General features: G+C 63.0%; 206 protein-coding genes, 1 tRNA gene, 4 pseudogenes and 3 riboswitches (2 of these 214 cut by a window edge). Of the genes and pseudogenes, 92 read left to right on the top strand and 119 right to left on the bottom strand.

The features are described 5' to 3' along the window. A protein-coding gene (locus M3484_RS07035) for a glutathione S-transferase N-terminal domain-containing protein (protein WP_249496313.1) crosses the window boundary here: on the bottom strand, window positions 1-245 show its beginning. 451 nt of this gene lie to the left of the window's left edge; the window shows 245 of its 696 coding nt (coding positions 1-245); its start codon is at window positions 243-245; the stop codon falls past the left edge of the window. A gap of 149 nt (window positions 246-394) precedes the next feature. Here M3484_RS07035 and mscL point away from each other — a divergent pair, with 149 nt between their 5' ends. After that, entirely contained in the window at window positions 395-781 is a 387-nt protein-coding gene (gene mscL / locus M3484_RS07030; RefSeq protein WP_092899989.1) for a large conductance mechanosensitive channel protein MscL, read from the top strand. Between the two features lie 455 nt (window positions 782-1,236). On the opposite strand, the gene rpsU is transcribed toward mscL, so the two are convergent. Further along, on the bottom strand, window positions 1,237-1,443 hold the full coding sequence (rpsU, locus tag M3484_RS07025; RefSeq protein ID WP_082400860.1) for a 30S ribosomal protein S21: 207 nt from the start codon (window positions 1,441-1,443) through the stop codon (window positions 1,237-1,239). A 107-nt stretch (window positions 1,444-1,550) separates the two neighbouring features. On the opposite strand from rpsU, the gene M3484_RS07020 reads away from it, so the two are divergent. Together M3484_RS07020 and M3484_RS07015 are read left to right on the top strand one after the other, a co-directional pair. Further along, window positions 1,551-2,249 (top strand): COQ9 family protein, encoded by a 699-nt coding sequence (locus M3484_RS07020; protein ID WP_249496312.1) that lies wholly within the window; start codon window positions 1,551-1,553, stop codon window positions 2,247-2,249. A 72-nt stretch (window positions 2,250-2,321) separates the two neighbouring features. Continuing rightward, window positions 2,322-3,329, top strand: a complete 1,008-nt coding sequence (locus M3484_RS07015; protein WP_092899993.1) for an NAD(P)H-quinone oxidoreductase — start codon at window positions 2,322-2,324, stop codon at window positions 3,327-3,329. Between the two features lie 100 nt (window positions 3,330-3,429). Here the strand turns inward: M3484_RS07015 and M3484_RS07010 are convergent, their stop codons facing one another. Next, window positions 3,430-4,071, bottom strand: coding sequence for a ribonuclease T2 family protein (locus M3484_RS07010; RefSeq protein WP_249496311.1), 642 nt, complete (start codon window positions 4,069-4,071; stop codon window positions 3,430-3,432). 154 nt (window positions 4,072-4,225) lie between these two features. Between M3484_RS07010 and M3484_RS07005 the strand changes: the two genes are divergently transcribed. Both M3484_RS07005 and M3484_RS07000 read left to right on the top strand, forming a co-directional pair. Continuing rightward, window positions 4,226-4,993 carry a DUF1013 domain-containing protein gene (locus M3484_RS07005; RefSeq protein WP_249496310.1) on the top strand — a complete coding sequence of 256 codons (768 nt, stop codon included), beginning with the start codon at window positions 4,226-4,228 and terminating at the stop codon, window positions 4,991-4,993. A 168-nt stretch (window positions 4,994-5,161) separates the two neighbouring features. Then, window positions 5,162-5,644 carry a CAP domain-containing protein gene (locus M3484_RS07000; RefSeq protein ID WP_171909558.1) on the top strand — a complete coding sequence of 161 codons (483 nt, stop codon included), beginning with the start codon at window positions 5,162-5,164 and terminating at the stop codon, window positions 5,642-5,644. Window positions 5,645-5,647: 3 nt separating this feature from the next. On the opposite strand, the gene M3484_RS06995 is transcribed toward M3484_RS07000, so the two are convergent. Next, on the bottom strand, window positions 5,648-5,980 hold the full coding sequence (locus M3484_RS06995) for a hypothetical protein (protein WP_249496309.1): 333 nt from the start codon (window positions 5,978-5,980) through the stop codon (window positions 5,648-5,650). Between the two features lie 123 nt (window positions 5,981-6,103). Here M3484_RS06995 and rnr point away from each other — a divergent pair, with 123 nt between their 5' ends. Together rnr and M3484_RS06985 are read left to right on the top strand one after the other, a co-directional pair. Then, a complete protein-coding gene (rnr, locus tag M3484_RS06990) occupies window positions 6,104-8,365 on the top strand; it encodes a ribonuclease R (protein WP_249496308.1) in 2,262 nt (753 codons plus the stop codon). Further along, complete coding sequence (locus tag M3484_RS06985) at window positions 8,362-9,606, top strand: lytic murein transglycosylase (RefSeq protein WP_249496307.1); 1,245 nt, start codon at window positions 8,362-8,364, stop codon at window positions 9,604-9,606. The genes rnr and M3484_RS06985 overlap by 4 nt, the downstream gene beginning before the upstream one ends. A 58-nt stretch (window positions 9,607-9,664) precedes the next feature. Here M3484_RS06985 and M3484_RS06980 read toward each other — a convergent pair whose 3' ends face one another. From M3484_RS06980 to M3484_RS06970, 3 genes are all read right to left on the bottom strand, one after another. Continuing rightward, window positions 9,665-10,321 (bottom strand): HAD family hydrolase, encoded by a 657-nt coding sequence (locus M3484_RS06980; RefSeq protein WP_249496306.1) that lies wholly within the window; start codon window positions 10,319-10,321, stop codon window positions 9,665-9,667. 114 nt (window positions 10,322-10,435) lie between these two features. After that, window positions 10,436-11,005: a 16S rRNA (guanine(966)-N(2))-methyltransferase RsmD gene (gene rsmD / locus M3484_RS06975; RefSeq protein ID WP_249496305.1), complete on the bottom strand. Its 570-nt coding sequence runs from the start codon at window positions 11,003-11,005 to the stop codon at window positions 10,436-10,438. Next, window positions 11,005-12,198 carry an NAD(P)/FAD-dependent oxidoreductase gene (locus tag M3484_RS06970; RefSeq protein WP_249496304.1) on the bottom strand — a complete coding sequence of 398 codons (1,194 nt, stop codon included), beginning with the start codon at window positions 12,196-12,198 and terminating at the stop codon, window positions 11,005-11,007. Before M3484_RS06970 ends, rsmD begins: the two co-directional genes overlap by 1 nt. A gap of 79 nt (window positions 12,199-12,277) precedes the next feature. Here M3484_RS06970 and M3484_RS06965 point away from each other — a divergent pair, with 79 nt between their 5' ends. Continuing rightward, window positions 12,278-12,769 (top strand): peroxiredoxin, encoded by a 492-nt coding sequence (locus M3484_RS06965; protein ID WP_092900012.1) that lies wholly within the window; start codon window positions 12,278-12,280, stop codon window positions 12,767-12,769. Between the two features lie 76 nt (window positions 12,770-12,845). Here the strand turns inward: M3484_RS06965 and M3484_RS06960 are convergent, their stop codons facing one another. From M3484_RS06960 to M3484_RS06935, 6 genes are all read right to left on the bottom strand, one after another. Further along, entirely contained in the window at window positions 12,846-13,211 is a 366-nt protein-coding gene (locus M3484_RS06960) for a 4a-hydroxytetrahydrobiopterin dehydratase (protein ID WP_249496303.1), read from the bottom strand. A gap of 39 nt (window positions 13,212-13,250) precedes the next feature. Further along, a complete protein-coding gene (locus M3484_RS06955) occupies window positions 13,251-14,408 on the bottom strand; it encodes a GNAT family N-acetyltransferase (protein ID WP_249496302.1) in 1,158 nt (385 codons plus the stop codon). Window positions 14,409-14,471: 63 nt separating this feature from the next. Beyond that, the gene (locus M3484_RS06950; RefSeq protein ID WP_249496301.1) at window positions 14,472-15,245 is read right to left on the bottom strand and encodes a glycerophosphodiester phosphodiesterase family protein; all 774 of its coding nucleotides are present in this window, start codon (window positions 15,243-15,245) and stop codon (window positions 14,472-14,474) included. Between the two features lie 2 nt (window positions 15,246-15,247). After that, window positions 15,248-15,706: a RidA family protein gene (locus tag M3484_RS06945; RefSeq protein ID WP_092900020.1), complete on the bottom strand. Its 459-nt coding sequence runs from the start codon at window positions 15,704-15,706 to the stop codon at window positions 15,248-15,250. Between the two features lie 145 nt (window positions 15,707-15,851). Beyond that, complete coding sequence (locus tag M3484_RS06940) at window positions 15,852-17,177, bottom strand: HlyD family type I secretion periplasmic adaptor subunit (protein WP_249496300.1); 1,326 nt, start codon at window positions 17,175-17,177, stop codon at window positions 15,852-15,854. Further along, window positions 17,174-18,931 (bottom strand): type I secretion system permease/ATPase, encoded by a 1,758-nt coding sequence (locus M3484_RS06935; protein WP_249496299.1) that lies wholly within the window; start codon window positions 18,929-18,931, stop codon window positions 17,174-17,176. Before M3484_RS06935 ends, M3484_RS06940 begins: the two co-directional genes overlap by 4 nt. A 185-nt stretch (window positions 18,932-19,116) precedes the next feature. Between M3484_RS06935 and M3484_RS06930 the strand changes: the two genes are divergently transcribed. Both M3484_RS06930 and M3484_RS06925 read left to right on the top strand, forming a co-directional pair. After that, the gene (locus tag M3484_RS06930) at window positions 19,117-19,905 is read left to right on the top strand and encodes an MlaA family lipoprotein (RefSeq protein ID WP_249496298.1); all 789 of its coding nucleotides are present in this window, start codon (window positions 19,117-19,119) and stop codon (window positions 19,903-19,905) included. Between the two features lie 16 nt (window positions 19,906-19,921). Continuing rightward, complete coding sequence (locus M3484_RS06925) at window positions 19,922-20,533, top strand: MlaC/ttg2D family ABC transporter substrate-binding protein (protein WP_092900026.1); 612 nt, start codon at window positions 19,922-19,924, stop codon at window positions 20,531-20,533. A gap of 101 nt (window positions 20,534-20,634) precedes the next feature. On the opposite strand, the gene M3484_RS06920 is transcribed toward M3484_RS06925, so the two are convergent. Next, window positions 20,635-21,972, bottom strand: coding sequence for an ammonium transporter (locus M3484_RS06920; RefSeq protein ID WP_249496297.1), 1,338 nt, complete (start codon window positions 21,970-21,972; stop codon window positions 20,635-20,637). A gap of 35 nt (window positions 21,973-22,007) precedes the next feature. Then, on the bottom strand, window positions 22,008-22,346 hold the full coding sequence (locus tag M3484_RS06915) for a P-II family nitrogen regulator (protein WP_092900030.1): 339 nt from the start codon (window positions 22,344-22,346) through the stop codon (window positions 22,008-22,010). Between the two features lie 304 nt (window positions 22,347-22,650). Here M3484_RS06915 and M3484_RS06910 point away from each other — a divergent pair, with 304 nt between their 5' ends. Beyond that, window positions 22,651-24,948 carry a transglycosylase domain-containing protein gene (locus M3484_RS06910; protein ID WP_249496296.1) on the top strand — a complete coding sequence of 766 codons (2,298 nt, stop codon included), beginning with the start codon at window positions 22,651-22,653 and terminating at the stop codon, window positions 24,946-24,948. A gap of 127 nt (window positions 24,949-25,075) precedes the next feature. Here the strand turns inward: M3484_RS06910 and M3484_RS06905 are convergent, their stop codons facing one another. The 6 genes from M3484_RS06905 to dapA all read right to left on the bottom strand — a co-directional run bounded on the left by M3484_RS06905 (window position 25,076) and on the right by dapA (window position 30,270). Then, window positions 25,076-26,251 (bottom strand): amino acid aminotransferase, encoded by a 1,176-nt coding sequence (locus M3484_RS06905; protein WP_092900034.1) that lies wholly within the window; start codon window positions 26,249-26,251, stop codon window positions 25,076-25,078. Window positions 26,252-26,312: 61 nt separating this feature from the next. Continuing rightward, on the bottom strand, window positions 26,313-27,188 hold the full coding sequence (gene sseA, locus M3484_RS06900) for a 3-mercaptopyruvate sulfurtransferase (RefSeq protein ID WP_092900036.1): 876 nt from the start codon (window positions 27,186-27,188) through the stop codon (window positions 26,313-26,315). Between the two features lie 252 nt (window positions 27,189-27,440). Beyond that, entirely contained in the window at window positions 27,441-27,743 is a 303-nt protein-coding gene (locus M3484_RS06895; RefSeq protein WP_092900038.1) for a hypothetical protein, read from the bottom strand. Window positions 27,744-27,902: 159 nt separating this feature from the next. Next, window positions 27,903-28,385: an SsrA-binding protein SmpB gene (smpB, locus tag M3484_RS06890; protein ID WP_092900040.1), complete on the bottom strand. Its 483-nt coding sequence runs from the start codon at window positions 28,383-28,385 to the stop codon at window positions 27,903-27,905. A gap of 67 nt (window positions 28,386-28,452) precedes the next feature. Further along, on the bottom strand, window positions 28,453-29,334 hold the full coding sequence (locus tag M3484_RS06885; RefSeq protein ID WP_249496295.1) for a DMT family transporter: 882 nt from the start codon (window positions 29,332-29,334) through the stop codon (window positions 28,453-28,455). Between the two features lie 60 nt (window positions 29,335-29,394). Further along, window positions 29,395-30,270 carry a 4-hydroxy-tetrahydrodipicolinate synthase gene (gene dapA / locus M3484_RS06880; RefSeq protein ID WP_092900042.1) on the bottom strand — a complete coding sequence of 292 codons (876 nt, stop codon included), beginning with the start codon at window positions 30,268-30,270 and terminating at the stop codon, window positions 29,395-29,397. A 231-nt stretch (window positions 30,271-30,501) separates the two neighbouring features. Here dapA and M3484_RS06875 point away from each other — a divergent pair, with 231 nt between their 5' ends. Together M3484_RS06875 and cobF are read left to right on the top strand one after the other, a co-directional pair. Further along, window positions 30,502-32,463, top strand: coding sequence for a lytic transglycosylase domain-containing protein (locus M3484_RS06875; protein ID WP_249496294.1), 1,962 nt, complete (start codon window positions 30,502-30,504; stop codon window positions 32,461-32,463). A gap of 137 nt (window positions 32,464-32,600) precedes the next feature. Further along, on the top strand, window positions 32,601-33,359 hold the full coding sequence (cobF, locus tag M3484_RS06870) for a precorrin-6A synthase (deacetylating) (protein WP_249496293.1): 759 nt from the start codon (window positions 32,601-32,603) through the stop codon (window positions 33,357-33,359). A 17-nt stretch (window positions 33,360-33,376) separates the two neighbouring features. Here cobF and M3484_RS06865 read toward each other — a convergent pair whose 3' ends face one another. From M3484_RS06865 to cbiE, 7 genes are all read right to left on the bottom strand, one after another. After that, window positions 33,377-34,174: a CbtA family protein gene (locus M3484_RS06865; RefSeq protein WP_249496292.1), complete on the bottom strand. Its 798-nt coding sequence runs from the start codon at window positions 34,172-34,174 to the stop codon at window positions 33,377-33,379. 1 nt (window position 34,175) lies between these two features. Beyond that, the gene (locus M3484_RS06860) at window positions 34,176-34,346 is read right to left on the bottom strand and encodes a CbtB domain-containing protein (protein WP_092900049.1); all 171 of its coding nucleotides are present in this window, start codon (window positions 34,344-34,346) and stop codon (window positions 34,176-34,178) included. A gap of 32 nt (window positions 34,347-34,378) precedes the next feature. Next, window positions 34,379-34,565: riboswitch (cobalamin riboswitch) on the bottom strand. Window positions 34,566-34,612: 47 nt separating this feature from the next. Next, the gene (gene cobA / locus M3484_RS06855; RefSeq protein ID WP_249496291.1) at window positions 34,613-35,332 is read right to left on the bottom strand and encodes a uroporphyrinogen-III C-methyltransferase; all 720 of its coding nucleotides are present in this window, start codon (window positions 35,330-35,332) and stop codon (window positions 34,613-34,615) included. After that, on the bottom strand, window positions 35,329-36,624 hold the full coding sequence (locus tag M3484_RS06850) for a cobyrinic acid a,c-diamide synthase CobB (protein ID WP_249496290.1): 1,296 nt from the start codon (window positions 36,622-36,624) through the stop codon (window positions 35,329-35,331). The genes cobA and M3484_RS06850 overlap by 4 nt, the downstream gene beginning before the upstream one ends. Next, window positions 36,621-37,394, bottom strand: coding sequence for a precorrin-4 C(11)-methyltransferase (gene cobM, locus M3484_RS06845; RefSeq protein ID WP_249496289.1), 774 nt, complete (start codon window positions 37,392-37,394; stop codon window positions 36,621-36,623). The genes M3484_RS06850 and cobM overlap by 4 nt, the downstream gene beginning before the upstream one ends. Then, window positions 37,391-37,810: a cobalamin biosynthesis protein gene (locus M3484_RS06840; protein ID WP_249496288.1), complete on the bottom strand. Its 420-nt coding sequence runs from the start codon at window positions 37,808-37,810 to the stop codon at window positions 37,391-37,393. The genes cobM and M3484_RS06840 overlap by 4 nt, the downstream gene beginning before the upstream one ends. Next, window positions 37,807-38,988, bottom strand: a complete 1,182-nt coding sequence (gene cbiE, locus M3484_RS06835; protein ID WP_249496287.1) for a precorrin-6y C5,15-methyltransferase (decarboxylating) subunit CbiE — start codon at window positions 38,986-38,988, stop codon at window positions 37,807-37,809. The genes M3484_RS06840 and cbiE overlap by 4 nt, the downstream gene beginning before the upstream one ends. Between cbiE and M3484_RS06830 the strand changes: the two genes are divergently transcribed. Beyond that, entirely contained in the window at window positions 38,987-39,733 is a 747-nt protein-coding gene (locus M3484_RS06830; RefSeq protein ID WP_249496286.1) for a cobalt-precorrin-6A reductase, read from the top strand. The genes cbiE and M3484_RS06830 overlap by 2 nt on opposite strands. On the opposite strand, the gene cobJ is transcribed toward M3484_RS06830, so the two are convergent. The 7 genes from cobJ to M3484_RS06795 are packed head-to-tail and all read right to left on the bottom strand — an operon-like array spanning window position 39,712 to window position 47,650. After that, complete coding sequence (cobJ, locus tag M3484_RS06825) at window positions 39,712-40,503, bottom strand: precorrin-3B C(17)-methyltransferase (RefSeq protein WP_249496285.1); 792 nt, start codon at window positions 40,501-40,503, stop codon at window positions 39,712-39,714. The genes M3484_RS06830 and cobJ overlap by 22 nt on opposite strands. Beyond that, the gene (gene cobI / locus M3484_RS06820) at window positions 40,500-41,207 is read right to left on the bottom strand and encodes a precorrin-2 C(20)-methyltransferase (RefSeq protein WP_249496284.1); all 708 of its coding nucleotides are present in this window, start codon (window positions 41,205-41,207) and stop codon (window positions 40,500-40,502) included. Before cobI ends, cobJ begins: the two co-directional genes overlap by 4 nt. A gap of 2 nt (window positions 41,208-41,209) precedes the next feature. After that, the gene (locus M3484_RS06815) at window positions 41,210-41,869 is read right to left on the bottom strand and encodes a precorrin-8X methylmutase (RefSeq protein ID WP_249496283.1); all 660 of its coding nucleotides are present in this window, start codon (window positions 41,867-41,869) and stop codon (window positions 41,210-41,212) included. Then, on the bottom strand, window positions 41,823-42,941 hold the full coding sequence (locus tag M3484_RS06810; RefSeq protein ID WP_249496282.1) for a ferredoxin-like domain-containing protein: 1,119 nt from the start codon (window positions 42,939-42,941) through the stop codon (window positions 41,823-41,825). The genes M3484_RS06815 and M3484_RS06810 overlap by 47 nt, the downstream gene beginning before the upstream one ends. Further along, on the bottom strand, window positions 42,938-46,261 hold the full coding sequence (cobN, locus tag M3484_RS06805; protein WP_249496281.1) for a cobaltochelatase subunit CobN: 3,324 nt from the start codon (window positions 46,259-46,261) through the stop codon (window positions 42,938-42,940). Before cobN ends, M3484_RS06810 begins: the two co-directional genes overlap by 4 nt. A gap of 8 nt (window positions 46,262-46,269) precedes the next feature. Beyond that, complete coding sequence (gene cobW / locus M3484_RS06800; RefSeq protein WP_249496280.1) at window positions 46,270-47,298, bottom strand: cobalamin biosynthesis protein CobW; 1,029 nt, start codon at window positions 47,296-47,298, stop codon at window positions 46,270-46,272. 1 nt (window position 47,299) lies between these two features. After that, window positions 47,300-47,650 (bottom strand): DUF1636 domain-containing protein, encoded by a 351-nt coding sequence (locus M3484_RS06795; RefSeq protein ID WP_249496279.1) that lies wholly within the window; start codon window positions 47,648-47,650, stop codon window positions 47,300-47,302. A 108-nt stretch (window positions 47,651-47,758) separates the two neighbouring features. Further along, window positions 47,759-47,964: riboswitch (cobalamin riboswitch) on the bottom strand. Between the two features lie 36 nt (window positions 47,965-48,000). Here M3484_RS06795 and cobO point away from each other — a divergent pair. From cobO to M3484_RS06770, 5 genes are all read left to right on the top strand, one after another. Beyond that, window positions 48,001-48,639, top strand: coding sequence for a cob(I)yrinic acid a,c-diamide adenosyltransferase (cobO, locus tag M3484_RS06790; RefSeq protein ID WP_349306264.1), 639 nt, complete (start codon window positions 48,001-48,003; stop codon window positions 48,637-48,639). Beyond that, window positions 48,639-50,099 (top strand): cobyric acid synthase, encoded by a 1,461-nt coding sequence (locus M3484_RS06785; RefSeq protein ID WP_249496278.1) that lies wholly within the window; start codon window positions 48,639-48,641, stop codon window positions 50,097-50,099. The genes cobO and M3484_RS06785 overlap by 1 nt, the downstream gene beginning before the upstream one ends. A gap of 35 nt (window positions 50,100-50,134) precedes the next feature. Then, window positions 50,135-51,292, top strand: coding sequence for an HPP family protein (locus M3484_RS06780; protein ID WP_249496277.1), 1,158 nt, complete (start codon window positions 50,135-50,137; stop codon window positions 51,290-51,292). A 3-nt stretch (window positions 51,293-51,295) separates the two neighbouring features. Next, window positions 51,296-51,931 carry a flavin reductase family protein gene (locus M3484_RS06775; protein ID WP_249496276.1) on the top strand — a complete coding sequence of 212 codons (636 nt, stop codon included), beginning with the start codon at window positions 51,296-51,298 and terminating at the stop codon, window positions 51,929-51,931. Window positions 51,932-52,003: 72 nt separating this feature from the next. Further along, complete coding sequence (locus M3484_RS06770) at window positions 52,004-52,510, top strand: flavin reductase family protein (RefSeq protein WP_092900079.1); 507 nt, start codon at window positions 52,004-52,006, stop codon at window positions 52,508-52,510. 18 nt (window positions 52,511-52,528) lie between these two features. Here M3484_RS06770 and M3484_RS06765 read toward each other — a convergent pair whose 3' ends face one another. The 3 genes from M3484_RS06765 to M3484_RS06755 all read right to left on the bottom strand — a co-directional run bounded on the left by M3484_RS06765 (window position 52,529) and on the right by M3484_RS06755 (window position 54,865). Then, entirely contained in the window at window positions 52,529-53,017 is a 489-nt protein-coding gene (locus tag M3484_RS06765; protein ID WP_092900081.1) for a hypothetical protein, read from the bottom strand. Between the two features lie 222 nt (window positions 53,018-53,239). After that, window positions 53,240-54,262, bottom strand: coding sequence for a sulfotransferase (locus tag M3484_RS06760; RefSeq protein ID WP_249496275.1), 1,023 nt, complete (start codon window positions 54,260-54,262; stop codon window positions 53,240-53,242). A gap of 3 nt (window positions 54,263-54,265) precedes the next feature. Next, entirely contained in the window at window positions 54,266-54,865 is a 600-nt protein-coding gene (locus M3484_RS06755) for a TetR/AcrR family transcriptional regulator (protein ID WP_249496274.1), read from the bottom strand. Window positions 54,866-54,970: 105 nt separating this feature from the next. On the opposite strand from M3484_RS06755, the gene M3484_RS06750 reads away from it, so the two are divergent. The 5 genes from M3484_RS06750 (at window position 54,971) to M3484_RS06730 (ending at window position 60,024) form a co-directional block, all read left to right on the top strand. Beyond that, the gene (locus M3484_RS06750) at window positions 54,971-55,984 is read left to right on the top strand and encodes a 3-oxoacyl-[acyl-carrier-protein] synthase III C-terminal domain-containing protein (protein ID WP_249496273.1); all 1,014 of its coding nucleotides are present in this window, start codon (window positions 54,971-54,973) and stop codon (window positions 55,982-55,984) included. Continuing rightward, entirely contained in the window at window positions 55,984-56,958 is a 975-nt protein-coding gene (locus tag M3484_RS06745) for an NAD-dependent epimerase/dehydratase family protein (RefSeq protein ID WP_249496272.1), read from the top strand. Before M3484_RS06750 ends, M3484_RS06745 begins: the two co-directional genes overlap by 1 nt. Continuing rightward, a complete protein-coding gene (locus M3484_RS06740; protein ID WP_249496271.1) occupies window positions 56,948-57,763 on the top strand; it encodes an MBL fold metallo-hydrolase in 816 nt (271 codons plus the stop codon). The genes M3484_RS06745 and M3484_RS06740 overlap by 11 nt, the downstream gene beginning before the upstream one ends. Beyond that, window positions 57,760-59,040 carry a F390 synthetase-related protein gene (locus tag M3484_RS06735; protein ID WP_249496270.1) on the top strand — a complete coding sequence of 427 codons (1,281 nt, stop codon included), beginning with the start codon at window positions 57,760-57,762 and terminating at the stop codon, window positions 59,038-59,040. Before M3484_RS06740 ends, M3484_RS06735 begins: the two co-directional genes overlap by 4 nt. Before the next feature lie 66 nt (window positions 59,041-59,106). Continuing rightward, window positions 59,107-60,024 (top strand): glutaminase, encoded by a 918-nt coding sequence (locus M3484_RS06730; RefSeq protein ID WP_502942437.1) that lies wholly within the window; start codon window positions 59,107-59,109, stop codon window positions 60,022-60,024. Here M3484_RS06730 and M3484_RS06725 read toward each other — a convergent pair whose 3' ends face one another. From M3484_RS06725 to M3484_RS06695, 7 genes are all read right to left on the bottom strand, one after another. Next, window positions 60,025-60,996, bottom strand: a complete 972-nt coding sequence (locus M3484_RS06725; protein WP_249496269.1) for a class 1 fructose-bisphosphatase — start codon at window positions 60,994-60,996, stop codon at window positions 60,025-60,027. 101 nt (window positions 60,997-61,097) lie between these two features. Continuing rightward, window positions 61,098-61,571 carry a D-erythrulose-4-phosphate isomerase gene (derI, locus tag M3484_RS06720; protein ID WP_198835368.1) on the bottom strand — a complete coding sequence of 158 codons (474 nt, stop codon included), beginning with the start codon at window positions 61,569-61,571 and terminating at the stop codon, window positions 61,098-61,100. 10 nt (window positions 61,572-61,581) lie between these two features. Further along, window positions 61,582-62,361 carry a triose-phosphate isomerase gene (locus M3484_RS06715; protein WP_092900099.1) on the bottom strand — a complete coding sequence of 260 codons (780 nt, stop codon included), beginning with the start codon at window positions 62,359-62,361 and terminating at the stop codon, window positions 61,582-61,584. A 12-nt stretch (window positions 62,362-62,373) separates the two neighbouring features. Further along, window positions 62,374-63,321: a sugar-binding transcriptional regulator gene (locus M3484_RS06710; protein WP_249496268.1), complete on the bottom strand. Its 948-nt coding sequence runs from the start codon at window positions 63,319-63,321 to the stop codon at window positions 62,374-62,376. A gap of 24 nt (window positions 63,322-63,345) precedes the next feature. Beyond that, the gene (locus tag M3484_RS06705) at window positions 63,346-64,278 is read right to left on the bottom strand and encodes a TIM barrel protein (RefSeq protein WP_249496267.1); all 933 of its coding nucleotides are present in this window, start codon (window positions 64,276-64,278) and stop codon (window positions 63,346-63,348) included. Then, window positions 64,275-65,780 (bottom strand): glycerol-3-phosphate dehydrogenase, encoded by a 1,506-nt coding sequence (locus tag M3484_RS06700; protein WP_249496266.1) that lies wholly within the window; start codon window positions 65,778-65,780, stop codon window positions 64,275-64,277. Before M3484_RS06700 ends, M3484_RS06705 begins: the two co-directional genes overlap by 4 nt. Window position 65,781: 1 nt before the next feature. After that, a complete protein-coding gene (locus M3484_RS06695) occupies window positions 65,782-67,350 on the bottom strand; it encodes an FGGY-family carbohydrate kinase (protein ID WP_249496265.1) in 1,569 nt (522 codons plus the stop codon). Between the two features lie 815 nt (window positions 67,351-68,165). Between M3484_RS06695 and M3484_RS06690 the strand changes: the two genes are divergently transcribed. From M3484_RS06690 to M3484_RS06655, 8 genes are all read left to right on the top strand, one after another. Then, entirely contained in the window at window positions 68,166-68,822 is a 657-nt protein-coding gene (locus M3484_RS06690; protein ID WP_249496264.1) for a DUF2291 family protein, read from the top strand. Next, complete coding sequence (locus M3484_RS06685) at window positions 68,822-70,360, top strand: sugar ABC transporter ATP-binding protein (protein WP_249496263.1); 1,539 nt, start codon at window positions 68,822-68,824, stop codon at window positions 70,358-70,360. The genes M3484_RS06690 and M3484_RS06685 overlap by 1 nt, the downstream gene beginning before the upstream one ends. A 26-nt stretch (window positions 70,361-70,386) precedes the next feature. Next, complete coding sequence (locus tag M3484_RS06680; protein WP_092900114.1) at window positions 70,387-71,427, top strand: ABC transporter permease; 1,041 nt, start codon at window positions 70,387-70,389, stop codon at window positions 71,425-71,427. Between the two features lie 90 nt (window positions 71,428-71,517). Next, window positions 71,518-72,465 (top strand): D-ribose ABC transporter substrate-binding protein, encoded by a 948-nt coding sequence (locus tag M3484_RS06675; RefSeq protein WP_092900116.1) that lies wholly within the window; start codon window positions 71,518-71,520, stop codon window positions 72,463-72,465. 142 nt (window positions 72,466-72,607) lie between these two features. Continuing rightward, a complete protein-coding gene (locus M3484_RS06670) occupies window positions 72,608-73,483 on the top strand; it encodes a DeoR/GlpR family DNA-binding transcription regulator (protein WP_249496262.1) in 876 nt (291 codons plus the stop codon). Window positions 73,484-73,564: 81 nt separating this feature from the next. Further along, on the top strand, window positions 73,565-75,085 hold the full coding sequence (locus tag M3484_RS06665) for an FGGY-family carbohydrate kinase (RefSeq protein ID WP_249496261.1): 1,521 nt from the start codon (window positions 73,565-73,567) through the stop codon (window positions 75,083-75,085). Beyond that, a complete protein-coding gene (locus tag M3484_RS06660) occupies window positions 75,082-75,864 on the top strand; it encodes a DeoR/GlpR family DNA-binding transcription regulator (RefSeq protein ID WP_249496260.1) in 783 nt (260 codons plus the stop codon). The genes M3484_RS06665 and M3484_RS06660 overlap by 4 nt, the downstream gene beginning before the upstream one ends. Further along, on the top strand, window positions 75,857-77,506 hold the full coding sequence (locus M3484_RS06655; RefSeq protein WP_249496259.1) for a glycerol-3-phosphate dehydrogenase/oxidase: 1,650 nt from the start codon (window positions 75,857-75,859) through the stop codon (window positions 77,504-77,506). The genes M3484_RS06660 and M3484_RS06655 overlap by 8 nt, the downstream gene beginning before the upstream one ends. Here the strand turns inward: M3484_RS06655 and M3484_RS06650 are convergent, their stop codons facing one another. After that, window positions 77,507-77,971 carry a 6,7-dimethyl-8-ribityllumazine synthase gene (locus tag M3484_RS06650; protein ID WP_092900124.1) on the bottom strand — a complete coding sequence of 155 codons (465 nt, stop codon included), beginning with the start codon at window positions 77,969-77,971 and terminating at the stop codon, window positions 77,507-77,509. A gap of 84 nt (window positions 77,972-78,055) precedes the next feature. After that, window positions 78,056-78,188: riboswitch (FMN riboswitch) on the bottom strand. A 224-nt stretch (window positions 78,189-78,412) separates the two neighbouring features. Here M3484_RS06650 and M3484_RS06645 point away from each other — a divergent pair. The 6 genes from M3484_RS06645 to M3484_RS06620 all read left to right on the top strand — a co-directional run bounded on the left by M3484_RS06645 (window position 78,413) and on the right by M3484_RS06620 (window position 87,488). Then, window positions 78,413-79,522: an efflux RND transporter periplasmic adaptor subunit gene (locus M3484_RS06645; RefSeq protein WP_092900126.1), complete on the top strand. Its 1,110-nt coding sequence runs from the start codon at window positions 78,413-78,415 to the stop codon at window positions 79,520-79,522. 10 nt (window positions 79,523-79,532) lie between these two features. Further along, window positions 79,533-82,616, top strand: a complete 3,084-nt coding sequence (locus tag M3484_RS06640; protein WP_092900128.1) for an efflux RND transporter permease subunit — start codon at window positions 79,533-79,535, stop codon at window positions 82,614-82,616. 658 nt (window positions 82,617-83,274) lie between these two features. Continuing rightward, window positions 83,275-84,813, top strand: coding sequence for a TerC family protein (locus tag M3484_RS06635; RefSeq protein WP_171909559.1), 1,539 nt, complete (start codon window positions 83,275-83,277; stop codon window positions 84,811-84,813). Between the two features lie 121 nt (window positions 84,814-84,934). Next, window positions 84,935-86,620, top strand: a complete 1,686-nt coding sequence (locus tag M3484_RS06630) for a pilus assembly protein TadG-related protein (RefSeq protein ID WP_249496258.1) — start codon at window positions 84,935-84,937, stop codon at window positions 86,618-86,620. A 157-nt stretch (window positions 86,621-86,777) separates the two neighbouring features. Beyond that, window positions 86,778-86,854 (top strand) — tRNA-Pro (locus M3484_RS06625). 178 nt (window positions 86,855-87,032) lie between these two features. Then, window positions 87,033-87,488 (top strand): hypothetical protein, encoded by a 456-nt coding sequence (locus M3484_RS06620; RefSeq protein ID WP_249496350.1) that lies wholly within the window; start codon window positions 87,033-87,035, stop codon window positions 87,486-87,488. On the opposite strand, the pseudogene M3484_RS06615 reads toward M3484_RS06620, so the two are convergent. The 6 genes and pseudogenes from M3484_RS06615 to M3484_RS06590 form a co-directional block, all read right to left on the bottom strand. Further along, window positions 87,444-87,733: pseudogene (locus M3484_RS06615) on the bottom strand (transposase); the annotation flags it as partial. The gene M3484_RS06620 and the pseudogene M3484_RS06615 sit on opposite strands and share 45 nt — an antisense overlap. Before the next feature lie 58 nt (window positions 87,734-87,791). Continuing rightward, window positions 87,792-89,201 carry a hypothetical protein gene (locus tag M3484_RS06610; RefSeq protein ID WP_249496257.1) on the bottom strand — a complete coding sequence of 470 codons (1,410 nt, stop codon included), beginning with the start codon at window positions 89,199-89,201 and terminating at the stop codon, window positions 87,792-87,794. Further along, window positions 89,198-90,235 carry a family 8 glycosyl hydrolase gene (locus tag M3484_RS06605; protein ID WP_249496256.1) on the bottom strand — a complete coding sequence of 346 codons (1,038 nt, stop codon included), beginning with the start codon at window positions 90,233-90,235 and terminating at the stop codon, window positions 89,198-89,200. The genes M3484_RS06610 and M3484_RS06605 overlap by 4 nt, the downstream gene beginning before the upstream one ends. A 56-nt stretch (window positions 90,236-90,291) precedes the next feature. Continuing rightward, window positions 90,292-92,736: a cellulose biosynthesis cyclic di-GMP-binding regulatory protein BcsB gene (locus M3484_RS06600; RefSeq protein WP_249496255.1), complete on the bottom strand. Its 2,445-nt coding sequence runs from the start codon at window positions 92,734-92,736 to the stop codon at window positions 90,292-90,294. Beyond that, window positions 92,733-95,066 carry a UDP-forming cellulose synthase catalytic subunit gene (gene bcsA / locus M3484_RS06595; protein WP_092900143.1) on the bottom strand — a complete coding sequence of 778 codons (2,334 nt, stop codon included), beginning with the start codon at window positions 95,064-95,066 and terminating at the stop codon, window positions 92,733-92,735. Before bcsA ends, M3484_RS06600 begins: the two co-directional genes overlap by 4 nt. 44 nt (window positions 95,067-95,110) lie before the next feature. Beyond that, window positions 95,111-95,794 carry a hypothetical protein gene (locus tag M3484_RS06590; RefSeq protein WP_143040516.1) on the bottom strand — a complete coding sequence of 228 codons (684 nt, stop codon included), beginning with the start codon at window positions 95,792-95,794 and terminating at the stop codon, window positions 95,111-95,113. A gap of 227 nt (window positions 95,795-96,021) precedes the next feature. Here M3484_RS06590 and M3484_RS06585 point away from each other — a divergent pair, with 227 nt between their 5' ends. Both M3484_RS06585 and M3484_RS06580 read left to right on the top strand, forming a co-directional pair. Continuing rightward, window positions 96,022-96,258, top strand: coding sequence for a hypothetical protein (locus tag M3484_RS06585; RefSeq protein WP_092900147.1), 237 nt, complete (start codon window positions 96,022-96,024; stop codon window positions 96,256-96,258). Continuing rightward, the gene (locus M3484_RS06580) at window positions 96,248-97,216 is read left to right on the top strand and encodes a sensor domain-containing diguanylate cyclase (RefSeq protein ID WP_249496254.1); all 969 of its coding nucleotides are present in this window, start codon (window positions 96,248-96,250) and stop codon (window positions 97,214-97,216) included. The genes M3484_RS06585 and M3484_RS06580 overlap by 11 nt, the downstream gene beginning before the upstream one ends. Before the next feature lie 6 nt (window positions 97,217-97,222). Here the strand turns inward: M3484_RS06580 and M3484_RS06575 are convergent, their stop codons facing one another. The 10 genes from M3484_RS06575 to M3484_RS06525 form a co-directional block, all read right to left on the bottom strand. Further along, window positions 97,223-98,299 (bottom strand): hypothetical protein, encoded by a 1,077-nt coding sequence (locus tag M3484_RS06575; protein ID WP_249496253.1) that lies wholly within the window; start codon window positions 98,297-98,299, stop codon window positions 97,223-97,225. Further along, entirely contained in the window at window positions 98,286-99,128 is an 843-nt protein-coding gene (locus tag M3484_RS06570) for a hypothetical protein (RefSeq protein ID WP_249496252.1), read from the bottom strand. Before M3484_RS06570 ends, M3484_RS06575 begins: the two co-directional genes overlap by 14 nt. 812 nt (window positions 99,129-99,940) lie before the next feature. After that, entirely contained in the window at window positions 99,941-100,339 is a 399-nt protein-coding gene (locus M3484_RS06560; RefSeq protein WP_249496349.1) for a cysteine hydrolase family protein, read from the bottom strand. Window positions 100,340-100,343: 4 nt separating this feature from the next. Continuing rightward, on the bottom strand, window positions 100,344-101,126 hold the full coding sequence (locus M3484_RS06555) for a MurR/RpiR family transcriptional regulator (protein WP_249496251.1): 783 nt from the start codon (window positions 101,124-101,126) through the stop codon (window positions 100,344-100,346). Window positions 101,127-101,699: 573 nt separating this feature from the next. Beyond that, window positions 101,700-102,503 (bottom strand): DUF1217 domain-containing protein, encoded by an 804-nt coding sequence (locus M3484_RS06550; RefSeq protein ID WP_249496250.1) that lies wholly within the window; start codon window positions 102,501-102,503, stop codon window positions 101,700-101,702. Window position 102,504: 1 nt separating this feature from the next. Further along, complete coding sequence (flbT, locus tag M3484_RS06545) at window positions 102,505-102,909, bottom strand: flagellar biosynthesis repressor FlbT (RefSeq protein WP_249496249.1); 405 nt, start codon at window positions 102,907-102,909, stop codon at window positions 102,505-102,507. Continuing rightward, window positions 102,906-103,277 carry a flagellar biosynthesis regulator FlaF gene (flaF, locus tag M3484_RS06540; RefSeq protein WP_249496248.1) on the bottom strand — a complete coding sequence of 124 codons (372 nt, stop codon included), beginning with the start codon at window positions 103,275-103,277 and terminating at the stop codon, window positions 102,906-102,908. The genes flbT and flaF overlap by 4 nt, the downstream gene beginning before the upstream one ends. A gap of 67 nt (window positions 103,278-103,344) precedes the next feature. Continuing rightward, window positions 103,345-104,901 carry a flagellin gene (locus tag M3484_RS06535; RefSeq protein ID WP_249496247.1) on the bottom strand — a complete coding sequence of 519 codons (1,557 nt, stop codon included), beginning with the start codon at window positions 104,899-104,901 and terminating at the stop codon, window positions 103,345-103,347. A gap of 271 nt (window positions 104,902-105,172) precedes the next feature. Continuing rightward, window positions 105,173-105,487 carry a hypothetical protein gene (locus M3484_RS06530; protein WP_249496246.1) on the bottom strand — a complete coding sequence of 105 codons (315 nt, stop codon included), beginning with the start codon at window positions 105,485-105,487 and terminating at the stop codon, window positions 105,173-105,175. Next, window positions 105,477-105,872 (bottom strand): rod-binding protein, encoded by a 396-nt coding sequence (locus tag M3484_RS06525; RefSeq protein ID WP_249496245.1) that lies wholly within the window; start codon window positions 105,870-105,872, stop codon window positions 105,477-105,479. Before M3484_RS06525 ends, M3484_RS06530 begins: the two co-directional genes overlap by 11 nt. A gap of 1,473 nt (window positions 105,873-107,345) precedes the next feature. Here M3484_RS06525 and M3484_RS06520 point away from each other — a divergent pair. Continuing rightward, a complete protein-coding gene (locus M3484_RS06520; RefSeq protein WP_249496244.1) occupies window positions 107,346-107,900 on the top strand; it encodes a flagellar hook-length control protein FliK in 555 nt (184 codons plus the stop codon). Window positions 107,901-107,908: 8 nt separating this feature from the next. Continuing rightward, window positions 107,909-108,568 (top strand): flagellar hook capping FlgD N-terminal domain-containing protein, encoded by a 660-nt coding sequence (locus tag M3484_RS06515; protein ID WP_249496243.1) that lies wholly within the window; start codon window positions 107,909-107,911, stop codon window positions 108,566-108,568. A gap of 4 nt (window positions 108,569-108,572) precedes the next feature. Here the strand turns inward: M3484_RS06515 and ubiB are convergent, their stop codons facing one another. After that, window positions 108,573-110,114 (bottom strand): 2-polyprenylphenol 6-hydroxylase, encoded by a 1,542-nt coding sequence (gene ubiB, locus M3484_RS06510; RefSeq protein ID WP_092900172.1) that lies wholly within the window; start codon window positions 110,112-110,114, stop codon window positions 108,573-108,575. Window position 110,115: 1 nt separating this feature from the next. After that, window positions 110,116-110,865 (bottom strand): bifunctional demethylmenaquinone methyltransferase/2-methoxy-6-polyprenyl-1,4-benzoquinol methylase UbiE, encoded by a 750-nt coding sequence (ubiE, locus tag M3484_RS06505; RefSeq protein WP_249496242.1) that lies wholly within the window; start codon window positions 110,863-110,865, stop codon window positions 110,116-110,118. A 149-nt stretch (window positions 110,866-111,014) separates the two neighbouring features. On the opposite strand from ubiE, the gene mutM reads away from it, so the two are divergent. The 9 genes from mutM (at window position 111,015) to gyrB (ending at window position 121,256) form a co-directional block, all read left to right on the top strand. Next, a complete protein-coding gene (mutM, locus tag M3484_RS06500; protein WP_249496241.1) occupies window positions 111,015-111,866 on the top strand; it encodes a bifunctional DNA-formamidopyrimidine glycosylase/DNA-(apurinic or apyrimidinic site) lyase in 852 nt (283 codons plus the stop codon). Window positions 111,867-111,933: 67 nt separating this feature from the next. After that, window positions 111,934-112,710, top strand: coding sequence for an enoyl-CoA hydratase (locus M3484_RS06495; RefSeq protein WP_249496240.1), 777 nt, complete (start codon window positions 111,934-111,936; stop codon window positions 112,708-112,710). Window positions 112,711-112,874: 164 nt separating this feature from the next. Next, window positions 112,875-113,147 (top strand): 30S ribosomal protein S20, encoded by a 273-nt coding sequence (gene rpsT, locus M3484_RS06490; protein ID WP_092900178.1) that lies wholly within the window; start codon window positions 112,875-112,877, stop codon window positions 113,145-113,147. A gap of 690 nt (window positions 113,148-113,837) precedes the next feature. Further along, entirely contained in the window at window positions 113,838-115,229 is a 1,392-nt protein-coding gene (gene dnaA / locus M3484_RS06485) for a chromosomal replication initiator protein DnaA (protein WP_249496239.1), read from the top strand. Between the two features lie 177 nt (window positions 115,230-115,406). Then, window positions 115,407-116,525 (top strand): DNA polymerase III subunit beta, encoded by a 1,119-nt coding sequence (gene dnaN, locus M3484_RS06480; RefSeq protein ID WP_092900182.1) that lies wholly within the window; start codon window positions 115,407-115,409, stop codon window positions 116,523-116,525. A gap of 70 nt (window positions 116,526-116,595) precedes the next feature. Then, window positions 116,596-117,675 (top strand): DNA replication/repair protein RecF, encoded by a 1,080-nt coding sequence (gene recF, locus M3484_RS06475; RefSeq protein WP_249496238.1) that lies wholly within the window; start codon window positions 116,596-116,598, stop codon window positions 117,673-117,675. Next, a complete protein-coding gene (locus M3484_RS06470; RefSeq protein WP_249496237.1) occupies window positions 117,672-118,100 on the top strand; it encodes a VOC family protein in 429 nt (142 codons plus the stop codon). Before recF ends, M3484_RS06470 begins: the two co-directional genes overlap by 4 nt. A 3-nt stretch (window positions 118,101-118,103) precedes the next feature. Further along, a complete protein-coding gene (locus M3484_RS06465; protein ID WP_249496236.1) occupies window positions 118,104-118,724 on the top strand; it encodes a LysE family translocator in 621 nt (206 codons plus the stop codon). An 81-nt stretch (window positions 118,725-118,805) separates the two neighbouring features. After that, entirely contained in the window at window positions 118,806-121,256 is a 2,451-nt protein-coding gene (gene gyrB, locus M3484_RS06460; RefSeq protein ID WP_092900190.1) for a DNA topoisomerase (ATP-hydrolyzing) subunit B, read from the top strand. 59 nt (window positions 121,257-121,315) lie between these two features. Here gyrB and M3484_RS06455 read toward each other — a convergent pair whose 3' ends face one another. From M3484_RS06455 to M3484_RS06435, 5 genes are all read right to left on the bottom strand, one after another. Continuing rightward, entirely contained in the window at window positions 121,316-122,551 is a 1,236-nt protein-coding gene (locus M3484_RS06455; protein ID WP_249496235.1) for a saccharopine dehydrogenase family protein, read from the bottom strand. Between the two features lie 50 nt (window positions 122,552-122,601). After that, the gene (locus M3484_RS06450; RefSeq protein WP_249496234.1) at window positions 122,602-123,696 is read right to left on the bottom strand and encodes a carboxynorspermidine decarboxylase; all 1,095 of its coding nucleotides are present in this window, start codon (window positions 123,694-123,696) and stop codon (window positions 122,602-122,604) included. Between the two features lie 136 nt (window positions 123,697-123,832). After that, window positions 123,833-124,660, bottom strand: coding sequence for a CE1 family esterase (locus tag M3484_RS06445; protein WP_249496233.1), 828 nt, complete (start codon window positions 124,658-124,660; stop codon window positions 123,833-123,835). Window positions 124,661-124,782: 122 nt separating this feature from the next. After that, window positions 124,783-125,487, bottom strand: a complete 705-nt coding sequence (locus M3484_RS06440; protein WP_092900198.1) for a winged helix-turn-helix domain-containing protein — start codon at window positions 125,485-125,487, stop codon at window positions 124,783-124,785. Next, the gene (locus M3484_RS06435) at window positions 125,459-125,743 is read right to left on the bottom strand and encodes a hypothetical protein (RefSeq protein ID WP_092902125.1); all 285 of its coding nucleotides are present in this window, start codon (window positions 125,741-125,743) and stop codon (window positions 125,459-125,461) included. The genes M3484_RS06440 and M3484_RS06435 overlap by 29 nt, the downstream gene beginning before the upstream one ends. Before the next feature lie 303 nt (window positions 125,744-126,046). Between M3484_RS06435 and M3484_RS06430 the strand changes: the two genes are divergently transcribed. Next, a complete protein-coding gene (locus M3484_RS06430; protein WP_249496232.1) occupies window positions 126,047-126,556 on the top strand; it encodes a hypothetical protein in 510 nt (169 codons plus the stop codon). Between the two features lie 93 nt (window positions 126,557-126,649). Here the strand turns inward: M3484_RS06430 and M3484_RS23950 are convergent. After that, window positions 126,650-126,841 (bottom strand): annotated as a pseudogene (locus M3484_RS23950) (ArsR family transcriptional regulator); the annotation flags it as partial. A 586-nt stretch (window positions 126,842-127,427) separates the two neighbouring features. Here M3484_RS23950 and M3484_RS06425 point away from each other — a divergent pair. Genes M3484_RS06425 through M3484_RS06405 form a run of 5 tightly spaced genes read left to right on the top strand, consistent with a single transcriptional unit; the run spans window position 127,428 to window position 132,865 of the window. Continuing rightward, on the top strand, window positions 127,428-129,800 hold the full coding sequence (locus M3484_RS06425) for a sensor histidine kinase (protein ID WP_249496231.1): 2,373 nt from the start codon (window positions 127,428-127,430) through the stop codon (window positions 129,798-129,800). Beyond that, window positions 129,797-130,450, top strand: a complete 654-nt coding sequence (locus tag M3484_RS06420; protein WP_249496230.1) for a response regulator transcription factor — start codon at window positions 129,797-129,799, stop codon at window positions 130,448-130,450. The genes M3484_RS06425 and M3484_RS06420 overlap by 4 nt, the downstream gene beginning before the upstream one ends. A 2-nt stretch (window positions 130,451-130,452) precedes the next feature. After that, window positions 130,453-131,217 carry a LamB/YcsF family protein gene (locus tag M3484_RS06415; RefSeq protein ID WP_249496229.1) on the top strand — a complete coding sequence of 255 codons (765 nt, stop codon included), beginning with the start codon at window positions 130,453-130,455 and terminating at the stop codon, window positions 131,215-131,217. A 6-nt stretch (window positions 131,218-131,223) separates the two neighbouring features. Continuing rightward, window positions 131,224-131,916 carry a 5-oxoprolinase subunit B family protein gene (locus M3484_RS06410; RefSeq protein ID WP_249496228.1) on the top strand — a complete coding sequence of 231 codons (693 nt, stop codon included), beginning with the start codon at window positions 131,224-131,226 and terminating at the stop codon, window positions 131,914-131,916. Next, the gene (locus tag M3484_RS06405; RefSeq protein ID WP_249496227.1) at window positions 131,909-132,865 is read left to right on the top strand and encodes a 5-oxoprolinase subunit C family protein; all 957 of its coding nucleotides are present in this window, start codon (window positions 131,909-131,911) and stop codon (window positions 132,863-132,865) included. Before M3484_RS06410 ends, M3484_RS06405 begins: the two co-directional genes overlap by 8 nt. Here M3484_RS06405 and M3484_RS06400 read toward each other — a convergent pair. From M3484_RS06400 to M3484_RS06355, 10 genes are all read right to left on the bottom strand, one after another. Next, window positions 132,862-133,200, bottom strand: a complete 339-nt coding sequence (locus tag M3484_RS06400; protein ID WP_249496226.1) for a hypothetical protein — start codon at window positions 133,198-133,200, stop codon at window positions 132,862-132,864. The two genes, M3484_RS06405 and M3484_RS06400, sit on opposite strands and share 4 nt — an antisense overlap. A 3-nt stretch (window positions 133,201-133,203) precedes the next feature. Then, window positions 133,204-134,289 carry an EscU/YscU/HrcU family type III secretion system export apparatus switch protein gene (locus M3484_RS06395; RefSeq protein WP_249496225.1) on the bottom strand — a complete coding sequence of 362 codons (1,086 nt, stop codon included), beginning with the start codon at window positions 134,287-134,289 and terminating at the stop codon, window positions 133,204-133,206. Between the two features lie 2 nt (window positions 134,290-134,291). Further along, window positions 134,292-135,086, bottom strand: coding sequence for a flagellar biosynthetic protein FliR (locus M3484_RS06390; RefSeq protein WP_249496224.1), 795 nt, complete (start codon window positions 135,084-135,086; stop codon window positions 134,292-134,294). Continuing rightward, window positions 135,083-137,155: a flagellar biosynthesis protein FlhA gene (gene flhA / locus M3484_RS06385; protein WP_249496223.1), complete on the bottom strand. Its 2,073-nt coding sequence runs from the start codon at window positions 137,153-137,155 to the stop codon at window positions 135,083-135,085. Before flhA ends, M3484_RS06390 begins: the two co-directional genes overlap by 4 nt. A gap of 10 nt (window positions 137,156-137,165) precedes the next feature. Continuing rightward, entirely contained in the window at window positions 137,166-137,849 is a 684-nt protein-coding gene (locus M3484_RS06380; protein ID WP_249496222.1) for a transglycosylase SLT domain-containing protein, read from the bottom strand. 80 nt (window positions 137,850-137,929) lie between these two features. Further along, window positions 137,930-140,146, bottom strand: coding sequence for a hypothetical protein (locus M3484_RS06375; RefSeq protein ID WP_249496221.1), 2,217 nt, complete (start codon window positions 140,144-140,146; stop codon window positions 137,930-137,932). Between the two features lie 23 nt (window positions 140,147-140,169). Then, window positions 140,170-141,039, bottom strand: coding sequence for a flagellar motor stator protein MotA (motA, locus tag M3484_RS06370; RefSeq protein ID WP_249496220.1), 870 nt, complete (start codon window positions 141,037-141,039; stop codon window positions 140,170-140,172). A 91-nt stretch (window positions 141,040-141,130) separates the two neighbouring features. After that, on the bottom strand, window positions 141,131-141,694 hold the full coding sequence (locus tag M3484_RS06365; RefSeq protein WP_249496219.1) for a MotE family protein: 564 nt from the start codon (window positions 141,692-141,694) through the stop codon (window positions 141,131-141,133). Then, entirely contained in the window at window positions 141,691-142,098 is a 408-nt protein-coding gene (locus tag M3484_RS06360; protein ID WP_249496218.1) for a DUF6468 domain-containing protein, read from the bottom strand. Before M3484_RS06360 ends, M3484_RS06365 begins: the two co-directional genes overlap by 4 nt. 9 nt (window positions 142,099-142,107) lie before the next feature. Beyond that, window positions 142,108-142,599, bottom strand: coding sequence for a flagellar basal body-associated FliL family protein (locus M3484_RS06355; RefSeq protein WP_249496217.1), 492 nt, complete (start codon window positions 142,597-142,599; stop codon window positions 142,108-142,110). A gap of 113 nt (window positions 142,600-142,712) precedes the next feature. Between M3484_RS06355 and fliF the strand changes: the two genes are divergently transcribed. The 5 genes from fliF (at window position 142,713) to speB (ending at window position 146,939) form a co-directional block, all read left to right on the top strand. Continuing rightward, window positions 142,713-144,305, top strand: a complete 1,593-nt coding sequence (gene fliF / locus M3484_RS06350) for a flagellar basal-body MS-ring/collar protein FliF (RefSeq protein ID WP_249496216.1) — start codon at window positions 142,713-142,715, stop codon at window positions 144,303-144,305. After that, on the top strand, window positions 144,305-144,898 hold the full coding sequence (locus M3484_RS06345; protein ID WP_249496215.1) for a FliH/SctL family protein: 594 nt from the start codon (window positions 144,305-144,307) through the stop codon (window positions 144,896-144,898). Before fliF ends, M3484_RS06345 begins: the two co-directional genes overlap by 1 nt. Further along, window positions 144,891-145,160: a FliM/FliN family flagellar motor switch protein gene (locus M3484_RS06340; RefSeq protein ID WP_092900232.1), complete on the top strand. Its 270-nt coding sequence runs from the start codon at window positions 144,891-144,893 to the stop codon at window positions 145,158-145,160. Before M3484_RS06345 ends, M3484_RS06340 begins: the two co-directional genes overlap by 8 nt. Beyond that, the gene (gene fliP, locus M3484_RS06335) at window positions 145,157-145,912 is read left to right on the top strand and encodes a flagellar type III secretion system pore protein FliP (RefSeq protein ID WP_249496214.1); all 756 of its coding nucleotides are present in this window, start codon (window positions 145,157-145,159) and stop codon (window positions 145,910-145,912) included. Before M3484_RS06340 ends, fliP begins: the two co-directional genes overlap by 4 nt. Window positions 145,913-145,976: 64 nt before the next feature. After that, window positions 145,977-146,939, top strand: a complete 963-nt coding sequence (speB, locus tag M3484_RS06330) for an agmatinase (protein ID WP_249496213.1) — start codon at window positions 145,977-145,979, stop codon at window positions 146,937-146,939. Window positions 146,940-146,995: 56 nt separating this feature from the next. Here speB and M3484_RS06325 read toward each other — a convergent pair whose 3' ends face one another. Genes M3484_RS06325 through M3484_RS06310 form a run of 4 tightly spaced genes read right to left on the bottom strand, consistent with a single transcriptional unit; the run spans window position 146,996 to window position 155,253 of the window. Then, window positions 146,996-148,174 carry a beta-barrel domain-containing protein gene (locus M3484_RS06325; RefSeq protein WP_092900255.1) on the bottom strand — a complete coding sequence of 393 codons (1,179 nt, stop codon included), beginning with the start codon at window positions 148,172-148,174 and terminating at the stop codon, window positions 146,996-146,998. Further along, window positions 148,171-150,399, bottom strand: coding sequence for an ATP-binding cassette domain-containing protein (locus M3484_RS06320; protein ID WP_249496212.1), 2,229 nt, complete (start codon window positions 150,397-150,399; stop codon window positions 148,171-148,173). Before M3484_RS06320 ends, M3484_RS06325 begins: the two co-directional genes overlap by 4 nt. Then, window positions 150,396-151,745, bottom strand: a complete 1,350-nt coding sequence (locus M3484_RS06315) for a TolC family protein (RefSeq protein ID WP_249496211.1) — start codon at window positions 151,743-151,745, stop codon at window positions 150,396-150,398. Before M3484_RS06315 ends, M3484_RS06320 begins: the two co-directional genes overlap by 4 nt. A gap of 34 nt (window positions 151,746-151,779) precedes the next feature. Further along, window positions 151,780-155,253: an Ig-like domain-containing protein gene (locus tag M3484_RS06310; RefSeq protein WP_249496210.1), complete on the bottom strand. Its 3,474-nt coding sequence runs from the start codon at window positions 155,251-155,253 to the stop codon at window positions 151,780-151,782. 550 nt (window positions 155,254-155,803) lie between these two features. On the opposite strand from M3484_RS06310, the gene M3484_RS06305 reads away from it, so the two are divergent. Continuing rightward, window positions 155,804-156,115: a hypothetical protein gene (locus M3484_RS06305; protein ID WP_249496209.1), complete on the top strand. Its 312-nt coding sequence runs from the start codon at window positions 155,804-155,806 to the stop codon at window positions 156,113-156,115. Between the two features lie 15 nt (window positions 156,116-156,130). Here M3484_RS06305 and M3484_RS06300 read toward each other — a convergent pair whose 3' ends face one another. The 9 genes from M3484_RS06300 to M3484_RS06260 form a co-directional block, all read right to left on the bottom strand. Beyond that, complete coding sequence (locus tag M3484_RS06300) at window positions 156,131-157,294, bottom strand: alpha-hydroxy acid oxidase (RefSeq protein ID WP_249496208.1); 1,164 nt, start codon at window positions 157,292-157,294, stop codon at window positions 156,131-156,133. A 1-nt stretch (window position 157,295) separates the two neighbouring features. Then, entirely contained in the window at window positions 157,296-158,579 is a 1,284-nt protein-coding gene (locus M3484_RS06295) for a hypothetical protein (protein ID WP_249496207.1), read from the bottom strand. After that, a complete protein-coding gene (locus M3484_RS06290) occupies window positions 158,576-159,574 on the bottom strand; it encodes a zinc-dependent alcohol dehydrogenase (RefSeq protein ID WP_249496206.1) in 999 nt (332 codons plus the stop codon). The genes M3484_RS06295 and M3484_RS06290 overlap by 4 nt, the downstream gene beginning before the upstream one ends. A gap of 3 nt (window positions 159,575-159,577) precedes the next feature. Next, window positions 159,578-160,903 (bottom strand): histidinol dehydrogenase, encoded by a 1,326-nt coding sequence (hisD, locus tag M3484_RS06285; RefSeq protein WP_249496205.1) that lies wholly within the window; start codon window positions 160,901-160,903, stop codon window positions 159,578-159,580. Between the two features lie 20 nt (window positions 160,904-160,923). After that, on the bottom strand, window positions 160,924-161,721 hold the full coding sequence (locus tag M3484_RS06280; protein ID WP_092900274.1) for an ABC transporter permease: 798 nt from the start codon (window positions 161,719-161,721) through the stop codon (window positions 160,924-160,926). Beyond that, window positions 161,718-162,665, bottom strand: a complete 948-nt coding sequence (locus M3484_RS06275; RefSeq protein ID WP_249496204.1) for an ABC transporter permease — start codon at window positions 162,663-162,665, stop codon at window positions 161,718-161,720. Before M3484_RS06275 ends, M3484_RS06280 begins: the two co-directional genes overlap by 4 nt. Before the next feature lie 147 nt (window positions 162,666-162,812). Continuing rightward, entirely contained in the window at window positions 162,813-163,922 is a 1,110-nt protein-coding gene (locus M3484_RS06270; RefSeq protein WP_092900276.1) for an ABC transporter substrate-binding protein, read from the bottom strand. Between the two features lie 37 nt (window positions 163,923-163,959). Beyond that, window positions 163,960-165,057, bottom strand: coding sequence for an ABC transporter ATP-binding protein (locus tag M3484_RS06265; protein ID WP_249496203.1), 1,098 nt, complete (start codon window positions 165,055-165,057; stop codon window positions 163,960-163,962). A gap of 155 nt (window positions 165,058-165,212) precedes the next feature. Beyond that, complete coding sequence (locus M3484_RS06260; RefSeq protein WP_249496202.1) at window positions 165,213-165,983, bottom strand: SDR family oxidoreductase; 771 nt, start codon at window positions 165,981-165,983, stop codon at window positions 165,213-165,215. 146 nt (window positions 165,984-166,129) lie between these two features. On the opposite strand from M3484_RS06260, the gene hisC reads away from it, so the two are divergent. The 3 genes from hisC to M3484_RS06245 all read left to right on the top strand — a co-directional run bounded on the left by hisC (window position 166,130) and on the right by M3484_RS06245 (window position 169,231). Continuing rightward, the gene (gene hisC, locus M3484_RS06255) at window positions 166,130-167,248 is read left to right on the top strand and encodes a histidinol-phosphate transaminase (protein WP_249496201.1); all 1,119 of its coding nucleotides are present in this window, start codon (window positions 166,130-166,132) and stop codon (window positions 167,246-167,248) included. Window positions 167,249-167,596: 348 nt separating this feature from the next. Continuing rightward, the gene (locus M3484_RS06250) at window positions 167,597-168,229 is read left to right on the top strand and encodes a hypothetical protein (RefSeq protein ID WP_249496200.1); all 633 of its coding nucleotides are present in this window, start codon (window positions 167,597-167,599) and stop codon (window positions 168,227-168,229) included. A 612-nt stretch (window positions 168,230-168,841) separates the two neighbouring features. Further along, window positions 168,842-169,231 carry a TadE family protein gene (locus M3484_RS06245; RefSeq protein WP_249496199.1) on the top strand — a complete coding sequence of 130 codons (390 nt, stop codon included), beginning with the start codon at window positions 168,842-168,844 and terminating at the stop codon, window positions 169,229-169,231. A 27-nt stretch (window positions 169,232-169,258) separates the two neighbouring features. On the opposite strand, the gene M3484_RS06240 is transcribed toward M3484_RS06245, so the two are convergent. Then, a complete protein-coding gene (locus M3484_RS06240; RefSeq protein ID WP_249496198.1) occupies window positions 169,259-170,593 on the bottom strand; it encodes a formimidoylglutamate deiminase in 1,335 nt (444 codons plus the stop codon). A gap of 123 nt (window positions 170,594-170,716) precedes the next feature. Here M3484_RS06240 and hutI point away from each other — a divergent pair, with 123 nt between their 5' ends. The 5 genes from hutI to M3484_RS06215 are packed head-to-tail and all read left to right on the top strand — an operon-like array spanning window position 170,717 to window position 176,515. Further along, the gene (hutI, locus tag M3484_RS06235) at window positions 170,717-171,916 is read left to right on the top strand and encodes an imidazolonepropionase (RefSeq protein ID WP_249496197.1); all 1,200 of its coding nucleotides are present in this window, start codon (window positions 170,717-170,719) and stop codon (window positions 171,914-171,916) included. Further along, window positions 171,913-173,457 (top strand): histidine ammonia-lyase, encoded by a 1,545-nt coding sequence (hutH, locus tag M3484_RS06230; protein WP_249496196.1) that lies wholly within the window; start codon window positions 171,913-171,915, stop codon window positions 173,455-173,457. Before hutI ends, hutH begins: the two co-directional genes overlap by 4 nt. Further along, window positions 173,457-174,257, top strand: coding sequence for an N-formylglutamate deformylase (gene hutG / locus M3484_RS06225; protein ID WP_249496195.1), 801 nt, complete (start codon window positions 173,457-173,459; stop codon window positions 174,255-174,257). The genes hutH and hutG overlap by 1 nt, the downstream gene beginning before the upstream one ends. Window positions 174,258-174,269: 12 nt before the next feature. Then, window positions 174,270-175,964 carry a urocanate hydratase gene (gene hutU, locus M3484_RS06220; RefSeq protein WP_249496194.1) on the top strand — a complete coding sequence of 565 codons (1,695 nt, stop codon included), beginning with the start codon at window positions 174,270-174,272 and terminating at the stop codon, window positions 175,962-175,964. Further along, window positions 175,961-176,515, top strand: coding sequence for a HutD/Ves family protein (locus tag M3484_RS06215; protein WP_249496193.1), 555 nt, complete (start codon window positions 175,961-175,963; stop codon window positions 176,513-176,515). Before hutU ends, M3484_RS06215 begins: the two co-directional genes overlap by 4 nt. On the opposite strand, the gene hutC is transcribed toward M3484_RS06215, so the two are convergent. The 3 genes from hutC to M3484_RS06200 all read right to left on the bottom strand — a co-directional run bounded on the left by hutC (window position 176,476) and on the right by M3484_RS06200 (window position 180,039). Continuing rightward, the gene (hutC, locus tag M3484_RS06210) at window positions 176,476-177,216 is read right to left on the bottom strand and encodes a histidine utilization transcriptional repressor HutC (RefSeq protein WP_249496192.1); all 741 of its coding nucleotides are present in this window, start codon (window positions 177,214-177,216) and stop codon (window positions 176,476-176,478) included. The genes M3484_RS06215 and hutC overlap by 40 nt on opposite strands. Before the next feature lie 67 nt (window positions 177,217-177,283). Next, window positions 177,284-179,008, bottom strand: coding sequence for a D-apionate lactonase family protein (locus tag M3484_RS06205; protein WP_249496191.1), 1,725 nt, complete (start codon window positions 179,006-179,008; stop codon window positions 177,284-177,286). Next, window positions 179,008-180,039: a Gfo/Idh/MocA family protein gene (locus M3484_RS06200; protein ID WP_249496190.1), complete on the bottom strand. Its 1,032-nt coding sequence runs from the start codon at window positions 180,037-180,039 to the stop codon at window positions 179,008-179,010. The genes M3484_RS06205 and M3484_RS06200 overlap by 1 nt, the downstream gene beginning before the upstream one ends. A gap of 175 nt (window positions 180,040-180,214) precedes the next feature. Between M3484_RS06200 and kdsA the strand changes: the two genes are divergently transcribed. Further along, window positions 180,215-181,042 carry a 3-deoxy-8-phosphooctulonate synthase gene (gene kdsA, locus M3484_RS06195; RefSeq protein WP_249496189.1) on the top strand — a complete coding sequence of 276 codons (828 nt, stop codon included), beginning with the start codon at window positions 180,215-180,217 and terminating at the stop codon, window positions 181,040-181,042. Window positions 181,043-181,053: 11 nt separating this feature from the next. Beyond that, entirely contained in the window at window positions 181,054-181,866 is an 813-nt protein-coding gene (locus M3484_RS06190; RefSeq protein WP_249496188.1) for a 3-deoxy-manno-octulosonate cytidylyltransferase, read from the top strand. A 50-nt stretch (window positions 181,867-181,916) separates the two neighbouring features. On the opposite strand, the gene leuB is transcribed toward M3484_RS06190, so the two are convergent. From leuB to M3484_RS06135, 11 genes and pseudogenes are all read right to left on the bottom strand, one after another. Continuing rightward, window positions 181,917-183,023: a 3-isopropylmalate dehydrogenase gene (leuB, locus tag M3484_RS06185; RefSeq protein WP_092900299.1), complete on the bottom strand. Its 1,107-nt coding sequence runs from the start codon at window positions 183,021-183,023 to the stop codon at window positions 181,917-181,919. A gap of 68 nt (window positions 183,024-183,091) precedes the next feature. Beyond that, a pseudogene (metH, locus tag M3484_RS06180) lies at window positions 183,092-186,843 on the bottom strand (methionine synthase). A 99-nt stretch (window positions 186,844-186,942) separates the two neighbouring features. Beyond that, window positions 186,943-188,070, bottom strand: coding sequence for a flagellar basal body P-ring protein FlgI (locus M3484_RS06175; RefSeq protein ID WP_249496187.1), 1,128 nt, complete (start codon window positions 188,068-188,070; stop codon window positions 186,943-186,945). Beyond that, window positions 188,067-189,065, bottom strand: a complete 999-nt coding sequence (locus M3484_RS06170; protein ID WP_249496186.1) for a flagellin — start codon at window positions 189,063-189,065, stop codon at window positions 188,067-188,069. Before M3484_RS06170 ends, M3484_RS06175 begins: the two co-directional genes overlap by 4 nt. Window positions 189,066-189,067: 2 nt before the next feature. After that, window positions 189,068-190,522 (bottom strand): flagellar hook-associated protein FlgK, encoded by a 1,455-nt coding sequence (flgK, locus tag M3484_RS06165; protein ID WP_249496185.1) that lies wholly within the window; start codon window positions 190,520-190,522, stop codon window positions 189,068-189,070. A gap of 6 nt (window positions 190,523-190,528) precedes the next feature. After that, window positions 190,529-191,854: a flagellar hook protein FlgE gene (locus M3484_RS06160; protein ID WP_249496184.1), complete on the bottom strand. Its 1,326-nt coding sequence runs from the start codon at window positions 191,852-191,854 to the stop codon at window positions 190,529-190,531. Window positions 191,855-191,938: 84 nt separating this feature from the next. Further along, on the bottom strand, window positions 191,939-192,748 hold the full coding sequence (locus M3484_RS06155) for a flagellar motor protein MotB (RefSeq protein ID WP_249496183.1): 810 nt from the start codon (window positions 192,746-192,748) through the stop codon (window positions 191,939-191,941). 112 nt (window positions 192,749-192,860) lie between these two features. After that, entirely contained in the window at window positions 192,861-193,559 is a 699-nt protein-coding gene (gene dnaQ / locus M3484_RS06150; RefSeq protein ID WP_249496182.1) for a DNA polymerase III subunit epsilon, read from the bottom strand. Next, window positions 193,552-194,154: a dephospho-CoA kinase gene (gene coaE / locus M3484_RS06145; protein ID WP_249496181.1), complete on the bottom strand. Its 603-nt coding sequence runs from the start codon at window positions 194,152-194,154 to the stop codon at window positions 193,552-193,554. The genes dnaQ and coaE overlap by 8 nt, the downstream gene beginning before the upstream one ends. After that, complete coding sequence (locus M3484_RS06140; protein ID WP_092900326.1) at window positions 194,151-194,990, bottom strand: shikimate dehydrogenase; 840 nt, start codon at window positions 194,988-194,990, stop codon at window positions 194,151-194,153. Before M3484_RS06140 ends, coaE begins: the two co-directional genes overlap by 4 nt. After that, the gene (locus M3484_RS06135; protein ID WP_249496180.1) at window positions 194,987-195,622 is read right to left on the bottom strand and encodes a Maf family protein; all 636 of its coding nucleotides are present in this window, start codon (window positions 195,620-195,622) and stop codon (window positions 194,987-194,989) included. The genes M3484_RS06140 and M3484_RS06135 overlap by 4 nt, the downstream gene beginning before the upstream one ends. Before the next feature lie 571 nt (window positions 195,623-196,193). Between M3484_RS06135 and rho the strand changes: the two genes are divergently transcribed. Genes rho through M3484_RS06105 form a run of 6 tightly spaced genes read left to right on the top strand, consistent with a single transcriptional unit; the run spans window position 196,194 to window position 202,981 of the window. Next, entirely contained in the window at window positions 196,194-197,462 is a 1,269-nt protein-coding gene (rho, locus tag M3484_RS06130; protein WP_092902145.1) for a transcription termination factor Rho, read from the top strand. Between the two features lie 22 nt (window positions 197,463-197,484). Further along, on the top strand, window positions 197,485-198,765 hold the full coding sequence (gene mnmE / locus M3484_RS06125; RefSeq protein ID WP_249496179.1) for a tRNA uridine-5-carboxymethylaminomethyl(34) synthesis GTPase MnmE: 1,281 nt from the start codon (window positions 197,485-197,487) through the stop codon (window positions 198,763-198,765). Window positions 198,766-198,767: 2 nt separating this feature from the next. Next, window positions 198,768-200,642, top strand: coding sequence for a tRNA uridine-5-carboxymethylaminomethyl(34) synthesis enzyme MnmG (gene mnmG, locus M3484_RS06120; RefSeq protein ID WP_349306263.1), 1,875 nt, complete (start codon window positions 198,768-198,770; stop codon window positions 200,640-200,642). Window positions 200,643-200,645: 3 nt separating this feature from the next. Then, window positions 200,646-201,281, top strand: a complete 636-nt coding sequence (locus M3484_RS06115; protein WP_249496177.1) for a 16S rRNA (guanine(527)-N(7))-methyltransferase RsmG — start codon at window positions 200,646-200,648, stop codon at window positions 201,279-201,281. Further along, window positions 201,256-202,071 (top strand): ParA family protein, encoded by an 816-nt coding sequence (locus M3484_RS06110; RefSeq protein ID WP_349306262.1) that lies wholly within the window; start codon window positions 201,256-201,258, stop codon window positions 202,069-202,071. The genes M3484_RS06115 and M3484_RS06110 overlap by 26 nt, the downstream gene beginning before the upstream one ends. Window positions 202,072-202,093: 22 nt before the next feature. Further along, window positions 202,094-202,981, top strand: coding sequence for a ParB/RepB/Spo0J family partition protein (locus tag M3484_RS06105; protein ID WP_249496176.1), 888 nt, complete (start codon window positions 202,094-202,096; stop codon window positions 202,979-202,981). On the opposite strand, the gene hemW is transcribed toward M3484_RS06105, so the two are convergent. From hemW to rph, 3 genes are read right to left on the bottom strand one after another with little or no spacing between them, the layout of a single operon-like run. After that, complete coding sequence (gene hemW, locus M3484_RS06100; protein ID WP_249496175.1) at window positions 202,982-204,154, bottom strand: radical SAM family heme chaperone HemW; 1,173 nt, start codon at window positions 204,152-204,154, stop codon at window positions 202,982-202,984. Beyond that, the gene (locus M3484_RS06095; protein WP_249496174.1) at window positions 204,151-204,762 is read right to left on the bottom strand and encodes a non-canonical purine NTP pyrophosphatase; all 612 of its coding nucleotides are present in this window, start codon (window positions 204,760-204,762) and stop codon (window positions 204,151-204,153) included. The genes hemW and M3484_RS06095 overlap by 4 nt, the downstream gene beginning before the upstream one ends. Then, window positions 204,759-205,475: a ribonuclease PH gene (gene rph, locus M3484_RS06090; RefSeq protein WP_249496173.1), complete on the bottom strand. Its 717-nt coding sequence runs from the start codon at window positions 205,473-205,475 to the stop codon at window positions 204,759-204,761. Before rph ends, M3484_RS06095 begins: the two co-directional genes overlap by 4 nt. Window positions 205,476-205,649: 174 nt before the next feature. Here rph and hrcA point away from each other — a divergent pair, with 174 nt between their 5' ends. Both hrcA and M3484_RS06080 read left to right on the top strand, forming a co-directional pair. Further along, window positions 205,650-206,690, top strand: a complete 1,041-nt coding sequence (hrcA, locus tag M3484_RS06085; RefSeq protein ID WP_249496172.1) for a heat-inducible transcriptional repressor HrcA — start codon at window positions 205,650-205,652, stop codon at window positions 206,688-206,690. 42 nt (window positions 206,691-206,732) lie between these two features. Continuing rightward, entirely contained in the window at window positions 206,733-207,272 is a 540-nt protein-coding gene (locus tag M3484_RS06080; protein ID WP_092900356.1) for a nucleotide exchange factor GrpE, read from the top strand. Here the strand turns inward: M3484_RS06080 and mutS are convergent, their stop codons facing one another. After that, complete coding sequence (mutS, locus tag M3484_RS06075; protein WP_249496171.1) at window positions 207,273-209,900, bottom strand: DNA mismatch repair protein MutS; 2,628 nt, start codon at window positions 209,898-209,900, stop codon at window positions 207,273-207,275. A gap of 129 nt (window positions 209,901-210,029) precedes the next feature. Between mutS and M3484_RS06070 the strand changes: the two are divergent. Then, window positions 210,030-211,256 (top strand): annotated as a pseudogene (locus tag M3484_RS06070) (malic enzyme-like NAD(P)-binding protein); the annotation flags it as partial. After that, complete coding sequence (locus M3484_RS06065; protein WP_349306266.1) at window positions 211,230-212,285, top strand: phosphate acyltransferase; 1,056 nt, start codon at window positions 211,230-211,232, stop codon at window positions 212,283-212,285. The pseudogene M3484_RS06070 and the gene M3484_RS06065, both read left to right, overlap by 27 nt. A 361-nt stretch (window positions 212,286-212,646) precedes the next feature. On the opposite strand, the gene M3484_RS06060 is transcribed toward M3484_RS06065, so the two are convergent. Then, the gene (locus M3484_RS06060; RefSeq protein WP_092900363.1) at window positions 212,647-213,879 is read right to left on the bottom strand and encodes an argininosuccinate synthase; all 1,233 of its coding nucleotides are present in this window, start codon (window positions 213,877-213,879) and stop codon (window positions 212,647-212,649) included. 158 nt (window positions 213,880-214,037) lie between these two features. On the opposite strand from M3484_RS06060, the gene ilvA reads away from it, so the two are divergent. Continuing rightward, entirely contained in the window at window positions 214,038-215,285 is a 1,248-nt protein-coding gene (gene ilvA / locus M3484_RS06055; RefSeq protein WP_249496170.1) for a threonine ammonia-lyase IlvA, read from the top strand. Between the two features lie 63 nt (window positions 215,286-215,348). On the opposite strand, the gene M3484_RS06050 is transcribed toward ilvA, so the two are convergent. Continuing rightward, window positions 215,349-215,951: an HD domain-containing protein gene (locus M3484_RS06050; protein WP_092900365.1), complete on the bottom strand. Its 603-nt coding sequence runs from the start codon at window positions 215,949-215,951 to the stop codon at window positions 215,349-215,351. Between the two features lie 188 nt (window positions 215,952-216,139). Between M3484_RS06050 and ahcY the strand changes: the two genes are divergently transcribed. The 3 genes from ahcY (at window position 216,140) to M3484_RS06035 (ending at window position 219,342) form a co-directional block, all read left to right on the top strand. Next, window positions 216,140-217,540: an adenosylhomocysteinase gene (ahcY, locus tag M3484_RS06045; RefSeq protein ID WP_249496169.1), complete on the top strand. Its 1,401-nt coding sequence runs from the start codon at window positions 216,140-216,142 to the stop codon at window positions 217,538-217,540. A 147-nt stretch (window positions 217,541-217,687) separates the two neighbouring features. Beyond that, complete coding sequence (locus M3484_RS06040) at window positions 217,688-218,029, top strand: DUF2853 family protein (RefSeq protein WP_092900368.1); 342 nt, start codon at window positions 217,688-217,690, stop codon at window positions 218,027-218,029. 110 nt (window positions 218,030-218,139) lie between these two features. Continuing rightward, the gene (locus M3484_RS06035; protein WP_092902149.1) at window positions 218,140-219,342 is read left to right on the top strand and encodes an MFS transporter; all 1,203 of its coding nucleotides are present in this window, start codon (window positions 218,140-218,142) and stop codon (window positions 219,340-219,342) included. 170 nt (window positions 219,343-219,512) lie between these two features. Here M3484_RS06035 and M3484_RS06030 read toward each other — a convergent pair whose 3' ends face one another. Genes M3484_RS06030 through tsaD form a run of 4 tightly spaced genes read right to left on the bottom strand, consistent with a single transcriptional unit; the run spans window position 219,513 to window position 222,234 of the window. Next, complete coding sequence (locus M3484_RS06030) at window positions 219,513-219,950, bottom strand: EVE domain-containing protein (protein WP_249496168.1); 438 nt, start codon at window positions 219,948-219,950, stop codon at window positions 219,513-219,515. Further along, window positions 219,929-220,201, bottom strand: a complete 273-nt coding sequence (locus M3484_RS06025) for a YciI family protein (RefSeq protein ID WP_092900373.1) — start codon at window positions 220,199-220,201, stop codon at window positions 219,929-219,931. Before M3484_RS06025 ends, M3484_RS06030 begins: the two co-directional genes overlap by 22 nt. A 3-nt stretch (window positions 220,202-220,204) precedes the next feature. Further along, window positions 220,205-221,155 carry an NAD(P)H-dependent glycerol-3-phosphate dehydrogenase gene (locus tag M3484_RS06020; RefSeq protein WP_249496167.1) on the bottom strand — a complete coding sequence of 317 codons (951 nt, stop codon included), beginning with the start codon at window positions 221,153-221,155 and terminating at the stop codon, window positions 220,205-220,207. Next, window positions 221,152-222,234 (bottom strand): tRNA (adenosine(37)-N6)-threonylcarbamoyltransferase complex transferase subunit TsaD, encoded by a 1,083-nt coding sequence (gene tsaD / locus M3484_RS06015; protein ID WP_249496166.1) that lies wholly within the window; start codon window positions 222,232-222,234, stop codon window positions 221,152-221,154. The genes M3484_RS06020 and tsaD overlap by 4 nt, the downstream gene beginning before the upstream one ends. 118 nt (window positions 222,235-222,352) lie before the next feature. Between tsaD and M3484_RS06010 the strand changes: the two genes are divergently transcribed. The 3 genes from M3484_RS06010 (at window position 222,353) to M3484_RS06000 (ending at window position 225,833) form a co-directional block, all read left to right on the top strand. After that, the gene (locus M3484_RS06010; protein ID WP_249496165.1) at window positions 222,353-223,075 is read left to right on the top strand and encodes a uroporphyrinogen-III synthase; all 723 of its coding nucleotides are present in this window, start codon (window positions 222,353-222,355) and stop codon (window positions 223,073-223,075) included. Window positions 223,076-223,150: 75 nt separating this feature from the next. Next, window positions 223,151-224,293, top strand: a complete 1,143-nt coding sequence (locus M3484_RS06005) for a COG4223 family protein (RefSeq protein ID WP_249496164.1) — start codon at window positions 223,151-223,153, stop codon at window positions 224,291-224,293. 10 nt (window positions 224,294-224,303) lie between these two features. Further along, window positions 224,304-225,833 carry a heme biosynthesis protein HemY gene (locus M3484_RS06000; RefSeq protein WP_249496163.1) on the top strand — a complete coding sequence of 510 codons (1,530 nt, stop codon included), beginning with the start codon at window positions 224,304-224,306 and terminating at the stop codon, window positions 225,831-225,833. A 34-nt stretch (window positions 225,834-225,867) separates the two neighbouring features. Here M3484_RS06000 and M3484_RS05995 read toward each other — a convergent pair whose 3' ends face one another. Beyond that, entirely contained in the window at window positions 225,868-227,070 is a 1,203-nt protein-coding gene (locus M3484_RS05995; RefSeq protein ID WP_249496162.1) for a benzoate/H(+) symporter BenE family transporter, read from the bottom strand. Between the two features lie 197 nt (window positions 227,071-227,267). Here M3484_RS05995 and pdxR point away from each other — a divergent pair, with 197 nt between their 5' ends. Together pdxR and M3484_RS05985 are read left to right on the top strand one after the other, a co-directional pair. After that, window positions 227,268-228,782 carry a MocR-like pyridoxine biosynthesis transcription factor PdxR gene (gene pdxR, locus M3484_RS05990; RefSeq protein WP_249496161.1) on the top strand — a complete coding sequence of 505 codons (1,515 nt, stop codon included), beginning with the start codon at window positions 227,268-227,270 and terminating at the stop codon, window positions 228,780-228,782. 89 nt (window positions 228,783-228,871) lie between these two features. Continuing rightward, window positions 228,872-228,938, top strand: partial view of a YggS family pyridoxal phosphate-dependent enzyme gene (locus tag M3484_RS05985; RefSeq protein ID WP_249496160.1) — the 5' end (the start) only. 737 nt of this gene lie beyond the right edge of the window; only the first 67 of its 804 coding nucleotides appear in the window; its start codon is at window positions 228,872-228,874; its stop codon lies off the right edge, out of view.

Raw genomic sequence — 228,938 nt, 5'->3', positions numbered from 1 at the left:
TCCCCCGGCCCATGCGGGTCAATCATCGCCGGGATCTTGTTATTCGGGTTCAGCGACAGGAATTCCGGGCTGAGCTGGTCATTTTTCCCGAAATCGACCAGATGCGCCTCATAGGGAAGGCCGGTCTCCTCCAGCATCAGGGACACTTTGATCCCATTGGGCGTGGGCAGCGAATAAAGCTGGATCACCCCGGGATTGCGGGCGGGCCAGCGCGCCGTCACCGGAAAAGCTGAAAGTGTGGACAATATGGCCTCCTGCGGCTGTTTTGCTAAGAGATAGGCAATTTTTCCCAGTGGGTAAGCCCCAATTTATGTGCGATATTCCTGCGGTAACTGTGCGTGAAGCGCAGAGAAGCGGACCGGCGCAAGAGCCGGAGGAAACAAGGGACAGTCAGATGCTCAATGAGTTCAAGGCCTTTATCTCGCGCGGCAATGTCATCGACATGGCCGTCGGTATCATCATCGGCGCAGCCTTCACCGCCATCGTCACGTCGCTGGTCGATGACCTCGTCAATCCGCTGATCGGTCTGATCGTCGGCGGCATCGATTTTTCGAATGTCAGCTTCGGGCTCGGCGAAGCACAGTTCAAGATCGGCAGCTTCATCAATGCCGTGATCAAGTTCCTGATCATCGCCTGGGTGGTCTTCCTGCTGGTCAAAGGGATCAACCGCGTCTCGCAACTTGGCAAGAAGAAAGAAGAAGCGGCCCCGGATGCGCCGGCCGCCCCGACCGAGGCAGAGCTGCTTCAGGCGATCCTGGTCGAGCTGAAATCGAAAGCCTGATCTGACAGAACGGCCCGCCTCTCGCGGGCCGTTTTCGATTGCGCAGGCGGTTACAGCCCGTCGCCGTTGCCTGTCAGCCGGGCGACCAGGGTGGCGCCACCCTCAGAGCTCCGGTCATTGGCCGATATGACATTGCCTTAAAAGCGGGGGCCAACATCCGGAGAAGCAACGCGATACACCTGCCGCCCGGTGCGGGGCGGGGGAGATCTGGCAGACAGGCAGCGCCGCCGCTGTCCGTGGCAACCCGCTGATGGCGGCACTCCGGCCCGGCGGCGCCGTAACTGCGGCGGATTTCATGGTTTTCAGAAGCACGACAAAGGAAAACCCCCAACCACGAGGGCGGGGGTTGACCTTGTAAGGACCGAACGGCCCCAGTGTTCACGTCCCTGTCTGATCCCCTGGAAAACCCGAAGGACCAGATCGGGAAACGCCTCAAAGCTACCTCGCGGTAAGGCTCAGAGTGCGCCTTCGCGTTGCGCTTTCTTGCGCGCGAGTTTACGCGCACGGCGGATCGCTTCAGCTTGCTCGCGAGCTTTCTTAACCGACGGTTTCTCGAAATGTTGCTTAAGCTTCATTTCACGGAAAACGCCTTCGCGCTGCAGCTTCTTTTTCAGAGCACGGAGTGCCTGTTCGACGTTATTGTCGCGGACGCTGACCTGCATGTGGTTGTCACCACCTTCCTAAGCTAGAGTTGCACATATTTGTGCAGGCCCGGCGCGCATAACAGATGCAGGGGCTCCTGTCCACCTTTCGACCTGCGGAGACGATGATGGAAGCGGCGATTGCAAGGGAAAAACTGCTGGATGCGGCCCTGGCGCATGTGGCGTTCGATGGCTGGTCCGAGACCACGCTGAAGGCGGCGGCGGCTGATTCGGGGGTGGCGCCAGGCCTTGCGGCTGCACTCTTCCCGCGCGGCGGGATCGATCTGGCGCTGGCCTGGCATATGCGGGGCGACCGCGAGATGGCGCGGATCCTTGCCGAAGAGGATCTGGCCGCGCTGCGCTTTCGCGACCGGGTGGCGCGGGCGGTGCTCCTGCGGCTGGAAATCGCGGATCGCGAAGCGGTGCGGCGGGGCACCACGCTTTTCGCGCTGCCCCAGCACAGTGCCGAGGGAAGCCGTGCCATCTGGGGCACCGCAGATGCGATCTGGACCGCGCTTGGCGATACATCGGATGATCTGAACTGGTACACGAAACGCCTCAGCCTCTCGGCGGTCTATGGTGCCACGGTTCTGTTCTGGCTGGGCGATGACAGTACCGGCCTTCAGGCAACGCGCGACTTCCTCGACCGCCGCATCGAAAATGTGATGCAGTTCGAGAAAGCGAAAGCAGCCCTTGCCAGCAACCCGATCGGCAAGGCACTGATGGGGGGACCGCTGAAATTCCTCGGCCGGATCCGCCCTCCCGTCCTGCCCGATGATCTGCCGGGCCAGGAGGCCAGGGGCGGCAAAGGCCCCCGCCCGTTCTGATCCGCCCTCCGCGCCCTTTCCGCGTCACTGACCCGCCCCCCGCATCCCTGCCCGCAAAGACAAAGCAAGCCCATGCCCCTTTCCGACAAACTCTCTGATTCCATGCAGGCCATCGAGATCGTCGCCCCCGGCGGCCCGGATGTGCTGCAACCCTGTACTCTGCCCGTGCCGGTCCCGGGCCATGGCCAGATCGTGATCCGGGTGGCCTATGCCGGGGTGAACCGCCCCGATGCGCTGCAACGCGCCGGCGCCTATGCGCCGCCCGCCAATGCCTCGCCGCTGCCCGGGCTGGAATGTTCCGGCACGGTGGTCGAGACTGGCCCCGGCGTCTCGCGCTGGAAAATCGGCGAGACGGTCTGCGCGCTGCTCCCGGGGGGTGGTTACGCGGAATATGCGCTGTGCCACGAGACCCATGCGCTGCCGGTGCCCCAGGGCATGTCGATGAAAATGGCCGCCTGCCTGCCCGAGACCTGCTTCACCGTCTGGTCGAATATCGTGATGCGCGGCGGGCTGCAGGCGGGCGAGAAATTCCTTGTTCACGGTGGCACTTCGGGGATCGGCACCACGGCGATCCAGATTGCCAGAGCACTCGGAGCACGGGTCTTCGCAACCGCTGGCAGCGATGAGAAAGCCCAGGTCTGCCTCGATCTTGGCGCAGAAGCCGCTTTCAACTATCGCACCCGTGATTTCGTGACAGAAATGCGCAAGCTGGGCGGCGCGGATCTGATCCTCGACATGGTTGGCGGCAGCTATATCCCACGGAATATCAAAGCCCTCGCCGATGATGGCCGCATCGTGCAGATCGCCTTCCTGCAAGGCGCCAAAGCCGAAGTGAATTTCGCCGAGGTGATGATGCGCCGCCTGACCATCACCGGCTCGACCCTTCGCCCGCAAAGTGACATCGCCAAGGCCCGGATCGCGCGCGACCTGGAACGCGAGGTCTGGCCGATGATCGCACGGGGCGCGCTGAAAGTGGTGCTCGACAGCGAATTCACACTTGGCGACGCCGCCAAGGCGCATGAGCGGATCGAATCCCCCGGCCATATCGGCAAGATCGTGATGAAGGTCGAGAATTCCTGATCCGGGCGCGGGCTGCCCCCTGCATCTGTGGCGGTTGTATCCCGATCAGGGGAATGCAACCTCCTCCTGACTTCCGCCGGAGGCTTCCGGAGTGTGGCTTTCAGCGCACCGCGTCGAGCACTGCGTCTTTCAGCCGGCAGTCGCGGATCGCGTCCTCGCCGCAGCGGCGCGGCGCGAGATCTTTGGTGAGACAGATCCGAACCTCGCGAATGGCACCGCCCTGGCAGATGACGGTGACCTGATCGGGTTTCAGCCCCGGATTTGCCTCAAGAAAAGCGCCCTCGATCACTTCGGCGGGCACTTTCAGTGTCTTTGACATGCGGGCAAAGACCGGCGGGATTTCGACTTTTTCATAAGCCTCGCGTGCCTTTGCGTAATAGTCCCCCGGCGCGAGACCCGAACAGCGCCCATGCTTTTTCCACTGGTAAAAGGCATAGCCCGCGCCCCCCATCACATCCGCCATTGCGGCCGATTCAGAACGCGTCGGATCGCGCTCCACCGTGCGACAGTAAGATGGCCAGCCCTTTTCCTTTTGCGGCCAGAGCCCATGCAGCACAAAGGTCAGCCCGCGCCCGATATCGCATTGCGGATCGCGGCGCGCATCGCCTTCGGCCTCGCACCAGCCCGCGGACCAGGACAGCGCCATGACGTAATAGTCGAAATCGCCCGCCCTCTCGCCCTCGGCTTTCGCCGGAAAGACAGTCAGCAGGCACAAGGTGACGAGCGACAGGATCCGCAGCAATTTTACTTTCCCTCAGGCAGGAATCGCACTATACGGCAGGGTAATTCCCCGACATCGGAGAACGTGAACCAAAGGTTCACAGCCGTTTTCCCGGCGCGGGAGAGATTTGTAAAGGCCAACCCTGCAATCAGGGCAACAGCTGAAAGGAAGTCCTATGTCGAAGCCGATTATGGCCCGCGCGACCGCCGTCTGGCTGGTGGACAACACGACCCTGACCTTCAGACAGATCGCCGATTTTTGCGGCATGCATGAGCTTGAGGTCCAGGGCATTGCCGATGGTGATGTCGGTGGTGGCGTCAAAGGGTTTGACCCGATCGCCAATAACCAGCTTGAACAGGTCGAGATCGACCGTGGCGAGAAAGACCCGCTCTACAAGCTCAAGCTCAAGTTCAACGCCGCCGCTCTGGGCGAGGAAAAGCGCCGTGGCCCGCGCTATACCCCGCTCTCGAAACGCCAGGACCGCCCGGCGGCGATCCTCTGGCTGGTCAAGTTCCACCCGGAACTCTCGGATGGCGCGATTGGCAAACTTGTCGGTACCACCAAGCCGACGATCCAGTCGATCCGCGAACGCACCCATTGGAATATCCAGCATATCACCCCGGTTGACCCGGTCGCGCTTGGTCTGTGCCGCCAGTCCGAGCTGGATGCCGCCGTGCAGCAGGCCGTTCGCCGCAAGGCAGCCGAAGGCGGCGTGATGTCGGATGACGAGCGTCGCAAACTGGTTTCGACCGAGCAGAGCCTCGGCATGGAGCCGGTGGCGCGTGTCGAGACCGCTCTCACCGGGCTTGAAGTCTTTGGCGAGGAGCAGCCCGTCGAAGAGGAAGAAGCGGAAGAGAAAGACTTCTCGGATGCCGACAGCTTCTTCTCGCTGCCCTCGGGCGACAAGGATGAGGACGAAGACGACGAGTCTGAGCGTCGCTGAGCCACGATCCGCGCAGCAATCGTCCTGAACCGAGCAAAAAACCGGGCCCTGCGCCCGGTTTTTTTCTTTGTCTCGCCTTAGTTCAGCGATCTTTGCCATAGATGACAAAAGCGGATCAGCGGGGGCTGATCCAGTCTGATGTTTCTCTGGAACGTGGATGCTGCTGCCATGAAGCTGTCTCTGTTGCCGTCTCTGACGGCCGCCTTTCTTGCTCTGTCCTTACCCGCGCTCGCCTGCACGGCTGCTTCCGAGCGGCAGCAGATCCGCCAGGAATTCGCGCAATGGGTCAATGGATTGCGCGCGGAACGGGGCCTTGGGCCGCTGCGCCTCAACGGAACCCTTGACCGTGCCGCAAGGGGTCACGCCTGTGACATGGCGGTGAATGCCTTCATGAGCCATAGCGGCTCGAACGGCTCGTCGCTGAAGACGCGGCTGAAACGGGCGGGCTACGGGCTTAAGACCGCGACCGAGAACCTCGCGACCAGCAGTTCCGCGCCCAATTCGGCGACGCCGGCGCGGCTCTGGCTGAATTCGCCCTCGCATCTGGTCAATCTTCTCAATCCCAATATCACCGAGATGGGGCTTGAGATCACCGTGGCGCGCGGCAAGACCTATTACGTCTTTGTCGGCGGCCATCCGCGCCGCAGCTGAGCCCTATGCAGGCCAGTGCGCCCGGGCCAGGATCGGGGCGTCGCCTTCGGGCGGTGCCTCGCCTGTTTCCCAGGCGTAAAGACGGATGTGATCCGGGCGGATGCCATCAGGCCCGGCAATCACCTGCCATTCAAGGTGAAACCCCTCGGGGATCAGCCCTTCGGCCCAGAAAGTGATCTCTTCACTGTCCAGCGCCTCAGACGGCAGCGCCGGCCAGCCATCGACATCGCCCCAGAAAACCAGCGCCTCGATCTCCGGATCCGCACCCGCCAGACGTGCCAGCGGCTGCAGAAACAGCTCTTCCGGTGTCTTTTCCTGCGGCTTTTTCGGCGCCATATCGGCCTCCTGCGGGGTGGCCCGCATAAGCGGGGGCTGCGGACCACCCCGCTTAAGCGCGTGAAAGCGCAGCCTGTCAAGCATCCGCTTCCCGGCTGGCAAGGCGCGTGCTAGGTCTGAGACATGAGCCAGATCCCGTCCAAAGAGCAGATCCGTCAATGGATCACCGATAATCCCGGCCTGTCGTCAAAGCGCGACATCGCGAAAGCCTTCGGCGTGAAGTCCGATGAGCGGAGCGAGCTGAAACGCGTGCTGCGCGAGATGGAGGCCGAAGGGGATCTCGCGAAACGCGCGCGACGGTTCCTGCCGAAAGGCGAGCTGCCGCCGGTCGCGCTGCTGAAGGTGCTGCCGCCCGATGCGGCGGGCGATCTTTTCGCCGAAGCGATGGAGGAAGGCGTCGATCCCGATGCCGGCCGTATCCTGATCATCGCGAAAAAGGGCGATCCCACTCTGGGTGCCGGCGACCGGATTCTGGCCCGGCTCGCGAAGGTCGATCTTGACGATTACGTCTGGGAGGCGCGGCTGATCCGGCGGATCGGGTCGAACCCGCTGAAAGTGCTGGGCGTGTTCCGCAAAGGATCCGAAGGCGGGCGGATCGTGCCGATCGACAAGGGCCAGGATAAGGAGTGGCGGGTCCTGCCCGATGGCGATATGGGCGCGAAAGATGGCGAACTGGTCGAGGGCGAGGCCGTCGGAAATCGCCGCATGGGCCTGCCGCAGGCCAAAATCGTGGCGCGGCTGGGCGATCCGGCGGGTCCGCGCGCGGTCTCGCTGATCGCGATCCATCAGCATGGCATCCCCGATCAGTTCCCCGACAAGGCAGTGGAAGAGGCCGACAACGCGCCGCCCTTTACCATGGCGCATCGCGAAGATCTGCGGGATCTTGACCTTGTCACCATCGACCCCCAGGACGCCCGCGACCGCGATGATGCGGTGCTGGCGCTGGTTGATGACGAGCCGGGCAATCCGGACGGCTTTGTCCTTTGGGTCGCGATTGCCGATGTGGCGAATTATGTCCGCCCGGGCTCAGCCCTGGACCGCGAGGCGCGGCGCAGAGGCAATTCCACCTATTTCCCCGATCGCGTGGTGCCGATGCTGCCCGATACATTGTCGGGCGATCTGTGTTCGCTGCACGAGCATGTCGACCGCCCCTGTATGGCGGTCAGAATGCGGATCAATTCCTCGGGGCAGAAGATCGCGCATCGCTTTACGCGGGGCGTGATGCGGTCAAAGGGCAGCCTGGAATATGGCCAGGTTCAGCGCGCAATCGACGGCCAGCCCGACGCGGCGACGGGCGCGCTCCTGCTGCAGCTTAAAGTGCTTTACGCCTGCTATGACGCGCTGAAACGCGGACGGGCTTTGCGCCAGCCGCTGGATCTGGATCTGCCCGAACGCCAGATCGTTCTGTCAGATGAGGGCAAGGTTTTGTCGGTCGATTTCAAGGACCGGCTCGACGCGCATAAGCTGATCGAAGAATGCATGGTGATGGCGAATGTCGCCGCCGCCGAGGAATTGCAGCGGGTAAAGCAGCCTTTGCTGTACCGCGTTCATGAGGAACCCTCGCCCGACAAGCTGGAAAGCCTTCGCGAAGTCGCGGAAGGCTCCGGCTTTACGCTGGCTAAGGGGCAGGTGCTGAAAACCTCGCATCTGAACCAGCTGTTGAAACAGGCCGAAGGCTCGGAATTTGACGAGCTGATCAATATCTCGACGCTGCGCTCGATGACCCAGGCCTATTACGCGCCCGAGAATTTCGGCCATTTCGGGCTGGCACTGAAGAATTACGCGCATTTCACCTCGCCGATTCGCCGATATGCCGACCTGATCGTGCATCGCGCGCTGATCCGGGGGCTGGGGCTTGGCCCAAAGAACACGCCGGATGGCCTGTCGGATTTCGACATGGAGAACCTCGCCGAGACCGGCAAGCTGATCTCGGATGCCGAGCGTCGGTCCATGGCCGCCGAGCGTGACACGGTCGACCGCTATCTGGCCGCCTATCTCTCGGACCGGGTCGGTGCGGTGTTTACCGGCCGCGTCGCCGGGGTGCAGCGCTTCGGGCTTTTCGTGAAACTTGACGAGACAGGGGCCGATGGGCTGGTGCCGATCCGCGAGGTCGGGCGCGAATTCTTCCATTTCGACCCCGACAGCCAGACCCTTATGGGGGCCGACACCGGTCTGACCATCGGCATTGGCCAGAAGGTAAAGGTGCGCCTCGCCGAGGCCGTGCCGGTGACCGGCGGGCTGATCCTGGAACTTGTCGAGCTGGAAGACCGCGCTTTGCCTTCGGGGCGTGCCGCAAAGGGCCGGGGCCGCGCGCCCAAACGCGCGCTTGGCAAGGCACGGGCGGCCGAGGCCGCGAAACGCCGGGTGGTGAGGCGGCGGAAATGAAACGGCTTGCCCTTGCGGCGGCGGTGATACTGGCGCCTGCCGCCATGGGGCCGGCGGTTCAGGCCCAGACCATCGAAGACACAGAGGGCAGCACAGCCGTGGGGCGCGAGGTCGAAACTGCAGCGGGGTTCCACACCTGGATTGGCGAGTATCGCGGCAAGGCGCTGGAGGCCGGTGTGCCGGCAGCGGTCTGGGACCGCGAAATGCGCGCGGCAGAGTTCCTGCCCGATGTCGTGCGCCGTGACCGCAACCAGAATGAGTTTACCCGCACGATCTGGGATTATCTCGACATTGCCGTTTCCGACGAGCGGGTGGCGATGGGCCAGGCGGCGGCTGAGAAACATGCGGAACTTCTGGCCCGGATCGAAGCGAAATACGGGGTGCGCAAAGAGATTGTGCTGGCGGTCTGGGGGCTTGAGACCTCTTACGGCACCTTTCGCGGCAAGACCGACACCATCTCGGCGCTGGCGACGCTGACCTATGACGGGCGGCGCGAGGCGTTTTTCGGCGCGCAGCTGATTGAGGCACTGAAGATCCTTGAGGCGAGCGAGGTTTCCCGCCCCGATATGCAGGGCAGCTGGGCGGGCGCGATGGGGCATACCCAGTTCATGCCGACCTCCTGGCGCGATTATGCGGTGGATTTCGACGGTGACGGACAGCGGAACCTGTGGTCAGATGATCCCGCCGACGCCCTGGCCTCGGCGGCGCATTATCTCAGCCGGCATGGCTGGGCGCCGGGCGTCCCCTGGGGGATGGAGGTGCAGCTGCCCGAGGGGTTCGATTACGACCTGACCTCAGAGCGGGTGGTGAAGCCGGCAGCGGACTGGGCGGCGCTTGGGGTGAAGCCGGTGGCGGGGCCCTGGCCAGAGGGCGCGCGGGTGTCAATCCTGGTGCCTGCGGGAGCCAGGGGCGCGGCTTTCGCGATCTGGCCGAATTTCCAGGCGATCGAAAGCTACAACCCGGCCGATGCCTATGTGATCGCGATTGGCCATCTGGCGGACCGGATCGCGGGCGGCCCGCCCATTGCGACCACCTGGCCACGTCACTGGAAGGCGCTGACACTGGACGAGCGCAAAGAGGTCCAGCAGCTTTTGACTGCTGCCGGCTATGACGCGGGCGGTGTTGACGGACGGATCGGGCCAAAGACCGTGGCCGCGGTCAAGGCCTGGCAAAAGGCAGGCGGGATGGTCGCGGATGGCTATGCCAGCCCGGATGTGCTGCGCGATTTGCGGGCGCAGTAACGGGTCGGGGCGCAGCCCCCACACTGCCGGACCATTTCGGACAGGGGGAAGCCGGGGGTTAAAGCCCGAGAAGGCCGGGCAGATCTTTCATGGAATGAAAAAGCGGCACATTCAGGGCTTTGAGGCCTCTGGCGGGGGGCGTGTCTTCGCCATGCGCAGCAAAGCCGAGGCAGGGGATGCCTGCGGCGATGGCGGCGCGGGCGCCGGCCGGGCTGTCTTCGATCACAACACAGGCCTCTGGCGCCACGCCGCAGGCTTTCGCACAGGCGAGGTAAAGATCGGGCAGCGGTTTCGGCCTGCCGATGGCCTGGCCTGACAGTACGGTGCGGAACCGTGGGATAAGACCACGCGCGCCCAGGGTGATCTGCATCTTTTCGGGCGATCCGTTGGAGCCGACCGCATAGGGAATGCCCGCCGCATCCAGCCGGTCGAAGACCTGGAGAATATCCGGGATCAGCGGCACCCCGGCTTCAAGCATGGCATACATATTGGCATAGAGATCGGCGACCCAGCTTTCCGGCAGATCGGCCCCATTGGCACGGGCACGACTTGCGACATCCTCGACCGTTCCGCCGATATAATCGCGCTCAAGCTCTTCCAGTGTCAGATGAAAGCCGCAGCTGGCAAATTCAGCCAGCATGATCTGGAATGTCGGGCCTTCGCTGTCGACGATCACGCCGTCACAATCGAAGAGTACAGCAGCGGGAGGTGTCATGTCGTGATCCGGTTCTGGCGGGGGCGGCAATCTCTGCCCGGCGCTATCACCCATGGCCCCGGGCGAACAGCGCCCGGGCAGCATCAGATCGGGATTGTGTGATAGCGGTAACGCTCAGGCCAGGCCGGGCGCGCGCAGCAATGTGATCCAGGTCTCGCCATAGCGGCGCTGGTCGAGCAGCTCGAATGCTTCGGGCGGGGCGGGGGCGGTGCCCTCTTCCCAGACGATGATCGCGCCCGGGGTCAGCCAGTCGCCTGCCAGTGCCGAGGCGAGCGCGGCCTCGCCAAGCGCTTTGCCATAGGGCGGATCGAGAAAGACGAGGCCGTAGCCTGGCCCGCGATTGGGGCCGAGCTTTGTCGCATCGCGGCGCCAGACATCGGTGACGCCCATCGCCTGCATCTTTTCGATATTCTTGCGCAAAAGCGCGCGCGACGCCGCGCCGTCATCGACAAAAGCCACCCGCGTGGCCCCGCGCGACAAAGCCTCTAGCCCAAGCGCGCCAGTGCCTGCGAAAAGATCCAGCACCCGTGCCTCCTGGACCGGATTGCCATAGCCGCCATTCAGAAGCAGGTTGAAGATCGCCTCGCGGACGCGGTCGGATGTCGGGCGCAGATGCGCCTCGACATCCCCCTGCCCGACATCCGCGAGTTGCAGGCCGCGCCGCGCGCCTCCGATGATGCGCATTATTTGAGCAAGGCCTTCAGATCGGGTGCGGAGATGATGACCTCTGGCGCCGGAGATTTTCCGGCTTCGATCAGCCGCTTGCCGACCATATAGGCCCGCGCATCGCTCATCGCATCAACCGCGAGCAGGTCATCGCCCCGGTAATACCAGTGCGAGACGCCGCCGATTTCACGGGTGATCACCCGGTCATAGCCGATATTCAGCCCGGCAATCTGCAGTTTCAGATCATACTGATCCGACCAGAACCAGGGTTTCGCCTGATAGGCCTTTGCCGCGCCGAGCATGTTTTCCGCGACGATCTCGCCCTGGTCGATGGCATTGCCGACCGATTCCATCCGGATCCGGCCGCCCTTCCACGGAAAGGACGCGCAATCGCCCGCCGCCCAGATCGCCGGATCAGAGGTGCGGCCCTGCTCGTCCGTTGCGATGCCGTTATCCAGCGCGATGCCGCTGGCCTCGGCCAGTTCGGCGCCCGGTGAGACGCCTACCCCCACCACAACGAAATCAGCCGCGATCTCGCGCCCGTCTTTCAACAGGACACCGGTGACCGCCCTGTCCCCGAGAATGCGGTCAAGCGCGGTTTCCTCAAGGATCGTAACGCCCTGCTCGCTATGGGTTTTGCGAACGAAATCGGCAGTCTCGGCGGCGGCGACTCGGCCCAGGATGCGCGGTGCTGCCTCGATCAGGGTGACGGTGAGCCCGAGTTTTTTGGCAACCGCCGCCGCTTCCAGACCGATATAGCCGCCGCCGATCACGACGAGGCTGCGGCCAGCGGTGAATTCCGCGCGCATCCGGTCGACATCGCGCAGATTGCGCACGGTGAAGACGCCGTCCAGATCACCGCCGATGGCAGCGGGCAGGCGGCGCGGGCTTGATCCGGTGGTCAGCGCCAGCTGATCATAGGGGATGGTCTCGGCCCCGACCGTCACGGTTTTCGCGGCGCGGTCGATGGCGGTCACGGGCGCCCCCAGACGCAGGGTGATGTTGTTTTCTTCCCAGAATTCCGGGCCGCGCAGCCAGAGACGTTCCTGCTCCATCTCGCCCATCAGATAGGCTTTGGACAGCGGCGGGCGCTGATAGGGCGGCGCGGCTTCGTCGCCGATCATGGTGATCGGACCATCGGCGCCAAGGTTGCGCAATTTTGCCGCCAGCGCCGCTCCGGCCTGACCGGCGCCCACTATCACCACCCTCATCTTCCGCCCCCTCTGGAATGTTACGCGACACAGCCTATAACTTCCCGGGCAACAGGCGCAACGCGCGAGGAGACACGTAATGTCGCAAATCACTGTCGGGGCGAAACTGCCCGAAGCGAAGCTCTTGAAACTGGGCGCCAACGGACCGGAAGCCGTGGATCTGGGCGAAAAGCTCAAGGGCCGCAAAGTGGTGATTTTCGGTCTGCCCGGCGCCTTTACCGGCACCTGCACCACCGCCCATGTGCCGAGCTTTATCCGCACCGCCGAAAAATTCGCGGCCAAAGGCGTGGCAGAGATCATCTGTGTCTCGGTCAATGATCCTTTCGTGATGGATGCCTGGGCGAAATCGACCGGGGCGGACAAAGCGGGGCTGAGCTTCCTCGGCGATGCGGATGGCTCTTTCACTAAGGCGATCGGTCTGGAATTCGACGCACCGCCCGCCGGTCTGCTGGGGCGTTCCAAACGCTACGCGCTGCTGGCCGAAGATGGCGTGGTCAGGGTGCTGCATCTTGAGGCCTCGCCGGGTCAATGCGAGATCTCGGGCGGCGAAGCGCTGCTGGCAGAGGTCTGATCCCTAACGCGGGTGCCTTTCGGGGGCACCCGCCCGCCCCGACAAAGATCGGACGGGGATCGAAAGGGACCGGGCTTCAGCGGCCCTGCGCCCTCATCTCGCAAAGGCAGAGGATCGGCGCGCCATGGTCTTCTATAATCACAGCTCCTGGGGCGATCCGGTCGAGCCGCTTTGCCAGGTCGATATCCTGAGCGCTCAGGCCATTGACGTCATGGGTCGTCAGGGTGACATCGACAATATTATATCGATTTGACCAGTCGGGATGGTGGTTCGCGCGTTCCGCCGCAAGCGCCACGCGGGTCATAAAGCCCCAGGCCTCGGAAAAGCTGCGGAATTTCCAGATCTTGCGGATCGCATCCTTGTCCGGCGCCGCCTTCCAGCCCGTCGCATCCAGATCAGGAAGCAGCGTCTGGCGCTCTTCCCGGGTGAGCAATGCGGTCATGGCAAAGGGCCCCTCCTGAAACAGAAGATCAATGGCAGGCTATTCGTCCCCGGTGCTGCGACGGAAGGGGCCGTATTCCGTAAGGATCCCGATCTCTTCATCCAGCGCAAGCGATTCGCGGCTGACGAAATCGGCGACCGCCCGGCGAAACCCGGGATCGGTGATCCAGTGCAGTGACCAGGTTTCCTGGGGCAGATACCCCCGCGCAAGCTTGTGTTCGCCCTGGGCACCGGCCTCGACCCGTTGCAGCCCCTGCGCGATGGCAAAGTCGATGGCCTGATAGTAACAGAGTTCGAAATGCAGCGCCGGATATTCCGCGAGCGCCCCCCAATAGCGCCCGAACAACGCGTCCCGCCCGATGAAATTCAGCGCGCCGGCCACCGGTGTCGCGCCATCGAAGGCAAGGACCAGCAACATGTCGTCGCGCATCGTCTCGTGAAGGGCGGTAAAGGCGGCGCGGGTCAGATAGGGACGGCCCCATTTGCGCGCGCCGGTATCCTGGTAAAAGGCCCAGAAAGCGCTCCAGTGTTCGGGCAGGATCTGATCGCCGCTGAGCGCGTGAATGGTGAGGCCATGGGCGCGCGCCGCCTCGCGTTCCTTGCGGATCATCTTGCGCTTGCGCGAGGACAGATCGGCCAGGAAGTCGTCAAATGTGGCATAGCCACGATTAAACCAATGGAATTGCTGGCTCTTGCGGGGGATAAGGCCCTGAAATCCGCTCAGCGCCTGCGCCTCTTCAGGCGTGCAGAAGGTGACATGCAGCGAAGAAATCTGATTGCCGGCGGTGATCGAAATGGCGGCTTCGGCCAGCGCCTCGCGGTGTTGGTCGGGGCCAAGAAACCGGCGGCCGCTGACCGGGGTGAAGGGCACCGCCGCCTGGAGCTTGGGGTAATAGCGGCCGCCGGCACGCTCATAGGCCTCGGCCCAGCCATGATCGAAGATATATTCCCCCTGGCTGTGGGTCTTGAGCCAGAGCGGCAACAGTGCCGCCGGGCGCCCCGCATCGGACAGAATCAAAGGCTTTGGCAGCCAGCCGGTCTTTCCCCCGGTCGAGCCCGAAGCCTCCAGCGCCATCAGAAAACGATGCGTGGTGAAAGGGTCGATGGGCCGGCCATCTGCCTGTTCCGGCGCAGCAATCGCATCCCAGGTGGCAGCAGGGATTTCGGTCAGGCTTTCGGCGAGGGTAATATCGGCCATCGCGATCCTGTTTGCGGCGCGGGGAGCAGGTGTTTGGTTTAGATGGGTCGCACAAGGTGCTGATCAAGCCGGAAGCGGCGCGGAATAGCCTTCAAAGGTGACATTCTGCGCGATTTCACGGGCCTTTGCCTCGGCCTCGGGTGACCGGATGGTCCAGCACAGGATCGCCGCGCCCTGGGCCTTAAGCTCTGCCACGCGCTGGCGGGGCAGGTCTGCGGCCTCATGGCTGATAAAGGACGCATCGGTGCGGGCAAAATCCGGGATCTCGCGCAGATGGTCGCAAATGGCAGGGTCCAGCGGCGTCCAGTCCTCAGCGTCATAGGCCGAGGTGGTGATCCCCCGCGCGATCCCCGGCGCGAGCCGTGCCATATGGGCGATGGAATGCGGGTTGAAGGACATCACCGCAACGTCACCCCGGTAATCGGCCAGCTGCCGCGCCGTCTCGGCCTCCAGCCGCCCGTCAGTGTCGGACATGGTCAGGGTCTGGTCCTTGATCTCGACCAGGAGCGGCACCTGACCCGCGACAAGATCAAGCACTTCAGCAAAGGTCGGGATCCGGTCCTCGCTGTCTTTCAGCGTGATCCGGGTCAGATCAGCCGCGTTGCGAGCATTCAGCGGCCCGGTCTCATGCGTCAGACGGTCGAGATCTTCATCATGAAACACCAGCGCCACGCCATCCTGCGACAGCTGGAGGTCGATCTCGATGGCATAGCCGGCGCTTATGGCCGCCCTTATGGCGGCGGGAGAGTTCTCGATGATCCCCCTGCTGCGGTCATGCAAGGCACGATGCGCGACCGGCAGGCAAAGCAAAGACGGCGGCAGAGGGACCCGGGTCATGATCAGGCGATCTCGAAAATCGCGTCGATCTCGACCGCCACGCCCAGCGGCAGCGAGTTCGACGAGACGGCGGCCCGGGCATGGCGGCCTTTGTCACCCAGCACGTCAACCATGAAATCCGAGGCGCCGTTGATCACCTTTGGCTGATCGGTGAAATCGGCGGTGGAATTAACGAAACCGGTCAGCTTCACCAGCCGGGTGATACGGCTCAGATCGCCACCACAGGCCACTTTGACCTGCGACAGGAGCGAAATCGCGCAGCGACGCGCTGCAGCCGCACCCTGTTCGACCGAAAGCTCGCTGCCCAGTTTGCCTTTGATCGGGCCGTGTTCATCGGCGCTGATCTGGCCCGAAATATGGACGAGATTTCCGGTCTGGACGAAACCCACGTAATTCGCGACCGGGGCAGGCGCGTCAGGAAGGATAACGCCAAGCTCTTTCAGGCGGGCTTCGATGGACATGGGATTCTCCGCTGATCAATGTCGCGGCAGAGCCTATCCGCAGGCCGCCCGGGCGACAAGCCGGGCGCGTCGGAAACGATTTCTTTCAAGAAATCGTGCCGGAGCCTCTGCAGGCTCCGGTTCGGAGTTTTTATAAAACTCCGGCTCAGCTCTCGCGGAACGCGCGATTGAAATAGTCCATGAAGGGTTTGACCAGATAGCCGATCGGGGTGCGGGGATCGGTCTGGATAAAAGCTTCGACCGGCATCCCGGGCATCAGCTGCAGATCCCCCAGTTTGTCAATTTCTCCGATATCGAGCACGATTTCGACCCGGTAGAAACTGGCACGGGTCGTCTGGTCGCTGAAAGCATCGGCCGATACGACCGTCACCTTGCCCAGAAGATGCGGCGTTGTGCGCGACGAAAAGGCCGAAAAGACCAGCTCCACCGGCTGGCCGACATGGACCTGGTCGATATCAATCGGCGAGACCTGGGCCGCGATCACCAGCGGGCGATCCTGCGGCACGATATAGAGCAGCGGATCCGCCGCCCGGATGACCGCCCGCGGCGTGGTTACGCCAAGACCCAGCACAATCCCCGAGACCGGCGTGCGGATATCGAGCCGCGCCACCTGTTCGCGCAGCGCGCGGCGGCGTTCCGCCAGTTCCAGCTCCATCGGGGCGATCTCGCGCAGCCGGTCGGTCGCCTCTTCCCGGCGACGGATGTCGATACTGCCGATCACCACATTGATTTCGGTGATCCGTTCCTCAGCCTGGGCGCGGGTCGAGATCAGATCCCCGGTCTGACCCAGAAGCCGCGCCTCTTCGCGTTGCAGCGCCAGCACGGAAGCCATCTGGGTCAGCCCGCGTTCCAGCAGGCTCTTCTGGCTGGTCAGCTCCTGGCGGATCAGGTCAAGTTGGATCCGGATCGCCTCGGATTGTGCGTCGATCCCGGTGATCCGCGCCTGAATCTGGCCGATCTGACGCCCCAGCTGCTCGGCCTCTTTCGCCGAAGTCGCAAGCCGTGCTTCGAACAGGCTGATCTGACCGTCGATCTGACCCTGGACCTCGGGGCGGGCCTTCGCCTCTTCCCGCAGCGCCTCGGGGAAATCGAGCACCGGGATATTGTCGCGCTCCGCCTCCAGCCGCACCCGTTGTGAGATCACCTCGGTGAGCTGACCTTCAACAATCGCCAGTTCACTGTGCAAAAGCGTTCCGTCCAGCCGGATCAGTATATCGCCGGCCTCGACCCGCTTGCCCTCATTCACCTCGATCGAGGCCACAACCCCGCCATCGGGATGCTGGATCACCTGACGGTTCTGCTCTACCTCGATCTGGCCACTGGCCACGATGGCGCCCGAAAGGCTTGCCATTGCGCCCCAGATGCCGAAGCCGCCGATCAGGGCTAAAAGGGCTGCGAAACCGATGATCAGCGGGCGGTGCATGGGCCATTGCCGCAGGCCGGGGGCGCTGCCGGGGTCAGAGTGGCTCATTGCACACCTCCCTGGCTGGCCGGGATCTGCGCACCCTGCCCCGGGCGGACGATGTCGCCGGCATTTTTCACCGCCTCGCGCAGCACCTGGTCACGCGGGCCGAAATTCTGCACTATCCCGTCTTTCATCAGCAGCAACAGGTCACATTCCTGGATCGCCGCCGGACGGTGCGCCATGATGAACACCGCGCAGCCATCGGTTTTTGCCTGGCGGATCGCCTGGTTCAGCGCCAGTGAACCATCATTGTCGAGGTTGGAATTCGGCTCATCCAGCACCAGCATCACCGGATTGCCGTAAAAGGCCCGTGCGAGGCCAATGCGCTGGATCTGGCCACCGGAAAGCTGGCCGCCCATGCTGGTCACCTGGGTGTCATAGCCCTTGGGCAGATGCAGGATCAGATCATGCACCGCTGCCTTCTTCGCCGCTTCGACGATCCCGGCGGGATCGGCATTCTCATCGAGCCGCGAGATATTTTCCGCAATGGTACCGTCAAACAGTGTCACCCGCTGCGGCAGATAGCCGATATAGCTGCCCAGCAAATCGGGATCATATTGATCCAGCGTCGCCCCATCGAGCCTGACCGTCCCTGCCGCAGGTGGCCAGACCCCGCAAAGTGCGCGCGCCAGCGAGGATTTCCCCGAGCCCGAAAGGCCTATCACTCCGATAGCCTGACCGGGATCGACCCGGAAAGACACGTTCCGCAGAACCGGCCGCGGATCACCAGGCGGCAGAACCGCAAGACCCGAAACCTCGATCCGGCCGGTCGGACGCGGCAAGGCGGTGCGGTTCACCTCACGTGGCACTTCGGCTAAAAGCTTGCCCAGACGATCCCGCGCCGCCCGCGTTCTGGCCAGCATCGGCCATTGCCCGATGGTCTGTTCAATCGGCTGCAAAGCCCGCCCCAACAGGATCGAACCCGCAATCATCGCCCCCGGGGACAGCGCGTTTTTCAGCACGAGCCAGGCGCCAAGACCCAGGATTGCCGATTGCAGGAACAGCCGCAGCGTCTTGGTCAGAACCGAATAGCCACCCGACCGGTCCGCCAGCTCCATCCCTCGGATCAGCGCGCGGCTGCGCAGGTGATACCAGCGGGTAAAGGCATTGCCGCTCATCCCGAGGGACCGCACCAGTTCGGATTCGGATTTAAGGTTCTCGGCCTGGCGGTCGGCGGCGAAACTGGCCAGCGTGGCCTGTTGGGTGATGGTATCGGTGGCGCGCTGATTGGCCCAGGCCAGCAAGAGCAAAAGAAGCGCCGCGCCAACCGCAAACCAGCCCAGCACCGGATGGAAGATGAACAGGGCCGCGATAAAGATCGGGGTCCAGGGCAGATCCAGCAGCCCCTGCAGCAGGGGCGAGGCCCAGAAGCGCGCAATCGCCTCCAGATCCGACTGGGCGGCACGGGCTTCGGTATCCATCGGCGCAACCGAGAGCCTGCGAAACGAGGCCGCCAGCACCCGCTTGTCCAGCGCCTCCTGGAACCGCGCTCCGATCCGGGCCAGGATGCGCGCGCGGGCATGGTCCAGAAGCCCCATCACCGCGAACAGGAACACCATCAGCAGCGTCAGCGCGATCAGCGTCGGCTCGGATCTCGACAGCAGTACGCGGTCATAGATCTGCAACATGTAAAGCGGCGAGGTCAGCATCAGAAGATTGGCGAAGACCGAGAAGAGAAATGCCGCCGACAACGCCCCCTTTGAGAGGGACCGGACCGAGGAAAGCTCATTCAGCCCGGATTGCGAGGTGCCTTGGACCAATGCATTTCTCCAGATGTCACATAAATCGCTCAGTGAATGGCCTGATTGTGGCCGAAGCCTGCCACCCGGGGGGTCGCTGCAGAAATGTCCGTTGTCTTGAGGATTGCCACACCGTAAGCCTCTCACGCAATATCTCTGCACCCTTCTCCTTGTTTAGTGTCTCGTGACGCCCTGAGATTCCGTTAATGACCGTGACCAGCCAGACCGAAATCGTCTCTTTCCGCCCCTTCCTGCTGGTCCTCGGGCTGAGCGCGCTTGCGGCCTGTGCCCAGACGCCCCGTACGGATGGCATCTATGACCCGATCGAGCCGATGAATCGCGGCGTCCATGCGGTGAATAAAGGGCTGGACACGGTGATCGTGCGGCCAGTGTCAAAGGCCTATGGCACCGTGGTGCCGGGGCCGCTGCGACAGGGGGTCTCGAATGTCGCCGATACGCTGGATCTGCCGGGCGTGGTGGTGAACCAGGTGCTGCAGGCCCGAATCGGCGAAGCAACAACAAATACGTTGCGCTTTGCAGTGAACGCGACCGCCGGGATCGGCGGGCTGTTCGACGTGGCCTCGGTGCTGGGGATGCCGAAAACCGATGCCGATTTCGGCCAGACGCTCGCCGTCTGGGGTGTCGGCGAAGGGCCCTATGTCGAATTGCCCATCGAAGGGCCGTCCACCGCGCGCGACACGGTCGGGATCGTGGTCGATTTCGCGATGAACCCACTGAACAATGTGTTCGACGGCGATGATGCCGATGCGACGCTCGCCATCGAAGGGCTTTCACGCCTAAATGATCGCTACCGCTATTCCGATACGGTGGATTCGATCCTATATGACAGCGCTGACAGCTATGCCCAGCTCCGGCTTCTCTATCTGCAGAACCGGCGCCATGAGATTGCGAAGGCAAAGGGCGCAGCGGATGGGGATGATGGCGATTTCATCGACCCCTATGAAGACGATTTCATTGATCCCTATGCGGATTGACGTTGCGAGGACTGACATGTCTGTTCATCTGGTTTCCGGCCTTTCGCGCCGCCACTTTCTGGGCACCGGGCTTGCGGCAGCTGCCGCGCTTGGTGCCATGCCTGCCTTCGCGCTTTCCGATGCCGAGGCCAAGGCCCTGATCGACAAGGCCGTCGCCGATATCAACGGGATCATCAACTCGGGCCGCTCCGAGGCCCAGATGTATCCGGCCTTTGAAAAGCTCTTCGTGAATTACGCCGATGTGCCGCAGATCGCACGGTCGGCCCTTGGACCGGCGGCGAAATCGGCGTCAAAAGCCCAGATGCAGGCCTTCACCCAGGCCTTCCAGGGCTATATCAGCCGCAAATACGGCCGCCGCTTCCGCGAGTTCATCGGGGGCCGCATTGAGGTCACCGGCGCGCGCCCGGTGAAAAGCTATTTCGAAGTGATCTCAACCGCCTATCTGAAGGGCTCCAGCCCTTTCGAGGTGCGCTGGCATGTGTCGAACAAAAGCGGGCGGGATCTGTTTTTCAACATCATCATCGAAGGCGTGAACATGCTCGCCTCGGAACGCACCGAAATCGGCGCGATGCTCGACCGGCGCAGGGGCGATATTGATGCGCTGATCCAGGATCTGCAAAAGGCCTGAGGCCTCCGGCGCTCACCGGGATCACCATGAAAAAGCCCGCCGGAATTTCCGACGGGCTTTTTCTTTCGCGTGTGGCGGGGCCCGAAGGCCGCCGCCCGTGATCAGTAGTGATAGGCGCGCTCGCCATGCGAAGAGAGGTCGAGGCCTTCGCGCTCGGCGTCTTCCCTGACCCGCAGGCCGCCAGTCAGAACGCCGACCACCTTGTAGATGATGAAGGACAGAACCGCGCAGTAGACAATGGTGATACCGACAGCCGCGATCTGGTAATAGACCTGCTCTGCCATGCCGCGACCTTCCGGATAGCCCTGGCCGCCCAGCGACGGTGCCGCAAAGATGCCTGCGCCAACCGCGCCGACGATGCCGCCGATCCCGTGGATGCCGAATACGTCGAGGCTGTCATCATAGCCCAGTTTCACCTTCACGACGGCGACGAAGTAATAGGCCGCAGCCGAAGCGATGGCGCCGAGGAAGATCGCGCCGATCGGGCCGACTGCGCCGGCTGCCGGGGTGATGGCCACGAGACCAGCGATCATGCCCGAGACACCACCCAGCATCGAGGCCTTGCCGCGCAGCAGCGCCTCAACCAGCACCCAGCCGAGGATCCCGCCGGCGGTTGCGGTGAAGGTGTTGATCATCGCAAGGCCTGCCAGCGTGCCGGCCCCCAGAGCCGAGCCCACATTGAACCCGAACCAGCCCACAAAGAGGATCGAGGCGCCGACCATGGTCAGGGTCAGCGAATGCGGCTGCATGTTCTCTTTGCCGTAGCCGAGGCGCTTGCCGACGCAGATAGCACCAACCAGAGCCGCAATACCGGCATTGATGTGCACAACCGTGCCGCCTGCAAAGTCAAACACTTCCCAGCCGAAGAAGAGGCCATTCGCGTCCCATGCCATATGCGCGACCGGGTAATAGACCACGGTGACCCAGATCAGCGAGAAGAGGAGTGCCGCCGAGAATTTGATCCGCTCGGCGAAGGCACCGATGATCAGCACCGGCGTGATCGAGGCGAAGGTCATCTGGAAGGCGATGAAGACATATTCCGGGATGGTGCCCGAAAGGCTCTCCGGCCCCACACCTGCGAGGAAGAGCTTGCCGAAACCGCCGAAATAGGGGCCCTCGGCGCCACCAAAAGCGAAAGAATAGCCGTAAACCACATAGGCGACCATCATCAGCGCCGCGATGGTGGTGGTCTGCATCAGCACCGAAAGCATGTTCTTGCTGCGCACCAGCCCGCCATAGAACAGGGCGATGCCCGGGAAGATCATGAAGAGCACGATGGCGGTCGAGACCATCATCCACGCAGTATCACCGGTATCCAGCGCGGGCGCGGCCTCGGCCACTTCGACAACCGCTTCTGTGGCTTCCTGCGCCAGGGCGGGCAGACCGGCCAGGAGCGACAACGCTGCGGCAAGCCCGGAATATTTGACAAGTTTGTTCATTTTGGCTGTTTTCCCCTGTTCCCTCGGGTCCCTGTTCAGATCGCGTCTTCGCCGGTTTCGCCGGTGCGCACCCGCACGGCCTGTTCGACATCGAGCACAAAGATTTTTCCGTCGCCGATCTTGTCGGTCTTCGCGGTCTTCGCGATGGTTTCGACCACCTGCTCGGCCAGCGCATCGGCCACGACGATTTCCAGCCGGACCTTCGGCACGAAATTCACCGCATATTCGGCACCGCGATAGATTTCGGTATGACCTGACTGCAGGCCGAACCCCTTGATCTCGGTCACCATCATTCCGCGCACGCCGATCGTGGTCAGCGCTTCGCGAACTTCGTCAAGCTTGAACGGTTTCAGTGCCGCAATGATGAGTTTCACATCTGTCCCCTTCCTGAGAGCGAGCCCGGGGCGAGCGGGCCTCTGAGCGAAAGAAGGCGGGATTTTGCAGATGCAGCACAAGAAAACGGCGTGTTCTGAACCGGTGCATCGCGGTGCAGTCGCAAAATTTTTGCACTAATCGGGGCATGTGATTATTTTTTCATCAGCGGATAGATTCGAATCGTTTCCTCCTGCCCTTCGCAAAGCCGGGCGAACCCGCTATTCTCTGCCGGATTCTGAAAGAACACGCTTCGAGGCGGGCAGCAGGCATATGGCGACGAGTGGCGGGGGCAAAAGCCCTCTGGTGGCAGACAGACGATATCCTCCCCGTGCTTCTGCGGGCGGCTCCGGTGGCAATTCCGGCAGAGGCCAGGGCGGAGGCCCGGGGCGTGGTGGCAGCGGCGGAGGCGGAGGTGGCGGCAGACCGCCGCAAAAACCGGCCCCGCGCAAACAGGCACCGAAACAACCCCGGAAAGCGGCCCGCGCCCGGCGCAAACATGGCTTCATCCTCGGGACCATCCTGTTCTTCTGGCGGATGATCTGGGGCGTGCTTTGGCGTGTCACCGCTGTCGGCGCATTGGTCGTCGGCGCAGTGGTCGCGTATTTCTACAGCCAGCTGCCGCCGCTTGAGGCACTGCTGGACGGGCGCGCGCGCGGCTCGGTCACCATGCTCGACCGCGACGGCAGGACATTTGCCTGGCGGGGCGAGACCTATGGCGGCCAGATCACCGCCGATACGGTCTCGCCGCATCTCCTCAATGCCATCGTTGCCACCGAGGACAAGCGCTTTTACTGGCACCTAGGCGTCTCGCCCCGCGGTATCGCCAGCGCGATCCGCATCAACCTTGCCGAGGGACGCAGCGCGTTCCAGGGCAATGGCGGCTCGACCATCACGCAGCAGGTGGCCAAGCTTTTGTGTCTGGGCGTGCCCTTCAACCCGGCGGAATGGAAATCCGAAGCCGAATATGAAGCGGATTGTCGGGGCGGCGGCATCAAGCGCAAGGTCAAGGAAGTGCCCTATGCCATCGCGATGGAGCTGAAATACTCCAAGAAGGACATTCTCGGCATCTATATGAACCGCGCCTATCTGGGTGCCGGCGCGCGCGGGTTCGAAGCCGCCGCACAGCGCTATTTCGGCAAATCCGCCGCCACCGTGACCCCGGCCGAGGCCGCGATGCTTGCGGGTCTTCTGCAGGCCCCTTCGGCGCTGGCGCCCACTTCCAACCTCGAACGCTCGCAAAACCGCGCCAATGTGGTGATCGGGCTGATGCAGGAACAGGGTTACCTGACCAAAGCCGAAGCCGATGAGGCCCGCGCCCATCCCGCCACCCCGACCGAGGCCGCGCGGCAGCGCTCGGGCGGCTATTTCGCCGATTGGGTGATGGAGACCACGCCGGATTACCTCGCCCGCGACACGACCGAAGATGTGGTGATCGAGACGACGCTGGATCAGGATCTGCAGCGGAAATCCGAAGAGGCGCTGAAACATGTCTTTGATACGAAAGTCAAAGACGGCTCGACCGCCCAGGCCGCGATTGTCGTGATGAGTTCGGACGGTGCGGTGCGCGCGATGGTTGGCGGGCGCTCGATCCCGCGCGCGGGTGATTTCAACCGCGCGACCCAGGCGCTGCGGCAGACCGGGTCGGCGTTCAAGCCCTTCGTCTATGCGGTGGCGCTCGATCTGGGCTACAGCCCGCTCGATTATGTCGATGACAGCCCCTATACGATCAATGTGCCCGGCTCCGGCCCCTATAGCCCCAAGAATTACGACAATAAATTCAAGGGGATGATCACACTGGTCCAGGCGCTGAAGGAAAGCCGCAATATCCCGGCGGTCAAAATCTCGGAAATGGTCGGGCGTGACCTCGTGAAAAAGGTCGCGACCGAATTCGGCGTTGCCTCCAAAATGGCCGATGGCCCGGCGCTGGCGCTCGGTGCCTCGGAATCGACGCTGATCGAGATGACCGGCGCCTATGCCGGCATCCTGAATGGTGGCTCTTCGGTGACGCCTTACGGTCTGCGCGCGCTGAAGCTCCGGGGCGAAAATGACGAACTCTTTGGCAGCGGCGGCGGTATCGGCGAAAGGGTGATCTCGGAAACGGCCGCCCATGCGCTGATCTATATGATGACCGAGGTGATCAATTCCGGAACCGGCGCCCGCGCCCGCCTGCCCGGCCGCGAGGCCGCCGGCAAAACCGGAACCACCAATTCGGCGCGCGATGCCTGGTTCGTGGGCTTTACCTCGGATTACGTGGTTGGCGTCTGGCTCGGCTATGATGACAACCGCCCGCTGACCGGCGTGACCGGCGGCGGCCTGCCCGCAGATGTCTGGCGCGAGGTCATGATCCGGATCAACGAAGGCGTCCCCCCGATGCCGCTGCCGAAAGAGATCCCCCCGAACACGGTCGAAGCTGGCGGATCCTTCGGCCCCTCCCCGGATATCGGCGGCGTCGACCGCCCGGTCCTGCCCGAGGAAGTGCCCTATTTCGACGGCTCCAACGCGCCGGTCTATCAGGGCGGCTCGAACCAGCAGGGCGCCCCCGCCTCGCAAAACCAGGACGATATCGACCGCGCGGTTCGCGACGCCATGGGACTGAACTGAGCCCAGGTCTTCCTCCTGAGGGAAATACTCCACGGGGGGGTGGAGGGGGTGAAACCCCCACCGCGGTCCCCGGACAAATGCAAAAGGGCGGGACAATGTCCCGCCCTTTCCACATCTGTCAAACCGCTCAGAGAACCGAGGCAATCGCCTTTGCCAGCACCGGAACGGTCCCCTTGTTCAGCCCGGCGATATTGATCCGCGAATCCCCGACCATATAGACGCCGAAGTCTTCGCGCAGCTTCACCACCTGTGCTTCGGACAGCCCGAGCCGCGAGAACATGCCCCGATGATCCGCGACAAAGTCGAACCGGTCGGAATTGGTGGCCTTGCGCAGCTCGGATGCCAGCTGCTCGCGCAGACCCAGCATGTTCAGACGCACCTCTTCCAGCTCGGCTTTCCAGTCGGCGGTCAGGGCGGCATCTTCCAGGATCGTGGTCACGATCCGTGCGCCGTGATCCGGCGGGAAGCTGAAATTCTGCCGGTTGAGGAAATTCAGATTGCCCTGCACCACTGCCTTGCGATCCGCCTGGGTCAGCGCGATCAGCACGCCGGTCCGCTCGCGGTAGATGCCGAAATTCTTCGAGCACGAGGCCGCGACCAGCACTTCATCAAAGGCCGCTGCCACTTTGCGAGTGGCTTCGGCATCCGCATCCAGCCCGTCGCCAAAGCCCTGATAGGCCAGATCGACCAGCGGCAGCGCCTTGCGCGCTTTCAGAACCGTGATCACCTCATCCCACTGCGCAGGCGACAGGTTCGCCCCGGTCGGGTTGTGGCAGCAGCCATGCAGCAGCACGACATCGCCCTCGGCCACCTGGCTCAGATCTTCGATCAGACCGGCGAAATCCAGCCCCGAGGTCTTCACGTCGAAATAGCGGTATTCCGCCATCGGCAGGCCAAGGAATTTCACCATAGACGGATGGTTCGGCCAGGTGGGGGCCGAAAGCCAGACCTTCGCCCCGGGCCGCGCAAGCTTTACCAGCTCGAAGGCCTGGCGCAGTGCGCCGGTGCCGCCGGGGGTCGAGATCGAGGCAGCACGTTCACCAAACCCATCGCCAAGGATCAGCGCGGTGATCGCGGCATTATAGGCGGGCTCCCCGGCAAGCGCGGTGTAGGTCTTGGTGGTCTCGGCTTCCCAGATCTTCTTTTCGGCGGCCTTGACCGCGCGCATCACCGGGGTGAGCCCGGTCGCGTCCTTGTAAACGCCCACGCCAAGATCAATCTTGCCGTCCCGCTTGTCCTCACGAAACATCGCGATCAGTTGCAGGATCTTGTCCTGCGGCTGCTGGGTCAAAGCCTCAAGCATGTCTTCCTCACATCAGCGGGCCAGTCCCTGGCCCCATTGCGCCCGTTCCGGCGGCCTTGCCTTATGCAGCTGGGCCCGTCTCGACCGGCAAATCCTCATACATGCCCCATTCGGCCCAGGAGCCGTCATAGAGCGACCAGTTGCGATGCCCGATCCGCTCCAGCGCGAGCGCCAGGATCGCCGCCGACACGCCCGAGCCACAGCTGGTGATCACCGGCTGCGCAAGGTCGATCCCGGCCTCCTGAAAGATCATCCGCAGCACGGCGGGGTCTTTCATGGTGCCATCCTGGTTCAGCAGATTGCCCCAGGGCAGATTGCGTGACCCGGGAATGTGACCTGCGCGCAGACCGGGGCGCGGCTCCGGCGCCTCACCGGCAAAGCGCGCGGGCGCACGGGCATCGACCACCACGGCCTGTTTCAGTTTCGCGGCATGGGCGACCTGGGTCACGTCTTTCACCAGGTGGTTCTGACGCTGCGTGGTCATATGGCGGTCGCGGATCACCGGGGGCAGATCCTCGGTCTCGCGCCCTTCCGCCTGCCATTTCGGCAGGCCGCCATCCAGCACGGCGACATCGTTTTTGCCCATCAGGCGGAAGGTCCACCAGATCCGCGGCGCCGAAAAGATACCGGTCGAATCGTAGATCACCACCTGATGCCCGTCGCCGACACCCATTGCCCGCATCCGGGACATGAATTTCTCGACCGGTGGCACCATATGCGGCAGGTTCGAGCGGTGATCCGAAATTTCCTCAAGGTCGAAGAACCGTGCGCCCGGGATATGGGCCGCCTCATATTCCGCGCGCGCATCGCGCTCAGACGGGGGCAGGAACCAGCTTGCATCAAGCAACCGCAGATCCGGGTCTTTCAGATGGCTGGCAAGCCAGTCTGTCGAGACGAGGGTATGTGGGTCATCCTTCGGGGCGGGGGTCAGCGACATGGCGGCCTCAGGTCAAAGGGAGCGGATCAACAGGCGGACCAAAAGCGGTCAGTTTCCTATAGCCCGCCTGTATGTGCGTGCAACCCCGCACTGCCCTGTGCCGGGCAGAGCGGGCGATCTTTGCCCCGAAATTTGCCACCGGATTTGCGCTGAAATCGGAAATCCCGCCCGAAGCTGCTTCGGGCGGGATGATCTGAGGCCGGTAGCTTCGCAAGATCAGGCGCTCTGTCAGCGCCGCCCGGCAATTCCGGCTTACTTCACCAGTGCTTTTTTGATCGCGCCGACAATGGCCACGAGGATGCCGCCGCCGGCGCCACCGCCGACCACGCTTTGGATGATGGACGAGATGTCGAGCCCGGAAGACGTCGCGGCCGCCGCAGCCTCGCCTGCACCGCCAAGGCCCAGCAGGGACAGGATCTGCCCGCCGCCGACGCCGCCCAGAAGACCGATCACAGAATTCAGGATCGGACCCATGTTGAGGTTTTTCAACGCAGATCCGGCCGCGTTGCCGCCGATAAGGCCGGCCACGAGCTGGATGATAAGTGACATATCCATGATGACTATCCCCACAAAGGGCCGGTGTGTTCCGGCCTCACACCCGGACCATGGCGTAAACTTGCTCTCCGGGCAGGGGGAAGAGTGCCTGATCCTTCCCATTCTGGCAAATGTTGTGTGCAAGCGGCAGCCGGCTACAAGATCAGCCGCTCTGCAGGATCAGTTTTGATAACCCTGTTTCATGATCCGCGCCTTCTGGCGGTCCCAGTCGCGTTTGGCACTGGTATCGCGCTTGTCGGCATTGTTCTTGCCCTTGGCCACACCAAGCGCGATCTTCACCATGCCACGCTCGTTAAAATACATCCGCAAGGGCACGATGGTCATCCCCTCGCGCCTGGTCGCATTCCAGAGCCGTGACAGTTCTTTCTTTGACACCAGCAGCTTGCGGCGGCGGCGCTCGTCATGGCTGTCCCAGGCATTGGACTGTTTGTAAGGCGCAATATAGCCATTGATCAGCCAGAGCTCGCCGCCCTCGACCGAGGCATAGCTGTCGGCGATGTTAGATCCGCCGATCCGCAGGCTTTTGACCTCGGAGCCCTGGAGGACGATCCCGGCCTCGAGGTCGCTTTCGATATGATATTCGAACCGCGCCCTGCGGTTGTCAGCGATGAGTTTGGAATTGGGATCGTGTTTCTTCTGCATGATCGGGCAGAGATAGGGGATGGCGGGCCCTGAGTAAAGAAGCGCGCCCCTCTCCGGCGCGCGCTTTTCATACCGCTGTGGCGCCTTTGCGTGCGCGGATCAGGGTATATAGCCCGCTCGCAACAATAATGGCACTGCCAAGCAGGGTCAGATGGTCGGGCCGCTCGGCAAGGAAGATCACCGCAAGAAGCATCGCAAAGACGAGGCGGGTATAGCGGAAGGGCGTTACGGCCGAGACCTCGCCCGTGCGCATGGCGGCGGTCAGCGCATTATATCCCAGAAGTCCGAAAAGCGTGGCGCCAAAGATCAGGCCGGCTCCGGTCGGGTCGGGCCAATGGGCGCCGCCGGTATAAGACAGGACGATCAGCCCGGCGATCCCGAGCATCGAGAAACCAAGGATCCCGAGCTGCCGGTTCGACATGGTTTTCGGCGCGGCGCGGGTGGCGAGATCGCGCCCGGCAAAGCCCGCCATACCCGCCACTGCGAGGAGCGACATCGCTGAAAAGCCGTCCAGCCCGGGCCTGAGCACGATCATCACGCCAAGAAATCCGACCGCAACCGCCGACCAGCGCCGCCAGCCAACCTTTTCACCAAAGATTAGCGCCGCGCCGGCGAGCACCACCAGCGGCGTCGCCTGAAGAATGGCGACCGTGGTGGGCATGGAGGTCAGTGCAATGGCGAGACTGTAGAAAAGCCGCCCCGCGATCTCGAATCCTGACCGCACCAGCATTGCGGAAGACAGAAAAACCCGCGGAAAGACGGATTCGCGCGCGGCGCGTGCCATGAGCGCGAAGACCATGGCGCCGCCAAAGCCCATGACCGCCATGACCTGGCCGACCGGCACATGGGCAGAGGCCTTGCGGATAAAGAGATCCTCGACCGCAAAGCCCGCCATGGCCAGCGTCATCAGGGCCGCGCCCCGCAGGTTTGGCGTGATGCCCTCGGTCATCCCGCGCGCCCCCGGAGTTTTTTGAAAACTCCGGGCCGGTTCCTGTGCAGGAACCGGGCGCTAGTTGAGAAGGCCGGCATGGGTCATGGCCGCGCGGATCTTTGCTTTCGTATCATCGCTCAGCCCGACCAGCGGCAACCGGACCTCTTCGCTGCACCGCCCCAGCAGAGAGAGTGCATATTTCGCGCCGACAAGACCCGGCTCGATGAACAGCGCCTCATGCAGCGGGAAAAGCCGGTCCTGGTAGTCAAGCGCCGTGCGGAAGTCACCGCGCAGCGTGGCCGCCTGGAATTCGGCACAGAGCTTCGGCGCCACATTGGCCGTGACCGAAATCGCGCCGCAGCCGCCATGGGCGTTGAAGGCCAGCGCGGTATCGTCATTACCGGACAGCTGGATGAAATCTGCACCGCAGGTCTCGCGCTGCTGGCTGACCTTGCCGATATTGCCGGTCGCGTCTTTCACGCCGACGATTCGCGGCAGCTTTGCCAGCTCGCCCATCGTCGCGGGCGACATGTCGATCACCGAACGACCCGGAATATTATAGATGATGATCGGCAGAGTGCTGGCCTCATGCAGGGCCTTGTAATGCGCGATCAGACCGGCCTGGTTCGGCTTGTTGTAATAAGGTGTCACGACCAGAGCGGCATCGGCACCGACGCGCTCGGCATGGCGGATCAGCCGGATGCCCTCGACCGTGCTGTTCGAGCCCGCGCCCGCGATCACCGGCACCCGGCCGGCCGCGAATGTCACCACGGCCTCGACCACGGCCTCGTGCTCTTCATGGCTCAGCGTCGGGCTTTCGCCAGTGGTGCCGACGGGAACCAGCCCGGTCGAGCCCTCGGCGATCTGCCAGTCGACAAGTTTCTTGAGCATGTCCATATCCACGGCGCCGTCCTTGAACGGCGTAACCAAAGCGGGAATCGACCCCTGGATCATGGCACGCGTCTCCTCATCTGGGGGCCCTTTTCGCCCCTGGCTGCAACGGACTTTCCTTACCCTTGCAATTGCGCCTTGCCAAGCACTGCATGAGGGCGCCGACAGGACAGATCCCGGGACGGGACGGTGCTCTTTCTGAGGGACAGCATCTGGCATGCGCCCTTGCGACCAGGCCGCTGCTGACAGGAACGTGCCTTGTGGCGATCCGGCCTCTTTGGCAGACTCCGCCCCATGACCTTTCTCATCCGCCGCCTCCGCATCCTGACCCTGGTTCTCCCGGCTCTGCTCTCTCCGGCCCTGATCATCCCGCCTTTGTTCCTTCCGACAGCGGCGCGCGCCGATCAGGTGCAGGAGATGCGCAGCGCGCTTGAATTGGTGCGCAAGAAAGACTGGCCCGGGGCGCTTGCGGCCTCTCAGGACGGCCTGGTGCGGGACTTTGTCATCTGGAGCCAGCTGCGCGACGGCGATGGCCGGCTGGGCGATTACGAGGCCTTCCTTGCGCGGCGCGGCGACTGGCCGGGTCTTGCCCTCCTGCGGCAAAAGGGCGAGGAGGCGGTGGCCAGATCCGAGACGCCATCGCGGGTGGCCGGGTATTTCCGCGCCGCACCACCCCGCAGCGGCACCGGCGCCGTGGCCCTTGTGCGCGCGTATAAGGCGCTTGGCCAGATCGGCATGGCCGAGACCGAAGCGATGCGGGCCTGGGCAGAGCTTTCGCTCACCGCCGACCAGGAGGCCGAACTGCAGGTCCTGATGCCCGATGCGGTGGCGATGGTGAATGATCTGCGGCTGGAAAACCTGCTCTGGGAGGGGCGGCGTGCCGAGGCACTCCGGATGCTGCCACGGGTGCCGGAGGCAAAGCGCAAACTCGCCGAGGCGCGGCTTGCCTTGCGCGCCGGTCAGCCAGGGGTCGACGGGCTGGTTGCAGCGGTGCCCGACGCGCTGAAATCCGACCCGGGCCTCAGCTATGAGCGGTTCCTGTGGCGGATGAAGCGGGATCTCTATGCGGAATCGGCAGAGCTGATCCTGTCGGTGGCGCCGGAAAATCTTGGCCGCCCCGAGGAATGGGCGCCGCGGCGCGCGCTGCTCGCGCGCTGGCTGATGCGCCAGGGGCGTGCGCAGGATGCTTACCGGGTAGCGGCACAGCACGGGATGACAGCGGGCGGCGCTTACGCCGATCTGGAATTTCTGGCGGGCTTTATCGCGCTGAGAAAGCTCAATGACCCCGAGACCGCGCTGAAACATTTCGCGCATCTGCGGGCCGGGGTTTCCACCGCGATCTCGGTCTCGCGTGCCGATTACTGGCAGGGCCGCGCCGATGAGGCCGCCGGGCGGGCCGAAAGCGCAAAGGCGCATTTCCAGCGCGCAGCACAGCATCAGACCGCCTATTACGGGCTTTTATCGGCGGAAAAACTCGGGCTGTCGCTGGATCCTCAGCTTTTGAACGATGCTCCGGCATCGGGCTGGCGGCAATCGTCTTTCGCCGGGTCTTCGGTTCTGGCGATGGGGCGGCTTATGCTCTCGGCCGGAAACCGGGTCGAGGGAAAGCGGTTTCTCCTGCATCTCGCCGAGGGGCAGGACGCAAGGGGCATCGCCCAGCTCGCCGAGATGGCGCTGGAGATGGGTCAGCCGCATATCGCGCTGGTGCTGGCGAAACAGGCGGCAGAGCGGGGCGCGATCCTGCCCCGCACCTATTACCCGGTGCCGGACCTCGTGCCCGACGGGCTGCATGTCAGCCGCGCGCTGGCCCTCGCCATTGCGCGGCGCGAAAGCGAATTCGAGCCGATGGCGCGTTCAGGCGCCGATGCGCGCGGGCTGATGCAGGTTCTGCCCGAAACCGCCGCGCGGATGGCCAAGGGGCTGGGCCTGGAATATTCGCTCTCGAGGCTTTATGACCCGGGGTTCAACACCCAGGTCGGTTCGGCCTATCTGGCGAAGATGGTTGAGGAATTCGGACCTTCGATTGCGCTGATCGCCTCGGGCTATAATGCCGGGCCCGGGCGGCCGCGCCGCTGGATCGGCGAGCTTGGCGACCCGCGCCTGCCCGAGGTGGATGTGGTCGACTGGGTCGAGATGATCCCGATCGGCGAGACCCGAACCTATGTGATGCGGGTGGTCGAAGGCGTGGTGATCTACCGCGCGAAACTGCGCGGGACGGTGGGTCCCGTCCGGGTGACGGCAGAGCTGAAGGGCTGAGGGCGGGTTTCTGGCTGGCGTATTTTGACTAGGAGAAACGGAGCAGCGGCTTTGCTGTCCGTCGCATGATATGCGCGATGGGTTTTCTTCCGGTCCACAACCTGATTTCTGGGCCGTGAAAGCAGCAGGGGGCAGCGATGGAACTTATTCTGGTCGGTATCGGCACCGGCAATCCGGACCATCTCACCTTGCAGGCCGTGAAGGCGCTGAATGCGGCTGATCTGATCCTGATCCCGGAGAAAGGCGAAGACAAAGCCGATCTTGCCGATCTGCGCCGCCAGATCTGCGAGGATCTCGTGACGCGGCCCGGGGTGATCGTCGCGGGCTTTACCATGCCGGTGCGGGATCCGGCCAATCCCTCTTACCTTGCGCGGGTGAATGACTGGCATGATGCGATTGCCGGCGCATGGGCGGCGGCGATTGACGCGCATCCTGGCGTAAAGCGGGTGGCGCTGATGGTCTGGGGCGATCCCGCGCTTTACGACAGTACCCTGCGGATTGCCGCACGGCTGGGCAGGCTGCGCGAAGTCTCGGTCTCGGTGGTGCCGGGGATCATGTCGCCACAGGTGCTGGCCGCGGCGCATCGCATTCCGCTCAACGGGCTTGGCGCGCCGTTTCTGGTGACGACAGGGCGGCGGCTGCGCGAAGAGGGCTGGCCCGAAGGTGTCGACCGGCTGGTGGTGATGCTGGATGGCGGCTGTGCCTTTCAGGATCTGGCGCCCGAAGGCATCTCGATCTGGTGGGGCGCCTTTGTCGGCATGGCGAATGAGATCACCGAAGCCGGACCGCTGACCGAGGCGGGGCCGCGTATCCTCGCCCGGCGCGAAGCGGCGCGGGCCGAGCACGGCTGGCTCATGGATATCTATATTCTGGACCGGACATCCCCGGCGGCATAAGCCGCCGGGAAGCTGGTTTATGCCTCGCGGCCACGGCTCCAGAGCGCGGCTGCGAAAAGGCCGAGCAGCGTCCAGACCGCAAGACCGACCCCGATGGCGCGGCCGGCGAATTGCGCAGCCAGTTCGGGCGGCGTCGGGCCGGTGAACTCATGCGGATGCGGCGCGCCAACGATATGGGGCGCGAGGATCAGCAGGATCGCCGCCGCCCAGACCACCCAGTTCCGACCGAAGGCGATGAGCCAGAGACCGATGGCGGTCGCAATCACTGTCGCCACCCACCAGACCGCGCGGGCGTTGACATCGGCCGCCGCCATGCCCGGAAGCTCGGGCGAGAGGCCGAAAGCCGGCGCCATCTGCACCGCGACAAAGCCCGCGATCCCCCAGAGAAGACCCTGGCGCGCAGTGACCCGGTTGCCATTATTCTCGGACAGGGCCATCGCCGCGACCAGCAGCATCCCGTAGCCGGCATAGACCATAATCGAGAACAGGATCGACAGCCCGTCACGGGCTGCGTCAAAACCGATACCGGGGATCTCTGCCGCCTCGCCGTGGTCATGCGCGGCTTCGGATCCATGATCATGGCCCGCTTCGGCCGCAGGCGCGGCCTGAGGCTCTGTCTGCGGCTCTGTGGTTTCCGACGCCGGTTCTTCACCGTGATGATGGTCTGAGGCCGCAGCGAAATGGGTGCGCTCGCCGCCCTCATAAAGCTCGGCATGAAGCAGCACGGGCTGCACGAAAACAAGCTGCAACAGGGCGGCAATCAGCCCCGCTGCAGCGCCAGCGATCAACGCGCTGGTCAGCAGTCTTTGCAACATATCAGTGGCAGGGGAATCCGACCGCGTGACGCACATCATGGGCGGCGTCATGCAGGGTTTCCGACTGGGCGAGGCCAGCGACGAAGATCAGCGCAGCACCCAAAAGCGCCACGACGAGGATATTCGCCAGTTTGACATCAGCCTTCGCGCCTGAGCGGGCAATGGTGGACATATGAGTTACTCCTTGCCGTCATCCCCGACGGCGGTTCCATCAGTGCGAAGGTCGGTCTCCTGACTTGCAGGTCACAGCCTCTGCCCTCCTTCCCATGGATTGCTCCACAGTGGTTAACGGGGTCGGCTCGCTGCGCACAGTCGCGGGGGCGGTCGGGTCGGGGAATCCCCCGCCCTGTTCCCATGCCGGTCGCCCGGCACCTTCACAATATCGAGAGTGACAGGCGCATGACGCCCGGTCAAGTCGCGCGCGTCACGTCGCACCCGTCAGGTCGCCAGCGCACCATAAAGGATAAGAGTCGGTGCCGGGTCGGGGGCCGCCCCCTCCAGATGCGCGGCCAGACCCGCGACCGTATCCCGGCGAAAGGCCTGCGCCGGGGTCGAGACGCCTTGGGCCATCAGCGCGGGCGTCTCGGGCGGCAACCCGGCAGCGACCAGCTTTGCCGCCAGCTGCGGAAATGTCGCCCGCGCCATGAAGACCGAGGTGACAGCCTGCGGATCGGCCAGTGCTGCCCAATTAAGACTTTCGGGCAGCGCCCCTGTCACGTCATGGCCGGTGACGAATTGCACCCGGCGCGCATTGACCCGCCGCGTAAGCGGGATCCCCGCCGCCGCCGCTGCCGCCGAGGGCGCGGTGACGCCGGGCACGATCTCATAGCCGATCCCGGCCTCGCGCAAAGCTGTGATCTCTTCTTCAAGCCGCCCGAACATACCGGAATCGCCGGATTTCAGCCGCACCACCTTCAGGCCCGAACGCGCATGATCGACCAGGAGCCGGCTGACATGATCCTGGCGCGGCGAGGCGCGCCCCGCCCGTTTGCCGACCGAAATCAGATCCGCCTCCGGCGCCGCCAGATCCAGGATCGGCCCGGCAGAAAGGTCGTCATAAAGCACCACATCCGCCGCTTGCAGCCGTTTGACCGCGCGCAGGGTCAGCAGATCGGGATCGCCCGGGCCAGAGGAGACAAAGCTGACGATCTCGCTCATGTGGCGGCTCCGATCAGGTGGAAGAAGGTGCCGGTGACAAGGCCTTTGCGCGATCCGGTTTCGGGGACCGGCGCGCTTTCGGCATCAGTCACGCGGGCAAGGGGCGCATCGGGCTGGGCGAGAATGGTCGAATAATGGAACTCATGCCCGCGCAGCCTCGCACCCGCCACATGGCCCGGGATCGGCGCGGAAAGCGCGGCCAGCCGGTAGCCCAGATGCATCCTGCGCTTTTCATACGAGGTCACAAGACCGAGGAGCGCGGCCATCTGATGCCGGGTGCCGGATGCATCGACCAGCGCCTCGCCCAGAACCATATAGCCGCCGCATTCGCCATGCACCGGCTTTGCCGCCGCGAAATTCCTGAGGCCCGCAAGAAAAGCTGATGCCGCCGCGATCCGGCCCGCATGCAGTTCGGGGTAGCCGCCGGGCAGCCAGCAAAGATCGGCTTCTGGCGGCGCTTCATCGGCCAGGGGCGAAAATGGCAGAATCTCGGCCCCCTGCGCGTGCCAGGCATCCAGCAGATGCGGATAGGTGAAAGAAAACGCCTCATCCCGCGCCAGCGCAATGCGCTGGCCGGGCGGTTTCGGCAGCTCTCCCGCCGGGGTGCTCACGCCGCCCGCCGCCGCCGCGCGCAGGGCCGCAAGATCGGTATGTTCGCGCAAAAAACTCGCATAGTCACTGATGGCGCGTTCAAGATCGGGGTGCTCGACCGCCTGAACCAGACCCAGATGCCGCTCTGGCAGGGTCAGGTCGCCACGCCGGGGCAGCGCGCCGAAAACCGGCAGCCCGACCGCCTCCATCCCCAGCCGGCAGAGCCGTTCATGCCGGGGCGAGGCCACACGGTTCAGGATCACGCCCGCGATTTTCACGTCCTTGCGATAGGCCGCCATCCCGGCCGCCATGGCCGCGACCGTCTGCGCCGCCCCCGAGACATCCAGCACCACCACGACCGGCCAGCCGGTCAGCGCCGCGATATCGGCACTGGCGCCGGTTCCGGTCTCGCCCGCGAATGCCACGCCGTCGAACAGCCCCATCGAGCCCTCGGCCAGCGCCAGCGCGCTGCCCCGCGCCAGCTGCGCCCCGATCAGCCCGGGCGCCATCGCCCAGCTGTCGAGATTGAAGCTCGACCGTCCCGAAGCCGCGAGGTGAAAGGCCGGGTCGATGTAATCGGGCCCGCATTTATAGGGCTGCACCGCCACGCCGTCATCGCGCAATGCGCGCAAAAGACCCAGCATCACCGTCGTCTTGCCCGCGCCGGAGCGCGGGGCGGATATGATCAGCCCTTTGGTCACAGCTTCACCGCATCGGCCCGGCCCGCACGGAAACGGCGGTCATAATCGGTGGAATACAGGCTCGATTCGATGAACCCTTCCTGCCCTAAAGACGGGCCAACGAGAATCAGCGCCGTGCGCTCCATCGTGTCGCCGATCAGTCCGGCGATGGTTGCGAGTGTGCCGCGCACCACCCGTTCATCCGGCCAGGAGGCACGCCAGACCACGGCCACCGGGCAATCGGCCCCGTAATGCGGGGTGAGTTCCGCCGTGGTTTCCCCGAGCCGGTGGATCGAGAGGTGAATGGCCAAAGTCGCGCCGGTGGCGGCGAAGGATTCAAGCTTTTCACGGTCGGGCATAGCGGAGGCGCGGCCAGGGGTGCGGGTCAGAACGAGGCTTTGGGCAAGGCCCGGCAGCGTCAGCTCCATCCCCAAAGTCGCGGCGGCAGCTGCGAAAGAGGGCACGCCCGGCGTCACATCATAGGGGATGCCCTCGGCCTTCAGGCGGCGGATCTGTTCACCCATCGCCGACCAGACCGAGAGATCGCCGGAATGCAGCCTTGCGACATCAAGGCCTGCCTCATGGGCGGCACGGATCTCGGCAATAATCGCGTCCAGATCCAGCGGCGCGGTGTTGACGATCTTCGCGCCGGGCGGGCAATGCGACAGCACGGCCTCGGGGATCAGCGAACCGGCATAAAGACAGACAGGCGAGGCCGCGATCAGGTCACGCCCGCGCAGCGTCAGCAGGTCGGGCGCGCCGGGGCCGGCGCCGATGAAATGGACGGTCATGGGGCGGCTCCTTGCTGCGGGTCTTTGGGCGGCGGCAGGTCTTTTTGGGCGATGGCAGCCGTTGCCTTGCCATCTGCCGAGATCACACGCGGCGCGGTGAGGCAGGCACCGGGGCCAAGGGCAGCCAGTGCGCAGGCCTCTGACACCGACCCAGTACCATGCGCCGCGCGCGAGGCGGCACTGTCGGTCAGGGTCGCCGGCGCGGTCAATGCGGCAGCGGTGACCGGGTGCAGGTGATAACCCAGCCGCGACAATTGCCGGGCGGCATGGTGGCGCGCCTTGACTGCCGGCAGCGCGATATGGCGCAGATCAGCGGCGCCGGCACGTTCCAGCGCATCAAGAATCGATTCGACCTGGGCGGTTTCGCGAAAACCGATGCCGGCGATGCGCGACGGAGGCATTTGGGGCGGGGTCATCGCGTCACGCTCCATTGCACCACCGGGTAGCTGGATTTCCAGCCGCGACGGCGCCCGAGCGGCGCGGCCTCGGCCAGCTCAAAACGCAGAAGCTGGCCGCCTCTGGCGCCATGCCAGGCCGCGAGCAACGCCTCGGTCTCAAGCGTCACGCCATGCGCCACGACCCGCACCCCCTGCGGCAGGCAGGCCCAGAGCGCGTTCAGAAGGTTGTCATCGGCCCCACCGCCGATAAACACCGCATCCGGACGCGGCAGCGCGGGCAACACATCCAGCGCCCGCCCCTCGCGGATCTCAAGCCGGTCGGTGCCGAGCCGCATGGCATTGCCGCGCGCGCGGCCTGCGCGGGAGGCATCCGCCTCGACGCCGATTGCCCGCATGGCGGGATGCGACAGCAGCCATTCGATCGCGACTGACCCCGACCCGGTGCCAATATCCCAGAGCAGTTCGCCCGCGCGCGGCGCGAGCGCTGACAAAGCCAGCGCCCGGATCGGGCGCTTGGTGATCTGGCCATCATGCTCAAAAAGGTCATCCGCGCGCCCGGTGGCAAGCGTCGCCGCCCGGCCCACGCCCCGGATCTCCAATGCGGCGACGACAAGATCCTCTGTCACCGCCCCGTCGAAGTCACCGGCGGTGGTGGCGATCACGCGCTCTTCCGGGCCGCCGAGATGGGTGAAAAACGTCACCAGGCTCGCAGAAAACCCGGTTTCTATAAGGTAAGCCGCCAGCGCAGCCGGGGCCTTGCCATCGCGAAGCGTCACGATCAGCCGCGCGCCAGGCGCCAGACCGGGACGCAGCCGGGATAACGGTGCTGCATGAAGCCCGTGGCAGCTGACCTCTTCCAGCCGCCAGCCCTTGCGTGCGGCAACCAGCGCAAAGACCGAAGGCGCAGGAAGGGCGCGCCACTCGCCCGGCGCCAGTTCCCGCGCCAGACTGCCGCCGGCGCCGAACCAGAACGGATCGCCCGAGGCCAGAACCGCAACCCGCTGCCCGCGCAAAGCCAGAACCGGCGCCAGCGCGAAAGGCACCGGCCAGGGCCGCTTGTCAGGATGCTCGATCATCGCCAGATGACGCGGCCCCCCGAACACGACATTCGCGGCCGCCAGCGCCTGACGGCTTGCATCCGGCAGGCCGGACGCGCCATCTTCGCCAATACCGATGATGGAAAGCCATTCAGCCATGACCCCGAACCTTCTCATTCTTGGCGGCACAACCGAGGCGAGCCAGCTCGCCCGCCTGGTCGCGGAACGCGGGATCAGGGCCACGCTCTCCTATGCTGGCCGGACAGAAACCCCGCGCGCCCAGCCCGTCGCGGTCAGAACCGGCGGTTTCGGCGGTGCCGAAGGGCTTGCCGTCTGGATGCGCCAGCATCAGGTCACGCATCTGATCGACGCCACGCATCCTTTTGCCGCACAGATGAGCCAGAACGCCCATGCGGCGGCGGCCCTGACCGGCACGCCTCTGACCCGGCTGATGCGCCCCGCCTGGACACCCGCGCCCGGTGACGACTGGACCGGCCTCGCCGATCTCGAAACCGCCGCCATGCGGCTCGGGGCGGCACCGCGCCGGGTGTTTCTCGCCATCGGCAGGCTGCATCTCGCGGTCTTTGCCGGCCAGCCGCAGCATGATTATCTCCTGCGCCTTGTCGATCCACCCGAGGCGCCGCTGCCTTTGCCGCGCGTCACGGTTGAAATCGCGCGCGGCCCCTTTGATCTCGCCAGCGACCTCGCGCTCCTGCGGCGCCATGGCAGCGATCTGATCATCGCAAAAAACTCCGGTGGCCGGGGCGCGGATGCGAAACTCGAGGCCGCACGCGCGCTTGGCCTGCCGGTCTGGCTGATCGACCGCCCCGTTTTGCCGCCTGCTGAAACCGTCTCCGATCCTGCGGAAGTCCTCGCCCGGCTTCATGCCGACCTCGGCGTGTAAACAAACCGCCCGACCCGGCGCGTCAGCGAAGAGCCGACCAGAACCATGGTCCGCATATCGACCATCTCCGGCTGCAGATCGCGCAACTCGACCACGCGCAGCTCTTGCTCCGGGGTCGAAACCGCGCGGGCCAGCACCACCAGCCGCGACGGCTCACAGCCCTCGCGCAGCACCTCGATCACCCGCTCGAAGCGTCCCGGCCGGGATTTCGAGCGCGGGTTGTAGAACCCCATCGCGAAATCCCCTTCCACCGCCAGACGCAGCCGCTTTTCAACCAGTTCAAATGGTTTCAGATTGTCGGACAGATTGATCGCGCAGAAATCATGCCCCAAAGGCGCGCCCGCCGTCGCAGCTGCCGCCAGCATGGCGGTGATCCCCGGCAGAACCCGCAGATCCAGCTCGCGCCATGCCTCCGGCCCCGCCTCCATCGCCTCGAACAGGGCTGACGCCATGGCAAAGACCCCGGGATCACCCGAAGACACCACCACGACCTGCCGCCCCGCCGCCGCCAGCTCAAAGGCATGGCGTGCGCGCTCCAGCTCCACCCGGTTGTCGGACGGGTGCTTCACCAGACCGTCCCGGTCGGCGACCCGGGCGACATAGGGAATGTAGCCAATCACATCCGTGGCCTCGGCCAGAGCCGCCGCCACTTCCGGCGTCACCATAGCCTCCGCACCAGGCCCGAGCCCTGCGACAACGACCCACCCCTTCTTAATGGCAGCAACACCCCGGGGATGCGGGGGCAGCGCCCCCGTCTCTGCATCCGTCATGGCCGCCGCCCTTTTCCATGGATGATGGCAATCGAGAAATAGGGCGCTTCTTCGCCCACATCCTCCAATAGCCGCACCCGCTCGACGGGCATGGTGCCATGTTCCACGAGCCAGGCCTCCGGCAGACGCCCCGCCGCTGCCAGCACGCGCCGGAGCTTGGCGAGGTTCCGCCCGATCTTCATCACCACCAGCGCATCGGTATCCGCCACCCGCCGCGCAAGTTCCGCTTCGGGCAGGGTCGCGGGCAGCACCGTCAGCACATCATCGCCCCAGGTCACCGGCTGGCCCGTGGCATGCCAGCAGCCGACCATACCCGGGATCCCCGGCACCACCCCGACCATCCCGGAAGGCAGCCGCGATTGCAGATGCATGAACGAGCCATAGAGAAACGGGTCCCCCTCACACAGCACCACGACATCCTCTTCAGCCGCCGCAAGCCGCGCGGCCCAATGGTCGTAAAACGGTGCCAAAGCCGCGTTATAGCCCGGATCCTGCACCGGAATCTCGGTCGTGACCGGATATTCCATCGGCCATTCCTCGGCCCCTGGCGGGATCAGCCCCTCGACCATCCGCCGCGCCTGGCCTTCGCGACCGGGCTTGCGGAAATAGGCAACGATCCGTGCCGAGGTCAGCAGCCGATGCGCCCGGACGCTCATCAGATCCGGATCGCCCGGCCCGAGGCCAATACAGGTGACTTTGGCCATGCTCACTCCTTGCGGCTGGCAAGCGCGTTGACCGCCGCCACCGTGATCGCCGAACCGCCAAGCCGGCCATCCACCACGCACCAGGGCAGCGGGTTGTCCTCTGCCAGCGCCGCTTTTGATTCCGCCGCACCGATAAAGCCTACCGGGCAGCCAATGATCGCCGCCGGGCGCGGGAAATCCGGATCCTGCAGCAGGTTCAGCAGATGGAACAAAGCAGTCGGCGCATTGCCGATCGCGACCACCGCGCCCGCAAGATACGGCCGCCACAGTTCCACCGCCGCCGCCGAGCGCGTATTGCCGATCTTTGCCGCCAGACCAGGCACCGATGGGTCCTGGAGGGTGCAGATCACCTCATTCCCTGCCGGAAGACGCGCGCGGGTGATACCCTCGCTGACCATTTTCGCGTCACAGAGGATCGGTGCGCCCGCCTCAAGCGCCGCGCGGGCCGCAATCGCGAAGCCCGGCGCAAAGCGGATATAAGGCGCCAGTTCAACCATGCCGCTGGCATGGATCATGCGGACCGCGACCACCTCTTCCTCGGGGGTAAAGCGCGCCAGATCAGCCTCGGCGCGGATGGTGGCAAAGCTTGCGAGATAGATCTTCGCGCCGTCGGTTTCATAATGGTGGGTCAAGGCGGCCTCGCAAAATCGCAGGAAGGTCATCAGGGGAAAGCCCGCGCAGGGCGGGACTGGCACTGGCAGCGCCGTCTTCAATCAGATCGAAGCGGCCTTGTCTTGCTGTAAGGGTCAGGCGGGCGGGGCCGGGATGGGCGCAGCCCTTGCCACAGCCCGAAACATGCAACAAGGCGCCCGCCGGCACCAAAGGCGCCAGGCTGCGGGCAAGGTCGCGCACCGGCGCCTCGGCCGAAAGGCAACCGGGCGCACCGATGCAGGCCGCCACGCGCAAAAGCGGATCATGCGGGTCTGCGATCAGGCCGGGGGCCGACGCTTCTGCAATGCCTTCGAGGATAACCGACCGCCAGGGCGTCAGCCGCAGCGGCGCAATCGCCAGCGCCCTGAGCGTTGTCGCCTGCATCTGGCCAAAGGGCAGCGCGAGGCACAGGCCCGCCGCAGTCTTACCCGGACCCAGCGCCACCCCTGTCAGCGGCAGCTCGGTCGCGTTCAGCGGCGGGCGGGCAGCGAGCCGCGCCATCCGGGTCGCGGAGCCTTGCGCGAGAAACCAGTGCAGCACCTCGATCAGACGCGGAATGGCACTGTCAGCGGTCACCGGCTCGCCCCGCTCCATGCCCTCGGCGCGCAGGATCAGCCCCTTTGCCGCGCGTTCGATCCTCAGATCCGCCGAAGCCCCCCCGAGGATCGCCGCCGTCCCTGTATCCACCGCGAAGCCGAATTTCGCGGGCAGCACCGGCGCGTCCCGCAGTGCGTTTTCCAGGCCTGCGACCAGCGCCAGCGTCTCATCACCGTCGCAGTGAAGGGGCGTCGTCAGGATATTGCGCCGCGCCTCGGCTTCCGCGCTGGCATCAAGCAGATCCAGCGAGATCAGCGCCTGATGCAGCGCTGGCAGCGCGGTCTCGGTGACGCCGCGCAATTGCAGATGCGCCCGCGATCCGAGATCGATCAGACCATTGCCATGAGTTTCTGCGAGATCGGCCAGCGCCAGCACCTGATCGGGCATCAGCCGCCCGGCATGGGGGCGGATGCGCAGCACCAGGCCGTCGCCGGACATCATCGGCCGCAGCGCACCGGGACACCAACCCTGCACCTGCCCGCTCATGCCACCCCCTCTGACGACATCCTGGCGGCGCGGGAATTGGAGCGGCTTTGCCAGAGGCCCGCAGCTTCCAGGGCGCGGAAGCAATCCTCCATCGCGGCAAGCGCATCCGGGTTGGCGGCCTCGAGAAAATCGCGGATCGCCGGGTCACCCAGCGTCGCCTCGCGGTACAGGTCGAAGAGATGCGACGGCACAACGCGGGCGAGATGGGCAAAAGCCGCGAGATGTTCCAGCGTCGCAGCGATCTCGGCTGCGCCGCGGAACCCATGCCGGGTCATCGAGGTCAGCCAGACCGGATTGGCGGCGCGGGCGCGGGTGACGCGGGCGATTTCTTCGGTCAGCGCCCGGGCGCGGGGCTGGTCGGGGCGGGTGGCGTCCAGGTGGTAAAGCGCCGGTTTTGCCACGCCAAGCCGCTCCATCGCGGCGGCGAAACCGCCTTCATGGCTGGCGTAATCCATCGCCAGCAAAAGATCGGTTTCCGGCATGTCCTGGCTGTGGAGGAACGCATCCGAAGCGCGGAGCCGCGTTTCAAGCAGATCGCGCGCAGGGGCGCCCTGGGCCGTATGATCCGAAGCCGCAAGCCAGGCCTCCCCCGCCGCCTTGCGGGCGCTTTCGGAATAATCGCCCTCGCGGATCCCGAGCCCATAGCTTCCAGGCGCCGGCGCGAAGACCCGGGCCCCGCGCGGCGCGGTCGTGTAGGGGTTCATATCGGCAGCTTCGTCGCGCTCGGCCAGCGCCTCACAGCCCGCATCAAAAAGCCGGGCGAGATCGGGAAACACGTCTCTGAACAGGCCGGATGCGCGGATCGAGACCTCGATCCGGGGGCGGTCCATCAGCGTCAGCGGCACAATCCCAAAACCGGTGACGCGGTCGGAACCTTCATCCCAGACAGGCTCCAGTCCGGCGAGATGCAGCGCCATGGCAAATTCCTCGCCCGCCGTGCGCATCGTGGCCGAGCCCCAGAGGTTGAGGACAAGGCCACGCGGATAGTCGCCATGATCCTGGAGGTGGCGGCGGACCAGTTCTTCGGCCAACCTAATGCCCTGGGCATGGGCCGCGCGCGACGGCACAGCGCGCGGATCGGTGCCAAAGAGGTTGCGTCCCGTGGGCAGCACATCGGCGCGGCCCCGCCAGGGCGAGCCGGAAGGTCCGGGCGGCACCGGCTGGCCGTTGAGCGCGGCAATCAGGTTGTCGCGTTCGGAGGTCAGGGAGGCCGGGTCGCCTGTGGTCGCTGGCCAGGGGCGCTGCTCCCCGATGCTCTGAAGAGCGGCCCCCGGCACAGGTTCGGACAGATGAAGGGGTGTGCCGCGCGCCCAGATATGCAGGCCTTCACCGAACTGGCTTTCCTTCAGGTCGCAGACAAAACGGTCGATCCGCGGGATCGCCTCGGCGGGGGAAGCGGTTTCCGGAATATCGAGATCCTGTTCGACATTCGCGAGACGCGCCTCGTCGCGGATAGCGGCAATCAGCCGGTCACGGCGGGCAGGGTCGAGACCGTCGGCGGTGGAATATTCATCAAGCAGGCGTTCGAGCCGGGCCAGCGCCGGGGGCATCGCGGCATCCGCCAGCGGCGGGGTCAGATGGCCGAGCGTGACGGCACCAATGCGGCGGCGGGCCTGGGCGGCCTCGCCCGGGTCATTGACGATAAACGGGTAAATGACGGGAAGCGGTGCGACCAGCGCCTCGGGCCAGCAGGTATCACAAAGGGCGACCGCCTTGCCCGGCAGCCATTCAAGCGTGCCATGGGCACCGATATGGAGGAGCGCGTCCGTGCCCTGCCGCAGCCAGAGATAGAAGGCGGTATAGGCGTGGCAGGGGATGCGGCTTGTATCGTGATATTCGCCGTCGTGATCGGGGCTGCGGCTGCGTTCGGGTTGCAGGGCGATCAGAAGATTGCCGCGCCTGGTTGCCTGGAACCGGAAGGCGCCGGCCTCGATCGCCGGATCTTCTTCGGGGCGGCCATGCGTCTCTGTCAGCGCGGTTCTCAGCGTTTCCGGCAGCGTTGCCAGCGCCTCGCGATAGGCAGGGAGCGGCCAGGCGATGACCTCGGATTGCAGCGCCTGGTCAAGCGGGGCGCCGGGTTGAATGCTGAAACCGGCGGCGCCGAGATCTTCGGCCATCGCCTCGGCTGAGGCCAGAACGTCGAGGCCCACGGCATGGGCCATGCGCCAGGATTTGCCCGGATAGGTCGAGAGGACCATCGCGATGCGGCGGCTGACCGGGGGCTCGGCCGCGAGGCGGATCCAGGCTCTGACCTTCGCGACCACGGCCCCGATACGCTCGGGGTTCGGCGCGTGGCTGGTGCGGGAAAATTGCAGATCCGGGTCGCGCGGCGCCTCGTCTTTGAACGAAATCACCCCGGCAGTGATGCGGCCATCGACCTCGGGAAGCGCCACATGCATGGCGAGATCCGCCGGGGAAAGGCCGCGCCCGGCCCCTTCCCAGGCGGCGCGGGTGGAGGTCGCGTGGATCACCTGGAAGACCGGCACGCCGGCGGCCTCCAGCGGTGAGCCACTGGCCGCGCGGGCGGAAAAGGCGGTGGCATTGACCAGCGCTTTGGGACCAAGCACCGGGAGGATCTCGCGCAGCCAGCGGGCAGCGGCCTCGTCCTTGAGGCTGGGAAGGAAAGCGCCGTATGCCCGAAAGCCTTCGGCTTCGAACGCCCGGATCAGGGCGTCGATGGCGGCGGTGTCGCCGGCGGCGGCCCAGGCACGGTAGAAAGGGATCAGGACAAGCGGCGCCCCGCCCTGCGGCAGGTCACGGAGCACGCCGGCCGACGGGTGCCAGAAGCCAAAGCCCGGCAGCGATTTCGCGCCGGGCACCGGCCCGGCATAGAGACCCGCCGCAAGCGCGAGCTGCGCAAGCGCGCCCTGGGCTGCGACCGCCCCGCCGGTATCGCACAGCGCGGAGAGGCGCCGCAGTGTGGCCACCGGCAAAGTCGAGGCGGCATCCAGCGCAGGGTCGGGGCGACCATCCGCCGGCAGGAGCGCCAGCGCGATCCCACGTGATCTGGCCATATTAGAGACCTGTTCGACGCCGTAGGCCCAGTAATTTACCCCGCCGATCAGCCGTATCAGCACGCCCTTTGCCCCGGTCAGTGTCTGCCCGATCCAGGTATCGACCGACAGCGGATGCGACAGCCGCGACAGGTTCGCCAGCCTGAGCGAGGGCAGCGTCTCGCGCCCCCGCTTCCACCCCGCCGCGAAAGCCCCGAGATCGCTGTCGGAAAACGACAGCACCACCAGATCCCCGGGCGTCTGCCCGAGATCCTGCGGCGTGTCGGTCTCTTCCAGACCGTGGCTTTCGCGAAAAAGGACGTGCATCAGGCCCCTTATGCCCCCAGAGCGGCCCGAACGGCGGCCGCGTCGATATTGCCATGTTCCGCGATCACGACAAGCTGCGAGCGGCGGGGCTGGTTGCCCCAGGGCCGGTCGAACTGATGACGCACACGCGGGCCGACGGCCTGGATCAGAAGGCGCATCGGCTTGCCCTCGACCGCCACATGGCCTTTGACGCGCAGAATGTTCTGCGAGGCCGCCAGTGCCGAGACTTTCGCCGCAAGCGCCTCCGGGTCGGTGATTTCGGGCAGATCGACCACGATCGTGTCGAAATCGTCATGATCGTGATCATCATGGCCATCGTGATGCGAGGGGCGCTCATTCAGGCTGTCCTCGGCGGCGGCACCGATCCCCAGCACGACACGCGCATCGATCACGCCTTCGGTCAAAGGCAGCATCGGCAGCGGGCGCGGGGCTTCGGCCTCGATCACGGCTTTTGCCTTTGCGATGCCGGCATCCCCTGCGAGATCGGCCTTCGACAAAAGCACGATATCGGCACAGGCGATCTGATCTTCGAAGACCTCGGAAAGCGGGGTCTCGTGATCGGCTTCAGCCGCGCCGGGCCGGGCGGGGTTCGGAGCGAAAAGACCGGCGGAGACCGCTTCGGCATCGGCCACCGCGACCACACCGTCGATGGTGATTTTCGAGCGCAAAGCCGGCCAGTCAAAGGCCTTCAGCAGCGGTTTCGGCAGCGCAAGGCCCGAGGTTTCGATCACGATATGATCGGGACGCGGCTCCATCGCCATCAGCTTCTCGATCGAGGGGATGAACTCGTCGGCAACGGTGCAGCAGATGCAGCCATTGGTGAGTTCGACAATCGAGCTTTCCGGGCAATTCGCATCGGCGCAGTCGCGGATCAGGTCGCCATCAACACCGACATCGCCAAATTCATTCACCAGCACAGCGAGCCGCCGCCCGCCCGGGTTTTGCAGCAGGTGCCGGATCAGCGTGGTTTTCCCGGCGCCAAGAAAGCCGGTGATCACGGTGACGGGGGTTTTTTCCAGGGATTTGTCTGCGGACATGTCAAAGCTCCATCGGAGGGATACGGGCGATTGTGTTCTTGCGGATGACCTCGGGCCGCGCACGCCAGGGGACGATGCCATCGGGCGTCTCCGCAAAGGCGTGATACATGGTGACGAGGTCGTTCAGATGCAGATCGGGGTCGAGATGGCCCTGCACATAGGTCCAGCGGCCCGGGCCGCGAAACACCACGGCGCAGCCATTGGAACAGGCGGACAGGCATTCCTGGCGACGATGGGCCACGCCTCTGGCGGCCAGCGCCTCCGAGAGCCGCGCGCCATCGCGTATGGCCTCGGGGCTGCTGCCCGGCAATCTGCATGTGGTACAGACCACAAGCTCGGCTTCTCCGGCCATCTGCCCCTCCGGCATGGCTTTGGCTGCGCGGGGAACAGGTGGCGGGCGAAAGCACCACCAGACCCGCGGCTCACCCCGGCCGCCCGTTGCGAATGATGCGCGCCCCGAAGGGCCGCACCGACGCTGGCAGGTCTCCCGGCTTGCGGATTTCGGGGGATGCCCCCTGCGGGCGCCCTGCCTTCCCGGCGCGGTGCCAGTGGCGGTTGGGCGACCTTTCCGGTCACGGTCGCGGGGGCGGCTGCGCTTGGGCTTTCGGCCTGTCGCATTCCCTCTTCGCCTGCTGTATGGCAGGAACCAGCGATGGCCACAGCCAAGCCATCAGACCCACCGAATGTCAAGCGAGGCCAGGAATGACCGATGCTCCCGATCCCGCCGCAAATCCTGCGGAAGATGCTGCCCGCCACGCCGCAAAAAAGGCGAAGATCAAGGCCGCGCGCGACCGGATGATGACGGAAAAGACCGGCGAGAAGGGGCTGATCATTGTCCATACCGGGCCGGGGAAGGGCAAAAGCTCCTCCGCCTTCGGGATGATCCTGCGCTGCATCGCGCATGAGATGCCCTGCGGCGTGGTGCAGTTCATCAAGGGCGCGATGTCGACCGGCGAACGCGATCTGATCCTGAAGAATTTCGGAGGCCTCTGCCAGTTCTACACGATGGGCGAAGGCTTTACCTGGGAGACCCAGGACCTGGAGCGGGACAAGGCCGCAGCGGCGCGCGCCTGGGAAAAGGCGAAAGAGCTGATCCGGGACGAGCGGAACCGCATGGTGCTGCTGGATGAGATCAATATCGCGCTGCGCTATGACTATCTTGATCTGGCCGAGGTGCTGGAGTTTCTGCGCGATGAGAAACCGCCGATGACCCATGTCGTGCTGACCGGGCGCAATGCAAAGCCGGAACTGGTGGAAATGGCCGATCTCGTGACGGAAATGGCGATGGTGAAACACCCGTTCCGAGCCGGGGTCAAGGCCCAGGCCGGGGTAGAGTTCTGATGTCGGGCCAGCCCCCTGGCCGGGCGCTGATGATCCAGGGCACCGGCTCGAATGTCGGCAAGTCGCTGCTGGTCGCCGGGCTTTGCCGGGTGGCGCGGCGGCGGGGGCTTTCGGTCCTGCCGTTCAAACCGCAAAACATGTCGAACAATGCCGCGGTGACGGTGGACGGGGGCGAGATTGGCCGGGCCCAGGCATTGCAGGCTCTGGCCTGCGGGGTCGCACCACATAGCGATATGAACCCGGTCCTGCTGAAACCCGAGACCGATACCGGAGCCCAGGTCGTGGTGCAGGGGAAGCGCCTGACCTCGGTGCGCGCAAAGGATTACGCGGCCCTGAAGCCGAAGATCGCCGGGGCGGTGCAGGAGAGCTTCCAGTGTCTGAAAGCCCGGGCCGATCTTGTGATTGTCGAGGGCGCAGGCAGCCCGGCCGAGGTCAATCTGCGCAGGAATGACATCGCCAATATGGGTTTTGCCCTGGCCGCCGATGTGCCGGTGGTCCTGGCAGGCGACATCGACCGCGGCGGCGTGATCGCGCAGATCGTCGGCACCCAGGCCGTGCTGGATGCGGCCGATAACGCGCAGATCGCGGGTTTTCTGATCAACCGGTTTCGCGGCGATCCCTCATTGTTCGATGATGGCTACCGGCTGATCGCGGACCGGACCGGCTGGCGCGGTTTTGGCGTTCTGCCCTGGTTTCGCGATGCCCGGCTTTTGCCGGCAGAGGACGCGCTCGACCTTGCGGCCTCGGGCACCGGCCGGGTGAAAGTCGCCTGCCTGGCCCTCAGCCGGATCGCGAATTTCGACGATCTTGACCCGCTGAAACTCGAGCCGGATCTGACAGTTTCGATGATCCTTCCCGGTCAGGCGATCCCCGGCGATACCGATCTTGTGGTGATCCCCGGGTCGAAATCGACACGCGGGGATCTGGCGTTTCTGCGCGAACAGGGTTGGGATATCGACATTCTCGCGCATCGCCGGCGCGGCGGGCGGATCCTCGGGCTTTGCGGCGGCTATCAGATGCTGGGCCGCTCGGTCGCCGATCCCGATGGGATCGAAGGCGCACCGGGGGTGACGCCGGGGCTTGGCCTTCTTGATGTGGAAACGGTGATGTCGGGCGACAAGCGGCTGGCGCGGGTCACGGCCCGCCATGCCGCCACCGGCCTCGATGTGACCGGCTATGAGATCCATATCGGACGGACCGAAGGCGCTGACCGCGCCCGCCCCTTTGCCTGTCTCGGCGACCAGCCGGAAGGCGCGCGTTCGCCCGATGGCAGGGTCGAGGGCAGCTATCTCCACGGGCTTTTCACCAGTGATGCCTTCCGTGCCGCATGGCTGAAGGATTTCGGCATCACCGCCGGCGCAACCCGATACGGCGCCGAAGTGGAGCGCATCCTTGACCGCCTTGCCGATCATATGGAAACCCATCTCGATTGTGACGGGCTGCTTGCACTCGCCCGCTGATCGGGCAGAGTGACACGCCGCAACAGGAGGCCATCTTGGGACCATATCTGCGCCGGACGCTGCGCCATGCCGGCCCCGCAATGGGCTTTACCGGCTGGACCGAAACCCTGCGCGCCACGGCAGGCATGTTTGTCGGCATGGTGGCGCTGATCCTGTTCCTCAGCCCCGACCCTGGCGCCTCGGCCTGGGGGCTGTTCGTCATTGCGCCCTTTGGTGCCAGCGCGGTGCTTTTATTCGCCCTGCCGAACAGCCCGCTGGCACAGCCCTGGTCGGCAGTGGTGGGGAATGCGGTCTCGGCCCTTATCGGCGTGGCGCTGGTTCTGACCATCGAGACGCCGGAGCTGCGGATCGTGCTGGCCCCGGCACTGGCCGTGCTGGCGATGCATCTCAGCCGCGCCCTGCATCCGCCCGGGGGGGCGGTCGCACTGGCGACGGTGCTGGCCCCCCATGCGGCGGCGGAGCTCGGCTTTTTCTATGTGCTGGTGCCGGTCGCGCTTGGCACGCTGGCACTGGTGCCGGTGGCGGCGCTGGCGGCGGCGATGACCGGGCGGCGCTATCCGTTCCGTCAGCCTGCCACCGCCGCCCCCGGCCAGCCCGAGCCGCGCCCGCTTGACCGGCTCGGCGTTTCGCGCGCTGAACTCGCCGGGCTGCTGCAGGAGTTTCACCAGAGCGCCAATATCGGCGTTGAAGACCTCGCCCGGCTGATCTCGGCCGCCGAGCTGCTGGCCGCGCGGCACCAGACCGAAGGCATCACCTGCGGCGAGATCATGTCGCGCAACCTTGTGACCGTTGGCCCTGAGACGCCCCTGACCGAGGTTGGCGCGATCTTTCGCGACCGGGGCTTTACCTCACTGCCGGTGGTGGCGGCGGATGGCAGCTATCTGGGCGTGATCTTCCAGATCCACCTGATCCGGCGCGGCGCCGAAGACGCCCGGCTGAGCGGCACCCGTTTCACTGCAAATCTTGCGCGGTTGCTGGGCGCTGCGGGCGGGCGTACCGTTCGGGCGCGGGAGGTGATGGATCCCCATGTGCCGACCCGCAGCCCCGGCACGCCGGTCCATGATCTGCTGCCGCTGCTGGCCGAGGGGCCGAATGATGCGGTGCCGGTGCTTGAAGGCGCGCGTATCCTGGGCATCGTCACCCGCACTGATCTGATTGCTGCGCTGGCACATCAGCGCAAGGAAGAGGGCTGAGATTTGCATTTCGATCTGGAAAGTACCGCGGCAGGGATCGCTTATAAGCTGCTCGTCGCCACGGTCATGCCGCGTCCCATCGCCTGGGTGGTGACGAAATCCGCCGCCAGCGTGGTGAATATCGCACCTTTCAGTTTTTTCAACGTGATGGGGGATGAGCCGCCCACCGTGGTGCTGGGGATCAGCTTGGGCCGCGACGGCGGGCTGAAACATTCGGCGCAGAACATCCTCGACAGTGGCGAATTCGTGGTGAACCTGGTGCCTTTCGCGCTGGCCGGGGCGATGAACCTGACCTCGATCGACGCGCCCGAAGGCGTGAGCGAGGCAGAGCTGGCCGGGCTGGAAGTGACGCCTTCGGTCAAAGTCGCACCGCCCCGGATAGCCGCGAGCCCCGTGGCGCTGGAATGCCGCCTCCTGCAGCGGGTAGCGACCGGGCCCCGGCAGACGCTGATTGTCGGCGAGGTGCTGTCGATCCATATCGAGGACCGTTTCGTGCTGGATGAGGCGCGCGGCCATGTCGACACGCCCGGGCTTGACCTCGTCGGGCGGTCTTTTGGCGCGGATTATGTACGCACGCGCGATGTGTTTCGACTGGAGCGCCCGTTCTGGCAGGACCGCATCGCCAAAGACCCCGGCTGAGGCACGATTTTCGCTGGCATTTCCTGCCCGCTCAATGCAATAAATTTGTACTAACGTACAGGAGGCCCATCAATGGACCCGGAACTGCGCAGATGTTTTGTCGAAGGCATGAGCCGGGCTGCGACCTTTGTTGCCGTCGCCACCACGGATGGAGAAGGCGGGCGCTTTGGCGTGACGATTTCCTCGCTGACCTCGGTTTCGGCGGATGGCGACCATCCCTCGCTGCTGGCCTGTATCCATCACCGCAGCTCGACCGCGACAGCGATCCTGAAAAACCGCGCCTTTTGCGCCAATCTGCTGCATGAAGGCCAGCACGAGATCGCCAATATCTTTGCCGGCCGCAGCGGTATGGCCGATCATGACGCGCGCTTCGACCAGGTGCCCTGGCAACCGGGCAGCCTTGGCCAGCCGAAAATCGCGGGGGCGACGGCGGTGTTTGAATGCCGCCTTGCCACCGCGCTTTACTGGGAAACCCATCATATCTTTGTCGGCCATGTCACCGGTGTGACCCTGTCGGAAGACCCCGCGACCCTGCTTTACGGCCAGCGCGCCTATCGCCGGGCGGTGGATATCAGCTGATCTGCCGGCCCGGGCCCATCAGCATTCCGGATAGCCGAGGCGGATCAGCTCTGCCCCGCTCACCCGGAGAGGGTTGTCGAGCCTGTAACGCGCCGTTTCCATGAACCAGCTGCGAAGTGGTTCGCGGTAATGCTGCGCCATGATCTGCGACCAATGGTCAAATTCCGGCTTTGGCAGCGGCTTGCCGTAAGAGCTTGGGCCATGAAAGCCAAAGCTCGCGCGGCGGTGGACGCAGATATTGTCGAGCCCGAGATACATCGTGCAGGCCGAATTGCAGGTGCCGCGCAGCTCGACGCGGTCGCCGCTGGCCCGCAGGCGCTGAACCTCGCGTTCCCTGGTCGCGATCAGACCACCCGGGTCGGCCCTCACCACCCTGATCGTGCCGATATGGGTCGGCCGCATCTGCGCCAGGGCCTTTCCCGGACTGAGCGGTGGTATTGCACCGCTGGCTATTGAAAAGCACAGGACAGCAAAGCCCGCCCGCACCCGGGTCGAGACACGTTTCATGACAAACCCCTTTCCACCTTAGCGGCGGGGTCATCTGAGTTTCCGACCCTCACCCGTCGCGAAGATGAGCAAAGCAGAAGCGTGCTTAAGACGAGGTTTTCACAGCTGAGGCCGGAGGCATTCGAGTCATTAAAACAGGATCTTAATTCCCCGGATTTGCCATATTCCGCGCAGGCTATCGGTCTGGATCTGCCGCCCGCACTGGCCCCGATCAGGCATGGGTCAGCGTCGGATCAGGGCGGCAAGCGCGGCCTCGCCCGGAGCACAGGCCGCGATAAGACGCGCCCTCTCAGCGGGGGCAAGCCGGTCCGCGCGAGACGGGCGGTGCTCCGGCCGGGCTCCGGCCTCCCTCAGCCAGCCCGCCGGGGCCGATACGTCCAGATACAAGGCCAGCGCCGCCAGTTCCGCCTCCGGCGCCGCGACCAGTGCCTCATAAGAAAGGTGATGCCAGCGCGCATGTGGCAGGGCCGCAAGCGCGCGCGCGCCCCGGATCATCATGGCCGACCAGAACCGCGCCAGCAGCAGCGGATCGGCGGGCTTATCCAGCATCGGCGTGACCGGCATCGCGACGCTCAGCGCCTGCAGGACCCGCCAGATCCGCCCGCGCCCGTAATGGCTGTCAGGGTCAAGAAGGTCGATGCCAAGGCCCCGCATCCGCTGCCACATCCGCGCGGCCAGCCTGGTGGCGGGATAGTCGCTCATCGAGAGGACAGTTTCCGGGCCGCTCCGCGTCAGAAGGACAAGGCGCGCCTCGGGAAACAGGCGCGCCAGCGTCCGCGTCGCCACCAGCGAGCCGCCCGAACGTTCAACCCAGAGTCGGCGATTGCGGGCCATGGCCATCGCGCCAAACAACTGGCGGTAGTGATCCGCAACGCTTTGCCGGGGAAATGCAGCAACCTCCGCCGCCAGCTGGTCGAAAAGGTCATCGGGCGCGTCCGTCAGATGCGGCAGAGCGACCTGGAGGAGCGGCGGGCAGCGAAACGGGTCATGGCGGTTGCCCTTCTGGCGCCCATAGAGAAACTCACGCGGCGCCCGCAGCGGATTGCCGGCCAGCGCGCCGATCCGGGTCGGCGCCGCGAGGCCACGCCAGAAGCGCCGCGCCGAAAGCGGCCCGGGCGGGAAGGCCCGCGCGCCGGCAGTGGAAAACACCTCCGAGAGGCTGAGCAGTTCGGGATGCAGCCGGATCAGATCCGAAACCAGCGTCGATCCGCAGCGCGCAGAACCAAGGATGAAAGCCCCCGCCATTTTTTAGCCCTTCGGCTTGAGCCGGCTGAGCATCGCATCCAGCACCGAAGCCGCGATCTCGCCGGCGCTTTGTGTGGTCAGGATGTCGAGCCGGCGATCCACCTCCAGCGCCACCGCGCCATGAACCGCGACATAAAGCTGCTCGGTCAGCCGCATGGCACGATTGTCATCCAGATCGGGCGCATGTTCGCGGAGCAGCACGGTCAGCCGCCCCATCAGGCCCCGGACCGCCTCGCCATACCAGGCGGGAAATGTCTCGCGCTGGCGCATGCCGCCGAAAAGTGCGCTCCACAAAGCCGGGTTGCGCCGCATGAAAGAAATATAGCTCTGGCAGATCAGATGCAGCCGCGCTGCAGGGGTGCCTGCCTCGGGGAGCGTTTCAAAGAGCTGTTCAAGCCGGGCAAAGGTCTCGCGGTTCACCTCCATCAGAATATCCGACATCGAGCCGAAGACATTGTAGATCGAGGCTGCCGTATACCCGACCTCACGCGCGATCGCGCGGGCCGAGAGACCCGGGACGCCTTCGCGATCCAGGATCCCGCGTGCAGACTCAAGGATGGCCTGGCGCAGCTCTGCCCGCGGCACACGCTGGGGTCGGCTCATATTCGCCTCCGTAAGGTTTTGCATACTGAACATCGTTCAAAAACTTCTTGACGTAAAGCCCGGCCCAGGTCAAGGATTAATGAACATTGTTCAATAAGGTGCATCATGCAGAGTTCATCCCATCCGGACAGCCCCCAGGCAATGCGGATTCTCGGTACGGGTATGTATCTGCCGAAGCAGCGCCTTGCCTCATCCGCGATTGACCAGCGGTTCTGCTGGGCTGCAGGCACCACCGAACGCCGCTACGGGCTTGCCGCCCGCCATATTGCCGGACCCGAGGAAAGCACATCGATGATGGCGACCGAAGCGGCGCGCCAGGCGCTTGAGGTGGCCGGGATCCGCGCGGGCGATCTCGATCTGATCCTTGGCGCCTGCGGGGTGATGGAACAGGCGATCCCGTCGACCGCGACACTGGTGCAGGCACGGCTTGGGCTGGGGAGATCGGGCATTCCCTCTTACGACGTGAATGCGACCTGTCTGAGTTTCGTGCAGGCGCTGGATCTGGCCGCGATGCGGATTGCCGCCGGACGCGCGCGCCGGGTGCTGGTGTTTTCCGCCGACATCGCCTCGGTCGGGCTGGACTGGTCCGAACCCGATACGGCAGCGATCTTCGGCGATGGCGCGGCGGCGGTGGTTCTGGGCGCAGATGCGGGCGAAGGCGTGCTGGCAAGCCGGTTTGAAACCTATTCCGAAGGCCAGGCTGCCTGCGTGCTTGAGGGCGGCGGCACCCGTTACGGCGGCACCCGCGATCCGGAACTGCTCAACCGGACCAATGTATTTCATATGGATGGGCAGACCGCCTTTCGCATCGCCGCGCGCTACCTGCCGCGTTTCCTCCGGACGCTCATGGACGAGGCCGGTGTCGGTTACAGCGATCTGGCCTGTATCGTGCCGCATCAGGCCTCTGGCCCGGCGCTGGATCATGGGCTGGCGCGGCTGGGCATACCGCCCGAAAAGGTGGTCCGGACCTTCGGGCAGCTGGGCAATCAGATTGCGACCTCGATCCCGACCGCATTGCATCACGCGATCACCTCGGGGCGCCTGCAGCGCGGCGAACTTGCCATGCTGATCGGCACCTCGGCGGGGCTGTCGCTGGGTGGCATGGTGGTGCGCTGCTGATGGCGGTTCTGATCACAGGGGCGACAGGGTGCCTTGGCGGCGGCATCGCGCGCCAGTTGCTGGCCGCAGGTGTCAGGGTCATTGGCCAGGGCCGCGATCTGCGGGCCGGCGCAGAACTGGTGCAGCAGGGCGCGGAATTTCTGCCGCTCGATCTCTGCGATCCGGTGCCGCTTGCGCCGGTTTTGGCCGGCACAGAGACTGTTTTCCACTGTGCCGCCCTGTCTTCGGCCTGGGGACGCGCCCGTGACTTCCAGGCGCTGAATGTCGACGCAACCCGCCGACTGCTGGACGCGGCGCGCGACGCCGGGGTGAAACGGTTCATCTTTGCCTCCTCCCCCAGCATCTATGCCAATGGCACCGACCGGCTGGATCTGACCGAGGACGCGCCCCTGCCCGCACGCTTTGCCACGCATTACGCCCGCACCAAGGCGGAATCCGAGGCATTGGCGCTGTCTTATGACCAGCCCGGCGCGATGCGGGTGGTGGCGTTGCGCCCCCGCGCGATCTATGGGCGCGGCGACCGGGCGCTGATGCCGCGTCTTGTGGCGGCGATGCGGCGCGGGACGCTGCCCCTGATCTCGGGCGGTGCGGCGCTGATTGATGTCACCCATGTCTCGGATGCCGCGCGCGCGATGGTTCTGGCCGCAGATCACGCCCAAAAGGTCGGAGGGCGTGTGTTCAACATCACCTCGGGCGAGAGCTGGCGGTTCGACCGGCTTGCTGATGCAGCTTCGGATCTTTTTGGCCTCACCCCGCGCCGCAGGCACCTGCCCTATGGGCTTGCCATGGCAATCGCCACCGGGTTCGAGGCCATGCATCACCTGTTTCGCCCCGATATTGAGCCGGTGCTGACCCGCCAGGCCGTGGCCTCGCTGGGGCGCAGCCTGACGCTCGACATCTCTGCCGCACGGGCCGATCTGGAATATCGCCCGCAAGTGACCCTTGCCAAAGGGATGCGTGACTATGCTGCCTGAGATCATCCCGTTTCGCGTCGGCTATTGCAGCGCGCCCGCACGATTGTCGCGCCGGGATGCGGGCTGGTGGCCGATCCGCTTTCCCGCCGGTGCCGTGCTTATGCGCCATCCGGGCCTCGGCGATATCCTGTTCGATACCGGCTACGGACCTGCCTTTTTCGAGGCAACCCGCCCCTTTCCGGAACGCTTCTACCGCTGGCTCACGCCGGCGCATCTGGATAGGGACCAGCGCCTGCCCGCGCAGCTCGGCCGCTACGGCGCGCAGATCCGGCAGGTGGTGCTCTCGCATCTTCATGCCGATCATGTCGCGGGGCTGTTCGGGATGGATCCGATCCCGCCCGTCCTCACCTCGCGCAACGCCTGGGCTCATCTGCATCAGGGCAGCCGCCTCGCCACGCTGAAAGCGGGGTGTCCCGAAGGGCTCCGGCGGCGGCTTCAGGCTCTGACACCGCAGTTTTTCGAAGATTTCCCACAGGTCCCGCCCCCGGAGGGCGGCAGCGGCCTGGGATCGTTTCACGACATTTCCGGCACCGGCAGCCTGCTTGCGGTGGCCCTGCCAGGGCATGGGCACGGTCAGTTCGGCCTTTATCTGCCCCAGACCATCAGCGGCCCGGCCTTTCTGATCGCCGATGCCGCGTGGAGCCGCCAGGCGCTGCGCGATGGCTGCCCGCCGCCCGATTACACCCTGCGCCGCCTTGGCGATGCAGCGGCCTATCTCGCCACTTTCTCGGCGCTGGCCGATCTCGCCCGGAACCGGCCCGACATCACCTTCTGGCCGTCCCATTGCCCGGAGGCCTTTGCGTGACCCCCTCGCCCCTCACCGCCTTTCTGGCCGCACGTTACGGACGCGGCTTTCGCTCGCGCGCGGAAATCATCGCCTGGCAGGCCGCCGGGCTGCGCCACCTGCGCGAGCAGATCATGCCGCGCTCGCCCTTTCACGCGCCCTATGCCGCGAGGCGAATTGCGGAATGGCCGATGATGAACAAGGCCCGGCTGATGGAGCATTTTACCCGCATCAATACCTGCGGCATTCATCGCGATCAGGCCCTGGAAATAGCGCTGAAATCCGAAGAGAGCCGCGATTTTTCCCCGATGATCGGCGAGGTGGCGGTGGGGCTTTCCACCGGCACCTCGGGGCAGCGCGGGTTGTTTCTCAGCGATAAACGCGAACGCGCGCTCTGGGCGGCGGTGATGTGCGGCCGGTTCTGGCCCGCGCCACTCCTGTCGCGTCAGCGGATCGCGTTTTTCCTGCGCGCGAATAACGCGCTCTATGAAAGCCTTTCGAACCCGCTGATGCAGTTCCGTTTCTACGATCTTCTGTCTGAGTTTGAGGTGCATCTGCCCCTGCTGAACCACCAGAACCCGACCGTGCTGATCGCCCCGGCGCAGATCCTCGGCCTGATCGCAAAGGCGCAGGCGGCGGGGCAGATCCGCATTCGCCCAAAGCGGATCATCTCGGTCGCCGAAGTGCTCTCTCCCGAAGACAGCGCGCTCATCGAGACCGTTTTCGGCCTGCGTCCCGACCAGGCATACCAATGCACCGAAGGTGTTCTGGGCTATACCTGTCGCCACGGGTCGCTGCATCTGAACGAGCGCTATATCCATTTCGACCGCGATGTGATCGACGACGCGACGGGCGCCTTTTGCCCGGTGATCACCGATTTCACCCGGCAGAGCCTGCCGATCCTGCGCTACCGGCTGGATGATGTGCTGATCCCCGACCCGGAGCCCTGCCCCTGCGGCTGTGCGAGCCAGCGGCTGAAACGGATTGAAGGGCGCAGCGATGACATCCTGTGGTGGGCCGGCGCGGATGGCAGGCCGCGCATGGTGCCCTCGGACGCGATCCGCCAGGCAGTGGCGACCCTGCCGGTGCCGGTGCGGGATTACCGGGTAATCGAAGAGGCCGGGCAACTGACAATCTGGCTCGACACCACGGTCGGGGAAATCGCCGGGCCGGCGATGGAACATGCCGTCACCCGCCTCGCCGCCGGCCTTGGCTGCATCCCGCCGGTGATGCAGATCCGCACCGGATTGCCCGCCGATCTGGCCGCCAAACGACGCCGCGTGCTGGTGCGGCGCTGACAGGGTCAGCCAGGATGGGGCTTGCCAGCGCGGGGGCGTGACGGGCAGGCTGGCGTGATGGACAAGCTGCAAGATATACTGAACGAGATCACCGCCACGCTCGCAAGCCGCGAAGAGCGCGGGCATCCCGCCGATTACATCCCGCCGCTGGCCCATGTCAGCCCGAAGCATTTCGGCATCGCGGTCGCGCTGAATGAGGGTGGGCTTTTCACCGCTGGTGAGGCGGATCTGCCTTTCTCCATCCAGTCGATCTCCAAGGTTTTCACCCTGACACTTGCGCTTGGGATGTATGGCGATGCGCTCTGGCGTCGTGTCGGGCGCGAACCTTCGGGAAGCGCCTTCAACTCCATCGTGCTGCTGGAACAGGAAAAGGGCATCCCGCGCAACCCGTTCATCAATCCGGGCGCGCTGGTGGTGGCGGATGCGCTGCTGGCACATGCCCGGGCGCCACGTGAGACGATTGGCGAGATCCTGCGGTTTTTGCGTTTCATCTCGGATGATGACACGATCAGCGCCGATCCGGCGGTGGCGCGCGCCGAAAAGGCGACCGGCTTTCGCAACGCGGCGCTTGCGAATTACCTGCATTCCTGGGGCAATCTGACGAACCCGCCCGACCATGTGCTGGGCGTCTATTTCCACCATTGCGCCGTCACCATGAGCTGCGCGCAACTGGCCCGCGCCGGGGGCTATCTGGCCAATGGGGGCCGCAATCCGGTCACGGGGCGTTCGGTGGTCTCGAATGTGCGCGCGCGGCGGATCAATGCGCTGATGCTGACCTGCGGCCATTATGACGGCTCAGGCGATTTCGCCTACCGCGTTGGATTACCCGGGAAAAGCGGGGTCGGAGGCGGGATCCTCGCGGTGGTGCCCGGGGTGGCGTCGATTGCCGTCTGGTCGCCCGGGCTGAATGCGAATGGCAATTCGCTGTTGGGCACCGAGGCGCTGGAGATGCTGTCGCAGCGGATGGGCTGGTCGGTTTTCTGATCAGCGTGTCAGGTAGTCGCGGATCAGATCGACCTCTTCCGCCGCACCAAAGACCAGGGGCGTGTGTTCGTGATGCGCCAGGGGCAGGCGCGTCAGGATCGTGCTGACGCCATCGGTGGCCTTGCCGCCCGCCTGTTCGATCAGGAAGGCAATCGGAAACGCCTCATAAAGCGTGCGCAAACGCCCGTTTTCATAGCCTTTGCGGCTGTCGGCAGGATAGAGAAACGCGCCGCCCTCGATCAGGATACGATGCAGCTCGCCCGCCGCCGCCGCGAGCCAGCGCATATTGAAATCACGCCCGCGCGGACCGTCGCGGCCGAGTTCCACATCACAGACCCAATCCTGCAGCCCTTGCGCCCAGTGCCGCTGGTTCGAGGCGTTATAGGCAATGGTCGAGGCCTTTGGCTTGAGCATGACATTGGCATGCGTCTGGCGGAAATCATGATCTTTGGGGTCATACCCGAAGATCTGGACGCCATTTCCCAGCGTAAATCCGTAATCCAGCGAATGGCCGATCGATGCATAGCCCGCCGCGACGATCTCGCTGCCAGGGCGCAGGAAATCCGTGCCTTTGGCCGGGAAGACCGCGAAGAACATCCCCAGCGGCGCCCCGATCCCGATGGAGTTCGAGCCGTCAATCGGGTCCATCGACACATCCCAGAGCCCGTCGGGATTCAGCGTGACGATTTCTTCGGCCTCTTCCGACAATACAAGCCGGACGCCCGCCTCGCGCAGATATGGCAGCACATAATGATGCGCCGCGTCATCCATCGCCTTTTGCTTGTCGCCGCTTTCATTGATGCCGATCACCGCTGCCGGATCGGAATAAAGCCGCCCCGCCGCCAGCCGCGCCGCAATCCCGGGAAGCGCCCCGGCAAAGGCGCGGATCACGGAAACCGGGCCGGATTTGCCGGTCAGGTGATCTTCAAGACGCATCCCGTCAGGCGCGTGATCAGCGGGCAGGATCAGCATCGGCAACTCCGCAAGTAAGATGGGGCGCGAGAGGAGGAGGAGTTCGCGCCCCGACAGGCCCCGTCGGGGATAGCCCCCGGGGGCTTGTTGTTCAATGGGGCTCAGCCGCCCGAAAGCTTCGCGTTGTATTTCGCGCCGACCGCGTCGATGGCATCGACATTGCTGGCGGATTTGCCGGCGGCGTCGAAGTTTTCGGTCTCAGACAGCCAGGCGTCAGCGATGGCTTTTGCCAGTTCAGGCCCGATGACGCGCGCACCCATGGTGATGATCTGGGCGTTGTTCGACAAAGCCGCGCGGGTGGCGGAATAGGTGTCATGGGTCAGTGCTGCGCGGATGCCCGGCACTTTGTTCGCCGCGATGCAGACACCGATACCGGTGCCGCAGACGAGGATCGCGCGGTCATATTTGCCTGCCATGACCTCAGATCCGACGCGATCCGAGAGGTTTGCGTAAAACGCATCCGGGCCCGCATCGGTGCGCGAGATTTCCGAGACCTCGAATTTGCCTTTCAGGTGGTCGGCCAGGATTTTGGCGAGACCTTCACCGGCGCTGTCGCCTGCAATTGCCAGTTTCATTTCCGTTTCCTCACAGTTTAGCGCTGACTTGCGCCATGATAGCCAGATAGCCCTCGACCTCCCAGGCCGAGCGACCGACGAAAAGACCGTCAATATGCGGGCACTGGATCAGTTCCTCGCAATTGCCGGGATTGACCGAGCCGCCATAAAGGCAGGCCACGCGGCGGCCCAGCGCTTCTTCTGCGACCGCGATGATTTCGGCCTGGCGCGCATCGGCATAATCGGCTTTCGCCGGGATGCCGCCGACGCCAATCGCCCAGACCGGCTCGTAAGCCAGCAGGATTTCTGCCTGTTTCTGCGCGGGGCTGAGGCGTTCCAGCGCAGAACGGGTCTGTTTCGCAAGCACCTCGGGCGCGCGGCCCGAATTGCGGTCTTCCAGCGTTTCTCCGATGCAGATCAGCGGCACCAGCCCGTGGCGGATCGCGGATTCGGTTTTCAGCCCGACGCCTTCATCGGTTTCACCAAACATCTCGCGGCGCTCGGAATGACCGAGTTCAACCATGTCGAGACCGGCATCTTTCAGCATCATCGGAGAAATCTCGCCGGTAAAGGCACCCTCGGATTCCCAATGCATATTCTGCGCGCCGACCTTCACCGAAGTGTCCTTCAGCATCTCTTTGATCTCACGCACATAAAGATAGGGCGGAATGATAAAGCGCTGGATGCGCGGGTCGCGATCCGCATCAGATGCGATCAGGCCCTCGGCAAAGCGCTTTGCTGCGGCCCAGTCTTTATGCATCTTCCAATTGGTGCCGATCCAGGTTTTCCCGGTCCAGGTCTCTTGTGCCATTCTCTTTCCTCTTCAGTCCAGCAGCGCGCGCGCTGTCGGCTCATCTGTGATCAGCCCGCTCAGCCGGCCGCTGGCCAGCACGGCCCGGATGGCGTGATGTTTGTCGGCACCGCCCGCGATGGCGACGATGCGGTCGCCCCCGGGCCGGAACCCGACCGAAAGCGTGCGGGCGGTCAGGCTGGTTTCCACCTCGCGCCCGAGCGCGTCAAAGAAATGGCCAAGCATCTCGCCCGCGCCGCCGGTGGCAGTGATCTCCTCGATCTCGCGCGGCTCGATCATGCCCGAGGCCACCAGCCCCGCCCCGGCATCTGCAGTGCCGATCCCCACGAGCTTCAGCCCGGCCCCGGCCGAGAGGTCGAAAATCTCGCGCACGCCCGGCTGCGACAGCAGAACCTCGCGATCGGTGACCGAGCGGGCAAAGAACGGCACCGGCAGCACAAAGGCCATTGCGCCGGTCTTTTCCGCAAGACTGTGCATCACGTCATGCGGATTGGCGGCGTAATTGCGCGTAAGCCCGCCCAAAAGCGAGACAAAGCTGACGCCGGATGCATTGATCCTGGGCAATTGGCGCACGGTCGCCTGCATGGTGCGGCCATGGCCCAGACCGATCACCGGCGTCTCGCCGCGCTCAATCTCGCGCCGCAAAAACCCGGCGCCCGCCATGCCGAGGGCGCGCAGAGGCATCCCCTCTTCGCCCAGATCCGGCGCCACTTCGCAGTAATCCAGCCCGTAGCGGCGCGACAGCTGGTCTTCGAATTCCACGCATTCGACGATGGCGCCGTCAATCGTGACCTTGACCGCGCCCTCAAGCACTGCCCGGGCAATCAGTCGATGGGTCTTGACGGATGCAAGCCCCAGCCGTTTCGCCACCGCAGCCTGGGTCAGTCCGCCTGCGTAATGCAGCCAGGCCGCACGGATTGCGAGGCTTTCTTCGGGATCAATGTCGCGGCGCGGTGCCATATTCGTCCTGTGGTTGCGGCGGGGTCAGATATGCAGGTCCTGCACACCGGTGTCGATATGCGGCGCCCAGAAGGCGATGCTTTCCGCGATCTGCGCAATCACCTGGCGGTCATTCGGCTCACGCTCCTTGAAGCTCAGCTCAAGGCAGATCTCGTTATCCACCGCTCCGCCTTCGCGGAAAGCGGCGAGCAGCGGCTCGGGCTGGATGCGGCCTTTGGCGTTGAAATCGGCGGTGAAAGGCTTGTGGCCCGATTTGTCCATCATCGACTGTTTGATATGGATGATCGGCGAGTATTTCGGCACCGCCCGCGCCCAGGCATAGGGGTCGGTGTCATCGGGGTTCGGGCTGGTGACATCGCCATGGTCGATATCGGCCATCATCCACATCGGCACCGCCATATTCGCAGCCGTCAGCCGGTCCTGCAACGCGATGGCCTCGCGGATCGTCTCGCCGAATTCGCGGCCCACCGACATCGGCTCCCAATAGACATATTTCAGGCCCGCGCCTTTGGCATGTTCCGCGACCTCGGCCCAATGGTCGATGGCGATCTGCGTCAGCTCTTCGCGCCGCGCCTGGTCGTCGAAATCCTTATAGGTGAAGATCGCGAATTGCGTTCCGACCGAGACCCCGCCCAGATCGGCGGTGATATCGGCAAAGGTCTTGAACCAGTCGGTATAATAGCGGCGCACATCCGGGTCCGGGTGGCCAAAGTGATTGAGCCGCCCATAAGGCCCGGTCATGCCGGAGGTCACCCGGACACCGGTCCGCGCCTGGGCCGCCTGCATCTCGCGCGTCAGACGGCGGATCACCGGGGCGGGCCAGGACGGGTTGATGAATTCATGCGTCAGCTGCAGGTCGCGGATCCTCAGATCGCGCGCCACCGTTTCGATCAGGTCCGACGGCTCGGCAAAGCGGTTCACCAGCGGGTTTGTGTTCAGCGAAAGCGTCAGGCTCATGCGTGTTGACCCCCGAAAGATCCGTCGAACCAGGCGGTGAATTCCGCGATCTGTTCCGCGCTCAGATGCAGCTTATGCTTGGTGCGGCGCCAGAGGATATCTTCCGCCTCCATCGCCCATTCTTTCGCGACGAGGTATTTCACCTCTGCCTCATAGAGATCACCGCCGAAATGCCGGCCAAGGCCCTCAACCGAGCCCGCCGCCCCGATCAGATCCTGCATCCGGCTGCCGTAGCGACGCGCGTAATACTGGATCAGCCCGCGCGGCATCCAGGGGAAGGCATCGCGTTGGCTGTTGATAAAGCTTTCGTAATCCGCATTCGGCATCTCGCCGCCCGGCAGTTTTGCGGTGGCGGTCCAGTCCGGCCCCATCTGCGGGAAGATATGTTTCAGCTTGTGCATCCCGCGCTCTGCAAGCTCGCGGAAGGTGGTGATCTTGCCGCCAAATACATTCAGCATCGGCGCGCCGCCGGTCTCGTCGAGATCGAAAACATAGTCGCGCGTCACCGCCGAGGGGTTGCCCTTGCCATCGTCAAACAGCGGACGCACGCCGGAATAGGCGTGAACGACATCCTCGCGGCGCAGCTTTTCCTTGAAATAGCGGTTCACGCATTTCAGCAGATAGTCGATCTCACTCTCATTGATCTCGACATCCTCGGCGCGGCCCTCCCAGGGGATATCGGTGGTGCCGATCAGCGCCATGTTCCCCTCATAGGGGTTGATGAAGATCACCCGCTTGTCGTGGTTCTGCACCAGGTAGGCATTTTGCCCGGCCCACCATTTCGGCACGATGATATGGCTGCCCTTGACCAGCCGCACACCGCGCGTCGATTTGGTATGCGCGACATTCTGGATCACATCGGAAACCCAGGGACCGGCGCAGTTCACGATACACTTCGCGCGGCAAACCTGCTCTGCGCCCTGATGATTGCGGACCGTCACCGTCCAGCCGCCATTCTCACGCACCGCCGAGGTCACCGGCGAGCGGGTCAGGATCGTCGCGCCCTTTTCCGCCGCGCCAAGCGCATTCAGCGCCACCAGCCGCGCGTCATCGACCCAGCAATCGGAATATTCGAAGCCCTTTTTATACTGATCGAGGATCGCAGCCCCCTCCGGGTCACGATGCAGGTTCAGCGTGCGGGTGCCGGGAAGCTTTTTGCGCCCCCCCAGATGGTCGTAAAGGAAGAGGCCCAGCCGGACGAGCCAGGCCGGCCGGTCGGTCGGTGAATGCGGCAGCACGAAGCGCATCGGCCAGATGATATGCGGCGCGGCGTTCAGCAGCACCTCACGCTCGATCAGCGCCTCACGCACCAGACGGAATTCGTAATATTCCAGATAGCGCAGCCCGCCATGCACCAGCTTGCCCGAGCGCGAGGATGTCCCCTGTGCAAGGTCGTCTTTTTCCGCCATCACCACGGAAAGGCCGCGCCCGGCTGCATCCCGCGCCATACCGGCGCCATTGATGCCGCCCCCGATCACAAAGAGGTCAATCATATCGGTCATGTCATTCTCCTGACGGGCGGCGGGCGCGGGACAGCTGATCCCAGACAGGGACCAGAACCTGCCGCGCCGATTGATAGGCGGGGAAGATGCGGGAATAGGCGTCAACTAGGCCCGCATCTGGGGCTTCGGGCGCGCCCAGAAGCGGGATCACCCATTCGTTGACGCAATCATCCATGGATTTATAGGCACCGATGGCAACGGCGGCCATCATCGCGGCCCCGGCGGCTCCGGCCTCATCGCGGGCAGAGACCCGGACAGGTGCATCAACCGAGGCAGAAAAGATCTTGCGCAAAGCACCGGAACGCGCCGCGCCCCCGGTCAGCCGCAGCTCTCCGGGCAGCTTGCCCATCGCGGTGTAGCAGTCACGCATCGCGTGCCCGAGGCCCTCGGTCACTGCGCGCAGGAGATCAGGGAAGCCGTGATATTGCGAAAACCCGGTAAACCCCGCACGGGCCTGGGCATTGACGAAAGGCCCCCGCTCACCGGCCTCGGAAATATAGGGGTGGTAGACGATCTGGCCGGGCTGGCTTTCGGCAAGCCAGGCATCGATGCGCGAGACCAGCTCTTTATGGCTGACCTCATGGCCAAAGGCTTTCAGCGCGTCTCCGGCCAGGCCAAGCGCCCAGTCGACATTCAGGGTCGCCGCCATATTGGTCTGCACCTGGGTCACCACGCCGGGGACCGGCAGGCAGATCACATAGCCGGTGCCCTCATCGTTCAGATGCACATCCTGCCATCTGACCGCCCGCATATGCACCCCGGTCGATCCCACGGTCGAACAGGCGACATCCTCGCCGCCGCCGCCATAGACCCCGGCGCCAAGCGCAGTCATCACCATATCGACATAGCCGAGGCTGACCGGCGTTCCCGCCCTGAGCCCGGTCGCAGCCGCAGCCGCAGCACTCAGCGGATGCGTGACCTCGGTGCCCTCGATGATCGGCGGCAGCAGATGGCGCTGCGCCTCAAGCCCGAGGGCCGCGATCACCGTGTCATCATATTGCCGGTTGCGGTAATTCCCGAAGGTGAAACTCGCCTCTGACGGATCGGTGGCCCGCACACCGGTGAGGTTCAGATAAAGCCAGTCCTTGCAATGCAGCGCGACCTCTGCCGCCTCAAGCAATTCAGGCCTGAAGCTTTGCATATGGGCGATCTGACTGCCCATCTGGCAGGTGTTGAGCCCGGTCCCGGTCGCCTCGAACCGCGCGCGGTTTTCACCACAATGGGCGAGCCGTTCGACCGTCGGCGCCGCGCGGGCATCAAGCCAGAGCCAGGCATCACCGACCGGCCGGTTCCCCGCCCCGGCAAGCCAGGTGCCGTCGCCCTGTCCGGTCACCGCCAGCGCGGCGGTACGGCCCGCCAGCCCGTCGACCAGTTCGCCAAGCTCACGCAAGGCACGGGCGCAATCATCCCAGGTCTGACCCAGGGGCTGCGTCGCCGATCCGTCAGCGGCAGTTGCGTAGCGATTCGGCACCGCAGCCGAGGCCAGTTGCCGCCCCGCGAGATCAAAGGCCACCGCCTTGATCACCGAAGTGCCCGCGTCAATTCCGATCAGAATATCAGTGCCGGCCATGTCCGGACCCTCCCCCAGCCGCCACGACTGCCCTCGCGGCAGTCACGCCAGTGCGGAGCCGGAGGGAGGCCGGAGCGCGATCTCTCTGCCGCCCGATATGAAAACCGATATGCAATCCATCCCTCCCGCCGATCCGGTCGCATCCGCGACCTCCCCCGTTTCGGCTGAAAAATCCAGGTCCGCATTTTACCATGCAGCCCTGCGCGAGGTATATCCCACAATCATACCATAGTGAATGAATTTTTTTACGGACAAAGTAATTTATTTCAGATATTCTTGAGGAAAGAAACCAGCATCCGGACAGGTGTTTTTCCGCCTGCCATCCCGAAAAGGCCGATGACCAGCGCCGGGCCATCATAGCGAATCCAGAGGTGGATCTGCGCCAGATCCTTCTATTAAATCACATTAAATCAATAAATTGCGATTCAATTTCGCTGCTCCTGCAGCACGCCCGGCTGCAACAGCAGCATGTTCGCCGCCAGGGCCCGTACCCACCCCACACCAAAAGGAATCGGCCGGAGCGTCGCGGCCTTCCCGGAAATTTCAAAGCCTGCACCCACCCCATTTCATATCTTACTTGACGGATTAAATATCACTATAATATCACAATGACTGCAAACGAAGGCGAAAGTCCCCTGGCCCAAAGCCAGCGCGTTGAGGAGCGTGACACCCGGGACCGTCGCAAGGTGAGGAGTTAAAGGTATGCAAACGGACGTTCTGGCCTTCGCCGCCGGCGGCCATGCCCGCTTTGGCACTGGCCCTCTGATGCCGCGCCTGCCGCTTCTCTCAGACATCACTTTCCCGGGAACCAAAACATGAGCCAAAGCCTGGAAACCGCAGCCGCGCCGCGCAGTGAAAGCCGTCGCAGGATCTGGATCGCCGGCGCGATTGTTCTGGCCGTAATCGCGGCAATCGCGCTCGACACCAGGGTGGTAAGGGTCGGATCCGAATCTGATACTCGCCAGCAGGCTTTCGCACCCGACACTTACGGTCAGGCCGAATTTCCCCGCATCAAAGATGTCGTGATCGCGAAAGCGGTGGATGTGGTGACGCTGGCCCAGGCTGTCCAGGCCGATAAGGCGGCGGCAGCGAAGGAATATGGCACCCCGGCGACCACCGGGACAGTGATGATGGTGAAATTCACCGGCGTCGCGGGCGAGGCGAAATCGGGCGTCTATGAAATGGCGATTGACGGGATGCCGGAAGGGATCAGCGTCCGGCTTCAGACCGGGCCTGCGATCAACGGCACCGACCTGCGTGACGCGCCCGGCGATATCGAATTCGGCGCCTTCAAGAACCAGATCGAATATCAGGATGCCGGTTCGGCGATCAACCGCGCCATGAAAGCCGCCGTCCTGGACGGGATCGATACCACGAACCTGACCGGCAAGACGCTTGAGGTCACCGGCGCCTTCACCCTGATCAATGCCAAAATGTGGCGCATCACCCCCGTCAGCGTGACGGTGCAGTGATGAGCACTGAAACAGCCAGATTCGACACTGCCGAAGTGGTGCTCGCCGCGCGTAATGTGGCGAAATCTTACGGCGCAGTTCATGCGCTGAAAGGCGTGAATTTCGACATTCATCGCGGCCAGGTCACCACGCTTTTCGGCGAAAACGGTGCCGGCAAATCGACGCTGATGAAGATCCTTTCGGGCGTGATCCAGCCAACCTCGGGCGAGATCATCCTGGATGGCCAGCCGGTCCATTTCCAGAATTCGACCCATGCCCGCGATCTGGGCATCTCGATCATCCACCAGGAGCTGAGCCTCGCGCCCAATCTTTCCGTGCGCGACAACATCTTCATGGGTCGTGAGATCAAAGGCCCGATGGGCGTCGATTTCGCCGAGGAAGAACGCCAGGCCCGTAAGCTGATGCAGGATCTGGAGCAGGATATCGACCCGCTCACCCCGGTCGAAGACCTGCGCCTTGGTCAGCAACAGATCGTGGAAATCGCCCGCGCGCTGTCTGTCGACAGCCGTATCCTGATCATGGACGAGCCGACTTCGGCGCTTTCCGCGACCGAGGTCGAGGTTTTGTTCAAGGTGATCAATGACCTGACCTCCAAGGGCGTGTCGATCGTCTATATCTCGCACCACCTGGAAGAGGCGCTGCTGATCACCGATCACGCCGTGGTTTTGCGCGATGGCGCTATGACCGCCTGGGCGCCGCGCGCTGACATCGATCTGAACTGGATCGTGCGCAATATGGTGGGCGAGAATTACAATCTCGGCACGCCGCCGGACGGGTATGAATTCGGCCAGACCGCGCTTGCCGTTAAAAACATGGTCGTCCCCGATCCGGGCGGCAATGCCTATAACGTGGTCGACAACCTCTCGCTCGAGGTGAAGGCCGGCGAAGTCGTCTGTATCTACGGGCTGATGGGCGCCGGGCGGTCAGAGCTGATGGAGACACTGGCCGGGCGGCTGCACGCGGCCTCGGGCAGGATCGAGCTGAAAGGCGAAGAGATCTCGCATCTTTCCATCGCGCAGCGGATCGGGCGCGGGCTTGCGCTGGTGCCGGAAGACCGGCAGCGCGACGGGCTGGTGCAGACGATGTCGGTGGGGCAGAACCTGTCGCTCGCCTCGATCACCGCCTTTACCCGCGGGCTTTTCACCTCGCGAAGGGCAGAAAAGGCGCTGATCGCCGATTCGATCAAACGCGTTACCGTCAAGACCTCCGGGCCGGACGCCGCGATTGGCTCGCTTTCGGGCGGCAACCAGCAAAAGGTGGTCATTGGCAAGATGATGGCGACCAATCCGCAGGTTATCTTGCTGGACGAGCCGTCGCGCGGGATCGATATCGGCGCCAAGGCCGAGGTGTTCCGCCTGCTCGCCGATGGCGCGAAACGGGGCCTCGCCGTGGTCTATACGACATCGGAAGTCAGCGAATGCCTGTCGATCGCGCATCGCATCATCGTCATGCACAAGGGCCGGATCACGGCTGAATTCGGCGCAGACGCCACCAAAGAAATGATCATGGCCGCCTCTGGCGAACAGCACGCGGCTTAAGAGCGAAGTTCGGGGAAAACAGAACAATGTCCGACACCACCAAACCCGCCACCGCCACCAGGAGCGAAGGTTTCAGCCTGCTGAAGCTTCTGCTTGAAGGCCGGGCTTTCTTCGCTCTGATCGTGATTGTCGCGGTCTTTTCATATCTCTCACCGAATTACTTCACGACTTCGAACTTCCTGATCATGGCCAGCCAGGTCGCGATTTTCGGACTGCTGGCCATCGGCATGCTGCTGGTGATCCTGAACGGCGGCATCGATCTGTCGGTCGGCTCGATCCTCGCGCTGTGCGGCGTAATCGGCGGCGCGCTGATGCAGGGCGTCGAGATCGACGCGCTTGGCGTGATCCTCTATCCGCCGGTCTGGGCGGTTGTGGTGATCACCCTGGTCGTGGGCGCGCTGGTCGGCGCGGTCAATGGCGTGCTGGTTGCCTACCTGAAGGTTCCTGCCTTTGTCGCCACGCTGGGCGTGATGTATGTGGCGCGGGGCGTCGCCCTTCTGATGACCAATGGCCTGACCTATAACCGCCTCGCAGGCTCGCCCGATCTGGGCAATACCGGCTTCAAATGGCTGGGATCCGAGCGGATCGCCGGCGTGCCGATCTCGGTTCTGGTGCTGGCTTTCTGCGCGATCATCGCCTGGCTGGTGCTCAGCCGCACCGCTTTTGGCCGCTGGCTCTATGCCTCGGGCGGCAATGAGCGCGCGGCGGAACTGTCGGGCGTGCCGGTGAAATTCGTCAAGGTCACCGTCTATACGCTGTCGGGGATGCTTTCGGCGGTGGCGGGTCTGGTCCTGTCGTCGCAGCTGACCTCGGCCGGCCCGACCGCAGGCACGACTTACGAGCTGACCGCGATTGCCGCGGTGGTGATCGGGGGCGCCGCCCTGACCGGCGGGCGCGGCACCGTGCTCGGCACCATGCTCGGCGCTTTCGTGATCGGCTTCCTGTCGGCGGGCCTCGTGATCACCGGCGTCTCGTCCTACTGGCAAACCGTTTTCACCGGCGGCGTGATCGTGCTCGCCGTGCTGATGAACTCGATCCAGACCGGCAAAGGCGGGAGGAAAGCCTGAGCCTGATCTCCTTCGCCCCGGGCGCATGGCATTTTCCCGCGCCCGGGGCAAAGACCGCAAGACCGCATGCAACCCCTGGGAGGATTACACATGCTTAAACTGACCCGCCGCGCGCTGATGGGTGCTGCCGCCGCTCTGCCGATGATGGCTTTCGCCGCATCGGCCGAAGGCCTGATCACCATCATCGTCAATGACCCGGCGAACCCCTATTGGTTCACCGAGGGCGAAGTCGCCAAAGCGACCGCAGAAGAGCTTGGCTACACCGCCAATGTCTCCTCGCATAAAGGCGACACCAATACCGAGAGCACCCTCGTCGACACCGCCATCACCAATAAGTCGGTCGCAATCATCCTCGACCCGGCCAATGCCGATGGCTCGATCGGTGCGGTTCAGAAAGCCGTCGATGCCGGCATTCCGGTCTTCCTCGTGAATGCCGAGATCAACCAGGAAGGTCTGGCCAAGGGTCAGCTCGTCTCGAATAACGCTCAGGGCGCAGCTCTGGGTGCCCAGCAATGGGTCGAGGCCGTTGGCGACGCGGGCAAGTTTGTTGAACTGTTCGGCAACCCGGCTGACAACAATGCCGCGACCCGTTCGAACGGCTATGAAACCGTCATCACCCAATATCCGGATCTGGTGAAAGCCGGTCAGGAAGTGGCAAACTGGGATCGCACCCAGGGCTACCAGAAGACCCAGTCGCTCCTGCAGGCGAACCCGGATGTCATCGGCCTGATCGCCGGCAATGACGAAATGGCTCTGGGCGCGATTGCCGCGCTGAAAGAGGCCGGCAAGCTGGCTCAGGTCAAAGTCGGTGGCTTCGACGGCTCGCCCGACGCGGTCGAGGCAATTAAGGCCGGTGAGCTGCAATACACCGTTCTCCAGCCGGTCGCGATCTTCTCGCGCGAAGCTGTGGTTCAGGCCGACAAGTTCATCAAAACCGGCGAAACCGGCGCGGCATCGGAAAAGCAGCTGTTTGACTGCCTGCTGATCACCGCGGACAATGTCGACAAATACACCGCTCCCTTCGTTCTGTCGGAGTGAGCCCCGGTGCGGGCCGGTCCCCGGCCCGCCGCTTTTACCTTCTGCCGGTGCCGGATTGTTCCGGCCCGGCTTTCCCTCCGCTGAACATCGCCGTCGTTTGCCTTTCGGGTAAAATGCAGTAACCGGCTGGCGGGAGGCCCAAATGTCCGAGCAAAAATACTGGTCAGATCCGCTGCAGGATTCGCGCCCTGATCTTCTGGGCGGAGATGCGATTCCGTCTGACAGCCGCCATGCCCGCCAGATCGCGCGGCGCCAGCTGATCGCGGAGACGGTGATCGCCGAGGGCTCGATGCGGATCGAGGATCTGACCTCGCGTTTCGGGATCAGCCTGATGACGGCACATCGCGATCTTGATGACCTCGCCGGGCGCGGGCTTTTGCGCAAGATGCGCGGCGTGGTCTCGGCTGCACCGACAAGCCTGATCGAGGCCTCAGATCTGTGGCGCACTTCCCGTCAGGGCGCCGAGAAACGCGCCATCGCCGCCATGGCCGCAGCGGAGCTGGAGCCGGGTCAGGCCGCGTTCTTCGATGACAGCACCACCGTGTTCGAGATGGTGCCGCATCTGACCACCCGCGTGCCGCTGACCGCGATCACCAATTCACTGACGCTGATGAATGCGCTGCGCTCAACGCCGCATATCACCCTGCTCGGCCTGGGCGGGCAGTTGCACAACTGGTGCAACGCCTTTCTCGGGCCGGTGACCGCGACCAGCATCCGCGCACTCCGCGCCGATCTCGCCTTCATGTCCACCGCCGCGATCACCGATGGCCAGGCCTTTCACCAAAGCCCCGAGATGACCGAGATCAAGCGCGCCATGCTCAATTGCGCTGATCGCCGCATCCTGCTGGCCGATCATTCCAAATTTACCCGCCGGGCGCTGCATTCCATGGCCGCCTTGCGGGACTTCGACCTGGTGATCGTGGATGACGGGCTGGACCCGGCGCTTGCCAGCCAGCTCCTGCGTGAGGGGGTGCGGTTGAAACTCGCGCCGCTCGCGGGGGATGATCCGGCAATGTAACATCACTTGATGTTATATTAACATCATGAGATGGTGCATTCCGTAGGGCCGCCCATGTTGCGCGGTCGGGAGATCTGTTTCATGGCTGATCACGGTCCCTGCCTTCTCGGCATCGACAATGGGCTGACAGTGACCAAAGCGGTCGTGTTTGACGCCATGGGCAACCCGCTTGCTGTGGCGCGGCGGCGTCTGCCGCAACTGATGCCCCGCCCCCGCCATGTCGAACGCGATATGAACCAGCTCTGGGCCGCGACGGCCGAGGCGATTTCCGAGGCGCTCGCGCTCTCGGGCCGCGCCGGTGATATAGCGGCGGTGGCGGCAACGGCGCATGGCGACGGGCTTTATCTTCTCGACCGCGATGGTGCGGCGCTTGGGCCCGGGGTCTTGTCCCTCGACAGCCGCGCGGCGGATCAGGTGGCAGCATGGGAGGCGAATGGCATCTCTGCCCGTGCGCTGGAGCTGTCGGGCCAGATGCCGCATGCCTCGGCGCCGACTGCGCTTCTGGCCTGGCTCCAGGCGTATGAGCCGGAACGGTTCGCGAAGATCGGTCATATCCTCGCCTGCAAAGACTGGCTGCGCTATTGCCTTTCGGGCGTGATCGGCACCGATCTGACCGAGGCGAGCACCTGTTTCACCAATGTTCACAGCCAGGATTATGACCCTGAAATCCTGAGGCTTTTCGGGCTTGAGGCATTGTCACACGCGCTGCCGCCGGTCGCGCTGCCCGATCAGATCATAGGCCAGGTCACCGCTGCCGCCGCCAGGCTGACGGGGCTGCGCGAGGGCACGCCTGTTGTTGCCGGGCTGCATGATGTGACCGCCTCGGCGCTTGGAATTGGCGGGCATGGTGCGGGACGCGTCGCGATTGTTGCCGGCACCTATTCGATCAATGAAACCGTCTCGAACACGGCCAAAACCGATGCGCGCTGGTTCTGTCGCAACGGGCTGCGGAAAGGCGAATGGAACAATATGTCGATCTCGCCGGCCTCGGCGGCGAATTACGACTGGTTCCTTGATACGCTTTGCGGCGGTGACCGGGCAAAGGCCGAGGCAGGCGGCGAGAGCTTTCACGCGCTGATCACGCCCGAGATCGAAGCCGCGTTCCAGCGCCCTTCGACCCTGATGTTCCACCCCTATCTCTTCGGCAGCCCCCATGGTGCAGGCGCTTCGGCCAGTTTCCTCGGGCTGCGCGGCTGGCATGACCGCGGCGATATGCTGCGTGCTGTGATCGAGGGGATCGCTTTCAACCACCGCATCCATGTCGATGCTTTGCGCGATGGGTTTCAGCCGGAAACCGCGCTGCTGACCGGGGGCATTTCACGCAATCCGCTTTTCGCCCAGGTCTTCGCGGATGTTCTGGGCCTGCCAGTCACGGTGACGGCGACCGAGGAACCCGCCGCCTGGGCGGCAGCGCTTTGCGCAGGCTCGGGCGTGGGGCTTTTTGACAGCCCGACCGCCGATCCGCGTGACCTTGCAGCGCTTGGCAAGACCTGGGCGCCCGATCCGGCCCGCAGCGCCCGGATGGACGCGCGCTACCGGCTGCATTGCGATCTTGCCGCCTCGCTCGCGCCGCTCTGGCCGCAGCTGGAAGCGCTGGCATGAGCAGCGCCGCCGGAAAACCGGGGCGTCGCGACGAGATCGCCGCACTGGTGATCGAGAAAGGCGAGGTCCGGATCGACGATCTGGTCCAGGCCTTCGGCGTCTCGCGCATGACGATCCACCGCCATATCGAAGACCTCGCGCGGCAGGGGGTTCTGCGCAAACTGCATGGCGCGGTCTCGGCCCAGCCTTCGGGCGTCTATGAAAGCCTGATCGCCTGGCGCGAGACCCATGCCGCCGGCGCCAAGGCCGCGCTGGCCCGCGCGGCTCTGGCGGAAATCCAGCCGGGCCAGGCGGTGATCCTTGACGACAGCACCACGGTCGCCGCGCTTGGCCCCCATCTGGGCCAGATCGACCCGCTGACGGTGATCACCAACAGCCTTGGCATGATGCAGCGCCTTTCTGGCCCCGAGGGGCCGCAACTGATCGCTTTGGGCGGCGATTATCACCCGACCTATAACGCCTTTATCGGCCATCTGTGTGAGACCGCGCTGGCCGGGCTGCATGTCAATCTCGCGATCTGTTCTGCCTCGGGCGTTTCGGGGGCCACGGCGCTGATCCAGGACGCGCGGGCGGTGCGCGTCAAGCAGGCGATGCTGAAAGCGGCGTCGCGGCGCGTCCTGCTTCTTGACCATACCAAATTCGGCAAACTGGCGCTGCACCGCTTTGCCGATCTTACCGAATTCGATGCGGTCTATGTGGATCGCGGCCTTCCCGATGCTACGGAACGCGATTTACGTGCGGCGGGTGTTCCCCTGATCCTGGTGGATGAGAATGAGTGATATACAAGATATTGACGTGCTGATCCTCGGCGCCGGGGTCAATGGCGCCGGTACCTTCCGCGACCTCGCGGAACAGGGGCTGAGCGTGGTGATCGCGGATAAGGGCGATTTCAGTTCGGGCACCTCGGCGGCGCCGTCGCGGCTGATCCATGGCGGTATCAAATACCTTGAGACGGGTGAATTCGGCCTGGTCGCGCAATCAACGCTGGAGCGCAACCTGCTGCTCAGGAACGCGCCACATGCAGTGCATCCGCTGCATACGGTGATCCCGATCTTTTCTTGGTTCAAAGGCATTCCGGCGGCGATCCGGACACTGTTCGGATCGACCACCGCGCCCCGGTCGCGGGGGGCGGTGCTGATGAAGATCGGCCTCAGCCTCTATGACTTCTATGGCGCGAAGCGCCGGGTGATGCCGAAACACAGCCTCTGGTCGAAAAAGCGCGCGCTGAAGGAGGTCCCGCCGCTGACGCCGAAGATCGTTGCGGCCGGCACCTATTATGACGCGACGGTGCGGATGCCAGAACGCCTGGTGCTGGAACTGCTGATGGATGGCAAGCGCGCCAATCCGAATGCCGAGGTGCTGAACTACGCGACCGGTCTTGCCACTGAGGGCGATGTAATCCGCCTTACCGCAGCGGACGGCACCGCGCGCGCCTTCCGCCCCAGGATCGTGCTGAACGCAGGCGGGCCCTGGATCGACCGGGTCAATGCCCAGCTGGGGCTGAGCACAAAACTGATCGGCGGCACCAAAGGCTCGCATATCCTGCTGGATCATCCCGGAGTCATTGCCGCGCTGAACGGCCGGATGATCTATTTCGAGGCCGATGACGGGCGGATCTGCCTTGTCTTCGACTATCTTGGCCGGGCGCTGGTGGGGTCGACCGATATCCGCGCGGCGGATCCGGATGATGTGCGCTGCGAAGAGGATGAGATCGACTATTTCATGCAGGCGATTGCTTCGCTGCTGCCAGGGCTGAGTTTCTCGAAGGATCAGATCGTCTATGCCTATGCCGGGATCCGGCCGCTGCCGGCCTCGGATGCGGCGAATCCCGGGTTGATCAGCCGCGATCATTCGGCGCCGGTGATCGAAGCCGAAGGCGCGCGGACCTGGCCGGTGATTTCGCTTGTGGGCGGCAAATGGACCACTTTCCGGGGCTTTTCGGAAGAAGTGGCCGATGTGGTGCTGAAACGGCTCGGGCAGCCGCGAAAAGTGTCAACGCAGGATCTCGCCATTGGTGGCGGGCGCGACTATCCGGCGGATCAACCGGCCTGGGTGGCGCAGGTCGCAAGCGAGACCGGTGCCGGCCAGGGCAGGGTGAAGGCGCTGTTCGCGCGGTATGGCACAACGGCGCGCGCGGTGGCAAAGGCCGAAGGGTCGCGCCCGATCACGCTTTCGGATGCGCCGGATTATTCCCTGCAGGAACTGGGCTGGATCATCCGCAACGAACAGGTCGTGCATCTGGATGACCTGGTCAAACGCCGCACGGCGCTGTCGGTGACCGGTGTGCTGACCGATGCCAGTCTTGAACAGGCGGCGGGCGTGGCTGCCGCCGCGCTCAACTGGGATGAGGCGCGGCGGGCCATGGAAGTTGAGCGGGCGCGGGAGGATCTTAAATCCCGCAACCGCCTGCGGCTGAAATGATCAGCCGTTGATTTTGGCTTCGAGGTCGCGCATCGCCTTGACGGCTTCTGCGGCCTCGGCGCCTTTCTTGACGAAATGCGCGTGGTAAAAGCCTTCCAGCACTTCGACCGGCTGGAAGTTATGCGGCGTCAGCGAGACGGAATAGACCGGCACTTCGGTCTCAAGCCCGACTTGCACCAGGCCGTCCACCACCGCACCAGCGACGAAGTCATGGCGGTAGATGCCGCCATCGACAACCAGGGCCGCAACCACGATGCCTTCATATTTGCCGGTTTTCGCGAGCTTTTTCGCCACCAGCGGCGCCTCGAGCGCGCCGGGCACGTCAAAGACGTCGATCCCGGTGCCGGGCAGCACTTTCTCCGCACGCTCGGTAAAGCCTTTCAGCGCCTGATCGACGATTTCAGAATGCCAGCGGGCACGGATGAACGCGATGCGCGGGGATTTAGAGGAGGAGTTATCAGTCATTTCGGAACCTATCCGTTGAGTTAACGTCTTCGGCCCCAGAGCATTGCCCGCCTGACAGACCGGCGAAGCCGGGTTTCCCATCAGACAGGTTCTCTTTCATCCGGACTATACCGTCGGCCCCGGAATTTCACCGGATCTGCTGACCCTCTCCCACCGGGAGAAGCGCTCGCGGGCTATAACCGCCGGTGGGGAATCTCACCCCGCCCTGAGAACTCCTAAGGGCTAACATGAGAGAAAATATGAAATCAAGGCCCGGCCGCGCATTGCCGCTCTTGTGATCCTCACAAGAACAAATAAGCATTGCCGCCGAAGACCCGGGAAAGCGGTCGGTCCGATACAGCTATGTCAGATTGACCACTCGGACCGGAAAGTTCAGTTAAACACGGTTCAAGACCGGAATAGTGCCGGCATCCGACAGAACCGCGCCAGCAGGAGTAACCGATGATCAAGCGGCTCATAATTGCAGTCATTCTTTTGGGAATAGTCGTCGGCGGAATCGTCTGGTTCAAGTTCTTTCGTGACGAGATGATTGCGCAATTCCTCGGGGGGATGGTGCCGCCGCCGGTCGCGGTCAATGCCGAACCGGTGCAGCCGGTGACATGGGAGCCGGGCATCGACGCCATCGGCACTTCGCTGTCGCGCCAGGGGGTCGATCTGGCAATTGAGAGCGGTGGTCTGATCCGCGCGGTGCAATTTGCCGCCAATGACAAGGTCACCGAAGGTCAGATGATGATCCTGATCGACGATGACAGCGAGAAGGCGCAGCTCGGATCTGCCGAGGCGGCGCTCAAAGTCGCCCGCGCCGAGGAAAGCCGCGCCCGCACCCTGTCGGATCGCGGTGTCGGTGCCGCGACCACGCTGGAAAGCGCCGAGGCCCAGGTCGAAAGTGCTGCGGCGCAGGTGGCGATTGCGCAGACTGCGCTTGATCGCAAAACCCTGAAAGCGCCCTTTGCCGGGGTGATCGGCATCCCGCGGGTCGAGGTCGGGCAATATGTCTCGGCCGGCGAAATCTATGCGACGCTGCAGGATCTCAGCCGGATGCGGGTCGATTTCTCGGTTCCTGAACAACAGCTTGCCGTTCTGAAGATGGGCGGTGCGGTGACTGTCACCTCAGAGGTCGGCGATTTTTCCGCCACCGGCACCATCACCGGGATCGAGCCGCGCGTTGACCCGAATACCCGCATGGTTTCGGTCCGGGCCGAGGTCGAAAACCTCTCGGGCGGGCTGGTTCCGGGACAGTTCCTGCGCGTACGCATCACGCTTCCGAAAGAGGAAGGCGTGATCGCGGTGCCGCAAACGGCGGTCAGCTCTTCGCTTTATGGCGATACGATCTATGTGATCCAGGGCGGCGAGACGGCAGAAGAGCAGAAAGTCGAGCAGGTCTTCGTGAAGCTTGGTCGCCGCGCCGGCGGCCGGATCGAGGTCACCGAAGGGATCAAGGCGGGAGACCTGATCGTGACCTCGGGTCAGAATCGTCTGACCTCGGGCGCGCGGGTCAGGGTCGACAATTCGGTCGATCTGATGCCCAAAGCCGAAACCCAGGCTGAATAAGGGGAAACGGATGCATTTTTCTGAGATCTTCATCCGACGCCCGGTCCTTTCGACGGTCCTTGGCGCCCTGATCCTGTTTATCGGCCTCGCTTCGGTGGTGAACCTGCCGGTGCGCCAATATCCCGAGGTCGAGGAATCGGTCATCACCATCAGCACCGTCTATGCCGGTGCCGATGCCGAACTGATCCAGGGCTTTATCACTTCGCCCATCGCCTCGGCGGTCTCGACCACCGAGAATGTGGATTACATCACCAGCGCCTCGCGGCAGTCGGTCTCCACCGTCACAGTGCAGATGAAACTGGGCGCCGACCCGGATATCGCGCTGACCGAGGTCATGTCCAAGGTCAACCAGGTCCGCGGCAATCTTCCTTCCGACGCCGATGATCCGGTGATCCTGAAAGGCACCGGCCAGACCTTCGCGCTGATGTATCTTGCGGCGCAGAACCCGAATATGTCGCCCGAACAGCTGAATGAATATCTGGAACGCGTGATCAGCCCCAGGGTGACCAATATCCAGGGCGTGGCTCAGATGGATATTCTGGGCGGCCAGGAATTCACCATGCGGGTCTGGCTTGATCCGCTGAAACTCTCGTCGCGCGGCGTGACGGCGGCCGAGGTGCTTGGGGCGATCAGATCATCGAACTTCCTCTCGGCACCGGGCAAGACCGAGAACGAATATTTCGTTTATTCGCTGACGCTTGCCTCGACGCTGCAGGACGCCGAAGCCTTTGGCGAGCTGCCGCTGGTATCGGGTGAGAATGGCGTTGTGAAGCTGCGCGATGTCGCGCGGATCGAACTGGCCTCGGGCGAGCCGGAAGGGATCGTGACCTTCAAGGGCCAGCCCGGCACCTTTATCGGCATCATTCCTGCACCGGGCGAGAACCAGCTCGATGTGGCCTCGAACGTGCTCGAGGCGCTGCCAGAGCTGCAGGCCACGCTGCCCCGAGGCATGGAAATCACCATGGTCTATGACAGCACCGAGACCATCGCCGCCTCGATTTCCGAAGTGTTCAAGACCATCGCCGAGGCGGTCGCCATCGTGGTGGTGGTGATCTTGCTGTTCCTCGGGTCGTTCCGCTCGGTGCTGATGCCGATCGTCACCATTCCCCTGTCACTGATCGGGGTCTGCGCGATCATGCTGGCGCTTGGCTATTCGATCAACCTGCTGACGCTTCTGGCAATGGTGCTGGCAATCGGCCTTGTGGTGGATGACGCTATCGTCGTGGTGGAAAACATCCACCGTCACATCGACGAGGGTCTGTCGCCACCCAAAGCTGCAATTCTGGGGATGAAAGAGATCACCGGCCCGGTGATCGCGATGACGATCACGCTTGCCGCCGTGCTGGCGCCGCTGGCCTTTACCGGCGGTCTGACCGGGTCGCTGTTCACCGAATTCGCACTGACACTCGCCGGATCGGTGATCATTTCGGGGGTCATCGCGCTGACCATCACCCCCGCGATGTCGGCGCGTCTGCTGACCCATGGCGAGCCGGGGCGCTTTCAGAGGATCGTCGACAAGACGCTGAACGGGCTTGCGAACTGGTATGAGCGGCGCATCTCTTCGTCGCTGGATTACCGGCCCGTGACACTTCTGATGGTGGTCTCGTTGCTGGGCGCGACGGGCTTCATGCTGATGAACACCTCGTCGGAACTGGCGCCCGAAGAAGACCAGGGCGCGCTGTTCGCGCTGATGAATGCGCCGCGCTACGCGACGCTGGATTACACCCAGGCCTTTGCCACGGAGATCACCAACCGCACAAAAGATATCGAAGAGGTCGAGACCTATTTCTCGGTCGCCGGGATGGGGACGCCGAATACCGGTTTCTATATCTGGGCGCTGAAGGACTGGGCCAATCGCGGTCGCAGCCAGGAAGAGATCAAACAGCAGATCCAGGGCGTTCTCGACAATGCGCCGGGGATGCAGAGCTTCGTCTTTGCACCGCCCTCGCTGCCCGGCGCAGGGGGTGGGCTGCCGATCTCGATGGTGATCCAGTCGATCCACGCCCCCGAACGCGTGGTCGAAGTCGCGGATGAGATCTACCAGAAGGCAATGGCCAGCGGCCTCTTCATCGTCGTGCAGAACTCGATGTCGTTTGACGCACCCCAGGTGCGGGTGACGATTGACCGTGACCGCGCAGCCAATCTTGGCGTTTCGGTCTCGGATATCGGCACCACCCTGGGCCTCCTGGTCGGCGGTGGCGCAGTGGCGCAGTTTGACCGCGATTCGAACAGCTATGATATCGTGACCCAGGTCCCGTCTGAATGGCGCGACAACCCCGAGCGGCTGAACGATTTCTTCGTACGGTCTTCTTCGGGCGCGATGCTGCCTTTGTCTGCGGTGATCAATCTTGCCCCGGGTGTCGCCGCCTCGTCGATCGAGCAGTTCAACCAGCTTAACTCGGCCACGCTGTCGGCTATGGCTATGCCGGGCATTGCCAGCGGAACGGCGCTGGCAAAGCTTGAGGAGATTGCCGCAGAAGTACTGCCGGATGGCTTTTTCATCGACTATTCCGGCCAGTCGCGTCTGGAAAAGACCGAAGGCAACACGATCATGCTGGCGTTCGGAGCGGCAATCATCGTGATCTATCTGGTTCTGGCCGCGCAGTTCGAAAGCTTCCGCGATCCCTTCATCATCATGATGTCGGTGCCGCTGTCGATTTTCGGCGCGCTCCTGCCGCTGTATATGGGGGCGAGCACGCTCAACATCTACACCCAGGTGGGTCTGATCACACTGATAGGTCTGATAACAAAACACGGGATCCTGATGGTGGAATTTGCCAATCAGCAGCGTGAAGATCACGGGCTTTCGCGGCGCGCGGCGATTGTCGCGGCGGCGAAAACCCGTCTGCGCCCGATCCTGATGACCACGGCGGCCATGGCGCTGGCCGTGGTGCCGCTGATCATCGCGGAAGGCGCGGGGGCCGCGGCACGGCAGGCAATGGGTCTGGTGATCTTCACCGGCCTTCTGATCGGGACGCTCTTCACCCTCTTCGTGGTGCCGATGTTCTACACGCTGATCTCGCGTTCGGACGCGGCTTACGCCCTGCACAAACGGCAGGTGGAGCAGCAATTCGGGTCCACCCCGGCACATTGAGCCGGCAAAACACACCGGAAAGGAGGGCTCCGGCCCTCCTTTTTCTTTTCGCGCTCCCATGCCGGTGGCGTGGTTTCTCCGCCCGATGGCTATAAAATCTTCACATTTTTCATGGAAGCTCGCCGCCAGGATCATGGCCCTGGCGCCATTCCGCCTGCAAATCCGCCTGTTTCTGGCAGAAGTGCTTGCGGCTGGCGCCGACATGAAGAAAACTTACGCTGCACCGGGGCGTGCGCGACGGCGGGATAATCGCCCGCTCGCAGCTCCGGACCGGCAATTATGGGAACACGGGTGAAACTCGGTCACGTCACAGCGCGGCAGACGCGCAGGTCAGTCGGCATATCATGCCGCGCCCCCGCCAGATCGCGGGGCACCTGCAACACGGGTGCCACCGGCGCAGGCCGTGGCACCTCTTCTGCCGAACCGGCCGCCGCGCCGGGCCCCTCGGATGAGGGCTCAGGCAGTATAGGGCGAAGTCTCGACGCCCAGCCCCCCGCGCCCCGACGAAGGGAAACCTTCGCAAGAAGGCCCCTCTTACTGCTGATCCCCCTGCCCTGCCTTTCTGCGGGCACTCTCATCAATCTTTACCACAACCGCGCCGGGATGATCCCTGCGCGGCTTTCTCACTTCGGAGCCAAGCCTCGTGTTATTTGAATGGATGTCTGACCCGGCCGCCTGGGCCGGCCTCGCGACACTGATCGTTCTTGAGATCGTCCTGGGGATCGACAACCTCGTCTTCATTGCTGTCCTGGCGGATAAACTGCCGCCGCATCAGCGCGACAAGGCCCGTATCATCGGCCTGTCCCTGGCATTGGGCATGCGTTTTGTGCTGCTGGCCTCGATCGCCTGGATCGTGACGCTGCAATCGAACCTGTTCACCATATTCGGACACGGTTTCTCGGGGCGCGATCTCATCCTGATCTTTGGCGGCCTGTTCCTGCTGTTCAAAGGCACGATGGAGCTGCATGAGCGGCTGGAGGGGCATTCCGGCCGAAAAGAGGGTTCTGTCGTCCAGGTCGCCTTCTGGCAGGTCCTTTTGCAGATCGTGGTGCTGGATGCGGTGTTTTCGCTGGATTCGGTGATCACCGCCGTCGGCATGGTTCAGCATCTTTCCATCATGTATATCGCCGTGCTCGTCGCGATGGCGGTCATGCTTCTGATGTCGAAGACGCTGATGAATTTCGTCTCGAAACACCCGACCGTGGTCATCCTCTGCCTTGGCTTCCTGATGATGATCGGTTTCTCGCTGATCGTTGAGGGCTTCGGCTTCCACATCCCGAAAGGCTATCTCTACGCCGCCATCGGGTTCTCGGTTGGCATCGAGGCGCTGAACCAGATCGGACGGGCGAACCGCGAACGCTACATCACCTCGGGCGACCTGCGTGACCGCACCGCCGAGGCCGTGTTGCGGCTTCTGGGCGGGCGCAAGGGCGAGGATCTGGGCGGCACTGCGGATGTGATCGCCGACCGCGCGGCCGAGCAGGCGCTGTTCGCGCAGGAAGAGAAAGAGATGATCCAGGGTGTTCTGGGTCTCACCGACCGGCCTGCGACCTCGGTGATGACACCGAGGAATGAGATCGACTGGATTGATCTTGATTCCGACGAGGCGAAGATCCGCGAACAGATCCTTGATCAGAAGCATGCCCGCTTTCTGATCGCGCGTGGCAGCCTGGATGAGTTTTCCGGCGTGGCGCTGGCGCGTGATCTGATGCGCGATCTGCTGACGGATGGTCATATCAGTGTCGAGCGTTCGGTGCGCGAGCCGCTGGTGCTGCATGAAAGCGTCTCGGTGCTGCGCCTGATGGAGCAGCTGCGCCGCGCCCCGGTGCAGCTTGCGGTGATCGTTGACGAATTCGGCTCGCTCGAAGGGATCGTCACCCCGACCGATGTGCTGGAGGCGATTGCCGGCGACTTCCCCGACGAGGATGAAGAGCCCCTGACCGAGGAACGCGCCGAGGATGGGTCCTGGCTGGTCGATGGCTGGATGGATGTCCGCCGCGCCTCGCAGCTTTTCGAGGCCGATCTTGAGGATGAAACCGAACGCTATTCGACCCTCGCCGGCTATATCCTCTGGCGGCATGGAAATATGCCGGTGGAAGGAGAAAAGCTGGAATTCGACGGGCTGGAATTCGAGATCGTCGCGATGAACGGCCGCGCCATAGACAAGGTCCGCGTCCGCCGGTCTGAAACGGTGTGAGCATGTCTGTAAGAGTTTAACAAAAACAGAGGCTTAATTTTCTTGGTGGAAGGAAGAGCTGCGGTCACAGTGAGGGATAGTGCACCGATGGCCGCAGCTCTTCCGGACAATGCCACCCGAAATGATCCGTTTTCCACATATTGGCGCCCTGTATCGCTGGCTTGCCGATACCACCGGCAGCGTGACGATCTTTTTCGTGGTGATCTTTCCGATCCTGATGCTGATCGGTGGCCTGGCGACAGACGCCGTGCGGCTCAATGCCCAGAAACGCTATACCCAGTCTCAGGCTGATCTTGCCGCTCAAAGCGCGGCGCGGTTCCTGCCCGATCCGGTGAAGGTGCGCGCCACCGCACGCAAGGTGGTGGCTGCGAATACGCTCTATGGCGAGATCCAGTTGCAGAATTCGGATATCCTGCTCGGCAGCTACAGCGCGCAAGGCGGGTTTGTGCCACATGCGAACCAGGCCAATCCGACCGGCGCCAGCGCGGTGATGGTAAAGGTGCCCTCGCGTTACCATCCGCTGCTTCTTGGCCCGGTCATGCGCGATGAGAATGTGGTGATCAGGCGCTCGGCCGTGGCGGGGCAACAGACTGTGGTGGTCTTCACGCTGCGCAACCGCCTGCTCGGAGTAAACACCCGCAAAGCGATCCTCGATCCCGTGCTCTCGGGCCTTGGGATCGGGCTGAACGTGTCGGTTCTCAGCTATGAAGGGCTGGCGAATACCAGGGTCAAAGTCGAGGATCTTCTGTCACTGGTCTCGCTTGGCCTCGCAACCGAGGTCTTCACCTTCAACGATGTGCTGCATCTGCCCCTGAGCGCGCCGCGCCTTTTTGCCGGGCTTGTACAGACCGGAGGTCTGCCGGCGGGCGCCCTGCCTGCGGCGGCGCGTGGCGGCCAGCCGGTTACCCTGGCCGAGGTGATGAACATGTCGCCGAGCCTGCTGAACGCCAGGATCGGGGATGTGCTGCCCGATGTAACGGTGAATTCCTTCGATCTGGTGATGGCCTTCCTTGGTCTTGCCGCCGATCCCAAAGAGAGGCTGGATATCGGCACCGGGCTCAATCTCGGGCCGCTGGCCAATGTCGGGCTGAAGATCGGCCTGGTGCGCCCGCCGGCGATCGGCATTGGCCGCATCGGCGACACGCTGCCGCCGCGTGCGTCGGTGGCGCAGGTCGATGTGGCGCTTGGCGCAGATACGATCAATGCAGGCAATACCGCACTCTTGCGGGTCGCTCTGAATGTCGCCGTGGGAACAGCAGATGCCACCGCGCTCAGCCTCAATTGCGGTGCGAGCCAACCCTCGGATCAGCTCGCACTCTTCCGGGCCGAGACCGCGCCGGTCGAGCTGGCACTGAGGGTCGGTCTTCTCGATTCCCGTGCCAATGTCGCGCCCGCCGATATGAACCGTGTCAGGCTGGCGCGCGGGGTTAAGGATGTACCAATCCGCCTTGACCAGTTCCGCAAGCCGGTGCCGGTGCGCAACCCGCTGACCCTTCCCCGCCAGGTCGCCGATGTCAGCACTTTCCTCGATTCGGTCCGAAACGATCTGCAGGCCCAGGTGAATGCCAGGGCCTGCGAGGGAGGGCTGTTGTCCCTGCTCTCCTGCCCGCTGTTTACGGTGGTGAATGCGGCGGTCGCCGCGCTGCTATCGGTGCTCAGCGGGCTGATCAGCAGCATTTCCTCGCTCCTCGCCTCGCTGGGGGTGGATGCCATCGTGCAGGCTTTGCTGGATCTGCTGGGGATCAGCGTGGCCCAGGCAGATCTTATCCTCGACGACTACAGCTGCAGCACATCTGTCCTGCAATAAGCGGGGAACGGCCAGCACCAGGCTGCGGGCCGCCCCCTGCCCTCTTCCGCCACGGGCCCCGAAACCCGCCGGCCGGCCGCCTCGCGTTGATTTCCTGCAAAGACCAGGGAATGCCCCTTGCAAAACCCCTGCTCTGGCGCTATCCCGCCCCAATGGTCGGAGCGTAGCGCAGCCTGGTAGCGCACCTGCTTCGGGAGCAGGGGGTCGGAGGTTCGAATCCTCTCGCTCCGACCAATTTCCCGAATGATAGCTGTGGAGTTCAGTGAACTTCACCTTTACGGCACAGAAACCTTCCTTTCGCTCTGCTCTCGCCACTCACATAGGCCACTCGGCATGGCGTAGGTGAGATGTAGATATCATTGGTGGACTTGGAGGCCTATCGGCCGCGAACTCCACGAAAACCGCAGAAACGATGAGGTCCGCCGACTTCCCTGAGAGTTCAGAAAATCGACTTGGTCTGCTGTTGATGAATCTTGAGATTCATGGCTGCACTGGTATGGCAGAGGCCAATTGGCTTTGCGACCTGGGCATGGCTGCGCCGTCAAGTGTGGTCAGGCTGGGCGCCCATAGTAAGCCGCTTGTTTTCGAAGCAATCGAACTGGAACTGTCAGCGATACTTGAAACCGGAAAAATCCTGGCAGCCCGGGCGGTACGGCATCCGTTCATCGCCTACACTTTTGCGCGGATGGAGGAAAACCAGTTTGCGGACGATGGCCAAGTGGTTTTCAGCGTATTCTCCTACCTCATCAGCACTCCGCGCAGGGGCCTTTTCACACCGATGGTGCGAACTGCGGTTCACCGTCCAGCTCCAGCTAGTGGCCGACAGGGCGGAAAGGGGCCAGCGGCGGAACTGGCGGCAGACCGATGACCATTTGCCGAACTCTTCGGCAGGTTGCGCCACGGCGCACCGGTTCTTGTGTCGCGCTGTGCCTCGAACCAGTGGCGGCTTGCGCTCCGCCAGAAAATGCCAGCCAAAACGAGACGATGATCCGCACGCTTCCGCCCATTCGGGTGTCGGACGGCACGAATGAAGCCCTCGAAAAATGCCCCCTCACCGTCGGATATCAGGTTGCCGCCAAGCCCGTCTCCTAAGCAGAGATGAGCTTGAAACATAGGACACCTGCCAACAGAATCCCTTTTGTCAAAACGGCCTGATCCCCGGATCGCGCGCCTAGCCGCCGCTGGTCGCTCGCAGGCCGCGGCGGGTTTCGTCGGTCGACAGTTCACTGTTGAGTTTCTGGAATTGCCGCCGCGCCTCGGCGCGATCCCCGAGGTTCAGCCAGGAATAGGCCCGCAGCATAGCAAGGTCGCGGCGCAGACCGCCACCCAGCTGTTCAAGCGCGTCAAAATAGGCGATCGCCTGTTTGTAGCGCTTGTTCTTATAGGCATTCACGCCCCGCTGATCGAGGATCTGGCGCTCAATATCAAGCCGCTGTTTATGGGTAAAATCGGTCGATGCCGCGATGCGTGAGGCTTCCTCGGGCATTTGCATTTTCAGATGGGCCAGCGCCAGGCCATAGCCAGCATCCCGGCGCTGTTCCGCATTAAGCCCGGCCTTCAGCGCCGCTTTGAAGCTCTGCACTGCCTCCATCGGCTGGTTGAGATTATAGGCGCACCAGCCGCGCTGATAGATCACCGAAGTCACGCGTGAGCCGGAGGAAAGCGCAAGGCAGCGCGGCCAGTCCCCTGCCGCCACGGCAGCCTGAAAGCCGCTGCCGCCGGACCCGCCCTGAACAGCGGGCGCTTTGGCAACCGGTCGCGCCGGTACCGCTTCGCCAGAGGATGCCGGGGCCGGTGTTGCTTTCGGCGTCTTTCCGGCCGCGGGCGGCTCCACGGGCGCGGTCACCACGCCGGCGGGCGCGGCTATGTCATGGCCACGCCCGGCAAGCAACCGGCTGCGCAACGTCTGCAATTCCGGATCTATCGCGGGCAGGCGCTGGCCCACCTGCGACAGGAGGGCGAGGATCTCGGCCTCGCTTGCAACCGCATCGGCCTTTTCCAGCGTTGCGATCAGATCCGCCGTCACGACGCAGGTTCCCGCCACAGAACGATAGGTGCCAAACGCATCCGCCGCCCGCCCTGCTGCCGCCTGGGCCTCGGCAATGCGCCAGGCGTTGTTGATCCGGTTACAGCGCAAAAGTCCCGGCACCGACGAAGCCACCGAAATCGCCTGGCTGAGATTTCCCGCCGCCAGCGCAGCGTCAAACCGCATCTGACCATCCGCAGTCGCCAGCAGATCGGTCATCGCGGCAGGCGGCTCCCAGGACGGAAATTCCGCGCGTGTCGCGGCAATCAGCGCGCGGGCCTGGTCGATCTGCCCCGCCGCGATCAGGCGAAACATGTCATCAATCTCGGTCGAGGGGCCGGTCACCGTCAGCCTGCTCAAATCCGCAGGCGGTTTCCAGGCCGGGTATTTCAACTGCAACCGGCGCAGTTCGGCCTCGGTCGAAGCCTGATCCTTTTGCTGCACGTAAAAGCTGAGCGCCAGCAGTTCATCAGGGGCGGGCGCAGAAACCTCCTGGGCCGCAGCCGGGCCGGCTGCCGTCAGCAAAAGGGCGCAAAGCAGAAGGGAACGCATCATATCGGCACACATCTTTGAAAGCTGGAGGCCTGGACGACCAGCGCCATCAGATGCAGCGTGGCCGGATAATAGGGCTGATCGTCGGTAAAGCCGGGCATCACCGACCCGACCGCATTGCTGGTGACGCAATCGGCCAGCGCGCCGAGGGCCGCATAGCCGGGATGGGCGCTGCGTTCAAAAACGCCAGTGCCGACGGTGTCGAAAACCGTGGCAACGCCGCCAACATCCCCCGCCGCTGCCATCCGCGATGCATAGGCACGCACCGCCGGGCTTTGCGCCTGATCCGACCAGAGCGCGAAAAGCGGAATCCGCACGGCCTCGTAGCCGGAAACGCCGGAAAAGGGTTGCGGCGCCGGGGCCAAGCCCTGAGGCGTCACCATGACCCAATCCGGCACCGGGCCGCGCGCGGCCAGCGCCGCGATCAGCGTGTCTCCATCCGTGGCCAGCCGGGCAAGATCGGGCAGCGAGGCAAGGGCCGCGAGGTCGCGCAGCGCCCGCGCCATATAATAGGAAGGGTTGACGACTATCCCTTCATCGCGCCGGAAACCGTTGGTTCCTGGCAAGAGGATCAGCCTGCCGGACCCGTCCGGACAGGGCGCGATGCAGCGCCGCGCCAGATCACTTGCAATGGCCACCGCACGCGCAAGCCGGGCCTTGCCGTCGCTCAGCGGTGCCGCAAGGCTCAGCCCCCAGGCGTAGAAGAGATCGCCGTCACTTGCATTGTTGCGATCCGTGACATGCGGAGTGGCGTCGGGCCGCCAGCGCCAGGCCAGCAGCTCATCCTCGCGGATGGCGAGATTGGTTTCGGTCCAGCGGATGATCTGCGTCACCGCCGCATCATCGCCGAACAGCGCGGCAAGGGTCAGCCCATAGCCCTGGCCTTCGGAATGGCTGGCATCGCCCTGAAAACCGTCCACCACGCGACCGTCCGGCGCAAGGCAGAGGGCTTTCCACGCCCGCCAGCTTTCCTGCAACGGATGATCCGGTGCAAAGGGGCTGACACTGGCCATGGCGGCATGAGGTACAAATGGCATCGCAAGCGCTGCCCCCATTCCCGCCCCTAAGCCGGCGCCCAGAAAGGATCTGCGGTTCATCGCTCTTCCCGCCCCCGTCGGCTCAACAACACATAAAGCAAGGCCGGAATCGCCGAGAGAAGCGTCAGCCCCAGCATCGCAAGCGTGAACAGAAGCGGCGACCAGGAGGCGTAATTGCCCAGAGCCGTCCGCATCCCGGCTGCATCCGGCACGGTCAGCATGCGCGGCGGGCGGATCGGGGTCCAGACCTGCCAGCTGCCATCCGCCTGGAGCAAAGCGGCCTCTCCCTGGGCCATCGACGCCACACGCAGACGGTTCAGCGCCTCGCCGATCGCCTCGGGGGCCACGCCCGGGCCCAGCATCAGCCAGAGCTCACCACGTTCGTTGAAATCGGGGCGCAGCAACAGGGCCTGGCCCCGGCGCCCCTCCAGCCAGTCCGGCAGGCTCTGCGAAGTGCCGACGAAAGAGCTTTCACGCAACAGCCTGTATTCGTGCGCAAGCAGGGCAGAGGGCGAAAAACTCTGCCAGAGATCCCGGATAAAGCCCCCGACTGCGGCAGGATCCTCCGGCTGCCCGGGCGCCTCGGGATCCGCATCTTCGACGAGGGTGAAGGCAGAGGTACTGGTCGCGCGACTACCGGTTGCGGGCGTTGCGCCAGGGGCCGGCTCTGCGGCAACCTGCGGCGGATCGTTCAGCGGAAAGAGCACACGCTGCACGGTGCTCAGGCTGAGATCGGTCTTCTCGAAAGGCACCAGTCCGAAATCGCTTAACCCGACGACCTGCAGCCTGACCGTGCCGGACATTTCTGTCGCAGGGGCGAGTTCGGCCGCGATCCGCATAGCATCCTGTGCGAGTTTTTTAGATTCGATGGCACCCTCAGGCGCGATCACCCCCGACGGGTCCAGCCGCAACAATACGGCGGCAAGCCCCGGGAGCAGCATCGAAGGCGAGGGTGGGATGGTCAGACTGCTGTCGTTCAACACGGCCAGGAGATCCGCGCGGCGGACCGGGCAGGCACCGTCCGGCGGATTGCCGGGCACCATCATTTCAAAGGACAGCGTGTTGCGGCCCGGATGCAGCAGATTGGCGTTGAAGCTTACGGGCAGCACCGGCAGCACCTCGCCGCCATTCTGGTCAAGCGGCAAAAGCCGGATGGTCTCGTCATTGACCTTCACCAGCAGGATCGCACCTTGCGGCAGATTGCGGGCGAACCCGTAATGCAGATCAAGGCGGGCCTTCTGATTGGCCATCAGCAACCAGTCTGCGGGCAGCGAAAACGAAAGATCGCGTCGGAAATAATGTGTATTTCCAATCACATCTCCGATTCCCAGATCGGACAGAAAGGTCTTTTCCCCCGGCCTGATTGCAGGCGCGCTTTCAGGCAGCGCCGGTGGGAAGGCCGCCAGGAAGGGGGTCAGATCGGGCAGGGTACCGTCCTGATATTCCACCTGAAGCACCAGCCCGCGCCCTGCCCCGCGCCGCACCAGCGCGTTCGGCCGGTCCGAGCGGATCAGGGCCACAGTGGCGATTTCGCGGGTCTCGAAACCGTAGAACGAGGCCTGGGCGACGCGCCCGCCCGGCCCGAGCGCCCGGCCAAGCTGTTCCGACAGGCTGCGGATCAGCGCGGGATCGGTTGACTCATCGGCCAGCAAAGCGAGGTCACGCCCGCCGGCGGTCTCGCTTTGCGCGGCCAGCGCGAAGCCCGCCGCATCCGCAGGCAGAGCGCTGTCATCAATCAGGACACCGCTATTGGTCAGGTCGATCTCGGTCCAGACCCCGAATGTGGCCTCGGGGCCACAGAAAATCCGGTGCGGCTGCTGCAATGACAGTCTGATGCGGTTGGCGCCATGGATCAGCGCCGCAGTCTCGACCGTAACCCCGGTGAAATCCCCCAGCTGATCAAGTCTGATCCCAACCGGATCTGCATCATTCACCACGATCTGCATCATGGCCTGATCAGGAAGGACATTGACGCTGGAATGCAGGGTAAACTGCAGTGTTTCGGGCAGAACGGTCCCCGCAGGCAGGTCGAGGCGCAGTTCCACCCCGGCGGTTTCGCCGGTCAGGCGGATGATGCCGGGCGCCACAAGGCTCGCCCCCACCTGCACCCCATCGGGCAGGAGGGTCGCAGGCCAGGGCCGGATCAGCCAGCCCGTGCTGGCGGTGGCGCTGCCCGCGCTGCGGTCACGGTCAACCGGTGTCTGGGCAATTACGGCTTCTTCGCCGGGCGCGTCCTCCGGAACCTCTGCCTCTGCTTCGGTTTGCGCCGGTGCAGGCAGGCGGATGATCCCGTCATCCGGCGCATTCGTCTGATCGACGGGCAAGGTTTCGGCCGGAGTTTCGGCGGTGGCTTCGGCGGGGCTTTCCGCAAGAGTGGAAGGCAATGCGATCTGCGGGGTTTCGGCCCTGACCGGGCCAACCGCCGCAAAAAGGGCAAGGGCCAGCGAGGCCAGGATCAGCCTGCCCCCGCCGAAGACTCCTGTGATCAGCGGTGCGGTCATTGCGCTTTCTCCACACCGATAAAGGCCTCGGGGGCGAGCTTTGTCTGATCCAGCCGATATTCCTCCGCATCGAAATCGGCACCGAAGGTGACCAGATGTGCGGGTTTCGGGCTTTGCTTGGCGAAAAGGGCGGCACGGCGACGGCGGCCAGGCTCGCGCAGGAAATCGCCCAGCGTTTTCGGTAAAGAACTGATCGAGAGCCAGATCACATAGCCCAGTCCCATCAGCAGGCCTTTGCCCCGGCGGCTGTTCTGACGGATCGCCAGCCAGTTTTCAGACGAGCCGAACAGGAGCTGCGCCACCGCCTCGCGCACGATCATCGGCTGATCGGGCAGGAATTGCACCCCAACGGCAATGCCGTTTCCGGCCTCGTTGAAAACAGCGCGGACCACGGCACGGACCTCGCGCTCCAGATGCGGCGCATGGGGGAAGCGCGGGCGGAACACGACCTCATCGCCCTTGACCACCATACGGCTGCCGGCGCCCTGCGGCAGCCCGGTGAGCCGCATCTTCAACCCGCTGGTCGAGACGTCAAACACCTCGGTCGGCAGGGCTTTCTCGCCCGAACCCTCCCAGCGAACCGTGCCCTCTTCGCGAATCTCAACGCGCGGCGAGCTGCGGCGCTGCTGTTTCTCGGATACCGCCCGCAACGAGAGGCCGACCAGCAGGAAGTTGATCACCGCCCAGACGCCGACCACGGAAAGCACCGAATGATCCCCCGGGAAGGCGATCCAGCGCACGACAAGCGCGACTAGCCCCGCCAGCATCAGGAAGAACAATCCTACGAGCGGCCCTGCGATGGGCGAGATGTAATCCTCGACCAGGGTCTCATCCTTGGCGGTCACGTTGAATTTCGCGCCGCGCGGCCTGAGGATGGTACTGATGATCGCCTTGGCCAGATAGGGGGCCTGGGCGACCTCATAGACCTCGGAAATCAGCGGCCATCGGTAGCGCGAGAAGATGGCGTTCTGCACCAGAAGGCTCACCGCCATATAGCTCAGCGTATAGGCCATGGCCTCGCGGAAGGTGGTGACGAAGATCTCGACGCCGAAAAACAGATAGGCAAGCGGCGCCAGGAGATAGGTCATGCGCACCAGCGGGAACAGCCAGAAGGCCATCGAATTCAGGTAGCACAGCCGCTGGAACGGCCGCAGCCCCGGGCGGAAGATCGGGTTCTTCAGCATGAACATCTGCATCATGCCCGAAGCCCAGCGGCCGCGCTGCTGGATGAAAGACGCGAAAGTCTCGGGCTGCAGCCCGGCGATCATCGCGCGGTCGAGATAAAGGCTGCGCCAGCCTTTGGAATGGATCTCCAGCGCGGTTTCGGCATCCTCGGTGATGGTCTCACCGGCAAAGCCACCCACCGAATCCAGCGCCTTGCGGCGCAGAACGGCGGCAGAGCCGCAAAAGAAAGCCCCGCCCCAGCGATCAAGCCCGGGATGGATGCGGCCATAGAACATCTCATTCTCGGGCGGGCATTTCAGATCAAGATTGCGCTCGATCGGGTCTTTATTGATGAAAAAATGCGGGGTCTGAACAAGGAAAAGCTTTGGATCCTCGACGAAATAGCCGACCGTGCGGGCCAGAAAATCGCGCGACGGCACGTGGTCAGCGTCAAACACCACCACCAGATCGCCATTCAGCTTTGCCAGCGCCGCGCTCATATTGCCGGCTTTCGCGTGTTCGTTCTTCGCGCGGGTCGAATAGACCACCCCGAGTTCCTCGCAAAGCGCCTGCAATTCGGCGCGCCGCGCCTTTGACTTTGCGGCCAGCTCGGGATCGGGCGAATTGCAGCGCTGATCGGTGCCGCCGTCATCACACAGCACCACCGTGCGCAGCCGCGCCGGGTAGATCATGTTGCGTGCCGCCGACAGGGTCACCGCCAGCATCTCGGTCGGCTCGTTGTAAGACGGCACGAGGATATCGACGCTGGGCAGGTTCTCGGGTTCGACGCGCGGTGGCAAAGCGCGCTCGACCGGATCGGCGGTGATAAAGGCGTTCAGGAAGAAGACAAGGATGGAATAGGTTTCGACCACCAGCAGCGCGATGGCCAGCACGAAGGAGACCGTAAGCCCGGGATCGGGCAGCGTCGAAGTCAGCCGCCAGATCCAGTAGCGCAGCACCAGGACGCTGGCGACGCTCATCATCGCGACGCGGCAGATGATATTCCCGGCAAAGGGCTTGAGCAAAATCACCAGCAGCAACGCGGCCAGACCCAGCATGGCCTGGGCCGCATTCGAAACCGGGATCGAGGCCAGCACCAGAACCGGTGTCATCGCGATCAGCCAGAGCAGCAACAGGACGCCATTGCGGATACGATCAGAGCTCATATGCGCCCTCGGCCTTGTGCTGGGGGGTCACCTTACGCATCGTCTCATTTCCATTCCAGATCTGCGCCTGGCGCCGCGAGCGGGGAAAGCATCCTTGTGCTCCCGCCACCGGTATTGCCCGCCACCGCGCCATAACCAATGCTCGCATCAAGCACCGGCACCAGCGCCTCGGCGGCCGTCCCGGCGATGCAGTTGCGCAGCATCACATCCATCACCCGCGCGCCCTGCGGCAGGCCACGCTCGGCCTGGGTCAGCCGCCTGAGCGCGAGAACGCAGGTCACATTGGGGCCCATCGCCTCTTCGGTCCAGAAATAGAGCCCGAGACTGTCCTCGCCAGTCATCAGAGCACCCGGTTTTACCGAAGTGAACGGCGCAGGCGCGCCGCCGATCCGGGTCACGAATTCCTCAAACCTGAAGCGTGCCGCCGCCAGATGGCCCAGCCGCGTGCGCAGAATCAGAAGGTTATCGCCGGGCACCGCCACGTTGTTTGGCAGCCCGATCCGCTGCTCAGACCCGCCGAGCAGGCCGCGCTGCATCACAAAGGTCATCCCCTGCGGGTTGGCCCATGCCTTCGCGGCCGGAACCGGATGAAACAGCTCACGGTCCTCGATCTGCTTTTGTGTCAGACCGAAGGTATCGATTTCATATCCGCAGCCCGTCAACAGGGCGCAGAGGAATGCTCCGGCGATCATTCTGCCGATGCGGGGATAGTCTGCTCTATTCGTCATGCTTCCGGGCCGGATCAGGACATTATTATCGTTTTCGGGATCGCCCCCACGACCCACAACCCCAGGATGATCTGATTCCAGCCGAAAAGGCAACGCACTGGTTAATTTTTGCCGGGAGGTGTGGCACATGGCCGACGGTCGGGGCGGGAAGTCTTTACCGATGGTGTCACAGGATTGAGCTATTCAATAAATTAATCAACAATAATGCGCAGAACAGGAGATTATCCATGGAAGCAAGCGAGATGGTGGCCGAAGAGCTGGATCGTGGCCTGCCGCAATGGAAAGATCTGCCCGACGCCCTGCGCCCGGCGCTGGAACGCCACTGTGCAAATCTTGTCGGCCTCGCCGCTTCTTTGCGGGCAGCAGGCCGGGAGACCGACGATATCCGCGAGCTTGTGGCAGAGCTTTTGCGCAGCTATGGCGCAGATCTCATTGCGGCCCTGGAGACCAAAAATGACGATTAAGCCATTGTTCAGGCTGAATGACGAGGCCGGGCGCCTTGCCGCGCTGCGCCGTTATGAGATCCTCGACAGCGCGCCCGAGACGGAGTTTTCCGATATCGTCGCCCTCGTGAAATCCATCTTCAACACGAAATATGCCGCCATCAATCTGATCGACAGCGAGCGGCAATGGATGAAGGCCGCCGCCGGGCTGGAGCCGCTGGAATGTGGCCGGGGCGATGCCTTTTGCGACCATACGATTCGGGGCACCAGCGCGCTGGCGGTCGAGGATGCCACTGCAGACAGCCGGTTTTCCGACAATCCTTTCGTGACCGGCGAGGCGAGTATCCGATCTTACCTCGGCGTGCCGCTGACCAGCCCGGACGGATACAATATCGGCGCGATCTGTGTTTTTGACACAGGGCTGCGCAAATTCAGCGATGCCGATAAGACGGTGCTGGAGAATTTCGCCAAAGTGGTGATGTCGCAATTCGAGCTGCGGCTGATCGCCCGTCAGGACAGTCTGACCGGCAGCCTCACCCGCCGCGCCTTTGTGGAACGCATGGACCGCCTCTCCGGTCGCGAAGACCCGGTTTCCCTGCTGATGATCGACCTTGATCGCTTTAAGCTGGTCAATGACACCTTCGGTCACCCGGTGGGTGACATTGTCCTGAAGAGCGTGGCGACCACGATCCAGTCCAGCCTGCGCAAAAGTGATGCGCTCGGCCGGCTTGGGGGCGAGGAATTCGCGGTGTTGCTGCCTGGCGCCGATGCCACGGGCGCGCTGGCCTTTGCCGATCGGCTGCGCAACGAGATCGCCACCCGCAAGCTCGATGAGATCGCCGGGGCAAATGTGACGCTCAGCATCGGGATCGCCGACCACCGCGCAGGAGAGAGCCGTGACCTGTGGCTGGCGCGCGCGGATCAAGCGCTTTACGCCGCCAAGACGACAGGACGTAACCGCTGTGTCGTGGCAGAGTGACACCGTTTAACGCAGCAGATTGCTGAAACGGATGTCAAAGGTGATCTGGTCATAATCCGCAATTGCAGCGGTAGAGCGGCTGGACATCACCCCGAGCCGCAGCGTTACCCCGGGGCGCAGCGAGGCCGAGATACCAAAGCCATGGCTGCGATCTTCGCGCGGCTGGCCAAGGAAAGCGCCACCCGCTGCCCGCTGATGCCAGAGATCAATCCGCCAGTCGCGCCCCGCCCGGGCCCAGGAATAGCCCGCCTCGATCCGCTGGCGCAGGACCGTCGTCTCATCCACTTTGGCCCCCAGGGTCAGCACGATCTCGCTGACACCCGCGCGTCCGATTCGCTCCAGCGACAGGCGGAGCCGGTCCTGCATTCCGCCGGAAGTCGAGACGGCCTCATATCTCAGCCCGGCCTGCTGGACGCTGCCGCCGGCGGCAAAGACCTTTGACAGCTCTGCTGAAAGACGATGGGCATTGCTTGTATCCAACTCGCGCCAGCTGCGGGTGCCCAGCGCGCAGAGATCGAGAAACACCCAGTCCTGCAGATGGTTGCGCGAACAAAGGCTGAGCGCGGCATCTGCGCGGCCGATCTCATGGCGGGGCGACCAGGCCAGTTCCCCGCCGGCGGTAAGCTCGACCACCCGTCCGGGCCCCCAGGCAAAGCGGGCCATCGCCCCGCCCGCGCCACCAAAAACCAGCCCGGCCTTTGCGCGAAATGCAGGGTCCGCCTCAAGCACCAGGCCGCCAATGGTCAGCCGGTCCTGCAAAACACCGCCATTGATATTACCGTCCCAGCCCAGCACCGGCGCAAAGCTCAGTCGCCGCGCCGTCAGGGACAGCTGCCCCGGCTCAACCCCATAGCCCTGCGCCAGAAGCTCGCGGCGCATGAACAGGGTTTCTGCTGGCCCCAGCCGCCCCGCCTCAAGCGCGGTGCCGAAGGCCCGCAGGCGAAGACGTTCAGAGCCGCTCAGAAAGGCGTTGCGCGTCAGATAGGAAGTATCGGCTTCCGCCTGCCCCGCAGCGAGGCCCACAAGACAGACCCCGACAAGCGCCGCGCGGAACCAGGCCCGCAGCGATTTACGGCTTGGCATTCGGATCGCGGCCGAAGAAGACACCGTCCACCGAAACCTCGTGACTGCCCTGGTCACTGGTCAGGGTGCCGCTGCCGGTATAAAGCCCCGACGTCGTCATGCCATGCTGACCGTTGCTATAGCCCGGCGTGCCACCGACATTGCCGCGCAGGGAACCCGCAATCGCCCCCTCCAGCACCGGGTGACGCACCTCGATGCTGACATCCCCGCCATAGGCCCCAGTGCGGATATTGAAGGGCAGGTTTTCGCCCCTCAGTTCGATCCATGTCTCTGACCCGTTTTCGGTGCCGGTGCGCAGGCTGATCGACGCTGTCTGGGCATCGAAATCAAGAACGAGATTTTCCAGCCCCTGGGCATGATGGCCCGACAAAAGCGCGCCGTCATCGATGGTGACCCAGGCGAATGTTTCCCCCCGGAAGTAATATTTCCCCTTGGCCTCGATCAGCCTGCCATTGCGCTCATTGACGAATTGCGACTGGTCGGCGGTGAGGCGCAGGAGACGGGTCGCTTTCCCGGTGCCGGACCCGACCTCGGCAATCACCTCTATCGTCATATCCCGCGCATAGGGGGTGTCAGTAAGGTCGATCAGGTTGAGATAACCTGCAGGGCCGCCGGCGGGAGAATCGAACGCGTTCAGAACCTGTTGTTCGGCCCCGGTCACACTGATGCGCGAACGCACGCGGTTCCGCCCGTTATGCTGTGTCTGGTAGGTTTCAAATGCTGCGACATCAACGCCTTTGCCTGGTGGCAAATCCGTACCGCCGCCGCCTCCGCCGCCGCAGCCCGCGAGCATGGCCAGAGCAAGGAACCATACCGCCAGATATCTCATGAATTTGCCTCATATCGTTGGTCCGGTCCGTCACCCGGAAATCACTTCGCGATTGCATTTATATTAAATGACATCAACCTGAGGATATGAACAGATGGGCTGGTTAAGATCCGCCCGTTCTTCTCAGGTGGTGGTTATCGCAGGCCCTTCCTGCGCCAGAACCCGTGAAGCACGGCCCCGGCCTGCAAGGCCTATCAGATGGATCCGGCCGGGCGTAATTCCAGGTGCATCGCGCACCACCTTCGGCGGACCGAACCTGACGGAAGACGCTGCCATAGGGTCACCCCCGTGCCCGGCCTGCATGTCCGTGCTCCGCCCCGATGCGGTGCCGCTCAGAGGGGCATGTCGCGACGGAAGTAAAGAGGACACCCGATTGCTTTCACCTGAAAACGATTTCCACTCAGGCAGAACGGAAAACTGCATTACTTCCGGTGAACTGACGGATCAGGTCCCGCAAAGCATCGGGCCATGCCAACAGATCGGCCAGCAAATCTAAAGCGGCAACCGACCGCCGGCTCGCCAGAACATCACGATGTTATGGCGCCGGAGATGGGTGATCGCCCCTCTGGCGCCATCAATCACGAGGCGCAGTGGCAGCGCCCGGAAGCCCCGCCGGGACATTTCCCGGATGGCCCCTCCGTCTGCGATCGAACCGCAAGACGGACCTCAGCGGTTGCGCATCAGCATCCGGAAAAGGTCGCGCAGATCATCGAGGTCGGCGATCATACCGATCCGCGGCATCGCGCACCGTCATATCGACACATTGATCGGTCGGGCAGCCCGAGACGATCAGCTGTCGGATCCCGAGGTTTTCAGCACATAGTCGATATTTGCGAGCTAAGGACCCCAGACGAGGTTTTCGGCAGCATGATCTCGGCGTCCACCGGCACCAGATTGGCCGGGGGCAGGCCCTCGTGCAGGCTCGGGTGAACATGAATCGGCGTCAGCTTATGGTCAAGCGAGCGGTCGCGACCATCCTCGGTCAGGCTCTGGATGATCATGTGCAGCACCTCGGCACCATTTCCGCGCGCGGCTTGCAGCAGGGGCTCGGTGTTCGGGATCGCGATTTCGCGCGCGGTTTTGTAGCATTGGTGATCAGGCCCGCGCTCCGGGTGATGCGGGTCAAGCTCCGGCTCCAGCCAGATGCGCTGCATATCGACGATCAGGAGAGTGGTCTCTCCTTCGCGAAACGGGGCGTCGCGGGCAGGCATGCAGTCATAGTGAGCGGTCCTCGGGCAGGGATGATTCCGTTCCTGCCGCGCCGGAACTCTGGTTGAGGGTGATCTGCCGGCGGTCACGAAGCCCTTCGATCCGCTCCATCCGCCTGGCGGCGCCTTCGCCCATGATATCGAGCATCCTGGTCACGATGGCCTCGACCTGGGCGAGCGCCGACACCAGGGTGTCAAAGGGCGAATTCACCTCGGTCTGGCTGACAAGGGCGACATCGGCGCTGTCCTCCAGTGGCGAAAGCCATTGATCTGTTAATAGAACCAGCCGCACGCCAGCCGCCACGCCATCGCGCACGAAAGGCATCACGTCGGGTCGATAGCGGCGGTAATCAGAGGCGACGATCATGTCATTGCGGTCAATATCGGCAAGAAGGGCAAGTTCCCGCGCCGAAAGTGGCAGCAGCGCGACAACGCCCGGGCGCAGATGCGCGAGGTAACCCGCGAGGATCAGCGCGATATTGCGGCTGAAGCGGCCACCGATGACATGGATGCGACCCTTCGTCTCGGCCAGCATGCGGCAGGCGCTCTCGAAACTCTGCGCCGGGGTGCCCTCGCCACTTCGGCTCAGGTCGAAGACGGCAAAGCTTTCATAGCCCAGTTTCGCGACCAGCCGCACCACGGTCGGATCGCTGACCCCACTTTTGCGGGCCAGCCCGGAAACAGTGCCATGCGCCGGCGCAGGAAACTCCGCGAGGATCTGACGGATGATCCTTTCCTCGGAGGGCGTCAGTCCGTGATCACTGCGCAACAGCAGGTCCCTGACAGCCATGACTGGCTCCCCTTCGCAGTGAATTCGCGATCAGCCCGCTGCCCCATGCCAGACTTGGGTAAATAAATTTCTCCATTTTTTCCATTATTGTAAAAAATGTTGAAAAACTACATGCCGATATGACAGCAAGGCCTGCCCGAGAGACGTCATTCGCGGCTTGCACCTGCCACGCATCTCTACGGCGACAACCGCCGAAAGCACCCTGGATCATGCCGCCAGCAGCTGCTTCGGCGAGCCGAACGCGTCTGCCGCGCGTTTCTGCTGCGAACGAAAAATGACTGTCGCAACCCGACCTTAACCAGTGTCGTCTTCGCCGGCTCACTCATCACCAGGCGCCGCCATTCTGCTCTGATCCAAAGCGACTGCCGCTGTCAGGAGATCCTCACGCAGCATCGCACGCACGCCAGGCTGAAATGCTGGAACGGGTCGTCCGACCGCTGAAGGCATAATGCGTTCAGCGCCACCGCGTTAGAGTATTCAGCTTGCTACCCGTGCCATCGGCGACTGGATCCTGCTCCACAAAACCCGACACCCTTATCAGCCACTTACCATATGCAGGGCTGATCCAAGTTTCTATTTTGCTGTGCCGCGACGTGCTGCCAGCAAAACAAGGGCATTCCGCGCCGGGGAGTTGCTCATAGTAGTCAGAGACTCCCGCACGATGAAGTTTCTGACCAGCTTCTCCATCTTTGTACTTTCGCTGAACTGGCTCACCGTGGAGGCGCCAAACTGGCTTTGAGCCCTGGATTTCAGCACTCGCAGCTGTTGATCAATGTCAAGATTGCTAAACCCGGCCGGCAATCCGAAAGATTTCTCCAAAACCTGCCGCAATGGTTTGTTTCCCATGATGGTAAACCATTTCGTATCCTCGCTCGCCGGGGATGCCGCCAGCTTCCCGATCTCTCTTTCCGCGTTCAAAGCAAGTCGGAAAGAGTCATTTTGCTCTCCGACTGCCGCCTCGAACTGACGCACGTAATATTGATCAAGCAGAGCATCAGCAAACCCCTCATCGAGGGTCTTTGGCAGCCGAGCTCCATCCAGACCAAAGCTTGCAGCAAACGTCCGGTAGCTTTTATCCGCAAGTCGATTCGAGAGGTCTTTTGGGGAATCGACTCCATCTGAAAGGATCTTTTTGACGAATGCTTTCGCATTTATGTCCTGTTCCAGGCCAAACGCACTCAATGCGATCTTTAGCAACCTTCGATCAGATACCAGGTCATCGGCCGTAGTCACTGTCCCGATCTTATTCCGAAAATACTGCGCGTCGCGCTGATTTACCGGCGCCTGTTGAAAAGCTTTCGCTTGCGCCGGCATTGTTCGCTTCAGCAAAAGCCAGCCACCATAGCCATCTGCCGGGAGGACTGGCTGAAAACTCATCTCAGTTTCCTCCCGCCGCCATAATGCGCGTTTCGCGGGGAAGCAGGCCGCGAAGTGCCTTAAGAACCTGATAATGTTGGTCTTCGAGGACAGCCTGGCTGGCAATCGTCAGCAGGCGTCGACTGTCGGGATCCGTCAGAACCTGGCTGAGTTGTTCAATCCCGCGCAGCAGTTGCGACCTGGTATCGCCCGGGGCGGCATCACCGGAAAGGACCAGCTGGGCGATATAGCAAACCCGCCGCACCGGCGTATTGGCTTCCTCCGGATGTAGCGCATCGCGCAGCCGGAGAATATTCGCATTGGGCGTCATAACCGCAAGACGCGACCGCTTGTCACCGTTTTCGATCACCGCACCATTGATAAGGACCCTTTCATGTGGGCCGAGTTTCAGAACCAACCCCGTCATGTGGCCGCTCCTTCGCCACGCAATCCTTTCAGGACCGCCTTATTGATTTCGATGAGAACGCCGGCATCAGCCGTTTTCTGGCGAATCTTCCGGCTATGGTCCGCAGTAAAACGGTAAAGGTAGAACAACCGCGCACGAAGCGCTTCAGGAAGCCCGTTTCCGGGCTCCGCTACATCGGCTGCGAGCGTCGACCACAGTTTCTCGTTGTGGAAAACCGCCTCGAGAAATCCGCTGTGATCTTCGTTGCGCCGCCGATCCGCGGCGACAAGACGTTGCGTGATCCGTGCGATAACCTCGTATTCGGCCATGCGCGGGGTACGAATTGGCGCTGTCGGTTGCGCATAGGCAAGACTGGAGCTGAGAGTCATTCTGACATGTTCCGTACTTAAGATAGTTTAAAAGCTGGCCGGAGCCCGGAGACCCCGGCCGCGGGCCTTAACGGAACAGGGACAGCAGATTCTGTGGCTGCTGGTTGGCGATGGAAAGCGCCTGGATGCCCAGCTGTTGCTGGACCTGAAGCGCCTGGAGGCGGGCCGAAGCTTCCTCCATATCGGCGTCGACAAGCGTACCGATACCGGCCGTCATCGCATCTGTCAGTGACGACACAAAACTGGTCTGGGTATCGATCCGACCCTGAGCCGAGCCGAATTCGGCAGCGGCATCAATGGCCTTGTTGATCATGGTTTCGATATTGCTCAGCGCAGAGCGTGCGCCGGCGATTGTGGTAACGTCGATCGCGCCGAGCCCGAAGAGCCCCCCCGAAGCCTTGCCATTGACAGTGCCGGAGCTGGCCGCAATTGCGCGGGCAGTATCGGAGGAGTTGTCGATATTGAGCTGCCATGCACCGGCCGCACTCTGGGTGACCCTGGTGGACAGACCCGGCACTTTCCCGGCATCGATGGCGATTTTCAGGCCGCGCACCACATCCTCCGTGGTTTCGCCTTTGCCGGCGATATAGCTGTAAGCCACACCTCCCACACTGAGCGTATAGCCGTCGCCATCTTTGACCGCATTGCCGCCGAAGACATAAGTTTCGGCACGTTGGGCAATCGTAGCAACCGAACCAGTGACCGTGCCCTCTCCCGCAGTCGGAATCGTTGGAACAGCAAAGCCGGCGACATGTTCGACGGTGACCTGTTCGAAAGCCCGGCTCGACTGGATATCAACGTCAGCAGTGCCGTTCAGAACCGCCGTCACCCCCTCAAGGCCAAGCTTGTTGATCTCGCTGATCATGCGGGTTGCCGCTTCCGCCGCCGTCATGGCAGCACCGCTGTCATTGGTGAAGGTGACGGTCTGACCGTTTATCTTCAGCGTTGCAGAATCCCCGATCGCCAGGCCAGCCCCGGCCAGCCGCGCCGAATTCGCGCCATTCGTGATGCTGGTCACCGCAGCCCCGGCCAAATCGACCGGCGCCGTGATGTTTCCGGTGATCACCGCGACTCCTGCGAGGATCTGGGGTGAGCCTGTATCAACGCCCAAAGTCCCGTTGCCTGCGCTGAGATCCTGACGCGCGACGGTGATGTCCGACGTGGTGACGCCCGAATCCGAGCGGTCCAGCGAGGCAAGGAATCTCACATCATCGGTGCCGGAGACGAGGTTCAAGCCGCTGAACTGCGCGCCGCTGACGATGCCGGCGATCTGACTGCGCAACGCGTCGATATCGGTCTGAAGCTTTTCGCGCGGCACATTCTCGCTTTGCGCCGAAACGATCTTTTCTTTCATACTGTTCAGAAGACCCTGGATCTTCTCAGAGGCCTCGCGCGCGACCGAGAGCGAGGAGGAGCCAAGCGCGAGGCTGTCGGAAATCCCTTTGAACCCTTTGACGTCGGATTCCATCACCTTCGAGATCGACCAGACAGCGGCGTTATCCCGCGCGGTGGCGACAGTCTTGCCGGTGGAAATCTCCGACTGGACCTTGTTCATATTGCCGTTGATGGTTTTGAGGGTCTGCAGCGCGACCATTGCGCTGGAATTCGTCAGAATGGACGACATTTTGTTTTCCTCTGGCTGCCCTGGGTGCTTTGCACGGGGGCGAAAGCGCCGCCCCTGCAGGCGGCAATTCCGGCGTTCTGGCCGCTGCCGGGGGTCGACCCTCAGCGCCATCCCCACATCGGGATGCAGGTTAAGCTTTGCAGTTCATCCCTGCCAATTTGTTAATGCGGCAGGTCAGTTTTGCCCTGAAAATAAGCGGATTTTATGAGATTTCTTCCGATCATCCCCCATGCTGACGGGTTTCCCACCGGCCCGATTTTCCAGGTGAAATTCAAAGCCGCTTCGCTTTGCCGGGCTCATCCGCCTGCACCGCGCCGCGCTGACCTTGGGAATCATAGATGGAAAACGTTGCCGGGCGGTTCAGCCGGCCTTTTGCCGCCGCGATTCCCCGCGCCGCGGCCTCGAAAAGTACCGTATTCGCTGCGGCCATTTCGCGGATGAGATCCAGCGATTCGGGATCCGCGCCCGGCAGGGCCTCCAGCGCCGCCCCGGTGTCCCGCGCCAGGTCATCAAGCGCAGCGAAATCCCCCTCCAGCAGGGCGCGGCGCGTCTGCTCCAGCAGGTCAACCAGGGTCTCAGAGCTCATTCACATCCCCTCCCATCGCCCGGAACAGTGTTTCTGCGAGACCGATTCCCCCGCGCTCCACCATCAGTTTCGCCTGTTCTGCGCGCAGAAAGGACCCGAACTGCTCTTCGCCGATCCCTCCGCCAAAACTCTCGGATGTCGCGCCAAGCCCGCATTGCGCAAGCATCTCCGTCAGGAAAACCGCCTCCATCTCCTGCGCTTTTTCCATCAGGAGATGCGGATCGGGCGCCCGCTTCATCGCCGGTATGTGAGCCGGCTGGATCTGGATTTCTGCCATCAGATCGAGTCCTTTTATGTTGAATTTTTCGACTCTGGCGCGATGTCGGTAAACATCCGGTAACCCGATGCTGGCAAAAACGACGGGACTCAGAAGAGATTCCCGCATATGCAGAACGTCCAGATCAGCCTGCCGCTTCTTCGCCTGCCGATCTCTGCCGGCGTAAGCCTTACGGGGACGAAATCCGGTGCCGGTGATCCGTCAGGGGCGGATCTGTTTTCGCTCGACCTTGCCTCTGATGGTACAGACACGCCGCTGCGGGTTTCCGCGCCAACGGCCGCGCTTCCGGAAGCAGAGCCTGAGGGTCCCGATCTGGCCGACAGCGACGAGACCTGTGACCTGCCCCTTGCCACAGGCGGGCATGAGGCGGATCGGACAAGGCGGAATAACGGCTTCGCCTTTGTACCCGCGCTCCAGTACAGGCTGCCCCAGTCCGACAGAGATTCCGAAGCCGAAGAGGTGCCGCCTGACGACAAACCGGCCGCGGCGCCACCTCATCCGACCGGGACGAGGCAGGCTGAAGCGGGTGATTTCGCGCGGGTCGGAGATCGCCCAGCACCCGCCCCGCCCCAGTTCAGCCTGCCCCAGCCCGGCAGGGATCCTGAAGCCGAAGAGCTACCGCCTGACCACAAACCGGCTCCGGCGCCGCCTCATCCGACCGAGACGAAGCAGGCTACAGAATGTGGTCTCGCGCGGGTCAGAGATCGCGCAGCACCCGCCCCCATTTCCCTGCCGGGTGGACGTGAAACGCGGATCATCTGCGCGGCGGCGCCCCCTGTTTCCGGTAAGGTGCCCGAACCGATCTGGTCCGCAGTGCCAGATCTGCCAGACGGGCCGGAAAGCGGCGCTGGCAACCTTCCAGTGGCGCCGAACGGTCAGAGTCACTTGCAACCTGCAAATCCGTCTCCCGACGTGACCTCTGACGCAAATCCTGAACGCCGGGCGCAGCCCCGTATTCCGGATCCGGCCGCCGCAGCACCGCCCCCCCTCCAGGTCGAACCATTCGGGCCGGCCCATGGGTTGCCCGAGCCGCCGCTCGCACCGACTGGTCCCATGGCCATCGAGACGCCTCCGTCTGCCCACCTGCCCCGCGCTGAAAGCACACGGGAATGGCCCGCTCAGCGACATCTGCCGCCCCTGCCACCACCACCGACAGGGGCAGAGCCTGGTCGTCTGACATCGTCTCCGCCTGATGCGAACGTGAACACCAGCGAAACCTCTGCCCGGATCGCGCCTGAACCGACCCCTTTCGCAACCCCACAACAGTCGCATATTGCAGGGGCCGTAACTGCCAGCACGCCCCTGTCGGACCTTACAGATCAGTCCCTGCCTGCAGATGCAGCGCCTTTGCCACCGCCGGGCCGTTCCGTGCCGCCACAGGCAGAGGTGAAGCCCCAAAACCTGGCGCCATTGCGAAACTCCAGGACAGAATCGCTGCCTCTTGCCATGCCGGTCATAGCTGCTGCAGCGCGATCTGCGGTTCCCGGGCACCAGGCTAAGGCGGCTGAACCGGTTTTTCCCGAAAACGTCAGAACCGCCGCGAATACTGAAATAATTTCGCGGCAACCGACAGCATCCACCGTGACCAGAACCGGATCCGATCCCCTCGCCAATGAGGCTCCGCTGCCCGCCGGCACCGGCCAGTCCGACCCTGGCACGGCGCCGCTCGGCACATATCATCTGCCCACGGGACGTGAGATCCCGCCGCATCACGTAGCACCGGCCACTCGTCCCGAAATGCCGGCACAGGTTCCGGCCCAGATCAGCCAGGCCGTCATAAATGCCGGCGGCCCGGTGACCGAACTGCGGCTTTCGCCGGAAGAGCTCGGGACGGTGCGGATTGAAGTGAAAACCGAGCGCGAGAAGGTGACGGTCACCTTGTTGGCTGAACGTCCGGAAACGCTGGATCTCCTTCGCCGCCATGCAGATCGCCTGGTGGCAGAATTCAGGGCGGCCGGTTTCAGTGAGATGAACCTTGGCTTCGGAAACCTCTCTGCCGGTGATCAGGGGGGCGCACAGCCTGGCCCTGCCCCCTCTGTCCCTGAGATGACCGAGGCGGCAATTTCTGCCGCGATCCCGATTTCGGCGCCGGAGACAAGGTCCGGCCCGCAAGCTTCACTTTATCTCAGATTGTAGGAGAAGACATGCAGGTCAATGCGGTGAATTCCGCCTACGGGGCCGCTCAGGCACCCTCTGAAACCTCGGCACTCTCGTCGGATTTCACGACATTTCTGAAGATGCTCACGGTTCAGATGCAAAACCAGGACCCGATGAACCCGATGGAATCTACGGATTTCGCGGTACAGCTCGCGACGTTTTCCGGCGTGGAACAACAGGTGCGCACCAATCAGCTGCTCAGCGCGATGTCGGGGGAGTTTTCGCTGATGGGGATGGCACAGCTGGCGGGCTGGGTCGGCCAGGAGGCGAGGGCTGCGGCAGATGTCGTCTGGTTCGGTGGCAACCCGGTGACACTCTCGCCCAATCCAGCCTCGACGGCGGATCAGGTTGTGCTGGTTGTACGTGACTCACGTGGCAATCTGGTGTCGCGCGAGGAATTGCCCGTCTCGGCCGAGCCCTATCAATGGCTTGGCGGCGATGCGGCCGGCAACCGGCTTCCGGATGGCCGCTATATCCTGACACTTGAAAGCTGGCGGGAAGGGACGCTGCTTGGCGAAGATCCGGTCGAATATTATGGCCGCGTCGTAGAGGCCAGGGGCGGCGCCAATGGAACGATGCTGGTTTTCGAAGGCGGGATCGAGGTCCCCTCGGGCTCGGTCACGGCTTTGCGCCTGGCCCGGAACTGACCCCTCAGAACAGTTTCGCAATCAGCACGGCCGCCCCGAGCGTCCCCAGCGTCATCGCGGCCGCGAGCAGCAGGACTGTACCCCAGCCAAAGCCCGGAACCGGGCGCTGCATCTGATTGCGTTCGTCCAGAGCAACCAGCCTTGCCTCGGCCAAAGCCGGGAGCCGGGGCAAAAACCGCGCCAGAACGCGGCTGGTGCGCCAGAGATCACGCAGCACCGCTTTGGGCCCGATACTGGTGCGAATATAGGATTCGACCACCGGCCGTGCGACTTCCCACATGTTCAGATGTGGGTCGAGGCTTCGTGCCACGCCTTCGACGACAACCATGGTGCGCTGCAGCAGGATCAGCTCGGTCCTGGTTTCCATGCCAAAGCGCTCGGTCACCTCGAACAGATAGGCCAGCAGCTTTGCCATCGAGATCCGGTTCGCCTCCATACCGAAAATCGGCTCTCCGACGGCGCGCAGGGCCCGGGCGAATTCGTCGATATTGCGGTCTGCCGGCACATAGCCCGCCTCGAAATGCACTTCGGCGACGCGGCGATAATCCTTCTGGATAAAGCCCATCAGGATCTCGGCATAAACGCGGCGGGTATATTCGTCGATCCGCCCCATGATCCCGAAATCATAGACGATCAGATCGCCATTCGGGGCGACCTTCAGATTGCCCTGATGCATATCGGCATGGAAAAAGCCGTCCCGCAGCGCATGCGACAGAAAAAGCACCAGCACCCGCCGGCCAAGTTCCGCCCGGTCGATCCCGGCGGCGTCGATTGCGGCGATTTCGTTAAGCCCGATCCCCTCGGCCCAGTCGATTGTCAGCACAGTCCGCCCCGAAAGCCCCCAATGCGGGCGCGGCACGACAAGCCGGTCATCTTTGGCCGTATGTTCTGCAAATTCAGCGGCTTCGGCACATTCCAGCCGCAGATCCAGCTCGCCCTGCACCACGCCATCGAAATGCGCGACCACATCGGAAGGCCGCAACCGGCGCGAAAACGGCGCCAGTCGCTCCATCCATTTCGCCGCATAGTAAAAGGCGTCGATATCCCTGCGGAAAGCGCGCTCGATCCCCGGGCGGAGGACCTTCACCGCCACTTCGGCGCCTGTATCACGCAGGCGCGCATGGTGAACCTGGGCAATCGAGGCCGCGGCGACCGGCTCGGAAAGCTCGGAAAAAAGTGCATCGGCGGGGGCGCCGAATTCCGCGGCAATGATCTTGCGCGCCTCCTCCATCGGGAAGGGCGGCAGTTTGTCCTGCAGATATTTCAGCTGATCGGCCAGCTCGGCGCCGACAATATCGGGGCGCGTCGAAAGCACCTGACCCAGCTTGATATAGGCCGGCCCAAGCGCGGTGATCGCACGCGTCACCGGCGGCAACGAAGGATCCCCCTTCAGCCCGAGGAAACGGAACGGCCGCCCCAGCAGACGCGCGGCGAAACGCAGCCGCGGCGAGACCTCCATCGCCTCGAGCGCCACGACCATGGCGCCGGTACGCTCGAAAGTCGCGCCGGTGCGGATCAGCCGCCAGATATTATGCGGGCCGCGCATCTCAGACCTTCCAGCCGGAATGCAGCGCCGCAATCCCCAGCGAAAGGTTGCGATATTTCACCAGGTCGAACCCGGCCTTGCGGATCATATCAGCAAAGACCTCTTGTTCCGGGAATTTACGGATCGATTCCACCAGATATTGATAGGACTCGCGGTCACCCGTCACCATCTGGCCCATCGGCGGGATGATGTTGAAAGAATAAAGGTCGTAGACCTTTTGCATCAGATCATTCGGGATCTGGCTGAACTCCAGCACCATGAGCCGCCCGCCGGGGCGCAGCACGCGGTAAGCCTCGGACAAAGCGTCCTGAACCCGTGTCACATTCCGGATCCCGAAGCTGATCGTATAGGTGTCAAAGCTGTTGGTGGCAAAAGGCAGTGCCATGGCATCCCCGACCACCCAGTCGAGCTGATCGGCCATGCTGGCAGCTTCGGCACGGGTGCGCCCGGCAATCAGCATGTTTTCGGTCATGTCGCAGACCACCGCCGATGCGCCCGGCGCGCGGGTCAGATAGCGAAAGGCCACATCTCCGGTGCCGCCCGCCACATCCAGAAGCCGCGTCCCGGGCCTTGGGGCCAGCCAGTCCATCATCGCATCCTTCCAGATCCGATGGATGCCGACCGACATCAGGTCATTCATGACGTCATATTTCGAGGCGACCGAAGAAAACACGCTATGGACCAGGCCCGCCTTTTCTTCCTCCCGCACGTCGCGAAAGCCGAAATGAGTGGTTTTGTCCTGATCTGACATGGTTTTCGCCCGGATTGTGCAGCGGATAGCGGCTCTGCACCGGGGATATACCGCAAGAATGCAAAGGGAAACCAGTCAAACCGCGCAGCCCCTTGGAGCGGCGCGGTCTTGCGCTTAGGTTGCGCTTCGAAATGCGGGGGAAGACGAAGATGCCGGAACTGCCCGAAGTGGAAACCGTGCGCCGTGGGCTTGAGCCGGTGATGGAAGGGCAGCAGATCCTCACCGCACAGGTGAACCGCCCCGATCTGCGCTGGCCTTTTCCGCCGCGCATGGCGGAACGGCTGACCGGCGCGCGCATCAATGCGCTGCGGCGGCGGTCTAAATATATCCTTGCGGATCTTTCCAGTGGCGAGACGCTGCTGATCCATCTCGGCATGTCGGGGCGAATGCTGATTTCGGGCGCACAGGTCGGCGGCTTCCATCACGACCATCCGCAACCGGCGAAACATGACCATGTCGTCTTCGATATGGAGGGCGGCGCCCGCGTCACTTTCAACGATCCCCGCCGTTTCGGCGCGATGGATCTTCTGGATACCGCGAGTGCCGAGGCGCATCCGCTTCTCGCCGTGATCGGGCCGGAGCCGCTGGGAAATGCGTTTGACGGCGATTATCTGGCGGCGCGGCTTGCGGGGCGGAAGACACCGGTGAAATCGGCGCTTCTGGATCAGCGGATCGTCGCGGGTCTGGGCAATATCTATGTCTGCGAGGTGTTGTTTCGTGCCGGTATCGCCCCCGACCGCCTTGCCGGCGGTCTGACCGGCAAACAGGCCCAGGGCCTTGTGCCGCTGATCCGCGAAGTGCTGTCAGAGGCGATCGAGGCCGGGGGATCTTCGCTGAAAGATTATCGTCAGGCCGATGGCGAGCTTGGCTATTTCCAGCACAGTTTCCGCGTCTATGGCCGCGAGGGCGGCGCCTGCACCACGCCTGGCTGCAAAGGCAGCATCGCGCGGATCGTGCAGGCAGGGAGATCTTCCTTCTACTGTCCGGATTGCCAGAGATAAGGGCTCAGCTTGCCTTCCCGGGCCTCAGGTGGCAGGAGTCACGGATCTGTTAACCGGAGATCCCGCGATGGCCTATGAAACCCTGATCGTCGAGATCGAGGATTATACCTGTCTCATCCGTCTCAACCGCCCCGATGCGCTGAACGCGCTGAATTCGCAGCTGATGAGAGAACTGGCGCAGGCGGTTACCGCCGCAGACAAGAATGACAAGGTGCGCTGCATCGTGATCACCGGCAGCGAAAAGGCCTTTGCGGCCGGCGCCGATGTGAAAGAGATGGCGTCCAAGGGCTTTACCGATGTGTTCTTCGACAATCTCTTCGGCCCCGAGGCCGAGGCGATCATGCGCTGCCGCACTCCGGTCATTGCAGCGGTCTCGGGCTATTGCCTTGGCGGCGGCTGCGAGCTGGCAATGCTGAGCGATTTCATCATCGCCGCAGATACTGCGAAATTCGGCCAGCCCGAGATCAATCTCGGCATTTGCGCCGGAATGGGCGGCACCCAGCGTCTGACGCGCCTCGTGGGCAAGTCGAAATCGATGGATATGCATCTGACCGGTCGTTTCATGGAGGCCGCCGAGGCAGAACGGTCGGGCCTTGTGAGCCGTGTCTTCCCGGCAAAAACCCTGCTGGAAGAAGCACTGAAAATCGCGGCAAAGATCTCCGAAAAGTCGATGATCACCGCGATGATCGTGAAAGAAACCGTGAACCGCGCCGAAGAGACCAGCCTTTCCGAAGGGCTCCTGTTCGAGCGCCGCATGTTCCATGCCGCCTTCGCGACCGAAGACCAGAAAGAGGGCATGGCGGCCTTCCTGGAAAAACGGCAGCCGCAATTCCGCGACCGCTGATTCCCGTTTGCAAAGCCTGGGCCTTTCACGTATAGGCCCCGGCAGACATGCGCGTGGGCCCGCTTAGGCATTTTTGATTCCCGTCCTCCGGGCCAGTTCTGGCCATATGGGCGGGGCCATCGGGTTTCGTGCATTTGTAGTTTGAAATCCGAAGGACAAAGCCCATGGCAAATACCGCCCAGTCGAAAAAACGCGCCCGCCAGGCCGAAGCACGCTATGACGTGAATAAAGCCCGCCGCTCGCGCATCCGCACCTTCCTGCGCAAAGTTGAAGAAGCCATCGCTTCGGGCGATCAGGCTGCTGCTGCAGCCGCTCTGAAAGCCGCTCAGCCCGAGCTGGCACGTGGTGTGACCAAGGGCGTTCTGCACAAGAACACCGTTGCGCGCAAAATGTCGCGTCTCGCGGCCCGTGTGAAAACCACCGGCGCAACCGCCTGAATTCGGTTCACCGTCCCGGCACTATCGGGGAAATTTAAGGGCGCGATCCGCAGGGATCGCGCCCTTTTCCGTTCCCGGTTTGGTGCCCTGTCTCCCGGTCCGGAGCCTGCCTGGCACCAGTCCGGCGCAGGCGCGGCGCGAAGACCGCTCCATGCCGCGTTAACAAAGCGATTCCCCAGGCGCAGGATTGGGGTCAATCCCGCGCGGGAAAAATATCCACACTGTCGGATTTCGGGCGGGATTTTGCCGCTGACATGGCCTCAGACAGCCAGAGAACGTAGCGCTTCTGCCGCCTCGCCAGGATTCGCCCCGACGGACTCTGTGTCAAGCGAGTTGTTCAGTTGCAGAGCGCGCGCGCCGCTTGCTACCTTTACCAGGCGATTCACTTCGTCCTGGGGGACAGGGAAATGACGCAAACCTGATATCACAACCGACACTTTGGGCTGCCAGCCAACAAGATCGGGGATTTCAGTTTGTGTTCAACCGGATAGAGCCAACAGTCTGGCTTTTATCTGGTGCCCGGCCGGTGCAGCAGGTCTGCCCGGCATGTCTTATGTTTTGCCCTGCGGCGGAGGATGACCCTCTGACCTTCGCAGCCTCTCCGGCGCGGCGGTCATAGGGTCGGGTCTCGCGAATTCGACCGTGCCGCATCGGGCGGAACGGTGAGGTGATTGGGCAGGTCTGGTTAGAATGACGAATGAAACTTGGGGGCAGATCCGCGAAGGTCTCATCAGCCGGGTCGGACGAAATAATTATACAACGTGGATCGAACCCCTGCGGCTGTCACAGCTGGAGGGCGGTGTAGCGCTGTTCGAGGTCCCCACTCCGTTTTTCGGAGATTGGGTGCAACGCAACTATGGCGACCATATCCGCAATCAGCTGCTGACCTCCGGCGCTCTGGTCGAACGGCTTGAATTCCTGGTCGGCGCTGAAGCCCCGCGCCCTGCCGCGACCTCGTCTTCCGAGCGTGCTGCGGGTGCCAGACCCGCTGTTGCCGCGCCTGCATCGCAGACCCGCGGCCGTGCGACCCAGGACGATGATCTTCCGGGCGCACCGCTGGATGGTCGCTTCACCTTTGAAAGTTTCGTCGTCGGCAAGCCGAACGAGCTTGCCCACGCCGCCGCGCGCCGTGTGGCCGAAGGCGGACCGGTCACCTTTAACCCGCTCTTTCTCTATGGTGGCGTAGGCCTCGGCAAAACCCACCTGATGCATGCCATCGCGCATGAGCTGCGCGAGCAGAAGCCGGATCTGAAGGTGCTCTATCTCTCGGCCGAGCAGTTCATGTATCGCTTCATCCAGGCGCTGCGCGACAAACAGGTGATGGATTTCAAATCGCTGTTCCGCTCGGTCGATGTGCTGATGGTGGATGATGTGCAGTTCATCGCGGGCAAGGATTCCACCCAGGAGGAATTCTTCCATACGTTCAACGCGTTGGTGGATCAGAATAAGCAGATCATCATCTCTGCCGACCGCGCGCCTGGCGAGATCAAGGATCTGGAGGACCGGATCAAATCACGGCTGCAATGCGGCCTGGTGGTTGACCTGCATCCGACCGATTACGAGCTGCGTCTCGGCATTTTGCAGCAGAAAGCCGAATTCTACCGTGGCCAATATGGCGGTCTCGCGATCAGCCATGGCGTGCTGGAGTTCCTCGCGCATCGTATCACGACCAATGTGCGGGTGCTGGAAGGCGCGCTGACCCGGCTTTACGCCTTCGCCTCGCTGGTTGGGCGTGAAATCACCCTGGAACTGGCGCAGGACTGCCTCGCCGACATTCTGCGCGCCTCGGATCGTAAACTGTCGATCGAGGAGATCCAGCGCAAGGTCGCCGAGCATTACAATATCAGGCTCTCGGATATGATCGGGCCAAAACGCCTGCGCACCATCGCGCGGCCGCGTCAGGTGGCGATGTATCTGTCGAAACAGCTGACTTCGCGCTCTTTGCCGGAAATTGGCCGCCGTTTCGGCGGGCGTGACCATACAACAATCATGCATGGCGTGCGGAAGATCGAGGAACTGGCGGCGCTCGACAGCCAGCTTGCTGACGACATCCAGTTGCTCAAGCGGCTGTTGCAGGGCTGACCGCCCGATTTCTTGCAAGAAATCGGCCCGGAGTTTTTAAAAACTCCGGGTTGCGCCAGATGGATACGGCTCGGTCTTGACGAGACTGGCAAAGCTTCGCAAAGTCGGGCAAAACAGGCAACCGGGCTTCCCGGCTCGCTTCGTGCGCCCTGAATGCGGGCAAGAGGATTTGGACGAATGAAACTCTCGATCGAACGCGCATCGCTTCTCAAGGCGCTGGCTCAGGCTCAATCCGTTGTCGAGCGGCGCAATACGATCCCGATCCTTGCCAATGTGCTGATCGAGGCAGAAGGCGCCCAGGTGTCCTTCCGCGCGACCGATCTGGATATCGAGGTGGTCGACCGGACCGATGCGATGGTCGAACGCGCCGGAGCAACCACGGTCTCGGCGGTCATGCTGCATGAAATCGTACGGAAACTGCCGGATGGAGCGCTGGTCAACCTGTCCGAAGATGGTGCCTCGGGGCGGCTGACGATCACAGCAGGGCGCTCGACCTTCAGCCTGGCGACGCTGCCGAAAGAAGATTTCCCGGTGATGGCGTCATCGGAATACAGCACGAATTTTTCGGCCCCCGCCACCGATCTGCGCCGGCTGTTCGACAAGGCGAAATTCGCAATTTCAACCGAAGAGACACGCTATTATCTCAACGGCGTTTATCTGCATGTTTCGACCGGCGATGATGGCCCGGTCCTGCGCGCGGTAGCGACCGATGGTCACCGTCTGGCACGGATCGATGCTCCGCTGCCGGCGGGAGCCGAAGAGATGGCTGGCGTGATCGTGCCGCGCAAAACCGTCAACGAGCTGCGCAAGCTGCTTGATGATGATGAGGCGAAGATCGCGGTTTCGGTTTCAGAAACCAAGATCCGCTTCGCGACCCCGGCGATTACGCTGACCTCGAAAGTGATCGACGGCACTTTCCCGGATTATACCCGCGTGATCCCGCAGCATAACACCCGCCGGCTTGAGGTTGACGCCAGCGAATTCGCCAAGGCGGTTGACCGGGTGGCGACGGTGTCGTCGGAGCGCTCGCGCGCGGTGAAGCTGTCGCTTGACGAGGATCGGCTGGTGCTTTCGGTCAATGCCCCGGACAGCGGTGCGGCGGAGGAAGAGCTCGCGGTCGCCTATGCCGATGAGCGGCTGGAAATCGGTTTCAACGCGAAATACCTGCTGGAAATCGCCAGCCAGGTTGATCGTGAGAATGCGGTGTTCCTGTTCAATTCATCAGGCGATCCGACGTTGATGCGCGAAGGCAATGATACATCGGCGGTTTATGTCGTGATGCCGATGCGCGTCTGATCGGGCCACCGGGGGTTTTCGCCCCCGGCTCCCACAGCGTATTTTCTCAAGAGGAAATGTCCTGGCTGGTTTGACTGTCAGCTTGTTGTCTCTGTCGCATTTCCGCAGCCATCGGGCCCTGCGGCTGGAATTCGATGGCCGGCCGGTGGCGATTTCCGGGGCCAATGGCGCCGGAAAAACCAATATTCTGGAAGCGGTATCGCTTTTGTCACCCGGTCGCGGGCTGCGCGGCGCGACTTCCGAGGAATTCATCCGCAGGCCCGAAGCAATCGGCTGGAAAATCGCAGCGGATGTTTCAGGCCCGGGCGGGTTGCACCGGCTGGAGACCTGGGCCGAGCCGGGCGGGACGCGGCAGGTCCGGCTTGATGACAAGGGCTCGACCCAGCTGGCGCTTGGTCAGGTGATGCGGGTTTTGTGGCTGGTCCCGGCGATGGACCGGCTCTGGCTGGAAGGCGCCGAGGGGCGGCGCAAGTTCCTCGACCGTATGGCTTTGTCGTTTTTTCCCGACCATGCCGAGGCCGCGCTGGCCTATGAAAAGGCGATGCGGCAGCGCAACCGCCTGTTTCGCGACGACGTCAGTGACCCGCATTGGTATTCCGCACTTGAGGCGCGAATGGCCGAGACCGGCGCGATCATCACCGCCAACCGGAGCGCGGTGCTGGCGCGGATCAAGTCGGCCCAGGCCGGGGCGGTTTCGGCCTTTCCCCGTGCCGATCTCAGCCTGAGCCACCCGGAAGATGACAAGGGCAATCTTGCCGCCGCCCTGGCTTTGGGCCGGCGGCGTGATATGGCGGCAGGCCGGGCGCTGATCGGGCCGCATCGTGCCGATCTCGAGGCGGTCTACAGCGACAAGGGCGTGCCGGTCGCGATGTGCTCTACCGGCGAGCAGAAGGCGCTTCTCATCTCGCTGATCCTTGCCAATGCGCGCGCTCTGGCGGCCGAGACCGGTTTCGCGCCGGTTTTGCTGCTGGATGAGGTGGCGGCGCATCTCGACCCGGGCCGGCGGGCGGCACTTTATGACGAGATCTGTGCGCTTGGCGCCCAGGCACTGATGACCGGGACGGATGCATCCCTGTTTGACAGCCTTGGCGGAAGGGCGCAGACACTGGTTGTCGCCGCAGATGGCAACCAGTCAGGAGTGACCCAATGACCCCGCAGCGCGTTACCCTGATCACCCTCGGCGTGGCCGATCTGACCGCCGCGCGCGCCTTTTATGCGCGGCTGGGCTGGCAGGAACATGGCGAGAGCCAGGAGGGGGTTGCCTTCTTCCAGATCAACGGTCTGGCGCTGGCCTTGTTCGGGCGCGAGGCGCTGGCCGCAGATCAGGGGCGGCCCGGCGCCGCGCTTGGCAGCGGCGCGGTGACGCTGGCGCAGAATTTCGCGACAGAGGCCGAAGTTGACGCGGCCTATGCTGCGGCGCTTGCGGCCGGCGCAACCGCACTGAAAGCGCCGGAAAAAGTGTTCTGGGGCGGCTATTCCGGCTATTGGGCCGATGCGGATGGACATGTCTGGGAAGTGGCGATGAACCCATACTGGCCGCTGAATGCCGATGGCAGCCTGACATTGCCGGGCTGACCCATGACCGTGACCCTGTGGCAATTACTGGTCTATGCCGGTGCGATGGCAGCACTCTGGGCCGTGCCTGGGCCGGTCTGGGTCGCATTGCTGGCGCGGGCGCTTTCGGGCGGCTTTGCGGCGGCCTGGCCGCTGGCGGTGGGGGTAGCGCTTGGCGATCTGGCCTGGCCCTTTGCCGCAATCATGGGGATGAGCTGGATCCTCAGCCAATATGGCGGGTTTCTCGAGATCCTGCGCTGGCTGGCGGCAGCGATTTTCCTTCTGATGGGGATCATGCTGCTGCGTGCGCCCGGTGGTGCAGTGACCGCCGACAGCCGGCTCACACGGCCCGGGCTGATCGCAGGCTTTACCGTCGGCCTTGCGGCGGTGATCGGCAACCCCAAGGCGATCCTGTTTTACATGGGCGCGCTGCCCGGATTCTTCTCGCTTGATCAGCTGACCCGCTGGGACATTCTGGCGATCATCTCGATTTCCGCCTTTGTGCCGATGCTTGGAAACCTTGCCCTCGCGCTGTTTCTCGACCGGGCGCGGGCGCTGTTGCAAAGCCCGTCGGCGCTGCGGCGGCTCAACATCGCGGCAGGGGTCATGCTGATCGTCGTCGCCCTGCTTATCCCCTTTCTCTGACTACAAAATCTTGTGGCAGATGCGTGACATTCCCGCTCTGAACCGCTATAAATCGCGGGCAATCTGAGGGGTTACGTGACCATGGCTGAAGAAGCCCGCAAGCCCGCCGAGTACGGTGCCGATTCCATCAAAGTTCTCAAGGGGTTGGAAGCCGTTCGCAAGCGGCCCGGCATGTATATTGGCGATACTGATGACGGCTCGGGCCTGCATCACATGGTCTATGAGGTCGTCGACAACGGCATCGACGAGGCGCTGGCCGGTCATGCCACCGAAGTGGTGGTGACGATCCACGAAGACGACTCCGTCTCGGTGCGCGATAACGGGCGCGGCATCCCGGTCGGCATCCACCCGGAAGAGGGGGTTTCCGCCGCCGAGGTCATCATGACCCAGCTGCATGCCGGCGGGAAGTTCAACAATACCGATGACGGCGGCAATGCCTATAAGGTCTCGGGCGGCCTGCACGGGGTCGGTGTTTCCGTGGTGAACGCGCTGTCGGAATGGCTCGACCTGACCGTCTGGCGCGATGACAAGGAATATAAGGGCCGCTTCGAATTCGGCGAATGCACCACGCATGTCTATGAGGCGGGCCCGGCGCCCGGCAAACGTGGCACTCAGGTGCGGTTTCTGGCCTCGGCCAAGGTCAATCGCCCGGACGGGACATTTTCCAACCTCGAATACAGCTTCAAGACGCTGGAACACCGGCTGCGTGAACTGGCCTTTCTGAATTCGGGCGTCCGGATCGAGCTGAATGACCTGCGCAGCGCCGAGCCGCAGCATGTCGAGCTGTATTACGACGGCGGCGTGCGGGAATTCGTGAAATATCTCGACCGCTCGAAACAGTCGGTGATGGCCGAGCCGATCTATATCGTCGGCGAGCGCAACGGGATCGGCGTCGAGGTCGCGATGTGGTGGAACGACACCTATCACGAAAACGTCCTGCCCTTTACCAACAATATCCCGCAGCGCGATGGCGGCACCCATATGGCGGGCTTCCGCGGCGCGCTGACGCGGACGATCACTTCTTACGCTCAGTCATCGGGCATCGCGAAAAAGGAAAAGATCGACTTTACCGGCGATGATGCGCGTGAAGGCCTGACCTGCGTGTTGTCGGTAAAAGTGCCGGATCCGAAATTCTCCAGCCAGACCAAGGACAAGCTGGTCTCCTCCGAGGTGCGGCCTGCGGTCGAAAACCTGGTGAATGAAAAGCTCGGCGAATGGTTCGAGGAAAACCCGGCCATTGCGAAAGTGATCGTCGGCAAGATCCTCGAAGCCGCACTGGCCCGTGAGGCGGCGCGCAAAGCGCGCGAGCTGACGCGGCGCAAGACGGCGCTGGATGTCAATTTCAATGCCGCCAAGCTGAAGGACTGCACCGAGAAAGACCCGTCGAAATCCGAAGTCTTCCTCGTCGAGGGTGACTCGGCAGGTGGGTCGGCCCAGACCGGGCGCGACCGCAAGAACCAGGCGATCCTGCCCTTGCGCGGCAAGATCCTGAACGTCGAACGGGCGCGGTTTGACAAGATGCTGGGCAGCCAGGAGATCGGCAACCTGGTGATGGCGCTTGGCACCGGCATTGGCCGCGACGAATTCAACATCGAAAAACTGCGCTACCACAAGGTCGTCATCATGACCGATGCCGATGTGGATGGTGCGCATATCCGGACGCTGCTGCTGACCTTCTTCTTCCGCCAGATGCCGGAACTGATCGAGGGCGGCTATCTCTATATCGCGCAGCCGCCGCTTTATAAGGTCGCGCGCGGCAAGTCCGAAGTCTATCTGAAAGACCAGGCTGCGCTGGATGATTACCTTGTAGAACAAGGGCTTGAAGGCGCCGTCCTGCGTCTGGCAACGGGCGAGGAAATCGCCGGCGCCGATCTTGCGCGGGTGCTTGAAGGCGCCCGTCAGTTCCGCCGGATCCTTGACGCCTTCCCGTCTCACTACCCGCGGCCGATCCTTGAGCAGGCGGCGCTGGCAGGGGCGTTTGAGGCCGGCGCGGCAGATCGTGACCTCCAGTCGGTGGCGGATCAGGTGGCGCGGCGGCTCGACCTCGTTGCGCTGGAATATGAGCGCGGCTGGTCGGGGCGCATCACCCAGGACCAGGGCATCCGCCTGTCGCGCATTCTGCGTGGCGTGGAAGAGCTGCGGACGCTGGACGGTGCCGTGCTGCGCTCGGGCGAAGCGCGCAGGCTGGCGCAGTCGGCGGGCACCCATCGCGATGTCTATCGCAATCCGGCCCGCCTCGTGCGTAAGGATCGCGAGCAGATGATCTATGGCCCCGGCGATCTGTTGAAAGCCATCCTTGCCGAAGGCGAGAAGGGCCTTTCGCTGCAACGCTATAAGGGTCTGGGCGAGATGAATCCGGAACAGCTGTGGGAAACCACGCTGGACCCGGAGGCCCGCACGCTCCTGCAGGTAAAGATCGACGATGTGGCCGAGGCCGACGACATCTTCACCAAGCTGATGGGCGATGTGGTGGAGCCGCGACGCGACTTCATCCAGCAAAACGCGCTGACGGTCGAGAACCTCGATTTCTGATCAAAGCATAAAGAAAAAACCCCGCGAAGCAGGCGCTTTGCGGGGTTTTTCTTTGTCTGTCAGTAGCTGAGCAGCCGGTCGCCATCCTTGTCGATGATGCGTGTCGGCAGGCCGATTTCGTTAAGAAGATTGATAAAAGGCTTCGGATCCAGCTCTTCGGCATTAACCATGGTGCCGACATCCCAGAGGCCCTCGGCGATCAGAACCGCAGCAGCAACCGGCGGCACACCAGCGGTATAGCTGATGCCCTGGCTGCCAACCTCTTCGTAGGCCTCCTTGTGATCGGCGGTGTTGTAGATCATCACCTCGACCGGCTGACCGTCTTTCTCGCCTTTGACGAAATCGGCGATCAGCGTTTTGCCGGTATAGCCCGGCGCCAGGGTTGCCGGATCGGGCAGCACGGCCTTGACCACCTTCAGCGGGATGACTTCCTGCCCTTCGGCGGTCTTCACCGGTTGTTCAGACAAAAGCCCGAGGTTTTTCAAAACGGAAAAGACGTTGATGTAATGGTCGCCAAAGCCCATCCAGAACCGCACATCGGCCTGGGGATAGTTTGCGGCAAGGCTGTGGACCTCGTCATGACCTGACATATAGGCCTTTTGCGGGCCGACAACCGGCAGATCCCAGGTCTTGCCGATCTCGAACATCCGGTTTTCCTGCCAGACACCGCCCTGCCAGGAATAGACCGTGCCGGTGAACTCGCGGAAGTTGATCTCAGGGTCGAAATTGGTCGCGAAATACTTGCCATGAGAACCGGCATTGATGTCGACGATGTCGATCTCGTTAACCTTATCCATCATATCGGCCGCAGCACGGGCCCAGACGTTAACCACGCCCGGGTCGAAACCGATGCCCAGAACGGCCGTCACGCCCGCCGCTTTGCAGGCGTCGCGCTTTTTCCATTCATAATTGCCATACCAGGGCGGCGTCTCGCAGATCTTAGTCGGATCTTCATGAATTGCGGTATCAATATAAGCGACACCGGTTTCGATACAGGCGTCCAGCACCGTCATATTCACGAAAGGAGAGCCCACATTGATGACGATCTGAGCCCCGGTTTCCCGGATCAGCGCCGCCACCGCCTTGCTGTCCATCGCGTCGACCGAATGGGCTTCAAAGCGACCTGCGACTTTCATCGCGTTTTTCTCATGGACTGAGGCAATGATCGCCTCGGCCTTGGGCTTCGTGCGGCTGGCGATATGCAGCTCCCCAAGGCGGTCATTCAGCTGCGCCGCCTTATGCGCCACCACCTGAGCGACGCCACCGGCGCCAATGATCAACACGTTGCGTTTCATGGGGAAACCGCCTCCTCTTGAGTGCTGGGGAAGGGGGGACTGCCTGGGCCTCAGCCGAGACTGTCCCGGTAATCGGCATAGCCGAATTCGCGTGCGACAGTGAGCGAGCCATCCAGCTCTCTCACCACGATGGACGGCATTTTCACGCCATTGAACCAGTTCTTCTTGACCATTGTATAGCCGGCCGCATCCGGGATCGAGATCCGGTCGCCGATCTGCAAAGGCGCTTTGAACCCATACTCGCCATAAATATCGCCGGCGAGACAGCTCTTGCCGCAAACCATAAAGCGATGCGGCCCGGTATCGTCCATCCGGGCGCTTTCGCGGTAGATCAAGAGGTCAAGCATATGCGCTTCGACCGAGGAATCCACGATGGCAAGGTCTTTGCCATTGTTCAGCACGTCGAGCACCGTCACTTCCAGCGTGGTCGTGTTGGTGATCGAGGCTTCGCCAGGCTCAAGGAACACCTGGACGCCGAACCGGTCCTGGAAGACCCGAAGCCGCTCGGCCAGGGCTTTCAGCGGGTAACCTTCGCCGGTAAAATGAATGCCACCACCAAGGCTGACCCAGTTCAGACGGCGCAAAAGCGGGCCGAATTCTTCTTCGATCCGCGAGAGCTGGCTGTCAAACAGCGCGAAATCGCGATTCTCGCAATTGTAATGGATCATGAAGCCGGAAATCCGGTCCATCACCCGCTCGATCTTTGCCTGATCCCATTCACCGAGGCGCGAAAACGGTCGCGCCGGGTCAGCGAGGTCGAAGCCGCTGGTCGAAAACCGCGGGTTCAGCCGCAGCCCACGCTGGATCTGTGCCGACTGATTGTCGAACCGCTCCATCTGGCTGATCGAGTTGAAGATGATCTTATCGGCATAGCCAACCGCTTCTTCGATCTCGTGATCCGCCCAACCCACGGAATAGGCGTGGGTTTCTTTGCCGAACTTCTCGCGCCCCAGGCGCAGCTCGTAAAGCGAGGAGGAGGTCGTGCCATCCATGTGCAGCACCATCTGGTCAAATACCGGCCAGGTTGCGAAACACTTCAGCGCCAACAGGCATTTCGCGCCCGACAGGCTGCGAAGCTCATCCATGATCGCCATATTCCGCGCCAGTGCGGTGCGATCGATCAGGTAATAGGGCGTCTGGATCATCGAATCCCCCCGGGTTGCAGCAGAGAACCAACGGCCACACGGCCAGAACGGCCATGTAGGGCCGCAGGCCCCCTGATGCAAGCATCATCGGTGTTGCTTAGCCCGCCGTCTGTGACGGCGGGATGACAGAAAGCTGTCACTTTGCTGCAAACCAGGCCCAGGCATCGGCGGCAATGGCGGGCGCCGCGTCGTAGAACCAGTGGTCGTGGCCAGGGATCACCACCAGGTCCGTCGAATGCCCGGCAGAGGCCAGAACCTGTGCCGACTGCCGCACCTGGACAAGCGGAAACAGGCGATCCTGGTCGCCGACATAGATCCGGACCGGCACCGGGTTTTCCGGCTGACCGGTCGCAAAGAGCGCCCCGGCATGAGCCACGATCGCCCGCACGCCCGCAGGCGGCCGGGCGGAAAGCGAGAGCGCCATATTCGCACCCGCCGAATGTCCGAAAAGGTAAATCCGGCTGCGATCTATTGCATAGAGATCGGCGGCATCGGCCAGAACCGCCTCGAGAAATTCGACACCATCGCGGCTGCCCGACCAAGCCTGGCTGTCAGCAGCATCCGGTGCAATCAGCATCAGGCCTTCGCGCTTTGCAATTTCCTGCCAGGGCGCCAGCATATCGCGCCCGTTGCGCCCCGAGCCGTGGAACAGGATCACGACAGGCGCGGTCTGGCCGGATTTCGCCCCGTCATAGCCGTACCATATCCGGCTTACGCCATTCACCTCGAGGATATGCTCGCTGACGCCCGGGGCGGGGATGGCCGGTGCCGCGCTCTGGCGTGGCGCGGCAAGCGTCGCGTTAACAGTTTCGGTGAAATCCGCCCCGCCCGAGGGGGCAGGAACCGGGGACAGTCCCGTGGCTGGCTGCCAGTCCGGGATGAAGCGCGGCGCGGCGAGCAGAAACGCACCGCCCAAAAGCGTGAAAAAAACGAAAGAGAGGAGCGTGTTCAGGTAGCGTTTCATTCCGGGCAATTTTCAGTATCTTGGACAGGGTTCGCCTCCTGATTGCTGCCCGATTGAGACAACCAGAAGGCGTCATGGTGATTTGTTGGGTCCAACTTTCGGGAAACAGCAACAATCCCGGGTCAGATCATGCGGATCGTTTCCTTTCCAACGGCCAAAACATATCCGCGCCGGGCAATGGTCTTCACCAGAAGCTCGCTCACCAGTTGATTGCCAAGTGCGTCGCGCAGGCGTTTGACCCGCGTGGCCCCTGCTGCCTCTTCGCAATCCGCCTCGGACCGGCCCGAGATTACCGCTTCGATCTGCACCCCGGTCAGCACTTCGTCATCCATCCGCGCCTCTGCCAGCACAGAGAGCGTCTCCAGCGCGGCCTCGGTCAGGGTGAATTCCAGGTCGTTGATATAAACCGCCCGCGCCTCGCGCGAGATCATCAGCGAGGAGACCTGGATGCCTGACCGCTGGATCGCGCCGATCTTCTTGTTCAGCACGATGATCATCACAAGGAAAACCAGGGCCGCAACCAGAAGTGCAGACGAAAAGACCAGCAGCACGAAAATCACCATCCGATAGCTGGTCAGTACCTCGGAAAAAGTGGTTCCGGACCCCGCCAGAATCTCAAGAAGCCGGATCTCGGCCCCGCTGCGCAGGTCGTCATTCTCGATAAAGATCCGCTCAACCCTTGCATTGAATGCATTGGCGTCGGGCAGGTTCAGGAACAGAAGCAAGGCGGCCGCGAACAGAATCAGCACGATCCCGGCGATGCCGAAGGTCACGACCCGGTTGCCCTGTTTCAGGCTGTCAGTAACGAAGGAACCAGGCCCCGGCATTCGCTTTCCTCTCATCCAGCCCCTCCGGCCCGAAAGTGGACAGGACATTGAGCAAAGTCCAGCCGCCGGCGGCAAGACGGGGTTTCAGCTCGGCTCCGGCCTTGCCCGGAGAGCAGTTGCCATCGGAAACCTGTGCCACCCCATAGTGGAGTTGCAACGGGTCGTCTTTCTTGGCTTTGTAATCTGCGTAGCAATCAGCCGCCGCAGGCCCGGCAAGGGCAAGCGCCAACAGGGCGGCAAGCATGGTTCTGATCATCTCCGGCTCCATCGTCGGATTACTGCCCGTCCCTTAACGGGGCGTTATATTTCTCTGCTCAATCTGCGGAAATCCGCCTGGATATTCAATAACGAGCACGGCCTGACGGCGGTGATATCCCATATCACGCGCGTCGGGTGCGGCTGTTATGGCCTGGCCATGCGCCGATATTGCGCGACCTTGGCGCTGCGGGCCAGGTCGGGTCATCCGCTGCAGGACGCTGTCGGCCCTCCCGAATCCAGACCGGGGTCAGGGATGAGGACAGCGACTGACAGCGGCGCAACAAGACCCAAGGAGGCATTCGTGCAGCATTACAGGACAGCAGCGGCTTCGGCCCGGCAGAGCAACCAGTCGCATCCCGATGATTTCGATTTCGGCCAGGCCCGCGCGACGGGCAAGCCACGGAAAACAGCACGCCCCGGCCTCACCGCCGGTCTGATTGCCTTTGCTTTTGCCGTATCAATGTTCATGCCGGTCGGCGCAAAGGCGGAAGCCGCCTGGCAGCGCTATCCCGATCAGCTGAGCGAGCCGGTCCGTCCGGGCATTCTGCCCGAGGTGCTGAACGTGGACAGCAAACGCGGGACGCGCCCCGGCTGGGAAAAACCGCATCGCGCACGTCTGCCCGGGGTCTGTGCGCTGCAGATCGACGGACGCCGCGGCTACAGCGGCTATTCCGAGAATTGCCTGCGAAATCAGGGGCTGCGCGAAAAGCTTCCGCGTGACTGCGGCACTGCGGCCCGCGTTTTCGGGCAGCGCGACCGGCTGTTTTCCTCGGCCTGCCTGCGCGATTTCGGCTATCTGCTGCGCGATTGATCCGCCATGGCCCGCGCGCGTCCGCAATCCGGGCGCGCTTGCGATCCTGTAGCAGATCGTCTGGCTATCGCGGCGGCCGAAAATGATCCTGTCGCGCCGCAAAAGCGCCAGATGCTGCGAGACAGTCAACTCGCAGAACCCAAGATACCCTCCCAGCTGGCCTACCGATTTCTCGCCCTCGATCAGGTGGTAGAGGATCAGAAGCCGGTGCCGGTTTTCAGGCGCCCTCAGGAGCGCGCCGGCCTCCTCGGCGGCGGCGAGCAGGGTCTGAGGGTTCAGGTCCATCGGGGGATGCGCCTGACCCTATCTATATAAAATCGCTGATAAAAACAAAGCGTGCGGCCAAACTGTCACAAAAGGCCCGAAAACAAAAGCACCCCCGAGGCCGAGGGGGACTCCGGGGGTGAGATCACCGATAACTGGTCCGCCGGTGGGTTGCCGGGAACCAGCAACCACCAACCGGCGGCCTGACAGGTTACTCACTGACACGTCAACTCGTTAAGCGCATTGGCAACGTTCGTGCACAACGACCGCCCAAGGCCCAGACCGCCGGCGGTCTGAAACTGGAACTCTACGGATCCGGCATACAGACTTATTCCATGGGCCCGGTAAAAGTTAAATTCGCGTGGTTGCCTAGGCAGAACTGCCTACTTCCTTTTACAGGGTAACGGGCATTCGCCTTACAGGGCCACTGGCATTCGCCGACCGTAGCCTCTAACCTGCCCCGGATCCGGCCCAGCCCCGGAAGCTTGCAATAACAGGCAGAAATTTTGCAATCAGGCCCGAGACTTGCGTCACCACAGTGCTGCCCCGGCCCCGCCGAGTCCGCCTTCCGTGGCGTCAACGCGCGCCTGGACTGCGGAGGCCGGTGATGCGCTATTCGCTGCGGATCCTTCTGGCGCTCTGCCTGGCCGGCCTGCAGCTGATCGCTGTTCTTGCAGTGGTGTTCTCGTCATATTTCACCTCGGAAAAGGCGCTGATCGCCCATGCGCGCCACCTGTTGCGCGATGTCGGCACCAATGCGATCGAACATTCCAAGGGCTTCCTGAACCCCGCCCAGGGTGCCGCCGAACTCGCGGCGCGGCTGGCGCAGAACCAGGTGGTTGCCAGCGATGACCAGGCGCGGCTTGAACAGCTCCTGTTCCAGCAATTGCAGATCTCGCCGCAATTTGCCGGCCTCTATTTCGGCGGCGAGGATGGCCATTTCGTCATGGTCTCACGCACGCCCGATCAGGCAGGGCCGTTCCGCACCAAGCTGATCACGATTGAAAACGGCGTCCGTCGGATCGAACTGATCTGGCGCCGCGATGATTTCTCGGTCATGGCGCGACGGCTGACCCCGGACGATCCCTATGACCCGCGCACGCGCTCCTGGTTCATCCTGGCAAAGAACAGTCTCGGCACCGTCTGGACCGACCCCTATATCTTCTTCTCGTCGCAACAGCCGGGGATCACCCTGGCGGCGCCGGTGCTGCGTCCGGTAAAAGGCAAACGTGGGGCCAGCGGCGCGCGCAGGTCGATCTGGGGCGTGGTCGGTGTCGATATCGAGATCAGCCGCATCTCGGAATTCCTGTCGCGGCTTCAGATCGGCACCTCAGGTAAGGCGCTGATTATACACAAGAACGGTGATGTTATCGCGCATCCGGACATGGACCTGTTGCGGATCACTGCCGACGACGGCTCGTTGCGCTTCGCCAGTATCGGCGAGATTGAAGACCCCATTGCGCGCGCCGCCTTTGCACCGCTGGCAAGCAGCGGCGAGTTGAAAATCGCCCAGCTCACCCCCTCACAATTCACCTATAAAGGTGAATCCTATGTCTCGACCGTGATGCCGACGATCAGTGGCAAATTGCCCTGGACCATCGGCGTCTATGCACCCGAGAGCGACTTTACCGCCTCGATCAAGGACAACCGGACCCAGAATATCTGGATCGCTGTGCTGGTTGCCGCGACCACCGGCATTGTCGGGCTCTTGCTGGCCGATTACATCTACCGCCCCGTCCGCGCCTTTGCAGTTCGCAATGCCTTGATTTCTCAGGGTGAAGTCGACACCTCAAAACCGCCGCCGCGCACCTATAAAGAGCTGGAAAAGGCCAATTCCACCCTGATGCAGCAAATCGTGGCCCGCCGCGAGGCAGAACGCGAATATGGCCAGACTTTCGAGCTTTCGACCCGTGCGATGGCGCAGATCTCGCCGGTGGATGGGTCGATCATCCGCGCCAATGCGAAATTCGCCGAACTGGTCGGCGCCCCCTCGACCGGGGCGGTGATCGGGCGCAAAGTGACGGATGTCGCGCATCCTGACGATCTTGCGGCCTATGCCTGCGCCGATGGATCGCAGGTGAATGAGACCGGCGGAGCCGAGGCCAGCCAGGAAATGCGCTGGTTCCGGCGCGATGGCGCGGTGATCTGGGTCAAGCTGAATTCGATCATCATTCGCGATGAGGCGGGCAAGCCCCTGCATGGCGTGCTGACCGTCGATGACATCACCGAGGAAAAGGCCAGCGCCGGCAGGATCGAGCAACTGAACCGCGACCTCTCTCATATGGCGCGCGGCAATACGATGGGGCAGATGGCGGCCGGGCTTGCGCATGAGCTGAACCAGCCGCTGACCGCGATCTCGCAAAATGCCGATACCGCCTTGCTGGCGCTGCAACTGGGCAAATGGACCGACACCGAGCTGCGCGAGCTTCTGACCGAAATCGAAAGCCAGTCCCTGCGCGCCGGAGATATCATCCGCGCCCTGCGGGGCTTTATCCGCAAGGACGAAGGCGCGCTTGCGCCCTTTGATTTCGCTGAACTTCTGGGCCAGACGCTGCGCCTCGTCCAGGCCGAAGCCCGCGATTCCGGCGTGCGGATCGTCGAGGATCTCGCTGTGCTGCCACCGGTTCTGGGCAACCGGATCCAGGTGGCGCAGGTGCTGGTCAATCTTTTGCGCAATGCCATCGAAGCCATTGCCTCTGACAGCGAAAACACGCGCCAGGTGACCGTGACCGTGCGGCCTTTGCTGCAGGACAGCCGCGACATGCTGGTCGTGACGGTCGAGGATACCGGGCCAGGCGTCAGTGACTCCATCACGCTTTTCACCCAGTTCGACACATCGAAACCCGAAGGGATGGGCCTTGGTCTCTCGATCTGCCGGTCGATCATCGAGGCGAATGGTGGCACGCTCTGGCATGAAAAGCCGGGGACGCGCGGCGCAAGATTCTGTTTCACGCTGAACACAGCTGCGGAGGCGGTATGAAAGAGCAGTCGATTGGACAGCAGGACCCCGTGACCGGGCTCACGGTCTTTCTGGTCGATGATGACGAGGCGATCCGCAATTCGCTCGCCCGTGCACTGCAAAAGCGCGATTACCGGGTCGAGACATTTGCCTCGGTGGCGGATTTCCTGCTCCGCTATGATGGCGAGGCACCCGGCTGCCTGATCCTTGATTACGGGATGCCAGGGATGAACGGGCTGGAATTGCAGGCCTGGCTGGCCAGGGCCGGCCATGACCTGCCGATCATCTTCATCACCGGCCATGGCGGCGTGCCGGAATCGGTGCAGGCGATCAAGGCGGGCGCGCTGGATTTCCTTGAGAAACCCTTCCGGCAGTCGGTACTGATCGAACGGATCGAGACCGCTTTCGCGATGGTTGCCGAACATCACGCCGCCCGCGCCGGGACCGAGCGGCTCAGGGCGAAATTCGACCGGCTTACCAGCCGCGAGATGGAAATCGTCAGCCATATGGTGTCCAATCCTTCCGAGACCTCCAGCAAAGAGGTCGGCGCGCGGCTGGGGATCAGCCCGCGCACGGTCGATCACCACCGGGCGCGGATCCTTGAGAAGCTGCAAATCCGCTCGGTGGCAGAGCTGATTTCGATGGCGCAACATTTCCTCGCAAAGGGCTGAGCATGGGGCAGATCGACCTCAATTCCGATCTCGGCGAAGGCTATGGGCCCTGGACGATGGGCGAGGATGCCCGGATGCTTGAGCTTGTGACTTCGGCAAATCTGGCCTGTGGTGGCCATGCCGGTGATCCCGAAACCATGTTCACCGCGCTGTCGCTGGCAGCTTCCCGGAATGTCGTGATCGGCGCCCATCCCGGCTATGCCGACCGCGAGGGGTTTGGCCGGCGGGTGATACCGATGCAGCCGGCCGAAATCACCCGGATGGTGGTGGCCCAGACCGCCGCTTTGCAGGGTCTGGCCGCGCTGGCCGGGGCCGAGATCCGCTATCTCAAACCCCATGGTGCCCTGTCTGGCCTGGCCGCGGCGGATCCGGTGATTGCCGGCGCCATTGCCGATGCGATTGCCGCGCTGCCGGGCCGCCTTGCATTGCTGGCGATCTCGGGGACGGCGCTGGAAAGCACCGCGCGCGCGCGCGGCCTTACCGTCTTTTCCGAGATTTTCGCGGATCGCGCCTATCTGCCCAATGGTCAGCTGATGCCGCGCAGCCAGGCCGGCGCCGTGCTGCATGACGCTGATGAGATTGCCGAACGCCTGATCCGGTTCCTCGACAGCGGTATGATGCCGGTTGCGGGCGCGGCGCCCATCGCGCTTGATGCGCAGTCGGTCTGTATCCATGGTGATACGCCGGGCGCCGTCGATCTTGCCACCGATCTGCGCCAGCGGCTGAGCGCGGCGGGCGTGGCGATCCGTCCCTTCCTGGCCGGCTGAACAATGATGACCGACGCACCGCGCTTTCGTCCCGTCGCCGAACATGGCCTGCTGGTGGAATTCGGCGAGGGCGTGGATACGGCGCTGCATGACCGCGTGATGGCGCTGGATGCCGTGCTGAACGCCGCGCCGCTGCCGGCGATGATCGAAACCGTGCCCGGGAATGCCTGTCTGCTGGTGCGTTTCGATTGTCTGGCGACAGATCATGGCAGCGTGGAGGCAGCCATCCGTCAGCGGCTCGGCACCGGGCGGCCCCAGGTGCCGGAGGGCCGGCTGCATGACGTTACAGTGTGCTATGACGCGCCCTTTTCTCCGGATCTCGCTTCGGTTGCAGCGATGACGGGGCAGAGCCCGGAAGCAGTGATCGCCGCCCATCTCGGCGGCGCGTATCAGGTCAGCCTTTACGGCTTTGCGCCGGGCTATGCCTATCTGACCGGCGTGCCGGATTCGATCCGCCTGCCTCGCAAATCCGCTGCCATCCGCGACATCCCGGCGGGGTCCGTTTTGATCGCGGGTTCGCAATGCATTGTTTCGACACTGAAAATGCCGACCGGATGGTGGATCATTGGCCGTTCGGCCACAAGGATCCTGACGGCTGACGCGGCCCGCCCCTTTCTCTTCGATCCCGGCGACCGGGTGCGGTTTCGCCGTATTCGCCAGGACGATCCGGAAATGGCCCCGGAAATGACCGATGTCTGAGGTCGAACTCTGCCTGCGCTTTGCCGGTCCGCATGTCTCGATCCAGGACGAGGGCAGGCCAGGTTGGGCGCGTTTTGGTGTGCCGCAATCGGGCGCGATGGACCGGCTCGCCATGCGGGCGGCGAATGCGGCCATCGGGAATGCCCCCGGCACGCCGGTAATCGAGATTTCGCGCGGTGGCGTTCAGATCGGCTGCGAGGCGGGAGAGATCGCCTTTGCCCTCACCGGCGGTGGTTTCATCCTGGAACATGCCGGCCAGCGCCTGGGATCCTGGTCACGCGGGCTGCTTCGGGTCGGGGAAACCCTGGTGATCAGGCCCGGCATCTGGGGCAATTGGTGTTATCTGGCCTTTGCCGGGCAAAGCCTGATACCGACCTGGCTGGAGAGCGCCGCCACCCATGGGGCTTCCGGCTTCGGAGGTGGCAAGCTTGCGACGGGTTCAAAGCTGCATTTTACCCCTGTCGGACCGCGCCTGCCTTTGTCGCCGCATATCCCCTGCCCGATCCTGGCGCGCCCCCGCCATATATTGCGTGTCACGCCCGGCCCGCAGGAGCGTTATTTTCCCGAAAGCTCCGTCGAGGCGCTCTATGCCGGCCCCTGGAATGTGACCATCGCAGCCGATCGGATGGGAACCCGCCTCAACGGCCCAGCAATTGCACCGCGTGCGCCGCTTGATATGGCATCAGAACCGCTCACACGCGGCTCGATCCAGGTGGCGGGGGACGGGGTCGCGACGATCCTCACCGCCGATCATCAGACAACGGGCGGCTATCCCCGGATCGCGACTGTGCTGGATTGCGACCTTGACGCCTTCGCGCAGGTGACACCGGGCCAGAGGATCGCCTTCGTGCCGGTTACGCCAGGACAGGCCATTGCTTTCGCCCGGCAGCACCAGTCCGCCTCGGAGCGTTACATTGCGCGCCTCGCTTCCCTGGGTCAGCGGGTTTAGCGCCTTTTCCTGCCCTCCTGCAGCCGGACGAGAACCTGATCTCTTCCAAAAGCCTGTCGCGCCGCTGCAAGCTCTGTGCGCCAAATCACCTCTTGCCGCGCCAGTTGCTGGTTCAGTTTTGTCCTGCGCCCGGCCGCCCATGCTTCATAGACCAGAAATCTCTGTGCCTCGGTCATATCCGCCATCGCCGCCTCATCTGGAACCCGGTTCAGCGCCGCCAGCCTTTCCCTGACTGCCTCCCGCTCTGCCGCAGCTTTGGCGAGGCTGGCCGCCCGAAGTTCAAGCACCATGCCGGCCATCCTGCGCAGCCGATGCAGTTTTTCGGCCCGATTCATCGCTCATCTCCGTTTTCTGGCTTTTTCCCTCATCATGGCGGCGAACCGGATCGCCGCCGCCACGGCGGCATAATGTTCGCGCCGGATCTCCTGGCCGATCTCGGTGATCCCGTAAATTGCCCGCGCGGTGGCAGGATCGCGCCGGATCGGCACCCCGGCCTCCTGCGCGCGTTCCCTTATCCGCGCCGCGATTTCATCAATGCCTTTGGCAACACAAACCGGCGCCCCACCCCTGATCCGGTCCCATTTCAGCGCAACGGCGTAATGGGTCGGGTTGACGATCACCACATCCGCGCCCGGCACATCGGCAAGCATCTGCCGCGTCGCGATTAACTGCGCCCGGCGCCGGCGATCGGCCTTCATATGCGGATCGCCCTCGCTGTCTTTCATCTCATCGGTCAGGTCTTTCCGTGTCATCCGGTTGCGCCGCATGAATTCGGCGCGTTGCCAGAGGTAATCCACCGCGCCTATAACAGCGTTGAGCGCAATCACCAGGGCAAGGAAACCGGCAAGCAGACTGACCAGCAAAAGTGCCACCTGCCCGGCCCCGAGCCGGGTACTGCCAATGATCTGATCGGCGCTGCTGGTCAGAAACAGGGCCAGGGCCAGCGAAATCAGCACCATTTTCACTGATTTCTTCAGGAAATCGACGAGGCCGCCGCGCCCGAACTTCTGTCCGAAATTGCTGATAATCGAGATCCGGGACATTTTCATAGTCAGCTTTGGCGGTGCAAAAACGAATCCTTTTGACGCAATCAGCCAGATCAGGATCAATGCCGCCGGCACCAGCAGGAGCGCGATGACCGGCCCGGCCATCGACAGAGCAGCCCTACCGATCACGGCGGCCGCCCCCTGATCGCCGGGCCACGGCAGGCGGTCGGCCTGATCGAAAAAGGTCGCCGCCATCTCTCCGGCCCGGGTGATGGCAGCTTTGCCAAAAATGGCGGCGGCCAGCAGAATGCCCGCACCTGCAAGCGCGGCGTGGATATCTTCGGATCTGATCGCATCGCCCTCTTCCCGTGCCCTTTCCAGCCGGCGGGGAGTCGGGTCGAACTGCTTTTCATCCTGATCACTGTCGGAGCCTGACATCATCAGGGTCCGAACGGATCAAGCAGGCGGACGCCCAGGGCATCGTGCCAGCTTTGCAGCAGGAAAGGACTGGCCAGGGCAAGCAGGATCAGGCCGCCAAGGGTCAGGGCCGGCGCTCCGATAAAGGTCACCATCAGAGAGGGCATGGCGCGGTTGATGGCCCCAAGCGCAAGATTATAGAGCAATGCCGCGAGGATGAACGGTGCAGAAAGCGTGAACGCGAGGGAGAAGGCCCGCGCGGTCAGCCCCAGCGCCCAGCGCGAGATCTCGCCCGGATCCGGCAGCTGACCGGGGGGCAGAATTTCATAGGAATAGACCAGCAGTTCAACAGATCTTGCCAGCCCGCCCATAGAGCAAAACAGAACAAGCCCGCCAAGTGTCAGCAGATTAGACACGATGGGCTGGGGCTCGGGCCCGGTTCCGTTGAACATCTGAGCCAGTGAAATCGACTGACCGATCATCGTTCCTGCGGTTTGCAGGCAAAGGATCATCAGGCGCAGCGTGAAACCAAGGAGCAGGCCCGCGACAAGCTCTGCCGCAATGTTGAGGGGGGTAAAGACGGCGCTTTGCGGGTCTGCGCCAGGCAAGCCAGCCGGCGCCTCAAGAACGGCGGGAAACACAATCGCCGTTATGACCATTACGGCGGTGATCTTAACCTTTTGTGGCAGGAAGCTTTCGCCCAAACCGGGGAGCAATGCGACCGCCGCGCCGACGCGCAGAAAAACCAGCGCCGCCTGCCAGATCATCCCCTCTGCGATACTGAAAACGCCGCTGAGTTGCGCGATCAGGCCGGTCATGCCGCGACCTGACCGAATAGCGCAGGGCGACTGTCCGCGCCGATTTCCTCATAGGAGAGGACAGGAACTCTGAGCCCCCGCGCCTGAATGACAGTGCGCAGGAACCGTCGTCTTGCCGCCGAGGTGACGATGGCAGGCGAGGCGCCGTTCTCGCCGGCTTGCCCGACCCGCTCAGCTATCCCATTGGCAAGCTTTGCAAAAACATCCGGCGGCAGGGCGACATCGCGCAATCCGCGATCCCCGTCGGTTTGATGGGCCTGGAAGGTCCGCTCCCATTCGGGGGCAAGCTGGATCAGCGGCACGGTTCCGTCTTCGCGGCGGAATTCGGCAACGATCTGGAAGCCGAGGCGCTGACGGACATGTTCGCAGACCGCCTCGGGGGAGCCGAAACTGCGCGCCTCGGCGACCGCTTCCAGGATCAGCGGCAGGTTTCTGACAGAGACCCGCTCCTCGAGCAGCAGGCGCATGACCGCATGAAGCAGATCCATCGGCACTTTCTCCGGGATCATATCGTCGAGCAGCCGACGGTTCGCCTCTGCCCTGCCCCGATCCGAGAGATCGGTGAATTCGTCGAGCAGGCGGCGCAGACCACGCAGCGACAGAAGTCGCGAAAGGCTGGATTTCAGAACTTCAAGCAAATGGGTGGCCAGGACTTCGGCCGGCGACACGACCGTCAGGCCGGAGAGTACCGCATCCTCCTGATAGTCCGGCCGGATCCAGCGGGCAGGCGCGCCGTAGACAGGCTCTTTAACATCCTCGCCCTCGGGTGCGCTGGCGCCATCAGACATCAGCACCAGCACGCTATCCGGAACCAGCCGGTCAGTTACTTTTGCGACGCCCTGAATGCGGATCCGGTAATGTCCCACCGGCAGCATGGCCTCATCCGTGAGACGAATTTCGGGGAGAATAAGCCCATAGGTCGCGGCGATATGATTGCGCATACTGGCAATCCGCCCATCGAGGCCGGTCGCAGGATCCAGCGCCATATCCACGAGATCTGGCGAGAATTCGATATGAATTTCGTCAAAATCAAGCACATCTCCGATATGGTGTTTTGCAGTGGTCTGGGTGTTGCTGAGCACTGGTTCGGCCTTTTCTACAGGCTTTCTCCGGACAAGGCGCGCAAGCCCTGCAAGCCCGGCCGCCGTGCAGACGAACGGAAGGAAGGGCATGCCCGGCAAAACCGCGAGAACCGCCATTAACCCGGCAACGGTTGCAAGGGCCGCGGGATATTTCCCAAGCTGCTCCACCAGGCTGATATTGACGGCGCCTTTGGTGCCGCCGCGCGAAAGAAGGAGCGCTGCTGCAACCGAGATGATTACCGCAGGGATCTGACCCACCAGACCATCCCCAACCGTAAGAATCGCGTAGGTCGAGAAAGCGCGGGCGGCATCCATATCGTGCATCCCGATACCAACGCCCAGGCCCACCACAAAATTCAGCGCGGTAATCAGCAGTCCGGCGATCGCATCGCCTTTCACAAATTTCGAAGCACCGTCCAGAGAGCCGAAGAATGTGGTTTCGGCAAGTTCGGTTTCACGTCTCTGGCGCGCCTCGTCATGCGTGATCGCGCCGGCGGACATATCCGCATCAATCGCCAGCTGGCGCCCCGGCATCCCGTCGAGCGCGAACCGCGCGCCGACCTCTGCCATTCGCCCCGCGCCTTTTGTAATGACGATAAAATTCACGATCATGATGACGGTGAACACCACCAGGCCGAGCACGATATTGCCGCCCATGATAAAGCTCGCGAAGCCCTCGATCACATGGCCGGCGGCAGCCGTGCCAGTATGCCCCTGGCCGATGATCAGCCGGGTCGAAGAGACATTGAGCGCAAGCCGCAGCAGGAGAGATGCAAGAAGGATCGTTGGGAAAGACGAAAAGTCCAGCGGCCGTTCGACAAACAGCGTGACGGTCAGCATCAGGATCGCCAGAGAGAAGGACAAGGCCAGGCCGATATCCAGCAATGCGGAAGGTATCGGCAGGATCATCATGCCGATGACAGACATCAGGGCAACGGCCATCAGGACGGTCGGATGGAACAGGTTGCGCGCTCTCAGAGTCTCCATTTCGGCCGCCTCACGGTGACCCAAAGAGCGGGCGCGCAGAGCCCGAAACCGTCACGAGTGAGCCCAGGCTCAGAACATTTCCCATTTGCAACAAGGGATAATTGTTCTCGCGCGGTGTATCGGCGGCCATCAGAGCACTGTCTAAAGACTGGCCCTGCACGGATGCATGGATCGGCCTGAAGCGCATCATATAGCGCTCTGCAAGTTCTGGTGTAAAAGAGTGAAAGCCCGCAACTGCTTTTTCCCAGCTGCCGGTCTGGTGCATCAGGTCAGACAGAAATCCGGCCGCGTAATCGGCATTATTTTGCGGGTCTATCATCGCATCAGTTGATGCAAAGGCTTTACCATGCCAGCGCCAGTTTAACTGAAAACAGCCAATATCTATATTGGTCACGCCCCGGGCGATGACAGTGTTGAGCCATTGCAGCGCCTGCACCCGGGTGTCGAACCATTTACTGTCGCCCGCCTGGTTCAGCGCCCAGGGCCAGGGCTCCGCGCCGTTCACGCCCTGACGGCCGGTTTCGGTCATTGCGACTGCCAGCAATATGTCACGCGGAACACCGGAGACCTGAGACGCACGGTTAATCGCGTCCAGACATTGCCGGGCCTGGTCAGCATTCTGACCAGTTGCCGGAATGCCAGATGCGCATAGTATGAACAGGGGAAGGCCAGTCAAAAAGCTGTATCGTGACATTCTGTCTGATCCACAGGAGCCGGATCATTTCCGGATGAAGTGTGCAATTCGACTATTGCGCATTGGTGGTTGCCAAAGGGTTACGGAAACTGCGCCGGAACAGCCTGCATCAGGTCGATTATGGCTTTGCGCGCAGTCTCGCTTTCGCCTGCCAGTCTTGTGCCGCGCGCGAGAATCCCCTCGGAGGCTCCGTCTGCCGGAGATGAGAGCAATATGGCCGCCGCCGGGCTGAGGCCCGCCGCATCCTGATCGGCAATGTAGCTCCAGTCGCCGGCCCAGAACTCCGCCCGCAGGGCTCTGCGCTTGTCGCCGCTTGCCAGAAAGATAGCAGCGGCAGCATTTGCGTTTCCCAGTTGTATCGCGGCCCGCGCCCGCAGAGCATCCGCTTCGGCACCGCCGAGGCCTGCAAGGATCCGAACCGTAAGCCGGGCATCGCGAATCGCAAGTGCGGCCTCAGCAGCCAGCACCCGGTCGGCCTCCGCCTCCAGGCTGCCGGCAGGCCCAAGCCAATGCAGCGCTTCCTGAGCGAAGCCGAAACGCAGCAACCGTTGCGCAACCTGTCTGTTAACTTCTCTTTTTCCGCGAGGAGGAACAGAAACCTTCAGCGCCTCTGTCAACAATATCTCATCCGGCGCCGCGACCGAGGCGAGGTCCCACAGGTCTCCGTCGGTATCGGGGGCTTCCGGCAGGAGATCGAACGCAGCCCGAAAATTGCCTGTCATGGCAAGAGTAAGAACTTCGGCCCGCCGGATGCGTGAATAACTGTCTGTCCCTCGCAGCTCTGCTGTCAATGCAGCGAGCTGCGCCGCCAGATCCGGCGGAAGCAGGCGATCCCCCCGGAAAGCGGATTCCGCACGCAAAATTGCCGCCTCCGCAGCCGAAACTCCCGGATCGGAGAGCACTTCTTCCGCAATATCCGCGGCCGCGTCGGCATTGCCGGTTGCGAGTTCGATTCCGGCATCCATTAACCGGACCTGCTGACCAGTCGGCCCGGGCATGCGCAGAACAGCATCCCGCAATCGGCGTGCCGTGGTTTCGTCGCCTCCCGCCATGAAATAGCTGACCAGAGCAGGAGCGAAGTGGCGGCGCAGATCCTGAGAAAGTGCCGAGAAACTGCGGGTAACTGCGGCCGTATTCGGCGCAGTTGCACTTCGCTCAGATCCTTCCGTCGCAAGCGCAAGAATTGCCCACAGGGCAGCATAGGAATCGCAGCTTTCCATTCCCGAAAAGGCCCCGCGATGCCCGGGTTCCAGATCCACGAGGTAGCTGAGATCGTAAAGTGCGGCCTGTTGAGCCGCCTCTTCTACTGGCAGCAGTGTGAGAATTTGCCTCGCCTCCGCACCGAAGCCGAGGGCAATATTAACCCGGGCCGCCTCGAGCACATTTTCGACCACTGGCTGGTCGAACTCTGTCAGGAGGTTCGTCCGCAGATTGCTCAACGCGGCAAGCGGCGCCTGGTCCGGTAGCCATGCCCCAATATCTGTCATGCGATCGGGAAGACAGGGTTTGCCGTCAGCCGTCAGATTTGGCCCCGGGGACCTGTCGGTTCCGGCGCGAATTCCCGGCATCTCGCCATTCGCAATCCGCACGCCGGGTGTTTCGGCCAGGGGGGATTTCGCCGGTGCCGGCAATTCCGTGAGAGCACCGGGCACGACTACCCCTTCGACAATGCCAAGACTGATCTGCCGCAAGAGCGCATCGCGCAATGGAGCCAGCAGAAAACGCATGTCATCGCTGGCTTCTTCATCGCTGACTGAAGGCTCGGATGGCAGACCGAAACCTGCTATTTCAAGCCAGTTGTAGGTGGGTTTCTGCTCCACGCCTGACGCCAAAGACGCTTTCGGCGGTTTGATAATCGGCGCGGCATTAATCGGGGCTGCCGGGTCTTGCGACGGCTGGTTTCCTCCGGCGGGGTCACCTGCCTCAAAGGGGCGCTCGAATTCAGATCCGGGGGGCGCGGGTCCGTTTCTGACATCTATCGCAATGATGCCCGGCCTGACCTCGAAAGCGATTGCGTGGCAGGTGCAGCCGATATCGATCCGAAGCGCCCCGGAGCCCTTGTCCTGCGAAAGAGACCGGATGCGGGATTTCGGGATTTTGTCGAAGGCTTTGCTCAGATCATAACCGTCAGGCTGATCTTCAGCCCTGAAGGCATAGCCCCCCTCCTCCTTGCCAAGTTTCCAATGGCCGAGCGACGAGGTTTCGATCACAATCCGCGTAAATTCTTCATGTTCACCACCACGAATCCGGGCAATTTCGGCCTGAGAAGCAGATGGCAGCAGGATAGCGAGGACCACAGCCGCACTCCGGAACGCGTGCATCATGCTGCCTCTTGCTTAAGAGCACGCAGCGCTTCTTCAAGATCGCCAAATTCCGGACGCATGTGATGCGGCGTGTTCTGGCGTCCGACCTCGATACAGATATTCGCCGGATGGCGATGCAGGTTCGCGATCAGAACCTCACGTATCAGATTGTAGAAGTGGCCATCTTCCTCGATCACCGACCGGACACGCGCGGCGAAGGGCCCCATGAGCCCATAGGCAAGGAACACGCCGAGAAAGGTGCCCACCAATGCGCCACCGATCATTTTGCCAAGTATTTCGGGCGGCTGATCAATTGAGGACATTGTCTTGATTACCCCAAGAACCGCCGCGACAATCCCGAGCGCAGGCAAGCCATCAGCCATGTTCTGCATCGCATGACTGGAATGCAGTGCATGGGTCATCTGCACGTCCATGCGTTTGTCGAGAACTTCCTCCACCTGATGGGGGTCATCGTAGTTCATCGAGGCCGCACGCAACGTGTCACAGATCAGATCAACGGCGTCATGATCCGCCTGAATGCGGGGATATTTGCCAAAGATGGTCGAAGCACCGGGATTCTCTACATGTTCCTCCAGGGCGACAGGGTTCGCCCTGGCCAGCCGCACCAGCTCGAACAACAGGCAGAGCAGATCGCGGTAATCTTCCGGCTTCCACCTGGGGCCTTTGAAGACCTTGCCAATATCCCGCATGGCCTGTTTCACACCGGACATTCCATTCGATATCAGGAAGGCCCCGACGGCCGCACCACCAATCATGGCCAGCTCGAACGGCAGGGCTTTCAGAATGATCCCGAGTTTACCGCCAGCCGCAGCATAGCCGCCGAAGACCATGATAAAGATCACTGCAATGCCGATCAGACCGATCATGGGAAATATTCCTGCCTTGGTTCACGCCAGCCTGGAGGGAAGGCGTTAAAAAAACGCCAGGCTTGCCGCCCGTCAGCCAGACGATCCGCAGCTATTCGCGCGGCGCAGCCGCATTCCTGCCCGCGAGAATGGCACTGACCGCATAGGCTTTGTCCGGTGCCATGCCGGTCAGGATCGCGGCTGCGGCATCGGGGCGCATCCGCCCCAGAAACCCGGCGGCAAATTGCGACTCCATCGCCGTGAAAAGAAGGGCTGCATCTTTTGGCTTCATCGATTCGTAGACGGTGGTCAGCCGCGCAAGATCCGCCTCTGCCGCACCATCCGCGAGTGCGAGGGTCGCACGCAGTTCCGTCTCCGTCTGGCGAAGAGCTTCCATTCTGCCGTCGAGGACCTCACTCGCGAGATCCAGAGCCGCTGCGCGATCCGCCAGCGCAGCTTCCTGAGCGGTCACCCTGGCCTCCCGCGCCGAGAGGGCGGCGGCAAGCTCCTGCGGCAGCGGACCGCAGTCTTCGGCAACCACGGTTTCCGGCACCGGATCGGCGCCCGCCGCCCAGGCAAGCGAAGATCCAAGGCCATCGCCAAACCTCACCGCCCCGGATGCCGCGAACAGAAAGGCGATCAGAACCAACGTACCGCGCCCGGTGCGACGGTTCATTCGGCGGCTTCCATCACGCTGCCGCGTCGACGCACCAGCCGCACGCGACGCAGATCCTCGCTATCCTCTGGTGTCCTGGCCATGGCATATGGCTGCAACGCAAGGCCGCCAGGCGAAGCTGCCGGGATATCATGCATCGCGGCCACCATAAGCTCGAGCCTGGTCGAGAGATCCTCCGCGCGGCTGGTCAGGGCCGCAAGACGCTGGCCGGACTGACCAGCCACCTGCTGCGCCTTTTCCAGCGCGCGCGTCATTTCATCAACCTGGCCCGAGAGCACGGCAATCGCCCCCCCCATCCCGGTTTCCAGCGCAGTAAAGCGCCGCAGGCGGCCCGCCAGAACATAGCAGTAGACTGCTGCGCCCAGGGTCGCGGCCAGCAGCAGAATATCGGCGATCAAGGTCATTTAAGCCCCTCAGTTCATGACAAATTCGGTGATCAGAAGATCGCGCACCCTGCCTTCGCCGGTGACAATCTGGATACGGCGCAGCATTTGCGCCCGAAGCCGCGTCATCGCGCCAGGATCATCAAAACCAGCAGGATCGACGGCGCGCAGATAGCTGTTCAGGACATCAAGCACGCGCGGCATCAGCAATGTGACCTCGGCCGCATGGGGCTTTGCCACCTCGATCTGGGCCGCGAATCGCAAATGCCGCCCGGGCGCCCCGGGGGGCAGCGAAATCAGGATCTGATCCACCGGAACATAGGCGATATCCGAGAGCCCCTGCACCTGCGACCCGGCCAGAGCATCGTGCCCCGCGCCCAGCAAAAGGCCCGATTTCATGACATAGAACCCCGCGCCACCCGCGCCGGCCGCCAATAAAAGGCCAATCAGCAGCGGCAGCTTCGCGCGCTTTTTTCCGGCCCCCTCCGCGGCAGCCTCTTCAGGAATTGCAGTATCCGACACGCGCGCCTCCGTTTCGTCTTGAGAACGAAGATAGATCGAAGGGCACTAACCGATTGTTAATCCAGACCCTTCATTTCTGGTCCCGTCAGGAAAGAATTCCGGCGGAGAGAAAAGTGCAGAACGTGATCTCGATCTGGAACGCGCTGGAATTGCGGCGCAAGCTCATCCTTGCGGGCGCGACAATCGCAGTATTTCTTGCGGTTCTGGCCCTTTCACGCCTCTCGGGCGGCGGGCCATCGGTTCTGCTTTACGCCGGGCTGGATGGGCGGGCGGCGGGCGAAGTGGTCACAGCGCTGGACCAGCGCGGCGTCCCTTACGAAGTGCGGGGCGATTCGATCTGGGTCGATTCCGCCAGTCGCGACTCGCTGCGGATGTCGCTGGCCGGTGAGGGACTGCCCACGGCCGGCGGCGCCGGATATGAATTGCTGGATACGCTTTCGGGCTTCGGCACCACCGCGCAGATGTTCGATGCCGCCTATTGGCGGGCAAAAGAAGGCGAACTCGCCCGAACAATCCTGGCGGTTCCGGATGTGCGGGCAGCGCGGGTCCATATATCTCAGGGTCCGTCAGACCCATTCCGGCGCGCGGCAACGCCAACGGCAAGCGTCACGGTGACAACCGCCTCGGGGCGCATATCGGATGATCAGGCGCGGTCCCTGAAACATCTGGTCGCTTCGGCGGTCAGCGGGATGACGCCGGCTGATGTCCAGGTGATCGACACCACTGGCGGGCTGGTGTCGCCCGCCGAAGACGGGATCAGCGGTTCCGCCAGTGATCGCGCGAATGAGATCCGCCAAAGCGTCGAGAGGCTGCTTGCCGCCCGGGTCGGCCCCGGGAAAGCCGTCGTCGAGGTCTCGCTGGACCTGCAGACGGAGCGTGAACAGATCACGGAAAGGCGGTTCGATCCGGAGGGTCGGGTCGCCATTTCAACCGATACCGAAGAAAAAAGCAGTCAGAACAGCGAACCTGGCGGAGATGTCACCGTCGCGTCCAACCTGCCCGAAGGGGATACGGGCGCTGGCGCCGCTGGCCAGTCACAGACGAATGAGACCCGTGAAAGGGTGAATTACGAGATCTCCGAGACGCAGCGCGAAGTGTTGCGTGGGCCGGGTGGCATTCGCCGGATGACCGTGGCTGTGCTGATTGATGGCCAGATCGTGACCGCAGCCGACGGGACCCAAAGCTGGGTCCCCCGCAGTGAAAGCGAACTCTCTGCGCTCCATGATCTGGTGACTGCGGCTGCGGGAATCGACACGGCGCGCGGCGACAGCCTTACGCTCAAATCTCTTGAATTTCAGCCTCTTGTGACCGAGGGCACCGAGGCTTCCTCTGGTTTCCTCGCGCGTTTTGGCCCGCTGGATACGATGTTCCTGATCCAGGTTGCCGCGCTTACCATCGTCGCCCTGATCCTCATGCTTTTCGTGCTGCGTCCGATCCTCGCCTCCGGCCGCGCAGCGGCGTTGCCGTCCCCGCCTTTGCCGCTGCAATTGCCCGGGATGGATCTGGCCGGCGCCGCTGACGCACCACTGAACGGGGAAATAGACAATGGATTCAGCCTGCCAGACCTTCCGATGGTGGATTTCAGCGGCTCTGACGTCTTGCAGGAAGACCCGGTGGAGCGGCTGCAGCGGCTGATCCGCGAACGTCAGGCGGAATCGATCGAGATCCTGCGTGGCTGGCTTGGTCCGGATGAGGAGCGAACCTGATGCCCCTGCCGCAGCTTGAGGTCTTCGGGGCCGGGCGCAGTCCGGGGCGGGACGTGGTCGTCACCGACACCGCTTCGGTCGAAGAAAACCGTGCCGCAGCCTGGGAGCAGGGGTACCGCGCCGGCTGGGACGATTCAGAGGCCGCCCATTTGCAGAATGGTGACCGGGTCAGGGCCGAGCTGGAGCGCAACCTCATGACACTTGCCTTCACCTGGCAAGAGGCACGGGCACATATCCTCGGCGCGATGGAGCCCCTGCTGCAAGAGATCGTCAACCGGCTGCTGCCGGATCTGGCACGCGAGACGCTCGGCCCGATCCTCGTCGGACACCTGATGCCGATGCTGGCCGAAACTGCCGGACAACCGGCAAATCTGATCCTTCACCCGGCCGCCCGCGCTCAGGTTGAGGCGCTTCTTTCGCGCAGGCCGGGCCTGCTTTTCGAGATTTCCGAAGATCCGGGCCTCGGCGAGACCCAGGTATTCCTTCGCCTCGGAGCGAGGGAAGTCAGCATCAATCTGAACCGTGTCACCGAGAGCATTATCAGATCCGTTCAGGACTTTTTCACCCTGTCGCAGGAGACCCCCGATGGATGAACCCGCAAGTTCCAGCCCCTTTGCCCAGGTCCCGATCGAGATCACCATTTCGGTGGGCCGCGCCCGCCCTAGGGTGCAGGAGCTGCTGCGCCTGGGCAAGGATACCGTCCTGCCACTGGATCGCCGCGTGGATGATCCGGTCGAGCTTTATGTCGGTGACCGGCTGATCGCACGGGGCGAGCTGACCGAGCTGGAAGGCGACAAGGCCGGGCAGCTTGCCGTCCGCCTGACAGAGGTCGCCAATCTCAAGAGCGGATTGTGAGCGCATTTTTCCCAGTCCCTGCCTGGAAATGTGTGACCCTGATCACTGCCGTGCTGGTGGTTTGCCTGCTCTCGGCCCCGCCGGTGCTGGCGCAGGCGATCACCCTGGATCTGGGCGGCGAAGAAACTCTGGCCTCGCGTTCGGTGCAGCTTTTGCTGATGATCACCGTGTTGTCGGTCCTGCCGGGCCTGGCAATCATGGTGACCTGCTTTCCCTTCATCGTGACGGTGCTGTCGATCCTGCGCCAGGGCCTCGGGCTTCAACAGGCCCCGCCCAATATGCTGATCATCACGCTTGCAATGTTCCTGACCTGGTTCGTGATGGATCCGGTCTTTACCGAGGCCTGGGCGCGCGGCATCGGCCCCTTCACGCGCAATGAAATCGACCTTCCCACCGCCTTTGCCGGGGCATCGGCCCCCTTCCGTCACTTCATGGCGGCGCGGATGGACCCCGAGACATTCGCCCGCCTCGACGCATTGCGCCCGCGCGCGCCTACCGCGATCACCGAGGCGCCGCTTTCGGTCCTGGTTCCCTCGTTCCTGCTGTCGGAAATCCAGCGCGCTTTTGAGATCGGCTTCCTGATCTTCCTGCCCTTCCTGATCATCGATCTCGTGGTAGCGGCGATCCTGATGTCGATGGGGATGATGATGGTGCCCCCGGCCGTGGTCTCACTGCCCTTCAAACTGGCCTTCTTCGTGGTGGCGGATGGCTGGAGCCTGCTCGCCGCCGCCCTTGTCCGAAGTTACACATAATGAAAGCAGCCCTTGCCTGGCCGGCGCAGCTGTGGCCTCTTCCCGGAAAACAAGGAGGTCAGAGATGACGTTCAACCAACCGCTCGGCGGCAATGAAATGCCGCGCTTCGGCGGGCCCGTCACCTTCATGCGCTTGCCCGCAGCGCCATCCGCCGAGGGGCTGGATGTCGCATTTTGCGGCATTCCGATGGATATCGGCACATCGAACCGGCCCGGCACAAGGCTGGGGCCACGGCAGATCCGCGATGAAAGCCGGATGCTCAGGCCCTTTAACATGGCAACCGGCGCCGCACCCTTTGACCATCTGCAATGCGCCGATATCGGGGATGTGCCGATCAACACCTTTGATCTGAAGAAATCCGTCGGCATTATCGAGGCGCATTACGATCAGATCCTCGCCGCCGGTGCGCTGCCGCTGACGATGGGGGGCGATCACACGCTGACCTGGCCGATCCTGCGCGCGATCCGCAAGAAACACGGGGCGGTGGCGCTGATCCATGTCGATGCCCATGCCGATATCAACGACACGATGTTCGGCGAAAAGGTCGCACATGGCTGCCCGTTCCGCCGCGCGTTTGAGGATGGCTGTCTGAAAAATGACAAGGTCTTCCAGATTGGGCTGCGCGGCACCGGCTATAGTCCCGACGATTTCGACTGGGGCCGCAAGAATGGCTGGACGGTGATCCAGGCCGAGGAATGCTGGCACAAATCGCTGAAACCGCTGATGGCAGAGATCCGGGCGCAGATCGGCGATACGCCGGTTTACCTGTCTTACGACATCGACAGCCTCGACCCCGCTTTCGCGCCAGGCACCGGCACGGTAGAGCCGGGCGGGCTCACGATCTGGCAGGGGCTGGAGATCGTGCGCGGCTGCGCCGGGCTGAACCTCGTCGGCGGTGATCTGGTCGAGGTCTCGCCGCCCTATGACCCCTCCGGCAATACCGCGCTGATCGGGGCGAACCTGCTTTACGAGATGCTCTGCGTGCTGCCCGGCGTGCCGCAAAACCCGCCAAAAGCGCTGCGTTAGAGACGAAAAAGCCCGCGCCGGATATCAGGGCGCGGGCCAGTCACATTGCCGGGGCCTCAGCGCTCGCGCAGGGCCTCGTTGGATTTGTAAAGCGGCTTCAGCAGATAGGTCATCACCGTCTTCGCTCCGGTTTCCAGCTCGACACTGGCCTGCATCCCGGGGCGGATCTCGAGATCTTTCTGCCGCTCGGTCAGCTGCGCCATATCGACTTTCAGCGTCACGATGTAATGCGGGTCACCATCTGCCGATCGTGACCGTTCGTCGATGAAAGTGTCGGCCGAGACAAAGGTGACCTCGCCCTTCAGCGAGCCATAGATCGTGTAATCATAGGCCGAGAGCTTGATCACCGCCGTCTGCCCCTCGCGCACCGAGGCGATGTCGCGCGGTTTTACCTTTGCATCGATATACAGTTCTTCATCCAGCGGGATGATCTGCAGGATCTCTTCACCCGGGCGCACAACACCACCAATAGTGGTGATACCGATTTTGTTCACAACACCTCGCATGGGCGAAACCAGAGTGGTGCGACCCAGCTGATCCTGCGCCACTTTCAGCTTCTGCTCCAGCGTCGCCACTTCGGCCAGGGTATCGGCATATTCCCGGGCGCGTTCCAGTTCCGTCTTGGTCACGGTGTCAGACAGCTGGTTCTCGGCATCGCGATGCGCCTTCTTGGCCCGCGTCACCTCGATGGCGGGCGCGACCTCCTGGGCCAGCATCCGTTCCATGATATCCAGTTCGCGTTTCGCCTGTTCAAGGATCGCCTCGGCACCTTCCTTGCGGGCGGTGAAATCATCGATCCGCGCCTTCAGCAGCGAGGTTTCCGAGGCCAGAATATCGGGCACCCGCGCCGCGAGGCCTTCGGGCACGGTAAAGGTGATTTCACCGCGCATCTCGGCCTCGATCCGGGCGCGGCGGATCGACAGACCCGCCAGCTGATCGGTGTAATCATCCACCGCCGCGTGATATTGCGTCGATTGCAACCGGCCAAGCACGTCGCCCGGTTCGACCACATCGCCTTCGGCAACGTTCAGCTCGGCCAGAATGCCGCCTTCGAGGTTCTGGATGATCTGCGGCCGCGACGAAGACACGACCGTCCCCTCGGCGCTGACAATTTCATCCAGCCAGGCAAAGGCCGACCAGATGACAAAGACCGCGATCACCGCCCCGATGGCCCAGATCACCATTGACGGGCTTTTCGAACGGCTCTCGAATTCGTCAGACCAAACCGCCGTCATGCGCCCGCTCCTGCCAGTTTCACGCCCTGGGCTTTCGCCAGATGCGCCAGCACCGCTTCTTTCGGCCCGTCCACCGCCAGCTTGCCGTTTTGCAGGATCAGCGTGCGTTCGGTCAGTTGCAGGATCGGTACACGGTGGGTTGCGACCACCGCCGTGCGGCCCTTGAGCCAGCCGCCCAGCCGGCTGACCAGCGTGGTTTCCAGTGTCTGATCCAGCGCGGCGGTCGGCTCGTCCAGCAGCACGATCTGCGGATCCTGGAGCCAGAGCCGCGCCCAGCCGATCGACTGGCGTTGCCCCACCGAAAGCCCCTCGCCCAGCTCGCGGACCTCAAGATCCAGGCCGCGCGGATGGTTCCGGACAAACGGCCCGAGACCTGCGAAATCCAGCGCCTGCAGCAGCCGGTCGTCATCGCGTTCCAGCTGGTTCATGTTGAGATTGTCGCGGATGGTGCCCTGGATCAGCCGCACCTCCTGGCCCAGATAGCCGATGCCGCGGCGCAGGTCGCGCGGATGGATCTGGTTCAGGTCGATCCCATCCACCAGCACCCGCCCCTTGCCCGGTTCATAAAGCCCGGCCAAAAGCCGCAATAGCGTCGATTTTCCCGAGCCGTTCGAGCCCAGAACCGCGACATGCTGCCCCTGTGGGATGGCAACACCGTTGATTTCCACCACCGGCGCGCTTTGCTCGTCATAGCGGAATTCTAGGTTTCTGAGTTCAAAACTGCCGGCCATACGGTCGCGGCGGAGATAGCGGCGGCCCTCTTCTTCGGCCTGACGCGATTCTGCGACCTGTTCCAGCGCTTTCAGCGAGATTTTCACCTGGCTCCAGCGCGCCATCATGGTCGAGATCTGCGACAGCGGGCCAAGGGTGCGGCCGGTCAGGATACCGGTCGCGATGATGGTGCCGACGGTGAACTGGCCGGAAAAGACCAGGTAGGTGCCGGCGATCACGGTCGCGACATAGGTGATCTGCTGCACCGCCTGCGACCAGGTGGACAGAAAGGTCGTCAGCTTGCGCTGTTCGGCGCTTTGCACCGCGTTGACGGCCACCAGCTCTGACCAGATCCGGTTGACCCGGTCTTCTCCGCGCTGCGTGGTCAGAGTTTCATGCTCGAACACCGCCTCGTAAAGCAGTTTCGCCTGCTTGATCGATGCGCCCTGGGTCTCGCCGGCCAGCCGCACCATCTTTTTGCGCATCAGGAAACCAGGCAGCACCATAATGATGCCCCCGATGACCACCAGCCAGACCAGGTTGCCGGCAATGGTCGCAATCAGCGCGAGGAAAAGCAGCAGGAAGGGGAGATCGGCCATCGTGCCGACCGTGGCCGAGGTGAAGAACTCGCGCACCGAACCGAATTCCCGCATCGCGGCAAAGACTTCCGACGGTTTACGCTCTCCGGGGCCCATTTTCATGCCCAGGAGCTTTTTCATCAGCCGCTTTTGCACGGCGATTTCGACCTTGCGGCCGGTATTGTCCATCAAAAGCGCCCGGGCGATTTTCAGCGTCGCCTCAAGGCAGACCGCCAGCAATACACCGATCCCCAGCACCCAGAGTGTCGGCTGCGACTGATAGGGGATGACGCGGTCATAGATCTGCATCGAGAACAGCGAGATCGCGACGGCGAGGATATTGGCCACCAGCGAGGCGGCCGAAACTTCGCCAAAGGGGCGGCGGAAATGGCGGAACTCGCCCCAGAACCAATGCGGCCTGGCCTTGACCTCGATATGGCGGGCTTCCAGCTCGCTCAGCGGTGCGCGCGCCTGCAGGATTCGGCCTGCATAGAGACTGTTCAGGTCGGAAAGAAGCAGTTCGGCGCGGTTGTCATGCGCGGTCTTGTCATAGATCGTGGCGCCTTCGCCATCGACCCCCAGCACCAGCACGACCTGACCATTGGTGGTCTCGGCCAACGCAGGATAGCCATCGGGCGGCAGCTGGACCGAGCGCAGGATGCGGGTCGAAAGACCGCCCTGCGTCAGGGCCTGCGCCATCTCATCCAGCCCCGGCGCCGCGCCCGAGGCATCGGCGGCGCTCTGGATCCGCTCCAGCAGATCGGGCACCGAAAGTTCGGACCCGATCAGCCCGGCATAGACCGAGGCCAGCGTGGCGCGGTTCTTTGCCCGGTTGGTAAAGCGCTGGCTTGCCGGTCTGGCGGCGATGACCGGGCGGGCGCCCGCTGCCACCTGACCCGCATTCATTTCGAAAGCGATCACCCGATTATCGGTCACATTGCGCCTCCATCCACCAGAACTCCGCGCATCAGCGCGATATCCAGCCGCGCGAGCGCGATCTGGTATTTCAGCGAAGCGTGGTCCCGCTTCATTGAGGTCAGGGTCTCGAACTGGCCGGTCAGCTCGATCAGGCTGCGACGACCGGCTTTATACTGTTCGGTATAAAGACCCATATTGCCCTCCATCTGGGCGATCACCTGACCATCGGCCTGCTCGCGCAGCGCCAGCATGTTGATCTCCTGGGTCAGCGAGACGATCTTGCGATTTGCCTCGCGGTCGGCCTCGTCAACCTTGCGCCGCGTCACTTCGACCGCTTCGTCCAGCGAGGCCAGATTGTCGGCACGACCAAAGCCGAGAATGTCACCGCTCAACGACAACCCGCCGTCAATGCCGCCATCCTTACCGACCGAAGCCCCTGCCCCGATCCCCGCGAGCAGCCCGGATTTCGCAACGGCGACCTCGGCCAGGGTGCGCGCGGCTTCGCCTTTGGCATAGACCACAGTCAAAGGTTCAGGCGTGCCATTGTCCGGCGGCAGCGAGGTCAGCCCCCGCTCGGCCTCCATCGATTGACCGGCAATGACCGCAAGCTCGGCCCAGGCGCTTTTCTCGCCCTGCCGGTAAGACATCAGCGTCGCCTCGATCTCGGCGCGGCGCTGGCTGACAAGCCGGTATTCCGACCCGTCCGACAGCCCGCCGCTGACGCGGATCTTCGTGATGCGTTCGAACTCCGTCATCTGCGTCAGGGCGCCATCAGTGATCTGCGCAAGATCGGCGGCGCGCTGTGCCTCGATATACAGTTTCAGCCCGTCATAGACCTTTTTGTTCAGGTCCTGGACAAGGCCAATCGCTGCCATCTCGACATCGGCCGCTGCGAAATCCCGTTCGGCCTGGCGTCGGCCGCGGTCAAAGATCGCGGTATCCAGAACAAGGCTGGCCGCAATCGACGACAGCGAGCTGAGGCTGACATCCGGCCCCAGTTTCGGCAACCAGTTCTTCGATCTTGCCCGCGCGGTCAGGCGTTTGACGCGCAGCTGGGATTCAGCCGAAGCCTGACTGCTTTTCAGGACCGCAGCCCCGACCCGGCCAAAGCTGCTATTGGCGGGCAGGATCGACTGTCTGAGCTTCAGCTGGTCGATCTTTTCCGACACAACCTCGCCCTTGCTGTCGAGATGGGCAGCGGTTTCTCCGGCGGCTGCCGGATCGCCCGGCGATGCAGAGGACCTGGTTGCCTGGGGGCCGCCAAAGCAGCCCGCAAGCGCCAGGATCAGAGCGCCGGATATGAGGGGGGCAGCGGCAGAGCGAAATCGCTCTGCCTGGCCTGCCTTGCTGGTGCGGGCTTCCATTTCCGGTTCTCCGGGTGGTTTCCGGGATGTCGGATCAGAAGAAGGTGGTGTTGATATCCTGATCCACCAGGACGGTCCCACCATCCATCGCATAGACGTTGTAGTGCTGGCCATCGATCTCGCGGACGTCCACCGGGGTGGTGTTGGTCAGCTGCAGCCTGACCTGATCCAGGCTGTCGCCGCGGATCACCAGCTCGTTGTCGCCTCCGGTCAGCGCGTGCAGATCGGAATTGGTCAGCGTCAGGCGGGCCTGCGGTGCCACATTGAGGTCGATGGTCGAGAAATCGAAGCCGGCAAGCCCGATCCGGCTGAGATCCACATTCACACTGCCGCGGTTGTCGACGATGAAGAGAGTCGAGCTTTCATTGCCGGCCGCATCAGTGTTTTGCAGCACCAGGTAGCTGCCATCGCTGACACCCTGATCAAGGCTGTAATGATCAGCGGTCACCCGGCTGCCACCGACATTGAGCCGAACGTTTTCGTTCAGCTCAAAGGTCAGCGCGTTTGCCCCACCGGTGCTGTCGACCCGGAAGATCGAGACATGTTCGCCATCGGTGGTGGTGTAAAGCTCGGTCATCACATTGGTATTGACCGCCTTGCCGAAGGCCAGCACGCCAAGGGCTTCCGGTGCCTCGGTGTCCACGATCACGTTGCGGACCAGGTCGGCGGTATTGCCGGCGCGGTCGGTCGCGGTGACGGTCGCAGTCATCGACACCCCGTCACCAACCGGCAGATAGCTTGCCGGGATCGTGACAGACCAGTTGCCGCTGGCATCTGACGCGGTGCGCAGGACCTGGCCGTTCGAGAGAACAATCTCGATCTGCGAGAAAGCCTCTGCCGTGCCGCCGAAGGGCACGCCGTTCAGGCGTTCATGGGCGTTGATGTAACCGTCGCCGCTGATCAGGGTATCCGCCCCGAAATTGGTCACGACGCGGTCGATCACGATGGTCTCGGTCGGCAGGGTCGCCGTATTTCCATAGCGGTCAACCGCAACTGCGACGACATTGACAGTGGTCTCGCCGGGCGGGATCACGCCGGGCGGGATGCTCACGGTCCAGGTGCTGCCGGTGACGGTTGCGGCATAGGGGCCGTTTGCGCCAAAGCTGACCTGAACCTGCGACCCCGCCTCGACGCTGCCGGTGATGGTCAGGCCAGAGGCCGCCTCGGCATTGTTGAGCACATTGTCGGTCCCGGTCGAGTTGCCGGTGATGGCGAAAGGATTGACCAGGGTATCGATGGTCACCAGATGGCTCGCGGTTGCCACATTGCCGGCCACATCAGTCGAAGTGACGGTTGCGGTTTGCGCCAGGCCGTTTCCGGTCGGGATCTCGGCAGCGGTAAAGGTCGCCGACCAGGTGCCCGACGCGCCGACCGTCACGGTGCGGGTACCCGAACCGAACTGAACCACCACGGTCGCGCCTGCTTCGGCGGTGCCCGTAAGGCTGACGCCGGCGCCACGCTCGGCCGCCGAAACCACGTTATCGCCGGCCTGGATCGCATCAAATGCCACCGAAGTGCCAAGGTCGATCGAGATCACGCGGCTGTCGGTCGCGGTATTGCCGTAAACATCGGTCGCGGTGACAGTTGCAGTCGTGGCGGTCAGCACAGCGCTGCCCGAGACCGCCGGGAAGATCACCGACCAGGTGCCATTCGCGGCGACCGTCGCCGGAAGGGTCGAGCCCTGCCACGAGACCGAGACCACCGAGCCGGGCTCTGCGGTGCCGGTCAGCACCACATTGCGCGATTCCGAGGCGTTGACGATATTGTCGCCCGCCACGGTGCCGGTGAAGGCAACCGAAGCCTGGGTGTCGACGCGGAAGGTATGGGTCTCGCTGCTGCCATTGCCGGCGGCATCGGTCGAGGTCGCGGTGACGGTCGCGTTATACTCGCCGCCCGGCAGGGTGCCGGCGGGAATATTCAGCGTCCAGGTGCCATCCGCCTGGGTGGTCACGGTCTGGGTATAGCTGGTCGCGCCGGCCTGAACCGTCACCACCAGCACAGCGCCGGCAACCGAAGTCCCGGTCACAGCGAAGCCGAGGGTGTTTTCGCCACTATTGACCACATTGTCGCGGGTCACAGCGTCGAAATCGATCGGGTTCGGCACCGTATCCACCACGAGCCGGTCGGTGATCACCGTGGTATTGCCCAGCGGATCGCGGGCGGTCACGGTGATGTCGGTGGTATATTCGCCGGTACGGATCTCGGTGGTGGTGAACACCACCGACCAGGTTCCGTCATCCGCAATCACGGTGGAATGGCTGTGGCCTTCGATCACAACCGTCACCGAGGCGCCGGGCTCACCCGTGCCGCCGATGCGCACGCCGTCGGTATAATCGGCTGCGTTTTCAACATGGCCGACCGATTCCGATCCTTGCGTGATGTCCACATCCGGCGGAGTCAGATCGAGGATGAAATCCGGGCCCGGCAGCGTGGTGGTCACGCCATCGGTCTGATCGAAGACGACCACAGCCTCATAATTGCCATCGGCCGGCAGGTTGGTTTCCGGAAAAGTGACATGCCAGGTGCCGTCTGGCCCGATCACGGTCGTTTCGGTGACAGTGCCGATGGTGACGGTCACAGTATCGCCCGGCTCACCCGTACCGGAGACGTCGAGCTCCTTGTCGGGCGTATCGATGATGACCGTGGTGGAGTCTTTCGGATCGACGGTCGGCGGGCGGCGCTCGGGGTCAACCGGGCCGGTGGGGCCAGTCGGATCGACAGGGCCAGTTGGGCCGGTCGGATCAACGGGGCCAGTGGGGCCGGTCGGATCAACCGGGCCAGTGGGGCCGGTCGGATCAACAGGGCCAGTGGGGCCGGTCGGATCGACAGGGCCAGTGGGGCCGGTCGGATCAACGGGGCCAGTGGGGCCAGTCGGATCAACGGGGCCGGTGGGGCCGGTCGGATCGACAGGGCCGGTGGGGCCGGTCGGATCAACAGGGCCAGTGGGGCCAGTCGGATCAACGGGGCCGGTCGGGCCTGCAGTGCCACCACCGCCACCTGCTACGGCCAGGCCGGCGAGACCGAGGCCCGCAGCCCCGGCACCAAGCCCACCCAGACCCACGAGGCCCGGCGCAAACATGGCCATGCCAGCCGGCTCATCCACCGCACCGCCGGCAAGAGCGACATCATCGCCCTCCGAGAAACGCAGCGCATCGAGATTGGAGTATTTGTCCCAGCCCTCGACCGGACCGTAGCTGGCGTAAAGCCCGCCATCAGCGGCATTCGAAAGCTGAACCGCGATCACCTCGCCATTTTGCGAGAGATACAGCTGGTTGGCGGTGCCTGCGGTGAAATACCCGTCAAGCACAACCGTGCGGCCATCGATCAGCGTCAGAACAAGATTATCGCCCTGGCGCGCATAACCGGCGACGCTCTGCCGGGAAAGATTCAGCGAAACCGCGTCGCCCGAACCCATCTGGATGAAATTGTTTCCTGCATCACCCGCAATCGCACCGCGAGAGGTGCCGCCCGCAGAATCGCGGACGACGAATTGAATCGCCTTAACCATTTTAATACTCCGCCTCATACCGCCAGGCTCTTTGGCCTGTACGTGTTTTATTGACGCACTTCCGGCGTCTATTGCCGATCTCAATACCCGGGTTTCACTTTCATTTCCAGTAGGTATCAGGCGTCCTTCACATGCCTGGCCGCAATTTTTCCCAACTTTCGCCCCAAAGTGGGTCTTTTCGGCAACCCTCAGATCCGGCCTTTCAACCCCTGGAAGAACGCGAAATATGCCTTCGCGCGCCAACTGTTGTGTTCCTGGTCGCCCGGGCTACCAGCCGCTGTTACCCGCTGCCTCATTCACGCCCCATTCAGGCCACAATCTCAAAGACCCCGGCACGGAGGGTGAGAATATCTTTGCCAGCTCAGAAATCTGTTGACGGCACTGTGAGGCCGATGCGGCGTCCCCGCATTGCGGGACAGGCCGCGCCATGACAGTCTGATGACAGGTTGCGCCACATTCGGTGCCGCTTTCATGGTGGCCTTTCGGGCAAATGCCAGAAGGCCGCGCTCTGGCCCGACCGGTTGAATGTAGTGTGAAGCGAGGTGGTTCAATGACCCTGATCCCAACCAGAACCGCAATTGTCAGCCTGCTTGGCGCCAGTGCCATCGGCGCCGCCGGTTGCGTGGAAAACCAGGCCACAAAGCCCGCCGCCCCTCCGGCAGTCGCTGCGGCGGCACCTGCCGCGCCTGCCGCGCGCCCGCTGGATGCGGCCGGTCAGGCCCGGGTTGCCGCACGCCTGAAAGAGCTGGAGCCGGAATTCTGGACACGGCGCTCGAAAGATGGTGAAGCCGCAGCGAATGCCTGGTTGCAGCAAAAGGCAGTCGACATCGGCCGCGAAGAGGCGCGGCGCGGCACGGGCTGATCAGGTTTTGCTGATTTAGCCGCCGGTAATATAATCGCCCGCTGGCGCCGCCTTCAGCTGATCGACGGAATTCAGCCCCATCAATTGCAGCGTGATGCCGATTTCTGCGGCCAGCAGCGAAAACAGGCGCCCGGTGCCCCAGGCGCCCTCGGCCGCGACCGCCCAGGCAAAGGGCCGCCCCATCATCACCGCATCGGCACCCAGAGCCAGCGCCTTCACCACATCGCTGCCGCGCCGGAAGCCGCTGTCCACCAGAAGCTCGCATCCCGGGCCAAGCGCGGCACGCATCGCGGCGACCTGGGAAATCGTCGCATGGCCGTGATCCAGCTGTCGTCCGCCATGGTTCGACAGAACCACACCATCGACCCCGCTTTGCCGCGCGATCTCGCCATCGCGCGGATCAGAAACCCCCTTGATCACCAGCCGGCCCGGCCAGAGATCTCGCAGGGCTTTCACCTTGTCCCAGGTCAGGTGCTTATCGAGCCGTGATGACAGGGCCGAGGCCTGGGCCAGCGCGCCGCGCCCGAATTCGGGCCGCCCCTCGACCAGTTCCACCCCCGGAAAACCGTTGCGCAACAGGTCCAGCGACCAGCGCGGGCGTTTCGCGAATTGCCAGGCCAGACCCGGCGTGATGTGTTTCACCGCGCGAAAGCCATTGCGATTATCGCGCTCGCGCACCGAGGTGATGGCGGTGTCGACGGTCAGGAAGATCGTCTCCACCCCCGCCGTATGGCAGGCGGCCAGATAGCTTTCATTCACCGCCGGATCGCGGTCGAGATAAAGCTGAAACGCCAGGTTATCGCCCAGCTTAGGCGCAAGGCTGGCGATCCCTTTGATCGAAAAGGTCGAAAGCCCGAACGGCACCCCCGCCGCTTTTGCCGCGAGCCCGACAAGCAGATCTCCGTCGCGGCAATAAAGCCCAAGAAAACCGACCGGCCCCGGAAAGAATGGCAAGGACCAGCGCCGGCCGAGATAGGTCGTGCTCAGATCCGGCTGCGGCGCGAGATCCTGCAGCACCCGCTGCGACAGGGCATAGCGGTCAAAGCCCATCCGGTTGCGGGCCAGCGTGGTCTCCGAAAAGGCACCGCCCTCGATATAATCGGCAAAGATCTTCGGCAGGCGGCGGCAGGCGGCGCGACGGAAATCATCGACATTCTGGTAGCGGCGGTCGCGCGACATGTTACGGCTCCGGACGGATGGAATCGAAGAACCGCACCATCCGGTCCTCGCCCGCAAGGGGCCTCGCGCCGCAAAGAATCGCCTGAGACAGCCCGATGGCCGAGCTTCGCGGGTTGTGCCGCCCGGCACCGGCGCGCAGGTTCATCACCAAAGTCGGGCACAGAAACAGCGCGAGCCGCAAGACCTCCTCCCAATCCGCGGGCAGCATGTCTTGCTCTGCCAGATGCGCGAGCCAGGGCTTCCAGAAGCTTTCGGCCTTTGCCGCCAGCAACGCGTCGCGCAAAACGCCCGGCGCCCAGTCGCTGTCGATATAAAGGCAGCCATCCGCCAGCCGCGCCGTAACCTGCCAGCGCCCCGGAACCATATCGCTGTCATAAAGCCAGAGCGGATGGGCGAGGATATTGTGGAAGGTCGATTTCACCTCGGCCAGCAGCGCGGGCACATGTTCCCCGGCGAAAGCCGGGTCGAAAAATGCCAGATGATCGGCGGTCTCGCCGCGCTCATACCAGACATTGGCGTTATGGGCGTCACCATGCGCCACGATTCCGCCCGCATCCGCCAGCCGCGCGGGCGCAAGCCGGACAAGCGCCGCGTCGAACAGCCCGGCAAGGGGGCGGTCATATTCAACCCCATTGATCACCGGACGGGCCAGCGCGATCTCATCCCAGGAGGCATTCTGGCCGGCAAGATCAAAGACCTGGCCGATATAGAAAGAGGCCAGCCGCCCGCCGGGGTATTGGCCGGTCGCAGGGTCGATCAGGCGCTCGGAAAACAGACGGTGGATCGGTTCGGCGGCGGATTGATCCGGCGTGATCTCATGCAGGCTGGCCTTTGCCACCGCGAGCAGATGGTCATTCAGCGCGCGTTCTGCCGCAAGCGCACGGGCCATCGCAGCCGCATCGGGCGCAAGGTCCAGCGCGCGCAGCACATCTGAAAAACGCGGGTCACTGCGGCGCCGATAGACGAGAATCTGCTCGCCCGGCAGGGTCGAAGACAGGATCGGCTGGTCCACCGGCAGACCGGCGCGGGCGAGAATATCGGCGCGGTAATATTCGCCGCGCATATCCTCCTCCCCCTCTTCCTGATGGAACTTAAAGAAACATTCGCCCCTTTCGCAGGTGAAGAACCCGTTCAGCGAATTCAGCGAATACTGGTCGTGATTGATCCGGACATCGCTGGCCGTGATCGCAAAAGTCTCATCCAGAAACGCCGCGAGCATCGCTTCGGCACGGCCAGGATCGGTGGCGGCAGTGGCGCGGATTTCGGCGGTGCGCGACAGCGTCATGGCTGCATCTCCGGCAGAATAATCGTCTTGGCGCCCATCACTTCACCCGCAAGATGGCGTGCATAGGCATCGGGAACCGCGTCGAGCGGGATCTCGGCATCGATCAGCTGTTCCAGCTGCGGGCCGATAAGGTCGATCAGCGCCACGGCCTCGGGCAATTCATCCCCGAAAGCATGACAGCCGGACAGCCGGATCTCGCGTTCCACCAGCAGCGTCGGGTTCAGGCTGAGCGGGCGCGCGCCGATCCCCACCAGCGCAATCGCCCCGCCGCCGCGCAGGGAGCGGATCAGATGATCGATCACCTCAGGGCTGCCGGTCGCGTCAATCGCATAGCGAGGGGGAGTCGGGCCGAGGTCGTCAAGCTGCACGACCTCGCCGCCGAAAGCCGCCGCTGCACGGGTGGCGCGGATCTGGTTGCGATCAACGATGCTGACCGGGTGGCCTTTATGCGCCAGGACAAGCGCCGAAAGCGCACCGATGGCACCGGCGCCCGTGACCAGAACCGGCGCGCCGGCCGGTGCGTTCAGAAGATGCGCAGCATGGAGCGCCACGGCCAGAGGCTCGGCCATCGCAAGCAGGCGCGGCGGTATCCCGGAGGGCGCTTTAACCACGTTTTTGGCCGGAATAGTGACGTATTGCGCGAAGCCGCCATCGATCACCTCGCCCAGAAATCCAAGGTCTTCGCAGATCTGGCTGAGGCCTTCCAGGCAGTTGCCACAGCTGCCGCAGCTCACGCGGCTGTCCACCGCGACGGTGTCGCCCCGGGCAACATGATGCACCCCTGCCCCGACCGCCGTAACCATGCCGGCAAATTCATGCCCCACAACCGAAGGGCTGCGCCAGATCCAGGCCCCGGTCGCGAAATTATGCAGGTCTGATCCGCAGATGCCCGCTGCTGTTACCCTGAGCGTCACCTCTGCCGGGCCGGGAGGCTCCGGCAGAGCGATGTCTTCGACCCGCAGATCCTTTACGCCATAAAGCCGAACGGCGCGCATATCTCAGCCTTTCAGATATTGCTTGCGGATGTCGGAAACTGCATTGGCGTGATTGTCGAACCCCTCATAGCGCGCCAGCGTTCCGGCAGCCTCGGCCAGTTCCGGAAATCCCTTTGCCGTGACATAGCCGACCGAGGACCGGCGGATGAAATCGGTCACGGAAAGCGGCCCATAAGTGCGCGCCCCCCGGGAGGTCGGCAGCACCGCATTCGGCCCGAGGCAGAAATTGCCGATCGAGACCGGCGTATGCGGCCCCATCAGGATCTCGGCGGCAGCGGTGATCTCGCCCAGATGCTCGAAGGGTTTTTCCGAAAGGAGCTGGAGATGTTCGGGCGCGTAATCATTGATAAAGGCATAGGCCTCGGCCAGGGTCCCGGTCACGAGGATGCCGCCATGGGTGCCGCACAGCACCGCTTTCGAGAAGGCAACCCGCTGCTCGCTCATCCGCGACCAGTGTTCCGGCAGCGCGGCCAGCGCCTCATCGGCGACGCGGCGGGAATTGGTCACGAGCCAGGCGGAACTGTCGGGCCCATGTTCCGCCTCGATCAGCAGATCCAGCGCGGCGAGGCCGCCATGCACGGTTTCATCGGCGAAGATGATCGATTCCGACGGGCCGGCGGGCAGGCCGGGGTCGATCACGCCCGACAAGAGGCGCTTTGCCGCCACCACCCAGGGGCTGCCCGGACCAACGATCTTATGGCAGGGCCGCACGGTTTCGGTCCCATAAGCCGCCGCAGCAACCGCCTGAGCACCGCCGGCCTTATAGACGGTCTTAACCCCCGCGAGCCGTGCCGCCACAAGGGTCGCTGCATCGACCTTGCCGCCCGGGATCGGTGGCGTGAAAATCGCGATATTCGGCACCCCCGCCACCACCGCCGGAACGCCGGTCATCATGGTCACGGACGGGAAGGAACCCTTGCCACGGGGCACATAAAGCGCGACCGAATCGATGGGGATGAACCGATCCCCGGCAAAGGCGCCCGGACGGATTTCCTTCAGCGTCATCGGCTCGGGCAGCTGTTCCTCATGGAACGACCGGATGTTCGAAATCCCCAGCTCAATCGCGCGGATCACCTCGGGTTCGACCAGGGTGAAGGCCTCGTCAAACTCGGCCTCGGTGACTTTCAGCTTGTCCGCCGTCAGCCCTTCGGCCTTGTCGAAACTCACGCCAAATTCGACCAGCGCCGCATCGCCGCGCGATTTCACCGCCTCGATGATCGCGGGAACCTTGTCGAGGAAACCCGACAGATCGGTCTCGGATCGCGCGAAGAGCGCCTCACGTTCGGCCGAAGTCAGATCGGCCAGGATTTTGAAATTGACCTCAGCCATGGACAGGCCCTCTCGCATAGTCATTTGGATTTAAGAAAGATTTCCAGCCCGACGAGCTTGTCGAGCAGCCAGATCGCCGCCAGCGCAATCGCGATGAACACCACCGAGACGGCGGCCAGATCAGGCGTGATGATCGAGCGGATGGAGTTGTAGATCAGCACCGGCAGGGTGACGATGCGGGCATCAGTGAGAAGTAGGCTCACGAGGAATTCGTTCATCGCGAGGATGAACATCAGAAGCCCCCCGGTGATCACGCCCGGCATCACCGAAGGCAGCGTGACATGAAGGAAGGTCTGCACCCGCCCTGCCCCGCAATTCTGCGCCGCAAGCTCAAGATCCGGGTCCAGCAGCACCGCCGAAGACGAGACCGACCAGATGATGAAGGGAAGGTTGATGACCGCACAGGCCACGCCCACCGGCCAGAGGCTGCCCAGCACATGCCATTCGCCAAAGACCAGCATCAGCCCGATCCCCGATCCGATCAGCGGCACGGTGAAGGGCAGCAACAGATAGACCTGGATCGCCGTGGTAAAGCGCAGCCGGAACCGCGACAGCGCCAGGCCCGCCAGCGTCCCGACCGGCACCGCGACCAGGGTGCAGATCCCCGCGACGATCAGCGACCGCAGAAAGGCCTGCTGCAGGTCGCGGGCCAGCGCGATCTTCTCATACCATTGCAGCGACAGCCCCTGCGGTGGGAAAGCTACCATATTGCCGGCGGTCAGGCTCGCCCCCAGCACCACCAGCGTCGGCAGCGACAGAGTGATGATGGAAAACCAGACCAGGCTCCAGACGGTGATTTTCTGGCTGAAGGACATCATTTGCGGCCTCCCATCGCGAGGGTTCCGGCCCCGAAGATCATGAACACGAGCCCCACAAGCACCGACCCCGCCGCCACCAGCATCAAAGCCAGCGCCGAACCAAGCCCCTGATCGGCGGTGCGGAAAAACTGATCATAGATCGCATTGGCGATGAAATCCTGGCCTCCGCCGCCCAGCATCGCCGGCACCGCGAAATCGGTAAGCGTCAGGGTAAACACCACCAGCCCCGCCCCGATCAGCCCCGGCTTCGCCATGGGCAGCAGCACATGCCACAGGATCCGCGGCCAGCTCGCGCCCAGTGACCCGGCGGCGGTCTCGGTCTCTTCCGGGATCGCGGTCAGCGCCGGAACCAGCAGAAGCACGGCGAAGGGCAGCATATATTGCACCAGGCCAAAGACCACCGCACCGTAATTGAACAAAAGCCGCATCGGGGCCACGCCGACCAGCGACATTGCCTCATTCACCATGCCGGAATTCCCGAGGATGATCAGCCAGCCATAGGCCCGCACCACCTGGCCGATGAAAAACGGCAAAAACAGCGTGATCAGCAGCGCCTTGCGGATCCAAGACTTTTTCACCCGGACCAGCGCATAAGCATAGGGAAACGCCAGGATCAGCGTCAGAACCGTGGTCAGCAGAGCGGCCGACAGCGATCGCCAGGCCACCGTGAGATAGGTCGATGAGGCCAGCGCCTTGCGGTAATTCTCAGTCGACCAGTCCTCCGACATCAGAAAGGTCGACGTGTCCAGCGTCCTGAGCGAGGCGTCGGCGATCTGGATCAGCCCCAGCACCAAAAGCCCGACCAGCAAAAGCGCGGGCGCGATGAACAGCCAGCCGGTATGGCGCGACAGGCGGCGCGGCCAGACCAGATCGGCAATCCGCTCCACCGCATCCATCAGGCGCCAGTGCAGCGGGTAGCGAAACTCGGGAGAGGGGTTCGGCATCGGCTCTATCCGGAAGGGTCACCCCACCCGCCGGGTGAACCGCCGGCGGGCAGGCGCGGGATGGGGGGTCCGGGGGGCTTGCCCCCCGGCCTGCACTGACGGTGCCCCCTGGCCTTCAGGCCCGGGGAGAGCCGTCAGCCCCCCTCGTTATCCCTGCATGATCTCTTTGAACTTCGAGAACCATTCGCTCTCATTCTCGACCTGCACCTTTGTCGAGATGCGGATCAGATGCGACATCTCTTCCGGCGTATCCGGGTAAGACGGATCGTCCAGCAGATCCTCCGGCGGCGTCAGCCCCGGCACAACGCCCGGCAGCCCCAGCCCGTCACACCAGACCTGTTGCGCATCCTTCGAGATGGCAAAATTGATATATTCCTTCGCCCAGTAGAGCTCGTTCTCCGGCAGGCCTTTCGGAATCCACAGCCCGTCCGTGTCGAACTTCGCGCCCTCTTCCGGCACGGTCCAGGCCAGATCGACGCCATTCTTCTTCGCTTCGCGCGCATTGGTCGAAATGGTGCAGGCGATGTCGATCTCGCCATTCTGGAACCAGGCGGTGAAGTCGGGGTCTTCGCCCAGAAGCGGCTGCTGCTGTTTCACCTGGGCGATGAAATCCCAGGCCGCCTGCATATTGCCGGGAATATCCTCGAGCTTGCCGCCGCCCGCCACCTGGGCCGGGAAATGGAAGCCGATCCCGTCATTGTAAAGCGCGATCCGCCCCTTGAATTTCGGATCCAGCAGCGCCTTCCACGAGGTCGGCGCGCCATCCGGGAACGCCCCGGGCCGGTAGGCCAGCACATAGACATAGCCATAGGTGTTCACGATCGGATATCCGTCGAGGCCCACCGGCTTTGCCAGGTCAGTCGTATTCGCAAGGTTCGCCAGGTCTGACAGATCCTCGGTCACACCGCGCAGCGCCGATTTCGTCGCATTGGTGGTGGTGTCCCAGTTGATATGGATCGGCGGCACCCGGCCCTGTGCGACAGCTGCCCAGACCTTCGGCTGGATCTCGTTATCCTCGGTCAGATCATGACGCACCTGGATGCCGGTCGCAGCGGTGAACGGGTCAGAGACGCCTTTCTTCAGCGCCTCTACCCAGGACCCACCCCAGGCCCGCACGATGATCTCGGCGGGTTTTGCCGGTGCATCCTGCGCCATCAGCCGCCGCGCCGGCAGCGATCCGATCAGCGCCGCTGCCCCTGCAGCAGCCGTTCCGCGCAAAATCGCGCGGCGATTGGGGCGATAAACAGGGTTCGACATGTCTCAGGTCTCCTTGTTGATATGGCTTGCCGCCTGTTTAGCGGTCTTTTGCGGGAAAGATCAGCAGGTCTCTTGCAGTCCAGCCGACCGAAACTGTCGCACCCCGCGCATAGGGCGCATGTTCTGCCGGATCGTGGTGAAAAACCTGTATCGTGGTCGCAAGCGCCGGCAGGGTGACAAAGTATAAAAGCCGCTCGCCTTCGAAAATCGTATCGCTGACCTGGCCTTCCAGCACGGTATCGCAACCGGAAAGCGCGTCGCCAGGTGCCGCGATCCGCACCTGTTCGGCCCGGATCGCGCCCCGCGCCTCGGCGCCCGGCGCGATATCGGCCACAGCCTGGCCTGCGCAATCGGTTCCATTCACGGTCAGACCCGTTTCTGTCCGCCGCCCGGTCAGAAAACTCGACACGCCGATGAAATGCGCCACGAACGGGTTCGCGGGGTGTCGATACATCTCGACCGGCGCGGCATGTTGCTGGATCTCGCCCTGGTCCATCACGATGATCTCATCCGAGACCACCAGCGCCTCGCGCTGATCATGGGTCACATTGATGGTGGTGACGCCCAACTCTTTCTGAATACGGCGAAATTCCAGCTGCATCTCTTCGCGCAGCTTACGGTCCAGCGCTGCCAGCGGCTCGTCCAGCAACAAAAGCTCCGGCTCGAATACCAGGGCCCGCGCAATGGCAACCCGCTGCTGCTGGCCGCCCGAAAGCTCATTGATCCGCCGTTTTGCAAAGCCACCCAGCCGCACCAGATCCAGATATTGCGCCACCCTTCCCGGGATCTCACGCGGGTTAAAGCGCCGCATCTTCAGCGGGAAGGCCACGTTTTCCTCGACACTCATATGCGGGAAAAGCGCCAGTTTCTGAAACACCATACCGACCGAGCGACGATGCGGCGCGACCGCATCCGCCGGCTTGCCGCCGATCAGGATCTCGCCACGCGTCGGCGTCTGAAAGCCCGCAATCATCCGCAAGAGTGTGGTCTTCCCCGATCCCGACGGGCCGAGAATGGTCAGGAACCGCCCGCGCGCAAGGCTGAACCCGGCCTGTTTCACCGCCAATGCGCCGGTGCCGAAATCCATATCCACATTCCGCGCCACCACGGCGTCAGACGAGCCCGTAGCGCTCATTTCTGCGTTGCTCCTGCCTGACATTTCCGTAGGTCCTCACCCATCGCATCGCGCCTTCCGCTGTCTTTCTTTCCCTTGACCGGCATAAGGTATATACCTGACAAGGGTTTCGGCCCGGATTTTACAGCATCACGCCTGTATTTCAGGCAGATGGCTCAGATCGAGGCCAGATACCCGCCGTCAATACCGATACATTGCCCGGTGATATAGGCCGAAGCGTCCGAGGCGAGGAAAATCACCGCGCCGATCAGATCGGCGCCTTCGCCAAAGCGGCGCTGCGGGATCTTGTCGAGCATCGCCCCCGCCCAGGCCTCGTTCTGGTAGAACACTTCCGTCATCTCGGTGCGGAAATAGCCCGGCGCGATGGCATTGACCCTTACGCCGCGCGCCGCCCATTCGGATGACAGTGCCCGCGTCATGCCCAAAAGCCCCGATTTCGACGATCCGTAAGGCGTGGCGGTCGGCACGCCCACATAAGAGGTCAGCGAACAAAGGTTAATGACCGCACCGCGCCCGCGCTCCAGCATGCCCTTCGCCACCGCCTGGGTGGTGAAAAATGCGCCTTTGAGATTGGTATCAACGATCTTGTCCCAAAGCGCTTCGGTGACTTCGGTCGAGGGACGGATTTCCTCGACCCCGGCATTGTTCACCAGGATGTCGATATCCCCCTGGCCTGCAAGCGCGGGTGCGATGCCACGAACCTCACGCTGATCCAAAGCAAGCGCGGTGACCGTGCCGCCGGCGTCACGGATCAGCCCGACGGTCTCCTCAAGCGCATTGACGCTGCGGGCGGAAATCACCAGATCCGCCCCCGCTTTCGCCAGACCCAATGCCATGGCCTGGCCAAGTCCCCGGCTGGCGCCAGTCACAAGGGCACGGCGGCCGGCAAGAGAGAAGAGCGCGTTGACACTGGACGCGGTATGCATGGCGGGCTTCCTTTCATTACCGGCAAGATTAACGATCCTGGCCGGAAGAGAGAACAGCAGACGGCACTCTTTACATGTATATACAAGAGACATAGCTTCGGCCTGGCTGTCAACCGCCCTCGCCCTCCGCTTTCCCCTGAGGCTCCATGACCGGATCTGCGCCCCTTCTGCGCCCCGAGCTGGCTGCGCTCAGCCCCTATAATGCCGGGCTGACCCCGGCCGCAGTCGCGTCGCGCCCCGGTGTGACCCGGGTGGCAAAGCTGGGTTCGAATGAAAATCCCGCCGGCCCGGCACCCGAGGTGATCACGGCTGTTCGTGAAGCGGCGGCCCGCATCGGGGCCTATCCCGATCCGGAGGGGCGCGATCTGATCGCCGCGCTGGCAGCGTTTCACGGGTTCGATCCAGAGTATTTTACCCTTGGAAACGGCTCTGAGGATCTGCTGGCGGTGCTGGCCCGCGCGGTTCTGCGGCCCGGGGACGAGGTGGTGACGCTGTTTCCCTCCTTCCCGCTGCATGAGGATTATGCGCTGGCCATGGGCGCGACAGTCACGCGAATCGGGCTGACCGCAGCGGGAGAGATCGACCTGCCGGCCCTGCTTGCGGCCGTGTCACGGCCGGTGCGCCTTGTGCTTTTCGCCAATCCGATGAACCCGGCCGGCCTCTGGCTTGACGCTGTCGGGCTGCGTTCGGTACTTGCGGCTGTCCATCCCGATGCGATTACATGTCTGGATGAGGCCTATCACGAATATGCCTCGTCCCCCGGTGACGGGCCGGATTATGCCAGCGGCGCGCCCTGGCTTGCCACCCATCCCGGCGCACTGGTGATCCTGCGGACCTTCTCCAAGGCCTGGGGGCTTGCGGGTTTGCGGATCGGCTATGCCATGACCAACACCGCCGAACTGAAGCGCGGCTTTGATCTTGCCCGCACGCCATTCAATACGAATCTCCTGGCGCAGATCGCGGCGCGGTCCGCGCTGGATCATCCCGACGCGATGCACCAGGCCGTCAGCCTCGCTGTGCTGGAACGTGATCGTATGGCAAAGGCGCTCCGGTCACTGGGGCTGCGGGTCCTGGCCTCGCGCGGCAATTTTCTCTTTGTCGATTGCGGGCGGCCTGCCAGTCTGGTTGCTGAGAGGCTGCTTGATCGCGGCATCATCGTGAAACCCTGGAAACAGAAGGGTTATGAGCACTGGCTTCGGGTTTCGACCGGGACGGCGGAAGACGGAGACCAGGTGCTGGCGGCACTTGGCGCGCTTCTCGCCTGACAGCCTCCGCCCGGGTACGGCCACCTGCTGATAGATGAGACAGCCGCGCTGCGTCTTCAGGGCGGCGTGGCTTAGGCCGGCCTTATCCTGGTATCCCAACTTACCCGGATCATCATAGGATTTTCTAGGCTTAACAAAGTGTTGATCAAAGCAGGCTTCCCTTCTGCCGCGCGCTCGAAGTAGCGCGCTTCGTCCTTTTCCGGCGAGGCACAGCCGGCTGAAGAGACCTTAAGCCAAACATCTTTCACAAAAGTTGACGCGTTTCTTGCCGGACCGGACCGCCAATACCCCTGGCGACGTTGACATTCTGTAAAGCTGTGCCGCGCAGAATGGGGCTGCCCGAGGTGCATGAAAGCGATTCCGATGCTGCCTTTCTTTTCAGGAAATCTGCCGGTCGATCGCCTGATGGTGCCGGCCGCCTTTGTCGCGAGTTCTCATGAGGTCGAATCCGACAGGCTGAGCCCCAATGTTTCGGTCGCAAAACTCATAAAGCCTGAGAAACCCGGATCGGCGGTTTTCCTGTCAGACCCTTTGATTGCCGTACCCGACCTGCAGGAAATGCGCTGTCTTTATATAGCCGGGTGCAAAGTCGGATCCGCTTCCACATCTGATGGCGCGGGGGGCGTTGTCGTAATTCTGTCTGGCGATAATTCCACCATCGTGAACCTGCGCGAAGCCATGACCGGTGCTCAGCTCAACCTTCAGACCCGGATCGAAGAGGTTACTCGCAACAACAGCGAGGATCGCGGCAACAGCCTGAGCGCCAACAGCAGCGACACGCGTCAATCGATCCGGAGCTTTCCCCGGCTGAAAGCGCTTTCCGTGATCGGGGCCCGGTTCCTCTCATCACGGTTGGCGCGGGGCGAGACGCATAGGGGCAGCGGGTTAGAACAGGCGGTGGCCTGCAGGCTGCTCCGTACAATCACGCCCGGTGAAAAGAGCAGCTTACACAGCCGCTGCGGCGGCATCATTCTGCAGTAAGGTGGGGTGGGTCATGCGCAAACCGCTGGGGCTCGCCGATGCAATGCTGGCCGCATATGCCAAGACACCACTTGCGCACATATCGGATCGCCGGGAGGGCAGGGCCGCCGGAGCAATGCTTTCCTGCCACGTCGCACGGGGCAGCCACCTAATCGAAGACGCCAATCGCAGCAGGCTCCGCTATTTCCCTGCCACTCCCGGGTTGCGCCGTGAGGACATACATGTTGTCGAGATGCCAACCGCCCGCGGAACTGCAACCGCGGGACACCGGCAAGAAATGCGGGCTCTGCCCGCGTCCGCTCCCGCGCGCCTGAGCATATTCGTTGAAATGGGTTTGCCGGGCGCAGGGGCAATTTCGGATCAGGGCATCATCGCGGTCATCCGGGTGCTCAGAACAGCATCCACCTGCAGGGCCCGCGCGACGGAGACGGGCCGTGCAAATGCCCTGAGCTTCGCCCGAAGGGCTGCAGGGCCCGAGGATACAATATGTCCAACCAGGCGCAGCCAATTCGGTTATGGACCGCATAAGACATTGATCGATATTGCAATTTCTGGGGACCTGCTATGACCGGTCGCCCGTTGCAGAGATTTTTCCTCTGCTCAGACGCTGCGGTGACGACGGAATTCGTGATCATCTTCCCGCTCGTGCTGGCGCTGATTTTCCTTATCGTCTTTATCAGCATGTATATTTCTGCAGCCAGCGATCTGCAGCAGGTCGTGCACGAACTTGCCCGCTATTCCTACCGCTATGCGGGCCGGCCCGAAGCGAACCAGCTCTGCGCGACCCTTGAACGCGACGCCGTCCCAATTCTCGTCAATGCCAGCCTGCTTCTGCATCCCGAGAATTTCACGCTTATCTCGTGCAGCCCGCCTCAGGGTCCGGACAGGATTATTGTCATCGCAGCCAGCTATGATTTCGCGGGCAGTTTCGTGCAATCCGTTGGCCGGACATTGGGGCTGAGCATCGGAACGATCAGCCGGCAGTCGCTGTTCATCCCGTGACCCGCTTCACAGCAGCCTGTGCCAAGGTCAGGCCAGGACCGCGCGCAGCGCTGATGCATATGCCGCTGCAACGGGGCCGCGCAAAATATGTTCCCCGCCCTGCACAACATGAACACCAAACGCCCAGACATCAGCGACCCTCAGGTCTCGACCAAAGATCCAGCGATCCATGATCTGCTCGGTGGCAAAACCCGGCCCCAGCGGATCGGTCAGGGCCACAAGATCCGCATCTGCGCCCGGCGCGATCTGCGGCTCCGCAGCCGACAGCGCCTGCGCCCCTCCCTTTACTGCCGCTGCAAAAAGGGCAGCGCCAACTGAGCCGCCAGCGGTCATAACATTGCGTGCCCGCGAGGCCAGTCTTTGCGAGTATTCCAGCTGTTTCAGTTCCCCCGCGACGGTGATCTCGACATTGCTGTCAGTGCCGATCCCCCAGGCGCCCCCCGAAGTCAGATAGTCCGATCCCGGAAAGATCCCATCGCCCAGATTGGCCTCGGTCAGCGGGCAAAGGCCAACAACCGCACCCGAAGCCGCGATCGCCCTGGTCTCGGCGCTGGTCAGATGTGTCGCATGAATAAGACACCAGGAGGGATCAACCGGCGCCTGATCCAGCAGATATTCCACCGGGCGCGCGCCGCAAAAGCCAAGGCAATCCTCAACTTCCTTCACCTGTTCGGCGATATGGATATGGAAGGGGCGATCCGGGAAATCTGCCGCCAGCTGCCGGATTTCAGCCATGCTCGCCGCGCGCAGGCTATGCGGCGCGATGCCCACCCGATCCTGTTCCCGTCTCAGAGTCTCACATTGTTCAACCAGCCGCGCGAAAGCGTCATAGCTGTGCAGAAAGCGCCTTTGCCCCTCGCCCGCCGGAGTCGGGCCAAAGCCACCATGCGCGTAGAAGACCGGCAGATGGGTCAGCGCGATGCCGGTATCCCGTACTGCCGCGAAGATCCGGCCCGACATCTCGGCAGGGTCGGAATAGGGGCGGCCGTCCGGCGCATGATGCAGGTAATGGAACTCTCCCAGCCGGGTGTAGCCCGCCTCGAGCATCTCGACAAAGGCCATGGCCGCGATGGCCTGCATCTGATCCGGGGTCAGGCTGAGGGCGAAACGGTACATCATCTCGCGCCAGGTCCAGAAACTGTCCGGACCGGCGCCACGACGTTCCGTTAACCCCGAAAACCCGCGCTGAAACGCATGGCTGTGGAGGTTGGGCATGCCGGGCACCAGAATCCTGGCACAGTGATCGCCTGGCTGCGCCGCCACCTGACTTTCAACCGATGCGATCCGCCCCGCCGCCGTCGTCAGCCGGACATTCTCGGCCCAGCCGCCCGGCAGCAAAGCCTGTTTTGCATGGATCGCCATTCACCCCTCCTGCCCGGTCCGAGAAACCGCTTCCCTTTTCATCTTATTATGTATATACCTGAAAGAGATCCAGGGGAAGAGAAAAGCCCATAGCGGCCCCTTCCTTTGCACAGGGAGACACAGATGGACGCCACGCTCTACACCAATGCGCGGATCGTCACCTGCGACGGCGAGGTTGCGCGCGACCCTGAACCCGGCGCGCTTGAGCTGGAAGTGACCGGCACCCGCATCACCGCGCTTGGCCGGGCGCTGTCGCGTGACGGGCGGCGGATCATCGATTGTGGCGGGCGGCTGATGACGCCGGCACCGATTGACTGCCACACGCATCTGGTCTTCGGCGGCGACCGCGCCAATGAATTCGAGATGCGGCTCGACGGGGTTCCTTATGAGGAGATCGCGCGTCAGGGCGGCGGGATCAAAGCCTCGATGGCGGCCACCCGCGCCATGTCCGTCAATGCGCTGATCACGGCAAGCCTGCCGCGCCTAGATCATCTGCTGGCCGAGGGGGTCTCAACAGTCGAGATCAAATCCGGCTATGGCCTGTCGGTCGAGGCAGAGCTGAACATGCTGCGTGCCGCGCGGCGGCTGGCGCAGATCCGGCCGGTGCGGATCAGAACGACCTGGCTCGCCGCACATGCCCTTCCGCCGGAATATGCCGGTCGCGCCGATGCCTATATCGATGAGGTCGCGATTGCCGGGCTTAAGGCCGCCCGGGCGGAGGGCCTGGTCGATGCCCTTGACGCCTTTTGCGAGGGGATTGCCTTCAGTCAGGCCGAGTTAGAGCCGCTTTTTGATGCGGCCCGCGCCCTCGGCCTGCCGGTTAAGATACATTCGGAACAGCTGAGCCATCAGGGCGGCACCGCCTTTGCCGCGCGCTACAATGCCCTTTCCGCCGACCATCTGGAACATGCGACAGCGGAAGATGCGCGCCTTATGGCGGCTTCGGGCATGGTGGCCACCTTGCTGCCGGGTGCCTATTACATGTTGCGCGAAACGGTGATGCCGCCGGTCCGGGCCTTTCGCGATCATGGCGTGCCGATGGCGCTTTCGACCGATTGCAATCCGGGCACTTCGCCGCTGACCTCGATCCTGATGGTGATGAATATGGGCGCGACGCTGTTTCGCCTCACCGTCGCCGAATGCCTGATGGCGGTGACCGCCAATGCCGCAAGCGCGCTTGGTCTGAGCGCCGAGACCGGACGCCTCAGACCCGGGCTTTCTGCCGATCTGGCGCTTTGGGATGTCACGCGCCCCGCGCAGCTGGTGGCGCGGATCGGCTTCAATCCGCTTCACGCCCGCATCTTCCAGGGAGACCTGCAATGACCGAGACCCTCATCCCCCAAAGCCTGATTCCGGGCGAGGTGCCGCTCTCCCTCCTGCGGCGGATCTGGTGGGAGGGGATCACCCCCCGCCTCGATCCGGTCGCAGATGCCGGCATCAGACGCGCGGCGGCGCGGATCGCCGAAGTCGCTGCCGGCAATGAGGCGGTCTATGGCGTCAATACCGGCTTTGGCAAACTGGCCTCGATCCGCATCGAGGCGCGCGATGTCGCCACCCTGCAAAGAAACCTGATCCTGTCGCATTGCTGTGGGGTGGGCGCGCCTCTGACCGAGCCCGTGGTGCGGCTGATCATGACGCTGAAACTGATGTCACTTGGGCGCGGCGCGTCGGGTACGCGCCCCGAGGTCGTGGCGCTTTTGGGCGCTATGCTGGCTGAAAACGTAATCCCGGTGATCCCAGAAAAGGGTTCGGTCGGGGCCTCGGGCGATCTGGCGCCGCTGGCGCATATGGCTGCGGTTATGATCGGCGAGGGTGAAGCATTTTACCGGGGTGAGCGCCTTTCGGGCACCGAGGCCCTCGCACGTGCCGGGCTGAAACCGGTCACGCTTGCCGCGAAAGAGGGGCTCGCACTGATCAACGGCACGCAGGTGTCGACCGCGCTCGCGCTGGCGGGGCTCTTCCGGGCCGAGCGCGCGCTGCGGGCCGCGATCATCACCGGCGCCCTGTCGACCGATGCAGCAATGGGATCGACCGCGCCATTTGCCGCAGAAATCCACACCCTGCGCGGCCATCAGGGCCAGATCGATGTCGCCCGCGCGCTGCGCGAATTGCTTGAGGGCAGTCAGATCCGCAACAGCCATGTCGAGGGGGATGAACGGGTCCAGGACCCCTATTGCATCCGCTGTCACCCCCAGGTCGCGGGTGCCGCACTTGACGTACTGCGCCAGGCGGCGCGGACGCTTGAGATCGAGGCCAATGCCGCCACCGACAACCCGCTGATCCTCTCGGATGGCCAGGTGGTCTCAGGCGGCAATTTCCATGCCGAACCGGTGGCCTTTGCCGCCGATATGATCGCGCTGACTGTGGCCGAGATCGGTGCAATCGCGCAGCGCCGCGTTGCGCTGCTGGTCGATCCAGCGCTGTCATACGGGCTGCCTGGCTTTCTGACACCGAAGCCGGGACTGAATTCCGGCATGATGATCGCCGAAGTCACAACCGCCGCTTTGATGAGCGAAAACAAACAGATGGCACATCCGGCAAGCGTCGATTCCACACCGACCTCCGCCAATCAGGAGGATCACGTCTCGATGGCCTGCCACGGCGCGCGCAGGTTGCTCGCCATGACGCAGAACCTGTTCTGGATCATCGGCACCGAAGCGATGATCGCAGCCCAGGGCGTGCATCTGCGCGGGCCGCTGAAATCCTCGCCCCGGCTTGAAGCCGCAATCGAAGCCATCCGGGCGCGCATTCCGGTGCTTGAAACCGACCGTTTCATGGGAACCGATATGGAGGCGGCGGGCGAGCTGATCGCCAGCGGCGCGCTCGACCTCGCCGGGGCCGGCCTCTTGCCGGAGGTGGGCTGATGGACCCGTTCACCCTCCGAAAGGGCAACAGTCCGATCATTCTTGGCTTTCCCCATGCCGGGTTTTCCTGCCCGCATGAGGTTGGTCAGCGCCTGAATGACGAGGGTCGGCTCAGCCGCGATACCGACTGGCATATTCAGCATCTCTATTCTGATCTGATCCCGGGCCTGACCACGATCACCGGCAATCATTCGCGCTATGTGATCGATCTGAACCGTGATCCGCATGGCAACAGCCTCTATCCCGGCCAGACCACAACCGGGCTTATCCCCGAGACCACCTTTGACAACACCCCGATCTGGCGCGAAGGGGCCGGTCCGACCGCCACCGACACCGGCCATTGGCTGGAAACCGTGCATCGCCCCTATCACGCAGCACTTCAGGCTGAAATCGATCGGGTGAAGGCGCTGCATGGCGTGGCGATCGTCTATGACTGCCACTCGATCCGCTCGCAAATCCCCTGGCTTTTCGACGGCGTTCTGCCTGATCTGAATATCGGAACAGATGGCGGCGTGACCTGTGCGCCGGAACTCGAGGCGGCGGTGGTCGATATCGCCCGGGCCTCGGGCCATTCCTGGGTGCTGAACGGGCGCTTTCGCGGCGGCTGGACCACGCGCCATTATGGCGAGCCCGCGTCAGGTGTTCACGCGATCCAGATGGAACTGGCGCAAAGCAGCTATCTCGCGACCGAAACGCCCCCCTTCGCAACGGATCCACAGAAAGCCGCCCATTTGCGTCTCACCCTGGCACAAATACTCAAAAAACTTGCCGAACTCGCGCCCGCTTTGGCCAATCGCTGAGAGGTTCCCGCCATGACCATGACCCGCCATAACACCCGCGACATCTACCCGCCGACCGGGCCGGAGATCAGCTGCAAGACCTGGGGCGCCGAAGCCGCGCTCAGAATGCTGATGAATAACCTGCATCCGGATGTGGCCGAGAACCCGCATGAGCTGGTGGTTTATGGCGGCATCGGTCGGGCCGCCCGCAGCTGGGAGGATTTCGACCTGATCGTCGAGGCGCTGCGCGATCTGGAAGCGGATGAGACTCTGCTGGTGCAGTCGGGCAAGCCGGTTTCCATCGTCCACACCCATACGGACGCGCCGCGCGTGCTGATCGCGAATTCCAACCTCGTCCCCCGCTGGGCCACCTGGGAACATTTCAACGAGCTCGATCGCAAGGGCCTGATGATGTATGGCCAGATGACGGCCGGATCCTGGATCTATATCGGCGCGCAGGGCATCGTTCAGGGCACCTACGAGACCTTCGCCGAAATGGGGCGTCAGCATTACAACGGCGATCTGACTGGCAAATGGGTGCTGACCGGCGGGCTTGGCGGTATGGGCGGCGCACAGCCGCTGGCGGCGGTTTTCGCAGGCGCGTCGTGCCTTGCGGTCGAGGTCGATGAGACGCGGATCGATTTCCGCATCCGCACGAAATATGTCGATGCGAAAGCGCGCACGCTGGATGAGGCGCTGGCCCTGATCGCGGATTGGACCGCAAAGGGCGAGGCGAAATCGGTGGGCCTTCTGGGCAATGCCGCCGAGATCTTCCCCGAACTGCTGCGCCGCCAGCTGGCCGGTGAGGCGCTGCCGAATGGCGGCCCCGATATCGTGACCGACCAGACTTCGGCCCATGATCCCGTGCATGGCTATTGCCCCGCCGGCTGGAGCGTTGGCGAATGGCGCGCGCGGCAGGAAAGCGATCCGGCTGGCGTCGAGCGCGCCGCGCGGGCCTCGATGCGGGCGCATGTCGAGGCGATGACCGGTTTCCATGATGCCGGTGTGCCCACGGTCGATTACGGCAATAATATCAGACAGATGGCCAAAGAAGAAGGGTTCGGGCGCGCCTTCGCCTTTCCCGGTTTCGTGCCCGCCTGTATCCGGCCTTTGTTCTGCGAAGGCATCGGCCCCTTCCGCTGGGCGGCGCTTTCGGGCGACCCTGAGGATATCGCCAAAACCGATGCGGCGATGAAGCGGCTCTTCCCGGATAACCGACACCTGCATCGCTGGCTGGATATGGCATCCGAGCGGATCGCGTTTCAGGGCCTTCCCGCCCGGATCTGCTGGATTGGCCTTGGCGACCGGCATCGCGCCGGGCTGATGTTCAACGAAATGGTGGCTGGCGGAGAGCTGAAGGCGCCCATTGTGATCGGGCGCGATCATCTGGACAGCGGCTCGGTCGCCAGCCCGAACCGCGAGACAGAGGGCATGATCGACGGGTCGGACGCCGTCTCGGACTGGCCGCTGCTGAACGCGCTGACCAATACCGCTTCGGGCGCAACCTGGGTGTCGATCCATCACGGCGGTGGCGTGGGAATGGGGTTCAGCCAGCATGCGGGCGTGGTTATCGTCGCAGATGGCACGCCCGAGGCCGCGAAACGGCTGGAGCGCGTGTTGTGGAATGACCCGGCCTCAGGCGTGATGCGCCATGCCGATGCGGGGTATGAGCTGGCGAAAGACTGCGCCCGCCTGCATGGTCTGCGCCTGCCGGGCATATTGAAGTGAGGGGCATCTACCCGGCCGAAGGCCGAAGCTTCCGGCCCTGGAAGAATGGCGGCGGGCAAACGGCAGAGATCGCCATTTCGCCCCTTTCTGCCGGGTCAGAGACGTTTATCTGGCGGGTCTCTACCGCCTGGGTGGCGTCTGACGGGCCGTTTTCCGAGTTTCCCGGCATTGACCGCGTGCTCACGGTGATCGAGGGCGGGCCAATGGTGCTGTCCAGCCCGCAAGGCGACCACCGGCTTGACGAGACCAGCCCGCCCTTTGCGTTTTCAGGCGAGACCCCGGTCTCGGCGCGGCTGATCGGGCCGGCGCTGCTGGATTTCAACGTCATGTGCCGTCGCCCCTTGCAGGCTGAGGTCAGCAAGGGCGCGCTGCCGGTGGACCATGACTTCGACCTTGCGCTGTTGCTCGCGCCGGCGGGCGGGTTGCAGCGGCTGGACCTTGTGGATTTCACGCAGCGGCCAGATCTGATCAGCACGCTGGCCGGAACCCTGGCCATAGCGGTCCGCTTTACTCAGCCCGGGCGGGAATCGTCAGCGCGCGGTTCGAACTGAGCCATCAGCTGGTGGCGTTCTCCCGGATAGCTTTGCCGCACCAGCGTCACCCATTGGCCGGAAAGCTCCGTCCGCCGCGTCAGTTCCAGACAGGCCTCGCCAGCAGGCAGGCGCAGATCGCGCGCCAGCGCTTCGGACGCATTGACCGCCCGGATCCGGTTCTCCGCCGAAGTCCAGGGAATTTCCAGCCGCAGCCAGTGCCCCGGCGCCTCATGGCTGAAATCCTGGTCCAGTGCAGCCGGGGCGGCTGCGGGGTTGATGATCCGTTCTTCCAGACAAAAGGGCAGATCGCCCGCGAAATGCAGCCCGCGCAACGCCAGAACCGGCGCCGCAGCGTCAGAGATCCGCGCTTCACGCATCTCGCCTTCCACCGCCGGGCGCAGCGCCCGTGACATCAGCTGGAACCGCCAGGCCAGGCCAAGCGCCCTTACTTCGGCCTCGATATCGGTGATCTCCATCACCGCCGATTGCGCGCGTGGCTGTGCAACAAAGGTGCCCAGCTTGCGCCGCCGCACCAGATAGCCCTCGCGGGTCAGCTGCGTCAGCACCTTGTTCATCGTCATCCGCGACACGCCATGCGCCTCGGCCAGATCGGTTTCGAAGGGCAGTTGAAAACCCGGTGGCCATTCCTGGCTGACGATGAAGCCATGAAATTTCGTCAGCAGCGTCTCATGCAGACTGCGTGCTTTCTCTGGCTTCATCGGGGGACCGTCCATTGGGCGCATGACCCTTCTTAGGCAGAGACGGCGCGCGCGTCCATGGTGCGGCTTATGACGGCGTCACCACCCAGCCAAAGGGCGGCAGATCACCGGTCTGAACAGCGGTCAGGTTGGCGCGGAAAAGCCGGTCACCAAGCCGGAGCCTCGCTTCTCCATCCTGGATCTGCGCCGCCATGACCTGCTGCCCGGCGCTGGCCGCCAGTTCACGCAGCAATGCCGCAACCGGCCAGGCCCCATCGCCCAGGCCACGCGGGCCGAACAGCGCAGCAGGCGTCCAGACAGCAGGCGCGAAAGGCGCCAGAGCCGTCGCCATACCCAGCGTCCAGGCAGCGCCAAAGGCCGCGCGGTGGCGGGGGTCGTCATCGGTCATCGCCACGCGGCCGCCCTTTGGGTTCGGGATGGTCCGCGAACCGTAAGGGTTCTGCCGCATCGCGATGGTCGACGGGCCGATCCGGTATTCCGCCACCCCGATGATCGCACGGGCCGAGCGCGCGATATGCGGCACCGCTTCCAGCGTCTCCATCACCGCGAGATCGTCGGAGGCGTGAATGATCGGGCAAAAGCCGTGGCTGACAAAATCGAGCCCGGCAGGCGGGCGTTTGCGGTTCAGTTCGGGGAAGAAGCTCGCCATGCCACCGCCGCGTTTGATGCCAGGGAAGGCGCGTGCGGCCGCGGCATGGATCTGGTCCAGTGGCGGGCAATCGGGCCAGGCAGAACCCGGCGGCGTCGATTGCCGGTCAACCGAAGGGCAGACGAACACCGAGGCCACAGCCAGGCCCGATGCACCAAGATCCCTGGCATGCGCGGTGAGTTCCGGCACGGGATCGCCCCGGAAACGGCAGATCAGTTCCAGATCATAGATCGCCGCGGGGTAAGCAACCTGCAAAGCGGCAAAAGCGGCGAGCTGACTTGAGACCGGCTCGGTGAGCGTCGCATCGACATGGGCAAGTATGCGCTGCGGCGCAACCAGTGCCAGCATCTGAGCGGCCTCCGGGTTACGCGCCTCGTCCGGGGTCACGACCAGTGCAAGATCGGGGAAGACGGTGCCCGCCGGGATCGCGACCGGTGCTGCTTTGGCGGCAATGCCCGCACCGCTCCAACTAAGCGTGACCGACTGGCGCAGCGTATCGGCGCCGGTCAACTGATAGGGCCAGGGCAGGGTCAGCGGGCGGTTATAGGTCTTGTAAGAGGCATCGCCCCATTGGCGCTGATCCTCCATCTCGAACGTATCGCCCTCAAACGCGCAGCTGATCGTCAGCCCATGCGCTTCATGTTCCAGATGGACGATATCCTTAAAGGGCTGCCATGGCTCGATCAGATCAGGGAAGCGGCTGCGGTCCACCGACCCGTCGCTATGGGTCACGCGGGCCGGCGCTCCGGCAACCCCGGTGATCGGATGCAGCAAGGTAAAACCGGTTCGATTCGTCTCGAATATGCCTGAAATTCGCGATTCAGCGGCAAAGGTGAGGCTGGTCGTGCCAATGGTCAGCAAAAGGCTCACATGCTGTTCCGCGCCGTTCGACCGGAAGACCATCGGGAAGCGGAGCAGCAGGTCGTCCCCCCTGGTCGTACGCCCGACCGCGCCGATTTCCGGGCGCACGGTGCCCCAGTCGCGGTCGCGCACCAGAAAGGCGATCTGACGGATAATCTCGATACCACCCACGCAGATATGGCGAAGGGCGCCATCCTGAAACCCGAGGCTGACATCACCATGGCGGATGATTTCCGCCTCGGCCACCGGTTCGGCCGTGCCATAAAGCTCAACTGCGCCCATCAGAGCGCCCCCGGATCGACCGAGCGGCCTTCAGCGGCGGAAAGGTAAGCGGCCTCGACCAGGGCAAAGGTTTCAAGATTGTCAGTGCCCGAGGTTTCCGGCTGGCGTCCCTCCCGCAGGCAATCCACGAAATGCTGTTGGATGATCTGAACACTTTCCTGGATATTGTGCCAGGGACGTTCCGCCCAGGGCAGAAGCGGCGGGCTGACATCCCGGGTCTGCGATCCGCCATCACGCTGGATTACCAGCTTGTATCCGGCATCAAGACGCAGGCTGCCTTCGGTCCCGTCAATCTCGATCAGGCTTTCGGGGAAGGTCTCGGGGAGGCGTTTGGTCGCGTAGGAACAATCCACCACCGAGGTCACGCCCGATTTGTGCAAAAGCTGCATCGTGGCGACGTCCTCGCCTTTGATCTTCGGATTGACCCGCCGCGTGGTCGCCGCGATCCGCGCCACATCGCCGAACAAAGCCCGCGCGATGTCGAGGATATGGATCCCGAGATCCTCGATGATGAAGCGTTCGCCCTCGGCCAGGTAAGGCTGGCCTGAGAACACATCATAACCCGAGCGGAAGGATACGCGGCCAAAGAACGGCTCGCCGATCTCACCCGCGCGCAGCGCGTCGATCACCTGACGCACGGCGGATTGCCAGCGGAAATTCTCGTGTATCATCAGGGTCTTGCCGGTTTCTACCACGGCGGCAACCATGGCTTTCGCATCCTCCAGGGTGGGCGCAAACGGCTTCTGGCAGATCACATGCACACCGGCAGTCGCAGCCATTTCAACCAGTGCCCGATGTGAGCCCACCGTCGTCGCGATATCGGCCACATCGAAACCGCCATCGGCAAACAGCTCTGCCGCGTCCCTGTAACGGCGCGCGATCCCGAATTCGTCGCCCGCAGCCGCGAGCCGCGCCGGGTCGCGGTCACAGATCGCGACGACCTCTGCCCCTTCGATCCCCGCCCAGGCAAACAACTGGTTCCGGGCAAAGAAACCGGCGCCGATCAGCGCAATCTTCAGGGTCTGAGTCATGCCGGGGTCCTCCTGCGACAGAACTGGTATAATGAGGTAATGTGTATTTGTCACGCAACAAGCGGCGGCCCGCTCTGTACCTGCGCGGCCTCGGTCTGTCTGGCCCGGACTGTCTGGCAGAGAGACCCGATTTCATGCCATAACCATGCCATATCGCAGCGCCGGAGAAACACAGATGAGCCAGAACATTGTCACCATCGGCGATATTGCCTTCGGCGGAAAGAACCCGATCGCGCTGATCTGCGGCCCCTGCCAGCTGGAAAGCCATGACCATGCGCGGATGATGGCCGAAAGGATCCTTGAGGCCTGCGCGCCCACCGGCACGAAATTCATCTTCAAGGCCAGCTATGACAAGGCGAACCGGTCTTCGCTGGGCGGCAAGCGCGGCCTCGGGATGGAGAAGGGGCTCGAGATCCTCGGCCTGATCCGCGACGAATTCCGCGTCCCGGTGCTGACCGATGTGCATGAGCCGGGCCATTGCGCGCCTGCGGCAGAGGTTTGCGATGTGCTGCAGATCCCGGCTTTTCTCAGTCGTCAGACCGATCTTTTGCTGGCGGCGGGCGCGACGGGCAAAGCTGTGAATATCAAAAAGGGCCAGTTCCTTGCGCCCTGGGATATGGACAATGTCGCGGCCAAGGTCGCCTCGACCGGCAACCGCAATATCATGCTCTGCGAGCGCGGGACGTCCTTTGGCTATAATACGCTGGTCACCGATTTCCGGGGCCTGCCGCGTATGGCCGAAACCGGCTGGCCGGTGATTTTCGACGCCACCCATTCGGTGCAGCAGCCGGGCGGGCAGGGGAATTCCTCGGGCGGGCAGCGCGAATATGTGCCGGTTCTGGCGCGGGCGGCCTGTGCGGTCGGCGTCTCGGGCCTCTTTATCGAGACCCATCAGGACCCCGACAATGCGCCCTCGGACGGGCCGAATATGGTGCCGGTCGATCAGCTGAAAGACCTGATCGGTACCTTGCGCTGCTTTGACGCATTGGCCAAGGGCCTGTGAGGTAAACCGCGATGGATACGGTCATCATCATCCCGGCCCGCTACGCTTCGACCCGCTATCCGGCCAAGCCGCTGGCCATGCTGAAAGGCGCGAGCGGGGCAGGGCGCAGCCTGCTGGAACGCTCCGTCATAGCCGGGCGCCGCGCCGTCGAAGAGGCCGGCGGCGGCATCGGGCTTTATGTCGCAACCGATGACAGCCGCATCGCCGACGAGGCGCGGCGGATCGGGGCCGAGGTGATCATGACCTCGGAAACCGCGCGCAACGGCACCGAGCGTGTGGCAGAAGCGGTAAAGAACGCCGGGCTCTCACCGCAGATTGTGGTGAATTTACAAGGCGATGCGCCACTGACGCCGCCGTCTTTCGTCACCGCGCTGATCCGGCATATGCGCGATAACCCTGCCACCGGCATCGCCACACCGATCCTGCGCTGTGACGAAGACGCCGTGCGAAACTTCATCGCCGACCGCGCGGCCGGGCGCGTGGGCGCCACGACCGTGGTCGCGAACCGGCTGGGTCAGGCGCTTTATTTTTCGAAAGAGGTGATCCCGTTCACCAATGGCAAAGGCGTGGTCGACGGCCAGGTGCCGGTCTTCCACCATGTCGGGCTTTACGCCTATCGCCCCGCCGCGCTGGCCGCCTATGGTCAATGGGAGCCAGGCCCGCTCGAGACGCTGGAAGGGCTGGAGCAGCTTCGTTTTCTGGAGAACGGCCATCCGGTCGATGTGGTCGAGGTCTCGGCCCCCGGTGCGAAATTCTGGGAGCTGAACAACCCTTCTGACGTGCCGCTGATCGAGGGCTATCTGAAGCAGATGGGCTGGGACTAAAGGCCCGAAGCAATTGTCCCCGGAGCCAATGGCTCCGGGGACAAAGCAGGTCAGACCGAGGCAGCAAGCGCCGCGATGATCGCGTCACCCATAGCGGCGGTGCCGATGGGCGAGCCGCCCTCCGGGCCAAGAAGGTCTGCGGTGCGCAGCCCGTCGGCGAGTACCTTTTCAACGGCTTTCTCGACGCGGGTGGCCTCGTCGCCAAGATCAAAGCTGTAGCGCAGCGCCATGGCGAAGCTGAGGATACAGGCGATGGGGTTCGCCTTGCCCTGGCCAGCAATATCGGGGGCCGAGCCATGCACCGGCTCATACATCGCTTTCGGGCGGCCATTGGCCATCGGCGCGCCAAGGCTGGCCGAGGGCAGCATGCCGAGCGAACCAGTCAGCATCGCGGCCAGATCCGACAGAAGATCGCCGAACAGGTTGTCGGTCACGATGACGTCGAACTGTTTCGGCCAGCGGGTCAGCTGCATCGCGCCGGCATCGGCATACATATGGCTGAGTTCGACATCCTGGTAATCGCGCTGATGCACCTCGGTGACAACGTCGCGCCAAAGAATGCCCGATTCCATCACATTGGCCTTCTCCATCGAGCAGACCTTGTTGCCCCGGCGCCGCGCGAGTTCAAAAGCCGATTTCGCGACCCGGGCGATTTCGCTCTCGGTATAGCGCTGCGTGTTGATGCCGACGCGCTCATTGCCCTCTTTGAAGATCCCGCGCGGCTCGCCGAAATAGACGCCCGAGGTCAGCTCGCGCACGATCATGATGTCGAGACCGGCAACCACATCGCGCTTCAGCGACGAGAAATCGGCCAGTGCGTCAAAGCACTGCGCCGGGCGCAGGTTGGAAAACAGGTCCATTTCCTTGCGCAGCCGCAGCAGGCCACGCTCGGGCTTTACGCTGAAATCGAGCTTGTCATATTTCGGACCGCCCACCGCGCCGAGCAGAACCGCGTCAACCTCCTGCGCCTTTGCCATGGTCGCGTCGGTCAGCGGCGTGCCATGCGCGTCATAAGCGCAGCCGCCCACCAGATCCTCGGAGACATCGAAATGGATGCCGCGGGCGGTGCCCATCCAGGAGATGACTTTTTTCACCTCATCCATGACTTCGGGGCCGATGCCGTCACCGGCAAGGATCAGGAGGGAGGGGTTGGCCATCGGGGCGCTCCGTTTGAATGGGGTCGGCAGCGGGCTAGCCGATGCCTGACCCCTGGTCAAGGTCGGGCCTATTCCGCCGCCAGTTTTACGCCATTATCAGGGGTGTAATTCAGGATCGGCGCCAGCCAGCGTTCGGCCTCGGCAAGATCCATGCCCTTGCGGGAAGCGTAATCCAGCACCTGATCCCGCTCGACCCTGGCCACGCCGAAATAATAGCTGGCGGGATGGCCGATATAGAAGCCGGACACCGATGAGCCTGGCCACATCGCCATACTTTCGGTCAGCGTGACGCCCGTATTTTTTTCGGCATCCAGCAGGCGGAAGAGGGTGAGTTTCTCGGTATGATCGGGCTGCGCCGGATAGCCCGGGGCAGGGCGGATGCCGGCATAGGGCTCGCCGATCAGCTCATGCGGCTGGAAGGTCTCTGCCGCGCCGTATCCCCAATATTCCTTGCGCACCCGTTCATGCAGCATCTCGGCCATGGCTTCGGCATAGCGGTCAGCCAGCGCCTTGACCATGATCGAGCCGTAATCATCATTCGCCCGCTCATAGCGCGCGGCGATCTCGGCCTCTTCCGGGCCGGCCGTCACCACGAACCCGCCGACATAATCCGGCGTGCCCTCCGGGCCGACGAAATCCGAAAGCGCCACATTCGGACGCCCGTCCCGCTTGGTCGTCTGCTGACGCAGGGTGTGCAGCATAGCCAGGGTTTCGGCACGGTTTTCGCCTGTATAGAGACGAATATCGTCGCCGGTCGCATTGGCGGGCCAGAAGCCGATCACGGCGCGCGGGCGGAACCATTGCTCGGTGATGATGCGCTGCAGCATGTCCTGGGCGTCTTCGAACAGCTGGCGCGCAGCCTCGCCCTGCTTTTCATCCTCGAGAATACGGGGGTAAACGCCTTTCAGCTCCCAGGTCTGGAAGAAGGGGGTCCAGTCGATATAGCGCGCGATATCCGCAAGATCCCAGTCTTCGATCACCCGGGCACCGGTGAATTGCGGGGCAGGGGGGGCATAGCCCGTCCAGTCGATTTTGAACGCATTGGCGCGGGCGGCTTCCAGTGGCAGGCGTTTCTTTGCCAGTTCGGCGCGTTCGTGACGCTCTGCCACCTCGACATATTCGGCCTGGATCGACGCGATATAGGGCTCTTTCTGCGTTTCACTGAGCAGCTGGCTGACCACGCCGACCGCACGGCTGGCATCCAGCACATAGATCGCCTGGCCTTTATGGTAGCGCGGCGCGATTTTCACCGCCGTATGCACCTTCGACGTCGTCGCGCCGCCGATCAGCAGCGGAATGCTGAAACCTTCACGCTCCATCTCCGAGGCCAGATGCACCATTTCATCAAGGCTGGGGGTGATCAGGCCGGAAAGCCCAATCACATCAACCTGTTGTTCGCGCGCGATCTCAAGGATCTTCTGCGGCGGCACCATCACGCCAAGGTCGATGATCTCGTAATTATTGCAGGCCAGCACGACACCGACGATGTTCTTGCCGATGTCATGCACATCGCCTTTCACCGTCGCCATCAGCACCCGGCCAGCGGAACGGCGCATCTCGCCACCCTGAGCCGCCTTTTCCTCTTCCATATAGGGCAGGAGCACGGCGACAGCCTGTTTCATCACCCGTGCCGATTTCACCACCTGGGGCAGGAACATCTTGCCGGCGCCGAACAGGTCACCGACGACATTCATCCCCGCCATCAGCGGGCCCTCGATCACATGCAGCGGGCGGGCGGCCTGCTGGCGTGCAACCTCGGTATCCTCTTCGATGAACTCGGTGATGCCATTCACAAGCGCATGTTCGAGACGTTTTTCCACAGGCCAGTCGCGCCATTGCAGATCGCGCACCTTTTCCTCGCGCGCGCCACCGCGGAATTTTTCCGCGATTTCCAGCATGCGTTCGGTCGCGTCATCACGACGGTTGAGGACGACATCCTCGCAGGCCTCGCGCAGCTCGTGCTCGATCTGGTCATAAACGGCGAGCTGGCCCGCATTGACGATGCCCATATCCATACCGGCCTGAATGGCATGGTAGAGAAAGACGCAATGCATCGCCTCGCGCACAGGTTCATTGCCGCGGAAGCTGAATGAAAGGTTCGAAACTCCGCCCGAGATGTGACAATGCGGCAGGTTCTGGCGGATCCAGCGCGTCGCCTCGATGAAATCGACGCCGTAATTATTGTGTTCCTCGATACCGGTCGCGACCGCGAAAACGTTCGGGTCAAAGATGATATCTTCCGGCGGGAAGCCGATTTCCTCGGTCAGGATGCGGTAGGCCCGGGCGCAGATCTCGGTCTTGCGCTGGAATGTGTCGGCCTGGCCCGTCTCGTCAAAGGCCATGACCACCACAGCCGCACCGTAGGCCAGGCACAGACCGGCATGGTGGCGGAACTGATCCTCCCCCTCTTTCAGGCTGATCGAATTGACGATCGGTTTACCCTGAACGCATTTCAGCCCGGCCTCGATCACCTCCCATTTCGAGCTGTCGATCATCACCGGCACGCGGGCGATATCAGGTTCGGAGGCGACAAGGTTGAGGAATTCGACCATCGCGGCCTTACTGTCGATCAGCCCTTCATCCATGTTGATGTCGATGATCTGGGCACCGTTTTCCACCTGATCACGCGCCACGTCCAGCGCAGCGGCATAGTCGCGATTGGTGATCAGTTTGCGGAATTTGGCCGAGCCGGTGACGTTGGTACGCTCGCCGACATTCACAAACGGGATGTCGGGCGTGAGGATGAAGGGTTCCAGCCCCGAGAGACGAAGATAGCGGCTCATTTTTGGATCTCGCGCGGTTTATGGGGGCGGACGGCGTCTGCAATGGCCTGGATATGGCCGGGCGTGGTGCCGCAGCACCCGCCAACCACATTCACCAGCCCGTCGCGGGCAAAAGTCTCAACCTGGGCGGCGGTGTCTTCGGGTCCCTCGTCATATTGACCAAACGCATTGGGCAAGCCGGCATTCGGATAGGCGCAGGTGAAGGTTTCAGCCACCGTGGAAAGTTCCACAAGATGCGGGCGCATCGCGCTGGCCCCGAGCGCACAGTTCAGCCCGATGGTGAAGGGTTTTGCGTGTCGCACCGAATGCCAGAACGCCGTCGGGGTCTGCCCCGAAAGTGTGCGGCCCGATGCATCGGTAATGGTGCCCGAAATCATCACGGGCAGCCGGCTTCCATGTTCTGCAAAGGCACTGAGGCAAGCGAAAATGGCGGCTTTGGCGTTCAAAGTGTCGAAAATCGTTTCGATCAGGATGATATCGGCGCCGCCCCGGATCAGGCCCCGGATCTGTTGGGCATAGGCTTTGTGGAGATCATCGAAAGTCACCGCGCGATAACCCGGATTGTTGACGTCAGGGCTGATCGACGCTGTCCGGTTGGTCGGGCCAACGGCTCCGGCCACAAAGCGCGGCTTGCCGTCAATGGCTGTGGCCCGGTCCAGCGCGCGGCGAACGATGCGGGCCCCCTGGACGTTCAGATCGTCTACCGCTGCTTCCAGCGCATAATCGGCCTGCGCGATGGTCGTCGCCGAGAAGGTGTTTGTCTCAACGATATCGGCACCAGCCATGGCATAATTGAAATGAATTTCCTCGATGGCCTCTGGCTGGGTCAGGATCAGAAGATCGTTATTGCCCTTTTGCGGGTGTTCGGAGTGATGCCGGCAGGCACAACCGGAACCATGGCCGGAATAATCCTCTTCTGTCAGCCCGAGGCCCTGGATCTGGGTTCCCATCGCCCCATCGAGAATGAGAATCCGCTGCCGTGCAGCGGCTTCCAGGGCGGCGAGAGCCGGAGTGGGGGGGAGAATGAAGTTCTGCATGTATCCGGCGTTCCTGGTTCGCGCGGACCATATGAGACCAGATGCCTGTTGTGAAATTCATAATACTGGGGAATATTATGAGATATTTCGAATATTATCCTACTGGATAACAAATTCTGCGTGTAACGCGCCAGCCGCATGGATGCTTTTGAGAATATCGATCATGTCATGCGGCTGAACACCCAATGCGTTCAGGCCGGAAACCACTTCGGACAGGCTGGTACCACCGGCAACTTCTGCCAGGCCACCGCCTTCCGTGGTGATTTCAGCATTGCTTCTGGGCACCACAACGGTTTCACCTTCTGCAAAAGGGTTGGGCTGGATTGCGATAGGGTACTCTTCTACACGCAGGGTAAGATTTCCCTGTGCCACCGCAACACGGCTGATCCGAACATCAGCACCAATCACGATTGTACCGGATCGCTGATCGACCACCACCCTGGCCCTGGTCGCGGGGTCGATCCGCAGGCTTTCAATCCTGGCTATGGCATGTGCCGGAGAACCACCGCCAATACGGCCAAGGTCGAGCGCAACCGTGCCCCCGTCCAGCATCGTCGCCGAACGTGAGCCAAATTCCTGATTGATGGCCCGTTCAATTCTGGCGGCTGTCGTAAAATCTGCCGATTTCAGCGCAAGCCGCAAAACTGAAACCTGATTGAAATCAAACGGAACCTCACGCTCTACCCGTGCGCCGGAGGGGATCGTCCCTGCCGTTGGCACGCCCTGGACAACCCGAGCTGCATCGCCTTCGGCAGAGATCCCGCCTGCAATGATGGTCCCCTGCGCCACCGCATAGATCTGGCCATCCGCACCATTCAGCGGCGTCATCACAAGCGTTCCACCAAGCAGGCTTTTCGCATCGCCAATGGCCGAAACCGTTATGTCAATCCGCGCCCCGGCCCGGGAAAATGGCGGCAGGGTTGCGGTGACGAAAACGGCCGCGACATTTTTGGGACGCGAGGCTTCACCGACGACGTTGACACCAAGCCTCTCCAGAAGATTTGCCATAATCTCTTCTGTGAACGGTGAGTTCCGGATGCCGTCACCGGTTCCGTTCAACCCTACGACAAGACCATATCCCACGAGATCGTTGCCTCTGACCCCGTCGATTTCGACCAGATCTTTGATACGAACCGGCTGCGCGAGGACCGGGATCGACAAAGCGAGGCTTGAGACAAGCAGCAGGATCAGACCTTGTAGGGCGTAGGCGAAGATATTCGGTTTCACCGGAGATATCCCGTCAGGCTGAGTTGTGACAGTCGCGCTGTGATGGTGTAGAATGCGTCCAGTCTGCTTTCGAGATCCTTAAGGCGCACCGTAGCCTCATAGGGATCTGCTTCGGTCAGGCCGTTGCGCGTCAGAGCAAGTGCCGATTTCTCTGCGGAATTCCGGCTTTGTGCCTGAGACAGTTGTTGCTCAACCGTGCCGATCCTGCCGGCAAGGACAGTCCTCGCTTCGGAAGAGTTGAAAAGATTCTCACCCGCCCTGAGCGCAAGCACAGACCGCGAGGCGTGATCTCCTGTAAAGAGACCCCGGTCAAGCAAAGCCACCTTAGAGAGGCCCGCCAGTGTCGCGCGGATTGCAGGGTCAAGGGCAGTGAAGGGAAGCGACGCCGTCTCGCCAGGTGCCACATTGAGGCCAGCCCGACCCTGGCCTCCGGTGTATAATGCCTCATATCCGGCGGTCCCGTTGAACCAGTCATCTATTGCATTGGAAATGTCGTCGACATCCGTCAGGCCGGCGATCGCGCTCTCGAGTGCCGTGAGTATCGTCTCGGAACCGGGCAAAGCCAGTCGGTCTGAAGCGTCGCCGCCAAAAACCGATTTGTCGGCAAGGCGGGTGTTTAGTGCTGAAATGGCAGTGTTGAAATCACGCATGCCGGTGGGCAGGATCGAAGAAAGCAGGGTGTCAGACGCGCCACTGGTTGTTCGAAGCAGGTTGGCCGCAAGCTCTGTGGTCGCTTCAGAGATGACAGATAACGCGCGCTGCATCGTCTCGCCCATCAGGGTAAGTTCGGTGGTGGCAGCGGCAAACCCGACAAGCCGGGCAAGAGCATGATCTGTGGCGGCCAGAGCTGAGAAGTCGCCACGCAAGGCTTTACCCTGATCAAGGAATTTACCGGTCGTCATCTCTTGCGTGGCCTTTTGCAGGCCCGCACGAAGTTCAGACGACTGTCGGAGAAGTGCCGGGGTCAGAAACGGGTTTGAGCTTATGCGTTCCATCGTCAAAGCCCCAACAGTGTTCTGATCATTTCGTCCACGACCTGAATGACCCGCGCATTGGCCGCGTAGTTTTTCTCGATCACCAGCAGCGACTGCAGTTCCTCATCGGTGTTCACGCCCGATGCCGCCTCAATATCGGACAATGCCGTGTATCTCGCGGCGGTATAGCTTTGTTCGGTCTCTTGCGTGACACGCTGGGAGGAGGTTCGGGACAAAATGGCTGCGGCGAGGCCTGCAAGGCTTCTGCTGCCGCCGGGGATCAGTGATGCGATGGTTCGGTTGGTGTTCAGCGCAGTGGAGAGTGAATTGAGAAGCGTGGAGTTTCCAACAGCGCCCGGCATGGGCGCGCCGAGCCCGTCGCGCAGCCGCGTGACCTCGCCGCCTTTCAGAGGATCTGCGGCGAAATTCAATGCGATACGTGACGCGAGACCCACCTCATCAGCGGGATCAAAGGCCAGACCGCCATCGGTGAACAATCCGGGGGCGCCAGCAGGAAAAGTGGGATCGAGACCCGCTGCGCTGAACCTTTCAATCATGTCACGCGCCATTGCGTCGAGCAGAGACTGGCCTTCAACAGCCAGTTCGTCGCGAACCGCGAAGAGCGCCCCGAGCTCTCCACCGAGGATCATGCTGCTGCTGCCGGTGGTTGCCATCGGTTTGCCATTGATGGTCAGCCCGTAGAGGCCACCACTGGCCTGGGTCATTTCAGGCACGATTGTATGGACTTCGGTGAAGCCGAAAGTCACGGGGTTACCGTCCAGCAGGACGGCGCCCCCGGCAGAGATCAGCGCAACCTGATTGCCGTCTCGTGGCATTTCCTTCAGCGGAATGATGCTGGCGATGCTGTCGATCACCTGCTGGCGCTGATCCATCAACGCCGAGACATCCCTACCGGAGCCGCTGTGAGAGGCGATCATCCGGTTCAGCTCCTGAACCTGGCGCAGGCTGCTGTTAAGACTTTCCACAGCCGAAGCGATGCCCTTCTCTGCCTTGAGGCGTTCAGCTTGGATGGCTTCACTCGCCTGATTCAATCCCGTGGCAAGGGATCTTGCTGCCGAAACCGCAGCAGAAAGCCTTGCCTCGGATTCGGGATGGCTCGCGGCTTCAATCAAGGTGGTGTCCAGCGTGCTGACGCGGGAAACGAGAGAGCCCGGAGATTCGGTTGTGCCCAGAATGGTCTCAAGCCGGTTGAGAAATCCCGCCTTTGTCGCGCTTTCACCCGCAGCGGCCTGAGCGCCCCTGCGGTCATTGATCAGATAGAGATCTGCATGTCTGGTAATGCCGACCACGCGCACGCCCTGACCCGATCCTCCGAGGTTAAGAGCCGAAAGCGAGACGGAACGGCGCGCATAGCCCGAGGTCGTTGCATTGGCGACATTGTTGGACACCGCCTCGGCCTGCCGCGAGGTGGCGGTCAGTCCGGTCAGCGCGGAATTGAGGGCCGAGGTGATGCTCATTTTGCGCTACCGTTTGATATTGGTGGTTTCCTGCAACATTTCGTCGACGGTCTGGATGACCTTGGCGTCGGACGAATAGGCCCGCTGGGTCTGAATCAGCGAGGTCAGTTCTGCCGCGACATCGGTTGTCGACCCCTCACGGGCATAGCCTTCGATCGAGCCGGTCGGGCCGTCACCGGCATCCCAGAGGAAGAAGGAGCCCGATTGCGGCGAGACCTGATAGGTCTGGTTATGCAGCGAGATCAGGCCATTGGGGTTCGGCACATCGACCAGCGGGATCTGGTAAAGCACGCGGTTGAACCCGGTATCATAGGTTGCGATGATATAACCGTTCGGATTGATCTCGACCGTGGTGAGATTGCCGACCGGGGACCCGTCCTTGGTGATCTGCACCGGCGCAAAGTCATCGGAAAGCTGGGTCAGACCATTCGGATCACCGACGCGGCCGATAGCCACGCTCATCGGGCCGCCTGCCACGGTCAGCGGCAGGGTTCCGGTGGCACCGTCATAAGCCGGCCAGGCCGGTACCGCCGGAACCGCAACAACTGTCGCGAGCGTGCCGCCGGCCGCGCGGGAATCGTCGAAGGTCAGAACATATTCCCCGATGATCGCATTATTGCTGGCTGAATCGCGGATCACCATGGTCCAGGTGTTCGATGGCGGGCTGCCTGCCGCCGGAACGGTCGGTGTAAAGTTGAAATCCAGCGATTCCGACGTGCCGAGATTACCGAAATATTCGATCGCGAAGGGCAGCGGATCGCCGGTGGCGCCGGCTTCGGTAGCGGTAGCGGGAAGGTTGACCCCCGCCGTGATCTGGGTGGTCGGATCGCCGGCGGTCTGGTTCGCATTGATCACAACAGGTACGAGGCCAGTGATCGTATCCCGCGGGAAGACCGGAATGGTGCCATCCGAAGTGGCAGGCCAGCCCATCAGCACCAGACCGGACTGGGTTTTCAGCACGCCATTCGCATCGGTGCGGAAAGAGCCGGTCGTCGTCATCAAAAGCGCGCGGTCCACTGAATTGGTGCCCAACGAAACTTCGGTGATCACCGGCAGCATGCCGCGCCCCGAAACCGCGATATCCAGCGGATGCGAGGTGCCCACGAGGCCGCCGCGCTCTTCGATCAGACGCATTGTCGAGGCGCGAACGCCGCCTGCCGAATAGGTGCCAGAGCCGCGATTGTTCGTGATCACCATGCTGGAGAATTCAGCATGGGCGCGTTTATAGCCGAAAGTGCCCGAATTCGCGATATTGTCTGAGATCGTCGCGAGCCGCGTCGCGTTGGCGCTGAGCCCGGCTACGCCGGCATTGAGCGCGGAGGAAATCGTCATCAGTCGCACCTTTATCCTGAATGAGCTTGCGACAGGTTTGGCCCGCAGGACTGAATTTTCCGCTAACAGATAAAATTATCGGGATTACCGGTCACGCCGCAGCAGCACGATCTCGATCCGGTTGTTGCGGCGGGAGGCCGGATCGGCCACGGCGGGCTTACGGTCGGCAAAGCCCCCGATGCGGCTGAACCGGGTCGCCTGAATGCCGGCCCCCTGGAGCAGGCTGCGCATGGCACGGGCACGGTCGGCCGTCAGTTCCCAGCCCGGATTTTCAACCAGCGGCACCGGATAGCTTTGCACATAGGCATTCACCGCAAGGCCATTCACGGTCAGATTGAGCACCTCGGCCAGCATCCGCGCCAGTTGAACGGTAACCTCCTGCGGCTCGGCGGTATGGCCTTTGAACAGGCTGGCCTCATCAAGATCGAACAGTTCGATCACAAGGCCCTCATCGGTGACCCGGGTGACAACATGGCGCATCAGTTGTTCCATGGTACGGCTTTCACCGCCACGGTCGAACAGGGCGTCTTTGACGGTTTTCACCATCTCGGCCTGGGCTTTTTCCTCGGCCTCGCCGGCCCCTGTCTGGCTGGCGAGACCACCGCGGCCCATCGCCGTCCGATCCTCTTCGGAAAAAATCGACTCCCCGCCCAGCGTGCCGTCGCCGCCCCCTGAAACCTTGCTGAGCGGGATAGACGGATTGAAGTAATCCGACAGGCCCTTACGTTGTTTTTCTGTCGTCGCATTCAGCAGCCACATCAGCAGGAAGAAGGCCATCATTGCGGTCACGAAATCCGCATAGGCCACTTTCCAGGCGCCACCATGATGGCCGCCGCCCGAAACCACTTTCTTCCGTTTGATGATGACTGGCGGCGCATTGCTTTGCCCGGCCATTCCCGTCACCCTTTTCACTCACCCTAGGACAGGATCACAGATCAGAGTGAAGAACGCCTTAAAGTTCTGATTTTTAGGGAATAGTCCAGAAAATGCCCGGATCTGCGGCGGCTCAGTTCCGCTTCAGCCAGATGGCGGCATCGCCCAGTTTCGCAACAAAAGCCTCATGTGCGGCGGTTTCCGCAGCGGTGATCCGAGCGGGCAGTGCGGTCGGGCGGGGACGGGGACGCCAGTCTCCGTCCGTCTGCGCGCCGCTTGCGGGGCTGTTGTTTTGCACCGGCGCCAGCACGAGGTCGGGCTGACGACCGCCGACCAGCTCAAGGTAAACCTCGGCCAGAATTTCGCTGTCGAGCAGCGCGCCATGTTTTTCACGCCGGGAATTGTCGACCCCAAAACGCCGGCAAAGCGCGTCCAGAGAGGCTGGCGAGCCGGGAAAACGTTGCCGCGCGATGGCCAGCGTGTCGATGGCGCGCGCCCAGGGGATGTCGCCCAGCCCCATACGCTTCAGTTCGAAATTCAGAAACTTCATATCAAAGGCTGCGTTATGGATCACCAGTTTCGCATCACCGACGAAATCCATAAATGCCTGGCCGATTTTCGCGAAAACCGGCTTGTCGCTGAGAAACTCGCTGCTGAGCCCGTGCACCTCGAAGGCGCCCTGCGGCATGTCGCGTTCTGGGTTGATATATTGATGATAAACCTTGCCGGTGGGCAGGTGGTTGAACAGTTCCACCGCGCCGATCTCGACGATGCGGTCGCCCTGTTCCGGGTCAAAGCCGGTGGTCTCGGTATCAAGGACGATTTCACGCATTCTGGCCCGCCATTCCTGCGCGCAGATGCGCGATCAGCGCCTGTACATACGCCCGGGTGCTGTCGATTGACAGGGTTTCGACAATATGGGTGGCGCGGGAGCGCTTGTCCTGGTCGGGCATCTGGCGCGAGAGGATCAGGTCAAGCTGTGCCGCCGTCATACCGGGCCGTGCAAGGACGCGGGCGCGTTGCAAAGCGGGGGGTGCGGTGACCAGCAGCGTCGCGTCACATTCCCGGTCGATGTCTTTCTCAAACAAAAGCGGCACATCGAGAAGCAGGATATCACAGCCGGTATGGGCCAGAAACCCGGCGCGATCTTCCGCAACAAGCGGATGGATCAGCTGTTCCAGCTCTTTCAGGCGCGACGGTTCAGCCGCCAGAAGCACCTTTAATGTTTCCCGTGAAACACCCTGGTCGGAAACCGCTTCAGGAAAAGTTCCGGCCAGAGCTGTGGCGCCCTTTGCCCCGGGGGCATAAAGCCGGTGCACCGCCGCATCCGCATCCCAGACCGGGATACCCGCATCCGAGAACATTGCGGCCGTGGTAGATTTCCCCATCCCGATGGAGCCGGTCAGGCCAAGGCGAAACGTTTTCATGCGTTTAAGACCGCGAGCCGGGTCTCATCATCCACCACGGGACGTTTGCCGAACCAGCGCTCGAACCCTGGCACGGCCTGGTGGAGCAACATTCCAAGCCCGTCGACGACAGTGCAGCCGCGCGCCTCAGCCTCGACCAGCAGGCCGGTTTTCAACGGCGCGTAGACAATGTCGGTTACAAGGCAGCGCTGGCTGATCCGGTCGAGATCAATGACAAGGTCCGGCTTGCCGGTCATCCCGAGCGAGGTCGTATTCACCAATGTGGCACAACCTTCGATCATCGCGCCGACATGGGTCCAGTCCCAGACCACCACTTTCGCCCCGAAATCCGAACGCATGGCCTCGGCCCTGGGGCGGGTACGGTTGACGATGCGGATCTCGGGCGCGCCGACCTCGATCAGCGCCGCGACAACGGCACGGGCCGCGCCACCGGCGCCCAGCACCGCAGCCGGACCGGCGGCAGGATCCCAGAAAGGCGCATTCTGCCGCAGATTGGAAATAAAGCCTGACCCGTCGGTATTATCCGCATGGATCTTACCATCTTTACGGAAAATCAATGTGTTAGCAGCCCCGATCAGCGCCGCGCGATCGGTGATGATATCGGCGATCTTCAGGATCGCCTCTTTATGCGGGATGGTGACATTGGCCCCCACAAAGCCCATCTGTGGCAGGGTGCGCAGGACATGTGCCAGATCCTGCGGCGCCACATCCATCGGGATATAATGCCCCGCCAGACCATAGCGTTTCAGCCAATAGCCATGCAGCGCCGGGCTGCGGCTATGCGCGATCGGATGGCCGATCACACCGGCCAGCGGAATACGCGGATGGTCAGTCATGCGGGAATGTCCCCTCTCAGCGAAAGCCAGTTCAGAAGGGGAAGCAAGGGCAGCCCCAGAATCGTGAAATGATCCCCTTGGATCGAGGAGAACAACCGAACGCCTTCCTCTTCAAGCCGGTATCCACCGACGGAATGACGGATTTTCTCCCAGTTGCGCAAGATATAGCCGTCAAGCCACAGATCACCGAAATCCCGCATCGTAAGCCGGGCCTCGCCGATATGACGCCAGAGCGGCTGTCCTCCCTGACAAACCACCACCGCCGAGATCAGGCGGTGGGTTTTGCCCCGCAGATCCGTCAGCTGGCAGCGCGCTTCCTCAGCGCTTTCGGGTTTGGCAAAGATCCGGCCGTTCATCTCCAGCAACTGATCCGAGCCGATCACCAGCGCCTCTGGCCGCTTGCCCGAGATTTTCAGCGCCTTGGTTTCTGCCAGCGTATCGGCGATGTCGCGCGGCTTTGCGCTTTCGGCCTCCAGAGCGCGGCGAATGCTGTCTTCATCCACCCGCGCGGCAAGGCTCTCAAACTCCAGCCCTGCCGCCCGCAACAGGGCGATTCTCGTCTCCGAGGCTGAGGCCAGCACCAAAGGCGGCATTTTCTTGCCTGCTACATCTTCGGGAACATCTGAGAGCACTTGTGGATAATCCTGTTTTGTTCGCGGGACGACTCGGGCGGTTATCCCATGCCGGAAGGCCAGGGCCAGGATATCCTGACAAAGCGCCGGCCCGCGACCCCCGGTTATCCCACTGCGTATGCTGTTTTCCACCATCGGCCAGGGCAAAGGCTTTGCCCGGGCTGTGACATTTCTCCTCCACAGGCAGATAGCTGAAAACCATTTTCTAAGAACATGATATAAATAGATAAATCAAAATTCCATGGATTTTTTCCCAATCTTTCCCACTTCTGTCCACAGGTGGAAAACTCAAGGGAAAATGCCCCGGAACTGCCGCTATCCTGTTATCCTCAGGCCCTACAACAACAACATCCTTCATATCTTTTTCTTAAATATATTATGAACTCTGCACAGTTTCGGCCTCGCGGAAGGTCTTTCGACTTATGAACGCCAGTTTTGCTCAGAATGATTGACTTACAGCGCCAGCCCCCCTATCTGCAGGCAATGCGGGGCCGTCCGGTCCTGACGCTTCCCTATTTCAGCCTCTGATCCAGCACCGCGCCACATGCGCGTCTGGCATAATGGTATTGCGATGACAGAACGCCTCAACCTCTCCGATCTCAAGGCCAAGACCCCGGCCGATCTTCTCGCTATGGCGGAGGAGTGGGAGATCGAGAATGCGCCCTCGATGCGCAAGGGCGAGATGATGTTCCAGATCCTCAAGGAACATGCCGAGGAAGGCTGGGAAATCGGCGGCGATGGCGTGCTCGAGGTGCTTCAGGACGGTTTCGGCTTTCTGCGCAGCCCTTCGGCGAACTACCTGCCCGGCCCCGATGACATCTATGTCGGACCCGAGATGATCCGTCAGTTTTCGCTGCGCACCGGTGATTCCATCGAAGGCGTGATCAAGGCGCCGTCCGAGAATGAGCGCTATTTCAGCCTGGTAAAGGCGACGCTGATCAATTTTGACGATCCCGAACGCGCGAAACACAAGGTCCATTTCGACAACCTGACACCGCTTTACCCGGAAGAGCGGCTGAAGATGGAAATCGAGGATCCGACGATCAAGGACCGCTCGGCCAGGATCATTGATCTGGTGGCGCCGATTGGTAAGGGCCAGCGGGCGCTGATCGTGGCGCCGCCGCGCACGGGTAAGACGGTTCTTCTGCAAAATATCGCGCGCTCGGTCGCCGCGAACCATCCGGAATGCTATCTGATCGTTCTGCTGATCGACGAGCGGCCCGAGGAAGTTACCGATATGCAGCGTTCGGTGAAGGGTGAGGTTGTGTCCTCGACCTTCGACGAGCCGGCGACGCGCCACGTGGCTGTGGCCGAGATGGTGATCGAAAAGGCCAAACGCCTGGTCGAACATAAACGAGATGTTGTGATCCTTCTTGATTCGATTACAAGACTTGGTCGCGCCTTTAACACTGTCGTGCCGAGCTCGGGTAAGGTGCTGACCGGTGGTGTCGACGCCAACGCACTGCAACGCCCGAAGCGTTTCTTCGGTGCTGCACGGAATATCGAAGAGGGCGGTTCGCTCACCATCATCGCAACCGCACTGATCGATACCGGCTCGCGGATGGATGAGGTGATCTTCGAAGAATTCAAAGGCACCGGTAACTCTGAGATCGTGCTGGATCGGAAAGTGGCCGATAAGCGCGTCTTCCCGGCGATGGACATCCTCAAATCCGGCACAAGGAAAGAGGATCTTCTGGTCGACAAATCCGATCTGCAGAAGACCTATGTGCTGCGCCGCATCCTGAACCCGATGGGCACCACCGATGCCATCGAATTCCTGATCGGCAAGCTGAAACAGACCAAGTCGAATTCCGAGTTCTTCGACTCGATGAATACCTGATCCGGAGGCCAGCGGGGTTGCGATGGCTGATACGATCTATGCCAGCGCGACAGCTCGTGGGCGGGCGGGCGTCGCGGTAATCAGGGTCTCTGGCCCGAATTCCTTCGCCATGTGCAAGGCACTGACAGGCGCGGCTCCAAAGCCGCGCCTTGCCAGTTTACGCAATATCTCGTGGCAGGGTGAGCATCTCGACCAGGCTCTGGTGTTGGGCTTTGCGGAAAATGCCAGCTTTACCGGCGAAGAGGTGGTCGAGCTGCAAATCCATGGCGGACTGGCGGTGGTCAATGCTGTGCTGCGTGCGATTGGCGAAACAGGCCTCGCGCGTATGGCAGAGGCGGGCGAATTTACCCGGCGGGCGCTCGACAATGGCATGCTCGACCTGACACAGGTTGAGGGCCTCGCCGATCTGATTGATGCTGAAACCGAAGCGCAACGCAAACAGGCGCTGCGGGTATTGTCTGGCAGTATCGGAAAAACGGTTGATCACTGGCGGAGCCGTCTGATCCGGGCTGCGGCTCTGATCGAGGCAACAATTGATTTTGCTGACGAAGATGTTCCGGTCGATGTCACCCCGGAAGTGCGCGAGATTCTGACCGCGCTGTCGGATGAGATCGCACGCGAAGCGGCGGCCGTTTCAGCCGCAGAACGGATCCGCGAAGGTTTCGAGGTGGCGATTATCGGCCCGCCGAATGCCGGGAAATCCACACTTCTCAATCGTCTGGCGGGTCGGGAAGCGGCGATTACTTCGGAAATTGCCGGCACGACACGGGATGTGATTGAGGTCAGGATGGATCTTTCCGGCCTTGCGGTTACCTTGTTGGATACCGCAGGGCTCAGGGAAAGTGACGACCTGGTGGAGCGCGAAGGCATCAGACGTGCCATCCAGCGCGCAGAAGCCGCCGATTTACGGCTGTTCCTCGGCCAGGGTGATCTTGGGATTGCGCTTCGGGAAGGTGACATCCAGCTGAGCGGGAAGGCCGACCTCGGTGGTCCTGGTCCTGGCCTCGCGGTCTCGGGACTCACTGGCGAAGGAATTGATGCACTGCTGCAGCAAGTTACAGCGCAGCTCTCGGAAAAAGTCGCTGGTGCTGGTATAATGGTTCGCGAACGGCATCGCCAGGCGCTTGAGCAGGGAATCACTGCGATCAGGGCTGTGTTGCAGATGATGGATCACGGTGTTCAATCCGAGATCGTGGCGGAAGAGTTGCGTCAGGTGCTGCGGTCGTTGGATATTCTGGTCGGGCGCGTTGATGTCGAAGAATTGCTGGGCGAGATTTTCGCCAGCTTCTGTATCGGAAAGTGAGGGTGTTTCACGTGAAACATTTTGATGTTCTGGTGGTCGGCGGCGGCCACGCCGGGGCCGAAGCTGCCGCAGCCGCGGCACGAATGGGTGTGCGAACGGCATTGGTAACAATGCGCGCGGAAACCATTGGCGTGATGTCCTGCAACCCGGCGATTGGCGGTCTTGGAAAAGGCCATCTCGTTCGGGAAATCGATGCGATGGACGGCATTATGGGCCGTGCGGGGGATATGGCGGGTATCCAGTACCGGCTTTTGAATCGCAGAAAGGGCCCGGCAGTGCAGGGGCCAAGGACCCAGGCGGATCGTAAACTTTATCGTCAAGCGGTGCAGGGCCTCCTGGCCAAGGAAACACTCCTCTCAGTCATCGAGGGAGAGGCGGCCGAACTGATCACTCAGACCGGTCGCGTTACCGGCCTGCGACTGGCTGACGGGTCAGAGATTTTTGCAGCGGCGATTGTGCTTACAACCGGCACATTCCTGAACGGACTGATCCATGTTGGTGATCAAAGCCGTCCTGGCGGCCGTGTGGGTGATAAAGCATCTGTCAGCCTTGCGCAGCAAATCCGGGAGCTTGGACTGGAAACAGGCCGCCTTAAAACCGGGACCCCGCCGCGACTGGATGGCAAGTCGATTGACTGGGCGCGGCTGGAAATGCAGCCCGCCGATGAAGACCCTGTGCTTCTGTCCTTTATGAACAAGCGTGCGGTCGCAAGGCAGATTTCCTGCGGTATTACGCATACATCTGCGGCTACGCATCAGATTATCCGTGATAATCTTGGTCGTTCCGCAATGTATGGTGGCCATATTGACGGGGTCGGGCCGCGTTATTGCCCCTCGATCGAAGATAAGGTCGTGCGCTTTGCCGACAAGGACAGCCATCAGGTTTTTCTGGAACCTGAAGGCCTTGACGACGACACAGTCTATCCGAACGGAATATCGACCTCCTTGCCCGCAGAGGTGCAGGAGGCCTACGTCCGTACTATGGCCGGCCTTGAGAATGCGACCATTCTGCAACCAGGCTACGCCATCGAATATGACTATCTCGACCCACGCGGGCTAAAATCCTCGCTGGAGGTTAAAGCTCTTGCAGGCCTATATCTTGCGGGGCAGATCAATGGAACCACAGGATATGAAGAAGCAGCAGCGCAGGGCATGGTTGCCGGGCTGAACGCCGCGCGTGCCACAAGGGCACAGGAGCCGGTGAGTTTTTCGCGCAGTGACAGCTATATCGGGGTCATGATTGACGATCTGGTCACCCGTGGCGTCACCGAACCCTATCGCATGTTCACCTCGCGCGCAGAATACCGGCTCAGCCTGCGCGCGGATAACGCAGATCAACGCCTGACACCGAAGGGCCAGGAGATCGGTTGCGTCCGGGAGGCGCGTGAACGTGCGTTTGGGGCGAAGATGGAGGCACTCGCGGCTGTCACACAGGTCCTGACAGCGGCAAAATTCACACCAAAAGAGCTGGCCGAGGTTGGAATCACCGTCAGCAAGGACGGAGCCCGGCGCAGTGCATGGGATCTGATGGCCATGCCGGATTATGATCCGACGGTTCTGGACGGGCTGGTGCCGGCGCTTGCAGATCATCCGGCTGCGGCAAGGGGGCAGGCGGAAATTGAATCGCTTTATTCGCAATATACGGATCGTCAGGCCGCCGCGGCCGAAGAGCTGCGCCGTCACGAGGCGATGAGAATTCCGGCGGATTTCGATTATACCGCTCTTTCCGGTCTTTCGGCAGAGCTTACGGGAAAATTGCTGCGTAAACTGCCGGAAACCATCCATCAGGCGCGTCAGATCGAGGGGATGACTCCGGCTGCAGTGATGCTGCTGATCGCATCGCTGCGCAAGATCGCAGCGACCAGGCTGGCCGGGTGACCCTTGGATAAAACTCTTTGGAATGAGCTGGGCATCAGCCCGGAAGGTCTTGAAAAGCTGCGACTCTATGAGGCCCTGACGGCTAAATGGACCCAGAAGATCAATCTGATCTCCCGCTCCACCGTGGGAGAGATCTGGTCGCGGCATATCGAGGATTCGGCGCGGATTTTTCTGCTTGCGCCGGAGCAGCCGCGACTATGGGCGGATTTCGGGTCGGGCGGCGGATTTCCTGGGATCGTTGTGGCTGCTTTGCTTCAGGATCGCGGTCTTGCAACCAGGGTCGTGCTTGTTGAATCGGACCAGCGCAAGGCCACTTTCCTGCGTGAGGCGGCGCGGCAGATGGGTATCCCGGTCGATGTGCGGGCCGAGCGGGCCGAAGCGATTGCGCCAGTAGGGGCAGATGTTGTGTCTGCACGGGCGCTTGCACCCCTGGATATGCTTTGCGCCATTGCAGAGCGGCACGGCTCGCCCGATATGACCTGTCTTTTTCCCAAAGGCGAGAGCTGGGCGGATGAGGTTGCGGCTGCGCAGAAAAACTGGCGCTTCGATCTGGAGGCGGCGGACGATCCGGGGCATAAAGGATCAGCCACCCTGAGATTAAGGACAGTGCGCCGTGCCAGCCGCGATTCCCAAGACTGACGCCATGCCCTTTCCGGCGCATGTCATCGCCGTTGCCAACCAGAAAGGCGGTGTTGGGAAGACCACGACCGCGATAAATCTGTCCGCAGCTTTGGCCGAGCGGGGTCTGCGGATCCTGCTGGTCGATCTTGACCCCCAGGGCAATGCCTCGACGGGCCTTGGGGTTGCGACGAATGATCGTAAACTCACCACTTATGACCTGATTTTGTCGGACGGGGCACCGAACGCAATCATTCAGCGCACTTCGGTTAATAATCTGTGGATCAGCCCGGCGAATTCCGACCTGGCTTCGGCGGATATCGATCTTGTCGCCAATGAAAAGCGCAGCTTTCTGCTGCATGACGCTTTGCGCCATCCGGATATTGAGGCGATGGGCTTCGATGTCGTGCTGATTGACTGCCCACCGTCGCTGTCTTTGCTGACGGTTAACGCTCTTGTGGCGGCAAATTCGGTGCTTGTTCCGCTTCAGGCCGAGTTTTTCGCGCTGGAAGGGCTCTCGCAGCTGCTTTTGACGGTGCGGGATGTGCGGCGCTCGGCGAATCCGGATCTGCGGATTGAGGGTGTTGTTCTGACGATGTATGATGGGCGTAACAATCTGGCGCAGCAGGTCGAGACGGATGCGCGCGAGAACCTTGGCGATATGGTGTTTCGCACCATCATCCCACGCAATGTGCGGCTTTCCGAAGCGCCCTCTTACGCCAAGCCCGTGACGGAATATGATCCGACCTCGCGCGGCGCCGAGGCCTATCGGTCTCTGGCCGGGGAAATTGCCGCTAAACTGCGGTCCTGACAACAAGAAGAAGAGGCAGAGCATGGAACGCAAAGGGCTTGGTCGTGGTCTTTCGGCATTGATGTCGGATGTAAATTTACGCCCCGAGAGTGAGGGGCCGCGGCGGGCGGACACCAGGCTGCCGGTCGAAAAGCTGCAACCGAACCCGGAACAGCCGCGCAAGGATTTCGACCAGGCAGCACTGGAGGCTCTGGCAGATTCGCTGCGGCAGAAGGGGGTTATCCAGCCTCTGGTCGTGCGGACCAAAGGCGATCATTACGAGATCGTTGCCGGCGAGCGGCGCTGGCGCGCGGCGCAGATCGCGCAGCTGCACGAGGTTCCGGTCGTCATTCGCGAGCTTGACGATACCGAAGTGCTGGAAATCGCGATTATCGAGAATATCCAGCGCGAGGATCTCAATGCGATTGAAGAGGCTCTGGGTCTGCGCCAGCTGATCGATCGTTTTGGCCATACCCAGGAAAAGGTTGCCGAAGCGCTGTCTAAAAGCCGCAGCCATGTGACCAATCTGCTTCGGTTGCTGAACCTGCCCGGAGATGTACAAAAGATGGTGCGCGAGGGTGCATTGTCGGCCGGTCATGCGCGGGCACTGATCACCGCGCCGGACCCGTTGCGACTTGCTCAGACCGTGATTGCGCGCGGACTTTCCGTGCGAGAGACCGAGAAACTCGCCCGTGAGGCGCTGGAACCGAAGAAATCAACCCCATCGGAGCAGGTTAGCGCGCGTGAGAGCACCAAAGATGCCGATACGCGGGCGCTTGAAGGGGATCTGTCGGCTCAGCTTGGGATGACCGTACGGATCGATCACAAAGGGCAGGGCGGCAATCTGGTGATTTCCTATCGCGATCTGGAAGAACTGGATCTTCTTTGCCAGCTGCTGTCTTCCGGCCCCTCGGGTCTGGCCCGCGACTGATCAGGCTTCTGACAGCTCCAGGATCAGCCGGTTGAGCAACAACCGGCCGGTCGCGGTGGCTGTCAGGCGATCATCCTGCAGGGTGATAAAGCCATCCTGCTGCAGGGTTTCCAGAACTTCCGTCCGCGGCTGGCGCCCCAGCATCCTGATATAGCGCGGAAATGACATGCCCTCGCTCAGCCGCAACGACATCATCAGATATTCCAATGCCCGATCCTGAGTGCTGATCGTTTCACGTGGAACCTCGCCTTTACCTGTCTTTCTCAGGGATTCCAGCCAGAGCTCGGGTGATTTATGCGCGAGCGTTGCCATGCGCTGGCCGTTCAGGGTGAGGCGGCCATGCGCCCCTGGGCCGATGCCGAGATAGTCGCCCATGCGCCAATAGGTCAGATTATGGCGGGATTCGCTGCCTGGCCGGGCATAGTTCGACACTTCATATCCCGACAGACCGGCCTCGCCGCAGATCTCGGTGGTCAGATCGTACATATCGGCTGCGAGATCTTCATCGGGAAGACCGCGAAGCTTTCCCGCGTCATAAAGCCTGGCAAAGACCGTGCCCTCTTCGACCGTCAACTGGTAGAGCGAGATGTGGTCGGGGCCTCTTGCCAGGACGTGGCGCAATTCATCGCCCCATGAGGCGAGGTCCTGATCCTGGCGGGCATAGATCAGATCACAAGAAGTTCGGTCAAAAAGGCTGCGGGCAAGATCCAGTGCGGCCAGTCCTTCGGCGGCGCTGTGCTGGCGCCCTAGGCGCCGCAGATCCTGATCATTCAGCGCCTGAAGGCCAAGAGATACGCGGTTCACGCCCGCCAGACGATAGGCCGCAAAACGGGACGCCTCTACAGAGGTTGGATTCGCCTCAAGGGTGACCTCGAAGTCATTGGTCATGCGCCAGTGACGCGATACCCGATCCAGTATCGCACCAACCGTATCGGGATCCATCAGGGAGGGGGTGCCGCCGCCGAAAAAAACCGAGTGCAGAATGCGGCCTCCGGTTTCGGTGGCGGCGCGATCCAGCTCTTTCAGATAGGCCTCTTTCCATTCGGCCTGATCAATTCTCGCGCGAACATGGCTGTTGAAATCGCAATAGGGGCATTTTGCCTTGCAGAAGGGCCAATGAAGGTAGAGGGAGAAGCCCCCCTCTTGCCAGTCTTCTGCATGTTCCTGTTTCACGTGAAACACTTTTCCATGATTGCGGCGACGGCCCGCGCCCGGTGGCTGATCGCGTTCTTCTGATGGGCTGACATCTCGGCAAAAGTCTGCGCGTATCCGTCAGGCTGGAACATGGGGTCGTAGCCATGGCCTTCAAGACCCCGGCGCGGCCAGATCAATTCTCCGGCGCAGCTGCCTTCGACGGTTTCGTCATGACCGTCGGGCCAGGCAAGAACCAGAGTACACCGAAACTGCCCAAGGCGCGGGGCTGGCGCACCGCGCTCTTCAAGAAGCGCCCAGGTTTTCTCCATAGCCATGCCGAAATCTCGGCCATTCGGCGTTTCTGCCCAGTCGGCGGTGTAGACACCCGGAGCGCCGTCCAGCGCATCAATCGTCAGGCCGGAATCATCAGCCAGCGCGGGAAGGCCGGTGGCCTTTGCCGCGTAATGCGCTTTGATCCGGCCATTGCCGACAAATGTGCTTTCGGTCTCTTCCGGCTCATCAAGACCAAACTCACCGGCCGAAACGCAACGGATGCCAAGCGGCGCCAGCAATGTCGCGAATTCCTCAAGCTTGCCTTTGTTATGGCTCGCGATCACAAGCTGGTCGCCGGTGAATTTGCGGGTCATGCGCCAATGGCCTTTTTCTGGGCTTCAACCAGGGCCGCAGTGCCTTTCAGGCCAAGGTTAAGCAATACGGTGAGATTTTCGACAGCGAAAGGTGCGCCTTCTGCCGAGGCCTGAACCTCAACCAGCTTGCCCTTGCCGGTGATCACGAAATTGCCATCGGTGCCGGCAGCCGAGTCTTCATCATAGTCCAGGTCCAGCACATTCTGGCCGGCATAGATACCGCAGGAGACAGCTGCGACGTGATCCAGCAGCGGATCACCGGTGACGATGCCCTTTTGCATCAGCTTGTTCATCGCCAGACGCAAAGCGACCCAGCCGCCGGTGATGGCTGCGCAGCGGGTGCCGCCATCGGCCTGGATCACATCGCAATCCACGGTGATCTGACGTTCGCCAAGCGCTTGCCTGTCAACAACGGCGCGCAGGCTGCGTCCGATAAGCCGTTGAATCTCTTGCGTTCTGCCGGATTGCTTGCCTGCCGCGGCCTCGCGACGCGACCTGGTATGGGTTGAGCGCGGCAACATGCCATATTCCGCCGTCACCCAGCCCATACCGGTATTGCGCAGGAAGGGCGGCGGCTTGTCTTCAATCGAGGCGGTGCAGAGCACATGGGTGTTTCCCATCCGGATCAGGCAGGAGCCTTCGGCGTGAAGGGAAACCCCGGTTTCAATGGAAACCGTGCGAAGTTGGTCGAGTTCTCTTCCAGACGGGCGCATAACTGATCCTTTCAAAGATTTGCGGTCAGATATGCGCGGGCAGGCGCCGGATGCAACCCTGATCACCAGGCGTAACAGGGGGTTGGCGCATTGACGGCGGATGGTATTGGTTCTTAAGTCAAATGAAAGGCGGGCCGGGATGTAATGGCGGACAGAAAAGAGCTGCTGCAGCAAATGAGTGACAGATCGCGCGAAGTTTTCCGGCGCGTCGTCGAAGGCTATCTTGAAACCGGTGAGCCGGTCGGATCGCGCACGCTTACCCGCAGCCTGAGTGAACAGATCTCGGCCGCGACCATCCGCAATGTCATGCAGGATCTGGAATTCCTCGGTCTGCTGGACAGCCCGCATATCTCGGCGGGGCGGATTCCGACGCAGCAGGGGCTGCGGCTGTTTGTCGACGGCTTTCTCGAGGTCGGAACGGTTGATCAGGCCGACCGTGCGCGGATCGATGCGACGCTCAGCGGTGAGGATCATGATGTCGGCATGGCGCTGGATCATGTTTCGGCGGCGCTTTCCTTCCTGACCGGGGGCGCCAGTATCGTGATGACGCCAAAGCATGAATCCGCGCCGATCCGGCATATTGAATTTGTTTCGCTTTCGGCAGATCGGGCGCTGGTGGTACTGGTCTTTGCCGATGGCCAGGTTGAGAACCGCCTGTTCCAGCCGCCGCCCGGGCAAACACCGTCTTCAATGCGCGAGGCCGCGAATTTTCTCAATGCCATGGCGGGCGGGCGGACGCTTTCTGATCTGCGCCAACATATCCGCGCCGAGGTTGCCGCCCGTCGCCAGGAAGTTGATGTTCTGGCCCGCGAGCTGGTCGAAAGCGGGCTGGCGGTCTGGGAGAATGCAGGCCTGTCGTCAGAGCGGCTGATTGTGCGCGGGCGCGCCAATCTGCTGGAGAGCGCCGGATCCGAGGATGTCGACCGGATCCGCAGCCTTTTCGACGATCTCGAACGCAAGCGCGATATCGCAGAATTTCTGGAACTTGCGGATGAAGGCGACGGGGTGCGCATCTTCATCGGCTCGGAAAACAAACTCTTTTCACTTTCGGGTTCAAGTCTGGTCGTTTCCCCCTATATGAACGCCGAGCGAAAGATTATCGGTGCCGTCGGCGTGATCGGACCGACCCGGCTGAACTATGGGCGGGTTGTGCCGATTGTCGATTATACGGCGCAGCTCGTCGGTCGGATGGTTTCCGATCGCGGACGCGGTTGAAGTGAAAAGGGGCCTTAGGCCCGAAAGACTTGAGGAGTGGTCATGGCGCAGGAAGACAACGCCGCCCAGGAAAACGGCCAGGCAGGCGATCTGCCGGAATTTGAAGAGATGTCGGTTGACGAGCTGGAGACGCTCCGTCTGGAACGTGACGAGTTCCGCGACAAGTTCATGCGGGCGCTGGCCGATGCCGAGAATTCGCGTAAACGGGCTGACCGGGATCGCCGTGAGGCCGAGCAATATGGCGGCACGCGGCTGGCACGGGATCTTTTGCCGGTCTATGACAACCTGAACCGCGCGCTTGCGGCCATTCCGGAAGAAAGCCGCGCGGCGTCGAGTGCGCTGATCGAAGGCGTCGAGCTGACGCTGCGCGAACTGTCCAAGGTGATGGACAAGCACGGGGTAAAGGCAGTGTCGCCGGCGGTCGGTGACCAGTTCGATCCGCAGATGCATGAGGCGATGTTTGAGGCGCCGGTGCCGGGGACCAAAGCCGGGCAGATCATTCAGGTAATGACCGAGGGCTTTATGCTGCATGACCGGCTGCTGCGTCCGGCGCAGGTGGGTGTGTCCTCGACCCCGGGCTGATCAGCTCAGCAGGGCCTTGAGCTCGTAGATAAGATTAAGGGCCCCGATCGGCGTAAGCTGGTCGGGGCTCGTTTCTTTCAGCCGGGCCTCGATCCTGCTTTCCTGCGCGGGTTTCACGGCAGAAGGCGGCGGGGCGGCGCGGAACAGCGGCAGGTCGTCGATCAGGGCGGCTTGTTTCGTGCCCTGGCGGTCGCCCTGTTCAAGTGCTTCGAGAACCGTTTTTGCGCGTTCGATGACCGAAGGCGGCAGGCCGGCGAGGCGGGCGACCTGGACGCCGTAGCTGCGGTCGGCGGCGCCGCGTTTGACCTCATGCAGGAAGATCACTTCGCCTTCCCATTCACGCACCGAGACGGTGGCGTTCTCGACGCCATCGAGTTTCGCGGAAAGCTGGGTCATTTCGTGGTAATGGGTGGCGAAAAGCGCGCGGCAGCGGTTGATTTCGTGCAGATGTTCCAGCGTGGCCCAGGCGATGGAGAGGCCATCCCAGGTGGCGGTGCCACGGCCGATCTCATCCAGGATGACGAGGGCACGGTCATCGGCCTGGTTCAGGATGGCGGCGGTTTCCACCATTTCGACCATAAAGGTCGAGCGGCCGCGCGCGAGGTCGTCTGATGCGCCGACGCGGCTGAAAAGCTGGCTGACAAGGCCGATATGGGCCGCGCGGGCCGGAACGAAGCTGCCGGCCTGGGCCATCAGCGCAATTAGTGCATTCTGGCGCAGGAAGGTCGATTTACCCGCCATATTCGGGCCGGTCAGAAGCCAGATCGCGGGGGAATTGCCGGTGGTCAGGTCGCAGTCATTTGCGACAAAGCTCTGTCCGCCCTGGCGTCTGAGGGCACGTTCTACCACCGGATGGCGTCCGCCCTCGATCAGGAAAGCGCGGCTGTCATCGACCTTTGGCTCTGTCCAGTCGCCCTCGGCGGCGAGATCGGCAAAGCCGGCGCAGAGGTCGATTTCGGCGAGGGCACGGGCTGTGGCGCCAATTGGGCCCGCCTGGTCGAGAATCGCACGTTTCAGGCCTTCATAGTGACGTTTTTCCAGCTCAAGCGCCCGGTTGGATGAATTCAGGATCCGGGTTTCCAGATCTGACAGCGCAACCGTGGTGAACCGCACCTGACCCGCCGTGGTCTGGCGGTGGATGAAAAGGTCGGGATGGGCGCGGAGTTTTTCCTCGTGCGTCGTGGTGACCTCGATGAAATAGCCCAGCACGTTGTTATGCTTGATCTTCAGCGCCGAAACACCAGCATGTTCCGCATATTGCGCCTGCATGCCAGCGATCACGCCTCTGCCTTCGTCGCGCAGCTGGCGGGTCTCATCCAGTTCATTGTCGAAAGCGGTGGCGATAAAGCCGCCATCGCGCGCAAGCAGCGGTGGCTCGGCGACCAGCGCCCGGTCCAGCAGATCAACAAGGGTTTCATGGCCGGTGAGGGCCCGCGAGGCTTCGCTCAGCAGATCGGGCAGGTCGTTCAGTTTGCCGGTCAGGCTCAGGGCCTGGGCCAGGCCGGCGCGGATCGCGGTCAGATCCCGCGGGCCACCGCGATCCAGTGCGAGGCGCGAGAGCGCGCGATCCATATCGGGCACGCGGCGCAGGTCGTTGCGCAGATCCTCGCGCAGCCGGCTTTTATCCAGGAGCGCGCGCAAAGCGTCATGGCGGCTGCGGATCGTGGTCAGATCGCGTGAGGGCGAGGAGAGACGGCGCTCCAGCAGGCGCGCTCCGGGGGCGGTCACGGTGCGGTCGATGGCGGCCAGCAGCGAGCCCTCGCGCCCGCCCGAAAGCGCCTGGGTGATTTCGAGATTGCGTCGGGTCGAGGCATCGATCTGCATGGTGCCGCCGGGCAGTTCTTTGATCGGCGGGCGCAAAAGCGGCAGGCGACCGCGCTGCGTCAGGTCGAGATAGTCGACCAGCCCGCCCATTGCCGCGATTTCGGCGCGGGTGAACGATCCAAACCCTTCAAGAGAGCTGACCTGCCACAGCGCACAAAGCCGCTTTTCGGCACCGGTGGAATCGAAACTCGCACGGGCCAGCGGCGTCATCGCGGCGCCGGAATCAGTCACCAGGCTTGCGATTTCGGTCGATTCTTCATCCGGAACCAGCAATTCGCGCGGCGCAAGCCGGGCCAACTCGGGCCCGAGGCGCGAGAGGGCGCAGGGCATGACCCGGAACTCGCCGGTCGAGATATCGCACCAGGCCAGCGCGCCCTCATGGCGCAGTGCGGTATAGGCTGCGAGGTAATTGTGGCGCCGCGCTTCGAGCAGGGAATCCTCGGTCAGGGTGCCGGGCGTTACCAGCCTCACCACATCGCGTTTCACCACCGATTTCGAGCCACGCTTCTTCGCTTCGGCCGGGTCTTCCAGCTGTTCGGCGATGGCGACGCGGAATCCCTTTCGGATCAGTGTCAGAAGATAGCCTTCGGCGGCGTGATAGGGCACGCCGCACATGGCAATTGGCTCGCCCTTGTGGAAGCCGCGTTTGGTCAACGCGATATCCAGCGCCTCGGACGCCGCGAGCGCGTCGTCAAAGAACATCTCGTAGAAGTCGCCCATCCGGTAGAACAACAAAGCCCCAGGATTCTGCGCTTTGATGTCGAGATATTGCGCCATCATTGGCGTGACGGTTTCGTCTGACATGGTTCCCCCGGGCTTCGGCGCCGACCCTACAAAAACGAAGGCGTGACGAAAAGGCCGTCATCCGGGCTTTTCATTTCATGCGTGACAAGGCATGTGCAAAGTAACTTTAATTCGCACCATGGCCCAAAAATGACCCGTTCCAGAACCACGCCCGAAGAAGCCCTCGCTTATCATTTCGAGCCGCGTCCGGGGAAATACGAGATCACTGCGTCGAAGCCAATGGCGACGCAGCGCGATCTGTCGCTGGCCTATTCGCCCGGGGTTGCGGTACCTGTCCAGGCGATCGCCGACCGGCCCGAGACGGCTTATGACTACACGGTCAAAGGCAATATGGTCGCTGTCATCTCGAACGGAACGGCGATTCTGGGGATGGGGAACCTTGGCGCGCTGGCCTCGAAGCCGGTGATGGAGGGGAAGGCGGTTCTTTTCAAGCGCTTTGCCGATGTGAATGCGATCGATATCGAGCTTGATACCGAAGATGCGGATGACATCATCAGGGCGGTAAAGCTGATGTCGCCGACCTTTGGCGGCATCAATCTCGAAGACATCAAGGCACCTGAATGCTTTATCATCGAGCAGCGGCTGAAAGAGATCTGCGATATCCCTGTCTTCCATGACGACCAGCATGGCACGGCGGTGATCTGTGCGGCGGGGCTGATCAACGCGCTGGAGATCTCGGGCAAGAAGATCCAGGACGTGAAGATCGTGCTGAACGGGGCAGGGGCCGCGGGGATCGCCTGTCTGGAACTGTTGAAATCCATGGGCGCGCGGCATGAGAATTGCATCATGTGCGACACCAAGGGTGTGATTTACCAGGGCCGTACCGAGGGTATGAACCAATGGAAATCGGCCCATGCGGTAAAGACCGATGCGCGCAGCCTTGAAGAGGCGATGGCCGGGGCGGATGTGTTCCTGGGCGTTTCAGCCAAAGGGGCTGTGACGCCCGGGATGGTGGCTTCGATGGCCGAGAATCCGGTAATCTTCGCCATGGCGAACCCCGATCCTGAAATCACGCCGGAAGAGGCCCATGCGGTTCGCGCTGATGCAATCGTGGCGACCGGGCGTTCGGATTATCCGAACCAGGTCAATAATGTGCTGGGCTTCCCTTATCTGTTCCGGGGCGCGCTCGACATCCATGCCCGCGCGATCAATGACGAGATGAAGATCGCCTGTGCCCAGGCGCTGGCCAGGCTCGCCCGCGAAGATGTGCCTGACGAGGTTGCGATGGCCTATGGACGCAAGCTGTCCTTTGGCCGCGATTACATCATTCCGACGCCGTTTGACCCGCGTCTGATCTATGTCGTGCCGCCCGCCGTGGCGAAGGCCGGAATGGATACCGGCGTGGCGCGCCGCCCGATCATCGATATGAAATCCTATGAGGCAAGCCTGAAGGCGCGGATGGACCCGACAGCGACCATTCTGCAGGGCTTGCATGCGAGGGCCCGCCAGGCCCAGGCGCGGATGATCTTTGCCGAAGGCGATGATCCGCGTGTCCTGCGTGCAGCGGTGGCCTGGCAGCGGTCTGGTCTGGGGAAATCTCTGGTTGTCGGGCGTGAGGCCGATGTGCGCGAAAAGCTGGATGCGGCGGGCCTTGGCGACGCGGTGCGCGAGCTTGAAGTGGTGAACGCCGCCAATTCCCGCCATCTCGATCAGTATAAAGACTTTCTCTACAAACGCCTGCAACGTCAGGGTCATGATCGCCAGGACATTCACCGCATTGCCGCACGCGACCGGCATGTGTTTGCATCGCTGATGCTCGCGCATGGCCATGGCGACGGCCTGGTGACCGGCGCGACCCGCAAATCGGCGCATGTCCTTTCCCTGATCAATACCGTCTTTGACGCCAAAGCGGTGGATGGCGCGGTGGGGGTGACCGCTTTGCTGCATAAGGGGCGGATCGTCTTCATCACCGATACCCTGGTGCATGAATGGCCCGATGAAGAGGATCTGGCGACCATCGCGACCCGGGCCGCCGGCGTGGCGCGCTCAATGGGGGTCGATCCGCGTGTGGCTTTCGTCAGCTTCTCGACCTTCGGCTATCCGGTGTCGGAACGCGCAACCAAGATGCACCGGGCTGTCGATGTGCTGGACCGGCGCGGCGTCGATTTCGAATATGATGGCGAGATGACCGTCGATGTGGCGCTGAACAAGGATCAGATGGCGGCCTATCCCTTCTGTCGCCTGACCGGGCCCGCCAATATCCTTGTGGTACCGGCGCGGCATTCGGCCTCGATCTCGGTCAAGCTGATGCAGGAAATGGCGGGGGCGACGGTGATCGGGCCGATCCTCTCTGGCGTCAACAAGCCGATCCAGATCTGTTCGACCTCGGCCACCGTCAATGACATCCTGAATATGGCGGTCATGGCGGCCTGCAAGGTCGGCTGATATCCGGTCCCGATCTTGCTGAGGCGCTGCCGGAATTGCGGCGCCTTCAGCGCAAGATCTGGGTCTGGATCGCCGGCCTTGCGGCGGGCGGCCTGATGCTGATCTGGGTGCTGACAAGTTTCAGGTGGCGAAGGGGCAGGGCACCGGCCAGGGGATCAGCACCGGCGGCATGACATTGCGCGAAAGCCATACTCAGCTACAGGCGCAATATGTTCAGAGGCAGAGGGGTATTCGCCGGGCGGCAGCAGATCATGCGGGATCTGCGTCGGACAAGCGCTGAGATCGGCCTTGTGCTGCATTTCGCGACCGAGGCGCTGAAGGCAGAGCGGGGCCTTTCCGGTCCCGCCCTGCAAGGGGTCTGTCAGCCCTTATTCGCCACGCGGGCGTTGCGGGTGGCGATCAGCCGCAGCCGCAATGCGTTCAGGCGGATAAAGCCTGCCGCATCTTTCTGATCATAGGCACCGGCATCTTCTTCAAAGGTGACATGCTTTTCGCTGTAAAGCGAATGGTCTGACCAGCGGGCGACGGTGCGCGCGACGCCTTTGTAAAGTTTCAGCTTCACGGTGCCCGAGACATATTCCTGGGTCTTGTCGATCAGGGCCTGCAGCGCCTCGCGTTCCGGCGAGAACCAGAAGCCATTGTAGATCAGCTCGGCATAGCGCGGCATGATCGAGTCCTTGAGGTGACCCGCGCCGCTGTCGAGCGTGATCTGCTCGATGCCGCGATGGGCTTCCAGCATGATGGTGCCGCCGGGGGTCTCGTAAACACCGCGCGACTTCATGCCGACGAAACGGTTCTCGACGAAATCGAGCAACCCGATGCCATGTTTGCCGCCCAGTTCGTTCAGACGGGTCAACATGGTCGCGGGCGACAGCGCTTCACCATTCAGCGCAACCGGATCGCCCTTTTCAAAGGTGATCTCGATGAATTCGGGCGTATTCGGCGCATCCTCCACGGCGACGATGCGCGAGGCGACATAGTCGGGTGCTTCAACTGCCGGGTCTTCCAGCACGGTGCCCTCGGACGAGGTGTGCAGCAGGTTGGCGTCAACCGAGAAGGGCGCCTCGCCGCGCTTGTTTTTCGCAACCGGGATCTGGTTCGCCTCGGCGAATTCCAGAAGTTTGGTGCGGGACGAAAGATCCCATTCCCGCCAGGGCGCAATCACCTGGATCGACGGATCCAGCGCGGCCACGCCGAGTTCGAACCGGACCTGGTCATTGCCTTTGCCGGTCGCGCCATGTGCCACGGCATCTGCGCCGGTGGCCTGAGCGATCTCGACGAGGTGTTTCGCGATCAGCGGGCGGGCGATCGAGGTGCCAAGCAGATAGAGCCCCTCATAGACCGCATTGGCGCGGAACATCGGGAAGACGAAATCGCGCACGAATTCCTCGCGCAGATCGAGGATGTGGATGTTTTCCTCTTTGATCCCCAGCAGCAGCGCTTTCTGGCGCGCCGGTTCCAGCTCTTCGCCCTGGCCGAGATCGGCGGTAAAGGTCACCACCTCGCAGCCATATTCGGTTTGCAGCCATTTGAGGATGATCGAAGTGTCGAGGCCGCCCGAATAGGCAAGCACGACTTTGCTGGGCTTTTTCACGGGAAGTGCTCCATTGCCGGTTTCGCCCGCGATTAGCGGGAAACCACAGGAAGGGCAAGCGAGGCCGCGCCATCCGGGTGCCGCCTGGCCATTGTGACACGGCTTTTCGGCGCCGGACGGATCTTGCGCAACATCGCGCCTTGAGGCATGGCTCTGCCATGACCGATTTTGCCCAAGCCGCAAGAGCCGCCACGCGTGAGTTGCGCCAGCTGTTCCCCGAAACGCCACTTCAGCGCAACGAGCATCTCTCGTCGCGTTATGAGGCCGATATCTGGCTGAAACGCGAAGATCTGACGCCGGTGCGCAGCTATAAGCTGCGGGGCGCCTTCAATGCGATGCGCAAGATGCGGGTGGCGGCGCCGGATCAGATGAATTTCGTCTGTGCCAGCGCGGGCAATCATGCCCAGGGCATGGCCTTTGCCTGCCGGCATTTCGGGGTGAATGGTATCATCTTCATGCCGGTGACGACGCCGCAACAAAAGATCGACAAGACCCGGATCTTTGGCGGGCCGAATGTCGAGATCGTGCTGACCGGTGACTATTTCGATCAGACGCTCGCGGCGGCGCAGGCCTTTTGCCTTGAACGCGGCGCGCATTTCCTCGCGCCTTTCGACGATCCGGATGTGATCGAGGGCCAGGCCAGTGTCGGTGTCGAGATGCTGGAACAGCTGGGCCGGATGCCGGACCTTGTGGTTGTGCCGGTTGGTGGCGGCGGGCTGGCCGCAGGGGTGACGACCTATCTGCATGCCGTCTCGCCGCAGACCGATTTCCGCTATGTCGAGCCCATGGGCGGCGCCTGCCTGGCCGAGGCGGTGCGCCTTGGCGGGCCGCAAAAGCTGGCAAAGGTGAACAGTTTTGTCGACGGGGCGGCGGTGGCGAGATTGGGGCAGATGACCTGGGACCGGCTGAAACATGTCAGGCCCGATCAGGTTCTGCTGGCGCCCGAAGACCGGGTCTGCATCACCATGCTCGAGATGCTCAATGTCGAGGGGATTGTTCTGGAACCCGCCGGCGCGCTGTCGATCGATGTGCTGCCGGAACTTGCCGGTCAGATCCGTGGCAAGACGGTGGTCTGTGTCACTTCGGGCAGCAATTTCGATTTCGAACGGCTGCCGGAGGTCAAGGAACGCGCGCAGCGCTATGCCGGGCTGAAGAAGTATTTCATCCTGAGAATGCCGCAGCGCCCCGGTGCCCTGCGCGAGTTTCTGTCGATGCTGGGCCCTGACGATGACGTGACCCGGTTTGAATATATGAAGAAATCGGCGCGGAACTTCGGTTCGATCCTGATCGGGATAGAAACCAAAGTGCATGGCGACTTCGATGCGTTCACGGCCCGTATGGATGCGGCCGGCTTTGCCTATCGCGATATCACCGATGATGAGGCACTGGCCGAGTTTCTGATCTGACGGTCTCTTTCATCCTCGTGACCCTGAAATCCGGCAGGTCCGAGGGTGCCAGCGGGCCTGATCTCACTGGCCTGTCAGGGTCATAAGCGCTTCATGGCGGCTGACGAAATCACGCCGAACTTCGGCGGGCGGGCGCAGGACGATTTCAAGGCCACGCGCCAGCGCCGGATCGGGGCGGCCGAAGAACCGGTTGGCCTCAGCCTCGGAAAAGCCCGCGATCTGCACCGCCTCCAGCCAGGCCGAGACATTATCGGCCAGCTTGATCTGTTTCTTGATCGCCGCCGGCAGCATTGAAGGCAGGCCGAATTTCAGATGGACCGCCGCTGTCAGCCTTGTGTCGAGCTCGCCATAACCTGGCCCGACGGCGGCCTTCACCGGGCTGATCATGTCACCGATCACATATTCGGGCGCGTCATGCAGCAGCGCTGCCAGCTGCCAGCGCGGCGCGATGCCGGGATTGGCGCGCGAAAAGATCGCCTCGACCAGCAGCGAATGTTCGGCGACCGAATAGGGCCAGTCGCCACGCGTCTGCCCGTTCCAGCGCGCCACAAAGGCAAGGCCATGGGCGATATCGGCAATCTCGATATCCATCGGTGTCGGGTCCAGCAGGTCCAGCCGGCGCCCCGAGAGCATTCTTTGCCAGGCACGCGCCTGTTTCGCTGCCATTCACGGCCTCCCGCCCGGGTCCTGCCCGGAGTTCTGTCGGGGCACAGCGGAAACCGATCCGGAAACGGTCCCTGGATCGGGCATTCCGGCTGTTCCCGGGCCGTGCCGGAACCATCTTATTGCCCGTTTCCATTGCCGATGGTAAGGGGGCGCCGAGAAGGTTCAGCGGTCAGGTTCAGGAGAGAAGTATGGCAACGGATTATATCGTCAAGGATATCGGCCTCGCGGATTTCGGCCGCAAGGAACTGGTTATCGCAGAGACAGAAATGCCGGGCCTGATGTCCTGCCGTGAGGAATTCGGCCCGTCGCAGCCGCTGAAAGGCGCACGGATCGCAGGCTCTCTCCATATGACGATCCAGACCGGCGTGCTGATTGAGACGCTGAAAGTGCTCGGTGCCGATGTCCGCTGGGCGTCTTGCAATATCTTCTCGACCCAGGATCATGCGGCTGCCGCGATTGCCGCCTCGGGCACCCCGGTCTTCGCGATCAAGGGCGAAAACCTTGAAGAATACTGGGAATATACCGACAAGATCTTCCAGTTCGGTGGCGAGGGCGGCACCTGCAACATGATCCTCGACGATGGCGGTGACGCCACGCTCTATATCCTGATCGGCGCCCGCGTTGAGGCTGGTGAGACGGATCTGATCGAGAATCCCGGCTCGGAAGAGGAAATCTGCCTCTTCAACCAGATCAAAAAGCGCCTTGCTGCGACACCCGGTTGGTTCACCAAACAGCGCGCCGAGATCAAGGGCGTGTCGGAAGAGACCACCACCGGCGTGCATCGTCTGTACGAGCTGCACAAAAAGGGCCAGCTGCCCTTCCCGGCGATCAACGTCAATGACTCGGTTACCAAGTCGAAATTCGACAATAAATACGGCTGCAAGGAATCGCTGGTTGACGGTATCCGCCGCGCCACCGACACCATGCTGGCCGGCAAAGTCGCGGTCGTCTGCGGTTACGGCGATGTGGGCAAAGGCTCGGCGGCTTCGCTGCTTGGCGCTGGTGCCCGCGTGAAGGTCACCGAGGTCGACCCGATCTGCGCGCTGCAAGCGGCTATGGACGGGTTCGAGGTCTGCACGCTGGAAGACGCCGTCGCCACCGCCGATGTCTTCATCACCACCACCGGCAATAAGGACGTGATCCGCATCGAGCATATGCATGCGATGAAGGACATGGCCATCGTCGGCAATATCGGCCATTTCGACAATGAAATTCAGGTCGCGAACCTGAAAAACCACAAATGGACCAATATCAAGGACCAGGTGGACATGATCGAAATGCCCTCGGGCGCCCGGATCATCCTCCTGTCGGAAGGCCGTCTGCTGAACCTCGGCAATGCGACCGGTCACCCGTCCTTCGTGATGTCGGCTTCCTTCACCAACCAGACGCTGGCTCAGATCGAGCTGTGGACCAAGGGCGAAGAGTATCAGCCCGGCGTCTATATCCTGCCGAAAGCGCTGGATGAGAAAGTGGCCCGTCTGCATCTCAAGAAAATCGGCGTTAAACTGACCGAGCTGAAAGCCGATCAGGCCGCCTATATCGGCGTGAATGTCGACGGGCCCTACAAGGCCGAACACTACCGCTACTGATCGCTCACGCCTTTCGGCATATGCGCGCGCCCCGTCTCTTCTGAGGCGGGGCGCCATTTTTTCCCATTGCCGTTTGAGGCTGACCGCATAAACTCTGCCGCGACCCCGTATTGTGGGGGGGTTTCTGGGAAAATAGCGAGGACAGCTATGGGCAAGCGGGACGAACTGATCGCCAAATATGCCGACGATCTGAAGAACAAATGCGGCGTGACGCCGGATCTGGACCTTCTTACCAAGGTCACCATCGGCTGTGGTCCGACGATCTATAACGCGGATTCCTCGACCGTCGCGGCCTCGGATCCGGAAGAGCTGGCCCGGGTGAAAGCCAGCTTCCTGATCAAGAAGCTGGGCCTTGCCGACAGCGCGGCGCTGGATGAAGGCATCAATGCTGCGATTGAGACCTATGGTAAATCCGAGCGCAACAAATACCGCGCCGTGTTCTATTATCTGCTTGTTAAACATTTCGGAAAAGACGGCGCTTACGCCTGATCACGCCGGTCCGGATCCGTTCCGGATTGTAACCGGATCAATCCGACAGATTGTCATTCTCTTAAAGCCGCGTCATGGTGACGCGGCTTTCTGTTTTCGCGCAGGTCGTCATGTCCACCAATGTCCAAAGCAGCACAACCGTGGAAACCACGGTGGTTCCGATCGTGCTCGCCGTCTCTATGGGTCATCTTCTCAATGACCTGATGCAAAGCCTTATCCCGGCTTCCTTCCCGTTATTCGAGGAGAAATTCTCGCTGAGCTTTACCCAGATTGGGCTGATTACCCTTGTTTTTCAGGGGATTGGTTCGATCTTGCAACCGCTGGTCGGTTATTACACGGACCGGCGTCCGATGCCCTATGCGCTGTCGCTCGGGATGCTGTCGACCGGGGTCGGGCTGATCGCGCTGGCCCATGCCACAAGTTTCGCGATGATCCTCTGGTCGGTCGCGCTGGTCGGGCTGGGCTCGGCGATCTTCCATCCCGAGAGTTCGCGCATCGCGCGGCTGGCGGCAGGGATGCGGCCGGGCTTTGCGCAAAGCCTGTTCCAGGTCGGCGGCAATGCCGGCACCGCGCTTGGCCCGCTGGCAGCGGCCTTTGTCGTCATGGCCCAGGGTCAGCTTTCGATCCAGCTTTTCGCCGGGGTCGCGCTCGCGGGGATGCTGCTGCTGGCGGCGGTCGGGCGCTGGTATACCCAGGTGGGCGCCGGCCGGCTGGTTGCGCGCAAGACGCGGCTGAAGACCGTGGTGCCGCTGCCGCCCGAGGTCGTGCGTCGGGGCATGTTCCTGCTGATCCTGCTGATGATGTCGAAATTCATCTATTCGGTCAGTTTCTCCAGCTACTACACCTTCTACCTGATGAAGCAGTTTGCCATTCCGGCCGAACAGGCGCAGGTCTGCCTCTTCATCTTCCTCTCTGCTGTGGCGGCAGGGACGATCATCGGTGGTCCGATCGGCGATAAGATCGGACGGCGGAAGGTGATTCTCTGGTCGATCTTCGGCATTCTGCCGCTGACCATCGTATTGCCCTGGCTGCCGCTGATCCCGAATGTGATCGTGGCCTCGGTGGCGGGGCTGATGCTGGCCTCGGCCTTCCCGGCAATGGTGGTCTATGCCCAGGATCTGATGCCGCAAAATACCGGCATGGTCGCTGGTCTTCTGTTCGGCCTGGCCTTTGGCATCGCGGCCATCGGGGCGGCGGCGCTTGGCGTGCTGGCGGATGAATATGGCATCATCACCGTCTACAAGATCTGCGCCTTCCTGCCTTTGATCGGCGTTGTCGCGATCTTCCTGCCCAATCCGCGCGTTACACACTGAACCCGTTGGATTTGCGATAAATGAAGGGCGCTTCGGATTTGTCCGAAGCGCCCTTTTCTGTCACTGTAACCCTGTCGGCGGCAGAAGCCCGGGACCTTTATCTCAACACGTGCGGGGTGCATGTGGGGTGGAAGGAGGGTCCTGCAGGGGGGCGGGGCCCTCCGGATTTCTTACGGCTCGACCCCACCCATAAGGCAGATGATTTCCCATTCCTGGGGGCTGACCGGCTGAACTGAAAGCCGCGTATTGTTCACCAGAACCATCTGTTCCAGACCCGGGGTCACCTTGGCCTCATCCAGCGTGATATGCCGCATCAGCGGCTTGATTGCCCTGATCCAGACGCAGTCCCAGCGGGGATCCTCGGTGGTGCTGTCGGGGGCGCTTTCGCGGCAGACCTCGACAATGCCGACCACTTCCTTGCCGATATTCGAATGGTAGAAAAAGCCGCGATCGCCGATCTTCATCGCCCGCATATTGTTGCGCGCCTGGTAGTTCCGCACGCCGTTCCATTCCTCGCCCACGTCACCTTTGGCAACCTGGGCATCCCAGGACCAGGTGTCGGGTTCGGATTTGAAAAGCCAGTAATTCATCCGATCACCTTTTTCCATTCGCGGATGGTGACATCCTGGAACAATCCGGCCTGCGCGTAAGGGTCTGCTGCTGCCCAGGCGCGGGCCTGGTCAAGGCTGTCAACGGTCAGGATCACCAGGCTTCCGATCATCGCGCCATCGCTGTCCAGAAACGGGCCGGCCATCTCGACGATCCCGGTCCCGGCAATATAGGCCAGATGGGCATCACGATTGGCCTTGCGGGTCTCGAGATGGCCCGGCTTATCGATGCAGATGAGGGCTGCGCGCATGTCTCACTCCTGTTTCAGCGGGCGCGACATCAGGTCCCTGACCGCTTCTCCCAGATTGATTTCGCCTGCGACCAGCCGCGCGACCATGGCGGTCACCGGCATGTCGATCTTCTTTTCACCTGCGAGCCGCGTTGCCGCCTGGGCGGTCGCGACCCCCTCGACCGTGGCCTTTACCGCGTCGCGGCCCTGTCCAAGTGCCAGCCCATGCGAGAAATTCCGCGACTGTTCCGAGGTGCAGGTCAGGATCAGATCGCCCAGACCCGAGAGGCCTGCCAGAGTTTCGGCGCGCGCGCCAAGAGCGACCGCGAGCCGGCTCATCTCGGCATAGCCCCGGGTGATCAGCGCGGCACGGGCGGAATCGCCAAAACCCGCGCCGATCACAACGCCGGCGGCAATCGCGATTACGTTTTTCAGCGCGCCGCCCAGTTGTGCGCCGGTCACATCATCGCTGCGATAAAGCCGCAGCGTCTGGGTCGACAGCAGATGTTGCAAAGCCTCGGCGCGGGGGCAATCACAGGCGAGCGTCAGCGCCGTTGGCAGGCCCCGCGCGATGTCGGCGGCAAAGCTCGGGCCGGTCAGCACGGCTTTCGCCCCGCTCGCCCCCGCTGCCGCCATCACTTCGGCAGGGCCTTGCAGTGTGGTCAGGTCAATCCCCTTGGAACAGGCGACGAGGTCGGTGTTCAGAAGTTCCGGCGCCTCGGCAAGGAAACCGCGCATCGCCTGCATCGGCATGGCCAGAAGAACCGCCTCGCATTCTGCCAGATCCGCCAGCGTGTCACGGATCGAGATCCGTTCCGGCAGCGTGATGCCCGGCAGTTTATCCGCCTCGCGCTGGCTGCGCATCCGGTCGCGCGCCGCGGTATCGCGGGCCCAGAGCCGCACTTCGCGCCCGTCTTTGGCCAGTGTGACCGCAAGGGCCGCTCCGAAGGCCCCGGCGCCTGCGATCCCGATCATGCCTTCGCCCCCCGTTTCCCTGACCCCAGCATCGGCGCGGCGCTTTCATCCAGCGGCCAGCGCGAGCGGGCGATGAGGGCCGAGCTGTCTTGCGCATCAGAAAGAAAACGCTCGATCCCGGCCCAGGCGATCATCGCGCCATTATCGGTACAAAGCCGCAAGGGGGGGGCCAGGAAACCTGCGCCTGCGGCGTCACAAACAGTCTCTAACCTTGCCCGAATGGCCTGATTTGCTGCGACGCCGCCCGCCACTGCCAGCACGGGCGCGGGAAAAAGCTCCAGCGCACGGCGGGTTTTTTCGGCCAGAACCGAGGCCACAGCCTCCTGAAACCCGGCGCAAAGATCTCGGCGGTCTTGCAGCATCAGCCCGCCTTTCTCTGCGATGATCGCATCGCGCGCCCGCAGCACGGCGGTTTTCAGGCCCGAGAACGACAGATCGCAGCCCGGCCGATCCAGCAGCGGGCGCGGAAAGCGGAACCGTTTCGCGTCGCCCAGGGCGGCCTCGCGTTCAACATGCGGCCCGCCAGGCTGTGGCAGGCCAAGGAGTTTCGCGATCTTGTCAAAAGCTTCGCCTGGCGCATCATCGATGGTCGACCCGAGGCGGCGGAAGTTCTGCGGCCCTTCGACAGCAAGAAACTGGCAATGTCCGCCCGAGACGAGCAGCATGAGATAGGGATAAGCGATGCCATCGGTCAGGCGCGGTGTCAGCGCATGGCCGGCGAGGTGGTTCACCGCGACCAGAGGCATGCCGGTTGCCGCAGCGAGACCTTTTGCCAGCATCAGCCCGGACAAAAGCCCGCCGATCAGGCCCGGGCCCGCCGTGACCGCGATTCCATCAAGGTCACGCAACCCGAGGCCCGCCTCGCGCAAGGCGGCCTCGACCGCATAGTCCAGCCGTTCAGCATGGGCACGGGCGGCGATTTCAGGCACCACGCCGCCAAAGGGCGCATGCAATGTCGCCTGACCCTCGACTACGGAGGACAGGATTTCGGCCTCGCCTGTGGCATGGCGACGCACGACCGCGACCGCCGTATCATCGCAGCTTGATTCAATCCCGAGAAAGATCGTCGTTTCCGTCATGGCGCCTGGCATTCCCGGGCGGCGCGGCTTGTGGCGCGACCCTTCCTGCAGGTAGCATCCGCCCCGGCATCAGACAATGCCGGAAGACAATCCAGCCAGCGCGGAGAGGCCCCGGCGCATGCCGTCCCAGATCATCCTCAACACCCGACCGGAGCCTCAGGCCAGCCGCTTCACCGCCGAACTTGTGGCAAGCTTCGGGGATCGGGCGCTGGTGGTGGCCTCGCCTCTGATGCTGCCGGAGTTTCTTGCGCCGGTCTTTCCGGACGGGGATTTCCAGGCGCTGGTCCTGACATCAGAGGCGGGCGCGCTTGCCGCTATACGTTTGCAGGCAGAGGGTGCGCATTTGCCGCCCTGTGCCATCTGCGTCGGGGATCGCACGGCGGAAGTGGCAAAAAACGCATGCTTAGAGACTGTTTCGGCGAGTGGAGATGCCGGAGATCTTGTCCGGCTGATCATCTCGCGGCAGGAGGACCGGCTGTTATACCTGCATGGCGAGGACCGGGCGGCAGATCTTGGGGCGGCCCTTGTGCCTTTCGGCCGCAAGGTCACATCACTGGTGGTCTACCGTCAGCGCGCCTGTCCTCTGACCGCCCGCGCGCGGACCGCAATTGCGTCGGGCGAGCCTCTGATCCTGCCGCTGTTTTCGCCGCGTTCGGCGCGGCTTTTTCTTGAGGCGGCTGAAGGTCTGCCTTTGTCGCATCTGCAGCCGGTGGTCATCAGCGAGAATGCGCGGCTGATTCTGCCAGAGGCGCTGGCCGATCTGGCGCTGGTCGCGGCGCGGCCGGACGGGCCGTCGATGCTTGCGGCGATTGCCCGCTGCTTTCCGCCGCTTGCAGGCTGACGGCGGGTTGAACAGAGGGGGCCCTGGGGCTTACCTTGCAGGCATATCGGAATGCGTCTGACGGAGTGACCCTGAATGGCAGTGGAAGAAGATCCGGCTCGGGTGACGGGCGAAGCCACCGCAGCCATTTCGCCAGATGCGAAGGAGGCGGCACCGGCGGAAGCTGTGGCTGCCGTTGAACCCGTCGCGGAATCTGCGCCCGTTGATGATGCGACTACGGACATTCATCGCGCGCCGCCGCCACGCAGGGGCGGTTTTGTTGCGCCTTTTCTGGGTGGCGTTGTCGCTGCGGCCCTGGGGTTTGGCCTGTCGCATTTCAACGTATTTGGCCTGAGGGCCGATCTCGATGCCGAAGGGATCAGGGCCGAGATTGCGCAGCTCGGGGCGCGGCTGACCGAAGAGGGGCAGACCGCTGCGGGCGCGAGCAAGGGGGCAAGCGATGCGGCGGCGGCAGCCGACAGCGCGGCCCGGGCGGTTGGTGAACAGGTTTCCGCGCTGGCCGGGCGGATCGACGGGCTTGACGCGCAGGTGCGGGCTCAGGCCGAAGCTCTGCCGGACGGGACCATCCCGCCCGCAGCCTTTGCGGCGCTGAAAGCCGAGGTTGACGCGCTGAAAAATGCGCCTGCCAGTCAACCCGGTGGTCAGATGGATGCCGATGCCCTGCGTCAGCAGATCACCGCCGAACTGGATGCCCGCGCCGGCGAGGTCGCGGCCGAGGCCGAGCGCGCGGCAGAGGCCACGCGCCAGGCGGCGCTGCGGGATGCGGCCTGGATCACGCTGAATGAGGCGGTCAAAAACGGCCAGCCCTATGCCGACGCGCTGACCGCGCTTGGCGTGACAGCGGTGCCCGAGGCGCTTGGCGCCCATGCGGCGGAGGGTCTGCCGGGGGTGCAACAGCTTGCCGCGAGCTTCCCCGATGCGGCGCGCGAAGCGCTGGATATTTCGCTGCGTTCCGATGAGGCGGGCGGTTTTGGCGACCGTGCGCTTTCATTGCTGCGCGTCACCACCGGCCAGCGTTCGCTGACGCCGCAGGCGGGAACCGATCCCGATGCGGTGCTGTCGCGCGCCGAGGCGGCGGTTGTCGCCGGGGATCTGCCTGCCGCGCTGACCGAATTGAAGGGCCTTCCCCCCGAGGGGCAGGCCGCGATGGAGCCCTGGATTTTGCAGGCCCAGGCGCGCATTGATGCCGAAGCGGCGCTTGCCGCGCTGAAGCCGTAAGGAGGGCATCATGCTCTGGTCGCTGGTCAAAATTGCGGTGTTCCTTGGTCTGGTAACCCTGCTGGCGGTGATCGCCGGTGGCATGTCCGAACAAGGCGGGACGGTGCGGCTCTGGGCTTTTGACCAGGAGTTCACGCTGAACCCGCTTGCGGCGCTGGTTGTGCTCTTGCTGGCGGTGGTGCTGGTCTGGCTCGGGCTGAAACTGGTCGGGCTTTTGTTCGCTGTGCTGCGGTTTCTCAACGGCGACGAGACCGCGATCAGCCGCTATTTCGACCGCAACCGCGAGCGCCGTGGTTATGCCGCGCTTTCGGACGGGCTGATTGCGCTGGCCTCGGGCGAGCCGAATACCGCACTGGCCCGTGCACGTACTGCCGAGCGTCTGCTGCAAAAGCCGGAACTCACGCGGCTTCTGACCGCGCAGGCTGCCGAGGCCGCCGGGGATGGCCGCGCCGCGACCGAGGCCTGGAAGGCGCTTCTGGCGGATGAACAGACGCGCTTTGTCGCGGTGCGCGGGCTGATGCGGCAGAAGCTGGCATCAGGCGATACCGCGACCGCGCTGAAACTTGCGGAACAGGCGCTGGCCCTGAAGCCGAAACATTCCGAGACCCAGGACGTTTTGCTGAAACTTCAGGCCGAAGGGGGCGACTGGGCCGGCGCGCGCGGCACGCTGTCGCAAAAGCTGCGTTCGGGGGAATTGCCGCGCTCGGTCTATCGGCGCCGGGACGCGCTGCTGGCGCTGCAAGAGGCGAAAACGGTGCTGGATGAGGGCTCGACGATCGAAGCGCGCGAGGCGGCGATCGAGGCCAACAAGCTCTCGCCCGACCTGATCCCGGCGGCGGTGATCGCGGCGCGGGCGCTGGTGGCGAAGGGCGATACCAAAAGCGCGACCCGGGTTCTGAAAAAGGCCTGGGAGGCGCAGCCGCATCCCGATCTGGCGGCGGCTTTCGCGGCGATTGAACCGTCCGAGACGGCGGAACAGCGTCTGAAGCGCTTCCGTGCATTGCTGGCATCGCGCCCTGATCACGAGGAAAGCCGGCTGACCGAGGCCGAACTTCTGCTCGGGGCCGAGGATTTCCGCGGCGCGAAAGCGGCACTTGCGACCATCCCGACGGATCACCCGACGCAGCGCTCGCTTGCGATCCTGGCGGCGGCAGAACGCGGCATGGGGGCCCCGGATGAAGAGGTGCGCGGGGTGCTTGCCCGCGCCCTTGCTGCGTCGCGCGGGCCGGAATGGGTTTGCGACAAATGCGGCACGGTTCATGCGCAATGGGTGCCGATCTGTGCGTCGTGCAGCGGTTTCGACACCCTTTCTTGGCGCGAACCCGATGGTATCCAGGGCAGCCGCCCGGCGACCAGTGCCGGTCTCGCGCCGCTCTTATTCGCGGCGACACGTCCGACGCCGGTGCCGGAATTGGTCAGTCTGCCGGACCCCGAAGAGGCCGAGGTGATCGAGACCAGCGCGCCTGTCGTGCCTGACAAGGCCGAAGAGGTCCCGGATCAGGCGATCACGCCGGATGAAATCCTGCGCCGGGTGACCTGAGGGGCGGTTGCGACCCGGAAGGCGGGTCGTCAGATCAGCCGGGCTTTCGGTCCCGCCTCGTCAGCACCGCCCAGGCGATCAGCCCGATCACCAGGCCCCAGAACGAGCCGCCAATCCCCAGCATCCGGATATTTGCGGCCGAGGCGAGAAAGGTGATCAGCGCCGCCTCGCGGAGCCTCGGCTCTGCCATCGCGGTGGCAAGACTGCTGCCGATGGTGCCCAGGAGGGCGAGCCCCGCGAGTGTGCTGATGAAACCGGCCGGAAGGGCCATGAACACCCCCACCAGCGCCAGGCCGAAAACGCCTGTCAGCGTGTAGAACAGCCCCGCCGCGATGCCGCCGATCCAGCGCTTTGACGGGTCTTCATGCGCTTCCGGTCCGGTCACGATGGCCGCCGTGATCGCCGCGACATTGAAGGCATGCGAGCCGAAGGGCGCCATCACCAGCGAGCCAAGGCCGGTAACCGTCACAATCGGGTTGGCACTTGTCGTATAGCCATCATTTCTGAGCACAAGCATCCCCGGCATATATTGCCCGGTCAGCGTGATCAGGAACAAAGGCAATGCGACACTGAGCGCTGCGTTCAGGGTGAAGACGGGCGCGGTGAAAAGCGGCATGGCCGGTTCGAATTGCAGGCCGGAGAACCCGACCTCGCCGCGCAGCAACAGCCAGGCGAGGCCGATGGCGAGGATCCCCACAATCGCATAGCGCGCGGTAAAGCGTCTGAGGATCAGATAGCTGCCGACCAGCACGCCAACCAGGGCCGGGTCGACGCTGGCGCCTCCGAAAGCATCGATCCCGAATTGCAGCAGGATCCCGGCCAGAAGGGCGGCGGCGATGGCAGGGGGGATCAGGCGGATCAGGCGGTCGAAACAACCCGAGACGCCCAGAATAACAAAGCCCAGGGCCGAGAGCATATAGGCGCCGATGGCCTCGGGATAGCTGACACTCGCCAGTGCTGTGACGAGGAAGGCGGCTCCGGGCGTTGACCAGGCGGTTATGATGGGCGCGCGGCAGCGCCAGCTGAGGAACAGGCCGGTCAGGCCAACCCCCACAGAAACCGACCAGACCCAGGAGGCGGTCTGTGCGAGGTCGAGCCCGGCCATGCGCGCCGCCTGGAACACCAGGATAAATGTGCCGCCGTAATTGACGATGACCGAGATCAGCCCGGCGGTGACCGGATGCAGAAGATCCCGGGCGCCGATTTTGGCGGTGGGGGCAGAGACGGGCGCAGACATGGGGGATTCCGGATTGCGATCAGTGGCCTCAGGGAGTAGCCCGAAGATGGCCGGAACGATCCGGCCAATTATTGCAATTGATACCGGCCAATCTGGTCGGGGATGGGCCATCCCGGCATCCCGGCATCCCGGCCTCGCCTTCAGGTGGCATTGCTGGCAGGATACGGGTTCCGAAATGCGCCAGAGGAGCAGACCAATTGTTCCGCCGTTCCCAGCTTGAAACCGTCAAGGCCTGGCTCCTCCATCCTGATCAGGCCGGCCTGCCTTTGCATGGCCGCATCCAGCGGGCGATCCGTCAGCTGATCCTTGACGGCGCGCTGGCGGCTGACAAACCGCTGCCGGCGACGCGGGGGCTGGCGGCGTCGCTCGGGGTGTCCCGCGATACGGTCGAGGCCGCTTACAACCAGCTCCATGCCGAAGGTTTCATCCGCCGCCGCGTCGGCAGCGGCAGCTTCGTGGCGGCGATCCGCGATCTGCGCCCGGTCTCGCGCCGCGCCTCAGGCCCGGGGGCGCAGGCTCCGGGTGAGGTCACTGCGCCGGGCGGGCTCAGCGCGCGGGGCGCCGCGATTGTGGCCAATGGCGGCACCCATACCGGCCCGCCGGGGCGGATTTTTCAGCAGGGCCTGCCCGAGACGCGCAATTTCCCGATCCGGATCTGGGAACGGCTGGAGCGCCAGGTGCTGCGCGATCATGGCACCAGCGCCCTGATCATGACCGACCCACAGGGGGCAGAGCCGCTGCGTCAGGCGATTGCCGACCATGTCAATCTGGAACGCGGGGCGCGCGCGACCGCGGATCGGGTGCTGATCCTTACCAGCTCGCAACAGGCGATGGCGCTGACAGCCAATCTGCTGCTTGATCCGGGCGACAGGATTTTCGTCGAAGACCCGGGTTATCACGGCGCGCGGCAGGCTTTTGCGGCGGCGGGGGCGGTGCCTGTGCCGGTGCCGCTTGATGACCAGGGCATCCTGGTCGACCGCATGCTCGAGGCGCCGGACCGGGCGCGGGCGGTGTCATTGACCCCTTCGCACCAGTTTCCGACCGGTGCGACCCTGTCGCTGGAGCGCCGCCTTGCCCTGATCGGCTGGGCTGCCGAGCATCGCGGATGGATCATCGAGGATGATTATGACAGCGAATTCCATTATACAGGCCGGCCGACCGCCTGCGTTCAGGGGCTCGATCCGCATGGGCGCACGATCTATATCGGCACTTTCACCAAATCGCTGTTTCCCGGGCTGCGGCTTGGCTATCTGATCCTGCCGCCCGATCTTGTGCAGCCCTTCACGCTTGCGCGGACGCAGCAGGATGGTCACCCCGCCTCGATCCCGCAGCTTGTGCTGGCGCGGTTCATGCAGGGCGGACATTTCGGCGCGCATATCCGGCTGATGCGTGCGATCTATGCGGAAAGGCTGCGGATTCTGGCGCGGCTGGTCGAGACGCATCTTGCGGGCCTCGTCGAGGCGCGGATGCCGGCGGGCGGGTTGCAGATGCCCTGTCTCCTGACCTGTGCGCTGTCAGAGGCCCAGGTGATTGACGCAGCCGCAAAGGCCGGGCTTGGCCTCACAGGCCTGACCGGATTGCATGCGACCGCACGGCCGAGGCCGGGATTCCTGCTTGGGTTTGCCGCCTTTACCCCCACGGAACTGGAAAGCGGTGTGCGCAGGCTGGCCGCCATTCTGAATGGCCTGCTGCGTGACCGTGACGGCGCCTGAATTGGTCGGCTGACCTGTCCGGAATTGGTGGGGTCGGCACCACCGGTTCCGGGCCAGAATGGGCGGCCCCCAGTCTGCGAGATATGCCCATGCCGACGACCATTGCCCCGTCACCCCAGCCTGGCGCTGACCTGAGCGCGGCTGATATCGCCCGTT

Source organism: Pseudomonas sp. GX19020, from assembly GCF_023371075.1.
GTDB lineage: Bacteria > Pseudomonadota > Alphaproteobacteria > Rhodobacterales > Rhodobacteraceae > Pseudogemmobacter.
The sequence above is the reverse complement of the archived record's forward strand: the minus strand, read 5'-3'. Positions and strand labels throughout refer to the sequence as shown.

Excerpts from the sequence above, each read along its gene's own strand:
- M3484_RS06980 (WP_249496306.1), bottom strand. The coding sequence starts at position 10,321 with ATGACACCTCCCGCTGCTGTACTCTTCGATTGTGACGGCGTGATCGTC.
- M3484_RS06725 (WP_249496269.1), bottom strand. The coding sequence starts at position 60,996 with ATGCTGATCCTGCCCGCTGATCACGCGCCTGACGGGATGCGTCTTGAA.
- cbiE (WP_249496287.1), bottom strand. The coding sequence starts at position 38,988 with ATGGCTGAATGGCTTTCCATCATCGGTATTGGCGAAGATGGCGCGTCC.
- M3484_RS06610 (WP_249496257.1), bottom strand. The coding sequence starts at position 89,201 with ATGATGCGTTCCCTTCTGCTTTGCGCCCTTTTGCTGACGGCAGCCGGC.
- M3484_RS06425 (WP_249496231.1), top strand. The coding sequence starts at position 127,428 with ATGCGCTATTCGCTGCGGATCCTTCTGGCGCTCTGCCTGGCCGGCCTG.
- M3484_RS06710 (WP_249496268.1), bottom strand. The coding sequence starts at position 63,321 with ATGGCACCGCGCCGCGACATTGATCCCGAAGAAAGCCTCGCAATCCGT.
- M3484_RS06930 (WP_249496298.1), top strand. The coding sequence starts at position 19,117 with ATGACCGTGACCAGCCAGACCGAAATCGTCTCTTTCCGCCCCTTCCTG.
- tsaD (WP_249496166.1), bottom strand. The coding sequence starts at position 222,234 with ATGACGGAAACGACGATCTTTCTCGGGATTGAATCAAGCTGCGATGAT.
- gyrB (WP_092900190.1), top strand. The coding sequence starts at position 118,806 with ATGGCTGAAGAAGCCCGCAAGCCCGCCGAGTACGGTGCCGATTCCATC.
- M3484_RS06925 (WP_092900026.1), top strand. The coding sequence starts at position 19,922 with ATGTCTGTTCATCTGGTTTCCGGCCTTTCGCGCCGCCACTTTCTGGGC.
- M3484_RS06360 (WP_249496218.1), bottom strand. The coding sequence starts at position 142,098 with ATGACCTTGATCGCCGATATTCTGCTGCTGGCCGCGACCCTGGGCGCA.
- M3484_RS06740 (WP_249496271.1), top strand. The coding sequence starts at position 56,948 with ATGCTGCCTGAGATCATCCCGTTTCGCGTCGGCTATTGCAGCGCGCCC.
- M3484_RS06275 (WP_249496204.1), bottom strand. The coding sequence starts at position 162,665 with ATGCCGAACCCCTCTCCCGAGTTTCGCTACCCGCTGCACTGGCGCCTG.
- M3484_RS06760 (WP_249496275.1), bottom strand. The coding sequence starts at position 54,262 with ATGGCGGGGGCTTTCATCCTTGGTTCTGCGCGCTGCGGATCGACGCTG.
- M3484_RS06020 (WP_249496167.1), bottom strand. The coding sequence starts at position 221,155 with ATGATCGGGATCGCAGGCGCCGGGGCCTTCGGAGCGGCCCTTGCGGTC.
- M3484_RS06635 (WP_171909559.1), top strand. The coding sequence starts at position 83,275 with ATGTCTGACCCGGCCGCCTGGGCCGGCCTCGCGACACTGATCGTTCTT.
- M3484_RS06495 (WP_249496240.1), top strand. The coding sequence starts at position 111,934 with ATGGCCTATGAAACCCTGATCGTCGAGATCGAGGATTATACCTGTCTC.
- hrcA (WP_249496172.1), top strand. The coding sequence starts at position 205,650 with ATGAGTGACAGATCGCGCGAAGTTTTCCGGCGCGTCGTCGAAGGCTAT.
- M3484_RS06590 (WP_143040516.1), bottom strand. The coding sequence starts at position 95,794 with ATGACGAATAGAGCAGACTATCCCCGCATCGGCAGAATGATCGCCGGA.
- M3484_RS06420 (WP_249496230.1), top strand. The coding sequence starts at position 129,797 with ATGAAAGAGCAGTCGATTGGACAGCAGGACCCCGTGACCGGGCTCACG.
- M3484_RS07020 (WP_249496312.1), top strand. The coding sequence starts at position 1,551 with ATGGAAGCGGCGATTGCAAGGGAAAAACTGCTGGATGCGGCCCTGGCG.
- cobN (WP_249496281.1), bottom strand. The coding sequence starts at position 46,261 with ATGCACGTCCTTTTTCGCGAAAGCCACGGTCTGGAAGAGACCGACACG.
- ahcY (WP_249496169.1), top strand. The coding sequence starts at position 216,140 with ATGGCAACGGATTATATCGTCAAGGATATCGGCCTCGCGGATTTCGGC.
- mnmE (WP_249496179.1), top strand. The coding sequence starts at position 197,485 with ATGGCTGATACGATCTATGCCAGCGCGACAGCTCGTGGGCGGGCGGGC.
- rho (WP_092902145.1), top strand. The coding sequence starts at position 196,194 with ATGACAGAACGCCTCAACCTCTCCGATCTCAAGGCCAAGACCCCGGCC.
- M3484_RS06580 (WP_249496254.1), top strand. The coding sequence starts at position 96,248 with ATGACGATTAAGCCATTGTTCAGGCTGAATGACGAGGCCGGGCGCCTT.
- M3484_RS06340 (WP_092900232.1), top strand. The coding sequence starts at position 144,891 with ATGGATGAACCCGCAAGTTCCAGCCCCTTTGCCCAGGTCCCGATCGAG.
- M3484_RS06450 (WP_249496234.1), bottom strand. The coding sequence starts at position 123,696 with ATGATCCAGACGCCCTATTACCTGATCGATCGCACCGCACTGGCGCGG.
- M3484_RS06065 (WP_349306266.1), top strand. The coding sequence starts at position 211,230 with ATGGATACCGGCGTGGCGCGCCGCCCGATCATCGATATGAAATCCTAT.
- hutC (WP_249496192.1), bottom strand. The coding sequence starts at position 177,216 with ATGAAGCCAGAGAAAGCACGCAGTCTGCATGAGACGCTGCTGACGAAA.
- M3484_RS06325 (WP_092900255.1), bottom strand. The coding sequence starts at position 148,174 with ATGACGGCGGTTTGGTCTGACGAATTCGAGAGCCGTTCGAAAAGCCCG.
- M3484_RS06265 (WP_249496203.1), bottom strand. The coding sequence starts at position 165,057 with ATGAGCGCTACGGGCTCGTCTGACGCCGTGGTGGCGCGGAATGTGGAT.
- M3484_RS06030 (WP_249496168.1), bottom strand. The coding sequence starts at position 219,950 with ATGGAAAAAGGTGATCGGATGAATTACTGGCTTTTCAAATCCGAACCC.
- speB (WP_249496213.1), top strand. The coding sequence starts at position 145,977 with ATGACGTTCAACCAACCGCTCGGCGGCAATGAAATGCCGCGCTTCGGC.
- M3484_RS06270 (WP_092900276.1), bottom strand. The coding sequence starts at position 163,922 with ATGTCGAACCCTGTTTATCGCCCCAATCGCCGCGCGATTTTGCGCGGA.
- M3484_RS06705 (WP_249496267.1), bottom strand. The coding sequence starts at position 64,278 with ATGAGCCTGACGCTTTCGCTGAACACAAACCCGCTGGTGAACCGCTTT.
- M3484_RS06305 (WP_249496209.1), top strand. The coding sequence starts at position 155,804 with ATGACCCTGATCCCAACCAGAACCGCAATTGTCAGCCTGCTTGGCGCC.
- dnaN (WP_092900182.1), top strand. The coding sequence starts at position 115,407 with ATGAAACTCTCGATCGAACGCGCATCGCTTCTCAAGGCGCTGGCTCAG.
- M3484_RS06040 (WP_092900368.1), top strand. The coding sequence starts at position 217,688 with ATGGGCAAGCGGGACGAACTGATCGCCAAATATGCCGACGATCTGAAG.
- M3484_RS06675 (WP_092900116.1), top strand. The coding sequence starts at position 71,518 with ATGCTTAAACTGACCCGCCGCGCGCTGATGGGTGCTGCCGCCGCTCTG.
- cobM (WP_249496289.1), bottom strand. The coding sequence starts at position 37,394 with ATGACCGTCCATTTCATCGGCGCCGGCCCCGGCGCGCCCGACCTGCTG.
- cobI (WP_249496284.1), bottom strand. The coding sequence starts at position 41,207 with ATGGCCAAAGTCACCTGTATTGGCCTCGGGCCGGGCGATCCGGATCTG.
- M3484_RS06690 (WP_249496264.1), top strand. The coding sequence starts at position 68,166 with ATGAGCCAAAGCCTGGAAACCGCAGCCGCGCCGCGCAGTGAAAGCCGT.
- M3484_RS06535 (WP_249496247.1), bottom strand. The coding sequence starts at position 104,901 with ATGTCGTCCATTCTGACGAATTCCAGCGCAATGGTCGCGCTGCAGACC.
- M3484_RS06830 (WP_249496286.1), top strand. The coding sequence starts at position 38,987 with ATGACCCCGAACCTTCTCATTCTTGGCGGCACAACCGAGGCGAGCCAG.
- M3484_RS06105 (WP_249496176.1), top strand. The coding sequence starts at position 202,094 with ATGGAACGCAAAGGGCTTGGTCGTGGTCTTTCGGCATTGATGTCGGAT.
- M3484_RS06400 (WP_249496226.1), bottom strand. The coding sequence starts at position 133,200 with ATGAATCGGGCCGAAAAACTGCATCGGCTGCGCAGGATGGCCGGCATG.
- leuB (WP_092900299.1), bottom strand. The coding sequence starts at position 183,023 with ATGGCCAACCCCTCCCTCCTGATCCTTGCCGGTGACGGCATCGGCCCC.
- M3484_RS06530 (WP_249496246.1), bottom strand. The coding sequence starts at position 105,487 with ATGAGCTCTGAGACCCTGGTTGACCTGCTGGAGCAGACGCGCCGCGCC.
- M3484_RS06465 (WP_249496236.1), top strand. The coding sequence starts at position 118,104 with ATGACCGTGACCCTGTGGCAATTACTGGTCTATGCCGGTGCGATGGCA.
- rsmD (WP_249496305.1), bottom strand. The coding sequence starts at position 11,005 with ATGCGCATCATCGGAGGCGCGCGGCGCGGCCTGCAACTCGCGGATGTC.
- M3484_RS06655 (WP_249496259.1), top strand. The coding sequence starts at position 75,857 with ATGAGTGATATACAAGATATTGACGTGCTGATCCTCGGCGCCGGGGTC.
- M3484_RS06240 (WP_249496198.1), bottom strand. The coding sequence starts at position 170,593 with ATGGCGATCCATGCAAAACAGGCTTTGCTGCCGGGCGGCTGGGCCGAG.
- M3484_RS06905 (WP_092900034.1), bottom strand. The coding sequence starts at position 26,251 with ATGCTTGAGGCTTTGACCCAGCAGCCGCAGGACAAGATCCTGCAACTG.
- M3484_RS06050 (WP_092900365.1), bottom strand. The coding sequence starts at position 215,951 with ATGGCAGCGAAACAGGCGCGTGCCTGGCAAAGAATGCTCTCGGGGCGC.
- M3484_RS06940 (WP_249496300.1), bottom strand. The coding sequence starts at position 17,177 with ATGAGCCACTCTGACCCCGGCAGCGCCCCCGGCCTGCGGCAATGGCCC.
- M3484_RS06295 (WP_249496207.1), bottom strand. The coding sequence starts at position 158,579 with ATGACGCTGTCGCGCACCGCCGAAATCCGCGCCACTGCCGCCACCGAT.
- M3484_RS06080 (WP_092900356.1), top strand. The coding sequence starts at position 206,733 with ATGGCGCAGGAAGACAACGCCGCCCAGGAAAACGGCCAGGCAGGCGAT.
- M3484_RS06955 (WP_249496302.1), bottom strand. The coding sequence starts at position 14,408 with ATGGCCGATATTACCCTCGCCGAAAGCCTGACCGAAATCCCTGCTGCC.
- flbT (WP_249496249.1), bottom strand. The coding sequence starts at position 102,909 with ATGACGGGGTTGGTTCTGAAACTCGGCCCACATGAAAGGGTCCTTATC.
- hutI (WP_249496197.1), top strand. The coding sequence starts at position 170,717 with ATGGACGCCACGCTCTACACCAATGCGCGGATCGTCACCTGCGACGGC.
- M3484_RS06640 (WP_092900128.1), top strand. The coding sequence starts at position 79,533 with ATGCATTTTTCTGAGATCTTCATCCGACGCCCGGTCCTTTCGACGGTC.
- M3484_RS05995 (WP_249496162.1), bottom strand. The coding sequence starts at position 227,070 with ATGTCTGCGCCCGTCTCTGCCCCCACCGCCAAAATCGGCGCCCGGGAT.
- M3484_RS06315 (WP_249496211.1), bottom strand. The coding sequence starts at position 151,745 with ATGGAAGCCCGCACCAGCAAGGCAGGCCAGGCAGAGCGATTTCGCTCT.
- M3484_RS06785 (WP_249496278.1), top strand. The coding sequence starts at position 48,639 with ATGTCGGGCCAGCCCCCTGGCCGGGCGCTGATGATCCAGGGCACCGGC.
- M3484_RS06205 (WP_249496191.1), bottom strand. The coding sequence starts at position 179,008 with ATGGGCGCAGTTGAGCTTTATGGCACGGCCGAACCGGTGGCCGAGGCG.
- M3484_RS06745 (WP_249496272.1), top strand. The coding sequence starts at position 55,984 with ATGGCGGTTCTGATCACAGGGGCGACAGGGTGCCTTGGCGGCGGCATC.
- M3484_RS06390 (WP_249496224.1), bottom strand. The coding sequence starts at position 135,086 with ATGACCGGCCTGATCGCGCAACTCAGCGGCGTTTTCAGTATCGCAGAG.
- flaF (WP_249496248.1), bottom strand. The coding sequence starts at position 103,277 with ATGACTCTCAGCTCCAGTCTTGCCTATGCGCAACCGACAGCGCCAATT.
- M3484_RS07000 (WP_171909558.1), top strand. The coding sequence starts at position 5,162 with ATGAAGCTGTCTCTGTTGCCGTCTCTGACGGCCGCCTTTCTTGCTCTG.
- M3484_RS06920 (WP_249496297.1), bottom strand. The coding sequence starts at position 21,972 with ATGAACAAACTTGTCAAATATTCCGGGCTTGCCGCAGCGTTGTCGCTC.
- ubiE (WP_249496242.1), bottom strand. The coding sequence starts at position 110,865 with ATGTCAGATCAGGACAAAACCACTCATTTCGGCTTTCGCGACGTGCGG.
- smpB (WP_092900040.1), bottom strand. The coding sequence starts at position 28,385 with ATGCAGAAGAAACACGATCCCAATTCCAAACTCATCGCTGACAACCGC.
- M3484_RS06140 (WP_092900326.1), bottom strand. The coding sequence starts at position 194,990 with ATGACTGACCATCCGCGTATTCCGCTGGCCGGTGTGATCGGCCATCCG.
- ubiB (WP_092900172.1), bottom strand. The coding sequence starts at position 110,114 with ATGCGCGGCCCGCATAATATCTGGCGGCTGATCCGCACCGGCGCGACT.
- M3484_RS06700 (WP_249496266.1), bottom strand. The coding sequence starts at position 65,780 with ATGACCGATATGATTGACCTCTTTGTGATCGGGGGCGGCATCAATGGC.
- M3484_RS06605 (WP_249496256.1), bottom strand. The coding sequence starts at position 90,235 with ATGCCATTTGTACCTCATGCCGCCATGGCCAGTGTCAGCCCCTTTGCA.
- M3484_RS06600 (WP_249496255.1), bottom strand. The coding sequence starts at position 92,736 with ATGACCGCACCGCTGATCACAGGAGTCTTCGGCGGGGGCAGGCTGATC.
- M3484_RS06670 (WP_249496262.1), top strand. The coding sequence starts at position 72,608 with ATGTCCGAGCAAAAATACTGGTCAGATCCGCTGCAGGATTCGCGCCCT.
- M3484_RS06985 (WP_249496307.1), top strand. The coding sequence starts at position 8,362 with ATGAAACGGCTTGCCCTTGCGGCGGCGGTGATACTGGCGCCTGCCGCC.
- M3484_RS06300 (WP_249496208.1), bottom strand. The coding sequence starts at position 157,294 with ATGTCGCGCGACCGCCGCTACCAGAATGTCGATGATTTCCGTCGCGCC.
- M3484_RS07005 (WP_249496310.1), top strand. The coding sequence starts at position 4,226 with ATGTCGAAGCCGATTATGGCCCGCGCGACCGCCGTCTGGCTGGTGGAC.
- M3484_RS06755 (WP_249496274.1), bottom strand. The coding sequence starts at position 54,865 with ATGAGCCGACCCCAGCGTGTGCCGCGGGCAGAGCTGCGCCAGGCCATC.
- M3484_RS06945 (WP_092900020.1), bottom strand. The coding sequence starts at position 15,706 with ATGTCCATCGAAGCCCGCCTGAAAGAGCTTGGCGTTATCCTTCCTGAC.
- M3484_RS06035 (WP_092902149.1), top strand. The coding sequence starts at position 218,140 with ATGTCCACCAATGTCCAAAGCAGCACAACCGTGGAAACCACGGTGGTT.
- M3484_RS06005 (WP_249496164.1), top strand. The coding sequence starts at position 223,151 with ATGGCAGTGGAAGAAGATCCGGCTCGGGTGACGGGCGAAGCCACCGCA.
- M3484_RS06750 (WP_249496273.1), top strand. The coding sequence starts at position 54,971 with ATGCAGAGTTCATCCCATCCGGACAGCCCCCAGGCAATGCGGATTCTC.
- mutS (WP_249496171.1), bottom strand. The coding sequence starts at position 209,900 with ATGTCAGACGAAACCGTCACGCCAATGATGGCGCAATATCTCGACATC.
- rpsT (WP_092900178.1), top strand. The coding sequence starts at position 112,875 with ATGGCAAATACCGCCCAGTCGAAAAAACGCGCCCGCCAGGCCGAAGCA.
- M3484_RS06025 (WP_092900373.1), bottom strand. The coding sequence starts at position 220,201 with ATGCGCGCAGCCCTCATCTGCATCGATAAGCCGGGCCATCTCGAGACC.
- derI (WP_198835368.1), bottom strand. The coding sequence starts at position 61,571 with ATGAAACTGGCAATTGCAGGCGACAGCGCCGGTGAAGGTCTCGCCAAA.
- M3484_RS06555 (WP_249496251.1), bottom strand. The coding sequence starts at position 101,126 with ATGGCTGTCAGGGACCTGCTGTTGCGCAGTGATCACGGACTGACGCCC.
- M3484_RS06405 (WP_249496227.1), top strand. The coding sequence starts at position 131,909 with ATGTCTGAGGTCGAACTCTGCCTGCGCTTTGCCGGTCCGCATGTCTCG.
- M3484_RS06415 (WP_249496229.1), top strand. The coding sequence starts at position 130,453 with ATGGGGCAGATCGACCTCAATTCCGATCTCGGCGAAGGCTATGGGCCC.
- M3484_RS06765 (WP_092900081.1), bottom strand. The coding sequence starts at position 53,017 with ATGAAACGTGTCTCGACCCGGGTGCGGGCGGGCTTTGCTGTCCTGTGC.
- M3484_RS06815 (WP_249496283.1), bottom strand. The coding sequence starts at position 41,869 with ATGACCTTCCTGCGATTTTGCGAGGCCGCCTTGACCCACCATTATGAA.
- M3484_RS06515 (WP_249496243.1), top strand. The coding sequence starts at position 107,909 with ATGCAGGTCAATGCGGTGAATTCCGCCTACGGGGCCGCTCAGGCACCC.
- M3484_RS06950 (WP_249496301.1), bottom strand. The coding sequence starts at position 15,245 with ATGACCCGGGTCCCTCTGCCGCCGTCTTTGCTTTGCCTGCCGGTCGCG.
- M3484_RS06435 (WP_092902125.1), bottom strand. The coding sequence starts at position 125,743 with ATGATCAGAACCATGCTTGCCGCCCTGTTGGCGCTTGCCCTTGCCGGG.
- M3484_RS06190 (WP_249496188.1), top strand. The coding sequence starts at position 181,054 with ATGGATACGGTCATCATCATCCCGGCCCGCTACGCTTCGACCCGCTAT.
- M3484_RS06395 (WP_249496225.1), bottom strand. The coding sequence starts at position 134,289 with ATGTCAGGCTCCGACAGTGATCAGGATGAAAAGCAGTTCGACCCGACT.
- M3484_RS06170 (WP_249496186.1), bottom strand. The coding sequence starts at position 189,065 with ATGGAACGCATAAGCTCAAACCCGTTTCTGACCCCGGCACTTCTCCGA.
- M3484_RS06875 (WP_249496294.1), top strand. The coding sequence starts at position 30,502 with ATGACCTTTCTCATCCGCCGCCTCCGCATCCTGACCCTGGTTCTCCCG.
- cobA (WP_249496291.1), bottom strand. The coding sequence starts at position 35,332 with ATGAGCGAGATCGTCAGCTTTGTCTCCTCTGGCCCGGGCGATCCCGAT.
- M3484_RS06895 (WP_092900038.1), bottom strand. The coding sequence starts at position 27,743 with ATGGATATGTCACTTATCATCCAGCTCGTGGCCGGCCTTATCGGCGGC.
- M3484_RS06010 (WP_249496165.1), top strand. The coding sequence starts at position 222,353 with ATGCCGTCCCAGATCATCCTCAACACCCGACCGGAGCCTCAGGCCAGC.
- M3484_RS06380 (WP_249496222.1), bottom strand. The coding sequence starts at position 137,849 with ATGTCACGATACAGCTTTTTGACTGGCCTTCCCCTGTTCATACTATGC.
- M3484_RS06160 (WP_249496184.1), bottom strand. The coding sequence starts at position 191,854 with ATGACGATTTCCTCCGCGCTCAATGCCGGCGTAGCCGGGCTCAGCGCC.
- dnaQ (WP_249496182.1), bottom strand. The coding sequence starts at position 193,559 with ATGCGTGAAATCGTCCTTGATACCGAGACCACCGGCTTTGACCCGGAA.
- M3484_RS06095 (WP_249496174.1), bottom strand. The coding sequence starts at position 204,762 with ATGACCCGCAAATTCACCGGCGACCAGCTTGTGATCGCGAGCCATAAC.
- M3484_RS06645 (WP_092900126.1), top strand. The coding sequence starts at position 78,413 with ATGATCAAGCGGCTCATAATTGCAGTCATTCTTTTGGGAATAGTCGTC.
- M3484_RS06410 (WP_249496228.1), top strand. The coding sequence starts at position 131,224 with ATGACCGACGCACCGCGCTTTCGTCCCGTCGCCGAACATGGCCTGCTG.
- M3484_RS06455 (WP_249496235.1), bottom strand. The coding sequence starts at position 122,551 with ATGAAACGCAACGTGTTGATCATTGGCGCCGGTGGCGTCGCTCAGGTG.
- M3484_RS06770 (WP_092900079.1), top strand. The coding sequence starts at position 52,004 with ATGGACCCGGAACTGCGCAGATGTTTTGTCGAAGGCATGAGCCGGGCT.
- hisC (WP_249496201.1), top strand. The coding sequence starts at position 166,130 with ATGACCGGATCTGCGCCCCTTCTGCGCCCCGAGCTGGCTGCGCTCAGC.
- flgK (WP_249496185.1), bottom strand. The coding sequence starts at position 190,522 with ATGAGCATCACCTCGGCCCTCAATTCCGCGCTGACCGGACTGACCGCC.
- M3484_RS06200 (WP_249496190.1), bottom strand. The coding sequence starts at position 180,039 with ATGACTCAGACCCTGAAGATTGCGCTGATCGGCGCCGGTTTCTTTGCC.
- M3484_RS06885 (WP_249496295.1), bottom strand. The coding sequence starts at position 29,334 with ATGACCGAGGGCATCACGCCAAACCTGCGGGGCGCGGCCCTGATGACG.
- M3484_RS06260 (WP_249496202.1), bottom strand. The coding sequence starts at position 165,983 with ATGCATACCGCGTCCAGTGTCAACGCGCTCTTCTCTCTTGCCGGCCGC.
- M3484_RS06685 (WP_249496263.1), top strand. The coding sequence starts at position 68,822 with ATGAGCACTGAAACAGCCAGATTCGACACTGCCGAAGTGGTGCTCGCC.
- M3484_RS06860 (WP_092900049.1), bottom strand. The coding sequence starts at position 34,346 with ATGTCCACCATTGCCCGCTCAGGCGCGAAGGCTGATGTCAAACTGGCG.
- kdsA (WP_249496189.1), top strand. The coding sequence starts at position 180,215 with ATGAGCCAGAACATTGTCACCATCGGCGATATTGCCTTCGGCGGAAAG.
- hutG (WP_249496195.1), top strand. The coding sequence starts at position 173,457 with ATGGACCCGTTCACCCTCCGAAAGGGCAACAGTCCGATCATTCTTGGC.
- M3484_RS06660 (WP_249496260.1), top strand. The coding sequence starts at position 75,082 with ATGAGCAGCGCCGCCGGAAAACCGGGGCGTCGCGACGAGATCGCCGCA.
- M3484_RS06440 (WP_092900198.1), bottom strand. The coding sequence starts at position 125,487 with ATGCCGGGGCCTGGTTCCTTCGTTACTGACAGCCTGAAACAGGGCAAC.
- M3484_RS06560 (WP_249496349.1), bottom strand. The coding sequence starts at position 100,339 with ATGCCTGCCCGCGACGCCCCGTTTCGCGAAGGAGAGACCACTCTCCTG.
- M3484_RS06810 (WP_249496282.1), bottom strand. The coding sequence starts at position 42,941 with ATGAGCGGGCAGGTGCAGGGTTGGTGTCCCGGTGCGCTGCGGCCGATG.
- M3484_RS06865 (WP_249496292.1), bottom strand. The coding sequence starts at position 34,174 with ATGTTGCAAAGACTGCTGACCAGCGCGTTGATCGCTGGCGCTGCAGCG.
- M3484_RS06310 (WP_249496210.1), bottom strand. The coding sequence starts at position 155,253 with ATGGTTAAGGCGATTCAATTCGTCGTCCGCGATTCTGCGGGCGGCACC.
- hutH (WP_249496196.1), top strand. The coding sequence starts at position 171,913 with ATGACCGAGACCCTCATCCCCCAAAGCCTGATTCCGGGCGAGGTGCCG.
- M3484_RS06995 (WP_249496309.1), bottom strand. The coding sequence starts at position 5,980 with ATGGCGCCGAAAAAGCCGCAGGAAAAGACACCGGAAGAGCTGTTTCTG.
- M3484_RS06550 (WP_249496250.1), bottom strand. The coding sequence starts at position 102,503 with ATGAGTTTTCAGCCAGTCCTCCCGGCAGATGGCTATGGTGGCTGGCTT.
- M3484_RS06570 (WP_249496252.1), bottom strand. The coding sequence starts at position 99,128 with ATGAGATATCTGGCGGTATGGTTCCTTGCTCTGGCCATGCTCGCGGGC.
- M3484_RS06470 (WP_249496237.1), top strand. The coding sequence starts at position 117,672 with ATGACCCCGCAGCGCGTTACCCTGATCACCCTCGGCGTGGCCGATCTG.
- cobW (WP_249496280.1), bottom strand. The coding sequence starts at position 47,298 with ATGTCCGCAGACAAATCCCTGGAAAAAACCCCCGTCACCGTGATCACC.
- mutM (WP_249496241.1), top strand. The coding sequence starts at position 111,015 with ATGCCGGAACTGCCCGAAGTGGAAACCGTGCGCCGTGGGCTTGAGCCG.
- M3484_RS06155 (WP_249496183.1), bottom strand. The coding sequence starts at position 192,748 with ATGGCCGGGCAAAGCAATGCGCCGCCAGTCATCATCAAACGGAAGAAA.
- M3484_RS06525 (WP_249496245.1), bottom strand. The coding sequence starts at position 105,872 with ATGCGGGAATCTCTTCTGAGTCCCGTCGTTTTTGCCAGCATCGGGTTA.
- dnaA (WP_249496239.1), top strand. The coding sequence starts at position 113,838 with ATGACGAATGAAACTTGGGGGCAGATCCGCGAAGGTCTCATCAGCCGG.
- M3484_RS06620 (WP_249496350.1), top strand. The coding sequence starts at position 87,033 with ATGAGGTCCGCCGACTTCCCTGAGAGTTCAGAAAATCGACTTGGTCTG.
- cobF (WP_249496293.1), top strand. The coding sequence starts at position 32,601 with ATGGAACTTATTCTGGTCGGTATCGGCACCGGCAATCCGGACCATCTC.
- coaE (WP_249496181.1), bottom strand. The coding sequence starts at position 194,154 with ATGAAAACGTTTCGCCTTGGCCTGACCGGCTCCATCGGGATGGGGAAA.
- M3484_RS06665 (WP_249496261.1), top strand. The coding sequence starts at position 73,565 with ATGGCTGATCACGGTCCCTGCCTTCTCGGCATCGACAATGGGCTGACA.
- M3484_RS06000 (WP_249496163.1), top strand. The coding sequence starts at position 224,304 with ATGCTCTGGTCGCTGGTCAAAATTGCGGTGTTCCTTGGTCTGGTAACC.
- M3484_RS06250 (WP_249496200.1), top strand. The coding sequence starts at position 167,597 with ATGAAAGCGATTCCGATGCTGCCTTTCTTTTCAGGAAATCTGCCGGTC.
- M3484_RS06585 (WP_092900147.1), top strand. The coding sequence starts at position 96,022 with ATGGAAGCAAGCGAGATGGTGGCCGAAGAGCTGGATCGTGGCCTGCCG.
- motA (WP_249496220.1), bottom strand. The coding sequence starts at position 141,039 with ATGATCGGTCTGATCGGCATTGCAGTGATCTTTATCATGGTCTTCGGC.
- hisD (WP_249496205.1), bottom strand. The coding sequence starts at position 160,903 with ATGGCTGAGGTCAATTTCAAAATCCTGGCCGATCTGACTTCGGCCGAA.
- M3484_RS06960 (WP_249496303.1), bottom strand. The coding sequence starts at position 13,211 with ATGACCGCATTGCTCACCCGGGAAGAGCGCCAGACGCTGCTTCCTGAT.
- ilvA (WP_249496170.1), top strand. The coding sequence starts at position 214,038 with ATGACCGATTTTGCCCAAGCCGCAAGAGCCGCCACGCGTGAGTTGCGC.
- mscL (WP_092899989.1), top strand. The coding sequence starts at position 395 with ATGCTCAATGAGTTCAAGGCCTTTATCTCGCGCGGCAATGTCATCGAC.
- rnr (WP_249496308.1), top strand. The coding sequence starts at position 6,104 with ATGAGCCAGATCCCGTCCAAAGAGCAGATCCGTCAATGGATCACCGAT.
- M3484_RS06650 (WP_092900124.1), bottom strand. The coding sequence starts at position 77,971 with ATGACTGATAACTCCTCCTCTAAATCCCCGCGCATCGCGTTCATCCGT.
- M3484_RS06575 (WP_249496253.1), bottom strand. The coding sequence starts at position 98,299 with ATGCCAAGCCGTAAATCGCTGCGGGCCTGGTTCCGCGCGGCGCTTGTC.
- bcsA (WP_092900143.1), bottom strand. The coding sequence starts at position 95,066 with ATGAGCTCTGATCGTATCCGCAATGGCGTCCTGTTGCTGCTCTGGCTG.
- M3484_RS06695 (WP_249496265.1), bottom strand. The coding sequence starts at position 67,350 with ATGGCCGGCACTGATATTCTGATCGGAATTGACGCGGGCACTTCGGTG.
- M3484_RS07015 (WP_092899993.1), top strand. The coding sequence starts at position 2,322 with ATGCCCCTTTCCGACAAACTCTCTGATTCCATGCAGGCCATCGAGATC.
- dapA (WP_092900042.1), bottom strand. The coding sequence starts at position 30,270 with ATGATCCAGGGGTCGATTCCCGCTTTGGTTACGCCGTTCAAGGACGGC.
- M3484_RS06840 (WP_249496288.1), bottom strand. The coding sequence starts at position 37,810 with ATGACCCCGCCCCAAATGCCTCCGTCGCGCATCGCCGGCATCGGTTTT.
- M3484_RS06280 (WP_092900274.1), bottom strand. The coding sequence starts at position 161,721 with ATGATGTCCTTCAGCCAGAAAATCACCGTCTGGAGCCTGGTCTGGTTT.
- hutU (WP_249496194.1), top strand. The coding sequence starts at position 174,270 with ATGACCATGACCCGCCATAACACCCGCGACATCTACCCGCCGACCGGG.
- M3484_RS06680 (WP_092900114.1), top strand. The coding sequence starts at position 70,387 with ATGTCCGACACCACCAAACCCGCCACCGCCACCAGGAGCGAAGGTTTC.
- M3484_RS06445 (WP_249496233.1), bottom strand. The coding sequence starts at position 124,660 with ATGAAACGCTACCTGAACACGCTCCTCTCTTTCGTTTTTTTCACGCTT.
- rph (WP_249496173.1), bottom strand. The coding sequence starts at position 205,475 with ATGCGCCCGTCTGGAAGAGAACTCGACCAACTTCGCACGGTTTCCATT.
- cobJ (WP_249496285.1), bottom strand. The coding sequence starts at position 40,503 with ATGACGGATGCAGAGACGGGGGCGCTGCCCCCGCATCCCCGGGGTGTT.
- rpsU (WP_082400860.1), bottom strand. The coding sequence starts at position 1,443 with ATGCAGGTCAGCGTCCGCGACAATAACGTCGAACAGGCACTCCGTGCT.
- M3484_RS06970 (WP_249496304.1), bottom strand. The coding sequence starts at position 12,198 with ATGAGGGTGGTGATAGTGGGCGCCGGTCAGGCCGGAGCGGCGCTGGCG.
- M3484_RS06715 (WP_092900099.1), bottom strand. The coding sequence starts at position 62,361 with ATGGCACAAGAGACCTGGACCGGGAAAACCTGGATCGGCACCAATTGG.
- M3484_RS06795 (WP_249496279.1), bottom strand. The coding sequence starts at position 47,650 with ATGGCCGGAGAAGCCGAGCTTGTGGTCTGTACCACATGCAGATTGCCG.
- flhA (WP_249496223.1), bottom strand. The coding sequence starts at position 137,155 with ATGGAGACTCTGAGAGCGCGCAACCTGTTCCATCCGACCGTCCTGATG.
- sseA (WP_092900036.1), bottom strand. The coding sequence starts at position 27,188 with ATGTCGCTGACCCCCGCCCCGAAGGATGACCCACATACCCTCGTCTCG.
- M3484_RS06365 (WP_249496219.1), bottom strand. The coding sequence starts at position 141,694 with ATGAACCGTCGCACCGGGCGCGGTACGTTGGTTCTGATCGCCTTTCTG.
- M3484_RS06630 (WP_249496258.1), top strand. The coding sequence starts at position 84,935 with ATGATCCGTTTTCCACATATTGGCGCCCTGTATCGCTGGCTTGCCGAT.
- M3484_RS06290 (WP_249496206.1), bottom strand. The coding sequence starts at position 159,574 with ATGCGCGCCGTTCGGCTTTATGGCGTAAAGGATCTGCGGGTCGAAGAC.
- cobO (WP_349306264.1), top strand. The coding sequence starts at position 48,001 with ATGACCGATGCTCCCGATCCCGCCGCAAATCCTGCGGAAGATGCTGCC.
- M3484_RS06345 (WP_249496215.1), top strand. The coding sequence starts at position 144,305 with ATGCCCCTGCCGCAGCTTGAGGTCTTCGGGGCCGGGCGCAGTCCGGGG.
- M3484_RS06965 (WP_092900012.1), top strand. The coding sequence starts at position 12,278 with ATGTCGCAAATCACTGTCGGGGCGAAACTGCCCGAAGCGAAGCTCTTG.